Origin of the sequence: Pseudomonas sp. FIP_A4, assembly GCF_036701605.1 — a bacterium.
Lineage (GTDB): Bacteria > Pseudomonadota > Gammaproteobacteria > Pseudomonadales > Pseudomonadaceae > Stutzerimonas > Stutzerimonas phenolilytica.
Map to the genome: position 1 here is coordinate 109836 of NZ_JAYDXP010000121.1, position 223969 is coordinate 333804.

207 protein-coding genes, 4 tRNA genes and 5 pseudogenes (2 of these 216 only partly in view) are annotated in these 223969 nt (G+C 65.1%); 132 read left to right on the top strand and 84 right to left on the bottom strand.

Annotation, left to right across the window (positions count from 1 at the left end; genetic code table 11):
- On the bottom strand, positions 1 to 193 hold the 5' portion of the coding sequence (locus U8L64_RS07890) for a hypothetical protein (protein WP_043297256.1). The gene continues 152 nt to the left of window position 1, outside the view; 193 of the gene's 345 nt are visible here — the first part of the coding sequence; it begins with the start codon at positions 191 to 193; its stop codon lies beyond the left edge, outside the window.
- 183 nt (positions 194 to 376) lie between these two features.
- Here U8L64_RS07890 and ppc point away from each other — a divergent pair, with 183 nt between their 5' ends.
- The 7 genes from ppc to U8L64_RS07925 all read left to right on the top strand — a co-directional run bounded on the left by ppc (position 377) and on the right by U8L64_RS07925 (position 7660).
- Complete coding sequence (gene ppc / locus U8L64_RS07895; RefSeq protein ID WP_333395882.1) at positions 377 to 3013, top strand: phosphoenolpyruvate carboxylase; 2637 nt, start codon at positions 377 to 379, stop codon at positions 3011 to 3013.
- A gap of 246 nt (positions 3014 to 3259) precedes the next feature.
- Positions 3260 to 3907: an adenylate kinase gene (gene adk / locus U8L64_RS07900; protein ID WP_043297254.1), complete on the top strand. Its 648-nt coding sequence runs from the start codon at positions 3260 to 3262 to the stop codon at positions 3905 to 3907.
- Between the two features lie 163 nt (positions 3908 to 4070).
- Positions 4071 to 4748, top strand: a complete 678-nt coding sequence (gene tsaB / locus U8L64_RS07905) for a tRNA (adenosine(37)-N6)-threonylcarbamoyltransferase complex dimerization subunit type 1 TsaB (RefSeq protein ID WP_333395887.1) — start codon at positions 4071 to 4073, stop codon at positions 4746 to 4748.
- Positions 4749 to 4835: 87 nt separating this feature from the next.
- Entirely contained in the window at positions 4836 to 5183 is a 348-nt protein-coding gene (locus U8L64_RS07910; RefSeq protein WP_333395889.1) for a hypothetical protein, read from the top strand.
- A gap of 75 nt (positions 5184 to 5258) precedes the next feature.
- Positions 5259 to 6056, top strand: coding sequence for a DUF72 domain-containing protein (locus tag U8L64_RS07915; RefSeq protein ID WP_333396724.1), 798 nt, complete (start codon positions 5259 to 5261; stop codon positions 6054 to 6056).
- A 64-nt stretch (positions 6057 to 6120) separates the two neighbouring features.
- The gene (locus U8L64_RS07920) at positions 6121 to 6813 is read left to right on the top strand and encodes an extensin-like domain-containing protein (RefSeq protein ID WP_333395892.1); all 693 of its coding nucleotides are present in this window, start codon (positions 6121 to 6123) and stop codon (positions 6811 to 6813) included.
- Between the two features lie 73 nt (positions 6814 to 6886).
- Positions 6887 to 7660 carry a class I SAM-dependent methyltransferase gene (locus tag U8L64_RS07925; RefSeq protein WP_333395894.1) on the top strand — a complete coding sequence of 258 codons (774 nt, stop codon included), beginning with the start codon at positions 6887 to 6889 and terminating at the stop codon, positions 7658 to 7660.
- 3 nt (positions 7661 to 7663) lie between these two features.
- Here the strand turns inward: U8L64_RS07925 and U8L64_RS07930 are convergent, their stop codons facing one another.
- A complete protein-coding gene (locus tag U8L64_RS07930; RefSeq protein ID WP_333395897.1) occupies positions 7664 to 8305 on the bottom strand; it encodes a TetR/AcrR family transcriptional regulator in 642 nt (213 codons plus the stop codon).
- A gap of 95 nt (positions 8306 to 8400) precedes the next feature.
- On the opposite strand from U8L64_RS07930, the gene U8L64_RS07935 reads away from it, so the two are divergent.
- On the top strand, positions 8401 to 9501 hold the full coding sequence (locus U8L64_RS07935) for an efflux RND transporter periplasmic adaptor subunit (RefSeq protein ID WP_043297248.1): 1101 nt from the start codon (positions 8401 to 8403) through the stop codon (positions 9499 to 9501).
- Positions 9502 to 9506: 5 nt separating this feature from the next.
- On the top strand, positions 9507 to 12587 hold the full coding sequence (locus U8L64_RS07940) for an efflux RND transporter permease subunit (protein ID WP_333395900.1): 3081 nt from the start codon (positions 9507 to 9509) through the stop codon (positions 12585 to 12587).
- Position 12588: 1 nt separating this feature from the next.
- On the opposite strand, the gene U8L64_RS07945 is transcribed toward U8L64_RS07940, so the two are convergent.
- On the bottom strand, positions 12589 to 13161 hold the full coding sequence (locus U8L64_RS07945; RefSeq protein ID WP_054093298.1) for a TetR/AcrR family transcriptional regulator: 573 nt from the start codon (positions 13159 to 13161) through the stop codon (positions 12589 to 12591).
- 139 nt (positions 13162 to 13300) lie between these two features.
- On the opposite strand from U8L64_RS07945, the gene U8L64_RS07950 reads away from it, so the two are divergent.
- The 3 genes from U8L64_RS07950 (at position 13301) to U8L64_RS07960 (ending at position 16191) form a co-directional block, all read left to right on the top strand.
- Positions 13301 to 13897 carry a glutathione S-transferase family protein gene (locus U8L64_RS07950; protein WP_054093297.1) on the top strand — a complete coding sequence of 199 codons (597 nt, stop codon included), beginning with the start codon at positions 13301 to 13303 and terminating at the stop codon, positions 13895 to 13897.
- A 4-nt stretch (positions 13898 to 13901) separates the two neighbouring features.
- A complete protein-coding gene (locus U8L64_RS07955; RefSeq protein WP_442965272.1) occupies positions 13902 to 14705 on the top strand; it encodes a Zn-dependent hydrolase in 804 nt (267 codons plus the stop codon).
- Positions 14706 to 14853: 148 nt separating this feature from the next.
- Positions 14854 to 16191, top strand: a complete 1338-nt coding sequence (locus U8L64_RS07960; protein ID WP_077682952.1) for a GGDEF domain-containing protein — start codon at positions 14854 to 14856, stop codon at positions 16189 to 16191.
- Between the two features lies 1 nt (position 16192).
- Here the strand turns inward: U8L64_RS07960 and U8L64_RS07965 are convergent, their stop codons facing one another.
- The 4 genes from U8L64_RS07965 to U8L64_RS07980 all read right to left on the bottom strand — a co-directional run bounded on the left by U8L64_RS07965 (position 16193) and on the right by U8L64_RS07980 (position 19699).
- Entirely contained in the window at positions 16193 to 16534 is a 342-nt protein-coding gene (locus U8L64_RS07965; RefSeq protein ID WP_333395907.1) for an FKBP-type peptidyl-prolyl cis-trans isomerase, read from the bottom strand.
- A gap of 75 nt (positions 16535 to 16609) precedes the next feature.
- Positions 16610 to 18019: a GntR family transcriptional regulator MpaR gene (gene mapR, locus U8L64_RS07970; protein WP_333395910.1), complete on the bottom strand. Its 1410-nt coding sequence runs from the start codon at positions 18017 to 18019 to the stop codon at positions 16610 to 16612.
- A 34-nt stretch (positions 18020 to 18053) separates the two neighbouring features.
- Positions 18054 to 19472, bottom strand: coding sequence for a cytochrome c oxidase accessory protein CcoG (ccoG, locus tag U8L64_RS07975; RefSeq protein WP_273525920.1), 1419 nt, complete (start codon positions 19470 to 19472; stop codon positions 18054 to 18056).
- Complete coding sequence (locus U8L64_RS07980) at positions 19469 to 19699, bottom strand: hypothetical protein (protein ID WP_333395913.1); 231 nt, start codon at positions 19697 to 19699, stop codon at positions 19469 to 19471. The genes ccoG and U8L64_RS07980 overlap by 4 nt, the downstream gene beginning before the upstream one ends.
- Positions 19700 to 19769: 70 nt before the next feature.
- On the opposite strand from U8L64_RS07980, the gene U8L64_RS07985 reads away from it, so the two are divergent.
- From U8L64_RS07985 to mdoH, 8 genes are all read left to right on the top strand, one after another.
- Positions 19770 to 20135 (top strand): CidA/LrgA family protein, encoded by a 366-nt coding sequence (locus tag U8L64_RS07985; protein ID WP_043297240.1) that lies wholly within the window; start codon positions 19770 to 19772, stop codon positions 20133 to 20135.
- On the top strand, positions 20132 to 20842 hold the full coding sequence (locus U8L64_RS07990; protein ID WP_054093292.1) for an LrgB family protein: 711 nt from the start codon (positions 20132 to 20134) through the stop codon (positions 20840 to 20842). Before U8L64_RS07985 ends, U8L64_RS07990 begins: the two co-directional genes overlap by 4 nt.
- Positions 20843 to 20914: 72 nt before the next feature.
- Positions 20915 to 21457, top strand: a complete 543-nt coding sequence (locus U8L64_RS07995; protein WP_043297238.1) for a DUF3087 domain-containing protein — start codon at positions 20915 to 20917, stop codon at positions 21455 to 21457.
- 147 nt (positions 21458 to 21604) lie between these two features.
- Positions 21605 to 22303, top strand: coding sequence for a pirin family protein (locus tag U8L64_RS08000; protein WP_333395921.1), 699 nt, complete (start codon positions 21605 to 21607; stop codon positions 22301 to 22303).
- A 93-nt stretch (positions 22304 to 22396) separates the two neighbouring features.
- Positions 22397 to 22996: an NAD(P)H:quinone oxidoreductase gene (gene wrbA, locus U8L64_RS08005; RefSeq protein WP_333395924.1), complete on the top strand. Its 600-nt coding sequence runs from the start codon at positions 22397 to 22399 to the stop codon at positions 22994 to 22996.
- A 297-nt stretch (positions 22997 to 23293) separates the two neighbouring features.
- A complete protein-coding gene (gene bglX / locus U8L64_RS08010; RefSeq protein ID WP_333396730.1) occupies positions 23294 to 25582 on the top strand; it encodes a beta-glucosidase BglX in 2289 nt (762 codons plus the stop codon).
- Between the two features lie 262 nt (positions 25583 to 25844).
- Positions 25845 to 27362 (top strand): glucan biosynthesis protein G, encoded by a 1518-nt coding sequence (locus tag U8L64_RS08015; protein WP_077682957.1) that lies wholly within the window; start codon positions 25845 to 25847, stop codon positions 27360 to 27362.
- On the top strand, positions 27355 to 29910 hold the full coding sequence (mdoH, locus tag U8L64_RS08020; RefSeq protein ID WP_102829614.1) for a glucans biosynthesis glucosyltransferase MdoH: 2556 nt from the start codon (positions 27355 to 27357) through the stop codon (positions 29908 to 29910). The genes U8L64_RS08015 and mdoH overlap by 8 nt, the downstream gene beginning before the upstream one ends.
- Before the next feature lie 128 nt (positions 29911 to 30038).
- On the opposite strand, the gene U8L64_RS08025 is transcribed toward mdoH, so the two are convergent.
- The 9 genes from U8L64_RS08025 to U8L64_RS08065 all read right to left on the bottom strand — a co-directional run bounded on the left by U8L64_RS08025 (position 30039) and on the right by U8L64_RS08065 (position 37691).
- Entirely contained in the window at positions 30039 to 30713 is a 675-nt protein-coding gene (locus U8L64_RS08025; RefSeq protein WP_102829651.1) for a c-type cytochrome, read from the bottom strand.
- Positions 30714 to 30727: 14 nt separating this feature from the next.
- Entirely contained in the window at positions 30728 to 31549 is an 822-nt protein-coding gene (locus tag U8L64_RS08030; RefSeq protein WP_442965278.1) for a copper resistance protein B, read from the bottom strand.
- Between the two features lie 97 nt (positions 31550 to 31646).
- A complete protein-coding gene (locus U8L64_RS08035; RefSeq protein ID WP_333395930.1) occupies positions 31647 to 32018 on the bottom strand; it encodes a hypothetical protein in 372 nt (123 codons plus the stop codon).
- Between the two features lie 11 nt (positions 32019 to 32029).
- On the bottom strand, positions 32030 to 33790 hold the full coding sequence (locus U8L64_RS08040; RefSeq protein WP_333395933.1) for a copper resistance system multicopper oxidase: 1761 nt from the start codon (positions 33788 to 33790) through the stop codon (positions 32030 to 32032).
- A 145-nt stretch (positions 33791 to 33935) separates the two neighbouring features.
- The gene (locus tag U8L64_RS08045; protein ID WP_077682962.1) at positions 33936 to 34286 is read right to left on the bottom strand and encodes a DUF3147 family protein; all 351 of its coding nucleotides are present in this window, start codon (positions 34284 to 34286) and stop codon (positions 33936 to 33938) included.
- A 32-nt stretch (positions 34287 to 34318) separates the two neighbouring features.
- Positions 34319 to 34765 (bottom strand): DUF411 domain-containing protein, encoded by a 447-nt coding sequence (locus tag U8L64_RS08050; protein WP_008570358.1) that lies wholly within the window; start codon positions 34763 to 34765, stop codon positions 34319 to 34321.
- A gap of 21 nt (positions 34766 to 34786) precedes the next feature.
- Entirely contained in the window at positions 34787 to 35053 is a 267-nt protein-coding gene (locus tag U8L64_RS08055; RefSeq protein WP_043297230.1) for a CopZ family metallochaperone, read from the bottom strand.
- Positions 35054 to 35116: 63 nt separating this feature from the next.
- The gene (locus tag U8L64_RS08060; protein ID WP_442965273.1) at positions 35117 to 37501 is read right to left on the bottom strand and encodes a heavy metal translocating P-type ATPase; all 2385 of its coding nucleotides are present in this window, start codon (positions 37499 to 37501) and stop codon (positions 35117 to 35119) included.
- A complete protein-coding gene (locus tag U8L64_RS08065; RefSeq protein WP_156714957.1) occupies positions 37488 to 37691 on the bottom strand; it encodes a DUF2933 domain-containing protein in 204 nt (67 codons plus the stop codon). Before U8L64_RS08065 ends, U8L64_RS08060 begins: the two co-directional genes overlap by 14 nt.
- A gap of 143 nt (positions 37692 to 37834) precedes the next feature.
- Here U8L64_RS08065 and U8L64_RS08070 point away from each other — a divergent pair, with 143 nt between their 5' ends.
- Positions 37835 to 38518 (top strand): heavy metal response regulator transcription factor, encoded by a 684-nt coding sequence (locus U8L64_RS08070; protein WP_043297228.1) that lies wholly within the window; start codon positions 37835 to 37837, stop codon positions 38516 to 38518.
- Positions 38515 to 39879 (top strand): heavy metal sensor histidine kinase, encoded by a 1365-nt coding sequence (locus U8L64_RS08075; RefSeq protein ID WP_043297227.1) that lies wholly within the window; start codon positions 38515 to 38517, stop codon positions 39877 to 39879. Before U8L64_RS08070 ends, U8L64_RS08075 begins: the two co-directional genes overlap by 4 nt.
- An 8-nt stretch (positions 39880 to 39887) precedes the next feature.
- Here the strand turns inward: U8L64_RS08075 and U8L64_RS08080 are convergent, their stop codons facing one another.
- Together U8L64_RS08080 and U8L64_RS08085 are read right to left on the bottom strand one after the other, a co-directional pair.
- On the bottom strand, positions 39888 to 41210 hold the full coding sequence (locus U8L64_RS08080) for a sensor histidine kinase (RefSeq protein ID WP_273526254.1): 1323 nt from the start codon (positions 41208 to 41210) through the stop codon (positions 39888 to 39890).
- Positions 41207 to 41884, bottom strand: a complete 678-nt coding sequence (locus U8L64_RS08085; RefSeq protein ID WP_110776438.1) for a response regulator — start codon at positions 41882 to 41884, stop codon at positions 41207 to 41209. Before U8L64_RS08085 ends, U8L64_RS08080 begins: the two co-directional genes overlap by 4 nt.
- Positions 41885 to 42022: 138 nt before the next feature.
- On the opposite strand from U8L64_RS08085, the gene dsbD reads away from it, so the two are divergent.
- The 3 genes from dsbD to dsbG are packed head-to-tail and all read left to right on the top strand — an operon-like array spanning position 42023 to position 45338.
- Positions 42023 to 43759: a protein-disulfide reductase DsbD gene (gene dsbD / locus U8L64_RS08090; RefSeq protein ID WP_333395948.1), complete on the top strand. Its 1737-nt coding sequence runs from the start codon at positions 42023 to 42025 to the stop codon at positions 43757 to 43759.
- Complete coding sequence (locus U8L64_RS08095; protein WP_167134801.1) at positions 43759 to 44574, top strand: TlpA family protein disulfide reductase; 816 nt, start codon at positions 43759 to 43761, stop codon at positions 44572 to 44574. Before dsbD ends, U8L64_RS08095 begins: the two co-directional genes overlap by 1 nt.
- Positions 44571 to 45338, top strand: coding sequence for a thiol:disulfide interchange protein DsbG (gene dsbG, locus U8L64_RS08100; RefSeq protein WP_333395954.1), 768 nt, complete (start codon positions 44571 to 44573; stop codon positions 45336 to 45338). The genes U8L64_RS08095 and dsbG overlap by 4 nt, the downstream gene beginning before the upstream one ends.
- A gap of 118 nt (positions 45339 to 45456) precedes the next feature.
- Here dsbG and U8L64_RS08105 read toward each other — a convergent pair whose 3' ends face one another.
- Positions 45457 to 46128: a DUF4197 domain-containing protein gene (locus tag U8L64_RS08105; RefSeq protein WP_043297222.1), complete on the bottom strand. Its 672-nt coding sequence runs from the start codon at positions 46126 to 46128 to the stop codon at positions 45457 to 45459.
- Positions 46129 to 46190: 62 nt separating this feature from the next.
- Entirely contained in the window at positions 46191 to 47195 is a 1005-nt protein-coding gene (locus U8L64_RS08110; protein ID WP_273526258.1) for an AraC family transcriptional regulator, read from the bottom strand.
- Between the two features lie 142 nt (positions 47196 to 47337).
- Here U8L64_RS08110 and U8L64_RS08115 point away from each other — a divergent pair, with 142 nt between their 5' ends.
- The 3 genes from U8L64_RS08115 to U8L64_RS08125 are packed head-to-tail and all read left to right on the top strand — an operon-like array spanning position 47338 to position 51880.
- The gene (locus U8L64_RS08115; RefSeq protein WP_333395960.1) at positions 47338 to 48939 is read left to right on the top strand and encodes an FAD-dependent oxidoreductase; all 1602 of its coding nucleotides are present in this window, start codon (positions 47338 to 47340) and stop codon (positions 48937 to 48939) included.
- A 36-nt stretch (positions 48940 to 48975) separates the two neighbouring features.
- The gene (locus tag U8L64_RS08120) at positions 48976 to 50706 is read left to right on the top strand and encodes a thiamine pyrophosphate-binding protein (RefSeq protein WP_333395962.1); all 1731 of its coding nucleotides are present in this window, start codon (positions 48976 to 48978) and stop codon (positions 50704 to 50706) included.
- Between the two features lie 10 nt (positions 50707 to 50716).
- On the top strand, positions 50717 to 51880 hold the full coding sequence (locus U8L64_RS08125) for an L-lactate dehydrogenase (protein ID WP_333395965.1): 1164 nt from the start codon (positions 50717 to 50719) through the stop codon (positions 51878 to 51880).
- A gap of 1 nt (position 51881) precedes the next feature.
- Here the strand turns inward: U8L64_RS08125 and plsB are convergent, their stop codons facing one another.
- A complete protein-coding gene (plsB, locus tag U8L64_RS08130; RefSeq protein WP_156714944.1) occupies positions 51882 to 54386 on the bottom strand; it encodes a glycerol-3-phosphate 1-O-acyltransferase PlsB in 2505 nt (834 codons plus the stop codon).
- A gap of 290 nt (positions 54387 to 54676) precedes the next feature.
- Between plsB and edd the strand changes: the two genes are divergently transcribed.
- The 14 genes from edd (at position 54677) to rluB (ending at position 70050) form a co-directional block, all read left to right on the top strand.
- Entirely contained in the window at positions 54677 to 56506 is a 1830-nt protein-coding gene (gene edd / locus U8L64_RS08135) for a phosphogluconate dehydratase (RefSeq protein ID WP_043297217.1), read from the top strand.
- On the top strand, positions 56503 to 57465 hold the full coding sequence (locus U8L64_RS08140) for a glucokinase (RefSeq protein ID WP_273526264.1): 963 nt from the start codon (positions 56503 to 56505) through the stop codon (positions 57463 to 57465). Before edd ends, U8L64_RS08140 begins: the two co-directional genes overlap by 4 nt.
- A gap of 58 nt (positions 57466 to 57523) precedes the next feature.
- Positions 57524 to 58246, top strand: a complete 723-nt coding sequence (locus U8L64_RS08145) for a response regulator (RefSeq protein WP_138300140.1) — start codon at positions 57524 to 57526, stop codon at positions 58244 to 58246.
- A gap of 32 nt (positions 58247 to 58278) precedes the next feature.
- On the top strand, positions 58279 to 59712 hold the full coding sequence (locus U8L64_RS08150; protein ID WP_333396740.1) for an ATP-binding protein: 1434 nt from the start codon (positions 58279 to 58281) through the stop codon (positions 59710 to 59712).
- A gap of 161 nt (positions 59713 to 59873) precedes the next feature.
- The gene (locus tag U8L64_RS08155; RefSeq protein WP_043297213.1) at positions 59874 to 61121 is read left to right on the top strand and encodes an ABC transporter substrate-binding protein; all 1248 of its coding nucleotides are present in this window, start codon (positions 59874 to 59876) and stop codon (positions 61119 to 61121) included.
- 109 nt (positions 61122 to 61230) lie between these two features.
- Positions 61231 to 62148 carry a carbohydrate ABC transporter permease gene (locus tag U8L64_RS08160; RefSeq protein WP_043297212.1) on the top strand — a complete coding sequence of 306 codons (918 nt, stop codon included), beginning with the start codon at positions 61231 to 61233 and terminating at the stop codon, positions 62146 to 62148.
- Positions 62141 to 62983 (top strand): carbohydrate ABC transporter permease, encoded by an 843-nt coding sequence (locus U8L64_RS08165; protein ID WP_237263276.1) that lies wholly within the window; start codon positions 62141 to 62143, stop codon positions 62981 to 62983. The genes U8L64_RS08160 and U8L64_RS08165 overlap by 8 nt, the downstream gene beginning before the upstream one ends.
- Before the next feature lie 13 nt (positions 62984 to 62996).
- On the top strand, positions 62997 to 64220 hold the full coding sequence (locus tag U8L64_RS08170; RefSeq protein WP_333395979.1) for an ABC transporter ATP-binding protein: 1224 nt from the start codon (positions 62997 to 62999) through the stop codon (positions 64218 to 64220).
- A gap of 111 nt (positions 64221 to 64331) precedes the next feature.
- A complete protein-coding gene (locus tag U8L64_RS08175) occupies positions 64332 to 65537 on the top strand; it encodes a maltoporin (protein WP_370525252.1) in 1206 nt (401 codons plus the stop codon).
- 70 nt (positions 65538 to 65607) lie between these two features.
- A complete protein-coding gene (locus U8L64_RS08180) occupies positions 65608 to 65799 on the top strand; it encodes a DUF1289 domain-containing protein (protein ID WP_043297208.1) in 192 nt (63 codons plus the stop codon).
- 183 nt (positions 65800 to 65982) lie between these two features.
- Positions 65983 to 67452, top strand: a complete 1470-nt coding sequence (zwf, locus tag U8L64_RS08185) for a glucose-6-phosphate dehydrogenase (RefSeq protein ID WP_333395985.1) — start codon at positions 65983 to 65985, stop codon at positions 67450 to 67452.
- Positions 67439 to 68152 (top strand): 6-phosphogluconolactonase, encoded by a 714-nt coding sequence (pgl, locus tag U8L64_RS08190; RefSeq protein ID WP_301618349.1) that lies wholly within the window; start codon positions 67439 to 67441, stop codon positions 68150 to 68152. The genes zwf and pgl overlap by 14 nt, the downstream gene beginning before the upstream one ends.
- A gap of 17 nt (positions 68153 to 68169) precedes the next feature.
- Positions 68170 to 68814 carry a bifunctional 4-hydroxy-2-oxoglutarate aldolase/2-dehydro-3-deoxy-phosphogluconate aldolase gene (locus U8L64_RS08195; protein WP_234302536.1) on the top strand — a complete coding sequence of 215 codons (645 nt, stop codon included), beginning with the start codon at positions 68170 to 68172 and terminating at the stop codon, positions 68812 to 68814.
- Between the two features lie 99 nt (positions 68815 to 68913).
- The gene (gene rluB / locus U8L64_RS08200) at positions 68914 to 70050 is read left to right on the top strand and encodes a 23S rRNA pseudouridine(2605) synthase RluB (protein ID WP_333395994.1); all 1137 of its coding nucleotides are present in this window, start codon (positions 68914 to 68916) and stop codon (positions 70048 to 70050) included.
- A 79-nt stretch (positions 70051 to 70129) separates the two neighbouring features.
- On the opposite strand, the gene U8L64_RS08205 is transcribed toward rluB, so the two are convergent.
- Together U8L64_RS08205 and U8L64_RS08210 are read right to left on the bottom strand one after the other, a co-directional pair.
- On the bottom strand, positions 70130 to 70576 hold the full coding sequence (locus U8L64_RS08205; protein WP_043297203.1) for a DUF3597 domain-containing protein: 447 nt from the start codon (positions 70574 to 70576) through the stop codon (positions 70130 to 70132).
- A 111-nt stretch (positions 70577 to 70687) separates the two neighbouring features.
- Positions 70688 to 70969: a peptidylprolyl isomerase gene (locus U8L64_RS08210; protein ID WP_333395998.1), complete on the bottom strand. Its 282-nt coding sequence runs from the start codon at positions 70967 to 70969 to the stop codon at positions 70688 to 70690.
- 161 nt (positions 70970 to 71130) lie between these two features.
- Here U8L64_RS08210 and U8L64_RS08215 point away from each other — a divergent pair, with 161 nt between their 5' ends.
- Positions 71131 to 71358 (top strand): hypothetical protein, encoded by a 228-nt coding sequence (locus U8L64_RS08215; RefSeq protein WP_008570323.1) that lies wholly within the window; start codon positions 71131 to 71133, stop codon positions 71356 to 71358.
- Positions 71355 to 71636 (top strand): cell division protein ZapA, encoded by a 282-nt coding sequence (locus U8L64_RS08220; protein ID WP_333396002.1) that lies wholly within the window; start codon positions 71355 to 71357, stop codon positions 71634 to 71636. Before U8L64_RS08215 ends, U8L64_RS08220 begins: the two co-directional genes overlap by 4 nt.
- On the opposite strand, the gene glpD is transcribed toward U8L64_RS08220, so the two are convergent.
- From glpD to U8L64_RS08250, 6 genes are all read right to left on the bottom strand, one after another.
- Positions 71617 to 73167 (bottom strand): glycerol-3-phosphate dehydrogenase, encoded by a 1551-nt coding sequence (glpD, locus tag U8L64_RS08225; protein WP_333396005.1) that lies wholly within the window; start codon positions 73165 to 73167, stop codon positions 71617 to 71619. The two genes, U8L64_RS08220 and glpD, sit on opposite strands and share 20 nt — an antisense overlap.
- Positions 73168 to 73328: 161 nt before the next feature.
- Entirely contained in the window at positions 73329 to 74087 is a 759-nt protein-coding gene (locus U8L64_RS08230; RefSeq protein WP_333396007.1) for a DeoR family transcriptional regulator, read from the bottom strand.
- Positions 74088 to 74218: 131 nt separating this feature from the next.
- Positions 74219 to 75727, bottom strand: coding sequence for a glycerol kinase GlpK (glpK, locus tag U8L64_RS08235; RefSeq protein ID WP_008570319.1), 1509 nt, complete (start codon positions 75725 to 75727; stop codon positions 74219 to 74221).
- A gap of 12 nt (positions 75728 to 75739) precedes the next feature.
- Positions 75740 to 76621, bottom strand: a complete 882-nt coding sequence (locus tag U8L64_RS08240) for an MIP/aquaporin family protein (RefSeq protein WP_054093266.1) — start codon at positions 76619 to 76621, stop codon at positions 75740 to 75742.
- Between the two features lie 252 nt (positions 76622 to 76873).
- Positions 76874 to 77638 (bottom strand): YoaK family protein, encoded by a 765-nt coding sequence (locus tag U8L64_RS08245; RefSeq protein WP_333396013.1) that lies wholly within the window; start codon positions 77636 to 77638, stop codon positions 76874 to 76876.
- A 102-nt stretch (positions 77639 to 77740) separates the two neighbouring features.
- Positions 77741 to 78568 carry an ion transporter gene (locus U8L64_RS08250; protein WP_234302530.1) on the bottom strand — a complete coding sequence of 276 codons (828 nt, stop codon included), beginning with the start codon at positions 78566 to 78568 and terminating at the stop codon, positions 77741 to 77743.
- Between the two features lie 189 nt (positions 78569 to 78757).
- Between U8L64_RS08250 and bla the strand changes: the two genes are divergently transcribed.
- Positions 78758 to 79654 (top strand): class A beta-lactamase, encoded by an 897-nt coding sequence (bla, locus tag U8L64_RS08255; RefSeq protein WP_333396017.1) that lies wholly within the window; start codon positions 78758 to 78760, stop codon positions 79652 to 79654.
- Between the two features lie 9 nt (positions 79655 to 79663).
- Here bla and U8L64_RS08260 read toward each other — a convergent pair whose 3' ends face one another.
- Positions 79664 to 81664 (bottom strand): peptidase U32 family protein, encoded by a 2001-nt coding sequence (locus U8L64_RS08260; protein WP_333396020.1) that lies wholly within the window; start codon positions 81662 to 81664, stop codon positions 79664 to 79666.
- Between the two features lie 259 nt (positions 81665 to 81923).
- Here U8L64_RS08260 and U8L64_RS08265 point away from each other — a divergent pair, with 259 nt between their 5' ends.
- Positions 81924 to 82523: a hypothetical protein gene (locus U8L64_RS08265; protein WP_442965274.1), complete on the top strand. Its 600-nt coding sequence runs from the start codon at positions 81924 to 81926 to the stop codon at positions 82521 to 82523.
- Positions 82524 to 82564: 41 nt separating this feature from the next.
- On the opposite strand, the gene U8L64_RS08270 is transcribed toward U8L64_RS08265, so the two are convergent.
- Both U8L64_RS08270 and U8L64_RS08275 read right to left on the bottom strand, forming a co-directional pair.
- Complete coding sequence (locus U8L64_RS08270) at positions 82565 to 83116, bottom strand: hypothetical protein (RefSeq protein ID WP_333396025.1); 552 nt, start codon at positions 83114 to 83116, stop codon at positions 82565 to 82567.
- Between the two features lie 49 nt (positions 83117 to 83165).
- Positions 83166 to 83567: a hypothetical protein gene (locus U8L64_RS08275; RefSeq protein WP_333396028.1), complete on the bottom strand. Its 402-nt coding sequence runs from the start codon at positions 83565 to 83567 to the stop codon at positions 83166 to 83168.
- A gap of 139 nt (positions 83568 to 83706) precedes the next feature.
- On the opposite strand from U8L64_RS08275, the gene U8L64_RS08280 reads away from it, so the two are divergent.
- The 3 genes from U8L64_RS08280 to U8L64_RS08290 all read left to right on the top strand — a co-directional run bounded on the left by U8L64_RS08280 (position 83707) and on the right by U8L64_RS08290 (position 86024).
- A complete protein-coding gene (locus U8L64_RS08280; protein ID WP_333396031.1) occupies positions 83707 to 84543 on the top strand; it encodes a CAP domain-containing protein in 837 nt (278 codons plus the stop codon).
- A gap of 409 nt (positions 84544 to 84952) precedes the next feature.
- Positions 84953 to 85201: a hypothetical protein gene (locus U8L64_RS08285; RefSeq protein ID WP_054093261.1), complete on the top strand. Its 249-nt coding sequence runs from the start codon at positions 84953 to 84955 to the stop codon at positions 85199 to 85201.
- A 79-nt stretch (positions 85202 to 85280) separates the two neighbouring features.
- Positions 85281 to 86024: a class I SAM-dependent DNA methyltransferase gene (locus U8L64_RS08290; RefSeq protein WP_333396034.1), complete on the top strand. Its 744-nt coding sequence runs from the start codon at positions 85281 to 85283 to the stop codon at positions 86022 to 86024.
- 50 nt (positions 86025 to 86074) lie between these two features.
- Here the strand turns inward: U8L64_RS08290 and U8L64_RS08295 are convergent, their stop codons facing one another.
- From U8L64_RS08295 to U8L64_RS08305, 3 genes are all read right to left on the bottom strand, one after another.
- Positions 86075 to 86770 carry a GNAT family N-acetyltransferase gene (locus U8L64_RS08295; protein WP_167134847.1) on the bottom strand — a complete coding sequence of 232 codons (696 nt, stop codon included), beginning with the start codon at positions 86768 to 86770 and terminating at the stop codon, positions 86075 to 86077.
- A gap of 94 nt (positions 86771 to 86864) precedes the next feature.
- Complete coding sequence (locus U8L64_RS08300; protein WP_333396040.1) at positions 86865 to 87212, bottom strand: TfoX/Sxy family protein; 348 nt, start codon at positions 87210 to 87212, stop codon at positions 86865 to 86867.
- A gap of 80 nt (positions 87213 to 87292) precedes the next feature.
- A complete protein-coding gene (locus U8L64_RS08305; RefSeq protein WP_333396044.1) occupies positions 87293 to 88018 on the bottom strand; it encodes an FMN-dependent NADH-azoreductase in 726 nt (241 codons plus the stop codon).
- A 117-nt stretch (positions 88019 to 88135) separates the two neighbouring features.
- Here U8L64_RS08305 and U8L64_RS08310 point away from each other — a divergent pair, with 117 nt between their 5' ends.
- Positions 88136 to 89044 (top strand): LysR substrate-binding domain-containing protein, encoded by a 909-nt coding sequence (locus U8L64_RS08310; protein WP_333396047.1) that lies wholly within the window; start codon positions 88136 to 88138, stop codon positions 89042 to 89044.
- Positions 89045 to 89057: 13 nt separating this feature from the next.
- Here the strand turns inward: U8L64_RS08310 and U8L64_RS08315 are convergent, their stop codons facing one another.
- The 6 genes and pseudogenes from U8L64_RS08315 to U8L64_RS08335 all read right to left on the bottom strand — a co-directional run bounded on the left by U8L64_RS08315 (position 89058) and on the right by U8L64_RS08335 (position 96243).
- Positions 89058 to 89726 (bottom strand): hypothetical protein, encoded by a 669-nt coding sequence (locus U8L64_RS08315; RefSeq protein WP_041104665.1) that lies wholly within the window; start codon positions 89724 to 89726, stop codon positions 89058 to 89060.
- A 136-nt stretch (positions 89727 to 89862) separates the two neighbouring features.
- Positions 89863 to 90393 (bottom strand): REP-associated tyrosine transposase, encoded by a 531-nt coding sequence (locus tag U8L64_RS08320; RefSeq protein ID WP_041104666.1) that lies wholly within the window; start codon positions 90391 to 90393, stop codon positions 89863 to 89865.
- A gap of 184 nt (positions 90394 to 90577) precedes the next feature.
- A complete protein-coding gene (locus U8L64_RS20305) occupies positions 90578 to 91252 on the bottom strand; it encodes an FRG domain-containing protein (protein WP_442965279.1) in 675 nt (224 codons plus the stop codon).
- A gap of 9 nt (positions 91253 to 91261) precedes the next feature.
- A pseudogene (locus U8L64_RS20310) lies at positions 91262 to 91717 on the bottom strand (exonuclease domain-containing protein); the annotation flags it as partial.
- Positions 91718 to 91824: 107 nt separating this feature from the next.
- A complete protein-coding gene (locus U8L64_RS08330; RefSeq protein ID WP_084904129.1) occupies positions 91825 to 93072 on the bottom strand; it encodes a ribonucleotide-diphosphate reductase subunit beta in 1248 nt (415 codons plus the stop codon).
- 309 nt (positions 93073 to 93381) lie between these two features.
- On the bottom strand, positions 93382 to 96243 hold the full coding sequence (locus U8L64_RS08335) for a ribonucleoside-diphosphate reductase subunit alpha (protein ID WP_333396062.1): 2862 nt from the start codon (positions 96241 to 96243) through the stop codon (positions 93382 to 93384).
- Positions 96244 to 96924: 681 nt separating this feature from the next.
- Here U8L64_RS08335 and U8L64_RS08340 point away from each other — a divergent pair.
- Both U8L64_RS08340 and U8L64_RS08345 read left to right on the top strand, forming a co-directional pair.
- On the top strand, positions 96925 to 97644 hold the full coding sequence (locus U8L64_RS08340; RefSeq protein ID WP_054093253.1) for a winged helix-turn-helix domain-containing protein: 720 nt from the start codon (positions 96925 to 96927) through the stop codon (positions 97642 to 97644).
- A 28-nt stretch (positions 97645 to 97672) separates the two neighbouring features.
- A complete protein-coding gene (locus U8L64_RS08345) occupies positions 97673 to 99289 on the top strand; it encodes an ATP-binding protein (protein ID WP_234302519.1) in 1617 nt (538 codons plus the stop codon).
- Between the two features lie 9 nt (positions 99290 to 99298).
- Here U8L64_RS08345 and U8L64_RS08350 read toward each other — a convergent pair whose 3' ends face one another.
- Entirely contained in the window at positions 99299 to 100012 is a 714-nt protein-coding gene (locus U8L64_RS08350; protein ID WP_189328016.1) for a 4'-phosphopantetheinyl transferase family protein, read from the bottom strand.
- 87 nt (positions 100013 to 100099) lie between these two features.
- Between U8L64_RS08350 and pap the strand changes: the two genes are divergently transcribed.
- Positions 100100 to 101593: a polyphosphate:AMP phosphotransferase gene (gene pap, locus U8L64_RS08355; protein WP_054093250.1), complete on the top strand. Its 1494-nt coding sequence runs from the start codon at positions 100100 to 100102 to the stop codon at positions 101591 to 101593.
- A gap of 109 nt (positions 101594 to 101702) precedes the next feature.
- The gene (locus U8L64_RS08360; RefSeq protein ID WP_273526360.1) at positions 101703 to 102887 is read left to right on the top strand and encodes a thiolase family protein; all 1185 of its coding nucleotides are present in this window, start codon (positions 101703 to 101705) and stop codon (positions 102885 to 102887) included.
- Positions 102888 to 103024: 137 nt separating this feature from the next.
- Here U8L64_RS08360 and U8L64_RS08365 read toward each other — a convergent pair whose 3' ends face one another.
- On the bottom strand, positions 103025 to 104419 hold the full coding sequence (locus U8L64_RS08365; protein ID WP_333396073.1) for a class II fumarate hydratase: 1395 nt from the start codon (positions 104417 to 104419) through the stop codon (positions 103025 to 103027).
- A 146-nt stretch (positions 104420 to 104565) separates the two neighbouring features.
- Between U8L64_RS08365 and U8L64_RS08370 the strand changes: the two genes are divergently transcribed.
- From U8L64_RS08370 to U8L64_RS20320, 7 genes and pseudogenes are all read left to right on the top strand, one after another.
- Positions 104566 to 105072 (top strand): DUF2059 domain-containing protein, encoded by a 507-nt coding sequence (locus tag U8L64_RS08370; RefSeq protein WP_054093248.1) that lies wholly within the window; start codon positions 104566 to 104568, stop codon positions 105070 to 105072.
- 10 nt (positions 105073 to 105082) lie between these two features.
- Complete coding sequence (locus U8L64_RS08375; protein ID WP_043297175.1) at positions 105083 to 105379, top strand: BolA family protein; 297 nt, start codon at positions 105083 to 105085, stop codon at positions 105377 to 105379.
- Between the two features lie 144 nt (positions 105380 to 105523).
- The gene (trhO, locus tag U8L64_RS08380) at positions 105524 to 106459 is read left to right on the top strand and encodes an oxygen-dependent tRNA uridine(34) hydroxylase TrhO (RefSeq protein WP_138300118.1); all 936 of its coding nucleotides are present in this window, start codon (positions 105524 to 105526) and stop codon (positions 106457 to 106459) included.
- An 84-nt stretch (positions 106460 to 106543) separates the two neighbouring features.
- The gene (locus U8L64_RS08385; RefSeq protein WP_314019117.1) at positions 106544 to 107176 is read left to right on the top strand and encodes a DsbA family protein; all 633 of its coding nucleotides are present in this window, start codon (positions 106544 to 106546) and stop codon (positions 107174 to 107176) included.
- On the top strand, positions 107169 to 108947 hold the full coding sequence (locus U8L64_RS08390; protein WP_333396085.1) for an ABC transporter ATP-binding protein: 1779 nt from the start codon (positions 107169 to 107171) through the stop codon (positions 108945 to 108947). The genes U8L64_RS08385 and U8L64_RS08390 overlap by 8 nt, the downstream gene beginning before the upstream one ends.
- A 192-nt stretch (positions 108948 to 109139) precedes the next feature.
- Positions 109140 to 110168: pseudogene (locus tag U8L64_RS20315) on the top strand (methyl-accepting chemotaxis protein); the annotation flags it as partial.
- A gap of 144 nt (positions 110169 to 110312) precedes the next feature.
- On the top strand, positions 110313 to 111026 hold the full coding sequence (locus U8L64_RS20320) for a methyl-accepting chemotaxis protein (RefSeq protein WP_442965280.1): 714 nt from the start codon (positions 110313 to 110315) through the stop codon (positions 111024 to 111026).
- A gap of 63 nt (positions 111027 to 111089) precedes the next feature.
- Here U8L64_RS20320 and U8L64_RS08400 read toward each other — a convergent pair whose 3' ends face one another.
- A complete protein-coding gene (locus U8L64_RS08400) occupies positions 111090 to 112130 on the bottom strand; it encodes a metal-dependent hydrolase (RefSeq protein ID WP_333396090.1) in 1041 nt (346 codons plus the stop codon).
- Between the two features lie 135 nt (positions 112131 to 112265).
- Here U8L64_RS08400 and arfB point away from each other — a divergent pair, with 135 nt between their 5' ends.
- Positions 112266 to 112679, top strand: coding sequence for an alternative ribosome rescue aminoacyl-tRNA hydrolase ArfB (gene arfB, locus U8L64_RS08405; protein ID WP_043297169.1), 414 nt, complete (start codon positions 112266 to 112268; stop codon positions 112677 to 112679).
- A 7-nt stretch (positions 112680 to 112686) separates the two neighbouring features.
- Here the strand turns inward: arfB and U8L64_RS08410 are convergent, their stop codons facing one another.
- From U8L64_RS08410 to U8L64_RS08420, 3 genes are all read right to left on the bottom strand, one after another.
- Entirely contained in the window at positions 112687 to 113991 is a 1305-nt protein-coding gene (locus U8L64_RS08410) for an MFS transporter (protein ID WP_054093242.1), read from the bottom strand.
- 165 nt (positions 113992 to 114156) lie between these two features.
- Positions 114157 to 115482 carry a DUF2254 domain-containing protein gene (locus U8L64_RS08415; RefSeq protein WP_333396097.1) on the bottom strand — a complete coding sequence of 442 codons (1326 nt, stop codon included), beginning with the start codon at positions 115480 to 115482 and terminating at the stop codon, positions 114157 to 114159.
- Positions 115483 to 115515: 33 nt separating this feature from the next.
- Positions 115516 to 116448 (bottom strand): LysR family transcriptional regulator, encoded by a 933-nt coding sequence (locus U8L64_RS08420; protein WP_333396100.1) that lies wholly within the window; start codon positions 116446 to 116448, stop codon positions 115516 to 115518.
- A 124-nt stretch (positions 116449 to 116572) separates the two neighbouring features.
- Here U8L64_RS08420 and U8L64_RS08425 point away from each other — a divergent pair, with 124 nt between their 5' ends.
- The 10 genes from U8L64_RS08425 (at position 116573) to U8L64_RS08470 (ending at position 126684) form a co-directional block, all read left to right on the top strand.
- Positions 116573 to 117394, top strand: a complete 822-nt coding sequence (locus U8L64_RS08425) for an FAS1-like dehydratase domain-containing protein (protein ID WP_333396102.1) — start codon at positions 116573 to 116575, stop codon at positions 117392 to 117394.
- A gap of 70 nt (positions 117395 to 117464) precedes the next feature.
- Positions 117465 to 118628 carry an acyl-CoA dehydrogenase family protein gene (locus U8L64_RS08430; protein WP_333396105.1) on the top strand — a complete coding sequence of 388 codons (1164 nt, stop codon included), beginning with the start codon at positions 117465 to 117467 and terminating at the stop codon, positions 118626 to 118628.
- A 111-nt stretch (positions 118629 to 118739) separates the two neighbouring features.
- Positions 118740 to 119144 (top strand): VOC family protein, encoded by a 405-nt coding sequence (locus tag U8L64_RS08435; RefSeq protein ID WP_333396108.1) that lies wholly within the window; start codon positions 118740 to 118742, stop codon positions 119142 to 119144.
- Entirely contained in the window at positions 119141 to 120493 is a 1353-nt protein-coding gene (locus U8L64_RS08440; protein ID WP_333396111.1) for an MmgE/PrpD family protein, read from the top strand. The genes U8L64_RS08435 and U8L64_RS08440 overlap by 4 nt, the downstream gene beginning before the upstream one ends.
- 136 nt (positions 120494 to 120629) lie before the next feature.
- The gene (locus tag U8L64_RS08445; RefSeq protein WP_333396115.1) at positions 120630 to 121835 is read left to right on the top strand and encodes a CaiB/BaiF CoA transferase family protein; all 1206 of its coding nucleotides are present in this window, start codon (positions 120630 to 120632) and stop codon (positions 121833 to 121835) included.
- A gap of 20 nt (positions 121836 to 121855) precedes the next feature.
- Positions 121856 to 122683 (top strand): HpcH/HpaI aldolase/citrate lyase family protein, encoded by an 828-nt coding sequence (locus tag U8L64_RS08450; protein ID WP_234302506.1) that lies wholly within the window; start codon positions 121856 to 121858, stop codon positions 122681 to 122683.
- Between the two features lie 53 nt (positions 122684 to 122736).
- Positions 122737 to 123741, top strand: coding sequence for a TRAP transporter substrate-binding protein (locus U8L64_RS08455; protein WP_333396120.1), 1005 nt, complete (start codon positions 122737 to 122739; stop codon positions 123739 to 123741).
- A 119-nt stretch (positions 123742 to 123860) separates the two neighbouring features.
- A complete protein-coding gene (locus tag U8L64_RS08460) occupies positions 123861 to 124751 on the top strand; it encodes an alpha/beta fold hydrolase (RefSeq protein WP_333396121.1) in 891 nt (296 codons plus the stop codon).
- Positions 124752 to 125100: 349 nt separating this feature from the next.
- The gene (locus U8L64_RS08465; protein WP_237263321.1) at positions 125101 to 126075 is read left to right on the top strand and encodes a HEPN domain-containing protein; all 975 of its coding nucleotides are present in this window, start codon (positions 125101 to 125103) and stop codon (positions 126073 to 126075) included.
- A 75-nt stretch (positions 126076 to 126150) separates the two neighbouring features.
- Positions 126151 to 126684 carry a hypothetical protein gene (locus U8L64_RS08470; RefSeq protein ID WP_333396126.1) on the top strand — a complete coding sequence of 178 codons (534 nt, stop codon included), beginning with the start codon at positions 126151 to 126153 and terminating at the stop codon, positions 126682 to 126684.
- A gap of 356 nt (positions 126685 to 127040) precedes the next feature.
- Here the strand turns inward: U8L64_RS08470 and U8L64_RS08475 are convergent, their stop codons facing one another.
- Both U8L64_RS08475 and U8L64_RS08480 read right to left on the bottom strand, forming a co-directional pair.
- Positions 127041 to 127976: a hydroxymethylglutaryl-CoA lyase gene (locus U8L64_RS08475; protein ID WP_333396129.1), complete on the bottom strand. Its 936-nt coding sequence runs from the start codon at positions 127974 to 127976 to the stop codon at positions 127041 to 127043.
- Between the two features lie 146 nt (positions 127977 to 128122).
- Positions 128123 to 129325, bottom strand: a complete 1203-nt coding sequence (locus U8L64_RS08480; protein ID WP_333396132.1) for a CaiB/BaiF CoA transferase family protein — start codon at positions 129323 to 129325, stop codon at positions 128123 to 128125.
- Between the two features lie 176 nt (positions 129326 to 129501).
- Here U8L64_RS08480 and U8L64_RS08485 point away from each other — a divergent pair, with 176 nt between their 5' ends.
- The 3 genes from U8L64_RS08485 to acs all read left to right on the top strand — a co-directional run bounded on the left by U8L64_RS08485 (position 129502) and on the right by acs (position 134000).
- Entirely contained in the window at positions 129502 to 130401 is a 900-nt protein-coding gene (locus tag U8L64_RS08485) for a LysR family transcriptional regulator (RefSeq protein WP_200599790.1), read from the top strand.
- Positions 130402 to 130546: 145 nt separating this feature from the next.
- Positions 130547 to 131545, top strand: coding sequence for a TRAP transporter substrate-binding protein (locus tag U8L64_RS08490; protein WP_333396136.1), 999 nt, complete (start codon positions 130547 to 130549; stop codon positions 131543 to 131545).
- Between the two features lie 499 nt (positions 131546 to 132044).
- Entirely contained in the window at positions 132045 to 134000 is a 1956-nt protein-coding gene (gene acs, locus U8L64_RS08495) for an acetate--CoA ligase (protein WP_043297153.1), read from the top strand.
- Between the two features lie 10 nt (positions 134001 to 134010).
- On the opposite strand, the gene U8L64_RS08500 is transcribed toward acs, so the two are convergent.
- The 3 genes from U8L64_RS08500 to U8L64_RS08510 all read right to left on the bottom strand — a co-directional run bounded on the left by U8L64_RS08500 (position 134011) and on the right by U8L64_RS08510 (position 135868).
- Complete coding sequence (locus U8L64_RS08500) at positions 134011 to 135144, bottom strand: mechanosensitive ion channel family protein (protein WP_333396139.1); 1134 nt, start codon at positions 135142 to 135144, stop codon at positions 134011 to 134013.
- Between the two features lie 137 nt (positions 135145 to 135281).
- Complete coding sequence (locus U8L64_RS08505; protein ID WP_333396142.1) at positions 135282 to 135638, bottom strand: rhodanese-like domain-containing protein; 357 nt, start codon at positions 135636 to 135638, stop codon at positions 135282 to 135284.
- A gap of 35 nt (positions 135639 to 135673) precedes the next feature.
- Positions 135674 to 135868 (bottom strand): hypothetical protein, encoded by a 195-nt coding sequence (locus U8L64_RS08510; RefSeq protein ID WP_043297150.1) that lies wholly within the window; start codon positions 135866 to 135868, stop codon positions 135674 to 135676.
- A gap of 184 nt (positions 135869 to 136052) precedes the next feature.
- Between U8L64_RS08510 and U8L64_RS08515 the strand changes: the two genes are divergently transcribed.
- A complete protein-coding gene (locus tag U8L64_RS08515; RefSeq protein ID WP_054093226.1) occupies positions 136053 to 136493 on the top strand; it encodes a hypothetical protein in 441 nt (146 codons plus the stop codon).
- Positions 136494 to 136621: 128 nt separating this feature from the next.
- Positions 136622 to 138406, top strand: a complete 1785-nt coding sequence (locus U8L64_RS08520; RefSeq protein WP_156714879.1) for a bifunctional diguanylate cyclase/phosphodiesterase — start codon at positions 136622 to 136624, stop codon at positions 138404 to 138406.
- Positions 138407 to 138422: 16 nt separating this feature from the next.
- Here the strand turns inward: U8L64_RS08520 and U8L64_RS08525 are convergent, their stop codons facing one another.
- A complete protein-coding gene (locus tag U8L64_RS08525) occupies positions 138423 to 139289 on the bottom strand; it encodes a LysR family transcriptional regulator (RefSeq protein ID WP_043297147.1) in 867 nt (288 codons plus the stop codon).
- Positions 139290 to 139415: 126 nt separating this feature from the next.
- Between U8L64_RS08525 and U8L64_RS08530 the strand changes: the two genes are divergently transcribed.
- Both U8L64_RS08530 and U8L64_RS08535 read left to right on the top strand, forming a co-directional pair.
- Entirely contained in the window at positions 139416 to 140132 is a 717-nt protein-coding gene (locus U8L64_RS08530; protein WP_333396148.1) for an AzlC family ABC transporter permease, read from the top strand.
- Positions 140122 to 140445, top strand: a complete 324-nt coding sequence (locus tag U8L64_RS08535) for an AzlD family protein (protein ID WP_043297146.1) — start codon at positions 140122 to 140124, stop codon at positions 140443 to 140445. The genes U8L64_RS08530 and U8L64_RS08535 overlap by 11 nt, the downstream gene beginning before the upstream one ends.
- Positions 140446 to 140515: 70 nt before the next feature.
- Here U8L64_RS08535 and U8L64_RS08540 read toward each other — a convergent pair.
- Positions 140516 to 140605, bottom strand: a tRNA-Ser gene (locus U8L64_RS08540).
- 214 nt (positions 140606 to 140819) lie between these two features.
- Here U8L64_RS08540 and U8L64_RS08545 point away from each other — a divergent pair.
- The 4 genes from U8L64_RS08545 to U8L64_RS08560 all read left to right on the top strand — a co-directional run bounded on the left by U8L64_RS08545 (position 140820) and on the right by U8L64_RS08560 (position 144668).
- Entirely contained in the window at positions 140820 to 142106 is a 1287-nt protein-coding gene (locus U8L64_RS08545; RefSeq protein WP_077683016.1) for an HD-GYP domain-containing protein, read from the top strand.
- A gap of 93 nt (positions 142107 to 142199) precedes the next feature.
- Positions 142200 to 142892, top strand: a complete 693-nt coding sequence (locus tag U8L64_RS08550) for a crotonase/enoyl-CoA hydratase family protein (protein ID WP_138300093.1) — start codon at positions 142200 to 142202, stop codon at positions 142890 to 142892.
- Between the two features lie 138 nt (positions 142893 to 143030).
- Complete coding sequence (locus U8L64_RS08555) at positions 143031 to 144251, top strand: aspartate aminotransferase family protein (RefSeq protein WP_043297143.1); 1221 nt, start codon at positions 143031 to 143033, stop codon at positions 144249 to 144251.
- Between the two features lie 135 nt (positions 144252 to 144386).
- On the top strand, positions 144387 to 144668 hold the full coding sequence (locus U8L64_RS08560; protein WP_043297142.1) for a hypothetical protein: 282 nt from the start codon (positions 144387 to 144389) through the stop codon (positions 144666 to 144668).
- A 115-nt stretch (positions 144669 to 144783) separates the two neighbouring features.
- On the opposite strand, the gene U8L64_RS08565 is transcribed toward U8L64_RS08560, so the two are convergent.
- Entirely contained in the window at positions 144784 to 145158 is a 375-nt protein-coding gene (locus tag U8L64_RS08565) for a YgaP-like transmembrane domain (RefSeq protein ID WP_043297141.1), read from the bottom strand.
- Between the two features lie 93 nt (positions 145159 to 145251).
- Complete coding sequence (locus U8L64_RS08570; RefSeq protein WP_043297140.1) at positions 145252 to 145686, bottom strand: OsmC family protein; 435 nt, start codon at positions 145684 to 145686, stop codon at positions 145252 to 145254.
- 249 nt (positions 145687 to 145935) lie between these two features.
- Here U8L64_RS08570 and U8L64_RS08575 point away from each other — a divergent pair, with 249 nt between their 5' ends.
- From U8L64_RS08575 to sstT, 5 genes and pseudogenes are all read left to right on the top strand, one after another.
- The gene (locus U8L64_RS08575) at positions 145936 to 146964 is read left to right on the top strand and encodes an amidohydrolase family protein (RefSeq protein WP_231736874.1); all 1029 of its coding nucleotides are present in this window, start codon (positions 145936 to 145938) and stop codon (positions 146962 to 146964) included.
- A gap of 50 nt (positions 146965 to 147014) precedes the next feature.
- Positions 147015 to 147479: a DUF3859 domain-containing protein gene (locus U8L64_RS08580; RefSeq protein WP_043297138.1), complete on the top strand. Its 465-nt coding sequence runs from the start codon at positions 147015 to 147017 to the stop codon at positions 147477 to 147479.
- 148 nt (positions 147480 to 147627) lie between these two features.
- Positions 147628 to 148143, top strand: a pseudogene (locus tag U8L64_RS20325) (MCP four helix bundle domain-containing protein); the annotation flags it as partial.
- A gap of 36 nt (positions 148144 to 148179) precedes the next feature.
- The gene (locus tag U8L64_RS08585) at positions 148180 to 149232 is read left to right on the top strand and encodes a methyl-accepting chemotaxis protein (RefSeq protein WP_442965281.1); all 1053 of its coding nucleotides are present in this window, start codon (positions 148180 to 148182) and stop codon (positions 149230 to 149232) included.
- Between the two features lie 237 nt (positions 149233 to 149469).
- A complete protein-coding gene (gene sstT, locus U8L64_RS08590) occupies positions 149470 to 150714 on the top strand; it encodes a serine/threonine transporter SstT (protein WP_138300087.1) in 1245 nt (414 codons plus the stop codon).
- A 111-nt stretch (positions 150715 to 150825) separates the two neighbouring features.
- Here sstT and fabB read toward each other — a convergent pair whose 3' ends face one another.
- Positions 150826 to 152043, bottom strand: a complete 1218-nt coding sequence (gene fabB, locus U8L64_RS08595; protein ID WP_043297136.1) for a beta-ketoacyl-ACP synthase I — start codon at positions 152041 to 152043, stop codon at positions 150826 to 150828.
- A gap of 11 nt (positions 152044 to 152054) precedes the next feature.
- The gene (gene fabA / locus U8L64_RS08600) at positions 152055 to 152570 is read right to left on the bottom strand and encodes a 3-hydroxyacyl-[acyl-carrier-protein] dehydratase FabA (protein WP_003285418.1); all 516 of its coding nucleotides are present in this window, start codon (positions 152568 to 152570) and stop codon (positions 152055 to 152057) included.
- Positions 152571 to 152956: 386 nt separating this feature from the next.
- Here fabA and U8L64_RS08605 point away from each other — a divergent pair, with 386 nt between their 5' ends.
- From U8L64_RS08605 to U8L64_RS08640, 8 genes are all read left to right on the top strand, one after another.
- Positions 152957 to 153979, top strand: a complete 1023-nt coding sequence (locus U8L64_RS08605; protein ID WP_077683022.1) for an NAD(P)H-dependent glycerol-3-phosphate dehydrogenase — start codon at positions 152957 to 152959, stop codon at positions 153977 to 153979.
- Positions 153980 to 153997: 18 nt separating this feature from the next.
- The gene (locus U8L64_RS08610; protein ID WP_043297134.1) at positions 153998 to 154339 is read left to right on the top strand and encodes a DUF4389 domain-containing protein; all 342 of its coding nucleotides are present in this window, start codon (positions 153998 to 154000) and stop codon (positions 154337 to 154339) included.
- Entirely contained in the window at positions 154336 to 154794 is a 459-nt protein-coding gene (sixA, locus tag U8L64_RS08615; RefSeq protein ID WP_043297133.1) for a phosphohistidine phosphatase SixA, read from the top strand. Before U8L64_RS08610 ends, sixA begins: the two co-directional genes overlap by 4 nt.
- A gap of 75 nt (positions 154795 to 154869) precedes the next feature.
- Positions 154870 to 155298 carry a hotdog fold thioesterase gene (locus tag U8L64_RS08620; RefSeq protein WP_234302492.1) on the top strand — a complete coding sequence of 143 codons (429 nt, stop codon included), beginning with the start codon at positions 154870 to 154872 and terminating at the stop codon, positions 155296 to 155298.
- Between the two features lie 121 nt (positions 155299 to 155419).
- The gene (locus U8L64_RS08625) at positions 155420 to 156229 is read left to right on the top strand and encodes an alpha/beta fold hydrolase (protein WP_333396186.1); all 810 of its coding nucleotides are present in this window, start codon (positions 155420 to 155422) and stop codon (positions 156227 to 156229) included.
- The gene (locus tag U8L64_RS08630) at positions 156226 to 157080 is read left to right on the top strand and encodes an alpha/beta fold hydrolase (RefSeq protein WP_333396188.1); all 855 of its coding nucleotides are present in this window, start codon (positions 156226 to 156228) and stop codon (positions 157078 to 157080) included. Before U8L64_RS08625 ends, U8L64_RS08630 begins: the two co-directional genes overlap by 4 nt.
- Positions 157081 to 157236: 156 nt before the next feature.
- Complete coding sequence (locus tag U8L64_RS08635) at positions 157237 to 158040, top strand: DUF4892 domain-containing protein (RefSeq protein ID WP_333396190.1); 804 nt, start codon at positions 157237 to 157239, stop codon at positions 158038 to 158040.
- Between the two features lie 49 nt (positions 158041 to 158089).
- Positions 158090 to 159178, top strand: a complete 1089-nt coding sequence (locus tag U8L64_RS08640) for an AI-2E family transporter (protein ID WP_043297130.1) — start codon at positions 158090 to 158092, stop codon at positions 159176 to 159178.
- A 16-nt stretch (positions 159179 to 159194) separates the two neighbouring features.
- Here the strand turns inward: U8L64_RS08640 and U8L64_RS08645 are convergent, their stop codons facing one another.
- Positions 159195 to 160187 carry a patatin-like phospholipase family protein gene (locus tag U8L64_RS08645; RefSeq protein WP_043297129.1) on the bottom strand — a complete coding sequence of 331 codons (993 nt, stop codon included), beginning with the start codon at positions 160185 to 160187 and terminating at the stop codon, positions 159195 to 159197.
- Between the two features lie 160 nt (positions 160188 to 160347).
- On the opposite strand from U8L64_RS08645, the gene selD reads away from it, so the two are divergent.
- From selD to U8L64_RS08660, 3 genes are read left to right on the top strand one after another with little or no spacing between them, the layout of a single operon-like run.
- Entirely contained in the window at positions 160348 to 161382 is a 1035-nt protein-coding gene (gene selD / locus U8L64_RS08650) for a selenide, water dikinase SelD (RefSeq protein ID WP_333396194.1), read from the top strand.
- The gene (gene mnmH, locus U8L64_RS08655; RefSeq protein ID WP_333396196.1) at positions 161382 to 162491 is read left to right on the top strand and encodes a tRNA 2-selenouridine(34) synthase MnmH; all 1110 of its coding nucleotides are present in this window, start codon (positions 161382 to 161384) and stop codon (positions 162489 to 162491) included. Before selD ends, mnmH begins: the two co-directional genes overlap by 1 nt.
- Before the next feature lie 25 nt (positions 162492 to 162516).
- A complete protein-coding gene (locus U8L64_RS08660; protein WP_008570229.1) occupies positions 162517 to 162795 on the top strand; it encodes a hypothetical protein in 279 nt (92 codons plus the stop codon).
- Positions 162796 to 162894: 99 nt separating this feature from the next.
- On the opposite strand, the gene U8L64_RS08665 is transcribed toward U8L64_RS08660, so the two are convergent.
- Entirely contained in the window at positions 162895 to 165579 is a 2685-nt protein-coding gene (locus U8L64_RS08665) for an HAD-IC family P-type ATPase (RefSeq protein ID WP_333396198.1), read from the bottom strand.
- Positions 165580 to 165745: 166 nt separating this feature from the next.
- Between U8L64_RS08665 and U8L64_RS08670 the strand changes: the two genes are divergently transcribed.
- The 4 genes from U8L64_RS08670 (at position 165746) to U8L64_RS08685 (ending at position 170579) form a co-directional block, all read left to right on the top strand.
- A complete protein-coding gene (locus U8L64_RS08670) occupies positions 165746 to 166663 on the top strand; it encodes an AAA family ATPase (RefSeq protein WP_043297125.1) in 918 nt (305 codons plus the stop codon).
- A gap of 40 nt (positions 166664 to 166703) precedes the next feature.
- The gene (locus U8L64_RS08675; protein WP_333396201.1) at positions 166704 to 167666 is read left to right on the top strand and encodes a DUF58 domain-containing protein; all 963 of its coding nucleotides are present in this window, start codon (positions 166704 to 166706) and stop codon (positions 167664 to 167666) included.
- The gene (locus U8L64_RS08680; RefSeq protein ID WP_333396204.1) at positions 167663 to 169651 is read left to right on the top strand and encodes a transglutaminase TgpA family protein; all 1989 of its coding nucleotides are present in this window, start codon (positions 167663 to 167665) and stop codon (positions 169649 to 169651) included. The genes U8L64_RS08675 and U8L64_RS08680 overlap by 4 nt, the downstream gene beginning before the upstream one ends.
- A 130-nt stretch (positions 169652 to 169781) precedes the next feature.
- Entirely contained in the window at positions 169782 to 170579 is a 798-nt protein-coding gene (locus tag U8L64_RS08685) for an acyl-CoA thioesterase (RefSeq protein WP_138300078.1), read from the top strand.
- Between the two features lie 39 nt (positions 170580 to 170618).
- On the opposite strand, the gene U8L64_RS20330 is transcribed toward U8L64_RS08685, so the two are convergent.
- The 3 genes and pseudogenes from U8L64_RS20330 to U8L64_RS08695 form a co-directional block, all read right to left on the bottom strand.
- Positions 170619 to 171503 (bottom strand): methyl-accepting chemotaxis protein, encoded by an 885-nt coding sequence (locus U8L64_RS20330; protein ID WP_442965282.1) that lies wholly within the window; start codon positions 171501 to 171503, stop codon positions 170619 to 170621.
- Positions 171489 to 172091: pseudogene (locus U8L64_RS20335) on the bottom strand (HAMP domain-containing protein); the annotation flags it as partial. The gene U8L64_RS20330 and the pseudogene U8L64_RS20335, both read right to left, overlap by 15 nt.
- 63 nt (positions 172092 to 172154) lie before the next feature.
- On the bottom strand, positions 172155 to 172970 hold the full coding sequence (locus U8L64_RS08695; RefSeq protein ID WP_077683034.1) for a TatD family hydrolase: 816 nt from the start codon (positions 172968 to 172970) through the stop codon (positions 172155 to 172157).
- A 158-nt stretch (positions 172971 to 173128) separates the two neighbouring features.
- Here U8L64_RS08695 and U8L64_RS08700 point away from each other — a divergent pair, with 158 nt between their 5' ends.
- Positions 173129 to 174538: a transglycosylase SLT domain-containing protein gene (locus U8L64_RS08700; protein WP_043297119.1), complete on the top strand. Its 1410-nt coding sequence runs from the start codon at positions 173129 to 173131 to the stop codon at positions 174536 to 174538.
- 114 nt (positions 174539 to 174652) lie between these two features.
- Here the strand turns inward: U8L64_RS08700 and U8L64_RS08705 are convergent, their stop codons facing one another.
- From U8L64_RS08705 to U8L64_RS08725, 5 genes are all read right to left on the bottom strand, one after another.
- Positions 174653 to 175654, bottom strand: a complete 1002-nt coding sequence (locus U8L64_RS08705; protein ID WP_333396211.1) for a lipase secretion chaperone — start codon at positions 175652 to 175654, stop codon at positions 174653 to 174655.
- A gap of 48 nt (positions 175655 to 175702) precedes the next feature.
- Positions 175703 to 176629, bottom strand: coding sequence for a triacylglycerol lipase (locus U8L64_RS08710; protein WP_054093204.1), 927 nt, complete (start codon positions 176627 to 176629; stop codon positions 175703 to 175705).
- Between the two features lie 301 nt (positions 176630 to 176930).
- Positions 176931 to 177428: a transcription elongation factor GreB gene (greB, locus tag U8L64_RS08715; RefSeq protein WP_008570218.1), complete on the bottom strand. Its 498-nt coding sequence runs from the start codon at positions 177426 to 177428 to the stop codon at positions 176931 to 176933.
- A gap of 63 nt (positions 177429 to 177491) precedes the next feature.
- Complete coding sequence (locus tag U8L64_RS08720) at positions 177492 to 179996, bottom strand: ABC transporter permease (RefSeq protein WP_333396214.1); 2505 nt, start codon at positions 179994 to 179996, stop codon at positions 177492 to 177494.
- Positions 179993 to 180679, bottom strand: coding sequence for an ABC transporter ATP-binding protein (locus U8L64_RS08725; RefSeq protein WP_043297115.1), 687 nt, complete (start codon positions 180677 to 180679; stop codon positions 179993 to 179995). The genes U8L64_RS08720 and U8L64_RS08725 overlap by 4 nt, the downstream gene beginning before the upstream one ends.
- Positions 180680 to 180689: 10 nt before the next feature.
- Between U8L64_RS08725 and U8L64_RS08730 the strand changes: the two genes are divergently transcribed.
- The 3 genes from U8L64_RS08730 (at position 180690) to U8L64_RS08740 (ending at position 182705) form a co-directional block, all read left to right on the top strand.
- The gene (locus tag U8L64_RS08730; protein ID WP_043297114.1) at positions 180690 to 181307 is read left to right on the top strand and encodes an arylesterase; all 618 of its coding nucleotides are present in this window, start codon (positions 180690 to 180692) and stop codon (positions 181305 to 181307) included.
- An 84-nt stretch (positions 181308 to 181391) separates the two neighbouring features.
- On the top strand, positions 181392 to 181673 hold the full coding sequence (locus U8L64_RS08735; RefSeq protein ID WP_054093201.1) for a hypothetical protein: 282 nt from the start codon (positions 181392 to 181394) through the stop codon (positions 181671 to 181673).
- 66 nt (positions 181674 to 181739) lie between these two features.
- The gene (locus tag U8L64_RS08740; RefSeq protein WP_043297112.1) at positions 181740 to 182705 is read left to right on the top strand and encodes a L,D-transpeptidase family protein; all 966 of its coding nucleotides are present in this window, start codon (positions 181740 to 181742) and stop codon (positions 182703 to 182705) included.
- 90 nt (positions 182706 to 182795) lie between these two features.
- Here U8L64_RS08740 and U8L64_RS08745 read toward each other — a convergent pair whose 3' ends face one another.
- Entirely contained in the window at positions 182796 to 183050 is a 255-nt protein-coding gene (locus tag U8L64_RS08745; protein WP_008570211.1) for an Lpp/OprI family alanine-zipper lipoprotein, read from the bottom strand.
- Positions 183051 to 183450: 400 nt separating this feature from the next.
- On the opposite strand from U8L64_RS08745, the gene U8L64_RS08750 reads away from it, so the two are divergent.
- On the top strand, positions 183451 to 183744 hold the full coding sequence (locus U8L64_RS08750; RefSeq protein WP_043297111.1) for a GNAT family N-acetyltransferase: 294 nt from the start codon (positions 183451 to 183453) through the stop codon (positions 183742 to 183744).
- A gap of 37 nt (positions 183745 to 183781) precedes the next feature.
- Here U8L64_RS08750 and U8L64_RS08755 read toward each other — a convergent pair whose 3' ends face one another.
- Entirely contained in the window at positions 183782 to 184858 is a 1077-nt protein-coding gene (locus U8L64_RS08755; protein WP_054093200.1) for a 3-deoxy-7-phosphoheptulonate synthase, read from the bottom strand.
- A 246-nt stretch (positions 184859 to 185104) separates the two neighbouring features.
- Here U8L64_RS08755 and U8L64_RS08760 point away from each other — a divergent pair, with 246 nt between their 5' ends.
- Both U8L64_RS08760 and cysB read left to right on the top strand, forming a co-directional pair.
- Positions 185105 to 186064 carry a putative 2-dehydropantoate 2-reductase gene (locus U8L64_RS08760; RefSeq protein ID WP_333396220.1) on the top strand — a complete coding sequence of 320 codons (960 nt, stop codon included), beginning with the start codon at positions 185105 to 185107 and terminating at the stop codon, positions 186062 to 186064.
- Positions 186065 to 186317: 253 nt separating this feature from the next.
- Complete coding sequence (gene cysB / locus U8L64_RS08765; RefSeq protein WP_043297108.1) at positions 186318 to 187292, top strand: HTH-type transcriptional regulator CysB; 975 nt, start codon at positions 186318 to 186320, stop codon at positions 187290 to 187292.
- A 48-nt stretch (positions 187293 to 187340) separates the two neighbouring features.
- On the opposite strand, the gene U8L64_RS08770 is transcribed toward cysB, so the two are convergent.
- Entirely contained in the window at positions 187341 to 188378 is a 1038-nt protein-coding gene (locus tag U8L64_RS08770; protein WP_333396747.1) for a phosphoadenylyl-sulfate reductase, read from the bottom strand.
- On the opposite strand from U8L64_RS08770, the gene thrH reads away from it, so the two are divergent.
- Positions 188262 to 188879 (top strand): bifunctional phosphoserine phosphatase/homoserine phosphotransferase ThrH, encoded by a 618-nt coding sequence (thrH, locus tag U8L64_RS08775; protein ID WP_043297106.1) that lies wholly within the window; start codon positions 188262 to 188264, stop codon positions 188877 to 188879. The genes U8L64_RS08770 and thrH overlap by 117 nt on opposite strands.
- A gap of 51 nt (positions 188880 to 188930) precedes the next feature.
- On the opposite strand, the gene pabB is transcribed toward thrH, so the two are convergent.
- The 4 genes from pabB to rloA are packed head-to-tail and all read right to left on the bottom strand — an operon-like array spanning position 188931 to position 193390.
- Positions 188931 to 190274 carry an aminodeoxychorismate synthase component I gene (gene pabB / locus U8L64_RS08780; protein WP_077683040.1) on the bottom strand — a complete coding sequence of 448 codons (1344 nt, stop codon included), beginning with the start codon at positions 190272 to 190274 and terminating at the stop codon, positions 188931 to 188933.
- 59 nt (positions 190275 to 190333) lie between these two features.
- Positions 190334 to 191317 carry an alpha-L-glutamate ligase-like protein gene (locus U8L64_RS08785; protein WP_008570201.1) on the bottom strand — a complete coding sequence of 328 codons (984 nt, stop codon included), beginning with the start codon at positions 191315 to 191317 and terminating at the stop codon, positions 190334 to 190336.
- 4 nt (positions 191318 to 191321) lie between these two features.
- A complete protein-coding gene (rloB, locus tag U8L64_RS08790; RefSeq protein ID WP_043297104.1) occupies positions 191322 to 192848 on the bottom strand; it encodes an osmotic stress tolerance membrane protein RloB in 1527 nt (508 codons plus the stop codon).
- Positions 192849 to 192853: 5 nt separating this feature from the next.
- The gene (rloA, locus tag U8L64_RS08795; RefSeq protein ID WP_008570199.1) at positions 192854 to 193390 is read right to left on the bottom strand and encodes a retropepsin-like aspartic peptidase RloA; all 537 of its coding nucleotides are present in this window, start codon (positions 193388 to 193390) and stop codon (positions 192854 to 192856) included.
- Between the two features lie 284 nt (positions 193391 to 193674).
- On the opposite strand from rloA, the gene U8L64_RS08800 reads away from it, so the two are divergent.
- The 5 genes from U8L64_RS08800 to prpF all read left to right on the top strand — a co-directional run bounded on the left by U8L64_RS08800 (position 193675) and on the right by prpF (position 200472).
- Positions 193675 to 194397 carry a GntR family transcriptional regulator gene (locus U8L64_RS08800; RefSeq protein ID WP_008570198.1) on the top strand — a complete coding sequence of 241 codons (723 nt, stop codon included), beginning with the start codon at positions 193675 to 193677 and terminating at the stop codon, positions 194395 to 194397.
- Entirely contained in the window at positions 194394 to 195281 is an 888-nt protein-coding gene (gene prpB / locus U8L64_RS08805) for a methylisocitrate lyase (RefSeq protein ID WP_008570197.1), read from the top strand. The genes U8L64_RS08800 and prpB overlap by 4 nt, the downstream gene beginning before the upstream one ends.
- 83 nt (positions 195282 to 195364) lie before the next feature.
- Positions 195365 to 196492: a bifunctional 2-methylcitrate synthase/citrate synthase gene (prpC, locus tag U8L64_RS08810; protein WP_054093198.1), complete on the top strand. Its 1128-nt coding sequence runs from the start codon at positions 195365 to 195367 to the stop codon at positions 196490 to 196492.
- Between the two features lie 75 nt (positions 196493 to 196567).
- The gene (gene acnD, locus U8L64_RS08815; protein ID WP_333396232.1) at positions 196568 to 199177 is read left to right on the top strand and encodes a Fe/S-dependent 2-methylisocitrate dehydratase AcnD; all 2610 of its coding nucleotides are present in this window, start codon (positions 196568 to 196570) and stop codon (positions 199175 to 199177) included.
- A gap of 107 nt (positions 199178 to 199284) precedes the next feature.
- Positions 199285 to 200472: a 2-methylaconitate cis-trans isomerase PrpF gene (prpF, locus tag U8L64_RS08820; protein ID WP_043297099.1), complete on the top strand. Its 1188-nt coding sequence runs from the start codon at positions 199285 to 199287 to the stop codon at positions 200470 to 200472.
- Positions 200473 to 200556: 84 nt separating this feature from the next.
- On the opposite strand, the gene ppsR is transcribed toward prpF, so the two are convergent.
- The gene (gene ppsR, locus U8L64_RS08825) at positions 200557 to 201375 is read right to left on the bottom strand and encodes a posphoenolpyruvate synthetase regulatory kinase/phosphorylase PpsR (RefSeq protein WP_043297098.1); all 819 of its coding nucleotides are present in this window, start codon (positions 201373 to 201375) and stop codon (positions 200557 to 200559) included.
- 152 nt (positions 201376 to 201527) lie between these two features.
- On the opposite strand from ppsR, the gene ppsA reads away from it, so the two are divergent.
- From ppsA to U8L64_RS08860, 7 genes are all read left to right on the top strand, one after another.
- Complete coding sequence (gene ppsA, locus U8L64_RS08830) at positions 201528 to 203897, top strand: phosphoenolpyruvate synthase (protein WP_054093196.1); 2370 nt, start codon at positions 201528 to 201530, stop codon at positions 203895 to 203897.
- A gap of 194 nt (positions 203898 to 204091) precedes the next feature.
- On the top strand, positions 204092 to 204580 hold the full coding sequence (gene rraA / locus U8L64_RS08835; RefSeq protein WP_043297096.1) for a ribonuclease E activity regulator RraA: 489 nt from the start codon (positions 204092 to 204094) through the stop codon (positions 204578 to 204580).
- 75 nt (positions 204581 to 204655) lie between these two features.
- Complete coding sequence (locus tag U8L64_RS08840; RefSeq protein ID WP_043297095.1) at positions 204656 to 205651, top strand: zinc transporter ZntB; 996 nt, start codon at positions 204656 to 204658, stop codon at positions 205649 to 205651.
- A gap of 55 nt (positions 205652 to 205706) precedes the next feature.
- Positions 205707 to 205949 (top strand): CrfX protein, encoded by a 243-nt coding sequence (locus tag U8L64_RS08845; protein ID WP_081973342.1) that lies wholly within the window; start codon positions 205707 to 205709, stop codon positions 205947 to 205949.
- Positions 205950 to 205951: 2 nt separating this feature from the next.
- On the top strand, positions 205952 to 206776 hold the full coding sequence (locus tag U8L64_RS08850; protein WP_054093192.1) for a mechanosensitive ion channel family protein: 825 nt from the start codon (positions 205952 to 205954) through the stop codon (positions 206774 to 206776).
- A gap of 82 nt (positions 206777 to 206858) precedes the next feature.
- Positions 206859 to 207449, top strand: a complete 591-nt coding sequence (gene sigX / locus U8L64_RS08855; protein WP_008570187.1) for an RNA polymerase sigma factor SigX — start codon at positions 206859 to 206861, stop codon at positions 207447 to 207449.
- Between the two features lie 98 nt (positions 207450 to 207547).
- Complete coding sequence (locus U8L64_RS08860) at positions 207548 to 208537, top strand: OmpA family protein (RefSeq protein WP_333396245.1); 990 nt, start codon at positions 207548 to 207550, stop codon at positions 208535 to 208537.
- A gap of 228 nt (positions 208538 to 208765) precedes the next feature.
- Here the strand turns inward: U8L64_RS08860 and acnB are convergent, their stop codons facing one another.
- Positions 208766 to 211375, bottom strand: coding sequence for a bifunctional aconitate hydratase 2/2-methylisocitrate dehydratase (gene acnB, locus U8L64_RS08865; protein WP_138300066.1), 2610 nt, complete (start codon positions 211373 to 211375; stop codon positions 208766 to 208768).
- A gap of 402 nt (positions 211376 to 211777) precedes the next feature.
- On the opposite strand from acnB, the gene U8L64_RS08870 reads away from it, so the two are divergent.
- The gene (locus U8L64_RS08870; RefSeq protein WP_138300065.1) at positions 211778 to 212254 is read left to right on the top strand and encodes a DUF1289 domain-containing protein; all 477 of its coding nucleotides are present in this window, start codon (positions 211778 to 211780) and stop codon (positions 212252 to 212254) included.
- Positions 212255 to 212288: 34 nt separating this feature from the next.
- Here U8L64_RS08870 and U8L64_RS08875 read toward each other — a convergent pair whose 3' ends face one another.
- Complete coding sequence (locus U8L64_RS08875) at positions 212289 to 213149, bottom strand: universal stress protein (protein ID WP_077683046.1); 861 nt, start codon at positions 213147 to 213149, stop codon at positions 212289 to 212291.
- Between the two features lie 208 nt (positions 213150 to 213357).
- Between U8L64_RS08875 and U8L64_RS08880 the strand changes: the two genes are divergently transcribed.
- A complete protein-coding gene (locus tag U8L64_RS08880) occupies positions 213358 to 213963 on the top strand; it encodes a tRNA-(ms[2]io[6]A)-hydroxylase (protein WP_043297088.1) in 606 nt (201 codons plus the stop codon).
- Positions 213964 to 213967: 4 nt separating this feature from the next.
- Here U8L64_RS08880 and lpxH read toward each other — a convergent pair whose 3' ends face one another.
- Together lpxH and U8L64_RS08890 are read right to left on the bottom strand one after the other, a co-directional pair.
- Positions 213968 to 214690, bottom strand: coding sequence for a UDP-2,3-diacylglucosamine diphosphatase (gene lpxH, locus U8L64_RS08885; protein WP_043297087.1), 723 nt, complete (start codon positions 214688 to 214690; stop codon positions 213968 to 213970).
- Between the two features lie 6 nt (positions 214691 to 214696).
- On the bottom strand, positions 214697 to 215191 hold the full coding sequence (locus U8L64_RS08890) for a peptidylprolyl isomerase (protein WP_043297086.1): 495 nt from the start codon (positions 215189 to 215191) through the stop codon (positions 214697 to 214699).
- Between the two features lie 187 nt (positions 215192 to 215378).
- Here U8L64_RS08890 and U8L64_RS08895 point away from each other — a divergent pair, with 187 nt between their 5' ends.
- Positions 215379 to 217049 carry a glutamine--tRNA ligase/YqeY domain fusion protein gene (locus tag U8L64_RS08895; RefSeq protein WP_333396256.1) on the top strand — a complete coding sequence of 557 codons (1671 nt, stop codon included), beginning with the start codon at positions 215379 to 215381 and terminating at the stop codon, positions 217047 to 217049.
- On the top strand, positions 217049 to 218434 hold the full coding sequence (cysS, locus tag U8L64_RS08900) for a cysteine--tRNA ligase (RefSeq protein ID WP_333396258.1): 1386 nt from the start codon (positions 217049 to 217051) through the stop codon (positions 218432 to 218434). Before U8L64_RS08895 ends, cysS begins: the two co-directional genes overlap by 1 nt.
- Before the next feature lie 57 nt (positions 218435 to 218491).
- Here the strand turns inward: cysS and folD are convergent, their stop codons facing one another.
- Complete coding sequence (folD, locus tag U8L64_RS08905) at positions 218492 to 219346, bottom strand: bifunctional methylenetetrahydrofolate dehydrogenase/methenyltetrahydrofolate cyclohydrolase FolD (RefSeq protein WP_333396261.1); 855 nt, start codon at positions 219344 to 219346, stop codon at positions 218492 to 218494.
- Positions 219347 to 219620: 274 nt separating this feature from the next.
- On the opposite strand from folD, the gene U8L64_RS08910 reads away from it, so the two are divergent.
- From U8L64_RS08910 to U8L64_RS08920, 3 genes are all read left to right on the top strand, one after another.
- Positions 219621 to 219697, top strand: a tRNA-Arg gene (locus U8L64_RS08910).
- Positions 219698 to 219730: 33 nt separating this feature from the next.
- Positions 219731 to 219806: transfer RNA gene (locus tag U8L64_RS08915), tRNA-His, on the top strand.
- 52 nt (positions 219807 to 219858) lie between these two features.
- Positions 219859 to 219943: transfer RNA gene (locus U8L64_RS08920), tRNA-Leu, on the top strand.
- A 155-nt stretch (positions 219944 to 220098) separates the two neighbouring features.
- Here the strand turns inward: U8L64_RS08920 and U8L64_RS08925 are convergent.
- Positions 220099 to 220230: pseudogene (locus U8L64_RS08925) on the bottom strand (AraC family transcriptional regulator); the annotation flags it as partial.
- Positions 220231 to 220435: 205 nt separating this feature from the next.
- Entirely contained in the window at positions 220436 to 220996 is a 561-nt protein-coding gene (locus tag U8L64_RS08930; RefSeq protein WP_043297082.1) for a YIP1 family protein, read from the bottom strand.
- Positions 220997 to 221111: 115 nt separating this feature from the next.
- On the opposite strand from U8L64_RS08930, the gene U8L64_RS08935 reads away from it, so the two are divergent.
- Positions 221112 to 221510: a MarR family transcriptional regulator gene (locus tag U8L64_RS08935; RefSeq protein WP_333396265.1), complete on the top strand. Its 399-nt coding sequence runs from the start codon at positions 221112 to 221114 to the stop codon at positions 221508 to 221510.
- 54 nt (positions 221511 to 221564) lie between these two features.
- Positions 221565 to 222743 (top strand): cytochrome P450, encoded by a 1179-nt coding sequence (locus tag U8L64_RS08940; RefSeq protein ID WP_333396266.1) that lies wholly within the window; start codon positions 221565 to 221567, stop codon positions 222741 to 222743.
- A 93-nt stretch (positions 222744 to 222836) separates the two neighbouring features.
- On the opposite strand, the gene nuoN is transcribed toward U8L64_RS08940, so the two are convergent.
- Positions 222837 to 223969 carry the 3' portion of an NADH-quinone oxidoreductase subunit NuoN gene (nuoN, locus tag U8L64_RS08945; RefSeq protein WP_333396269.1) on the bottom strand. 337 nt of this gene lie beyond the right edge of the window, so 1133 of the gene's 1470 nt are visible here — the last part of the coding sequence; its start codon lies beyond the right edge, outside the window; its stop codon occupies positions 222837 to 222839.

Consider the following 223969-nt stretch of genomic DNA (forward strand, 5'->3'; position numbering starts at 1 on the left):
TGCTCTCCACCGCTTCCAGCGCGGCGCTGACCAGTTCGCCGAGCAGTGCCTCGGTGCTGCGCTTGGGATACATCTCCGCGAGCGCCGCCAGCCGCGCGGCGCTTTCGATATCCAGCGGGATGCTGTACTGCACCGGACTCAGTGCGCCCTTGGCGTCCTTCTCCCAGTGATTGACCAGTTCCGAGATCTTCATGGTGGTACCTCGCGCCGATGGGTCGAGCAGCCCGGCGCCGCGCGCCTTGTCAGCAGCGGGGGCGCTAGGCACTCTGGTTGCGGATATCTTGAGCGTAGCTGCTCGATCGTCGTTGCACAGACTGGCGCACCGGTCGCCGTCGACCGCCGGCGCCAGCCCGGCCCCCAATCAGGAGAACCGCTCATGGCGAAAATCGATGCGCGTCTGCGCGAGAACGTCCACCTGCTCGGCGAGCTGCTTGGCGACACCGTGCGTGAGCAGTTGGGCACCGCGTTCTTCGACAAGATCGAACGCATCCGCAAGGGTGCCAAGGCGGCCCGGCGCGGCTCGGCCGAAGGCGCGCAGCAGCTTGCCGAGACGCTGGACAGCCTCGACGAGAGCGAGCTGTTGCCGATGACCCGCGCGTTCAACCAGTTCCTCAACCTCGCCAACATCGCCGAGCAGTACCACGCGGTGCGGCGCCGGCAGGAAGGCGAGCCGGCGCCGTGCGAAAGCGGCGTGCTGCCCGAGCTGCTCGGACGCCTGCAACGCGCCGGGCACGCGCCTGAGGCGCTGGCGCGCCAGGTCAGCGAGCTGGAAATCGAGCTGGTGCTGACCGCCCACCCGACGGAAGTGTCGCGACGCACGCTGATCCAGAAGTACGACGCCATCGCCGCGCAGCTGGCCGCCCGCGATCACACCGACCTGACCACCGCCGAGCAGGCCGACATTCAGCTGCGCCTGCAGCGGCTGATCGCCGAGATCTGGTACACCGAGGAAATCCGCCGTAACCGCCCGACGCCGGTGGAGGAAGCCAAGTGGGGCTTCGCCGCCATCGAGCATTCGCTCTGGCAGGCGCTGCCCAATGTGCTGCGCCAGACCGACGCGGCGCTGCGCGCCAGCACCGGGCGGCCGCTGCCGCTGGACGCCGCGCCGATTCGCTTCGCCTCCTGGATGGGAGGCGACCGCGATGGCAATCCGAACGTCACCGCACCGGTGAGCCGGGAAGTGCTGCTGCTGGCGCGCGCGATGGCCGCCGACCTTTACCTGCGCGATGTCGAGGCGCTGATCACCGCGCTGTCGATGCAGACGGCCAGCGACGAACTGCTGAGCCAATCCGGCGACACCTCGGAACCCTATCGCGTGTTGCTCAAGCGCCTGCGCGAGCGTTTGCAGGCGACGCGCGACTGGGCGAACACAGCGCTGGAACATGGCCATGCCGCGCCGCCGGCGGTGCTGCAGAATGTCGCCGAGCTGCGCGCGCCGCTGGAGCTGTGCTACCGCTCGCTGCACGCCTGTGGCATGGGCGTGATTGCCGATGGCGCGCTGCTCGACTGCCTACGCCGGGTGGCGGCCTTCGGCCTGCATCTGGTGCGCCTGGACATTCGCCAGGATGCCGCCCGGCATGCCGCGGCGCTCGCCGAGATCACCGAGTACCTCGGCCTGGGGCGCTACGACCAGTGGGATGAAACGCGGCGCCTGGACTTCCTGCAGCAGGAGCTGGACAACCGCCGGCCGCTGCTTTCGGTGCATTTCCAGCCGTCGCCGGATACCGCCGAGGTGCTGGCCACCTGCGCGGTGATCGCAGCGGCTCCGGCGGCGTCGCTCGGTTCCTACGTCATCTCCATGGCACATGGCGCGTCCGATGTGCTGGCGGTGCAACTGCTGCTCAAGGAGTCCGGCCTGCAGCGGGCCATGCGCGTGGTACCGCTGTTCGAGACGCTGGACGATCTGGACAACGCCGCGCCAGCCGTCGACCGCCTGCTGAGCCTGCCGGGCTATCGCAGCCGGTTGCAGGGGCCGCAGGAGGTGATGATCGGCTATTCCGACTCCGCCAAGGATGCCGGCACTACCGCCGCCGCCTGGGCCCAGTACCGTGCCCAGGAAAGCCTGGTGGAGGTCTGTCGCGCCCACGGCGTCGAGTTGCTGCTGTTCCACGGCCGCGGCGGCACGGTCGGTCGCGGCGGCGGCCCGGCGCACGCGGCGATCCTCTCGCAGCCGCCGGGTTCGGTTTCCGGGCGTTTCCGTACCACCGAGCAGGGCGAGATGATCCGCTTCAAGTTCGGGCTGCCGGATATCGCCGAGCAGAATCTCAATCTCTATCTGGCCGCCGTGCTCGAAGCGACGCTGCTGCCGCCGCCGATGCCCGAGCCGGGCTGGCGCGAACTGATGGACCGGCTGGCCGCCGACGGCGTGGCGGCCTATCGCAGCGTGGTGCGCGATCACCCGCAGTTCGTCGCCTATTTCCGCCAGGCGACGCCCGAGCTGGAGCTGGGGCGCCTGCCGCTGGGCAGTCGGCCGGCCAAGCGCCGCGAGGGCGGCGTCGAGAGCCTGCGGGCGATTCCGTGGATCTTCGCCTGGACCCAGACGCGGCTCATGCTGCCGGCCTGGCTCGGCTGGGAGGCGGCACTCAATGGCGCGCTGGCGCGCGGCGAGGGCGAGCAGCTGGCGCAGATGCGCGCACGCTGGCCGTTCTTCAGCACCCGTATCGACATGCTGGAGATGGTGCTGGCCAAGACTGATGCCGACATCGCCGGACGGTACGACGAGCGCCTGGTCGAGCCGCAGCTGCTGGCTCTGGGCGGAGAGTTGCGTGACCGATTGTCGCAGGTGGTGGCTGCCGTCAAGCGGCTGACCGGCCAGTCCGAGCTGCTGGCGCACAGCCCGCAGACCCAGGAGGCATTCAGTCTGCGCAACACCTATCTGGACCCGCTGCACCTGATGCAGATCGAGCTGCTGGCGCGCTCACGACAGCAACAGAATCCGCCGGAAAGCCCTCTGGAACAGGCTCTGCTGGTCAGCGTCGCGGGCATCGCCGCGGGCCTGCGCAATACCGGCTGAGGCTGTCGAAACAAGCGTCGCGGGAGGCGTCGCACGGCCTTTTCAGGCCGTTCGGCGTACCCGGTGGTGGCGCATTCGGCACGACGGAAGGCGCGCGGGGGGATATCTTGTGCCCTCCCGGTGTGCTGTGTATCGTGTTCCACCTTTTGTCGCATGGCGGCAAACCAGAATTTTTGATTCGTCGGCGAACAAGGTGCGAGCGACCGGTCGGCGAAGTCCCCTTCCAAGAAAGTCGAGGATTCATCCATGCGCGTGATTCTGCTGGGAGCACCCGGTGCCGGCAAAGGCACTCAGGCCGGTTTCATTACCAAAAAATTCGGTATTCCGCAGATCGCCACCGGCGACATGCTGCGCGCGGCGGTCAAGGCCGGCACCGAGCTGGGCCTGAAAGCCAAGAGCGTGATGGATGCGGGCGGTCTGGTCTCCGACGACCTGATCATCAATCTGGTCAAGGAACGCATCGCTCAGCCGGATTGCGCCAACGGTTTCCTGTTCGACGGTTTTCCGCGCACCATCCCGCAGGCTGAAGCGCTGAAGGAAGCCGGCGTGCGTATCGACAACGTGGTCGAAATCGCCGTCGACGACGAGGAAATCGTCGGCCGTATCGCCGGTCGCCGCGTGCACCCGGCCTCGGGTCGGGTCTACCACACCGAGCACAATCCGCCGAAGGTCGCCGGCAAGGACGACGAGACCGGCGAAGAGCTGATCCAGCGCGAAGACGACAAGGAAGAGACCGTGCGTCATCGCCTGTCCGTCTACCATTCGCAGACCAAGCCGCTGGTGGACTTCTATCAGAGCCTGGCCGCTGCCGAAGGCACGCCGAAGTACAGCCGTATCGAGGGTGTCGGCTCGGTGGAAGAAATCACCGCCAAGGTGTTCGCTGCGCTGAGCTGAGCGCCGTATCGCCACACCGGCTGATGGAAGGCTCGTATCGCAGATACGGGCCTTTTTCATTTTCGAGGGCGTGGCTGCGAATCGGCGCGTCTGTCCGCGCCCGCAACCCGGCCCGCCGAATAGGCTAGAATCGACGCCTTTTTGATCGACCGGAACCGCCCCGATGACCACTCTGCTGGCCCTGGACACTGCCACCGAAGCCTGCTCTGTCGCCCTGCTACATGATGGCCGGGTGCTGAGTCACTACGAGGTCATTCCGCGCCTGCACGCCCAGCGCATTCTGCCGATGACCCAGACCTTGCTCGCCGAGGCCGGCATCGCATTGTCGGCGCTGGACGCCATCGCCTTCGGGCGCGGTCCAGGCGCCTTCACCGGGGTTCGCATCGCCGTCGGCGTGGTACAGGGTTTGGCGTTCGCGCTGGAGCGACCGGTGCTGGCGGTTTCCACCCTGGCGACCATTGCCCAGCGCGCCTGGCGCGAACACGGCGCCACGCAGGTGGCGGCAGCCATCGACGCGCGCATGGACGAGGTCTACTGGGGCTGCTACCGCGAGCGTGCCGGCGAGATGCAGTTGTGCGGCAGCGAGGCCGTGCTGCCGCCGGAGCAGGCCGGTTTGCCGCGCGATGCGGCCGGCCAGTGGTTTGGCGCGGGCACCGGATGGGGCTACGCCACGCGCATTCCCGTCGCGGTGGGCCATATGGATGCCCAGCTGTTGCCACATGCCGAAGACCTGCTGCGGTTGGCGACGTTCGCCTGGCAGCGCGGCGAGGCCGTTGAGGCCGACCAGGCGCAGCCGGTCTACCTGCGCGACAACGTAGCGACACCCAAAGCCGGCGTCTGATGCGGTCCGGCCCGGACGCGTGTAGCCGGGCATTGCCAAACCTCCGGCCGGTCGCTAGAGTCGGCCGGCTTTCTTTCAGGTTGAAACATGCGCGTCGACGGTCTCTCCCAGTCTGCATACCCTCTGGATCGCACTGTCCGTCCTGGCAGTGCGCCGGTGCCGTATCGCGACAGCCAGCGTGCCGTCGAGCACCCGCGCGAGATCGACCTCAGCCCGTCCAGCGAGCATTTTCAGCAGCGCACCGGCCGCGCACAGCAGAGCACCAGTGAGTCCGTTGCTCTCGAGAGCTTCCGGCCGATCCGCTACAGCGAAGCCCTCGCCGAACGTCCGCTGTCCAGTCGTGTCGCCCAGGCGCTGGCCAGCTACACCAGCACCGCGAGCTTTCGCAGCGACCCCGATGCCGCCGAGGTGCTCGGCCTCGATGTCTACGCCTGAGGCCGGCCGGCCCCGGTGAGCATTCCCTATTTCCTCGGTTGTCCGTCCTGGAGCGAAAGCGCCTGGCTGGGCTCGCTGTATCCGCCGGGAACGCCTCCGGCGCAATTTCTTCCGCAGTACTGCTCGGTGTTCAACAGCGTCGAGGGCAATACCACGCTGTATGCCTGGCCGGCGGAGCAGACGATCCAGCGATGGGCGCTGCAGATGCCGGAGGGCTTTCGCTTTTGCGCCAAGCTGCCGCGAGAGATCAGCCAGGCCGACGACCTGCGCGCGGTGCTGGAGCTGGCGCAGTCGTTCAAGGCGCTGCTGGCGCCGCTCGGGCGGCGGGTCACGCCGTTCTGGCTGCAACTGCCGGCCAGTTTCGGGCCGGGGCGGCTCGCCGAACTGGCGACGCTGATCAAGGATTTCGCCGCGCCGTTGGCGGTGGAAGTGCGCCACCCGGCGTTCTTCGATAAGGGGGCGGGCGAGCGTGCGCTGAATCGCTTGCTGCGCGATTCCGCCGTGGAACGCATCTGCCTGGATTCGCGGGCGCTGTTCAGCTGCCGCTCGCGCGAGCCGGCGCTGCTGCACGCGCAGAGTAAGAAGCCGCGGGTGCCGGTGCGGCCGACCGCGTTCAGCGCGTCGCCGCAGCTGCGCTTCATCGGCCACCCGCAGCTGGAGGCCAACGATCTCTTCATGCAGCCGTGGCTGGAACGGGTCGCCGCCTGGATCGAGGCCGGCAAGACGCCGCACGTCTATCTGCATACGCCAGACAATCACCGGGCGCCGGAGCTGGCGTTGCGTTTTCACGCGCAGCTACGCGAGCGCCTGCCCGGGCTGCCGGCCTTGCCTCCGCTGCATCGCGCGCCACAGCTATCGCTGCTGGTCGAATAGCGGCGCCACACCTTCGGTAAAAAATCGCACTCAACTTCGGGCCACGCCCGTTGCCTGATTAGGCATGACCTTCGGCCGATTCTTGCTTTTCGTACTGGTGCTGCTGGCGGCCCTGGCGTTCGCCGTTCGCCAGCAGTGGATAGAGATTCCGCCGTCCTGGAACCCCTGGACGCCGCTGGATGTGCGCGAGCCGCCGAACCTGCTGACTCCGTTCAAGCTGCGTCGCTTGCAACATGACCGCTCGCTGTGCGAACAGGCGCTGGCCAGTGCGCCACTGCGTTACGTCGCTGTGCCTGACACGACGCCGGAACCTGGCTGTCCGGTGGCAAACAGCGTGCGTGTGCAGGGCTCTGCGGTACGTTTCAACGGCCCGTTTCTGGCGACCTGCCCATTGGCCGCGGCCTATGCGCTGTTCGAGCTGCACGGCCTGCAGCCGGCGGCGCAGCGGGTATTCGGTCAACCGGTGGTGCGGGTCGAACATTTTGGCAGCTTCGCCTGCCGCAACATTGCCCGCAGTAACCGACGCAGCCAGCACGCCAGCGCCAACGCGCTGGACCTCGCCGGCTTCGGTCTGCGGGACGGCACGCGCATTACCGTGGCGCGCGATTGGGCGGGCGAGGGCGACAAGGCGCGTTTCCTGCGCGAAGTGCACGATGCGGCCTGCGCGGTGTTCAACGTCACGCTGGGGCCGCAGTACAACGCGGCGCATCAGGACCACTTCCACGTCGACATGGGTGGTTTCGGCGTGTGTCGCTGAGCCACCGGCATGGGCGCCTCGTCGGCGCTCTGGCACAATGCGCCGCCTTTTCGTGTCGCGCAGTGAGTCCACCATGCCTGATCATCCCTGTGTTCGTGTCGAACCGCTCGCGCCCTCGTTTGCGGCGGCAGCGCATGACTGGGCCCTCCGTCTTGACCTGCCTGAGCATGACGAGGCCGCCGGGTTCGCCTTGCAGTTCGGTGAGGCGGGATTGCAGCTGCAGGCGCTCGAAGCTCAGGCGCCCGGCCCGGTGCGCGTGGATTTCGTCGAGGGCGCCGCGGCGCATCGCCGGCAGTTCGGCGGCGGCAGCGGGCAGATGATCGCCAAGGCGGTCGGCGTGCAGCCGGGCGTGCGTCCGCGCGTGCTGGATGCGACCGCGGGCCTTGGGCGCGATGCCTTCGTGCTGGCGACCCTGGGTTGCACGGTGGAGCTGATCGAGCGTCAGCCGCTAATTGCCGCGCTGCTCGAGGATGGCCTCACCCGCGCCGCGCAGGACAGCGAAGTCGCGCCGATCGCCGCGCGGATGAGCCTGCGCCAGGGCAACGCTATCGAGCTGATGCGTCAGTGGACGGGCGAGCCGCCGCAAGTCATCTATCTCGATCCGATGTTCCCGCACCGCGACAAGAGCGCGCTGGTGAAGAAGGAGATGCGCCTGTTTCGGCCCTTCGTCGGCGACGATCTCGATGCGCCGGCGTTGCTGGCGGCCGCGCTGGAACTGGCCAGCCACCGGGTAGTGGTCAAGCGCCCGCGCAAGGCGCCGACCATCGAGGGCGCCAAGCCGGGCTATAGCCTGGAAGGCAAGTCCAGCCGCTACGACATCTACCCGAAGAAGAAACTGCAGGGCTGAGCGTCAGCGGCCGTACGCGCGCAGGAACGTCGCGACCACGTCGTGCACATGCGCCTCGTCCGACCCCGCGTCGGCATCGGTGGCTTCGACGTAGCCGATCAGCAGGCGGAAGTGCCGGGCACCCTTGATCAGCGAACAGAAGTGTTCGGCCGCGCGCAGCGGTTCGGCGATCGTCAGCAGACCGCGCGCGTCGGCCTCGGCGAACATCTGCTGCAGATCGCACAGCAGCTGCTGCGGACCGGCGTCGAAGAACATCCGCACCAGCGCCGGATTCTGCGTGGCCATTCCCACCATCACCCGATGCAGGCCGATCGACTCCGGGCTGTTGACTAACGCGTTGAAGGCCAGGCCGATGGCCAGCAGCGCCGCGTCGATCCGGCAGTCATCCGCAAGCTGGAACAGGCGGCGCGGCAGCCGAGTTTCGCAGGTCGCCTTCACGGCCGCACAGAAAAGCGCCTCCTTGTCCTTGAAGTGGCTGTACAGCGTGAGCTTGGAAACTCCGGCTTCGCTGGCGATGGCGTCCATGCTGCTGCCCTCGTAACCCTTGGCGAGAAACAGCACCTGCGCCGCGGTGAGAATCGCCTCGCGCTTGGCCGGGTCCTTTGGTCGGCCGGGGCCGGGAGAGGGGGAATGGCTGTCTATCATGATCGCTTTTAATAGTGGACTGGTTGGTTCGCTATTTTTACTATACCCGGCAGTTTAGTATTCCCGCCCGCCTCGTGACAGAGGGAGTCTGCATCGTGTTCCGACAAGCCATCTCCATCGGCTCCCTGCTGGGGAGCGTTCTGCTGCTGGCCGCCTGCGGCAACGGCGAGCCCGAGCCGCCACCGCCGCGCCCGGTGCTGGTGGTGCAGCCGCAGCCGGCCAGCGCGATGCGCGAAAGCTACCCCGGCGAGGTGCATGCGCGCTATGAGCCGGAGCTGGCGTTCCGCATCGATGGCAAGGTCAGCGAGCGTCTGGTCGAGGCGGGCGACCGTGTGCGCAAGGACCAGCCGCTGGCGCGGCTCGATCCGCAGGACGTGCGCCTGCAGCTGGACGGCATGCGCGCCCAGGTCACGGCCGCCGAGGCCAACCTGCGGGTCGCCAAGGCGGAGTATGACCGCTACCGGGCGCTGCTCGGTCGTCAGCTGGTCAGCCAGTCGCAATTCGACAGCGCCGACAATGCCTACCGTTCCGCCGCGGCGCGTCTGCAGCAGGCGCAGGCGCAGTTCGACGTGGCCAGCAACCAGGTCGATTACGCGGTGCTGCGCGCCTCGCGCGATGGCGTCATCGCGCGCCGCAGCATCGAGGTCGGCCAGGTGGTGGCCGCCGGTCAGACGGCATTCGTCCTCGCCGCGGACGGTGAGCGCGAGGTGGCGATCAACCTGCCCGAGCAAGCGCTGGAGCGTTACCGCATCGGCCAGGAAGTCGAGGTCGAACTCTGGTCGCAACCGGGGCGGCGCTACGCCGGTCAGATTCGCGAGCTGTCGCCGGCGGCCGATCCGAACACCCGGACCTATTCGGCGCGGGTCGCCTTCAGCGATCAGGATGTACCGGCGGACCTCGGCCAGAGCGCACTGGTGACCGTGCGCCGCGCGGCGAAGGTGCCGCTTGCCGTGCCGCTGTCGGCGATCAGCGCCGAACGCGAGCAAGCCTTCGTCTGGCGTGTGCGCAACGACTCGACGCTGCAGCGGGTGGCGGTGCGCACCGGTCCCTATGGCGAGCGGCTGGTGCCGGTGCTTGAAGGGCTGCAGGCCGATGACTGGATCGTCATGGCCGGGGTGCAGCTGCTCAGCGAAGGGCAGCCGGTACGTCCGGTCGATCGCGACAACCGCCCGGTCGAGCTGGCCCCGCAGGAGTAGCCACGATGCGCTTCAACCTTTCCGCCTGGGCGCTGCACAACCGCCAGGTCGTGGTCTACCTGATGCTGCTGGTCGCCGTCGTCGGCGTGCTGTCCTACGGCAAGCTGGGGCAGAGCGAAGACCCGCCATTCACCTTCAAGGCGATGGTGATCCAGACGCAGTGGCCGGGCGCCACCGCCGAGGAAGTGTCGCGCCAAGTTACCGAGCGCATCGAGAAAAAGCTGATGGAGACCGGTGAGTACGAGCGCATCGTGTCGTTCTCGCGCCCCGGCGAATCCAACGTCACCTTCATGGCGCGCGACTCGCTGCGCTCCAAGGACATTCCCGAACTCTGGTACCAGATTCGCAAGAAGATCGGCGATATCCGCCACACCTTGCCGCCGGGCATTCAGGGTCCGTTCTTCAACGACGAGTTCGGCACCACCTTTGGCAATATCTACGCGCTGACCGGAGAGGGCTTCGACTACGCCGTGCTCAAGGATTACGCCGACCGCATCCAGCTGCAGCTGCAGCGGGTCAAGAGCGTCGGCAAGGTCGAGCTGATCGGCCTGCAGGACGAGAAGATCTGGATCGAGCTGTCCAACGTCAAGCTGGCCACCCTCGGCGTCCCGCTGGAAGCGGTGCATCAGGCGCTGCAGGCACAGAATGCGGTGAGCGCGGCGGGCTTCGTCGAAACGCCCAGCGAGCGCGTGCAGCTGCGGGTCAGCGGCAATTTCACCACCGCCGAACAGATTCGCGATTTCCCCATCCGTTTCGAGGGCCGCACCTTCCGTCTTGGCGACGTGGCTGAGGTTCGCCGCGGTTTCAACGAGCCGCCGGCGCCGCGCATGCGGTTCATGGGCGAGCCGGCGCTGGGGCTGGCGGTGTCGATGAAGGCCGGGGGCGACATTCTCATGCTCGGCGAGGCGCTGGAGCAGGAGTTTGCCCGTCTGCAGCAGGAGCTGCCGGTCGGCATGCAGCTACGCAAGGTTTCCGACCAGCCGGCAGCGGTGAAGACCGGTGTTGGCGAATTCGTCCGGGTGCTGATCGAGGCGCTGGCGATCGTTCTGCTGGTGAGCTTCTTCTCGCTCGGCATGCGCACCGGGCTGGTGGTGGCGCTGTCGATTCCGCTGGTGCTGGCGATGACCTTCGCCACCATGCATTACCTGGACATCGGCCTGCACAAGATTTCCCTCGGCGCGCTGGTGTTGGCGCTGGGCCTGCTGGTGGACGACGCGATCATTGCCGTGGAGATGATGGCGATCAAGATGGAGCAGGGCTACGACCGGCTCAAGGCCGCGAGCTTCGCCTGGACCAGTACGGCGTTCCCGATGCTGACCGGCACGCTGATCACCGCCGCCGGCTTCCTGCCGATCGCCACCGCCAACTCCAGCACTGGCGAATACACCCGCTCGATCTTCCAGGTGGTGACCATCGCGCTGATCGCCTCCTGGATCGCCGCAGTGACCTTCGTGCCGCTGCTTGGCGACAAGCTGTTGCCGGATCTCGCGGCGCGTGCCGCGCGCAAGCACGGCGGTAGCAGCGGCGGCCACGACCCGTACTCGACGGCCTTTTACCAGCGTGTACGACGCGTGGTGGCGCTGTGCGTGCGTCGGCGTAAGACGGTGATCGTGCTGACGCTGGCGGCGTTCGTCGCGGCGGTAGCGCTGTTCCGACTGGTGCCGCAGCAGTTCTTTCCGGCGTCCGGGCGGCTGGAGCTGATGGTCGACCTCAAGCTCGCCGAGGGCGCGTCGCTGAAGGCTACCGAGGCGGAGGTCCGGCGTCTGGAGACGATGCTCAAGGACCGCCCGGGGATCGATAACTACGTGGCCTACGTTGGCACCGGCTCGCCGCGCTTCTACCTGCCGCTCGACCAGCAACTGCCGGCGACCAGCTTTGCCCAGTTCGTCGTGCTGGCGCAGAGCATCGAGGCGCGCGAGGAGCTGCGCGGCTGGCTGATCGAGCGCCTGCGCGAGGATTTCAGCGCGCTGCGCGGGCGGGTGACGCGGCTGGAGAACGGCCCGCCGGTGGGTTATCCGGTGCAGTTCCGCGTCACCGGCGAGCACATCGACGTGGTACGCGCTCACGCTCGGCAGGTTGCGGCGAAGGTCGCGGAAAATCCGTACGTCGCCAACGTGCACCTGGACTGGCAAGAGCCGAGCAAGAAGGTGTTGCTCGATGTCGACCAGGACCGCGCCCGTGCGCTGGGCGTCAGCACCGCCGAGCTGTCGGAATTCCTGCGACGCACCTTCATCGGCAGCAGCGTCAGCCAGTTCCGCGAGGACAACGAGCTGATCGAGATCCTGCTGCGCGGCACCGAGCGTGAGCGCCTCGAACTGTCGATGCTGCCCAGCCTGGCCATTCCCACCGCCAGCGGCCGCAGCGTGCCGCTGGCGCAGGTGGCAACGCTGGAGTACGGCTTCGAGGAGGGCGTGATCTGGCACCGCAACCGCCTGCCGACGGTCACGGTGCGTGCGGATGTGTATGGCGATCAGCAGCCGGCCTCGCTGGTGCGGCAGATCGAGCCGACGCTGGCGGATATCCGCGCGCAGTTGCCCAGCGGCTATCTGCTGGAAGTCGGCGGTACGGTCGAGGATTCCGAGCGTGGCCAGCGTTCGGTGAACGCCGGCCTGCCGCTGTTCGTGCTGGTGGTGGTGACGCTGCTGATGGTGCAGCTCAGGAGCTTCTCGCGCTCGGCGATGGTGTTCCTCACCGCGCCGCTGGGCATCATCGGCGTCACGCTGTTCCTGTTGCTGTTCCGTCAGCCGTTCGGTTTCGTCGCGATGCTCGGCACCATCGCGCTGTCGGGGATGATCATGCGCAACTCAGTGATCCTCGTGGATCAGATCGAGCAGGACATCGGTGCCGGCCACGACCGCTTCAACGCAATCATCGACGCCACCGTGCGGCGCTTCCGGCCGATCGTGCTGACCGCGCTGGCCTCCGTGCTTGCGATGATTCCGCTGTCGCGCAGCATCTTCTTCGGGCCGATGGCGGTGGCGATCATGGGCGGGCTGATCGTCGCCACAGCACTGACGCTGCTGTTCCTGCCGGCGCTCTACGCGGCGTGGTTCCGCGTGCGCGAGTCGGAGGCCAAGCCCGCCTGATTCAGTCGGATGCGCGGATGCCGGCGGCCGCGAGCAGTTGCTCGGCCGCCGCCCGGGCGTCCCGTGCCTGGTCGCCAGGGCCTTCGATGTGCGCCATGCTCAGCGCCCCTTCGAGCAGGTACTGCAGCTGGCGCGCAAGCTGCGCGGGCGCCGGTGCATCAAGGCGCTCCAGCAGCTCGCGCAGGTAGGTCTGCAGCTCGGCCTTGTAGGCGGCCGAGCGCCGATGAATGGGGTGATCGCGGTCGTGATACTCCGCGGCGGCGTTAACGAACAGGCAGCCGCAGAAGCGCCCGTCGCCGTGGATCATGCCGTGCAGGCCGTCGAATATTCCCAGCAGCGCCGCGCGCGGCGGCAGCTTCGCGGCGCGTTCGCGCAGGCGCGCGAGCATCGCCTCGTGGCGCGCGTCGAGCACGGCGACGATCAGCTCATCCTTGGATTTGAAGTGCTTGTACAGGGTCATCTTGGCCACGCCGGATTCGGCCAGAATCCGGTCGATGCCCGTGGCGTGATAGCCGTCGCGATAGAACAGGTCTTCGGCGGTGCTGAGCAGCTGGTCGCGCTTGTTCGATGCCATGAGTGCCTCCTTCGGAACGGCCATTATGCGCGAGCGTTCCCTGCGCGCTCCAGTTGCCGTCCGTTGGTCATCTTTGCGCTTGAAGTGTACAGACAGGTCTGTCTATTATCCAGTGCACAACAACCACGAGGGTGTGACCATGAAACTCCACGACATGACGCTGTCCGGCAATTGCCACAAGGTGCGTCTGTTTCTCAGCCTGATCGGCCAGCCTGTCGAGCTGCTCCCGGTCGATCTGCTGAAGGGCGAGCAGAAGCAGCCGGCGTTTCGCGCCATCAATCCGCGCGGGCAGGTGCCTGCGCTGGAAGATGGCGAGTTCCGCCTGGGCGATTCGCAGGCGATCCTGGTCTACCTGGCGCGGCGTTATGCCGATGAGTGCTGGTACCCGCTGGAGGCCGAAACGCAGGGTCGGATCGCCGGCTGGCTGAGCTTCGCCGCCAATGAAACGCAGCACGGCCCGGCCACGGTGCGGGTGGGCAAGCTGTTCGGCATGCCGATCGATGCGGAGCTGGCGCAGGCCCGCGCGCTGAGCGCGTTGCGCGTCCTCGAACGGCATCTGGCCGTGCACGACTGGCTCGCGGAAACGGCGCAGCCGACCATTGCCGACATCGCCGTGTATCCCAATGTCGCGCTGGGCGGCGACGGCGGTCTGGACCTCAGCCAATATCCGGCGCTGCAAGCCTGGTTCGCCCGCATCCGCGCGCTGCCTGGCTATGTCGGCATGCCTGGGTTGTAAGGCCATGTTCGCGCGAAACGGCCGGGCGCCCGCCAAGCGTTTCCGGTCGTCAACCGGGGCGGCACGGCTGCTGGGGCTGCTCGCGGTGCTCATGCTCGGTGTGGTCGGCAGCGCGGCGGCTGCCGACGGGGTGCGCTTCAGCCTGGTCAAAACGGCGCAGAGCGACAGCCGAAGCGAATATTCCTGGCGCCGCGGCGGCTGGCAGCAATCACCCCCGGTCAACCACCTGGCGATCCTCATCGAGCATGGCCAGACCCGCTTGCTGTTCGGCACCGGGCTGGGGCGCCAGATCGATGCCCAGGTGGATGCCGAGGTGCCGTGGCGCCTCAAGCATTACGGCGAGGTACATGCGGTACGCGACCAGCTCGAGCGTGACGGTCTGACGGTCGATCGCATTCTGCTCGGCTGCGTGCGCTGGGAGCACGCGTCGGGGCTGGCCGATTATCCGGAGGTGCCCGTCGCGGCCAGCGCGGACAGTCTGCGCTACCTGCGGGCCGCGACACCGCCTGCGGTGTTGCCGAGCCAGTTCCGCCATGCGGTCCGCTGGCAGACGCTGCAGTTCGAGTCCGGACCGTATCTTGACTATGCGCGGAGTCTGGACCTGTTCGGTGACGGTGCGCTGGTGCTGGTGCCGCTGGAAGGGCATGGCGCGCTTGGAATTTTCCTGACGCTGGCCGACGGACGCCGCTTCTTCTTCCGTGGCGACGGTCAATCTGCGCAGCGACCTGAGGCGGCAGCGGCCGTTGCGCCGCTGACGGAGGCCGCTGCGCAAGCCGCGCTGGGCTTTTATCCACGCTGGATTCAGTGAAGGCGAGACGCGGTAAAAAAACCTCACGAACAACCTCCATTTAGGCAATGCGTTGCCAGGCGGATTAAGCCATGATGTGCCAAACGTGAAGACTGCGTCACAGTCTGATTGGCTAATCGTGCCGAAGAGCCGAAGCAGGTCTGCCGCGATGAAAACGGAAAACTACGCGCCGCTGGCGAGTGTCATCGATCTGTTGCTCGACGCCATCTGCGTCGTCGATGCGCAGGGCAATTTCGTTTTCGTCAGTGCGGCCTGCGAGCGCATCTTCGGCTATACGCCGGAGGAGATGCTCGGCAAGCGGATGATCGAGATGGTCTATCCCGAGGATCGGGCGCGTACTTTGGCCGCGGCGGAGGAGGTGATGGTCGGTCAGCCGCTGTTGCATTTCGAGAACCGCTACGTGCGCAAGGACGGCACGGTCGTGCACATCATGTGGTCGGCCTGCTGGTCGACCGACAACAAGCTGCGCATCGGCGTGGCGCGGGACATCACCCGGCGCAAGCAGTCCGAAGCGATGCAGGCGGCGCTCTATTCGATCTCCGAAGCGGCACACGCGGCCAAGGACCTTGCCGCGCTGTATCAGCAGATCCACCTGACCGTGGCCCAGCTACTGCCGGTCGACGATTTCATCGTTGCCATTCGTGATTCCGCCAGCGGCGAATTGGGCTACCCCTACCAGGCGCTCGCGCCCGATTCGCTGGCCCCACCGCCGGAGCCGGTGGCTTCCCTGTGTTTTTCCGTGCTGCATGGCGGCCAGCCGCTGCGCTTCAATGCGCAATCGGTGCCGATGCTGGTGCTGCCGTTGAACAGCGCCGATGCGGCGTGCTGGCTGGGCGTGCCGCTCAACTCGCGCGAAGGCGTGATCGGCGCGCTGCTGCTGAAGAGCAAAGGCGTGCCGTACACCGAGAAAGACCAGGAGCTGTTGCAGTTCGTGTCCACCCAGGTGGTCACCGCCATCGAGCGCAAACAGCTGTACGCACGCCTGCAGCGCATGGCCCAGTACGATGAACTGACCGGCGTGCCGAATCGTGCCTGTTTCGCCGACCGCCTGGGCACAGCGCTGGCACGGGTGCGGCGCAACGGTGGGCGGTTCGCCTTGCTCTACATCGATCTGGATCGTTTCAAGCAGGTCAACGACAGCTTCGGCCACAGTGCCGGCGATCATCTGCTGCGGGCGGTCGCCGAGCGGCTGGTGCACTGTGTGCGCGACAGCGATACGGTCGCCCGGCTGGGCGGCGACGAGTTCGTGGTGTTGCTGGAAAGCATCGCGCATCCGGCGGACGCCGAGCGGGTCGTCGACAAGATTCGCGCGGCGTTCGAGCAGCCGGTGGATCTGGTCGGCCACCAGCTGGTTGCTGGCCTGAGCATCGGCATCGCGCATTATCCCGAGGACGGCGAGGCCGAGGCGCAACTGCTCAAGCAGGCCGACGACCGCATGTACCTGATCAAGGCGCGCCGCCGCCAGCAGCCGCTGGATTGCGCCTGACTCAATCGTCGCGGGTCAGCACTTCCAGCAGTTCGATCTCGAAGTGCAGATTCGAATTCGGCTTGATGTGCGCGCCGACCTGGCGCTCGCCATAGGCCAGATGCGCTGGCACGAACAGCTTGCGCTTGCCGCCGACCTTCATGCCCATCAGACCGATATCCCAACCCTTGATCACCCGTCCGCTGCCGATCACGCATTGAAAGGGCCTGCCGCGTTCGTAGGAGGAATCGAACACGGTGCCGTCTTCCAGCGTGCCGCGGTAGTGGGTGGTGATCAGCGCGCCCTTGACCACGGCCTTGCCGTCGCCGGGCTGGATATCCTCGATCAGCAGCTCGTCGCTCATCGTCGTCTCGTAAACGTTGGGAAAGGGGCGGCTTTTTCGCAGGAATCGCGGGCCCTGGCAAGCGTGCCCGGGCGTTCAGAACGACTTGAGCATCCGCCCCAGCAGCGCCATTGCGTCTTCGCTGCGCGCGTCCCACGGGTGTCCGTGGTTCAGCCGCGCGCAGTTGCGAAAGCGCCGGGTCGCCGAGAAGATCGGCCCCGGTGCCAGGCTGATGCCCTGGGCCAGCGCCAGTTGCAGCAGCTGCAGCGAATCCACCTGCTCGGGAAACTCGAACCAGAGAAAATAGCCGCCGCTGGGCCGCGTGACCCGCGTGCTGGCCGGGAAATGCCGGGCGGCGGAGGCGAGCATTGCCCCCTGCTGCATTTCCAGCGCATGGCGCAGCTTGCGCAGATGACGGTCGTAGCCGCCGTGCTGCAGGTAGTCGGCGATGGCCGCCTGCGCCGGCACCGAGGGTGAGATAGTGGTCATCAGCTTGAGCCGGGCGATCTGCTCGGCAAAGCGCCCGCCGGCGACCCAGCCGACGCGGTAGCCGGGCGCCAGGCTCTTGGAAAAGGAGCCGCAGTGCATCACCAGGCCGTCGCGGTCGTGGCTCTTTACCGGGCGCGGCGGCTCGCGGGTGAAGTACAGCTCGGCGTAAACGTCGTCCTCGATCAGCGGCACCTGATGGTGCTGCAGCAGATCGTAGAGCTGCTGCTTCTTCGCCTCGCCCATGCTCGCGCCCAGCGGGTTCTGCAGGCTGCTCATGAACCAGCAGGCCTTGATCGGCAGGTGCGCCAGGCGGTCGGCGAGGATGTCGAGGTCGATGCCTTCGCGCGGGTGGACGGGAATCTCCACCGCCTTGAGCTTGAGCCGTTCCAGCACCTGCAGCGTGGCGTAGAAGGCCGGCGCCTCGATCGCCACCAAATCGCCCGGCTCGGTCACCACCTGCAGGCAGAGGTTCAGCGCTTCCATGGCGCCGGTGGTGATCACCAGCTCGTCCATCGGCAGCATCACGCCGCTGACCATGTAGCGCAGGGCGATCTGCCGGCGCAGGTCGGGATTGCCGGCGGTCATCTCGGCGATCACCTCGCGCGCCGGCATGTCGCGCACGCTCTGCGCCATCGAGCGCGCCAGGCGCGGCAGCGGAAACAGCTCGGGGCTGGGAAAGGCCGAACCGAACGGCACCGTGGCCGGATCGCGCAGCGAGGCGAGCACCGAGAACACCAGTTCGCTGACGTCCACATCGGTGGTTTCCGCGGGGCGCGCGCCGATCTCCGGCTCGTGCAGCGGACGTTTGGCGTGTTCGCGGACGAAATAGCCCGAGCGCGCCCGCGCCTGGATCAGCCCGCGATCCTCCAGCAGGTAGTAGGCTTGGAACACCGTGGACGGGCTGACGCCGTAGGTGCGGCTGGCGTGGCGCACCGAGGGCACCTTCTGTCCGGGGGCGAGCACGCCGCTGCGGATCAGCTCGGCAATCTCGTCGGCGAACTTTTCGTAGCGCTTCATCGGGACCCTGATGGTGGCGGGTAGAGCGGCCAGTCTACTGGTGCAGCGCGGCGAGGGGAGCGACGAAGGTGCTCGGCGTGCGCACCCGGCTGGCCGGTTGGGCCAGGTCGCGGGCCTCGAAATGCACTTCCTGGCTGAATTCGCGCGTGTCGTCGAGCAGCGCGACGCTGACCGGCAGATCGGCGATCTCGCCCGGCGCCAGGCTGACCTCGGTCGGGCCGTGCAGCGCGAACGGACCGTCCGTCAGCGTCAGTGCGTAGCGGCGCGGTTGCTGCGTTTTGTTGATCAGCTTGAGGCGATACATGTTCTCGATCTGCCCCTGCATGTTCTCGCGGTACAGTGTGCGGTCGCGTGTGACGTCCAACTGCAGTTGCGGCCGTGCCTCCAGCGCCCAGATGAAGGCACCGATCATCGCCATCAGCGCCACGGCATAAGCGACCAGGCGTGGCCGGAAGAAGCGTGTCGCGCCACCGTTGAGTGCGCGTTCGGAGGTGTAGCGCAGCAGGCCACGGGCATAGCCCATCCGGTCCATGACGCCGTCGCAGACGTCGATGCAGGCACCGCAGCTGATGCAGTCCAGCTGCAGCCCATCGCGGATGTCGATGCCGGTGGGGCAAACCTGTACGCACAGCGTGCAGTCGATGCAGTCGCCCAGATTCTGCGCGCGTGGGTCGCTGTCCTTGCGCCGCGCGCCGCGGGCTTCGCCACGCGCGGCATCATAGGAGACCAGCAGGGTATCGGCGTCGAACATCACGCTCTGGAAGCGCGAGTACGGACACATGTGCAGGCACACCTGTTCGCGCAGCCAGCCGGCGTTGAGGTAGGTGGCGGCGGTGAAGAACAGCAGCCAGAAGGCGCTGGTGAGGCCGATGTCCAGGCGCGTGAGGTCGCCCACCAGTTCGCGCACTGGTGTGAAGTAGCCGACGAAGGTCAGCGCGGTGGCCAGGCTGATCGCCAGCCACAGCGCGTGCTTGGCGCTGCGGCGCAGCAGCTTGCCGGGCGACCAGGGCGCGGCGTCGAGCTTGATGCGCTGCAGGCGGTCGCCTTCGGTGACTTTCTCCGCCCACATGAACATCCAGGTCCAGCTGCTCTGCGGGCAGGCGTAGCCGCACCAGACGCGGCCGGCCAGTACGGTGATGAAGAACAGGCCGAACGCCGCGATGATCAGGAGCGCCGAGAGCAGGATGAAATCCTGCGGCCAGAAGGTCGCGCCGAAGATATGGAACTGCTGCTGACCGAGATCCCACAGCACCGCCTGGCGACCGTTCCAGTTCAGCCAGACGGTGCCGAAGTAGAGCAGCATGAGCAGGCCGCCGCCCAACAGGCGCAGGTTACGGAAATAGCCGCTGAAGCTGCGGGTGTGAATCGGCCCGCCGCTTTGCGCGGGCGTGAGGCGAATAGGCGTGCTCGCGTCGACGGTTTCGATGAGTTGTGCGGGGATGCGGTCGTTCATTTGGCGCTCGCCTCATGGGCAGTTCGGGCGAGCGGATGATCGGTGGCGCAGCAACTGCATAACAGACTCAGATGAAACGCATAAATACGGATCAGATGGCGTTCAGTGCCGCGGCAAAACCGTGCTGACGCGCGCAGTTGACCTGTATCAGCACCTTGCTTTGTATACAGCTGATCCGCTTTTTTTGCGTGCATCTGATCCTGTTGCGCAACGGCCACTGCGTCCATAGTCGGAGCCTTTTGCATTGAGGGGGACGCCGGCAATGAACCAGCAACCGCGGCACGGGGAGGGCGCACGATGATTCTTCAAGGGTTGACCTGGCTGGTGCTGCTGCAGCTGCTTGGCCATGTGCTGAATCTCGTACTGCTGCCGGCGTTGCCGGGGCCGATTCTCGGCATGCTGCTGCTGTTCGTCCTGCTGCTGGCGCGTCGCGGAATTCCCGAGTCGCTGGAAAAGACCGCCGCGCTGCTGCTGCAGTACCTGCCGCTGCTATTGATCGTCCCGGCCGCCGGGATCATGACCAGCGGCTCGGCACTGCTCGATGACCTGCCGGCCATCGCCGCGGGGCTGGTGCTGTCGCTGCTGATTACCGTGCCGTTCTGTGGCTGGCTGATGCAGCGGCTGATCCGCCGTCAGGAGCGACGTGCGGAGGATCAGACATGAGCGTGCTCGACTGGCGCTTGGCTTGGAATGACGTGCTGGCGCATTCACTGTTTGCCGTGGTGCTTACGCTGATTGCCTTCCAGCTGGCGCTGATGCTGTACCGGCGCAGCGGCTGGTTGGTGTTGCAGCCGGTGATGATCGGCATGCTGCTGGTGGTCGCCACGCTGACGCTGGTCGGCGTGGAGTACCCGCGCTACCGCGAGGGCGCCGCGCCGATCGCCATGCTGCTGGGGCCGGCCACCGTGGCGCTGGCGGTACCGCTGTACCGTCACCTGCGGCGCATTCGCCAGTTGTTCTGGCCGATCGTCATCACGCTGGTGGTCGGCGGGGTGCTCTGTGTGGCGCTCACCCTGGCAATCGCCTGGCTGCTGGGCGCCGAACTGCCGGTGCTGATGAGCCTGGCGCCGAAGTCCGCGACCATGCCGATCGCCATGCTGGTGGCCGAGGAGCTGGGCGGCCTGGCTTCGCTGGCGGCGGTGTTCGTCATGCTCACCGGTGTCATCGGTACCGCGCTGGGACCGCTGCTGCTGCGCTGGGCGGGCGTGGAGCACCCGGCGGCGCGCGGCTTGAGTTACGGCATCAACGCGCACGCCATCGGCACCGCCCGGGCGCTGGAGGAGGGCGACGAGTGCGGCGCCTTCGCGGCGCTGGGGATGAGTCTGCTGGGCATTCTGATTGCGCTGCTGCTGCCGTTCGCGCTGGGGTGAGGAATGCCGAGCGGGGTGGGCGCATTTGTGGCGATAATCCACGCCCCGTTCGACCCCGCAAAGGAATCCGTCATGGTGGTTTTCGAGATCCAACCGATGAGCGCCGAGCGTTATCGGCAGCAGACGCGACGCAGCACGATGGTGGTCATCGCGATCTTCGCCGTGCTGGCAATGGGGCTTGCCGCGGTGGCGGTGGCGTTGTTCGGCGAGCCGGGCGGCGACAACCTGCGCTGGAACATCGGCGGCGTGCTGGCTGGCTTGCTGCTCACCGTGGTGCTGGTGCGTGCGCTGTTCTGGCAACAACCCTGGATGGCGGCTGCCGCCTATGGCTGGCGGCTCAAGCGCAGCCTGATGAGCGTCACCAACCTGATGCATCAGGTGCAGGCCGGCGTCGCCGCACGTGATCCGCAGGCCATACAGCTGCTGCGTTTCTACCATCTGGGGCTCTCCCAGATGCACCAGCTGGACGGTAACAGCGTCGCGCTCAGCGATGCGACGCGCGAGATCGACCAGCACCGCGAACTGATGGAGTCGCTGGGCATGGACATCGATCAGCGGCAGCTGGATAGCGCCTGGCTGGAGACGGTCAAGCGCTTCCCGGCGGCAAAGAAGTAACGTCTGCGGAGCGGTATCGGACGTAAATAATCGAATTGTTCGATGTTTGGCGCGCGAAAATTGCACTCATTTCGTCATTGAATCAATACATCATGGCTCCACGTTCGCTGCGCCGGCCCCGGCCGGACAGCCTCAAAGGAGATTGCCATGATCGAACTGCGTCCCCATGACAGCCTTGGCCATGCCCATCACGGCTGGCTGAATGCCCGTCACCATTTTTCCTTCGCCGACTATCACGACCCGGCACGCATGCACTGGGGCCGGCTGCGCGTCTGGAACGACGACACGATCGCACCGCAGTCAGGTTTCCCCGCGCATCCGCACCGCGACATGGAAATCATCACCTACGTGCGCCAGGGCGCCATCACCCACGAGGACAGCCTGAGCAATCGCGGCCGCACGGTTGCCGGCGATGTGCAGGTCATGAGCGCCGGCACCGGCATCGTCCATAGCGAGTACAACCTCGAGGACGAGGAAACCCGCATCTTCCAGATCTGGATCTTCCCCGAGCGCTCCGGCCTGGCGCCGTCCTGGGGCACCCGGCCGTTTCCCCGCGGCGAGCGTGCCGGCGCGTTCGTCACGCTGGCCAGCGGCATACCGGACGATGCCGAGGTGCTGCCGATCCGTGCCAACGCACGATTGGTGGCGGCGACGCTGGCGGCCGGGCAAAGCGCGGACTATTCCATAGGGAACGGCCGCAAGGTCTATCTGGTGCCCGCCAGTGGGCGCCTCGACATCAACGGCGTGCAGGCCGCGGCCGGTGACGGCGTGGCGGTGCGCGATGAAGCGCAACTGACCGTCACGGCGTTGGAAGACAGCGAGATCGTGTTGGTTGACGTGACCTGAGCCGGATTGACGTTGCACCTGTTTCACCGGGTTGCCGGAACGATGGACAACCCGCACTTTCAGAAACCCCGAACCCTCCCAGGAGATAGCAAGATGGCGAAGATTCTCGTGCTGTATCACTCGATGTACGGCCATATCGAAACGATGGCCAATGCCGTGGCCGAGGGCGCGCGCCGCGTCGCCGGTGCCGAGGTGACCATCAAGCGCGTGCCGGAAACCATGCCGGCCGAGGTATTCAAGAATGCCGGCGGCAAGAGCGATCAGGCCGCGCCCGTGGCGAGCCCGGCCGAACTGCCCGACTACGACGCGATCATCTTCGGTACGCCGACCCGCTTCGGCAACATGTCCGGGCAGATGCGCAATTTCCTCGACCAGACCGGCGGCCTGTGGGCCAAGGGCGCGTTGCATGGCAAGGTGGCCAGCGTGTTCAGCTCGACCGGCACCGGCGGCGGCCAGGAGATGACCATCACCTCGACCTGGACCACCCTGGCGCACCACGGAATGATCATCGTGCCGATCGGTTATGGCACCAGCGAGCTGTTCGACATCTCCGAAACCAATGGCGGCACACCCTATGGCGCCACCACCATCGCCGGCGGCGACGGCTCTCGCCAGCCTTCGCAGAAGGAGCTGAACATTGCGCGCTTCCAGGGCGAGCACGTCGCCAAGCTGACGGTGAAGCTCAAGGGCTGAGGCTGCGCCGCCGTTCCCGTGCCGCGCGCCTGCGCGGCGTTGCTGCACCCGCCGTGCCGGCTGTCCGCTGGTGCGGCGTTCCCCCCTGTTGAAAGCCGGGCGGCCGCCTGGCCGTTCGGCCCTTCTCCTGTTTGGCGACGCCCCTCTGGTTTGTCCGGGGTCCGGCGCGTCATACTTCTGCGCCGAGCGCTCGGTGTGGTCGCATGCATCCTGCGGCGCCGAGGTCTCATTTAGCGGTCGTAGCGACCGTACCTTCCCGCAGCAACGAGATTCCCGATGAAACCCCAACTGCCGTTGGTGAAAAGACTCCCCGTGTTCGGTCTGCTCGCCGGATTTTTCATGCACGCCGCCATCGCCGCCGAGTCTCCTGCGCTGGACGACAAGCAGGCGTTCATCGACAGCCTGATCGAGCGCATGACCCTCGAGGAGAAGATTGGCCAGTTGCGGCTGATCAGCATCGGCGCAGACATGCCGCAGCCGAAGATTCTCGAGGAACTGCAGGCGGGCCACATCGGCGGCACCTTCAATAGCGTCACCCGCCACGACAACCGCCCCATGCAGGAAGCCGCGCGGCGCAGCCGCCTGGGAATTCCGATCTTCTTCGCTTACGACGTGGTGCATGGTCACCGCACGATCTTCCCGATCGGCCTCGGCCTGGCGTCGAGCTGGAATCTGCCGACCATCGCCCGCAGCGGTCGCGTGGCGGCCATCGAAGCCAGCGCCGACGGGCTGGACATGACCTTCGCGCCAACCGTGGACATTTCCCGCGACCCGCGCTGGGGGCGCACCTCCGAAGGCTTCGGCGAAGATCCGTATCTGGTTTCGGAAATCGCCCGCACGATGGTCAAGGCCTATCAGGGCGAATCCGTCGCGGCGCCGGACAGCATCATGGCAAGCGTCAAGCATTTCGCGCTGTACGGCGCGGTGGAGGGCGGGCGCGACTACAACGTGGTCGATATGAGCCCGATGCGCATGCACCAGGACTTCCTCCCGCCGTACCGCGCGGCCGTGGAGGCAGGCGCCGGTGGCGTGATGGTCGCGCTGAACGCCATCAACGGCGTGCCGGCGAGCGCCAACAGCTGGCTGCTGCGTGACCTGTTGCGCCGCGACTGGGGCTTTCGCGGGATGACCGTCAGCGACCACGGCGCGATCAGCGAGCTGCTGCGCCACGGCGTCGCGCAGGACGGGCGCGAGGCGGCGCGGCTTGCGCTCAAGGCGGGTATCGACATGAGCATGGCCGACTCGCTGTACCGCGACGAACTGCCCGGGCTGGTACGTGATGGCGAAGTCGAGATCGGCGAGATCGACGCTGCGGTGCGCGAGGTGCTGGGCGCCAAGTACGACATGGGCCTGTTCCACGATCCGCTGCGGCGCATCGGTGCAGCCGCCGACGATCCGCAGGACGTCAATGCCGAGAGCCGTTTGCACCGGGCGGAGGCGCGTGCGGTGGCGCGCGAATCGCTGGTGCTGCTGGAGAACCGCGCGCAGACGCTGCCGCTGAAGAAAAGCGGCACCATTGCACTGGTCGGCCCGCTGGCCGATTCGCCGCTCGACATGCTCGGCAGCTGGTCGGCCGCCGGTGTTGCCGCGCAGGCGGTGACGCTGCGTCAGGGGCTGACCGCGGCACTGTCCGGCAAGGCGACGCTGCTCCATGCCCGCGGCGCCAACATCACCGACGATCCGCACCTCGTCGAATACCTGAACTTCCTCAACTGGGACACGCCCGAAGTGGTGCAGGACCCGCGCCCGGCCGCGCAGATGATCGCCGAAGCGGTCGCTGCCGCCGAACGTGCCGATGTGGTGATTGCCGCCGTCGGTGAATCGCGCGGCATGTCCCACGAGAGTTCGAGCCGCACCAGTCTGCAGATTCCACCCAGCCAGCAGGCGCTGCTACGCGCGCTCAAGGCAACCGGCAAGCCGCTGGTGCTGGTGCTGATGAACGGCCGGCCGCTGGAGCTTGGCTGGGCCAAGGCCAACGCTGATGCGATCCTGGAAACCTGGTTCAGCGGCACCGAAGGCGGTCATGCGATCGCCGACGTGCTGTTCGGCGACTACAACCCTTCCGGCAAGCTGCCGATCTCCTTTCCGCGTTCGGTGGGACAGATTCCCACCTACTACAATCACCTGCGCGTCGGGCGTCCCTATGTCGAGGGCAAGCCGGGCAACTACACCTCGCAGTACTTCGAGGAACCCACCGGCCCGCTGTACCCGTTCGGCTACGGCCTGAGCTATACCGATTTCGAGCTGTCGCACGTGTCCCTGTCGAGTGCCGAGCTGCGCCTGCCGGGCACCTTGCAGGCGAGCGTGAAGGTGAAGAACAGCGGTTCGCGTGACGGTGCTGCGGTGGTCCAGCTGTACATCCGCGATCAGGTGGCGTCGGTGATTCGCCCGGTCAAAGAACTCAAGGCGTTTCGCAAGGTCATGCTCAAGGCCGGCGAGGAGCGTGAGGTCCGCTTCGACATCGGCGAGAAAGATCTGCGGTTCTTCAATGCCCAGCTGCGGCAGGTGGCCGAGCCTGGCGAATTCGAGGTGCAGATCGGGCTCGATTCGCAGCAGGTACGCAGCGCCGCATTCATCTTGCGCTGAGTGACTGTGACGCCCGCCTGCCGCCGGCTTGCCGATGCGGCAGCTGGCCGCAGGTAAGGTGCGCGACCATCTATCCGGCCTGTGTCCGGCGTGGGATGATGCGCCGCCTCGATTGACCCGGCGCGGGAATCATTTAACCCGACGGCAGACCAACAGACAGACCGGCGCCGATCGATGGCCGGCATCATCGTGAAAATCAGGAGGGGATGTGTCACGAAACATTGGTTTCAGGGCAGGCACGCGTAGCGGACGCCTGCTGGGCATGGCGCTGGGCCTGTCCATGAGTCTGTTTGCCGGCAACGGCTGGGCATTCGGCCTTGACGACGTGGCGAAGAAGGCCGAGGAGCTGGCGGCTGCCAACTACGCCGCGCCGCAAAGCAACCTGCCGGAAGTGTTCCGCAGCATGGCGTTCGCCGACTACCAGCAACTGCGTTTCCGTCCCGACAAGGCGCTCTGGCACGACGCGAAGACCCCGTTCGAGGTGCAGTTCTATCACCAGGGCATGCATTTCAACGTCCCGGTGAAGATCAACGAGATCACCAGCAAGGGCGTCAAGGAAGTCCGCTACGACCCGCAGATGTTCGATTTCGGCCAGGTACAGATCGAACCTGCCGCCCTGGAGAACCTCGGTTTCGCCGGCTTCAAGGTGCTTTATCCGCTGAACGAGCCAAAAAAGGCCGATGAGCTGATCACCCTGCTCGGCGCCAGCTATTTTCGCGTGATCGGCAAGGGTCAGGTCTACGGCCTCTCGGCGCGGGGATTGGCCATCGACACCGCCTTGCCGAGCGGCGAGGAGTTTCCGAGCTTCCGTGAATTCTGGATCGAGCGGCCGCAGGCCGACCGGCGCAACCTGGTGATCTACGCACTGCTGGATTCGCCGCGCGCCACCGGTGCCTATCGCATGGTGGTGACGCCAGGCAAGGACAGCACCGTCGACGTGCAGGCGCGGGTTTACCTGCGCGAGCCCGTGGAAAAGCTCGGGCTCGGCGCGCTTACCAGCATGTACCTGTTCGGCGCCAACCAGCCGAGCGTGCAGCGCAACTACCGTCCGCAGCTGCATGATTCCGAAGGCCTGGCGATTCATGCTGGCAACGGCGAGTGGATCTGGCGACCGCTGAACAACCCCAAGCGCCTGAACATCAGCAGCTACAGCGTGGAGAATCCGCGTGGTTTCGGTCTGTTGCAGCGCACCCGCGATTTCGGCCGCTACGAGGATCTGGACGACCGCTACGAGCTGCGCCCCAGCGGTTGGGTCGAGCCGACCGGCGATTGGGGCAAGGGGCACGTCGAGCTGATCGAAATCCCCACGCCGGATGAGACCAACGACAACATCGTCGCCTTCTGGGTACCCGAGCAGCGCCCGGAGCCCGGCAAGCCGCTGGACTTTGCCTATCGCCTGCATTTCACGATGGATGAACCGGCGCTGCACGACCCGGCTCTCGCCTGGGTCAGCCAGACGCGCCTGTCCACTGGCGACGTCAAGCAGTCGAACCTGATCCGTCAGCCTGACGGCAGCATCGCGCTGATCGTCGATTTCGTCGGCCCCAACCTTGCAGCGCTGCCGGCCGATGCGCCGGTGAGCACCCGGGTGAGTACCGACGACAACGCCGAACTGGTGGAAAACAGCCTGCGCTACAACCCGGTGAGCAAGGGCTGGCGCCTGACGCTGCGACTGAAAGTGCGCGATCCGGCGCGTCCGGTCGAGCTGCGCGCTGCACTGGTGGAAGGCGAGAAGACGCTTTCCGAAACCTGGAGCTACCAGATTCCGATCCATGAATAACCTGGCGTCAGCGTCCCTCGGCGGACACTATCTCGATCAACTGCCGCTGGCCGACGCCGAACGCCAGGCGCTGGCCGATGAGGTCGCGCGCGAGGGCGGCACGCTCGACGACCTGCATCGCGTCCTCGCTCAGCAGACGCCGGACACCGCGCCCGGCGTGCCGCCTTCGGCCGGTGCGCTGGGCTCGGTCGCGGCGCGGCTGAAGCTCGGCTGGGGCGATACCTTCGAGCGTGGGCGTGCGCTGATGCGCGATCACCAGGCGCGCGTCTGCATCCGCTCGACGCCGCCGATCGTGCGTACCCGCATGGTGCCCGAGCCGTGGCACACCAACGTGCTGCGCCTGAGCTGGTGGCGCCTGCTGCGCAAGAAAAACCGTGCCGTGGAGGTACCGCCGCCGGTCGAGCGCGACTCGCGCTGGCGCCAGGTGGTTGCCCTGCGCCGGACGTTGCTGCTGACGCTGATGCTGGTGCAGACCGTCATTGCCACCTGGCACATGAAGTCCGTGCTGCCCTATCAGGGCTGGGCATTGGTCGATCTGCAGGAGGTATTCCAGCAGCCGTGGCAGGAATCGGCGCGGCAGATCCTGCCCTACGTGGTGCAGACGAGCATCCTGCTGCTGTTCGCCTTGCTGTTCTGCTGGGTGTCGGTGGGCTTCTGGACGGCACTGATGGGCTTCTTCCAGCTGCTCAAGGGCCGCGACCGCTACAATATTTCCGCCAGCACGCTGGGCAACGAACCGATCCCACGCGAAGCGCGCACCGCGCTGGTGATGCCCATCGCCAACGAAGACGTGCCGCGAGTATTCGCCGGTCTGCGCGCGACCTACGAATCGCTGCTGGCCACCGGGCAGATCGAGCACTTCGACATCTTCGTGCTCAGCGACAGCAACGATCCCGATATCTGCGTAGCCGAGCAGAAGGCCTGGCTGGAGCTGTGTCGCGAGGTCGACGGCTTCGGCCATATCTTCTACCGCCGGCGCCGGCGCCGGGTGAAGCGCAAGAGCGGCAACATCGACGACTTCTGCCGTCGCTGGGGCAGCAGCTACCGCTACATGGTGGTGCTCGATGCCGACAGCGTGATGAGCGGCGATTGCCTGACCAGCCTGGTGCGGCTGATGGAGGCCAATCCGTCCGCCGGCATCATTCAGACGGCGCCCACCGCATCGGGCATGGACACCCTCTATGCGCGCATGCAGCAGTTCGCCACGCGCGTCTACGGCCCGCTGTTCACCGCCGGACTCAACTTCTGGCAGCTGGGCGAATCGCATTACTGGGGGCATAACGCGATCATCCGGGTCAAGCCGTTCATCGAGCACTGCGCGCTGGCGCCGTTGCCGGGCAAGGGCTCGTTCGCCGGTGCCATCCTCTCCCACGACTTCGTCGAGGCCGCGTTGATGCGCCGCGCCGGCTGGGGTGTGTGGATCGCCTATGACCTGCCGGGTAGCTACGAGGAACTGCCGCCCAACCTGCTCGACGAACTCAAGCGCGACCGTCGCTGGTGCCACGGCAACCTGATGAACTTCCGCCTGTTCCTGGTCAAGGGCATGCACACCGTGCACCGCTTCGTGTTCCTCACCGGCGTGATGTCCTACCTGTCGGCGCCGCTGTGGTTCATCTTCCTGGTGCTGTCCACCGGCCTGCTGGCGATTCACACCCTGATGGTGCCGGAGTACTTCCTGCAGCCGAACCAGCTCTATCCGCTGTGGCCGCAGTGGCATCCGGAAGAGGCCATCATGCTGTTCTCGGCCACGCTGACGCTGCTGTTCCTGCCCAAGCTGTTGAGCGTACTGCTCATCTGGATCAAGGGCGCGAACGAGTACGGTGGGCGGCTGCGGCTGCTGCTGTCGATGCTGCTGGAGTCGCTGTTCTCGATGCTGGCGGCGCCGGTGCGCATGCTGTTCCACACGGTGTTCGTCACCGCCGCGTTCCTCGGCTGGTCGGTGCAGTGGCAGTCGCCGCAACGTGCCGACAACGCCACCCCGTGGAGCGAGGCCCTACGGCGGCATGGTCCGCAGATGCTGCTGGGCGTGCTCTGGACAGCACTGGTGGCCTGGCTCGACCCGGCGTTCCTGTGGTGGCTGGCGCCGATCGTCGGCTCGCTGATCCTCTCGGCGCCGGTGTCGGTGATTACCAGCCGTACCGGGTTGGGGCTGGCGGCGCTGCGGCGCAAGCTGTTCCTGATTCCCGAGGAGTTCAATCCGCCGCAGGAGCTGGCGGCGACCGATCGCTACGCCCGCGAGAACCACGACAACGCTCTGCACGACGGCTTCATCGCCGCGACGGTGGACCCGCTGTACAACGCGCTGGTCTGTGGAATGGCGCGTGCGCGCCACGCCAAGGTGGTGCCGGCGGCCGAGCAGTTGCGCGAGCAGCGCATGCAGCAGATTCTCGAAGCCGGCCCCGATGGTGCTGCCGAAGCGGCGCGCTGGCGTCTGCTCAACGACCCCAACGGCATGGCGCGCCTTCATCAGCGCATCTGGCAGGATCCGCGCTATCAGGCCTGGCACGACGCCTACCAGCGCTCCAGGGCATCGTCCGCCGGCTCCTGAAACCGCAACTGGCCACGTTGCCCGGCAACGTGGCCAGTGCGTCCCCTCGAACCCGCGCGCAGCGGGTTCGCTTCGAAGAGCCGGGCTGAGCTGGCTCGTCTTCTCTGCGTTTCCCGAGTGCCCTGTGTTCAGTGCAGGTGCTGGCTGCCGTCGGCGTGCCGGTGCACGTTGCGCTGGACGGTGGTATCGGGTGCATCGGCGGGAGGGTGATGGGTGCCTTCGGTCGGTGCGTCGTGGCTGGAATGCTGGCCGCTGTGGTCGTGCATGTCGGCTTCCCCGCCGCCATGCTGGTGGCCTTCACTCTGCGCGACCAGCGCGCGGTATTGCGCCACGTCGAGCTGTGGCAGACGTTCGAGAAACGCCACCATACCCCAGATGTACGGGTCGCTCATGCTCTTGCCCCAGGCCGGCATGCCACTGGCCTTGATGCCGTGCTTGATGATCCAGAAGGCGCGCGCGGGATCGCCGCCGGTGCCGAATTGGTGAAGCTGGCGTGGCGCGGGGTAGAGGCTCGCGCTCAGTTCCGTGTCGCTCATGCCCGGCGCCAGATGGCAGCCGATGCACATGGCGCGGTAGTTGCCGGCACCCGAACGGATCAGCGCCGCATCGTTTAGATCAGGCACGTCGATGCTCCGACTGCGCACGGCGATCGAGCGCTCACGGGCGATTTCCAGCAGGCGCTCGACCACTTGCGAGTGCGGCGCATCGGCGGCGACGTTGAAGACACCGGAGTAGATGGCGCCGCCACCGACGACGGCCAGCACGGCGCCGGCCAGCGCCAAAGTCTTGATTGTTGTTTTCATGCGTGCGGCTTTGCTCAAAACCAGAATCGTATGCCGGCGACCAGGCGGGTGTCGCTGACATCCTCGTCTTCGTCACGCAGCAGGTCGGCCGTGTTGCCATAGGCGCGATTCCAGGTAACGCCGATGTAGGGCGCGAACTGGCGATTGATCTCGTAGCGCAGGCGCACTCCGAAGCCCGCATCGCTGAGCCCCGAACCGACACCACGGGCCTCGTCGTTGCGCGCGTGCAGGTTGAGTTCGGCGGTGGGTTGCAGCACCCAGCGCTGGGTCAGCAGGATGTCGTACTCGGCCTCCAGGCGCAGCGCGCTCTGGCCGCCTTCGCCGAGAAAGGCGGTGACTTCGGTTTCCAGGCCGAACAGCGGCATGCCCTGCACGCCGAAGGCCGCCCAGGTCTGTGGCGAGCCGGGCTTGAAGTCCTGGCGCACGCCGGCAACGGTTTCCCACCAGGGGCCGACGGCATGGCTCCAGAGCAGCTGCAGCTCGGCTTCTTCGGTATGACCGTCGGTGCGCTCGCCCTCGGAACGGAAGGCCAGGCGGTCGATGTCACCGCCATACCAGCCGGAGATATCCCAGGCCAGCGCGCTGCCTTCATCGGCGTCCTGCCATTCCAGTTGATCGGCCAGGAACAGGAAGTGGCTCCCTCCCTGGTGCATCGCGTGTGGCGGCAGGTCTGGGAAGGCGGCGGCGCGATCCGCATCGCTGAGCGGCGGCACTGATGCGGCCGGCGACGGGGCGGAGACGGGCGGATGCGCCATCGAGCCGTGATCCATGCCGTCATGTTGCATCGGGCTGTGTTGTGCCGCTCCGGCGTGGCTGTCATGCGCGGAATGATCCATGCCCTGCTGCGCCTGTGCCGTCGCCGCCACCATGCCGGCGGCCAGGGCGAGAACCAGCTTCGCCCCGGCAGCGCCGGCAATGCCGATCAGTTGCCGCTCAGCGGTCACGTGGTTTGTCCTTGGCGTTCCCCTTGGACGGGTTCTTGTCCCGTTGGCTGTTCTCCATGTTGCGATGCTCCAAGCCCTGACCCTGATTCACGTCACGGTGCTGCATGCTCTGGCCCATGTTGTCGTGGTCCATCATCTGGCCCTTGCCCATGTGCTCGTCGTGCATCTGCATCATGTTGCCCTGATCCATGCCTTGCTTGGCAGCGCCTCGCTGCTGCTGGGCCTGGTTGGCTTGCGAGGTGGCCGGCGTTTTCTCGGGATGGTGGCCGTCGTGCTGGTTCTGCTGTGCCTGCGCGGTGGTCAGCTGCAAGGCGGCAGCCAGGCCGCAGGCGATCAGGATGTTTTGCTTGAGCGTGTTCATAGATTTCTCCTTCACTCTTCTACGCGGACTTCGCGGAACATCCCGAGGTCCATGTGCATCAGCATATGGCAGTGGTAGGCCCAGCGCCCGAGGGCGTCGGCGGTGACACGGTAACTGCGTCTCGCGCCCGGCGGCATATCGATGGTGTGCTTGCGTACGAGGAAATTGCCGTGCTCGTCCTCCAGGTCGCTCCATAGCCCATGCAGGTGGATGGGGTGGTGCATCATGGTGTCGTTGACCAGCACGATGCGCACGCGCTCGCCGTACTGCAGACGGATCGGCTCGGCATCGGCGAAAGGGATGCCGTCGAACGACCAGGAGAAACGCTCCATGTGGCCGGTCAGGTGCAGCTCGAGGGTACGGCTCGGCTGACGGCCATCCGGATCGGCGAAGCTGCTGCGCAGGTCGGCGTAGGTCAGCACGCGGCGGCCGTTGTCGCGCAGGCCAATGCCCGGATCGTCCAGCTTGGGCACCGGCATCATGGTTTGCATGTCCACCAGCGGGTTGTTCGTCTCGCTGGCCGGGTGCGTCTGCATCGCGGTTTCGGCGTTCGCACCGTGTCCCATGTCGGCGTGTTTCATCTGGCCGTGATCCATGTCGCCATGGTCCATGTCGCTGCCCGTGGAGGCGGCGCCATGCGCGGCGTGATCGCCGTGGCCCATGTCGTCCATGCTCAGTTCGGGGCGCGGATCGGGCTCGGGCACCGGTGCCTGCAGGCCCTGGCGCACCGCCAGGGTGCCGCGAGAAAAGCCCGAGCGGTCCATCGCCTGGGCGAACAGCGTGTAGGCGTCCTGGCTGCCGTCCGGCTCGACGATCACGTCGAGCGTTTCGGCCACCGCCAGGCGCACTTCGTCGACGGTCACCGGTTCGACGTACTGGCCGTCGGCGGCGACCACGGTGAGCTTGAGGCCGGGGATGCGGAAGTCGAAATAGGTCATCGCCGAACCGTTGATGAGCCGCAGGCGAATGCGCTCGCCCGGCTGAAACAGTCCGGTCCAGTTGCCGTCCGGCGCCTGGCCGTTGAGCAGGTAGGTGTAGGTGGCGCCGCTGATGTCGGCGAGATCGGTGGGTGACATGTTCATCTTGGCCCACGCCCAGCGCTCGCTGAAGCTCTCGCGCCAGCCCTTGTCGGCCGCGTCTTCGATGAAATCGCCAAGGGTGCGGCGTCCCAGGTTGTAGTAGTCGGCCTGCTTCTTCAGCTTGGCCAGTACCCGCGCCGGGCTCTCGTCGGTCCAGTCGGAGAGGAACACCACGTAGTCGCGCTCGTAGCTGAACGGCTCCGGCTCGATGGGATCGATCACCAGCGGGCCATAGACGCCGAGCTGCTCCTGGAAGGCGGAATGGCTGTGGTACCAGTAGGTGCCGCTCTGCTTCACCTTGAAGCGGTACTCGTACATACCGTCCGGCGCGATACCGGCAAAGCTGAAACCGGGTACGCCGTCCATGTTGGCCGGCAGCAGGATGCCGTGCCAGTGGATGGAGGTGTCGTGGGGCAGGCGGTTGCGCACGCGCAGGGTCACGCTGTCGCCTTCGCGCCAGCGCAGCAGCGGGCCGGGGATGCTGCCGTTGATGGCCATGGCGGTGCGGCGGTTGCCGGTGAAATCCACCGTCATGGCGTCGATGGTCAGATCGAACTCGGTGCCGCTGAGTGTCGTCGGCTGGCCGGGGCTGGTCAGCGCCCAGACGGGCTGGCGCCATAGCCCGAGCCCGGCGAAAGCGCCACCGGCGGCGAGGCTTTTGACGAAGGTGCGCCGAGAGCTATTCGAGTGCATGCAGGTCCTGTTCGAGAGTGGCTGTTCGCGCTGCTCCAGCGGACGCGCGCGGCAAACATGTCTGGTCATCATAAGGGCGCTCAGCTGACTCGCAGCTGAGCCGAAGATTACCGTTCTGTCAGCTTGATGTGGCCCGCCCTAGGCGTTACAGCAGCTCGATGCCGAAGCGTCGCAGTACGAGTGCCAGCGCACCGAAGCAGATGACGGTCAGCACCGCGCACGCCAGCAGCGTCGGCCAGAAGCCCAGGCGTGGCAGCAGGCGGGGGAATACGAGAAACATCGGCAGCGTCGGCAGCACGTACCAGAAGGTGTACCAGGCGTGGTTGGCGATCTTCTCGCTCGGCTGCCGCTCGATGTACAGCCAGATCAGGCTGAGCAGGGTGATCAATGGCAGCGCGGCCAGGAAGCCGCCCAGCTTGTCGCTGCGCTTGGCGGCTTCCGAGACCAGCACCACCACGGCGGCGGTCAGCAGGAACTTGGTGACGATCCAGGCCATGGGGGTTCCCCGGTGACGCGCTGCCGCGAGACTCAGCGTACCGGCTGGCTGCCGAGATAATCGCCCATCACCACGTCACGGCCTTGTTCGGTCAGGCCAATCACCTGGTAGCGCTCATGCGGCTGGCCGTAGTCCATGCCCGGCGAGCCGGCCGGCATGCCCGGTACCGCGACGCCGGCGAGATCGTCGCGCTGCTGCAGCTCACGGATCGCCGCGACCGGCACATGGCCTTCGACGAACTTGCCGTCGATCACCCCGGTGTGGCACGAGCCCAGGCGCGGCGCCACGCCCGCGCGCTGCTTGACTGCCGACATGTTGGCCTCGACATGGTCGCGCACCTCGAAGCCGTTGGCTTCCAGATACTTGATCCAGTCCTTGCAGCAGCCGCAGTTGGCGTCGCGATGCACATCGATCACATCGGCGGCGTGGGCCGCGCCGGAGATCAGCAGGGCGGCGAGGGCGGTGAGATAAGGCTTCATGTACGTCTCCAGATCAGGGTTTCAGCGACAGCCGCAGCCACCGTTGCCGCCGCAGCCGGTCGGCGCGGCGGGGGTGGTTGTGGCGGTGTTGATGGCGGCAGGATAGCCGGCTTCGTCGAGCGCGGCGATCAGCGCCGGACTGTCGGCCTGGCCGGCGACACGGGCGACCCCGGCGGCCAGGTCGACCTCGACGCCAGTGACGCCGGGCACTGCCTGCAGCGCTTCGCTGACATGCTTGACGCAATGGCCGCAGGTCATGCCGGTTACCTTGAGTTCGATGCTGTTCATGTGCGTCTCCCAGGATGGTTGCGTGAACGTGGTTGGATGTTCATCCCTGACATCGTGTCAAGGTCAAGCGCTGCCACCGTCGATGGAGGCCTTGCGCAGACGCAGCGCGTTGAACACCACCGAGGCGGAGCTGACGCTCATCGCCAGCGCGGCAATCATCGGCGACAGCAGGTGCCCGGTCAGCGGGTAGAACAGGCCGGCGGCCAGCGGGATGCCCAGGCTGTTGTAGAGGAAGGCGAAGGTCAGGTTCTGGTGCATGTTGCGCACCGTCGCCACCGACAGGCTGCGGGCGCGCAGGATGCCCAGCAGATCGCCCTTGACCAGGGTGACCTGGGCGCTGTTCATCGCCACGTCGGTGCCGGTGCCCATGGCGATGCCGACGTCGGCGCGCGCCAGCGCCGGCGCGTCGTTGATGCCGTCGCCGGCCATCGCCACGCGGTGCCCGGCCTGCTGCAGGGTGGCGGCCAGGCGCTCCTTGTCCTGTGGCTTGACCTCGCCGTGCACCTCCTCGATGCCCAGCTGGCGCGCCACCGAGCGCGCGGTGGTCAGCCCGTCGCCAGTGGCCATGACCACCCGGACGCCATCGGCCTGCAGCCGCTCGACCGCCAGCTTCGAGGTCGGCTTGATCGGGTCGGCCACCGCCAGCAGCCCGGCCAGCGTGCCGTCGACCGCCAGGTACATGATGCTCACGCCTTCGGCGCGCAGCGCTTCGGAGCGCTGACGCAGTGCGCCGCTGTCGACGCCGCCCTCATCGAGCAGCGCCGTGTTGCCGAGCAGCAGGCGCCGGCCGGCGACGCGCCCGCGCACGCCGATGCCCGAGGCCGACTCGAAGTGCTCGACCGGGCTCAGTTGCACGCCGGTCGCGCGGGCGCGCTCGACGATGGCGTGGGCCAGCGGGTGCTCGCTGCCCTGATCGAGGCTGGCCGCCAGTTGCAGTACCTCGTCTTCGCCGAAGCCGGGCGCGGCGACCACGCTGTGGAAGGCCGGGCGGCCCTCGGTGAGGGTGCCGGTCTTGTCGACGATCAGCGTGTCGATCTTGCGCAGGTTCTCGATGGCGCTGGCGTCGCGGAACAGCACGCCGCTGCCGGCGGCCTTGCCGGTGGCGACCATCACCGACATCGGCGTGGCCAGCCCCAGCGCGCAGGGGCAGGCGATGATCAGTACCGCGACCGCGTTGATCAGGCCGAACACCCAGCTCGGCTGCGGGCCGAACAGGCCCCAGCCGAAGAAGGTCAGCACGGCGATGGCGATCACTACCAGCACGAACCAGCCGGCGATCAGGTCGGCCAGGCGCTGCATCGGCGCGCGGCTGCGCTGGGCCTGGGCGACCATCTGCACGATCTGCGCGAGCATGGTCGCCGAGCCGACCTTCTGCGCTTCCATCACCAGGCTGCCGTGGGTGTTGAGCGTGGCGCCGATCAACGCGTCGCCGCTGCGCTTGGTCACCGGCAGCGGCTCGCCGGTGAGCATCGACTCGTCCACCGCGCTTTCGCCCTCGAGCACGCGGCCGTCCACCGGCACCTTCTCGCCGGGGCGCACGCGCAGGCGGTCGCCGAGGTGCACGTGGGTCAGGGCGATGTCCTCCTCGCTGCCGTCGGCGTTGATCCGCCGCGCGGTCTTCGGCGCCAGGCCGAGCAGCGACTTGATCGCCGCCGAGGTCTGCGAGCGCGCGCGCAGCTCGAGCATCTGGCCGAGCAGGGTCAGCGAGATGATCACCGCCGCCGCCTCGTAGTAGACGCCGATGCGCCCATCCTCCAGGAAAGTCGCCGGGAACAGCTGTGGCGCCAGTGTCGCTGCCACGCTGTAGACATAGGCTGCGGCGGTGCCCAGGCCGATCAGCGTCCACATGTTCGGGCTGCGCTGGCGGATCGACTGCACCCCGCGCACGAAAAATGGCCAGCCAGCCCAGAGCACCACCGGCGTCGCCAGCAGCAGTTCCACCCAGTTCTGCGTGGCGCCGTGGAACAGCGCCAGCGAATGTCCGGCCATCGCCAGCAGGGTGACGATCACCGTCAGCGGCAGGCTCCACCAGAAGCGCCGGGAGAAATCGCGCAGCTCGGGGTTTTCCTGCTCCTCCAGCTCGGGGATCACCGGCTCCAGCGCCATGCCGCACTTGGGGCAGGTGCCGGGGCCGATCTGGCGGATCTCCGGGTGCATCGGGCAGGTGTACTCGGCGGCCGGGTCGGCCTCGACCGGCGCCGCCGCGGGCTCGGCGCCGGCATAGCGCTGCGGCTCGGCGACGAAGCGGTCCAGGCAGCGCTGGCTGCAGAAGTGGTAGTCGCGCCCGCCATGGCTGGCATGCAGCGGGCTGTCGCCGGCCACCGGCATGCCGCACACCGGATCCTGTTCGGTCGCGGTTTCGGCAGAGTGGGGCGGGTGCGAGTGCTGGGCGGGGTGGTGATGCGCGTGTGCGTGGGCGTGGTTACCGGACTGGTCAGCGGTCGCCATCGTGGCCTCCGTGTCTGTGGCCGAACAGGTGCATGAGCGGGCAGAGCAGCAGGATCAGGTAGGGCAGCAGCCGGGCGCCATGCGTCACGTGTTCGCGCAGCAGGTAGAACAGCCCGATCATCGCCAGCATCAGCAGGGCGATGCCGGCGGGGCTGCGCCAGAACGGCTGGGGAGTTCCGCTGCGCTGCATGGTGGCCTCCGGGCTGGATGGCTTCAAGATAGACCCGGCGGCCTTACATGGAGCTGATGAAAAGATTACGTTTCTGTCAGCTGATGGCGTGCGGGCCGCTGCGGCTGCCACACTTCGTCCACCGTCGAGCCGAGGAAAGGGACATGAAACTGCTGGTCGCCGAAGACGAGCCGAAAACCGGCACCTACCTGCAGCAGGGCCTGAGCGAGGCCGGCTTCACCGTCGACCGCGTCACCACCGGCACCGATGCCCTGCAGCATGCGCTGAGCACGCCCTACGACCTGCTGATCCTCGATGTGATGATGCCCGGCCTGGACGGCTGGGACGTGCTGCGCCTGGTGCGCGCCTCGGGCAGCGAGGTGCCGGTGCTGTTTCTGACCGCGCGCGACCGCGTCGAGGACCGCGTGAAGGGCCTGGAGCTGGGCGCCGACGACTACCTGGTCAAGCCGTTCGCCTTTTCCGAGTTGTTGGCGCGGGTGCGCACGCTGCTGCGGCGCGGCAATGCGGCGACGCTGCAAACCCAGCTCAGGGTCGCCGATCTCGAGGTCGACCTGCTCAAGCGCCGCGCCACGCGCGGCGGCCAGCGTATCGACCTGACCGCCAAGGAATTCGCCCTGCTGGAGCTCTTGCTGCGCCGGCGCGGCGAGGTGCTGCCCAAGTCGCTGATCGCTTCCCAGGTGTGGGACATGAACTTCGACAGCGACACCAACGTCATCGAGGTGGCGATCCGCCGTCTGCGGGCGAAGATCGACGACGGCTTCGAGCCGAGGCTGATCCACACCGCGCGCGGCATGGGTTACATGCTCGACGAGCCGGACGCCCCATGACGCAGCTGTCGCTGACCGCGCGGCTGAGCCTGATGTTCATGCTCGCCGTCACTGGCGTGCTGGCGGCGGCTGGCTACTTCTTCGGTCAGCTCAGCCAGCACCACTTCGACGAACTGGACCGCCACACCCTGCACGAGAAGCTCGAGGCCGCTAGCCGCCTGCTCGGCGGGTTGGAAGATGCGCAGGCGTTCGCGCAGGTGCGCCCGCAGCTGCAGGCGCTGCTCGGCGGGCACAGCGAGATGCGGGGTTTCATCTTCGACGAGACGGGTGCGCAGCTGTATCCCGAAGCGCCGCGCGCGATGGCCGAGCCGCAGCTGCTGGAGCTGGTCGGGCGGCGGGCCGGCGAGCTGCAGCTGGACGGGCGCGTCTGGCGCGGCGAGGCGGGGCATGTGCGGGTCGGCTCGCAGCGCCTGACCTTGCTCGTGTTGCTGGATGTCACCGTGCACAAGGCCTTCTTCCATACCTTCAGCGGCTGGTTGTGGGGCGCGCTGGTGCTCTGCGCGGCGCTCAGCGGCCTGCTCGGCTGGGCACTGGTGCGTCGCGGCCTGCAGCCGCTGCGCGAGGTCACCCAGGTGGCGGCCTCGGTGTCGGCCCGCTCGCTGCGCGAGCGCATCCCCGACGAGTCGACCCCGGCCGAGCTGCAGCAGCTGGTGCAGGCCTTCAACGCTATGCTGGCGCGGCTGGAAGACGCCTTCGTGCGGTTGTCGAACTTCTCCGCCGACATCGCCCACGAGCTGCGCACGCCGCTGAGCAACCTGATGACCCACACCGAGGTGGCGCTGACCCGCGCGCGCACGCTGGATCAGTACCAGGACAACCTGCATTCGAATCTGGAGGAGTTGCAGCGCATGTCGCGGATGATCGACGACATGCTGTTTCTGGCCAAGGCGGATAACGGGCTGATCGTGCCGGACGCCAAGCCCGTCGCGCTGGAGGCGTTGTGCGCGCAGCTGCTGGACTATTACCAGCTCTCGGCCGACGAGCGCGGGGTGCGCTTCGAGCTGTCCGGTGCCGGTACGATTCAGGGCGACTTGTCGATGCTGCGTCGGGCGCTGTCGAACCTGCTGTCCAATGCGCTGCGCTACACCCCCGACGGCGAGCGCATTCGCGTGGCCATCGAGCGCGGCGCTGATCAGGTGACGCTTGAGGTGAGCAATCCCGGCGCGACCATCGCGCCCGAGCATCTGGAGCGACTGTTCGACCGCTTCTACCGGGTCGACCCGGCGCGCCGCGAAGGCAGCCCGAGCAATGCCGGCCTGGGGCTGGCGATCACCCGTTCGATCGTTCAGGCCCATCAGGGCCGTATCCATTGCACCTCCGCGCAGGGTTGGACGTCCTTCCGCCTGGAATTCCCCGGCTAAGCGCATGCTCAGCGCTGCAACGGCACCGTCAGCGATACGCGCAGGCCGTCGGCCTGGCTGTCGAAGGTGAGGGTGCAGTCGCAGCGTTGCGCGATCGCCTGGACGATGGCCAGGCCCAGGCCGCTGCCGCTGCTGGCGGCGTGTCGCCAGAAGCGCCGGGTCAGGTGCTCGAGATGTTCGGCAGCGATGCCTGGGCCCTGGTCGCGTACTTCGAAGCGTACTCGCTCCGCTTCAGGCAGCAGGGTCAGCGTGACGGCACTGCCCGGCGCGGTGTGGCGCTGGGCATTCTCCAGCAGGTTGCGCAGCGCGGCGATGGCCAGCACCGGCGGCATGGCCAGCGGCGTGTCGGGCAATTCCGCCGGGACCTGCAACAGGATTGGTGCGCCATCGCCGCCACTGGCGTCCTGAATCGCCAGCCGCGCGACCTCGGCGGCGGTGCACTGCAGGCCATCGTCGAAATCCAGACTGCCTTCCACCCGGGCCAGCAACAGCAGCTGTTCCAGCGTGCGCTGCAGCCGATCGGCGCCGGCCTCGGCGTTGGCCAGCGCCTGTTCGGCGGCGGTACCTTCGGTCATGCGTGCCACCTGCAGGTGGGTCTTGATCGCCGTCAGCGGGCTGCGCAGTTCGTGGGCGGCGTCGCCGGTCAGCCGGCGTTCGCGTTCGATGGCCTGGGCGATGCGCTGGAACAGCTGATTCTGCGTCTGCACCAGCGGCAGCAGCTCCGCCGGCAGGCCTTCGACCGGCAAGGGTTCGAGGGAGTCGGCGCTGCGTCGGGTCAGGGCCTCGCGAATCCTGCGCAGGGGCGCCAGCCCACGGCCCAGGCCGAGCCAGAGCAGACCCAGGCTGCCGAGCAGGGCGACCGCCACGGGCAGCGCTGCCGCCAGCAACACCGAGCGCTTCAGCGCGGCACGTTCATCCAGGCGGTCGGCCGTGGTGATGCGCAGCTCGCCTTGCACCAGCGTGAAGCTGCGCCAGGGCACGCCGTCGATCAGTTGGTCGCGAAAGCCGTTCTGCTCGGCGTCGAGCTGCTGGTTGGGCGCACTGTGGCTGCGCGCCAGCACCTCGCCACGCAGCGAGCTGACCTGGCAGGCCAGGCCGTTGGGGATGCCCAGTTGCTCGGCGCTCAGGCGCTGCGGCGGACCGTCGCCGGGCACCGGCTGCGGCAGCTGCACCAGCAGGCCGGCGACCATGCGCGCCGAGGCCGCCAGACGCTGGTCGAGCGAGAGCATCATCTGGCTGCGCAGATCGACCAGCATCCAGGTCGCGGCCAGCGCCCAGAGCAGCACGAAGGCGGAGCCGAGCATCAGGGTCAGGCGCAGGCGCAGGCTCATGACGCGTCCTCGTCGCCTGCCGGGCCGAGGCGGTAGCCGAGGCCGCGCACGGTTTCGACGATGCCGCTGCCGAGCTTGCGCCGCAGGTGGTGGATATGCACGTTGAGGGCATTGCTCTCGACATCGTCGGCAAAACCGTAGACTGCGTCCTTGAGCTGCTCGCTGCTGAGCACCCGGCCCTGATTGTTGAGCAGTGCCTGCAGCAGTGCCTGTTCGCGGCGGGACAGGTCGACCAGGCGGCCGTCCAGGCGTGCTTCGCAGCGGCTCGGGTCGTAGCTCAGCCGACCATGCTCGATGAGGTTGACGCTGCGCCCGGACATGCGCCGCATCAGCGTGTGCAGGCGCGCGGCCAGTTCGCGCAGGTCGAAGGGCTTGAGCAGGTAATCGTCGGCACCCGCCTGCAGGCCGGTGACCCGGTCGCTGACGGCATCGCGCGCGGTAAGCACCAGCACCGGCAGCTCCAGGCCCTGCTGGCGCAGGCGGCGCAGCAGGGCGAGGCCGTCTTCGTCGGGCAGGCCGAGGTCGAGGATCAGCACATCGAAGTGCGCCGCGCGCAGCAGGGCTTCGGCAGCCGCCGCGGTCGCGGCATGGTCGACGATCAGGCCCTGGGCGTTGAGCCCGGCGACGATACCGCTGGCGATCAGCGCGTCGTCTTCGGCAAGCAGCACGTGCATGGGGAGGGTCCGCAGAAAAAGCTCGAGGGTGGACCTTAGCGATTAAGGCAGCGTTACGCAGCCCGTGCGGTTGCGTTAATGGCGCGTTAATCCCGCCCCGGCATGCTGCGCGGCAGTCATTTCTCGGCCAGGACTCTCATGCGCACATTGGTTCTTCTGCTGTTTCTGTTGGCGCCCGGATTGGCGCTGCCGGCCGGTGGGCTGTTCGGCGGCGGCTCGCAGGGTGATTTTCTGCCGGTGGACGAGGCGTTCGCGCTGACGGTCAGCCCGCAGGAGAACGGTGCGACGCTGCTGCACTGGCGGATCGCACCGGGCTATTACCTCTATCAGCAGCGTCTGCAGTTCGATGGCCTGCCACCGGAGCGCCAGCCGCTACTGCCCGAGGGAAAGCCCTACAGCGACGAGTTCTTCGGCGATTCGCAGATCTACCGCGACAGCCTCGAACTGCTGGTCCCGCCAGGCGCCGAGAACAGTGTGCGCCTCGGCTGGCAGGGCTGCGCCGATGCCGGGCTCTGCTATCCGCCGCAGACCCGCGAGGTATCGCTGAGCGGTGACGGCATCGCCTCGGCAGCCTCCGGGCAGGCCGAAGATCAGGCGCTGGCCAGCGGCCTCGAAAATCAGGCACTGGGCTGGAGCCTGCTGGTGTTCTTCGGTCTCGGTCTGTTGCTGGCCTTCACCCCCTGTTCGCTGCCGATGCTGCCGATTCTGGCGGGCATCGTGGTCGGCAGCGGTGCCACCTCGCGCCGTGGTTTTGCCCTGGCGGCGACCTACGTGGTCAGCATGGCGCTGGTCTATGCCGGGCTCGGTGTGCTGGCGGCGCTGCTCGGCGCCAACCTGCAGGCGGCGCTGCAGCAACCCTGGTTGCTGACCAGTTTCGCCGTGCTGTTCGTGCTGCTGGCGCTGCCCATGTTCGGTTTGTTCGAGCTGCAATTGCCGGTGGCGCTGCGTGATCGCCTGCAGCGTGTCGGTGATCGCCAGCGCGGGGGCAGCCTCGCCGGGGCTGGCGCGCTGGGCGTGCTCTCCGGCCTGCTGGTCGGCCCCTGCATGACCGCGCCGCTGGCCGCCGCGCTGCTGTTCATCGCGCAGAGTGGCAGTGCGCTGCAGGGCGGTCTGGTGCTGTTCGTGCTGGGCCTCGGCATTGGCACACCGCTGCTGTTGCTGGTGACGGTTGGCCAGCGCTTTCTGCCCAAGCCGGGCGCCTGGATGGATCGGGTCAAGGTGGTGTTCGGCTTCCTCTTCCTCGCGGCCGCGCTGTTCGTCGCGCGTCCGTTGCTGGCCGACTGGCTGTGGCTGGGCCTGTGGGGCGCGCTGCTGGTGGTGCTCGCCACCGCCTTGCTGCATGTGGCGCAGGCAGTGCAACGCCAGCGCGTGCTCTGTCAGGCCGGCGGCGTTCTGCTGGGGCTGTGGGGCGCGGCGATGCTGCTGGGTGCCGCCGGCGGTGCGGATGATCCGCGTCGGCCGCTGGCGATCTATGCCGGCGGCGTGGCGACGGCCGCGGCGGTCGAGTCCCACGCGCTCGGTTTCAGCGATCCGGCGGTGCTCGATCGTGAGCTGGCGGCAGCCAAGGCGCAGGGCCAGTGGGTGCTGATCGATTACTACGCCGACTGGTGCGTCTCCTGTAAGGTCATGGAGAAGGAGGTCTTCGGCAATGCCCAGGTGCAGGCGAGTCTGGACGGTGTGCGCGTGCTGCGCCCCGACGTGACCCGCAGCGGTGCCGCCAGCCGCGAGTTGCTGGACCGCTACCAGGTGCTCGGCCCGCCGACGCTGCTGTGGATCGGTCCGGATGGCGAGGAGCGCCGTGAACGTCGCATCACCGGCGAGGTCGGTGCCAGGGACTTTCTGCAGAACTGGAACCAGACCCGGGAGCAAGGTTGATGCTGACTGTGAATATCGGGCCGCTGGCCCTGGCGGTGCCCCATGTATTGCTGCTCGGCAGCCTGCTGCTGGCGACCCTGACCGGCTGGTGGGTCGGCCGGCGCAGCGAGCGCAACCCGGAGCGCCAGCTGTTTCGCCTGCTGCTGGTGGCGCTGCTGGTGGCACGGCTGGCCTTTGTCGCGCTGTACTGGGCGTACTACCAGGATGACTGGCTGAGCGTCATCGATATCCGCGACGGAGGCTTCATCGCCTGGCCGGGGCTGTTCGCCGCGCTGGCGCTCGGCATCTGGTGGAGCTGGAGCGACCGCGAACTGCGCAAGCCGCTGGGCATCGCGCTCACGGTGGGCGTCCTCAGCTGGGGCTTCAGTAATCTGGCCTGGCATTCCCTCGAGCAAGGCACGCGCCTGCCGGAAATGGCCCTGCGTGACAGCCAGGGTCGCTCGGTGGCGCTGGAGGATTACGCGGGGCAGCCGCTGGTGGTCAATCTCTGGGCGACCTGGTGTCCGCCATGCCGACGCGAGATGCCGGTGCTCGCCGAGGCGCAGGCGCGCGAAAGCGACACCCTGTTCCTTTTCGTCAATCAGGGCGAAGGCGAGGGCGAGATCGGTCGCTTCCTGGAAACCGCAGGGCTGACGCTGGACAACGTACTGCTCGACAGCGGCGGGCGTCTCGGTCAGCACGTCGGCTCCACGGCGCTGCCCACCACGCTGTTCTACAACGCCGAGGGCCGTCAGATCGGCAGCCATCTCGGCGAACTCTCGCACGCCAGCCTGGCGCGCGCGCTGGAAAAACTGAAAGAGGATGCTGCGCAGTGATTCGATTCAAGCCGTTACCCTACCTGCTGGCCGGTGTGAGCCTGCTGACGTTGTCTGTGGCTCAGGCCGAGGCACTGCCGGAGGCGATCCAAGCCGTCGAGGCGCGCGGTGCCGAGGTCGTCGGCACCTTCGATGCGCCCGGTGGCATGAAAGGCTATGCCGCACGCTACAACGGCCAGGGCATGGCGCTCTATCTGACCGCCGATGGCGAGCACGTGCTGATCGGCAGCCTGCTCGATGCCAAGGGCGAGGACCTGACCCGCGCGCACCTGGAGAAGCTGGTCTACGAACCGCTCGCCAAGGAGATGTGGACGCGCATGGAGAACAGCACCTGGATCGCCGACGGCAAGGCGGACGCGCCGCGCATCATCTACATGTTCAGCGATCCGAACTGCCCGTACTGCAACATGTTCTGGAAGCAGGCGCGGCCCTGGGTCGAGTCGGGCAAGGTGCAGCTGCGGCACATCATGGTCGGCATGTTGCGCGCCGACAGTGCCGGGAAGTCTGCCGCGCTGCTCAGCGCCAGCAAGCCCGAAGCCGCCCTCAACGAACACGAAGCGGCCGGCAAGGCGAGCAAGCTCAAACCGTTGGAGAAGATTCCCGCCGCGCTGGAGAAACAGCTCACCGACAACCTGATGCTGATGAGCGAGCTAGGCGCCCAGGCCACGCCGGCGATCTTCTACCTCGACGGCAACGGACGGCTCCAACAGCACCAGGGTGCGCCGCGGCCGGATGCGCTGGAAACGATCATGGGGCCGCGCTGAGGCAGCGCTAGGGGAGGCGTGGAACAGCGCTGCGCGCGTTTTCCACCCTACGGCGGGGTGATGAAGGTAGGGTGGATGGCCGAAGCCATCCACGCGCAAGGCGACGCGGTAGTACGAATCAAAGAACGCCGAATACCTTCTTCGCCAGGCTGGTGGCGGCGGCGGCCGGGTCCTTGCGGATGTTCGCCTCCTGCTCGGCGATCACCGTGAACAGGCCGTCCAGCGCCTGCTCGGTGACGTAGCTTTCGATGTTGGCGTAGCCGCCGGACAGGCCGGTCGGTACTTTCGCCGCCACCGCGTTGTATTGCTGCGCGAGACCGACCTGGTCGGTGGCCTGCTTGACGATGGGTAGGAACTTGGCGCGAATCTGCTCGCGGCTGGATTTGTTCAGGTACTGGGTCGCCGAGTCGTCACCGCCGGCGAGAATTGCCTTGGCGTCCTGCACGGTCATCTTGCGCACGGCATCCAGCAGCAGTTGCTGGGCTTGCGGCACGGCCTTCTCGGCGGCCAGGTTCATGCTGTTTTCCAGCTGTTCGACCTGCGCGCCCATGCCGAGCATCTTCAACATGCGCGAGGCCTTGCCGATGTTGCCCGGCAGTTCGATGCGTACATTCGGGTCGCTGCTGAAGCCGCCCGGGCGGCCGAGCTGCTGCACCGCGACCTTGGCGCCCTGGCTGAGGGCATCCTTGAGGCCGGCGCTGGCATCGCTCTGGGTCAGGTCCGAGAGCGACAGGGCGAACGCGCCGGCAGACAGCAGCAGGCCGGCGGCAAAGGTGGCGATGCGAAGCATGGGGTGGTTCCTCCGAATGGGTGGCGGCGAGCTTAACAGCTGCCGTGGCGCTTCGAGAGCGTTCAGCTGACGTCGAAGTTGCCCTTGCGCCACAGCTGCGGTGCCATCCCGCTCCAGCGCTTGAATGCGCGGGAGAACGCCGTTTCGTCAGCGTAGCCCAGGTGCAGCGCGAGATCGGTGATCGACTGGGTGGACAGCCGCAGCTGGTGGCGCGCCTCGGCATAGCGCACCTGGTCGAGCAGCCCGCGAAAACTGTGCCCGTCGCGCTGCAAGGCGATCTGCAGGCTGCGCGGATGCTGACCGAGCAGGCGCGCGACCACGTCCAGCCGCGCCTCGCCGGTGGAGAGGATCGACTGCAACACGTAGCGGATTTGCTCGGCGAGGTCGGTCGGCAAGTGCCGGTTGTGATGGTACTGCTCGATCAAATGCGACTTGAGCTGATGCCGCTGCTCCAGCGGGCGCAGGTCGAAGATGCCGCTGTCGGTGACGAAGCCGCTGCTGCGCTGCTCGAACCGCACCGGGCAGGGAAATACCCGCGCGTAGTCGGCAGGCTCGCCCACCGCCGCGTGGCCGACCAGCAGCTCGCGAGGTTGCCAGCCGGCGCCGAACAGGCCGGTCATGGTTCGTTGCATCACCCCCAGGCCCAGCTCGCGCAGCTGGCGCAGGTCCACTGCATCGTGCAGCTGCAGGCGGTATTCGACATGCAGTCGGTCGCCTTCGCTGTGCAGATGCAGGGCGATGCCCTGCGCATGCAAATGCACGTATTGCTGGGTGAGCTTGAGCACCTCGGCGAAGCTCTCGGCCTGTGCCAGCAGCAGGCCGAACGGGCCGAACACCAGGTAGTCGTGATACTCGCTCAACTGCAGGCCGAAGCTGGGCGCCGGTCCCTCGGCGGCGGCAAGGTTGAGCGCGCGGGCGAAGCTGGCGTAGGGCACGTACAGATCCGGCCGGCGCAGCACCAGAGGGTCGAGATCGCAGCGGCGCAGCAGCTCGTGTGGATTCAGGTCGTAGCGCCGGCACAGGCTGTCGAAGCCGATGAACACGGCGCTGCGGGCGATCTGGGTCATGTTCGGCATCCGTTGGGCGACGGGGGCATTGCGGGCTTGGATTCGCAATATGTCAACCAGGCATTCGTGAAAAGTCAGGCTGCCGACGCAGCGCTTGCCTAGGCTGGGGGCATCGAATCGCACTTCTGCCAGGAGGCCGGACATGCAGCCTACGCATCATCGTTGTGAAACCCTGGTGATCGGCGCGGGGCTGGCCGGCATCAGCACGGCGCTGGAACTGCTCGAACGTGGCTGCCAGGTGCTGCTGCTGGACGCCGCGCCGCGCAGTCAGTGCGGCGGTCAGGCCAACGATGCGTTCGGTGGCATGTTGCTCTGCGGCACGCCGGAACAGCGGCGCAACAAGGTGCAGGATTCGCCCGAGCTGCTGCTGGAAGACTGGCTGCGGGTAGCCGCCTTCGACGCCGACGACCACTGGGGGCGGCGCTGGGCTGAGCACTATGCCGAGCGCAACAAGGCGGACATCTACGACTGGCTGCGCCAGCGCGGCGTGAGCTTCTTCCCGGCGGTGCAGTGGGTCGAGCGCGGCAATTTCGGCGACGGCAACGCGCTGCCGCGCTATCACGTCGCCTGGGGCTGCGGCCGCGGCGTGGCGCAGACGCTGGCGCGGCGGATGTTCGAGCATACTGGCCTGAGCTGCCTGTTCGAGCATCGCGTGCTAGGCCTGGAAACGCGCAACGGGGCCGTGGTGGGCTGCCACGGCCGCAGCGACGCGGGCGAGTTTCGCATCGCCGCCGAGCATGTGGTGCTGTGCAGCGGCGGCATCAATGGCGACCTGGCCAAGGTCCGCCAGCACTGGGACCCGCTGTACGGCCCGTACCCGGAGAACATCCTCAACGGCACCGACCCGCGCGCCGACGGCGAACTGCATGCGCAAGTGCAGGCGGCCGGTGGCCAGGTGGTCAAGCTCGGACGGATGTGGAACTACGCCGCCGGCATCGCCCATCCCGAGCCGCAGTATCCGCAGCATGGCCTGAGCCTGATTCCCTCGCGCTCGGCGCTCTGGCTCGATGCCAGCGGCCAACGCATCGGCCCGCAGCCGCTGGTAGGCGGTTTCGACACCCATGACCAGTGCAAGCGCATCGGCCATCTGCCCGGCCAGTACGGCTGGCAGTTGCTCAACTGGCGCATCGCGATCAAGGAGCTGGCGATTTCCGGCACCGACAGCAACCCGCATTTTCGCGACCGCAAGCTGTTGCCGCTGCTCTGGCAGCTCGCCACCGGCAACCGCCAGCTGGTGCGCTGGATGGTTGAGCGCTGCCCGGATGTACTGGCCGCCGACACGCTGCCGCAGCTGGCTGAAAAGATGGCCGCGCTGGCCGCCGATGGCCGTCTCGACCCCGATTTGCTGGCCGCAACGCTGGCGCGCTACGACGCCGGAATCCGCCGTGGTCCGGCGTTGTACAACGACGAACAACTGCGCCGCCTGCAGCAACTGCGGCAGTGGCGCGGCGACCGCGTGCGCACCTGCGCACCGCGGCCGATCCTCGCGGCGGGCAGCGGCCCGCTGATCGCCATCCGTACCCGGCTGATCAGCCGCAAGAGCATGGGCGGGATGCTCACCGACCTGCATTCACGGGTGCTCGATGGCCACGGCGAGCCCGTGCCCGGCCTGTATGCGGCCGGCGAGGCAGCCGGCTTCGGCGGCGGTGGCATCAGCGGCATCCGTTCGCTGGAAGGCACCTTTCTCTCGAACTGCATCCTCAACGGTCGTCGCGCCGCGCAGACCATCGCCGGCGACGCCTGACATATAAGAACAAGCATAAGAACAAGGAGAACCACCATGAAGAAGACCGGCGCCGCACTCGCACGCTTCGCCCTGGAACAGCTGGGCGTCAGCCACACCTTCGGCATTCCGGGCGTGCACAACACCGAGCTGTACGACGAGCTGAACGCCTCGCCAAGCATCCAGCCGGTGCTGGTGACGCACGAATGCGGCGCGGCCTTCATGGCCGATGCCTTCAGCCGCACTGGCTCAAGCATCGGCACGCTGGTGATCGTGCCTGCCGCCGGCGTCACCCATGCGGCCAGCGGCATCGGCGAAGCGGGGCTGGACGGCATTCCCATGTTGATCCTCTCCGGCGGCATCCACAGCGAAAGCGGCCGCCACTTCCAGCTGCACGACATCGACCAGCACGCGCTGCTGGCGCCGATCACCAAGGCGAGCTTTCGCATCCTCAGCCACGCCGAGGTGATTCCCACGCTGTATCAGGCGTACCGCATCGCCACCGGCGGCGAGCCGGGCCCGGTGTTCGTCGAGCTGCCGTACAACATCGGCAACTTTCTCGGCGAGGTGGAGGAGATGCCAGCCTTCGTCGCCGAGCCTTCGTCGCCGCCGCTCGATCCGGCGCTGCTGCGTCAGGCCGCGCGGTTGCTGGTCGACGCGCGCCAGCCCGGGCTGTTTCTCGGCTGGGGCGCGATGGGCGCGCAGGCCGAACTGATCCAGCTCGCCGAACTGCTCGCCGCGCCGGTGTGCACCACGCTGCAGGGGCTCAGCGCCTTCCCGGCCACGCATCCGCTGCATGTCGGCATGGGCTTCGGCGATTACGCGGTGCCGGCCGCGGCCAACGCCTTCGCCGATTGCGACTGCCTGCTGGCGGTGGGCACGCGCTTCGCGGAAATCCCCACCGGCAGCTACAGCATGCCGGTGCCGGCGAAGCTGATTCACCTGGACATCAACCCGCAGGTGTTCGGCGCCAACTACCCCGCGCGCGTCGCCCTGGCCGGCGCGGCCGAGCAGCTGATTCCGGCGCTGCTGGCCGAGGTCCGCGCCATGCGCAGCGCGCCGCCGCGCAGCGAGCTGGCGCAACGGATCGCCGCCGACAAGGCCGCGTATGTGAAGGAGTGGCTGCAGCACGACAGCCACGGGCGGGTGAATCCGGCGGTGTTCTGCCAGGCGTTGCGCGCGCAGCTCAGCGACCAGGCGATCGTGGTCGCCGACGATGGCAACCACACCTTCCTGCTGGCCGAGCTGATGCCGATCCACGCGGCACGCGGCTTCATCTCGCCCAGCGACTTCAATGCGATGGGCTACTGCGTGCCGGGCGTGATCGGCGCCAAGCTGGCCAACCCGCAGCGCCAGGTGGTCGGCGTGGTCGGCGATGGCGCATTGCGCATGACCGGCCTGGAGCTGGTCACCGCCAGCAGCCTGGGGCTCGATCTGGTGTTGTTCGTGTTCAACGACGGCGAGCTGTCGCAGATCGCCCAGGCCCAGGAGATTCCCTACAACCGCAAGACCTGCACCGTGCTGCGGCCGCTCAACCTCGCCGCGCTGGCCGAAACCACCGGTGCGGCGTTCGTCGCCATCGAGAACAACGCGCAGTGTGCCGACGGCATCACCCGGGCGATGACGCTGGCCGGCGAGGGCAGGCCGGTGCTGGTGGACGTGCGCATCGACTACAGCAAGCGCACGCGCTTCACCGAGGGCGTGGTCAAGGCCACGCTCAAGCGCTTCACCCCGCGCGACAAGCTGCGCGTGGTGAGTCGGGCGCTGTGGCGGCGGGTGACCGGCTGAGGAGCGCACCATGAACCTTGCGTCCTACCGCCTGGCCGCCAGCTGCGCCGACTACCGGCGCCTGGCCCGGCAGCGCCTGCCGCGCTTCCTGTTCGATTACATCGACGGCGGCGCGAACGACGAGCAGACCCTGCGCGCCAACCGCGAGGATTTCCAGCGGCTGAACCTGCGCCAGCGCGTGCTGCGCAACGTGGACAACCTCGACACCCGCTGCGAGCTGCTCGGCCAGGCCGCCAGCATGCCGCTGGCGCTGGCGCCGCTGGGTATGGCCGGCCTCTATGCGCGCCGCGGCGAGGTGCAGGCGGCGCGGGCAGCGGCGGCGGCCGGCGTGCCGTTCAGCCTGTCCACGGTCGGCATCTGCTCGCTGGCCGAGGTGCACGCGGCCAGTACGCGCGCCTGCTGGTTCCAGCTTTACATGCTGCGCGATCGCGACGCCGTGCTGGGGCTGTTGCAGCAGGCACGCCGCAACGGCTGCGACACGCTGCTATTCACCGTCGACCTGCCGGTGGCGGGGATTCGTCGACGCGACATTCGCAACGGCATGCTCGACGCGAGCTGGCGCGGCCGGCTGGCCAAGGCCACGCAGCTGGCGCAGCGTCCCGGCTGGCTGCTGGATGTGGGGATTCGCGGCAGGCCGCATCACTTCGGCAACCTCAGCGACCGTGTCGCCGACCCCAGCGACCTGCGCGCCTTCAAGGCCTGGCTGGATGCGCAGTTCGACCCGCGCGTGAGCTGGGACGACATCCGCTGGCTGCGCGCGCAATGGCCGGGGCGGCTGGTGCTCAAGGGCATCATGGAAGCGGACGACGCGTTGCGCGCGCTCGATTGCGGTGCCGATGGCATCGTCGTCTCCAATCACGGCGGCCGGCAGCTGGACGGCGTGGCTTCGACCATTCATCAACTACCGGCGGTGGTCGAGGCGCTTGGCGGGCGGCTGCCGATTCTGCTCGATGGCGGCATTCGCAGCGGTGTCGATTTGCTCCGGGCGCTCGCCCTGGGCGCGCAGGGCGTGCTGATCGGCCGCCCCTGGGCCTGGGCGCTGGCGGCCGGCGGCGAGGCGGCGGTGGTGCGGCTGCTGGCCAGCCTGCAGGCCGAACTGGCCACGGCGATGGCGCTGTGCGGCGTCAATCGCCTGGAGCAGATCGACGCCAGTCTGCTGGAGCGCTGCGACTGAGCTAGTCGCGCCGATCGGTATCCGGCTGCGGCGTCACTTCGTCCTCGTGGCGCTCCAGTGCGACCTGACGAATCGACAGACGCAGCTCCGCCGGCAGCACGCGCTTGGCCACGCCTTCGGCCACCTCGCCGAGGTCGTCGTGGTAGCCGAGCTTGCCGTTGGCATCGGCGCTCAGCACATTCTGCTCCAGCAGCCCCTGGATGAAGTGGCGGAACAGGCTCTTGTCGAAGAACTCCGGCGCGTTCAGCCCGTGCAGGATCGACAGGCGCTGGGCCATGACCGTGCAGAGGTTTTCCAGCTCCTCGGCGCTCAGGCTGTGCTGGCCGCTGTTGAGCAGCAGCGAGGTGGCCATGTAGAAGCGCTGCAGCGTCTGCACGATCACCCGCGAGAGCAGCGTGAGCAGGACGAACTGCCGCGAACTCGGCGCCGGGCGCACGTAATTCTCGCCGTCCACCTTGAGCAGCCCCTGCTCGACGAACGCCGCCAGCCACTGGTCGATCACCGCCGCGAGTTCTTCCACTTCCCAGCGCATGAACAACTCGGCGCGCAGATACGGATAGAGCGCCTCGCTGTAGCTCAGGATCTGCGCGCGACTGATGCGCGAACTGCTCTGGAAGAAGCTCGCCAGCAGTGCCGGCAGGGCGAAGATGTGCATTACGTTGTTGCGGTAGTAGGTCATCAGTACCGCGTTCTGCTCGTCCAGATAGAGGATGTCGCCCAGCGCATCCTTCTGTTCGGCGATCAGCTCGAGGCTCTGCACGTAGGCGATCAGCGCTTCGCCATCGCCCTCCGGCAGCGTGGTGTGCGGCGAGTAGGGCACCGCGCGCAGCAGCCGCTGGTAGAGATCGAGAATCCGCGCCAGCGAACGGCGATCCAGCGCCTGACGGCTGGTGGAGAGCATGGCCAGCGCCACCAGATTCACCGGATTGACCGCCGCCGCCTCGTTCAGGCGCTGGGCGATACGCTCGGCCAGACGGTTGGTCGTCGCGTTGAGCCAGTCGGGGCGAAACTCCGGCGCATGGTTCTGCTGGCGCCAGCCCGGTTGTTCCTGATCGAGAAACTCGTTGAGCTTGAGCGGTTCACCAAAATTGACCCAGACCTGGCCGAAGCGCTGCCGGAGCGCACCGATGACCTTGAAGATGTCGAAGATCGATTCCTTCTTCTTCGCCGCCCCGCGCAGCTCGCCCAGGTAGGTGCGGCCCTCCAGCACGCGCTCGTAGCCGACATACACCGGCACGAAGAGAATCGGCAGGCGCGAGGAGCGCAGGTAGCTGCGCAGGGTCAGCGCCAGCATGCCGGTCTTCGGCCGCAGCATGCGCCCGGTGCGCGAGCGCCCGCCCTCGACGAAGTACTCCACCGGAAAGCCGCGGCTGAACAGGGTGTGCAGGTATTCGTTGAACACCGCGGTGTACAGCGGGTTGCCTTTGAACGAACGGCGCATGAAGAACGCGCCGCCGCGGCGCAGCAGGCCGCCGATCACCGGCATGTTGAGGTTGATGCCGGCGGCGATGTGCGGTGGCGTCAGGCCGTTGCGGAACAGCAGGTAGGACAGCAGCAGGTAGTCGATGTGGCTGCGATGGCAGGGCACATAGATCACCTCGTAGCCGCGCACGGCGTCCTGCAGCGGCTCGATATGGCTGACGCGGATGCCGTCGTAGATCTTGTTCCAGAACCAGGACAGCACCACTTCGAGAAAGCGCACGGCGGTGTAGGCGTAGTCCGAGGCGATCTCGTTGGCGTAGCGCAGTGCGCGGGCTTCGGCCTTGTCGAGGGCGATGTTCTCGCGCGCGGCTTCCTCGCGGATCGCCTCGCGCACCTGCGGGCCATGCACCAGCCCCTTGACCAGGTTGCGCCGGTGCGACAGGTCCGGGCCGATTACCGCGGTCTTCTGATTGCGAAAGTGCACGCGCAGCATGCGGTGCACCATGCGCAGGGTACGCTCGTGGCCCTTGTTCTGCGCCACCAGCTCGTTGAGCTGGATCGGCGCGGAGAACTGCACGCGCGTCTTGCGCCCCAGCACCAGGATGCTGAGCAGCTTGCGCAGGCGCCCTGTGACCGCCCAGCTGTCGGCGAACAGTAGCTTCCAGGCGCTGGTCTCGCGGTTTGGCGACTGCCCCCAGAACACGCTGACCGGGATGATCTGTGCGTTCTCCACCGCGTTGTGCTCCAGCGCGCCGACCAGCCGCACCAGGGTCGGCGGGGCGACCAGCCGGGAACGCCGGCCGAACCAGCTCGCCGCCGGGTTGAGAAAGAAGAACGCCGCCGGCTCGACATGCTCGCCCACCGCCACATCGGCTACCGGGCGCGGCAGCCCGGCCTTGGCGCACTCGACGTCGAGCACCGCCAGATCGCTCAGCGACGCCTGTTGCAGCACGTAGAACACCGGCTTGCTGCGATCGAGCTTGAGGGTGAAGGCGGACTGGTTGATGGTTTCCGAACGCACCCAGAGGTACAGCAGGCGGCGCAGCGCGGAGAAGATCAGACGGCGAACGGGGGAGCGGGTCATGCGTTGGATTCGACTGTGGAAAGGGGCCGGGCCCTCGAAGGGCGCAAGTGTGACGCATGCGGCGATGGCGGGCAAAACGTCGTCGAATCCGCGCGACCCGGAAGCGAACCGGCGGGATCGCTCCGGCGTCGGTCGTGGGCGCTTGCGTTCGGCGTCGGCCCTAAGACAACCAAGTGCGAAGAACCCGTTCTTCCGTGCCTAAGGACTCACCTTCCCATCGCCTCGGAACTTCAACCCGCCTCGGATGGTTTATGGTTGTCGGAATCCTCAATTCGCAACGGGAGTAAGACATGCATCCACGAGTTCAACAGGTCACCGAGCGCCTGGTGGAGCGCAGTCGCAAGACCCGCGAACGCTATCTGGCGATGATGGCCGCGGCGGCCAGCGAAGGTCCGCAGCGCGGCAAGCTGCAGTGCGCCAACTTCGCCCACGGCGTCGCCGGTTGTGCTTCGAGCGAAGACAAGCAGCGCCTGCGCCTGATGAACGAGGCCAACGTGGCCATCGTCTCGGCCTATAACGACATGCTCTCCGCGCATCAGCCCTACGAGCACTTTCCCGAGCTGATCAAGCAGGCACTGCGTGAGGTCGGTTCGGTCGGCCAGTTCGCCGGTGGCGTGCCGGCGATGTGCGATGGCGTGACCCAGGGCGAGGCGGGCATGGAGATGAGTCTGGCCAGCCGCGAGGTGATCGCCATGAGCACCGCGGTGGCTCTGTCGCACAATATGTTCGATGCCGCGCTGCTGCTCGGCATCTGCGACAAGATCGTCCCCGGGCTGATGATCGGCGCGCTGCGCTTCGGCCATCTGCCGACGATTTTCGTGCCCGGTGGGCCGATGCCGTCGGGCATTCCCAACAAGGAAAAGGCCGAAGTGCGCCAGCGCTACGCCGAGGGCAAGGCCAGTCGCGAGGAGCTGCTGGAGTCGGAGATGAAGTCCTACCACAGCCCCGGCACCTGCACCTTCTACGGCACCGCCAACACCAATCAGGTGGTCATGGAGATCATGGGCCTGCACCTGCCGGGCTCGTCGTTCGTCAATCCGTACACGCCGCTGCGCGATGCGCTGACCCGCGAGGCAGCGCGGCAGGTCGTCCGCCTGACGCATCAGGGCGGCAGCTACACGCCGCTGTGCCGGATCGTCGACGAGAAGGCCATCGTCAACTCGGTGGTCGCGCTCAACGCCACCGGCGGCTCGACCAATCACACCCTGCACATCCCGGCATTCGCCCGCGCCGCCGGCATCCAGCTGACCTGGCAGGACATGGCCGACCTGTCCGAGGTGGTGCCGACGCTGGCCAAGGTCTACCCCAACGGCCAGGCCGACGTGAACCATTTCCACGCCTGTGGCGGGGTGCCGTTCATGGTGCGCACGCTGCTCGACGCCGGGCTGTTGCACGAGGACGTGCATACCGTCGTCGGCAAGGGCCTGCGACGCTACATTCAGGAGCCGTTCCTCGACGGTGACAAGCTGGTCTGGCGCGACGGCCCGGAGCAGAGTCTGGACGAGAACATCCTGCGTCCGGCCATGCGGCCGTTCTCGCCCGAAGGCGGACTGCGCGTGCTGGAGGGCAACCTCGGGCGCGGCGTGACCAAGATTTCCGCCGTGGCGCCGGAGCATCGCGTGGTCGAGGCGCCGGCGCGGGTGTTCATCGATCAGAGCGAGCTGGCCGCGGCATTCAAGGCAGGCGAGCTGGAGCGTGATTTCGTCGCCGTGGTGCGCTTCCAGGGGCCGAAGGCCAACGGCATGCCGGAACTGCACAAGCTGACGCCGTTCCTCGGCGTGCTGCAGGACCGTGGCTACAAGGTGGCGCTGGTCACCGACGGGCGCATGTCCGGCGCATCCGGCAAGGTGCCGGCGGCCATCCATGTCTGCCCGGAGGCGCTGGACGGTGGGCCGCTGGCGCGAGTGCGCGATGGCGACATCATCCGCGTCGATGGCGAAACCGGCGTGCTGCGCGTGCTGGTCGAACCGCTCGAATGGGCGGCGCGCAAGCCGGCCACGCGCCCGGAAGACCTGGGCATCGGCTGCGGCCGTGAGCTGTTCGGCTTCATGCGCGCGGCGTTCAGCAGCGCGGAGCAGGGCGCCAGCGCGTTCACCACCGGGCTGGAGGCGTTGCAGTGAAGACGGCACTGGTCGGCGATATCGGCGGTACCAATGCGCGCTTCGCGCTCTGGCGCGATCAGCGCGTCGAGCAGGTCCGCGTGCTGCCCACGGCAGATTACGCCTGCCCCGAGCTGGCGATCCGCGCCTATCTGGCGGCGGTCGGTCAGCCGCTGGAAACGCTCGAGGCGGTCTGCCTGGCATGCGCCGGGCCAGTGGGCGGCGACCTGTTCCGTTTCACCAACAACCATTGGCAACTCAGCCGCGCGGCGTTCTGTGCGGACCTCGGGCTTGCGCAGCTGCTGCTGATCAACGACTTCACCGCCATGGCGCTGGGCATGACGCGCCTGCACGAGGGCGAACGCATCACGGTTTGCCCAGGCGAGCCCGAACCCGGCCGGCCGCGTCTGGTCATAGGGCCTGGCACGGGCCTGGGCGTCGCCACGCTGTTGCCATTGCAGGGCGGCGGCTGGCGGGCGCTGCCGGGCGAGGGCGGGCACATCTGCCTGCCGGTTGGCAGCGAGCGTGAGGCCGCGATCTGGGCTCATCTGCATCGCCAGCTCGGTCACGTGAATGCCGAAGCGGTGCTCAGCGGGCCGGGGCTGCTGGCGTTGTACCGCGCCAGCTGCGGACTGGATGGCCGCGCGGTGACGGTCGATTCGCCGGCGGCGGTCACCGCCGCTGCACTGGCGGGCGAGCCCTATGCGGTCGAGGTGCTGCAGCAGTTCTGCCGCTGGCTCGGGCGCGTGGCCGGCGACAACGTGCTGACCCTAGGCGCGCGGGGCGGGGTGTACATCGTCGGTGGGGTGGTGCCACGCTTCGCCGAGTTCTTCCTCGCCAGCGATTTCCAGCAGAGCCTGCGGGACAAGGGGCGCATGAGCGGCTATTTCGATCAGCTGCCGGTATGGCTGGTGACCGCGCCGTATCCGGGGCTGGAAGGTGCCGGCGTCGCCCTGCAACCGCTGTTGGAGGGCGCCTGAGGCGCGGCACCAGGGACGCAGCCGGGTGACCGGATAACAACAAGAAAAGGGATGCGATGTGAGCCAGACGGGAAAACAGCTGCTGCTGGTCGATGACGATCAGGAAATTCGCGAGCTTCTACAGGCCTACCTCAGCCGCTCCGGCTTCCAGGTGCGTACCGTGGCCGATGGCGCCGCGTTCCGCCAGGCGCTGTGTGAGCAGCCGGCGGATCTGGTGATCCTCGACGTGATGCTGCCCGACGAGGATGGCTTCAGCCTCTGTCGCTGGGTGCGCGAACACGAACGCCTGGCGTCGATGCCGATCATCATGCTCACCGCCAGCTCCGACGAAGCTGACCGGGTGATCGGCCTGGAACTCGGCGCCGACGATTATCTCGGCAAGCCATTCAGCCCGCGAGAATTGCTGGCGCGGATCAAGGCGCTGCTGCGCCGGGTGAGTTTCGCCCAGGAGCGCGGCAGCGATGTGCTGGCCTTCGATGACTGGCGGCTCGACATGGTCAGCCATCGCCTGTTCCACACCGATGGCGAGGAGGTGTTCCTCTCCGGCGCCGACTTCGCCCTGCTCAAACTGTTTCTCGACCACCCGCAGCAGATTCTCGACCGCGACACCATCGCCAACGCCACCCGCGGCCGCGAGGTGATGCCACTGGAGCGCATCGTCGACATGGCGGTCAGTCGCCTGCGCCAGCGCCTGCGCGATACCGGCAAGTCGCCGCGGCTGATCCGTACCGTGCGCGGCTGCGGCTATCTGCTGGCGGCCCAGGTGACGTCGCAATCATGAACCTGCGTACCGGGCGGCGCCGGTTGTTGCCGGTGCCGCGCTCGCTGCTGGGGCGCATGCTGGCGCTGACGCTGCTGGCGGTATTGCTCGCTCAGGGGCTGTCGAGCCTGATCTGGCTGTCGCAGCTGCGCGCCAGTCAGACCGAAGGGCTGATCACCACGGCGCGCAGCCTGGCGCAGTCGATGGCCGCCAGCGTCGGCTACTTCCGTTCGCTGCCGCTGGGGTATCGGCCGCTGGTGCTCGATCAGCTGCGCAGCATGGGCGGCACGCGTTTCTTCGTCTCGCTCAACGATCGGCCGTTGCAGATGCAGATCCTGCCCGAAACGCCGCGCAAGCGGCTGGTGCTCGGCGAAGTCGACCAGGTATTGCGCCAGCGCCTCGGCAGCGCGGTGGACCTGACGGTGGAGTTCGTCAGCCCGGAAGACCTGCGCATCTTCAACAGCGGCATCGCGCTCGACGAGCTGCCGCGCTCCTGGGCGCACTATGCGCTGAGTTTCGAGCCCCTGGCGCCTCCGGTGCTGGTGACGCAGATCCAGATCGCGCCCGGCGAGTGGCTGTACCTCGCCACGCTGATGCCGGCGCCGTACGTCAGCCTGGAAGACGAGGGGCTGCCGGCGCAGCAGCTGTGGTTCATCGTGCTCACCACCGTCTTTCTGCTGCTGTTCATTGGTCTGCTGGTGCGCTGGCAGAGCCGTCCGCTCAAACGCCTGGCCAAGGCCGCGCGGGACATGGCGGTGGGCGGGGAGATGCGCCCGCTCGCCGAGGTGGGGGCCAGCGAGGTGGTGGAGGTCAGCCGCGCCTTCAACAGCATGCGCGAGCGCATCAATCGCTACCTGAGCGAACGTGGCCAGCTGTTCAGCGCGATTTCCCATGACCTGCGCACGCCCATCACGCGCCTGCGCCTGCGCGTCGAGCTGCTCGACGACGAAGCCGTGCAGGCCAAGTTCAGTCGCGATCTCGACGAGCTGGAGCTGCTGGTCAAGGGCGCCTTGCAGTGCGTGAAGGACACCGACATCCACGAGAACATCGAGGCGGTCGACCTGAACGTGCTGCTCGAACATATCGTCGAGCCTTATCAGGCCACTGACCGTGACTGCGTGACGCTCGCCGGCCGCGCGCTACGGCCGTATCCGGGCAAGCCGCTGGCGCTCAAGCGCTGCGTCGGCAACCTGCTGGACAACGCGCTGAAGTACGGTGGGCGTGCCCATCTGCGTCTCGAGGACAGCGCCGAGCTGCTGGTGCTGCATGTCGACGATGAGGGGCCGGGTGTGCCGGAGCAGCGCCTGGAGCAGGTGTTCGAACCGCACGTGCGGCTGTCCGGCCAGCAGCAGGGCTACGGCCTGGGGCTGGGCATTGCCCGCAACATCGCCCACGCCCACGGTGGCGAGCTGAGCATGCGCAACCTGCCGGAGGGCGGCCTGCGGGTCACCCTGACGCTGCCGCGCCAGGCGTCGAGCGATGACTGAAACGCGCCGTTTTCGCGGCGCGTGACATTTCACCGCGGTTTGTAACCAGACGGTGACCATTGCCTATCCCTTCGTTACCCAGCGCCCCTTGCGGCGCGCATAGACTCGGATCAACGCAAGCGACCACGCCTTGCCCGATAAAAACAAGAAGGTGCTCAGACATGAAAGCGTTCCATCACCTCGCTCTTTCCATTTCCCTCGCCCTGCCGCTCGCCGCCCATGCCGGCGAGGTCGAGGTGCTGCACTGGTGGACATCCGGTGGCGAAAAGCGCGCCGCCGACACGCTGCAGAAACTGGTCGAGAAGAAAGGCCACAGCTGGCGTGATTTCGCCGTGGCCGGTGGCGGCGGCGAGGCGGCCATGACGGTGCTGAAGACCCGTGCCGTGTCCGGCAATCCGCCGGCCGCCGCGCAGATCAAGGGGCCGGACATTCAGGAGTGGGGTGAGCTGGGCCTGTTGGCCAACCTCGACGAAACCGCCAAGGCGGACAAGTGGGAAGAGCTGCTGCCCAAGCAAGTGACCAAGATCATGCAGTACGACGGCTCCTACGTGGCGGTGCCGGTCAACGTGCATCGGGTCAACTGGCTGTGGATCAACCCAGAGGTGTTCGAGAAGGCCGGCGCCACGCCGCCGAAAACCCTCGACGAGTTCTTCGTCGCGGCCGACAAGCTCAAGGCCGCCGGCTTCATCGCGGTCGCCCACGGCGGCCAGCCCTGGCAGGACGGCACCGTGTTCGAGGACTTCGTGCTGAGCATTCTCGGCCCGGAGGATTACCACAAGGCCTTCGTCGAACTGGATGAGGACACCCTCACCGGCGAGAAGATGGTCCAGGCGTTCGCCGCCCTGAAGAAGCTGCGCGGTTACATCGATGCCGATGCCGCGGGCCGCGAATGGAACCGCGCCACCGGCATGGTCATCGACGGCAAGGCCGGCATGCAGATCATGGGCGACTGGGCCAAGAGCGAGTTCACCGCCGCCAATCAGGTGGCCGGCAAGGACTATCAGTGCCTGCCGTTCCCCGGCACCCAGGGCAGCTTCGCCTACAACATCGACTCGCTGGCGATGTTCAAGCTCAGCGACGAGGAAAACCGCAAGGCCCAGGTCGATCTGGCGCGCACGGTGCTGGAGCCGGAGTTCCAGACCTTCTTCAATCAGAACAAGGGTTCGATCCCGGTTCGCCAGGACATGGACATGAGCGCGTTCGACGCCTGTGCGCAGCAGTCGATGAAGGACTTCAAGGCAGCCGCGCAGGACAGCGGCCTGCAGCCCAGCCTGGCCCACGGCATGGCGGCGTCGAGCTACGTGCAGGGCGCGGTGTTCGACGTCGTCACCAACTTCTTCAACGACCCCCAGGCCGACCCGCAAAAGGCGGCCAAGCAACTGGCGGCGGCGATCCAGGCCGTGCAGTAACGCTGCGGGCGGATAACGCCGCCCGATTCCCGAAACGTGCGTCCCCGGTACAGGCCTTGGTCTGCGCCGCGGACGACGACATCCCGGATTTCCATGAGGGATCACATCCATGAGCTCCATCGCGCTTCAAGCCAGGCCCGCCAAGGCCTCGCCGCTCGACGCCCTGCAGCGCTGGCTGCCGAAACTGGTGCTGGCGCCGAGCATGCTGATCGTGCTGGTCGGCTTCTACGCCTACATCGGCTGGACCTTCCTGCTGTCGTTCACCAACTCGCGCTTCATGCCCAGCTACAAGTGGGCCGGCCTGCAACAGTACGAGCGCCTGTGGGACAACGACCGCTGGTGGGTCGCCAGCCAGAACCTGCTGGTCTTCGGCGGCCTGTTCATCGCCATCAGCCTGGTGATCGGCGTCGTACTTGCCGTACTGCTGGACCAGCGCATCCGCCGCGAAGGGCTGATCCGCACCATCTACCTGTACCCGATGGCGCTGTCGATGATCGTCACCGGCACCGCCTGGCAGTGGCTGCTCAACCCCGGCCTGGGCCTGGACAAGCTGCTGCGCGACTGGGGCTGGGAGGGTTTTCGCTTCGACTGGCTGGTGGACCCGGACCGGGTCATCTACTGCCTGGTGATCGCCGCGGTGTGGCAGGCCTCGGGTTTCGTCATGGCGCTGTTCCTCGCCGGCCTGCGCAGCGTCGATCAGTCGATCATCCGCGCCGCCCAGGTGGACGGCGCCAGCCTGCCCACCATCTACCTGCGCATCGTGCTGCCAAGCCTGCGCCCGGTGTTCTTCAGCGCACTGATGATTCTTGCTCACATCGCGATCAAGAGCTTCGACCTGGTGGCGGCGATGACCGCTGGCGGGCCGGGCTACTCCAGCGATCTGCCGGCGATGTTCATGTACGCCCACACCTTCACCCGCGGCCAGATGGGCCTGGGTGCGGCGAGCGCCATGCTGATGCTCGGCGCGGTGATGGCGATCATCGTGCCGTACCTGTATTCCGAGCTGAGGACCAAGCGCCATGTCTGACTTCGCGCAACCGCGCCTGACCCTCGGGCGCCTGACCATCCACGCCACGCTGCTGCTGGCCTGCGCGGCCTACCTGGTGCCGCTGATCGTGATGCTGCTGACCAGCTTCAAGACGCCGGAAGACATCCGCACCGGCAACCTGCTGAGCTGGCCGGAAGCGTTCAGCGCCATGGGCTGGCTGACGGCCTGGGACAGCATCGGCGGCTACTTCTGGAACTCGGTGAAGATCGTCATCCCGGCGGTGCTGATTTCCACCGCGCTGGGCGCCATCAACGGCTACGTGCTGTCGATGTGGCGCTTCCGCGGCTCGCAGCTGTTCTTCGGCCTGTTGCTGTTCGGCTGCTTCCTGCCGTTCCAGGTGATCCTGCTGCCGGCGTCCTTCACCCTCGGCAAGCTCGGTCTGGCCAATACCACCACCGGTCTGGTGCTGGTGCACGTGGTCTACGGGCTGGCGTTTACCACACTGTTCTTCCGCAACTTCTACGTCAGCGTGCCGGAAGCGCTGGTGCGCGCGGCGCGGCTGGATGGCGCCGGTTTCTTCACCATCTTCGGCCGCATCCTGCTGCCGATGTCGGTACCGATCATCATGGTCTGCCTGATCTGGCAGTTCACCCAGATCTGGAACGACTTCCTCTTCGGTGTGGTGTTCGCCAGTGGCGATACCCAGCCGGTCACCGTGGCACTGAACAACCTGGTGAACACCAGCACCGGCGCCAAGCAATACAACGTCGACATGGCCGCCGCGATGATCGCCGGCCTGCCCACGCTGGTGGTCTACGTGATCGCCGGCAAGTACTTCCTGCGCGGGCTCACTGCCGGCGCCGTCAAGGGTTGAGGAGAACAACAACATGGCATCCCTGGAACTGCGCAACGTCCAGAAAACCTACGGCAACGCCAAGGTCGAAACACTGAAGAACATCGCCCTGAAGATCGATGCGGGAGAGTTCCTGATCCTCGTCGGGCCGTCGGGTTGCGGCAAATCCACCCTGATGAACTGCATCGCCGGGCTGGAGAACATCACCGGCGGCGAGATCCTGGTCGACGGCGAGGACATCAGCCAGGCCAGCCCGAAGGATCGCGACATCGCCATGGTGTTCCAGTCCTACGCGCTGTACCCGACCATGAGCGTGCGCGACAACATCGCCTTCGGCCTGAAGATGCGCAAGGTGCCCGCGGCGCAGATCGAGGAGGAGGTGGCGCGGGTCGCCAAGCTGCTGCAGATCGAGGCGCTGCTCGAGCGCAAGCCGTCGCAGCTCTCCGGCGGCCAGCAGCAGCGCGTGGCCATGGGGCGGGCGCTGGCGCGGCGGCCGAAGATCTACCTGTTCGACGAACCGCTGTCGAACCTCGACGCCAAGCTGCGCGTGGAGATGCGCACCGAAATCAAGCTGATGCATCAGCGCCTGAAGACCACCACCGTGTATGTCACCCACGATCAGATCGAGGCGATGACGCTCGGCGACAAAGTCGCGGTGATGAAGGACGGCATCGTCCAGCAGTTCGGCACGCCGCACGAGATCTACAACGACCCGGCCAACCAGTTCGTGGCAAGCTTCATCGGCTCGCCGCCGATGAACTTCGTCCCCGTGCGGCTGCGCCAGCAGAGTGGGCGTTGGGTCGCCGTGCTCAACAGCGATCAGGCGAGCTGTGAAATTCCGCTGGCGCTGCCGGCCGATGAGCAGTGGCACGCGCGTGACGTGATTCTCGGCATCCGCCCGGAGCAGATCGGCCTGGCCGACGGTACGGGCAACGGCTGCTCGCTGCGCTGCCAGATCGAGGTGGTCGAGCCCACCGGGCCGGACACCCTGGTGTTCTTCAGCCTGAACGAGGTCAAGGCGTCGTGCCGCCTGGCGCCGGACCAGGCCCCGCGCGCCGGTGAAACCCTCGACCTGCAGTTCGATCCGCACAAGGTGCTGCTGTTCGATGCGCACACCGGCGAGCGGTTGGACCACCATGCTGCCCGCCCGGCGGGCGGTGGGCGGCTCGGTGTGGTCGAGACCTTGCCGAACGGCCGCACGGCTGGCGAACGAGGCGTGCCTTACAGCGGGCGTGAGCGCAGCGGTAGCGCCCGCTAGGGCGCGCGCAGCGGCCCGACCCAGGCAGCGCTTGTCGCCGTGCTGACCTGCTGATAGCGAATAACAACAACAGCGAACGGAGTGGACATGAAAACAACAATATCCGCAGGAATGAGTCTGGCTGCCGCCGTGGCGTGCGCCGTGCTGCCGTTGAGCGGTCAGGCGCTGGAGTTTTCCGGCTACCTGCGCAGCGGTGTCGGCGATTCGGTGGAGGGCGGGACGCAATCCTGCTTCCAGCTGCCTGGCGCGCCGAGCAAGTACCGCCTCGGCAACGAGTGCGAGCAGTACGCCGAGCTCGATCTGCGTCAGGATCTCTATACCTTTGCCGACGGCTCGGTGCTCAGCCTGGAAGGCATGGCGGCGCTGTACAACCAGTACGGCCACACCCCGGAATTCACCGGCGATCACGGCTGGGCGCGGATGGTGCAGGCCTATGCCGAGTGGAGCAAGGTGCCGGCGCTGCACAACGGTTCGCTGTGGGCCGGGCGGCGCTTCTACAAACGTAACGACATCCATATCTCCGACTTCTACTACTGGAACCAGAGCGCCACCGGTGCCGGCGTGGAGGACATGGAGATCGGCGGCCTGAAATACAGCTACGCCTTTTCCCGCAAGGACAGCGTGTTCCAGAAGGACTACATCAATCGCCACGACTTCAACGTCGGCGGCTTTGACAGCAATCCTGGCGGCGAGCTGGAATTCGGCGTGAGCTACATCGACAAGCCCGACAGCGAGGACGCCCACAGCGGTTGGGCGGTGACCGCGCAGCATAAGCAGGACGGCTTTCTCGGCGGCAGCAACACCCTGGCACTGCAGTACGGCGAAGGCCCGGGGACCGGCCTGGGCTACACCGGCGATGTCACGCTCGACGACAGTGCCAAGAGCTGGCGCGTGGTCGAGTATTTCGACTGGCAGCTGACGCCCCGTTTCGGCGGGCAATTCCAGGTGGTCTACCAGAAGGACAAACGTGTCGACGGCGGCGATCAGGATTGGTGGTCGGTGGGGGTGCGTCCGACCTATGCCTTCACCGAGCAGTTCAAGCTGGTGACCGAGCTCGGTCACGATCAGATCGACGCCGCCGACGGCACGCGCAAGCTGAGCAAATTCACCGTTGCGCCGACCTGGTCGCCGGCCGGTCCGGCATTCTGGGCGCGGCCGGAGGTACGCCTGTATTACACCTATGCGCAGTGGAACGACGCCGCCCAGCGTGCGGCGAACCTGATGGCTGCCGGCTCGGCGCTCTCGGACAGCGGGGCCTTCGGTGATGCCCAGCACGGCTCCAACTTCGGCGTGCAGGTGGAGTACTGGTGGAAATGATCGGTTGAGCACGCAACACTGACGCCGGTCGGCCTTGCGCAACGCGAGGCCGCCCTGCGTTGGAGGTGCCGTGGGCGACAAGGTGGACAATCCCTGCGTGGATCTGTGCAAGCTCAAGGATGACATCTGCGTCGGCTGCGGTCGTAGCCGCGACGAGATCAAACGCTGGAAGAAGCTCAAGAACAAAGAGCGCAAGGCCGTCAGGCAACAGGCGGCCGAGCGCCTCGCCATCCTCGGCAAGGCGAAGAAGCGCAAGCCATGACGGCGCGGCCGTCCAGCACCGTGCATCGTCGGAACAGAATTTTTTCCGATTCTCGCGAGTCTTTTGCGACGATCTCGGTCTGTTGCTGAAGGGGTGCCTTGCCGCGCGGCACGTATGACCGCGAGCCGGTGCCCGGCCATTCGAGCGGCGCCGAAGCCCACACTGCACTGACCACGAGCGTTTATGCCTGCGATCAACGTTGAACCCATTACTTTTGCCCTGTTCGGCGCGCTGGGCGATCTGGCGCTGCGCAAGCTGTTTCCCGCGCTTTATCAGCTCGACCGCGCCGCCCTGTTGCACGCCGAAACGCGACTGCTGGCGCTGTCACGCGAGGGTGGCGAGCCGGATGAGCAGATGACGCGGATCGAACAGGCCCTGCGCCGCTACATTCCTCCGCACGAACTGGACGATGCCGTGCTGCAGCGTTTTCTGGCGCGCCTGCGCTGTCTGCGCATGGATTTTCGCCGTGGCGAGGATTACGCCGTGCTGGCCCAGAACGTCAGCGCCGAGCTGCCGCTGATCGCCTATTTCGCCACGCCCGCTGCGGTGTACGGCGCGATCTGTGAACACCTGGCCGGCGCCGGGCTGGCCGCGCAGGCGCGGGTGGTGCTGGAGAAACCCATCGGCCATGACCTGGCGTCGTCGCGGGTGATCAACGATGCGGTCGCGCAGTATTTCGCCGAGAGCCAGATCTACCGGATCGATCATTACCTGGGCAAGGAAACCGTCCAGAACCTGATCGCCCTGCGTTTCGCCAACAGCCTGTTCGAGACGCAGTGGAACCAGCACCACATCTCGCATGTGGAGATCACCGTGGCCGAAACCGTCGGCATCGAGGGGCGCTGGGGTTACTTCGACCAGGCTGGCCAGTTGCGCGACATGATCCAGAACCACCTGCTGCAGCTGCTCTGCCTGATCGCCATGGACCCGCCGAGCAATCTCACCGCCGACAGCATCCGCGACGAGAAGGTAAAAGTGCTCAAGGCGCTGGCGCCGATCACCCCGGACATCCTCAGCCAGCGCGTGGTGCGCGGCCAGTATTCGGCCGGAATCGCCGGCGGCAAGCCGGTGCCGGGCTATCTGGAGGAAGAGAACTCCAATGCCACCAGCAGCACGGAAACCTTCGTCGCCCTGCGCGCCGACATTTGTAACTGGCGCTGGTCCGGCGTGCCGTTCTACCTGCGCACCGGCAAGCGCATGGCGCAGAAGCTGTCGCAGATCGTCATCCATTTCAAGGAACCGCCGTTCTACATCTTCGCGCCTGAGCAGCGCTCGCTGATCAGCAACCGGCTGATCATCCGCCTGCAGCCGGACGAGGGCATTTCCCTGCAGGTGATGACCAAGGAGCAGGGGCTGGACAAGGGCATGCACCTGCGCAGCGGGCCGCTGCAGCTGAATTTTTCCGAGACCTACAAGAGCGCGCGCATTCCCGATGCCTACGAGCGGCTGTTGCTGGAGGTGATGCAGGGCAATCAAAACCTGTTCGTGCGCCGCGACGAAGTCGAATACGCCTGGCAATGGTGCGATCAGCTGGTCGACGGCTGGACCCGTATTGGCGACAGTCTCAAACTCTATCCTGCCGGCTCCTGGGGGCCGGTGGCTTCGATTGCCTTGATTACTCGTGACGGGAGGTCCTGGTATGGCGATTTCTGAACTCGACCTGCCTACCGGCGTGGTTGCCCACAGTCTGGCCGACGCCGCTGGGCAGGCGCGGCTGATGGCTGACGACGCGGCCAAGGTGCTGAACTACGCGGTGCGCACCCACGGCGTGGCCAGCCTGGTGGTATCCGGCGGGCGCAGCCCGGTGCCGTTCTTCGAGGAACTGTCGCGCCGCGAGCTGGATTGGTCCAGGGTGCAGATCAGCCTGGCGGACGAGCGCTGGGTGCCGCCAAGCGATGCGGCCAGCAACGAGGGGCTGGTGCGTCGTCATCTGTTGCAGAACGCCGCGGCCGTGGCGCAGTTCATCGGTTTGTATCATCCGGCGGCCACCCTGGAGGAAGCCGCGCAACTGGCGGACCGACGTCTGGCCGAACTCGGTCAGCCGATCGATGTGCTGGTGCTGGGCATGGGCGACGATGGCCACACCGCGTCGTTGTTCCCCGACAGTGCGCGTCTGGACCATGCACTGCGGGCCGATTGCCCGGATCGCTGCGTGGCGATGTGCGCGCCGACCGAGCCGCGCGAGCGCCTGAGCATGACCTATCCGCTGCTGGCCTCGGCGCGCATGCAGTGTCTGGCGATCCAGGGCATGGCCAAGCTGGAAACCCTGCGCCAGGCCTTGAACGCCGACGCGCTGCGAATGCCGATCCGCGCGTTCATCCATTCACCGCTGGAGATCTACTGGTGCCCCTGAAGCCCTGAGGATTGCCCATGACCATGCAACTGAAGAACGACCTGATCGAGCAGCTGTGCGTGAATGCGCGCATCCTGCCGGTGATCACCATCGGCAGCGAGGAACAGATCCTGCCGCTGGCCGATGCCCTGGCGGCGGGCGGCCTGCGCACGCTGGAAATTACCCTGCGTTCGGCGCACGGGCTGACGGCGATCCGCCGGCTGCGCGAGGAGCGTCCCGAGCTGTGCATCGGCGCCGGCACCGTGCTCGACCGCCGCATGATGGATCAGGTGGAAGCGGCCGGCGCGCAGTTCGTGGTCACCCCCGGTGCCAGCCGGGAGGTGCTGGAGGCAGGCGTGCAGTGTGCCGTGCCGGTGCTGCCGGGCATCGCCACGGCGACGGAAATCATGGAGGGCTATGCGCTGGGCTATCGCCGCTTCAAGTTGTTCCCGGCTGAAGTCTGCGGGGGTATCGCCGCGCTCAAAGCGTTCGGCGGGCCGTTCGCCGACGTGCGCTTCTGTCCGACCGGCGGCGTCACCGCGGGCAACGCCGCGCAGTACCTGGCGCTCGGTAATGTGATGTGCGTCGGCGGCACCTGGATGATCGATGCGGCCAGCCTCGCCGGTGGCGACTGGGCGCGTATCCGGCAGGCCACCGCCGATGCGCTCGCCGCTCTCGGCTGAACGGTCGGTGCATCCGTGCGCAAACCGTGCGTGCGGACGTCGATGCGCGTATGATTCGCGCCCTTTCAATCGGAACTGACACACCGGGAGGTGCCCAGAATGACCGAGCATGACGATTCCACCCCTCACGTCGCCCACGGCGAAAAACTGCAGAAGGTCCTGGCCCGCATGGGGCTGGCTTCGCGACGTGATATCGAACAATGGATCAGCGAAGGCCGGGTCAAGGTCAACGGCGCGGTGGCCAGCCTCGGCCAGCGCGTGGACCGGCTCGACGCGATCGCCGTCGATGGCCGCCTGATCAAGCGCGAGGAAGTCGCCGTGGTGCGGCGCGTGCTGATCTACAACAAGCCCGACGGCGAAATCTGCACCCGCAACGATCCGGAAGGCCGTCCGACCGTGTTCGACCGCCTGCCGCGGCCGAAGGAAGGCCGCTGGATCAACATCGGCCGGCTGGACATCAACACCACCGGCCTGCTGCTGTTCACCACCGATGGCGAGCTGGCCAACCGGCTGATGCACCCGTCCTACGAGATGGACCGCGAATACGCGGTGCGCGTGCGCGGTGAAGTCGACGACGAAATGATCGAGCGGCTGAAGACCGGCGTCATGCTGGAAGACGGCCCGGCGCGCTTCACCGACATCCAGGAAGCGCCCGGTGGCGAAGGCTTCAACCACTGGTATCACTGCGTAGTGATGGAAGGCCGCAACCGTGAGGTGCGCCGTCTGTGGGAATCCCAGGGGCTGGTGGTCAGCCGGCTGAAGCGGGTGCGCTTCGGCCCGGTGTTCATGACCTCCGACCTGCCGATGGGTCGCTGGCGCGAGATGTCGCAGGCCGAGGTGGACATCCTCAGCCAGGAGGTCGGCCTGACGCCGGTCGCGCTGCCGGAGATGAAGGCGCGCGCCAAGGAGAAGATCGACCGTCTGCAGCGCAAGGTGGCCAAGCCGCTGGCGCGTGGCGAGCGCCGCCCGCGTGTGCTGCGTCCGGCCGGCGAAGCCGACCTGCCGCGCATCGGCGACAAGCCGCGTGGCGAGCAGCCGGCACGCAAACCGCGTCCGGCCGAGCAGAGCCGTGGTACGCCGGTTGCCGAACGTCCGAGCGACGTGAATCGCAAGCGTGGCAAGCGCCCTGAAGGCGCCAGCGGCGACAAGCCGGCACCGGCCAAGCGGCGCGGCCCACCGGCGGGTGAAGGGCAGCGGCCTGGTTTCGGCCGCGGCGATCGCTCCAAGCGGCCCTGACCGCAGCGAGCGCCGGTAACGAAAAAGGCTGCCACCGTCATGCGGGGCAGCCTTTTTTATTGGCCGGCATTCGCCGGCGTCAGTGCAGCAGCTCCGGCGGCACATTGCCGCCGTGTGTGGCGAGCTTGTGCATGATGGTCTTGTGCAGCCAGATGTTCATGGTGCCGGAGTCGGTCATCTTGTCCTGCGGGCAGTGCAGTTCGTTGGCCAGCTCTTTGCGCGCTTCCAGGCTGCTATCGAGACCGAGCAACTTGAGCAGATCGACGATGGACGTGCGCCAGTTGAGCTGCTCGTGATGGCTGGCCGCCATGGCGTCGAGCTTCGCCGCGACGTCGACCTGTGACATGGCCGGGGCGTCGGTGTGGGTGGTCGCATTGGCGGTAGCGGTGGGGCGGCCGGAATCCAGCGTGACGCCTTCGGCGCTGGTGCTGGCGGCCTCCGCCGGTGGGGTGGAAACCGGTTTCTGCGCCTCGTTGGAGGCGTCGCCGAAGCCGAGTTTTTCCTTGATTCTGTCGAACAGTCCCATGGCACATACCTCTTGATTTGGTCGTGCCGTATTGGACCGCCGCTTGGCGGAAACCATCCGCGATGGTGGAAAAATACTGCGTCCCCACGCCGAAGCGTGGGGCGGGCAGGATCAGTCTTCGCGGCTGGTGACTTCCAGCAGGTGATAGCCGAACTGGGTCTTCACCGGCCCCTGCACGACGTTGAGCGGCGCGCTGAAAACCACGGTGTCGAATTCACGCACCATCTGTCCCGGGCCGAAGGAGCCGAGGTTGCCGCCGTCGCGGCTGGACGGGCAGCTCGAATTCTCGCGGGCGACCTGGGCGAAATCGGCGCCGCCTTCGATGGCAGCCTTCAGTTCGTTGCACTTGACTTCGCTGGAAACCAGGATGTGGCGGGCGGTGGCGCGGGCCATGGGTGACTCCTGTGATGCGTTTGAATGGGCTGCAGAGGCTACCGCAATCGTCTTGGCTTTGGCGACCGCCAGCCGCTGCAATGCGCTTGCGAATGCAGGCCCCCCGCCAGCAGTGCTTTTGCTATCCTCGCGCGCCTTTTTACCGGCCCCGGATACCTCTCATGCTTGAAACCGCTCTCGTCCAGCTCGAACGCGTCATCGCCGACCTGCTGCAGCAGAATCAGTCCCTGCGCGAAACCGCCGCGCTGCTCGAACAGCAGCTGCAGCAGGCCCGCGAGGAGAACGACAACCTGCAGCTGGCGGCGCTGGAGCAGGAGGAAAAGCAGGGCGCGACTTTGGCCCGGTTGCAAGCGCTGATCGAGCGCGCCGCTGCCGGCAGTGCCGCATGAGTGCCGCCGGCATCCAGGTGCTGAACATTCTCGGGCGCGAGTACTCGATTCGCGCCGGCGAAGGGCAGGCGGCGCTGTTGTCGGGCGCGGCGGCGCTGCTGCAGGAGCATCTGGCAGCAAGCCGCCGTCAGTTCCCCGATGCCAGCGCCGACAAGCTGCTGGTACTGACTGCGCTCAACCTCTGCGCGCCGTTGCTGCAGCAGGGCGAGCAACTGCGCGCGGCCGAGCAGCGCTTCAACTCCAGCCTGGAGCGCATCACTAGCCAGTTGCGCGGCTAGCGAGCGGCAGCACGGCGGCTTCGTCGAGTGTCGTGCCGCGGTCCAGATAGCGCTGCAGGCACGCCTTGTCCTGCGTGGTCAGGCTCAAGCCGAGCTTGGTGCGCCGCCAGAGAATGTCGTCCGCCTCGCATGCCCATTCGTGGTCGCGCAGATAGTCCACCTCACGGCTGTAGAGCTGCGCGGCGAGTGGCTGGCCAAGCTGCTGCAGCGTGTGGGCATCGCCGAGCATCTGCCACACACGGCTGCCGTAGGTGCTGGCCCAGCGTTGCGCCATCGCCGGTTCGATGCCGCTGATGCGCGCCTCGATGTCCCGGGCCAGCTGCTGCGGCGAATCCATCTCCTCGCCGCCGGGGAGCGCGGCGCTGGCCGTCCAGCTCGGCCCCAGTGCGGGAAAGAACGGCGCCAGCAGCGTCATCGCCGACTCGGCGAGCTTGCGGTAGGTGGTCAGCTTGCCACCGAAGACCGAGAGCAGCGGCGCCTGTTCTGGGGCTGCCGCCAGCGCCAGGGTGTAATCGCGTGTGACGGCGGCCGGGTTGTCCGATTCGTCATCGCACAGCGGCCGCACGCCGGCGAAGCTGTGCAGGATGTCGGTTGGCGCCAGCTGCTGGCGGAAGTGCGCATTGGCCACGCCCAGCAGGTAGCCGATCTCCTCCTCGCTGATGCGCACCTGCGCCGGGTCGCCCTGATACTCGCGGTCGGTGGTGCCGATCATCGTGTAGCGCCCGAGGTAGGGAATGGCGAACACGATGCGGCGGTCCTCGTTCTGCAGGATGAACGCCTGCTCGCCGTCGTACAGCCTGGGCACGATGATGTGGCTGCCCTGGATCAGGCGGATGCCGTAGGGCGAGCGCTGCTGCAGGCCCTCGCCGATGAACTGCGCCACCCACGGTCCGGCGGCATTGACCAGCGCCTTGGCGCGCAAGGAAAAGCGACTGCCGTCCTGGCGCTGTAGCTCGACATGCCAGATGCTACCGGCACGCTTGGCGCTCAGGCATTGGGTGCGGGTGTGGATATGCGCACCTTTCTCGCGCGCCGCCATGGCGTTGAGCACTACCAGGCGCGCGTCGTCCACCCAGCAATCGGAGTACTCGAAGCCACGGCGGATATGCGGTTTGAGCGGACTCTCGGCGGAAAAGCGCAAGCCCCGTGATCCCGGCAGCTTCTCACGCTTGCCGAGGTGGTCGTAGAGGAACAGCCCGGCGCGGATCATCCACGCCGGACGCAGATGCGGGCGGTGAGGCAACACGAAACGCATCGGTTTGACGATGTGCGGTGCCTTCGCCAGCAGCACCTCGCGTTCGGCCAGCGCCTCGCGAACCAGGCGGAATTCGTAGTGTTCCAGATACCGCAGCCCGCCATGGATCAGCTTGCTGCTGGCCGACGAGGTGTGGCTGGCGAGGTCGTCGCGTTCGCAAAGGAACACTGACAGTCCGCGGCCGGCGGCATCGGCCGCGATGCCGACGCCGTTGATACCGCCGCCGATCACGGCAAGGTCATAGAGCTCGGAGACGGGCTGGACGGAATAGGGCACGGGCTTCTCCTCGAAAACGAAAGATCATGTTCGGTTTTGAACATGTTATTCGAGAGAGAATCCATGTGAAAGCAAAAATGTTCGAAATCAGATAAAAGGGAACATTTCCGAAAATGGCGTTTGCTGCCTTCCGCACTGAGCGGGACGGGCGCGAAAGCTCCCTATCCGGCGATTTCCACCTGCACCTTGTGGCGTGCAAGCAGTTCGGCGAAGACTTCGGACGGCGGCGCATCGGTGAACAGGCAGTCGATCTGCTCCAGCGAGCCCAGGCGCGTCATGGCGCTGCGGCCGAACTTGCTCGAATCCGCTGCCAGGAAAACCTTGCGGGCGTTATGGATGATCGCCTGCGAGACGCGGACTTCCTGATAGTCGAAGTCGAGCAGGGTGCCGTCCTCGTCGACGCCGCTGATGCCGATCAGCGCGAAGTCCACCTTGAACTGGCTGATGAAATCCGCCGTAGCCTGACCGACGATGCCACCGTCGCTGCGCACGCAGCCGCCGGCGATCAGCACGTCGAAATCCTCCTTGGTACTGAGAATGCTCGCCACGTGCAGGTCGTTGGTGATGATCTTCAGGTCGCGGTGGTTCAGCAGCGCCTGCGCGATGGCTTCGGTGGTGGTGCCGATGTTGATGAACAGCGAGGCCTGATCGGGAATCCGGGCGGCCACGGCGGCGGCGATGCGCAGTTTCTCGTCGCGCATTTGCCGCGCGCGCTGGCTGTAGGCGGTGTTCTGCACGCTGGAGTCGTAGGCAGCGCCGCCGTGATAGCGGCGCAGCAGCCCGGCTTCGCCCAGCTGGTTGATGTCCCGGCGGATGGTCTGCGGCGTGACCGCGAAATGCCGGGCCAGCTCGTCGATGCTGACGTAGCCGCGCTCGCGCACGAGATCCAGGATGTTCTGCTGTCGGGGCGCCAGGCTCATGGGGCTTCCTTATGGGCTGTTTGCCCTGAAGCATGCCGCAGTCTGGCGTTCGATTAAAGCGTGGAGCGTTCGGATTCGCACATGCCGCGCCTGCTTGCGAACGCTCGCAGGGCAGGCGCGGCAGCGTTCGATTAGTCCTCGGCCCAGTTGCGCGTGCGATCGACCGCCTTCTGCCAGCCGCGATAGAGCGCTTCGCGCTGTTCGCTTCCGCACGCCGGTTCGAACACCCGCTCGATACTGCTCTTGCTGCGCAGTTCGTCGAGATCGCTCCAGAAACCGGTCGCCAGTCCGGCCAGGTAGGCCGCGCCGAGGGCAGTGGTTTCCTTCATCTGCGGCCGTTCCACCTGCGTGCCGAGCAGGTCGGCCTGGAACTGCATGAGGAAGTTGTTGGCCACCGCGCCGCCGTCCACGCGCAGGGCGCGCAGACGCTCGCCGGCGTCCTGCTGCATGGCGTCGAGCACGTCGCGGGTCTGGTAGGCGATGGACTCCAGCGCGGCGCGGATCAGATGATCGACCTTGACCCCGCGGGTCAGGCCGAACAGCGCGCCACGGGCGCGCGGGTCCCAGTAGGGCGCGCCGAGACCGGTGAACGCCGGCACCAGATAGATGCCGTTGCTGTCCGGCACCTTGGTGGCGAAGTACTCCGAGTCCAGTGATTCGTTGAGCACCTTCAGCTCGTCACGCAGCCACTGCACGGTCGAGCCGCCGTTGAAGATGGCGCCTTCCAGCGCGTAATTCACTTCGCCGCGCGGGCCGCAGGCGATGGTGGTCAGCAGGCCGTGCTCGGACTGCACCGCCTTGGTCCCGGTATTCATCAGCAGGAAGCAGCCGGTGCCGTAGGTGTTCTTCGCCTGCCCCGGCTCGACGCACATCTGGCCGAACAGCGCCGCCTGCTGGTCGCCGGCGATGCCCGCGATGGGAATGCCGGTGCTCTGGCCGGAACCTATATAGGCGTGGCCGTACACCTCCGACGAGGAGCGCACTTCCGGCAGCATTTCGCGTGGGATATCCAGCGCCTCGAGCATCACCGGGTCCCAGTCCAGCTTGTGAATGTCGTAGAGCATGGTGCGCGAGGCGTTGGTGTAGTCGGTGACGTGGGCCTTGCCCTGGGTCATCTTCCAGATCAGCCAGCAGTCGACGGTGCCGAACAGCAGCTCGCCACGGCGGGCGCGCTCGCGGCTGCCTTCGACGTGATCGAGAATCCACTTGATCTTGGTGCCGGAGAAATAGGGGTCGATCACCAGACCGGTGGTCTTGCGGATGTGATCGTTCATGCCGTCGCGCTTGAGTTGGTCGCAGATCGGCGTGCTCTGCCGGCTCTGCCAGACGATGGCGTTGTAGATCGGCCGGCCGGTGACCTTGTCCCAGACGATGGCCGTTTCACGCTGGTTGGTGATGCCGATCGCCGCCACCTGCTCGTTGGTGATGCCGGCCTGGGCCAGGGCTTCGACGAACACGCCGCTCTGGGTCGCCCAGATTTCCATGGGGTCGTGCTCGACCCAGCTCGGCTGCGGGTAGATCTGCGCGAACTCGCGCTGGGCGATGGTCACCACGTTGGCGTTGCGGTCCAGCACGATGGCGCGCGAGCTGGTGGTGCCCTGGTCGAGGGCGACGATGAATTGCTTGTTCTGATTGCTCATGTCGACGTTTCCTTAGCGAACTTTGCTGATATCGGGCTGCGCGGAGCCCATTTCGGCAGTGGCCTTTTCCTTGGGTTTCGGTGCATCGCAGGCGGCCGAGCCTACCCCCGGCAAGTGCCGGCAGATCAGTGCCTTGTAACCGGCGGCGCCCAGGCAGGCGCCGAGGATCGGCGCGAAGATCGGCACCAGGAAATACGGAATGTCCCGCCCGCCGGTGAAGGCCACATCGCCCCAGCCGGCGAAGAAGGTCATCAGTTTGGGTCCGAAGTCGCGTGCCGGGTTCATCGCGAAGCCGGTCAGCGGTCCCATCGCACCGCCGATCACGGCGATCAGCAGGCCGATCAGCAACGGCGCCAGCGGGCCGCTGGGCAGGCCGTTGCCGTCATCGGTGATGGCCATGATCATCGCCAGCAGGATCGCGGTGATCACCACCTCCACCAGGAACGCCTGGCCGAACGACAGCGACGCGTGCGGATAGGTGGAGAACACCGAGGCCAGCTGCAGGCTTTCGAGGCTGCCGCGAACCATGTGGTTCGCCTGCTCGAAATCGATGAACAGGCTGCTGTACAGCCCGTACACCAGCGCGGCGGCACTGAAGGCGCCGGCGACCTGCGCAAGAATGTACGCCGGTACGCGATGCCGCTCGAAGGTGCCGAACAGCCACAGCGCGATGGTGACGGCCGGGTTCAGGTGCGCACCGGATACGCCGGCGGCCAGATACACCGCCATCGACACGCCGATGCCCCAGATGATGCTGATTTCCCATAACCCGAGATTGGCGCCGCCCAGCTTGAGCGCGGCGACGCAGCCGGTGCCGAAGAAGATCAGAAGGGCGGTGCCGAGAAACTCGGCGATGCATTGTCCCTTGAGGGTCGGGACGGTTGGAGTACTCATGCGCGGGAGCCTCATGCGGATTGTTATTGTTCGAGCCGACTGCGGAATGGTTCGTAAATGTTCGGAATCGAAAAGCTATGGGCAAAAACCCGCGCTGTCAAAGTAAATAATTGAACATTCTGACGAAGGGTAAGCGAACGTTTTTAGCGCCGAATGGTCATGCGGCAGCGGCGTACGAACCGTAAAGGCGAGGGCGAAGGTGAAGGGCGCGTGAGGGCGCGCGAAGGGTAGGCATGGTGTGGCGGATCGCGCTCAGCGTTTGCGCCGCCAGAGCGTCCAGCTCAGGCGCAGGTCGTCCCACATCGGCACCAGTGCGAAGAACAGCAGCGCGCCGGCCAGCGGTACGGTGGCGAGAAAGCCGAAACACTTGAAGCCGAAGGCACCACTCACGCCCCCGATGAAGAAGCAGCAGACCAGCAGGCTGTTGATCAGCAGGCGCTCGCGATTGGCGCGCACCGGTTTCTCCCCCGGCCGTTGCAGGCGGTTGACGTAGATCAGCTTGCCCAGCTCGATGCCGATATCGGTCACCGTTCCGGTGACGTGCGTGGTGCGCACCTCGGAGTTCGAGAGCTTGGTCACCATGGCGTTCTGCAGGCCCATGATGAAGCACAGCAGCATCACCGTGAGCGGCACGAAAAGCCCGGGCACCGCCATCATCTGCGCGCCCAGCACGCCGAAGCACAGCAACAGCACGGCCTCAAGCGCCAGCGGCAGCGCGTACTGGCTGTGCATGTGCCGGCGCCGCGAGATGTTGATCATGATGGTCGAGCACATCGCCCCGAACAGGAACGACAACAGCGCGCCGAGTCCGCCGAGGGCAAGATCGGTGGCGCCCAGCGCCAGGTTGTCGGCCATCGAGGAGACGATGCCGGTCATGTGCGAGGTGTATTGCTGCACCGCGAGGAAGCCGCCGGCATTCGCCGCGCCGGCGTTGAACGCCAGCCACAGGCCCAGTTGGCGATTGCCATGGCGGGTACGCCGACGACCGGTCAGATTGCGTGCATATTCGAAAGGCATAACGCCGGCAAACTCCCGTGCGGGACGTGTGACAGGGGCGATTATAGGGCGCGGCGGGCCGCCCGCAGGTGATCACCACACAATCGTGACGACAGTTTGCCGTCACGCCCTGCGCGTCGGCTCCGGCGTGGTGGCCATCGGTGTATCGGCGCCAGCTTCGCCCGTACGCTCGGCGAGCCGTCCACGTTGCAGTTCGGCGCGCAGACTCTTCACCTCCTGGTTGAGGCTGTCCACCTGTGCCAGCAGCCGATGCATCAGCTCGCGGTCGTCGGCGTCGCGCTTTTCTTCTTCCTCGTTCTGGTCGGCGACGAACAGCGAGCCGATGTAGGCGGCGAAACTGCCGAACAGGCCTACGCCGGAAACCATCAGCAGTACCGCGACGATGCGTCCGGCAGTGGTTACCGGATAGAAATCGCCATAACCGACCGTCGTTACCGTGACGAAGGCCCACCACAGCGCCTCCTCCGGGGTGTTGATCGAGCTCTGCGGATTCGGTGCCTCCACCAGCAGCATGGTGATCGCGCCGAAGGCCACCAGCAGCAGGGTCGCCGTTGCCGCCGAGACGACGATGCCCTCGGCGCGGTTGCGAAACAGCACGCGCCAGATCAGTTGCAGTGACTTCAGCGCGCGCAGGATGCGCAGGATCTGGAACGCACGCACCAGCTTGGCCGCCTGCAGGCCGCTGGCCGGCACGCTGGCGAGCAGATCGATCCAGCCCCAGCGCATGAAGCGCCACTTGTTCTCGGCCTGCTGAAAGCGCATGCAGAAGTCGAGGAAGAAAAAGAAGCAGACGATGGTGTCCAGATAGCCCAGCAGTGTCGAGATATCGGGCGGCAGCTTGAAGAACAGGTCGGCTACCAGCGCACCCAGCACGTAGAACGACAGCACGAGGATGAAGATCTGGAAGGGCGTTACGGCGCGTTGCTTCATGGGCAGTCCGGGCAGCGAGGGGATTCGCCGGGTAGTGCGGAAGAAGGGCACGAGTTTAAAGCATGCGACGGCACAGGCGTTCGCCAATCCGCTCATCGCGCTGAGCCTGATCCGGCAGAACATTGGCGTTGGATAGCCTACGCTCAGCGTCCGCGCTTGAGCGGTGTGTTGGTCGAATGGAGGAACAAGGTGAAGGTACTGACACGACGACAGTTTTCCTTGCTGGGGGGGGCGCTGCTGCTCGGCGGCGCGCTGGATCGTGGCGACCGGGCCTGGGCCATCGAGCGTCGCGGCGAAGACCTGACGCACCGATTCGCCGCGCTGGAAAAGCAGCTGGAGGCGCGCCTGGGCGTGGCGATCATCGACAGCCAGTCCGGCCGGCAATGGCTGCACCGTGCCGATGAACGCTTCCCGTTGTGCAGCACCTTCAAGCTGCTGGCGGGCGCGGCGGTGCTGCGGCGAGTCGATGCCGGCGCGGATTCGCTGCAGACGCGCATCCGCTACACCACGGACGATCTGGTGACCTACTCGCCCGTCACCGAGCAGCATGTGAACGATGGCATGACGCTCGCCGCGCTCTGCGAGGCCGCCATCACCCTCAGCGACAACACGGCGGGCAACCTGCTGCTGCGTCACCTCGGCGGGCCGGGCGCGATCGGCGATTTCGCTCGTACGCTCGGCGACCGCTTCACCCGTCTGGATCGTTGGGAAACCGAGCTGAACGAGGCACGCCCTGGCGATCCGCGCGACACCACCACGCCGGCGGCGATGGCGGCGAATCTGCAGCGTCTGGTGCTGGGGGACAGCCTGTCGGCGCCCTCGCGTGATCAGCTCATCGCCTGGATGCTCGCCAGCCAGACCGGTGCGGCCAAGCTGCGCGCCGGCCTGCCGCAAGGCTGGCGCATCGGCGACAAGACGGGTTCGGGCGAGCGCGGCACCACCAACGAGGTTGCAGTGATCTGGCCGCCGCAGCGCAAACCGGTGATTGCCTGCGTCTACCTCACGCAGACGCAGGCCAGCGCCGAGGAGCGCAACGCCGCGCTGGCGGCGATCGGTCGGGCGCTGGCCGAGGCGCTGACGGCTTGACGTCGCGCGTCAGGCCTGCGGCTTGGCCTTGATGGTCTTGAGCAGGTCTTCGGCGCTGATCTGCCCGACGATGCTCGCCGCGCTGCCCGGCAACGGCAGGTCGAGGATGTGGCCCTTCATCTTGCCGATCACGTGCATTTCGCAGGGCTTGCAGTCGAACTTCAGCGTCAGCACCTCGTCGCCGTGCACCAGTTGCATCGGCGCGACCTTGGTGCGCACCCCGGTGACGCCCTTGGCCTGCTTCGGGCAAAGGTTGAAGGAGAAGCGCAGGCAGTGCTTGGTGATCATCACCGGCACCTCGCCGGTCTCCTCGTGGGCCTCGTAGGCCGCGTCGATCAGCTGCACGCCGTAGCGGTGATAGAAGGCGCGGGCCTTCTCGTTGTAGACGTTGTAGAGAAACGATAGGTGCGACTCGGGATAGACCGGCGGCGGCACGCTGACCGGCTTGCGCCCGCCGCGCGGGCGGATGGTTTCGCGCGCTGCGGTCAGTGCCTCGATGGCTTCGCGGCGCAGCGCCTTGAGTTGCGAGTTGGGGATGAAGAACGCCTGCGGCGCATCCACCTCGACCTCTTCGGCGTGGTAGATGGTGGTGCCCAGCTGGCTCAGCAGATCGGCGATCTGGCCGGGCACCTGCTCGGGCTTCTTCGCTTCGCCGAAGGGGCCGGGCAGGGTGGCCGTGGCATAGGCGCCTTCCTCGCTGGTGACATGCAGCTCCAGCGCATCGGCGCGCAATTTTGCCAGCCAGCGCACACCGATGCGGCGCTCGGCGGAGGTTTTCAGCAGCGCGTTCTGCCAGTTGTGGTCCAGGTTGCGGTTGAGCGGATGGTTCGGGCGCACCTGGCGCAGCGCGGCAGGCATTTCGTTGGGTTCGACGCGGTACTCGTAACGCGGCTGACCGTCCTCCTCGAACTGCTTCAGCGGCTCGACCACGCTGGCACGGAAACCCACCACCTCGCGCTTGATCAGAACGTTAAGGCCGTCGCCGTTTGAGAGCGGCTCGCGGGTCTGCACGGTCAGGTCATGCTTGCCGACCTTGAGCACTTCACCCACGGCGAGGCCGGTGAAGGTCGGCGAGTCGAAGGCACCGATGTCGATCTTGCGGTCGGTGACGAAGTAGTCGGTGCTGCCGCGGTGGAAGGTCTTGTCCGGGTCCGGTACGAAAAAGTGATCGGTGCGGCCGCTGGAGGCGCGGGCAAGGTCAGGGCGCTCGGCAAGAATGCCGTCCAGGCGCTGGCGGTAGTAAGCGGTGATGTTCTTCACGTAGCTCACATCCTTGTAGCGCCCCTCGATCTTGAACGAACGCACGCCGGCATCCACCAGCGCGCTCAGGTTGGCGCTCTGGTTGTTGTCCTTCATCGACAGCAGGTGCTTCTCGAAGGCCACCACGCGGCCCTGATCGTCCTTCAGCGTGTAGGGCAGGCGGCAGGCCTGCGAGCAGTCGCCGCGGTTGGCGCTGCGCCCGGTCTGCGCGTGGCTGATGTTGCACTGCCCGGAAAACGCCACGCACAGCGCGCCGTGGATGAAGAACTCCAGGGTCGAATCCACTTCGTCGTAGATCGCGCGGATTTCCTGCAGGTTCAGCTCACGGGCGAGAACCAGCTGCGAGAAGCCAGCCTTGTCGAGGAACTTGGCCCGTTCCAGGGTGCGAATATCGGTCTGGGTGCTGGCATGGATCTCGATGGGCGGGATATCCAGCTCCATGATGCCCATGTCCTGCACGATCAGCGCGTCGACGCCGATCTCGTACAGCTGCTGGATCAGCGCGCGCGCGGCTTCCAGCTCGTCGTCGTGCAGGATGGTGTTCAGCGTGACGAACACCCGCGCATGAAACAGATGGGCGAATTTCACCAGTTCGGCAATGTCCGCCACGCTGTTCTCGGCGTTATGCCGCGCACCGAAGCTCGGGCCGCCGATATAGACGGCATCGGCGCCATGCAGGATGGCCTCGCGGGCGATGGTGACGTCGCGCGCGGGGGCGAGCAGTTCGAGGTGGTGTTTGGGCAATGACATGGACGCAGGCAATCAATCGGGAACGGCCGGCCATTCTAGCCGCTCGGGCAGCCCCTTGGGGTGCTATTGCGACCTGCGGAATAGGCAAATCCGAGGCATCTCGGGCGTTGCCAGCCCTCATGGCTTCGCAAAAATGCGTAATGGCTAATTGGCATGCCGGATTGCTCTGGCTAGAGTTCGCCGCTCGCGCCGCCGTGTGCGAAAACCTGCCAATACAAGGATGACCACAATGAAACTGAAACTCATGGGTTGCGTACTGATGCTGGCGCTGACGGGATGCGCCAGCTTTCCCGGTAACGAGGTTGCCGAAACCTCGATTCCATCTATGGCTCGTTATGAGCAGCGCCCCAGTGTGTATGTCGATTTCAACTTCTATCGCGGCGATGCTGGCGATGGGCAAGCGGTGGAAATGCCTCAGGCTCGCGATATGTTGAAGCCGCAACTGGAATCGGTGCTGCGCGATTCGGGCCTGTTCAGCCGCTACACGCTGGACCCGTTTCAGAAACAGCCGGGTGACTACACGCTCAAGCTCGCCGTATACAACGGTGGCTCGGAGGGGGCGGCGATGGTCAGTGGGATGATCTCGGGCCTGACGCTGATGATCATTCCTGCGACTGCCAAGGATGAATACAGCATGACGTTGCAGGTGCTCGATAGCGACGACAAGCCGGTATCCATGGCCCAGAATCACGATTCGATCCGAACCTGGATGGGTCTGGTGTTCATTCCGATGATGGCCTACACGCCGGTCGACGCAGTAAGCGACAGCTTCCGCCGGCAACTCAATGCACTGCTCAAGCAGATGGTGGAGCGCGATGCGCTGAAATACGCGCAAGGCCAGTTGCTGCTGCGCGGCTGAGTGGCAAGGTGGCCGGGCATCGGCCCGGCCACACGCTTGGTTTAGGGCTGTTTCATCGCGCTGATGAACGCCGGATCCTGATAAAGCTCCGCAAGCAGCTTGCGCACCAGCGGGTTGTAGGCGTTGGCGGCCGACGGAATCGCGATGGCTCCGATGAAGCTGCTGTCCCAGCTGTCAGTCACTGTCTTGCTGGCGCTGTACAGGGGTCGCCCGTTTGCGCGCAGTTCGAAATCTGCGGTGATGCTGCCGAAGCCGGTGCCAGCCGGCGAGGACATTTCATTGTTGCGCAACCGCACATCGAGCCGGCGATGGGCCTCCGGTTCCAGCAGACCAGCCAGGCGCAGCTCTGCTTCCAACGCCTTCTGCACATGCTGGCTGAGCGATCCCTCCGGGCTGCGAATCGGGTTGAGCCGCACCATGATCGAATCCGCTCCAGGATCGGCCGTAACGCTCGGGCGGGTAATTCCGGTCATGGGTGCCTGCGTCTTGAGCAGACTGACGTTGGCGAAGCTTGGCTCGTAGCGCGGCATGGTCATGCCGCAGCCGTGCAGCGCGGCAGTCATGGCAAGCAGGCACAGCGATCGTTTGAACATTGGAATCCTTCCGTCTGTTTAAAGAGGCCGGATGCTAGCACGGTGATGGCTATGCGCCACCCAGTAGGTCATGGGCATCGAGCAGGCGCCAGGCGATCTCCGGTCGCTGCTGAAGGGCGCGGCGAATCGCGGCGGCGATGGCGGGGCGGGTCTTGCGGCACAGGCCGGGTTGGTCGGCGAAGTCGATGGCGATGCCGCGCATGCTGCGCACCTCGTTGTGCCCGGGGGCGATATCCATGCGGATACCCAGCTGCTCGAACATGCGTTGCTGCAGATGCTCAAGGTCGTCCAGGCTCTGCACCTTCTCCAGACGTTCGAGCAGGCGACGCTCCTCATGCAGGGTCAACCGCAGAATGCGCGTATCGGCGCCCGGTGTTTGCAGCAACGCGTCGCGCTGGCAGGTACAAGTGCCGGGCGGGCAGGGCTGGCGGAGTGGCGGCGGGCTGTTCATGGCTTTCGATCATAGCCAAGCCGGCGTAACCCGCACAGCCGGCGCACTGCGGGATGACAAGCGCGGCGACGTCGCGCACCATGACGTTCGCTTGCGCCGTGGGCGTACCGTTTCGTCAGTGTTTTGCCGGAGAGCTGCCATGCGTGTTCTTTCATCCGTCCTGCTGTTCGCCACGCTGCTGTTCACCGGCTGGGCGGCTGCCGAAGAAGCGCAGCTGGTCGAGGCGATCAATGCCTATCGCAGCGAGGTGCAGCGCTGCGGCAGCAAGGCCAGCGAGGAACTGCCGCCACTCACGGCTGACACACGCCTGAATCTGCCGGCCATCGGTGCGGGCGATCTGCAGCAGGAACTGGCGCGTGCGGCCTATCCGATGATGACGGTGCAAGCCATCAGCCTGTCCGGGCCGCGAGATGCGCCGGCGGCGATGCAGGCGCTGCACGAGAGCTTTTGCCAGGTGCTGCTCGATCCGCAGTTCGTCGATATCGGCGTCAGCCGCGAGGGCCGCGACTGGCGCATCGTGCTGGCGCGGCCGCTGCTCGACGGGCGTCTGGGCGACTGGCAGAACGAAGGCCAGAAACTGCTGGAGCTGATCAATACCGCGCGTGCGCAGCCGCGTCAGTGCGGCTCGCAATCCTTTGCCGCGGCGGCCCCACTTGGCTGGAACGCGACGCTCGGCGGCACGGCCGAAGCCCACAGTCGAGCGATGGCCAACCGTAATTTCTTCAGTCATCTGAGCGAGGACGGTCGCACGCCCGGCGACCGCGCCGACCTGGCCGGTTATACCGGTGGCGTAGTGGGCGAAAACATCGCCGCCGCGCTGCCGACTCCGCGCCGAGTGCTCGACGGCTGGCTGGCCAGTCCGGGCCACTGCGCGAATCTGATGAACCCGCAGTACAGCGAATTCGGCGCGGCCTATGCGGTCGATCCGCAGAGCGACGCGGCGATCTACTGGACGGCGCTGTTCGGCGCGCCGTAAGCGGCGCGTAATCCAGCACGGGTGTGGCGCGCGCTCGGAACTCTGGCGGTGCCGGAAAAGCCTCGGCGGAATGGCGCTGGTACAACCCTCGCGCCGCTCACTGGACAATTCGCCCCGAGCGGCTTAAAAGGGCGCGCGGCGGCGTTTGGCGTCAGCCGTCTTTATTCAGAGTCAGGTGAACCGTGAGAAAGAAAAAACCCGTGGACCCCGTGCGGCAAGCCGAAAAGAACCGTGCACACCGGATTGGCTGGCTGATCGCCCTGGCCGGCATCGTGGTGGGCTTCGTGCTGGTAGCGATCAAGCAGGCTTGATCGCGCGTAGCCAGCGATTCTGCGTCGTCCTTTGGCTGTACGTTCAACAGGCGGACGGTTGGCGGCCCCGGCCTAGCTCAACCCAGGGAGGAATAACCATGCCGACTTATGACTATCGCTGCGAAGCCAATGGCCAGGTTTACGAGGTTCGCCATGCGATGGCGCTGCGCCCCAAGACCTGGGGTGAATTGCGAGAGGCCTGTGCGCTGGCCGAAGATGCGTCGATTCCGGACGATGCGCCGGTGACCAAGCTGATGAGTGCCGCCGGGGTGGTGAATAGCCGGGTGTTGAAGAACCCCGAAGCACCGGCCTGCGCACGCGGTGGCTGCGCGGGAAACTGCCGCTGAGGTCGCCGCAGATCGCCGGGCGGTTTCGCCGGCCGCGGGATATGATGCGCGCCCCCTACGCTCCCGCTAACAGGTCACCATGCCCGGCGATGCCCTCTATACCGACTTGTCGGGTTACTACGATCTCATGTGCGCCGATATCGACTACGGCGCGCAAAGCCACTGTGTTCAGCGTCTGCAGCAGCTGTTCGGCAATGCCGGCAACAGGCATCTGGATCTCGCTTGCGGAACCGGGCCACACGTGCGCTATTTCATCGATGCCGGCTACCAGAGCAGCGGTCTGGACATCAACCAGCCGATGCTGGACCGGGCGGCCATTCGTTGTCCCGAAGCCCGCTTCTCGTTGCAGGACATGTGTGGCTTTTCGTTGGACCAGCCAACCGACCTGATCACCTGCTTCCTCTATTCCATCCATTACAGTGGCACGCTCGAACGGCTCAAGCGCTGTATTGCCAGCGTGCATGACGCCCTCGCGGTCGGTGGATTGTTCTGCTTCAACGCCGTGGACAAGCGTCAGATCGACAACGCTTCGTTCGTCTCCCACAGCACGCGCCATGCGGAAGGCCTGTTCAGCTTCAGCTCTGGCTGGCATTACCCGGGCGACGGCGAGCGGCAGGCGTTGAAGCTGCGCATCGAGAGAACCGTCGAAGGAAAAAGTCAGGTCTGGCATGACGAGCACGCGATGGTGGCGCTGAGCTTCGCCGAGCTGATCGAACTGCTGCAGCCGTATTTCGAGGTGCATGTGCTCGAGCATGACTACGAGAAGCTCTTGCCCTGGAACGAGGCGTCAGGCAACGCGATTTTTGCCTGCGTGAAGATCTGAACCCAGCGTGCGCCGCCGTCCATGCGCTGTTGCGGAAGCCGCGATGACGATCAGTGCAGACGCCGGGCTGCGGTGAACGTTTCGATCAGGTGGTCGGCCTGCTCGGTCAGCTGATCCAGCAGCCGATCCCGCTGCTTCTCCGCGTTGCTCATGGCTTTCTCGCCGTGCTGTTTCATCAGGTAGCTGTGAATCTGCCGTACCTCCTTCGACTGGAAGATCGGTGCCAGATCCTGCACGGCCACCACGCCGGGGGATGCCTGGCTGCGGGTGTTCAGCACCACCTGCGGGCCACGCGCCGCCAAAGGCATGAAGCCCAGCGCCTCGAAGTACGGCACCTTGCCCGCCACGCACGCTACTTCGGCGTGCGGATAGCGCGCCACCATCGCCGCGACCATGGCCCGGCCGATGCCCTGACGACGATGGCCGGCATCAACCGCCAGATAGGCCAGCGCACACGCCTCGGGGTCGTCCACGTACGGCAGGTACAGCGCGAAACCGAGCAGGATTGCCGGGTCGTCGGCATCCAGCGCCATAATCAGCTCGGGCTTGCCCGCCTGGGCGCCGTCCATGCTGTCGAGATAACGATGCACCTCGAAACCCACCACGTACTGGTACAGCTGATACAGCGGGTTGCTCGGCGTGAGCGAGACGGGGCTGATGTCGCCGAGGTAGTCCACCACCATCTGCAGCACCTGGCTTTTCAGCGCTTCCGGCGGCGGGGTGTCGAGGTGGGTGAGGGTGAACATGGCGGGGCTCCGGGCGACGCAGAAAGTGCGGCATTGTACCGGGCGGGGGCTGCGGGCGAGGACCGGGAGATGAAGAGCCAACCCGGTTGAAAGCTCATGTCGCTGCGTCTGGCTTCTTCTTCCTCGGTTTGCGTGGCGCTGGCACCGGCATGAGCCGCGCCGTTTCAATCACGAGACGGCGCAGCTCGTCGGCATCGTCCAGCAGTTCGTCGGCCGCCGGATAGTCCTTGGCGCCAGGATAGGGCGGGGCTTGCGGCAGGTCCGGGGCGAGCGTTGCAGCCGCCGGCGAAGGCTTGATGAACAGGCTGTTGTCGCAGACGAAGGCGACGACCTTTTCATCCAGGTAAAGCGCGTACTCGCCGAACATCTTCCGGTACGTCAGCCTGCTTCCCAAATCGATCTGTTCGGCCACGTACAGCATGAAATCTCTATCGGTCGCCATGCGCGCTCCGCTGCCTCGCCCGGTATCAGGTTGATGGAAGGTAGCGTGGAAAAACCAGCGTTTTCCACGCCCGGCTTGCATCACACCGGATCGGGTTCGGCCTGCCTCTGCTGCGTGTGGGGAGCGGGTGCCGCCACAGTCGCCTGCAGCCGCGCCACCAGCGCATCCACCTGACGCAGCGCTTCGGCCACCGAATTGGCCAGCAGCTCGCCACCGATTTCCTGGCCTTCGATGGCGATCTGATGGAGGCGGGTGATCCCAATGAAACCGAGCGCCGTCGCCAGGTTCGGCTCCAGATGGTTCATGTGCGCCATCGCCTCGCCCGGGTTGAAACCGATGCCGCCACGGGCGGTAAGGATGACCGCGTGCCGCTCCCGATCCGCCAGCATGGGCACGTAGGGATCGAGCGGGTTGCTCTCGTCCATGCCGACCGTGCGGTTCAGGCGCACCACCTGATCGATCCAGGCCTTGAGCGCCGCCGGCATGCCGAAGTTGTAGAGCGGCGTGCCGATGACCAGCACATCGGCGGCCAGCAGTTCGTCCACCAGCCTGTCGCTTTCGGCCAGCGCGTCGTTCATCCACGGCTCCCGGCGCTCCTCCGGCGTGAAGGCCGAGGCGATCCAGTCATGGCTGACGAAAGAGGGCGGGTTCTGGCCGATGTTCCGGTAGGTCACGTCATCCTGCGGGCGACGGGCCAGCCATTGACTGACGAAGCGCTGGCTGAGGTTGCGGCTGTGGGAGCCGTGCTCGTCCTTGCCGGCGAGGCCGGGGCGGGCGCTGGCGTCGAGGTGCAGAAGGTGCGTCATGGCGAATCTCCTCTGTGAAAGAATTCATCTGTCATTCGCGGCAGAGTCAGCCTAGGGCTAGGCTCTACAGGCGACAAACGACGATTTCTTTCGGATACAGATGAGGAAAACTCAGCCATGGCGCACCGTTGGTTGCCCTCGCTTTCCGCCTTGCGTGCCTTCGAAGCGGCCGCCCGCCACGAAAGCGCCAAGCAGGCCGCCGAGGAGCTGTCCGTCACGGCCACGGCGATCAGCCACCAGATTCGTTCGCTGGAGGAATCCCTCGGCGTGGCGCTGTTCCTGCGCAAACCGCGAAAGCTGGAGCTGACCGAGCCGGGACGGGAGCTGCAACAGACGCTGGAAGCTGCGTTCGACAGCATCAGCGCCACGGTCGAACGCCTCAGCGCGAAGCCCTGCCGCCAGGCGATCACCCTCAGCACCACACCGGCCATCGCGGTGCGCTGGCTGGTGCCCTGGGTCTGCCTGCTACGCGATTCGCATCCAGATATCGACCTGCGCTTCCATACCTCCCATGAACCGGTGGCGCTGGATGGCGTCACGGCGGATATCGCCATCCGCTACGGCGATGGCCGCTGGCCCGGGCTGGTGGCGGAGAAGCTGTTCGACAACACCTTCGTCCCGGTCTGCAGTCCGCACCTCGGCTTGCGGGATATTGCCGAGCTGCCCAAACACCCGTTGATCCACTTCCGTGCGCAAGCCGCCTTGTCCGCGCCGATTCATTGGGCGTCGTGGCAGAAGCTCGCCAATGTACCGGGGCTGGACGTCAGCGCCGGGCTGGTCTTCTCCGACGAGACCCACGCCATCTCCGCCGCCCTCGGCGCGCAGGGTGTGGCGCTAATGAGTCGGCAGCTGATCGAAGATGAACTGAGGGAAGGGCGGCTGGTGCAACCGTTCGGGCCGGAGATGGAGGGCAAGCCGTTTCATCTCGTATATCCGGAGAGCCGTCGGGATGATCCGACGGTTCGCGCGGTGAGGGAGTGGGTGATGAAGGTGCCGGGTGGGTTGTGTGAGTTGGCGGAGCAATAGCGGCAATGCCCACCTACTCGCTGCGTAGCTCCATTGCCGCCCGCTGGAGATCGCGCCTGACATATGCTCGATGCTGCGCTGGAACATGTATCCCGTCGAGGAAGACCCAGGCTATATAAAGGGCGCCTACGCAAAGGATGAGCGAAACTCCTGCGTAACCGGTTGAAAACCATGTGCTGATCTTAATGGCCTCGGTGGTCAAGGCAACCATAAGCCCGACTAGAAAGATGAAGAAGAAGTTCTGCGAAAGGCTGTATGGTTTGGGGGCGGATTCCATTAATGAATAGTATTCTGCTATTTTTGCGGCTCTCTGGGCAGTCCAGCCGGCTTCATTCAACTTGTCGCGAAATAGAACGTACTGAAATAATTCGTCCCTTTTGAATCTCGGCTGTTTGTTGATTTTTTCTGATCGATAAACAGGGCGGAATAAGTGACGGATGGCGTATTGGCGGCTCCAGTAAAGGCCAATTCCCCAAGGGATTAAAAGCATATAGGTTATGGCAGACCAGGGTAGGGGATTAAATGCCGAGTAGGCGCTCATTGCCATAAGCGACAATGTAAAAAATGCCATGATAATCATCGGTCGAGTCGCAGGATAAGACGAGCGGCTAAATAGCCTCTTCCGAACGTCTTTTCTAATCTGCTTATATAGAGAGTTGGCGTATGCGCAGTCTTTAAGCATGAGTTGTCCTTCGCTTGGATTCTTGGGTATTGACATTTTTTTGCGATGGCTGTGCCGGACAGGTTGTATGAATGATGGGACATTTCCGGCGTGCTTGCAGCCGTAGGGTGGAAAACGGCGAAGCCTTTTCCACGCGTCAGTCCGCATCACCCCCGAATCTCTCTGCCTCATCACCGCACCAATCAACTGGGTAGACCCCAGCTCCAACGGCTCGATGAAAACTCGAATAGGGCCAGTCGGCGACGCGCTCCACCAAGCCGTGCTTTAACGGATTTCGGTGCACATAGTCGACGTGATGCCGGTAATCCCGTTCATCCTGGACTAGGTGTTCCCAATAGCGCCGTTGCCAGATCCCACGTTCGCCGCGGGAGCGCTGAGTTGCCGTCAGCACCTCGGTCTTTGGCAGACGCCGGGCAAACGCAAATTTGATGACCTTCCAGCGCAGGGTGAAATCAGCGTCGCCATCCGGTAGCGTCCAGACGCAATGCATGTGGTCGGGCAGAACGACCCAGGCATCGATATGAAAAGGATGCCTTGAGCGGGTGGCACGCACCGTCTCGCGGAGCAGGTCAACATGGCGGACCAGCAGGTCGCTGCGACGGTTGAGCAGATTGACCGTGAAGAAATACGTGGCGCCCGGCACTTGGGCGCGGCGGTAGCGGGACATGGCGGCTCATCCTTGAGCGTTGTGTTGGCGGGAGGTCTGTATCGGTGGATAAGCAAAGCGTTATCCACCCTACGACATCTCAACCGCCCACACCGCCGACGCATCGATGTTGCCGGAGGTAGGGTGGAAAACTGCGAAGCATTTTCCACGCGTCACTTCCAGGCTACTCGCTGCGTTTCTTCGCTTAGTAGCCTTGCTGCTGTTTTATGTGTGCGCAAAGGCCATCCAAGTCTGGAAATATGGTTGAGTTATTGATGCCGTATTTTGATAGGCATTTTATAAAGGTCGGCTTTAATTTGCTGGGGATGATGAATTTTGTTATGGCGGGTTCGTCGATCTCTGGGTGAGAGTTCGGGTGGAGTGTAAAAGCTCCAGATTGTGCTGTTATTCGTTTTGAGCCATGTGATGGGAGAAAGACTACCGTTTTATCGAGTTTTGCGATGTTGATTTTTTCTTCGCGCTTGTACTCTCTGGCTTCGTAAAGGTAAACAGCCCCGTCTTTCTCTGGGTTTTCTTTTACGGCAAAGAAGCAGGCCACTAAAGGGCTAAAGCTCCAATCTAATAGGCGAGTGGGGAGGCCGTGATGTTGCGCGAGAGTGAGCCATTGAATTTCATTTTCTGGCTGCTTCTCTAGATGCGGGCGAGAGTGCGCTTTGAAAACCCACATCATTTTATCTTCTCTAATCAGATGTTCGTTTGAGTGGTGTCTGAATAAAGATGGGAGAAGTCTAAAGTTTCTATTTGATACGCCGCGGAAAAGATCGTTCGGATCGGTGTTGCTGACTTGCTCTAAGAAATCGTTTATATCTGTGATTATTATTTCGTTCTTTGTGGCTGATAGGTATGCATCAGCAAGAATTTCCGCATCTAGTAAGGCGCCATAGAGATTCTTTACTTCGCTGCGGTAAATTTCTTCTGCCTTTTTAAACGTGCTATATGCTGTTTGACTTAGTAGGGATTGTATTGTGCTTGGCTTTGTTTCTATTATTTGACTATTTTGTGGTTTTCTTCGTATTAATGAGAATTCATTTTCTAAAAATTTAGAGTCGTGCTCTTTGTTTAGGATGATTTCTGAGTTGCCTAGGAACTTTTCTAGATCTTCGGATATTGATATGAATTCGGGCTTGTCTTTCAGAAATTCATCTGTGATTCCGTGCTCGGCGATGAAGCTTTCTTCTATTTCCCTGTTCGGATTAATGTAGACGTGAAAGTGTTTCCCGGTCATTTTTCGGTTTTCTACTAAGACTCCGCCAATTTCTATTATGCGATGGCCTTCTGTAGGTGAAGAGCCGGTGGTCGATAGGCAGAGGAATATTTGTTTCATGGTTACCTAATAAAAAAGCCCCGCACTAGGCGGGGCTTCTTAATTCAGCTCTTCCCCTACATCCATGGCGGGCGTAGGTCGAACCGTATCGCAATATCATCTGGCCATCAATCCCAGCTCAACGCCCCACCCGTCTGATACTCAATCACCCGCGTCTCAAAGAAGTTCTTCTCCTTCTTCAGATCCATGATCTCGCTCATCCATGGGAACGGGTTGGTGGTGCCCGGATACTCTTCCTTCAGACCAATCTGCGTCAGACGACGGTTGGCGATGAACTTGAGGTAGTCCTCCATCATCGCGGCGTTCATGCCGAGTACGCCACGGGGCATGGTGTCGCGGGCGTATTCGATTTCCAGTTGGGTGCCCTGGAGGATCATCTGGGTCGCTTCGTCCTTCATTTCGGCGTCCCACAGGTGCGGGTTCTCGATCTTGATCTGGTTGATCATGTCGATGCCGAAGTTCAGGTGCATGGACTCGTCGCGCAGGATGTACTGGAACTGCTCGGCGGTGCCGGTCATCTTGTTGCGGCGGCCCATGGAGAGGATCTGGGTGAAGCCGCAGTAGAAGAAGATGCCTTCCAGTACGCAGTAGTAGGCGATGAGGTTCTTCAGGAACTGCTTGTCGGTCTCCGGGGTGCCGGTCTGGAAGGTCGGGTCGGAGATGGAGCGGGTGTACTTGAGGCCCCAGCTGGCCTTTTTCGCGACGCTCGGGATCTCGTGGTACATGTTGAAGATCTCGCCTTCATCCATGCCCAGCGATTCGATGCAGTACTGGTAGGCGTGGGTGTGGATCGCCTCTTCGAAGGCCTGGCGCAGGATGTACTGGCGGCACTCGGGGTTGGTGATCAGGCGGTAGGTGGCCAGCACGAGGTTGTTGGCGACCAGGCTGTCGGCGGTGGAGAAGAAGCCGAGGTTGCGCTTGACGATGCGGCGCTCGTCTTCGCTGAGGCCGTCCTTGCTCTTCCACAGGGCAATGTCGGCGTTCATGTTCACTTCCTGCGGCATCCAGTGGTTGGCGCAACCATCCAGATACTTCTGCCAGGCCCAGTCGTACTTGAAAGGGACGAGCTGGTTGAGGTCGGCACGGGCGTTGATCATGCGCTTCTCGTCGACGCGCACGCGGGCGGCTTCACCTTCCAGTTCGTTGAGGCCTTCGCGGATGTCCAGCTCGTCCAGCGCGCGCTTGGCGCGGGCGATGGCGTCGGAGTCGTCAGCGGCAACGGCGCGGGCTTCTTCCACGGAGCCGGCGGCTTCGTTGTCCAGCTTGGCGGCGGTCTGGCTCGCAGGCTGCGCGGCAGCAGTGGCCGGCGCGGCGGTGGTGGTTTCTTCTTCGTCGAATTCGTCCCAGCTCAGCATGTGCGGTTGCTCCTGATTGGGGACCGGGGCTTGGCCGGTCGGATGTATGGGGTGGCTTTTGGTTTGCACGCAAAAGCGCGGAATCTGGTTTGGTGTTGCGGGCCATCGAGTGGGACAACGGTGGATGTGGAAAGCGACATCCACCCTACGAATCAGCCCACAACTTCCACTCGGTGCGAGGGCGGAGCTGGGCGAGTGAGCGCAAGGCGCCTGTCGAGTCGGAACCCCTGAGCGTACAGCTGTACGTGATGGGGTCCGGCTCGGCAGGCAACGCGGCGATCGCCGTCCAGATGCGTCCGCCTCCCTTTGTTACTGGCAGGCTTCGCAGTCGGGATTATCGATGGAACACGCCTGCGGCACCGGCGCCGGCTTCGGCTCGGCACTCAGGCTTTCGTCGATCACCGAACTCACGGCATTCAGCTTGCCGGTGTTGATGGTGGACTTCTCGGTGCTGGTTGCGGCCAGGGCACGGAGGTAGTAAGTGGTCTTCAGGCCACGGTACCAGGCCATGCGGTAGGTCACGTCGAGCTTCTTGCCGCTGGCGCCGGCGATGTAGAGGTTCAGCGACTGGGCCTGGTCGATCCACTTCTGGCGGCGGCTGGCCGCCTCGACGATCCACTTGGTTTCCACTTCGAAGGCGGTGGCGTACAGGTCCTTCAGGTCCTGTGGGATGCGTTCGATCTGCTGCACCGAGCCGTCGTAGTACTTGAGGTCGTTGACCATGACCGGGTCCCACAGGCCGCGGGCCTTGAGGTCGTGGACCAGGTACGGGTTGATCACCGTGAACTCGCCGGACAGGTTCGATTTGACGTACAGGTTCTGGTACGTCGGCTCGATGGACTGCGACACGCCAACGATGTTGGAGATGGTCGCGGTCGGCGCGATGGCCATGATGTTGGAGTTGCGGATGCCTTTCTTCACGCGCTCGCGCACCGGCGCCCAGTCCAGCGATTCGGAGAGGTCGACGTCGATGTACTTCTGGCCACGGGCCTCGATGAGGATCTGCTGGGAATCCAGCGGCAGGATGCCCTTGGACCACAGCGAGCCTTCGAAGCTGGAGTAGGCGCCACGCTCGTCGGCTAGGTCACAGGAGGCCTGGATGGCGTAGTAGCTGATGGCTTCCATGGACTTGTCGGCGAAGTCGATGGCGGCATCGGAACCGTAGGCGATGTGCTGCAGGTACAGCGCGTCCTGGAAGCCCATGATGCCCAGGCCCACCGGACGGTGCTTGAAGTTGGCGTTCTGCGCCTGCGGCACGCTGTAGTAGTTGATGTCGATGACGTTATCGAGCATGCGCACGGCGGTGCGCACGGTGCGCTCCAGCTTGGCCGCGTCCAGCTTGCCGTCGACGATGTGGTTGACCAGGTTGATCGAGCCCAGGTTGCAGACGGCGATCTCGTCCTTGTTGGTGTTCAGGGTGATCTCGGTGCACAGGTTGGAGCTGTGCACCACGCCGACGTGCTGCTGCGGGCTGCGCAGGTTGCACGGGTCCTTGAAGGTCAGCCACGGGTGGCCGGTCTCGAACAGCATCGAGAGCATCTTGCGCCACAGGTCCTTGGCCGGCAGGGTCTTGAACAGCTTGATCTTGCCGTACTTGGTCAGCTCCTCGTAGTACTCGTAACGCTCCTCGAAGGCGCGGCCGGTGAGGTCGTGCAGGTCGGGTACGTCGGACGGGGAGAACAGCGTCCAGGGGCCGTCATCGAACACGCGCTTCATGAACAGGTCCGGAATCCAGTTCGCGGTGTTCATGTCGTGGGTACGGCGACGGTCGTCACCGGTGTTCTTGCGCAGCTCGAGGAATTCCTCGATGTCCAGGTGCCAGGTTTCCAGGTAGGCGCAGACCGCGCCCTTGCGCTTGCCGCCCTGGTTGACCGCCACGGCGGTGTCGTTGACCACTTTCAGGAACGGCACGACGCCCTGGCTCTTGCCGTTGGTACCCTTGATGTAGGCACCCAGTGCGCGCACCGGGGTCCAGTCGTTGCCCAGGCCGCCGGCGAATTTGGACAGCAGGGCGTTATCGCGGATGGCATCGTAGATGCCGCCTAGGTCGTCCGGCACGGTGGTGAGGTAGCACGAGGACAGCTGCGGACGCAGGGTGCCGGCGTTGAACAGGGTCGGCGTCGAGGCCATGTAGTCGAAGGATGACAACAGGTTGTAGAACTCGATGGCGCGCGCTTCTTTCTGCTCTTCCTCGATGGCCAGGCCCATGGCGACGCGCATGAAGAAGATCTGCGGCAGTTCGAAGCGGACGTTGTCCTTGTGGATGAAGTAGCGGTCGTACAGGGTCTGCAGGCCGAGGTAGGTGAACTGCTGGTCACGCTCGTGGTTCAGTGCCGCGCCCAGCTTGGCCAGGTCGTAGCTCTTCAGCTTGGAATCGAGCAGCTCGAACTCGACGCCTTTCTCGATGTAGGCCGGCAGGGCTTTGGCGTAAAGATCGGCCATCTCGTGGTGAGTGGCGGACTCGGCTACGCCGAGGAAGCCCAGGGCTTCGGCACGCAGGGTGTCCATCAGCAGGCGCGCAGTGACCTGGCTGTAGTTCGGCTCACGCTCGACCAGGGTGCGGGCGGTCATCACCAGCGCGGTGTTGACGTCCTTCTCGGCCACGCCGTCGTAGAGGTTCTTCAGGGTCTCGCGCTCGATCAGCGCGCCATCGACTTCGGCCAGGCCTTCGCAGGCCTCGGAGATGATGGTCTGCAGGCGGCCCATGTCCAGCGGCTGCTGGCTGCCATCGGCGCGGGTGACGCGAATGCTCGGGTGCGGCTGGGCGATGTCGCTGCTGCCGCTGGCGCTCTTGCGCTTGACGGCCTGGGCTTCGCGGTAGATCACGTAGTCACGGGCGACCTTCTGCTCGCCGGCACGCATCAGGGCCAGTTCGACCTGGTCCTGGATTTCCTCGATGTGGATGGTGCCGCCCGAAGGCATGCGACGGCGGAAGGTGGCGGTGACCTGCTCGGTCAGACGCGCGACGGTGTCGTGGATGCGCGAGGAAGCGGCAGCGTTACCGCCTTCCACTGCGAGAAAGGCCTTGGTGATGGCGACGGTGATTTTGTCGTCGGTGTAGGGGACGACAGTACCGTTGCGCTTGATCACGCGCAGCTGGCCCGGGGCGGTAGCCGCCAGATCCGGTGCATCGGCTGACAGCGGGTTCTCGCGAGTGGATGGGTTCTGCATGGGGGCTCCGGATTCTCTCTTGGTCGCGGTAATGGTTCTGGATGGGCTTGTGCCCGCAAGGTTGGTTCAGGTCGAGCGTTGCTGTTCGGTTAGCGCCAATGACGTCGGTCAAGGGCGCAAGAATGTCGGGAAGAATAGCTTCGTGAAAAACACTGTCAACACAATATCTAGTGCCTGTGGATTCGGTCCGTACTATCGGTGCGAGCGGTTGGGGTTGGCAGGCTGTCGCGCAGGACCCGGCATTTGAGCGTCGCATGCGGCTCTGCTCGCGCGGCTGTTGGCGAGTTGCAGGCCGACGGAAGGTGACAAGTGGCATCGCCAAGCCATTTGTGTCTCTGGTTGAGCTAAACCCCAATATATGGGGTTCAGGCTGCGAGGGGGCGACACCTTAATGCCGCTGGCGTGCCTTTGCAACCGGCGTTCGCTGAACAAGCTGTGGATAAGATGTGGGTGCTTTGTGGGTTAAAAAGTGCTGCGTCAGGCAAACCCGCGCACCATCGGAGCCAGCCCCAAGGCCGGAAAAAAGAGGACTGTCCGCGCCACTCGTCGCGTCGACGCGAAAAGCGGCCATCACTATATGTTGTGTTTGTGACAGGCAGGTTCTGCAGGCTCCTTCCCGGGCGCGGTTGGGTACAATGCGCCGGCGTTCGGATCGGTCTGGCAGTGTCGGCGGAGGCATCAATGGAGCAGGAAACGTGGCGAATCCTCATCGTCGAGGATGATCGGCGGCTGGCGGAGTTGACTCAGGAATACCTGCAGGGCGATGGCGCATTCGAGGTGTCCATCGAGGCCGACGGCGCGCGCGCGGTCGAGCGCATCGTCAGCGAGCGTCCCGATCTGGTGGTGCTCGACCTGATGCTGCCCGGCGAGGATGGCATGTCCATCTGCCGGCGCGCGCGTGAACAGTATGACGGGCCGATCCTGATGCTCACCGCGCGTGCCGATGACCTGGATCAGGTGCTGGGCCTGGAAACCGGCGCCGACGACTATGTGTGCAAGCCGGTGCGCCCGCGCCTCTTGCTGGCGCGCATCCGTGCGTTGCTGCGGCGGCGCGACACGCCGGAAGCAGCGGGCAGCGCCAAGCGCCTGCAGTTCGGCCCGCTGGTGGTCGACAGCGCGTTGCGCGAGGCCTGGCTGCGTGAAAAGCAGATCGAGCTGACCGGGGCCGAGTTCGACCTGCTCTGGCTGCTGACCTCCAACGCCGGCCGCATCCTCTCGCGCGAGGAGATCTTCGCCCAGTTGCGCGGCATCGAATACGACGGCCAGGATCGCTCCATCGACGTGCGCATCTCGCGCATCCGGCCGAAGATCGGCGACGACCCGGAGCATCCGCGCCTGATCAAGACCGTGCGCGGCAAGGGCTACCTGTTCGTCTCCGAAGCCGCCGAGGCGCTGGCCTGACGTGCCGCGCCCGCAGAGCGCTGTCTGAATGAATTCGATCTTCCTGCGCATCTATGGCGGCGTGCTGGCGGTGCTGGTGCTGGTGGCGCTGCTGGGTGCCGGCGGCCTGCAGCTGCTCAACGAGGTGCGTGCCGATGCGCACCGCGAGCGTCTGGCCGGCGGCACTTTTCGTCTGATGGCGCACAACATGAGCAGCATGACCCCGGTGGAGCGGCGCCAGGCGGCCAACCTCTGGGGGCGCCTGCTCGGCATTCCGCTGCGGGTGCGCACGCTGGACGACGTCGATCTCGATGACCGTCTGGAGACGCGTCTGCTGCGCGGTCAGGTGCTGGTCGAACAGCTGCGCCCGCGCAGCACCACGGTGTTCAGCCTGGTCAGCGCCCGCGACGGGCTGGTGCTCACCGGCGAGGTCGAGCAGGTCAGCGAGCAGCTGGCGCGGGCGACCATCTACCTGCTGATCGACGAGCTGATCCGCTATCCCGAGAACGAGCAGCCGCGGCATCTGGCCGAACTCAAGGAAGCGCGCGGTTTCGGCTATCCGCTGCAGCTGCTGACACGCGACAGCGCCAACCTCGACGACGACCAGCGTCGGCGCCTCGACGAGGGCGACACGGTGATGGCGCTGGACCAGGGCGGCGGCGCCATCCGCGTGTTCGCCGCCGTCGCCGGTACCTCGTGGATCATGCAGCTCGGCCCGCTGTATCCGCTGGATGCCTATCCGCCGCATCTGCTGCTGCTGATCGGCCTGCTCGGTCTGTCGCTGATCGGGCTGACCGTCTACCTGCTGGTACGCCAGCTCGAGCAGCGCCTCAGCGTGCTGGAGGCGGCGGCCACGCGTATCGCCAGCGGCAACCTGAGCGCGCATGTGCCCGATGCCGGCAGCGATTCGGTGGGGCGTCTGGCGGCAGCGTTCAACCTCATGGCCAAGCAGCTGCAGCGCCTGCTGGCGGTGCAGCGCGAGATGGTCAGCGCGGTGGCGCATGAACTGCGCACGCCGGTGGCGCGCCTGCGCTTCGGCCTGGAGATGAGCGCCGACGCGCAGAGCGACGAGGCGCGGCGCAAGCATCTGGCGGGTATGGATGCCGATATCGACGATCTCGACCGGCTGGTGGACGAGATGCTGGTGTACACCCGCCTGGAACAGGGACTGCCGACGCTGAAGTTCGCGCCGGTGGACCTGGAGGCGCTGGTCGATCAGGTCATCGGCGAGCTGGCGCCGCTGCGTCCGGCGATCCGTATCGAGCGCGGTCACTGCGTGCCGGCGGCGGACGGCAGCAGCCGCGCTGACGCCGAGCTGCAATACCTGCGCCGTGCGCTGAGCAACCTGATCAGCAACGCGGCCCGCCATGCCGAAACGCAGGTGCGGGTGAGCTACGCCTTCGATGCCGGGCAGGTCTGGCTGCGCGTCGAGGACGACGGCCCCGGCGTGCCGGAGGCGGACTGGGAGCGCGTGTTCACTCCCTTCCTGCGCCTGGACGACAGCCGTACGCGGGCTTCCGGCGGGCATGGACTGGGGCTTTCCATCGTGCGGCGGATCATCTACTGGCACGGCGGTCGCGCGCTGATCGGTCGCAGCGAACTGGGTGGCGCCTGCTTCAGCCTGCGCTGGCCCAGTCGCCACACGCCGCGGGCCGGCAAGGCCTGAGCGCGTCGGTCACGCGGGAATGCTCACCAGCGTCAGCAGATAGTCGTCGAACGCATTGAACTGGCCTTCCAGCTCCGTGCCGCGGCGCCATTGCGTCGACAGTTCGGTGAGCAGGCGCAGGCGCACGAAGCCGCTGGCGTCGCAGGCCACCAGTTCGGCGTCTTGGAAATAGAAGCGCCGCTTGACTAGCGGATAGAGCGCCTTGAACAGGCTTTCCTTGAGCGAGAACGTCAGCGTCACCCGCTGCGCGCGCTGCACGGCGGGCAGCGCGGCGTAGCCTTGCAACTCGTCTGCGGTGAGGATCTCGCTCGCCAGCCGGTCGGCCCGCTCGGGCTCCAGTTGCTGCTCGATATCCAGCCCCAGGCCGCGCCAGGCCTGCTGGTGCGCGACCACCACGCCGGCCCAGCCGGCACCGTGGGTGATCGAGCCGACCACACCGGCGGGCCAGCATGGCGAGCGATCGGCCGCAACCGTCGGCACCGCTGGCGCGCCGGTCAACCGCAGCAGTGCCTGACGGGCGCACAGCCGGCCGGCGAGGAATTCCGCCTGGCGCTTGCTCACGCCTCGCGGTGTCGGGATGCCCCAACGCGGAAAATCTTCCGGATCGAGCAACGCCGGATCGAAGCGCGTGCTCAGCAGATGCACGCCGGCCAACGCGCGCGGCAGCGGCCAGCGGTCATCCAGGGCGGTGCAGCAGCGGGGCAGGGGTGGGTGCGCGTTCATGCCGCGCATTGTGCCTCAAGCACGCCGCTCGCGCGCGCCGCCACCGGCCTGCTAGGGTGAACGGCATTGCCAGACAGGGAGAAAGCGATGTTTGAATCCGCCGAGATTGGCCACGCGGTCGACAAGGCCACCTACGACGCCGAAGTGCCGGTGCTGCGCGAAGCGCTGCTGCAGGCGCAGTACCGACTGCGCGAACAGGCGCGCTTTCCGATGCTGATCCTGATCAACGGCATCGAAGGCGCCGGCAAGGGCGAGACGGTCAAGCTCCTCAATGAATGGATGGACCCGCGGCTGATCACCGTCGAGAGCTTCGAGGTGCCGAGCGACGAGGAGCTGTCGCGTCCGCCAGCCTGGCGTTACTGGCGGCGTATGCCGCCCAAGGGGCATACCGGCATCTTCTTCGGCGACTGGTACAGCAAAATGCTCGAGGACCGCGTGCACGGGCGCATCGACAAGGCCGAACTGGAGCTGGCCATCGCCCGCGCGCAGCGGCTGGAGCGCATGCTCTGCGACGAGGGCACGCTGATCTTCAAGTTCTGGTTCCACCTGTCCAAGGCGCAGATGAAGGCGCGCCTGGATTCGCTCAAGGACGACCCGCTGCATAGCTGGCGCATCAGCCCGCTGGACTGGCAGCAATCGAAGACCTACGACAAGTTCGTGCGCTATGGCGAGCAGGTGTTGCGCCGCAGCAGCCGCGACTTCGCGCCTTGGTACGTGATCGAGGGCGTCGACGAGCGTTACCGCAGCCTGGCGGTCGGCCGGCTGCTGCTCGAGGGACTGCAGGCCGCGCTGGCAGCGGCGGAACAACCGGTGAATGGAATTTCGCATCCACATTCGGCGCCGCTCGCGCTGGACCTCGACCGCCTGACGCTGCTCGGCAGCCTCGACCTCAGCCAGAAGCTCGACAAGGACAGCTATCAGCTGCAGCTCGCCGAGGAGCAGGCGCGCCTGTCGCGGCTGTTGCGTGATCGGCGCATCCGCAAGCGTGGCGTGCTGGCGTTGTTCGAGGGGCACGATGCGGCCGGCAAGGGAAGCGCCATCCGCCGGGTCACCGGGGCGCTCGATCCGCGTCTGTACCGCACCGTGCAGATCGCCGCACCGAGCGAGGACGAACGCGCCCAGCCCTGGCTGTGGCGCTTCTGGCGCAACGTGCCGGAGCGCGGCAAGTTCACTATCTTCGACCGCTCCTGGTACGGCCGCGTGCTGGTCGAACGCGTCGAGGGCTTCTGCACGCCGGACGAGTGGTTGCGTGCCTACAGCGAGATCAACGACTTCGAGGAGCAGCTGGTGGACGCCGGCGTGGTGCTGGTGAAGTTCTGGCTGTCGATCGATCAGGACACCCAGCTCCAGCGTTTCAAGGAGCGCGAGGAGACGCCCTTCAAGCGCTTCAAGATCACCGAGGAGGACTGGCGCAACCGCGAGAAGTGGGACGCCTATGCCGGTGCCGTGGCCGACATGGTCGACCGTACCAGTACCGAGATTGCCCCCTGGACGCTGGTCGAGGCCAACGACAAGCGCTTCGCCCGGGTCAAGGTGCTGCGCACGCTCAACGAGGCGCTGGAGGCGGCCATCGCCCGGTAACGGCAGCGCACGATGGTCATGCATAGGCGGGCTGAATGGTCATCGTCAGCGCCGCGCGGGCACCTCTATGCTCGGCGCAACGCCAACAACAAGATCACCGAGGTGAGCCATGCGTGAAGTGGTAATCGTCGACAGCGTGCGGACCGGCCTGGCCAAGTCTTTTCGCGGCAAGTTCAACATGACCCGTCCCGACGACATGGCGGCGCATTGCGTCGATGCGCTGCTGACGCGCAACGGCCTCGATCCGCGGGTGGTCGAGGACTGCATCGTCGGCGCCGGTTCCAACGAGGGCGCGCAGGGCTACAACATCGGGCGCAACGTCGCGGTGCTGTCGGGGCTGGGCATCGACTGCCCGGGCATGACGCTCAACCGTTATTGCTCGTCGGGCCTGCAGGCCATCGCCATCGCCGCCAACCAGATCGCCTCCGGCTGCAGCGACGTGATCGTCGCCGGCGGGGTGGAATCGATCACCCTCACGGCCAAGAGCCGCAACACCGACCACCTCTACAATCCGATCATCCAGGAGCGGGTGCCCGGCATTTACCACAGCATGGGCCAGACCGCCGAGCTGGTCGCCCGCCGCTACAACGTCACCCGCGAGCAGCAGGACCGCTACGCGCTGCAGAGCCAGCAGCGCACCGCGCGGGCGCAGGCCGAGGGTCTGTTCGTCGACGAGATCGTGCCGATGCAGGTGCGCTATTTCACCGAGGACAAGGCCACCGGCGAGCGGACCGAGCACGACGGCGTGGTCGATCGCGATGACTGCAACCGCCCGGATACCAGCTACGAAAGCCTGGCCGGGCTCAAGCCGGCATTCGCCGAGGACGGCTCGGTGACCGCCGGCAACGCCTCGCAGCTCTCCGATGGGGCTTCGATGACCCTGGTGATGAGCCTGCAGAAGGCCATCGAACTGGGCCTGAAGCCGCGCGCGTTCTTCCGTGGCTTCACCGTCGCCGGGTGCGAGCCGGAGGAGATGGGCATCGGTCCGGTGTATTCGGTGCCGCGCCTGCTCAAGGCCAAGGGGCTGAAGATCGACGACATCGACCTCTGGGAGCTCAACGAAGCCTTCGCCTCGCAGTGCCTGTACTGCCGGGACAAGCTGGAAATCGACAACGAGAAGTTCAACGTCAACGGCGGTTCGATTTCCATCGGCCACCCGTTCGGCATGACCGGCTCGCGCACCGCCGGCCACCTGATCCGCGAGCTGCAGCGGCGTAACCTGCGCTACGGCGTGGTGACCATGTGCGTCGGTGGCGGCATGGGCGCTTCGGGGCTGTTCGAAGCGGTGCGCTGAGGGCGAGGGCGAGGCGTTCTGGCAAACCGGTGGATGGCTGCGGCCATCCACCCTACGCTCCGACCGGATTCCGTAGGGTGGATAACCGCGCAGCGTTATCCACCGGCGGAGTCGCCCGCCGCATCAGGCGAGCCTGCTCAACCCTGCTTGCCGGATTCGAGCATGCTTTCCGGGCGCACCCACTGGTCGAACTCCTCATCGGTCAAGTAGCGCAGCTCCAGCGCCGCCTCGCGCAGCGTCTTGTTCTCGGCGTAGGCCTTCTTGGCGATCTCCGCTGCTTTGTCGTAGCCGATGTGCGGGTTCAAGGCGGTGACCAGCATCAGCCCTCGCTCCAGGTGCTCGGCCATGCGCGTCGGGTCCGGCTCCAACCCCACCACGCAGTGCGTGTTGAAATTGCGGCAGCCATCGGCCAGCAGGCGGATCGATTGCAGCAGGTTGTGGATGATCACCGGTTTGAACACGTTGAGCTGCAGGTGACCCTGGCTGGCAGCGAAACCGATGGTCACGTCGTTGCCCATCACCTGGCAGGCGAGCATCGACAGCGCCTCGCACTGGGTCGGATTGACCTTGCCGGGCATGATCGAACTGCCGGGCTCGTTGGCCGGCAGCCGCACTTCGGCGAAGCCGCCGCGCGGACCGGAGCCGAGCAGGCGCAGGTCGTTGGCGATCTTTATCAGTGCCACGGCGAGCGTCTTCAGCGCGCCGGACAGCGCCACCAGCGGTTCGTGGCCCGACAGCGCGGCGAACTTGTTCGGCGCCGAGACGAAGGGCAATCCCGACAGCGCCGCCAGTTCCGCCGCAATGGCCTCGGCGAAGCCGTGCGGCGCGTTCAGCCCGGTGCCCACCGCCGTGCCGCCCTGGGCCAGCTCGTAGACCGCTGGCAGGGCATGGCGAATCGCTTGTTCGGCGATATCCAGCTGGGCGACGAAGGCCGACAGTTCCTGGCCGAAGGTGATCGGCGTGGCATCCATCATGTGCGTGCGCCCGGTCTTGACCAGCTTGCCATAGCGTGCCGCCTGCTCGGCGAGGCCGCCGGACAGCTCGGCGATGGCGGGCAGCAACTGGTCATGGATCGCCTTCGCGGTGGCGATGTGCATCGCCGTGGGGAAGCAGTCGTTGGAACTCTGCGCGCGGTTGACGTGATCGTTGGGGTGCACCGGGCTCTTGCCGCCGCGAGTGCCGCCGGCCAGCTCGTTGGCGCGCCCGGCGATCACCTCGTTGACGTTCATGTTGCTCTGCGTGCCGCTGCCGGTTTGCCAGACCACCAGCGGAAACTGGTCGTCATGCTGGCCGTGCAGCACCTCGTCGGCGGCCTGTTCGATCAGCCGGGCCACGTCGGGTGGCAGGTCGCCGATGCGGTCGTTGACCCGCGCCGCGGCCTTCTTGATCAGCGTCAGCGCGTGCAGCACGGCCAGCGGCATGCGCTGGTCGCCAATGGCGAAATTGACCAGCGAGCGCTGCGTCTGCGCCCCCCAGTAGGCCTGCTCGGGTACCTCGATCGGGCCCAGACTGTCGGTTTCAGTGCGTGTCATGCCGTGCTCCTGATGAGTGATCGAAGGTTAGGCTGCCGGGCGGCACTACGGGTTCCGTGCGGCGGGACCGGTTCTTGAGGCATTGGAACTCCGGGCGCAGAATGTGTCCATTGAGGGCTACCTATCGCCCATTCAGGAAAAATCCAATGTCCATGTTGCGTGTTTTCAGTGTCTGCACCGCCCTCATTCTCTCCCTTGCCAGCGTCGCGGCTAATGCCGACCAGGCCAGCCATGCGCGCAATGCCGAGCGCTTCCTGCAGCTGGCCAACGCCGACCGGCTCGCCGTGCCGGTGTATGCCCAGGTGCAGCAGATGTTCGCCCAGCGTTTCGCCGAAACCCAGGCGCCGGAGAACAAGAAGGCGCTGCTCGAGCGCTATCAGGCCAAGGCCAATACGGCGCTGGATCAAGCCATCGGCTGGAAGAAGCTCGAGCCCGAGCTGGTCAGCATATACACCTCGCAGTTCACCGAGCGGGAGCTGGCCGAGCTGATCGAGTTCTACGAATCGCCGCTGGGCAAGAAGATGCTCGACAAGCTGCCGGAACTCAACGCGCGTTCGGCCCAGCTGACGCAGAAGAAGCTCGAAGCCGCCGTGCCGGAAGTGAACAAGCTGTTGGCCGAGATGACGGCCGAACTCGATACCCAGAAGCCCTGATGGAGCCAGAATGTCCAAGCTCGAACTGATTCAGAACGCCCTGCAGGCGCTCGAACCGCAGCACCTCGAGGTGTTCGATGAGAGCCACATGCACAGCCGCGGTCGCGAAACGCACTACAAGGCGGTGATCGTCAGCCAGCAGTTCGCCGGGCTGAACTCGGTCAAGCGTCATCAGAAGGCCTACGCCGCAATGGGCGAACTGATGCCGCAGGTGCACGCGCTGGCGCTGCACACCTACACCCCCGAAGAGTGGGCGCAGCAGAGCGCCGTGCCGGCCTCGCCGGTGTGCGCCGGCGGGCACAAGTAACCTCGCCGAGGTCGTTCGGCGCCGGCGAGCGCGCCAGCAGCGACTTGTTTGCTAGAATCCGCACCCCGCGCCGGCTCACGCCGGCGCTTTTGTTTTGCTGTCCCGTCCGCCCTTTGCGAGGGCGACCACCGGAGGAAAATCGGCATGACTGCGAAGATCGTCGTCGCGGCGCTGTACAAGTTCGTCGCTCTGCCGGACTACGTCGCGCTGCGCCAGCCGCTGCTCGACACGCTCACCGCCCACGGCATTCGCGGTACGCTGCTGCTGGCCGAGGAGGGCATCAACGGCACGGTATCCGGCAGTCGCGCGGCGATCGATGCGCTGCTCGCCTGGTTCGCCCGCGACCCACGGCTGGCCGATATCGACCACAAGGAGTCGTACTGCGACGAGCAGCCGTTCTACCGCACCAAGGTCAAGCTGAAGAAGGAAATCGTCACCCTCGGCGTGCCCGGGGTCGATCCCAACCAGCGTGTCGGCACCTACGTCGAACCGAAAGACTGGAACGCGCTGGTCGATGATCCCGAAGTGCTGCTGATCGACACCCGCAACGACTACGAGGTCGCCATCGGCACCTTCGAGGGCGCGGTCGATCCCAAGACCGCCTCCTTCCGCGAGTTTCCCGAGTACATCAAGGCGCATTACGACCCGGGCCGGCACAAGAAGGTGGCGATGTTCTGCACCGGCGGCATCCGCTGCGAGAAGGCGTCGAGCTACATGCTCGGCGAGGGCTTCGAGGAGGTCTATCACCTCAAGGGCGGCATCCTCAAATACCTGGAAGAGGTGCCGGAGGCCGAGAGCCGCTGGCGTGGCGACTGCTTCGTGTTCGACAACCGCGTGACCGTGCGGCACGACCTGTCGGCCGGCGATTTCGACCTCTGCCATGCCTGCCGTCAGCCGATCTCCGTGGAAGACCGGCAGTCCCCGCACTACGCTGCCGGTATCAGCTGCCCGCACTGCTGGGACAGCCTCAGCGAGAAGACCCGTGCCAGCGCTCGCGAACGGCAGAAACAGATCGAACTGGCGCGCCAGCGCAACCAGCCGTCGCCCATCGGCCGCGATCCGCGGCAACCGGACGCATGAACACCGAGGCGCTGGCGGCCTAGTCTGCGCGCCGCGCCGAGATCCGACCGGCCCACCGACATTGACCACCGTCCCGGAGAAACCATGAGCGCTCGACTGATCTACGTGATGGACCCGATGTGTTCCTGGTGCTGGGGCTTCGCGCCGGTGCTGCAGGCGCTGGCCGAGCAGGCGCAGGCGTGCGATGTGCCGCTGACGCTGGTGGTCGGCGGCCTGCGTCGCGAGCGCGCGGCGATGGATCAGACCGGGCGGACACGCACCTTGTCGTACTGGCAGGCGGTCCACGATGCCACCGGTCAGCCGTTCAACTTCGACGCCGGCCTGCCCGAAGGACTGGTCTACGACACCGAGCCGGCCTGCCGCGCGCTGGTGGCGGCGCGCAGCCTGGCGCCGGAGCGCGTCTGGCCGCTGGCGCAACTGATCCAGCAGGCGTTCTATGCCGAGGGGCGCGATGTGACCCTGCCGGCGCAGCTGGTCGAGCTGGCCGAGGCCGCCGGTATCCCGCGTATCGAATTCGCCGAGCGCTTCGACTCGGCGGACAGCCGTGCCGTAACCGAAGGCGACTTCACCTGGGCACAGAACCTCGGCATCGCCGGCTTTCCGACCCTGCTCGCCGAGCGTCACGGCCAGCTGGCGTTGCTGACCAACGGCTATCAACCGCTGGAGCAGCTCGCGCCGCTGCTGGCGCGCTGGCTGGAGCGCAACGCCCATGCCTGACCGGCTCAGCTGGGCGGAGATTCGCCGCCTCGCCCTGCATCATCGCAAGGCGCTGATCCTCGCCAACCTGGTCGCCGTGCTGGCGACGCTGTGCAGTGTGCCGATTCCGTTACTGCTGCCGCTGCTGGTCGACGAAGTGCTGCTGGGACAGGGCGATAGCGCGCTGCGGGTCATGGACCGGCTGCTGCCGGCGGGCTGGCAGACGGCTGCTGGCTACATCGGCCTGATGCTCGCCGTGACGCTGCTGCTGCGCGCCTCGGCGTTGGTGTTCAACGTCCTGCAGGCCCGGCTGTTCGCGCGGCTGTCCAAGGACATCGTCTACCGCATCCGCGTGCGACTGATCGAACGGCTCAAGCGCATCGCCCTGGCCGAGTACGAAAGTCTTGGCGGCGGCACGGTGGCGGCGCACCTGGTCACTGATCTGGAAACCATCGACAAATTCATCGGCGAGACCCTCAGTCGCCTGCTGGTGGCGCTGCTGTCGATCGTCGGCACCGCGGCGATCCTGGTGTGGATGCACTGGCAGCTGGCGCTGCTGATCCTGCTGTTCAACCCGCTGGTGATCTACGCCACGGTGCAGCTGGGCAAGCGTGTCAAACACCTGAAGAAGCTGGAAAACGACAGCACCGCCGGCTTCACCCAGGCGCTGACCGAAACCCTCGACGCGATCCAGGAGGTGCGCGCCGGTAATCGCCAGGGCTTCTTCCTCGGCCGGCTGGGGCTGAAGGCGCGCGAGGTGCGCGATTACGCCGTAGCCTCGCAATGGAAGACCGATGCCTCCAACCGCGCCAGCGGCCTGCTGTTCCAATTCGGCATCGACGTGTTTCGCGCCGCGGCGATGCTCACCGTGCTGTTCTCCGACCTGTCCATCGGCCAGATGCTCGCGGTGTTCAGCTACCTGTGGTTCATGATCGGCCCGGTGGAGCAGCTGCTCAGCCTGCAGTACGCCTACTACGCCGCCGGAGGAGCGCTGACGCGCATCAACCAGCTGCTGGCACGCGCCGACGAACCGCAGTACGCCGGCAGCCAGGACCCGTTCGCCGGGCACGACACCGTGGCCATCGAGGTGCGCGGGCTGCAGTTTTCCTATCAGGACGAGCCGGTACTGGAGGGCTTGGACCTGACCATCGCCGCCGGCGAGAAGGTGGCCATCGTCGGCGCCAGCGGCGGCGGCAAGAGCACGCTGGTGCAGTTGTTGCTGGGGCTGTATCAGCCGCAGGCGGGGGAAATCCGCTTCGGTGGCGTGCCGCTGCCGGACATCGGCCTGAACACCGTGCGCGACAACGTCTCGGTGGTGCTGCAGCATCCGGCGCTGTTCAACGACACGGTGCGTGCCAACCTCTGCATGGGCCGCGAACGCGACGACGCCAGTTGCTGGCGCGCGCTGGAGATCGCCCAGCTGGCCGAGACCGTGCGCCAGCTGCCGCAGGGGCTGGACAGCATCGTCGGCCGCTCCGGCGTGCGCCTGTCCGGTGGGCAGCGCCAGCGCCTGGCGGTGGCGCGGATGGTGCTGGCCGAGCCCAAGGTGGTGATCCTCGACGAAGCCACCTCGGCGCTGGATGCGGCCACCGAATATGCGCTGCATCAGCAGCTGGCACGTTTCCTCGAGGGCCGCACCACGCTGATCATCGCCCACCGCCTGTCGGCGGTTAAGCAGGCCGACCGCGTGCTGGTGTTCGATGGCGGGCGCATCGCCGAGCAGGGCGAGCATCGCCAGCTGATCGCCGAGGGCGGGCTCTACGCCAGGCTCTACGGCGATCTGCAGCATTGACGGGACGCCCGCAGTCCGGCTGTCTGGCCGCCAGTCGCCTGGCGCCAAAAAAATCTAATTATTTACTCAACTATTAGTAAGCTCGGCCGACTTGCACTCCGTGCCTGACCAAACGGAAGTTCTCTGATGCGATCGCTTACCCAACTCTTCACTCATCTGTCCGTCGGTAAGAAGCTGGCTCTCGGTTTCGGCATGGTGCTGCTGCTGACCCTCGCCGTGGCGGCCACCGGCTTTGTTGCGGTAGACGCCACCGTGGCGCGTTCGCAGCAGATCAGCCAGGTGGCGCAGATCAACGCCGATATCCTCGACGCCCGTGGGCTGGAGCGCGATTACGCGCTGACCCGCCAGGAGCAGTCAGCCACCGCGCTTGGCGAGGTGCTGGGAAAACTGAATCGCGAGCTGGATGCCCTGGCGGCGCACGCCGGCACGGCCGAGCAGGCCAACCTGCAGCAGATTCGCCAGGCCGCGCAGGAATACGGCCGGCTGTTCGACCAGTATCGCCAGCTGATTATCCGTGGCGCCGAGCTGCGCGTGCGTATGGGCACGGCGGCGCAGACCAGCCGCGAAGAGTTCGAGTTCATCGAGCTGGACATGTACGACGCCGTGCGGGCGCTGCGTCTGGAGGGGGATCGTCTGAAAGGCAGCGATCCGCTGACTGTCGCCGAGGCCACCTCGGGGCTGACCAAGAACATCCTCGACCTGCGTACCCAGGAGAACGCCTACGTCGCCACCAGCGCCGAGGAGAACGCCCGCAACTGGCAATCGCTGCACACCGATGTCGTCACCATCGGCAGCAACCTGAAGATCTGGCTGAACGACGAGCAGAAAACCTCGATGGATACCGCGCTCGCCGAGCTGGAGGCCTATCGCCAAGCGTTCGACGAGTTCCGTGCGAACCGCGGCAAGCGCCTCGACGTGGAGCAGCAGATGGCTGAGCAGTCGCGCGTGGTGATCGCGGCCGCCGAGCAGACGCTGGCGGCCGCCACCGAGCAGATGCACGCGCAGCGCGCGAGCACCTACCTGCTGTTGGCGGTGATCGGTGCACTGGCGATTCTCATCGGCCTGCTCGCCGCGGCGGGCATCTCGCGGATGATCGTCGTGCCGCTGCGCCACACCGTGCAGCAGGCGCAGCGGGTGGCTTCTGGCGATCTCACCCAGTCGCAGGCCAGCCAACGCGGCGACGAGCTGGGCCAGCTGCAGAACGCCATGCACGACATGACCGACAGCCTGCGCACGCTGATCGGCCGCATCGGCGGCGGCGTCAGCCAGATCGCCGCAGCGGCCGAACAGCTGTCGGCCGTCACCGCGCAGACCAGCGCCGGTGTGGAGCGCCAGCGCGAGGAAACCGATCAGGTCGCCACCGCCATGAACGAAATGGCCGCCACCGTGCAGGAAGTGGCGCAGAACGCCGAGCAGGCCTCGTTCGCCGCGCGGCAGGCCGACCAGCAGTCACGCCAGGGCGACCAGGTGGTGCGCAGCGCCATCGACGGCATCGGCAACCTGTCTACGGAGGTCGAGCAGTCGGCGCGTGCCATCGAGGAGTTGAACAGTGAGAGCGGGCGCATCGGCAGCGTGCTCGAGGTGATCCGCGCGGTAGCCGAGCAAACCAACCTGCTGGCGCTCAACGCCGCCATTGAGGCCGCGCGTGCCGGCGAGCAGGGGCGCGGCTTTGCCGTGGTCGCCGACGAGGTGCGCGCGCTGGCGCGACGCACGCATGACTCCACCGAGGAGATCGAGGGGCTGATCGGCAATCTGCAGCGCGTCGCGCGCCAGGCTGTCGAGCAGATGGAAACCAGCCGTGGCCTGACCCAGAGCACCGTCGAGCTGGCCAACGAAGCGGGCGCGGCGCTGGGCCGGATTACCGAGTCGGTGTCGACCATCGAGCAGATGAATCAGCAGATCGCCGCCGCCGCCGAGGAGCAAAGTGCGGTCGCGGAGAACATTTCCGAGAGTGTCACCCGTGTGCGCGACATCGGCGAGCAGAGCGCCAGCGCCAGCGAACAGACCGCCGCCGCCAGCGCCGAACTGGCGCGTCTGGGGGGCGAGTTGCAGGCGCTGGTCCGGCAGTTCCGTATCTGACACCTGGCCGCTCAGCCAAACCGACCCCGGCCGCGCGCCGGGGTTTTTGTTCGTGGCGGATGCTCAGCGCTGGCCGAGGTCGGCCGCCCAGGCCTGTAGCGGTACTTCGGGATGCTGCTGCCAGATACGTCGCCAGAGCACTTCCAGCCGCGCCAGGTCGCCACGCTCGGCGGGGAGCCGCTCGGCCTCATGCAGCAGCGTCCAGCCGCTGCCGTTGCGTTCGGCCAGGGGGAAGCGGAAGGGGTGATAGCCGGTCATGCCCAGGCGCAAGTCGGTGACCAGCAAGCGTCCGTCCTCCTCGTCGTAGCGTAGAAAACCGCCGCTGAACCATTGCAGGCGCGCGTGCTGTGGCGAATCGGCCAGCACCTGCGCCAGGGGCTCGCCGCGCGGCAGGCTCACGAACTGCGGCGGCGCGTCATCGAACCAGCCGACCAGTGCCTCGTGGTACTGCGCACCGTCAATCAGGATCACCCGCCAGAGCAGGCTGTTGAACGGCGTGGGCGTGCTGAACAGCCGTTCGGCCTGGATACCCGCGCTGGCCATCGCCCTCTCGACCCGTTGCTCGGCTATCTGCTTGCCGGCGACGGTGAAGCCCAGATACAGCGAAGACAACAGCAGCGCCGCCGCCGGCCAGCGCGCGGCACGCCCGCGCAGGCCGAACAGACCGCCGACCAGCACCGCCAGCAGCAGCGGAACGCTGTACAGCGGATCGATGATGAACACGCTCGACCAGGCGATCGGCGGTGTCGGCAACGGCCACAGCAATTGCGTGCCGTAGCTGGTGAACGCATCGAGCAGCACATGGGTGAGCAGTACCAGCCACAGCGTGAGTAGCAGGCGCGTGCCGGAATAGCCGGCGTCCGGGCGCCAGCGGCGTATCAATGCCGTCAGCAGCAGGGCGACGGCGCTGACCACGAACAGCGAATGGCTGAAACCGCGGTGATAGGTCATGTTGGCCACCGCATCGCCGTAGTCGATGACTACGTCGAGATCCGGCAGGGTGCCGAGCGCGGCGCCATACAGCAGCGCCTTGCGGCCCTGCCAGCGGCCGAGCAGGGCCGCCTGCACGCTGGCGCCGAGTACCGCCTGGGTGATCGAGTCCATCAAATAATTCCGTACGCGAGGTGGATTACCTTAGCCGAAACCCCGGCGCGCTTTGCCGGCCAATTGTGTTCAAACCTGTCCGTGACGGCGCGCGCGTAGGACAATCGCCGCGACTCCCGATTGCGCGAAGGTCCCATGCTGGAAATCTCCAACGCCGTGCAGCTGCCGGATGCCGAGATCGAGTTCACCGCAATTCGCGCCCAGGGCGCCGGTGGGCAGAACGTCAACAAGGTATCCAGTGCGCTGCACCTGCGTTTCGACATCAAGGCTTCGTCGCTGCCGGCGTTCTACCAGGAACGCCTGCTGGCGCTGCGCGACAGCCGCATCACCGCCGATGGCGTGATCGTCATCAAGGCCCAGCGCTATCGCACGCAGGAGCTGAACCGTGCCGATGCGCTCGAACGGCTCGCCGAGCTGATTCGCAGCGTCGCCAAGGTCGAGAAGGCGCGCCGCCCGACGCGGCCCACGCTGGGCTCGAAGACGCGCCGGCTGGAGGGCAAGAGCAAACGCGGTGCGATCAAGGCCGGGCGCGGCAAGGTGGATTACTGAAGCGCCATCAGGTGCCGGTGCGTTGCTCCGCCGGCGGCTCTTCGGGTGGCAGATCGTCCAGAGGCTCCTCGCTGAGCGGTTCGGCAGGCACGCTTTCCGGCGCATCGGGCATCAGCTCCATCACCGTGGGGCTGGTGCGCAGCATCGGCGTGAAGTGGCCGTGCGGTTCGGTGACCAGATCGATGACCTTGCGCGGACGATAGAAGGCGTAGAACGCCAGAACGCCGAGCGACACCGTGTAGAACAGCGGCAGCGCCACCGGGCCGGCCAGGTGCATCAGGCCGCCGGCGATCACTGGGCCGAGCGCCGCGCCGAAGCCGTTGACCAGCAGCAGGCCGCTGGAGCCGGAGAGAATCTCGTCCGGGTTGAGGTGGTCGACCATCTGCGCGACGGCGATGGAATAGATCGAAAACGCCAGCCCGCCCCAGACGAACATTACTCCCAGCAACACCGGGCCGGCGTCGAGCAGCGCCAGGCCGAGCGGCAACGCTGCGGCCAGCGTGACTACCCAGAGCAGCACGCTGCGCCGCTCGAAGCGGTCGGACAGCAGTCCGATCGGCCATTGCAGCAGCGCGCCGCCGAGAATGGTCACGCTCATCATCAGGCCGATGCCGGCGTCATCGAAGCCGACCTGCCCCGCATAGACCGGAGCCAGCCCCCAGAACCCGCCCAGACAGAAGCCCGAGATGCCGGCCGCCATCAACGGCAGCGGGGCGATGCGCGCCAGTTGCAGCAGGTCGGTCGGCGGCACGTCCGGCAGTGCCGGTTGCGGTTGGCGGGTGAGGGTGATCGGCATCATCGCCGCGCCGATGAGGATGGTCGCCACGGCGAACAGGGTGAATTCCATCGGGCTGTCGAGCCCCAGCAACTGCTGCGCCGCCGCCAGCGAACCGAGGTTGACCGCCATGTACACCGCGAACACCTGGCCGCGCTTCTCGCCGCTGACCTGCGCGTTCAGCCAGCTCTCGATGACCATGTACAGCGTCACCAGCGCGACCCCGTACATCACCCGCAGCACCAGCCACACCCAGGGATTGACGATCAGCACGTGCAGCAGCACGGCGGTCGCCGCCAGCGCGGCGTAGAAGGAAAACGTGCGGATGTGGCCGATACGCCGGATCAGCGAGGGCGCGAGCCAGGTGCCGATCAGGAAGCCGCCGAAATAGCCGGACATCAGCAGGCCGACCATGCCGGTCGAATAGCCCTCGGCGATGCCGCGTAGCGTCAGCAGGGTGTTGAGCAGACCGTGCCCGAGCAGCAGCAAGGCCACGCCGCCGAGCAGCGAACTGATGGGAGCGATCAAGGACTTCATGGGCGACACCCTAGGCAACGAAATCGGCTAAGGCAAGTTTCGGTACGCCGGCCCTGGGCCTGCGAAACCTCGTAACCTGCTGATTGGAAAGTAGAAAATCGATTGGGTGGGGTGGCTCATCGCAACACACCGCTCCCTGTGTTGCTGTTGGGCAGCAGCAAACGCTCAGGATTCCCGCAGCAGCGCGCGCGACAGCGGCTCGGCATGACGTACCGCCTGGTTCAGTGACTGCACCGCCTCGGCCATCGCCTGGCGATCCAGCGCGCCGGACAGGGTGATCGATGCCTGTTCGACAACCGCTTCGGCGTGGCGCAGCAGGACACGCTCGGTGGCGCTGTTGCCGGCGGCGTACAGTAGATTCTTGCAGGCCTGCAGCAGCGTCATCAGTACCTGCAGGTCGTTGCTGCCGTAGCGGCGCAGGGGGCCGAACGCCAGCTGCAGCATGGCGTCCAGCTCCAGCTCGCGGATGAACAGGCGCGGCTGGCCCTCGATCGGGGCGACTTCGTGGTTGGGCAGGGGCATGCGCTCGGCCAAGAGCACGCCAAGCATGTCGATCGCCTTGATCGCCGTGCCCGGGTCGTTGATGCCCGGGCTCAAGGCGCGGATGGCGATCTCGACGATCTGCTTGAAGCCGAAGAAGAAGTGTCGGTGGGCGTACTCTTCGACATAGAAGTCGAAGCAGTCCAGCAGCCGGCTCACGCAGTCTTCGTCCAGCTCGCGGTCCAGGCGGATCAGCGGGTGGCCCGGCATGACGAAAAAGCCGTAATGCACCTGGATCGTCATGTGCGCGTTCTGCTCTTCCAGCAGCGCCTGCGCCGCAGAGACGTTCAGCGCCTTGAAGTAGCCCGAACGTCGCGCGCGGATCGTCGTCCAGCGGCTGTCGTCGGGCCAGGGAATCACGTCGCGGTCGTCAAGCTGGCGGCGTCTGGCGTGGAGCTGGCCGAGGGTCTGCTTGTAGACCCGGTTGAGGATGTAGTCGACCTGGATCGACAGCGAAATCGAGCGGATGAAGTAGATGAACAGGCACAGGCAGATCACGCCCAGAAAGAGCGCCAGGAAGACGCCCAGACTCGGCACATTGATGTCGTCGCCTTCCTGAATGGTGGAAATGAGCATCAGCGAACCGATGATCGTGCCGAGATAGACGCCGAGCACCAGCTGATGACTGCGGCTGCTGATCAGCCCGGGAATGACCCGCGGCGACAGTGAGGAGGCGGCCGAGTTGAGCACCACCATGACCATCGAGAAGCTGAACACCATCAGCGAGATGATTCCGCCGACCAGGGTGCCGAGTATCAGCCGGGCGTTCTCGGCGTTCTTCACCACGCCAAGTTCGAGCTGTTCCTTGTAGGGCTGCAGCCAGGTCAGCTCCAGCACGATGGTGATCAGGCACAGGCAGGCCAGGCCCAGGGCGATAAGCGTCGGGTAGAAGGCGATGCTGCCGATGACTCGGTGATACAGGCGAAACAGCCTGTTGGTCAGTGCGGACATGTCAGCTCCCTGCAGAGGTTCGGCGATGCGAGCCTAACCGCCGTTCGGCAGCAAAGGCCGGGCAACGTTCGTTTCGGCGGCTACATTGGGCGCCAGGGTAGCGATCAGGGCCCGCACCGAACCGGGCAGGGCGTCCAGCTCGCGCACCAGGATGCTGCGTTCGCGCACCGCCCAAGGCTCGTCGAGCTGCACCAGCGCCAGCTGCATGGTGCGGCTGTGCCGGCGCGCGGCGGATTCGGGAATGATGCCGATGCCGACACCGGCCTCGATCATCCGGCACACCGCCTCGAAGCTCGACACCTGGATGCGCAACGACAGCTGACCGCCGAGTTTTTCCACCTGATCGCGCAGGAAGGTCAGCAGCGTGCTGCCTTCGTGCAGGCCGATGTGCTGGTAGGCCAGGGTCTGGCGCAGGGTCAGGTTCGATTCGCCGGCCAGCGGATGGCCGACCGGCACCGCCAGCAGCAGGCGGTCGGTGCTGAAGTGCAGCACCTGCAAACCTTCGGCGCGCACCGGGCCGGCGATGATGCCCATGTCGGTGCTGCCGTCGAGCACACCACGGACGATGTCGCGGCTCAGCCGTTCCTGCAGGTCCACCGTGACGCCGGGGCGCTCGGCAAGAAAACCGGCCAGCACTTCCGGCAGGAATTCGGTCACCGCCGTGGTGTTGGCGAAGATGCGGATGTGGCCGGCCGAATCGGTGCCGTATTCGGTGAACTCGCTTTTCAGATAGTCCACCTGACGCATGATCAGCCGCGCGTGCTGCAGCAGCTTCTGCCCGGCCGGCGTCAGCTCCACCCCGCGACTGTCGCGATACAGCAGGCGACTGTCGAGCTGGCTTTCCAGCGCCTTGATCCGCGCGCTGGCCGCCGCCGGTGAGAGGTGCGCGCGGCGGGCGCCTTGAGTGAGGCTGGGCGATTCGGCGATATGGATGAACAGGCGCAGATCGGCCAGATCGAAATGCATGGACGAGCCTCGTACGGTGATTGGCGTTCAGCTTAGCCGAACGCGGGTGTCGAAAAATACAAATTCCCGGAACGCGGCCAGCGGAGCATCCTCCGGCAAAACAAGACAACAACCGGACAGCGCAATGACCGATATTTCCGCCTGGATAGGCCGCACCGAAGAAGTCCACGACCAGCTCAGCCGCAACCTGCTGATGCGCATCGCCGCCACGCTCGGCGAGAAGACGCCGGCGCACGGCGAGGCTCTGCCGCCGCTGTGGCAGTGGTGCTTCTTCCAGGAGCCGGTGTTCGAGAACGGCCTCGGCGAAGACGGCCATCCGGCGCGCGGCGGCTTCCTGCCACCGGCCGCCGACCGCAACCGCATGTGGGCCGGCGGCCGGGTCGAGTTCCTCCGTCCGCTGGAGGCCGGCGGCGAGGCAAGGCGGGTTTCCACCATCAAGCACATCGAGGAGAAGCACGGCCGCACCGGCGCGTTGCTGTTCGTCACCGTGCAGCACGACTACCTGCAGGACGGCCGCCTGGCCATCCGCGAGGAGCAGGACATCGTCTACCGCGAGCCGAGCCCGCCGAAGACCAGCAGTGGCGAACCCATGGTCGCCGGTGGCTGGCGCGAGGCGGTCACACCGACCCCGACTCTGCTGTTCCGCTATTCGGCGGTCACCTTCAACGGCCACCGCATCCACTACGACTGGCCCTACGTCACCGAGACCGAAGGCTATGCGGGGCTGGTGGTGCACGGCCCGCTGATCGCCACCCTCAATCTGCGCGCGTTCTGCCGCGCCAATCCCGAGGCCCGCCTGCGCCGCTTTGCCTACCGCGGTGTGCGGCCGCTGATCGCGCCGCAGCCGTTCGAGGTGGGCGGGCGCATCGTCGCGCCGGGCCAGGCCGAACTCTGGGCCAGCGACCACAACGGCCTGGCGCAGAAGGCCGAAGTGGAATTCGACTGAATCGTAGGGTGGATAACGGCGCAGCCTTATCCACCGTTGAGGCCGCGTGCCGCACAAGCGAGAAACCGAGATGACCCCGAACAAGACCGAAGAACTGAATTTCATCCGCGAAGGCGTGCGCGCCCTCTGCACCGAATTTCCCGCCGAATACTGGCGCAAGATCGATGAGGAAAAGGGCTTCCCGGAAGCCTTCGTCACCGCCATGACCGAGGCGGGCTGGCTGTCGGCGATGATCCCGGAAGAATACGGCGGCTCCGGCCTGGGTCTGGCCGAGGCCTCGGTGATCCTCGAGGAGGTCAACCGTTGCGGCGGCAACTCCGGGACCATCCACGGGCAGATGTACAACATGTTCACCCTGCTCAGAAACGGCAGCGAGGAGCAGAAACGCTACTACCTGCCGAAGCTGGCCAGCGGCGAGCTGCGCCTGCAGTCCATGGGCGTCACCGAGCCGACCACCGGCACCGACACCACCAAGATCAAGACCACGGCGGTGAAGAAGGGCGACAAGTACGTCATCAACGGGCAGAAGGTATGGATCTCGCGCATCCAGCATTCCGACCTGATGATCCTGCTGGCACGCACCACGCCGCTGGCCGAGGTGCAGCGCAAGTCCGAGGGCATGTCGATCTTCCTCGTCGACCTGCGCGAGGCCATCGGCAACGGCCTGACCGTGCAGCCGATCGCCAACATGGTCAACCACGAGACCAACGAGCTGTTCTTCGACAACCTGGAAATCCCCGCCAGCAGCCTGATCGGCGAGGAGGGCAAGGGCTTTCGCTACATCCTCGACGGTCTGAATGCCGAGCGCACGCTGATCGCCGCCGAGTGCATCGGCGATGGTCGCTGGTTCGTCGAGAAGTCCGCGCAGTACGCCCGCGACCGTGTGGTATTCGGCCGGCCCATCGGGCAGAACCAGGGCGTGCAGTTTCCCATCGCCGAAGCGCATATCGAGATCGAGGCCGCCGACCTGATGCGCTGGCGCGCCTGCGAGGAATACGACGCCGGTCGCAATGCCGGGGCGGCGGCCAACATGGCCAAGTACCTGGCGGCCAAGGCCAGCTGGGAGGCCGCCAACGCCTGCCTGCAGACCCACGGCGGCTTCGGCTTCGCCAACGAATACGACGTCGAGCGCAAATTCCGCGAGACGCGGCTGTACCAGGTGGCGCCGATCTCCACCAACCTGATCCTGTCGTACGTGGCCGAGCACCTGCTCGAGCTGCCGCGCTCGTTCTAACGGAGCCGAACGTAGGGTGGAAAACGGCGAAGCCTTTTCCACGCGTACCAAACAGGCGACACAGGTGGAAATGCTTCGCGATTTCCACCCTACGAAAGAGGGACGTGCGTCATGAATATCAGCCATCTCGACCACTTGGTGCTGACCGTTGCCGATATCGAGACTTCGGTGGACTTCTACACCCGCGTGCTCGGCATGCAGGCGGTGACCTTCGGCGAAGGGCGCAAGGCGCTGGCCTTCGGCAACCAGAAGATCAACCTGCACCAGGCCGGGCGCGAATTCGAGCCCAAGGCCGAGCGGCCGACGCCGGGTTCGGCGGACCTCTGCTTCATCGTTGCCACACCGCTGGCCGAGGTGATCGCACACCTTCAGGCGCAGCAGGTCGCCATCGTCGAAGGTCCGGTGCAACGCACCGGCGCGACCGGACCGATCCGCTCGGTGTACCTGCGCGACCCCGACCAGAACCTCATCGAACTGTCCAATCCGTTAGAGAATCCGCTGGAGCCCAACGCATGAGCCAGCACACCCGTGCCCTGACCGAATTCCTCGCCGGGCTCGCCTACGAGCAGATCCCCGAACCGGTGCTCGCCCGCACCGAAGACCTCTTTCTCGATTGGCTCGGCTCGGCCCTGGCCAGCGCCGGCTCGCATCCGATTCCGCTGTTCGAGCGTTACGCGCAGAAGATGGGTCCGGCCGAAGGACCGGCGCGCATTCTGGTCAACGGCCAGAGCAGCTCGGCCTATTTCGCCGCGCTGGTGAATGCCGCCAGCTCGCACCTGGTGGAGCAGGACGACCTGCACAACAGCTCCGTGCTGCACCCGGCCACGGTGGTCTTCCCGGCCGCGCTGGCGGCGGCGCAGGATTTGGGCAAGTCCGGCCGTGAGTTGCTGGTGGCCTCGGTGGCCGGCTACGAGGCGGGCATCCGTATCGGCGAATTCCTCGGCCGCTCGCATTACCGCATCTTCCACACCACCGCGACGGTCGGCACCCTGGCCGCGGCGGTGGCCGTTGGCAAGTTGATGGATTTCGACCAGGAGCAGTTTACCCATCTGCTCGGCAGCGCCGGTACGCAAGCGGCGGGGCTGTGGGAGTTTCTCCGTGACGCGGCGGACTCCAAGCAGCTGCACACCGCCAAAGCGGCGGCTGATGGCCTGCTCGCCGCCTACCTGACCGCCGATGGCCTGACCGGCGCGCAGAACATTCTCGAAGGCGAGCAGGGCATGGCGGCGGGCATGTCCCGCGATGCCGAGCCGAGCAAGCTGTCCGACCGGCTCGGCACGCGCTGGGCGCTGGCGGAAACCTCGTTCAAGTTCCACGCCTCCTGCCGGCATACCCACCCGGCGGCCGATGCGCTGCTGGCGCTGATGCAGCGCGAGGGGCTCGGGGCCGATGACATCGCCTCGGTCACCACCCGCGTGCACCAGGGCGCGATCGACGTGCTCGGCCGCGTGACGGTGCCGCAGACGGTGCATCAGGCCAAATTCTCCATGGGCACCGTGCTGGGGCTGATCGCCCTGTACGGCAAGGCCGGCCTGACCGAATTCCACAGCCATGCGCTCAGCGACCCGCGCGTCGGCGAGTTCCGCGAGAAGGTCTCGATGACGCTCGATCCCGAGGTGGACGGCGCCTACCCGGCACGCTGGCTCGGTCGCGTCGAAGTGACCACCGCCGATGGCCGCACGCTGCACGGCGCCATCGACGAGCCGAAGGGCGACCCGGGCAACACGCTGAGCCGCGCCGAGCTGGAGGACAAGTTCCGCCGCCTGCTGCAGTTCTCCGGCGCACGCAGCGATGACGAGGCGGGCGTGCTGATCGACACGGTCTGGGGGCTGCGCGAGCTGCAGCGGCTGGACGCGCTGGCCTGAACGTAGGGTGGAAACGACCGCAGGTCTTTTCCACCGGTGGGCACGCTGCCCGGCACAGATGCCGCAAGGACTTGAACAAACGCGTGGAAATGGCTGCGCCGATTTCCGCCCTACGCCGAACTTGCAGGAACCGAACATGAACGACACCACTGCCAAACCCCGCCCACTCGATGGCATCACCGTGGTCAGTCTCGAGCACGCCATCGCCGCGCCGTTCTGCACGCGCCAGCTGGCGGACCTCGGTGCGCGGGTAATCAAGGTCGAGCGACCCGGTGCCGGCGATTTCGCCCGCGGCTATGACGAGCGCGTCGACGGCCTGGCTTCGCATTTCGTCTGGACCAACCGCTCCAAGGAAAGCCTGACCCTCGACGTGAAACAGGACGCCGCTACGCAGGTGCTCGACCAGCTCCTGGCCAAGGCCGACGTGCTGGTGCAGAACCTCGCGCCCGGTGCCGCGGCGCGCATGGGCCTGTCGTTCGAGGCACTGCACGAACGCTTCCCGCGGCTGATCGTCTGCGACATCTCCGGCTACGGCGAGGGCGGCCCGTACGAGCAGAAGAAAGCCTATGACCTGCTGATCCAGAGCGAGGGCGGCTTCCTCTCCGTCACCGGTGGGCCAGGTGAGACCGAGATGGCCAAGGCCGGTTGCTCCATCGCCGATATCGCCGCCGGCATGTACGCCTACACCGGCGTGCTTTCGGCGCTGATGCTGCGCGACAAGACGGGCGAGGGCAGCCGCGTCGACGTTTCCATGCTCGAAAGCCTGGTGGAGTGGATGGGCTACCCGTTGTATTACGCCTACAAGGGCGCGACGCCGCCGCCGCGTGCCGGCGCCGCCCACGCCACCATCTACCCCTACGGCCCGTTCCCCACCGGCGACGGCGGCACGGTGATGCTCGGCCTGCAGAACGAGCGCGAGTGGCTGGCGTTCTGCCACAAGGTCCTGCTGCAGCCGGAGCTGGCGCAGGACGAGCGCTTCTCCAGCAACGCTCGGCGTTCGGAGAATCGCACCGAATTGCGTGCACTTATCGTCGAGGCGTTCAGCCACCTGAGCGCCGAAGAGGTGATCGCCCGGCTGGATGCCGCGCCCATCGCCAACGCGCACGTCAACGACATGGCCGGCGTCTGGGCGCATCCGCAGCTCAAGGCGCGTGAGCGCTGGAGCGAGGTGGACAGCCCGGCCGGTCGCCTGCCTGCGCTGCTGCCGCCGGGACGCAACAGTGCCTTCGCCCCGCGCATGGACCCCATCCCCGCACTGGGCCAGCACACCGACGCGCTGCTGAGCGAACTCGGCTACGCGCCGGGCGATATCCAGCGCCTGCACGAGCAGGGCGCGGTATGAGCGTGCCCAGGAGCCAGCCCATGAACTCATCGATCATCCGTAGCGCGCTGTTCGTCCCGGCGACCCGCCCGGAGCGCATTTCCAAGGCGCTGGCGAGCGGCGCCGACGCGGTCATCGTTGACCTTGAAGACGCCGTGGCGGAAAGCCTCAAGGCCGAGGCACGTGGCAACCTCGAAGCCTTTCTCGCCGCCACTCCGGACGCACGCGTGCTGGTGCGCATCAATGCGCCGACGCATCCCGAGCAGGCCGCCGACCTGGCGCTCTGCGCACACTATCCCGGCGTCGCTGGCGTGCTGCTGCCGAAAGTGGAAAGCGCGGTGCAGGTGGCGTTGGCGACCGGCTGCGGCAAGCCGGTGTGGCCGATCATCGAGAGCGCGCGCGGGCTGGCGCATCTGGCGGAAATCGCCCACGCCCACGGCGTCGAGCGGCTGTCGTTCGGCTCACTGGACCTGGGGCTGGACCTCGGCCTGGCCAGCGGCAGCGCAGCGGCCGAGCGGATTCTCGATCAGGCACGTTACGCGCTGCTGCTGCAGTCGCGTCTGGCCGGGCTGGCCGCACCGCTGGACAGTGTCTTCCCCGACATCAAGAACCTGCACGGCCTCGCCCAGGCAGTAGCCGATGCCCGCGACATGGGCTTCGGCGGGCTGCTGTGCATCCATCCCGGCCAAATCGCCGTGGTGCATGAAACGCTGATGCCCAGCGCCGCCGAACTCGACTGGGCACACCGCATCCTCGCCGCCGGCGCCAGTGGCGACGGGGTCTTCGTAGTAGACGGACAGATGGTCGATGCCCCCGTCATCGGCCGCGCCCGTCGCCTGCTGCAACGTGCCGGGCAAGCGGTTCCCTGACCGCGCCCATCAAGGCAAACGTACCAACCGACAAAAACAAAAGAGGTACCACCATGCTGAAAACCACACTCAAGGCGCTTGCGTGCGCTTTGTCCCTGAGCGCTGCCGGCCTCGTGCAGGCTGCCGAGACCGCGTCCGCTCCCATCACCATCAAATTCGCCCATGTGGTGGCGGACAACACACCGAAGGGGCAGGGCGCCCTGCTGTTCAAGAAACTCGCCGAGGAACGCCTGCCGGGCAAGGTGAAGGTCGAGGTCTACCCGAACTCCTCGCTGTTCGGCGACGGCAAGGAAATGGAGGCCCTGCTGCTCGGCGACGTGCACATGCTGGCGCCGTCGCTGGCCAAGTTCGAGCATTACGCCAAGGCCATCCAGATCTATGACCTGCCGTTCCTGTTCGACGACCTGGCGTCAGCCGATCGTTTCCAGAGCGGCCCGCAGGGCAAGGCACTGCTGCGCGCGATGGAGGACAAGAACATCACCGGCCTGGCCTACTGGCACAACGGCATGAAGCAGCTTTCGGCGAACAAGCCGCTGCGCGAGCCGAAGGATGCCCGCGGGCTGAAGTTCCGCGTACAGGCCTCGGCAGTGCTCGACGAGCAGTTCAAGGCGGTGCGCGCAAACCCCCGCAAGATGAGTTTCGCCGAGGTCTACCAGGGCTTGCAGACCGGCGTGGTCAACGGCACCGAGAACACCTGGTCGAACTACGAAAGCCAGAAGGTGCACGAGGTCCAGCCTTACATGACCGCCTCCGACCACGGCCTGATCGACTACATGGTGATCACCAACACCAAGTTCTGGAACGGCCTGCCGGAAGACGTGCGCGGCGAGCTGGAAACGATCATGGAAGAGGTCACCGCTGAGGTGAACCGTCAGGCCGACGACCTCAACCAGCAGGCGCGCCAGGCCATCGCCGCCTCCGGCAAGACCGAGATCATCGAGCTGACCCCCGAGCAGCGCGCCAAATGGCGCGAGGCGATGCAGCCGGTGTGGAAGAAATTCGAGGGTGATATCGGTGCCGAGCTGATCGAAGCGGCGCAGGCGGCCAACCGCTCCTGAGCCTCCAAAGGCACCAAGCGGCGGAGAACGAACGGGTCTGTCCGATGTGACCGGCCCGTTTTTTTATGCCTGAAACCAGGCTTATGCTGACCGACCAAAGCGCGCAAGGAGACGCCGGCATGAGTCGTTACGCCACGGTCAGCACACCCGTGCTGGATATCGCTTATCTCGAATGGAACCCCCGCGGCCAGCAGGTGGCCGTGCTCGTGCACGGCTGGCCGGATTGCCCCGAAGGCTGGGAGCCCGTGGCCGAGCGCCTGGCCGCAGCGGGCTACCGGGTGCTCTGCCCGACGCTGCGCGGCTTCGGCCAGACACGTTTCATCGATCCGCTGACCCCACGCAGCGGTCAGCTGGCGGCACTGGGCCGCGATCTGCTGGATTTCATCGACGCATTGCGCCTCGACCAGCCGGTGCTGGTCGGCCACGACTGGGGCGCGCGTGCCGTGGCCAATGCCTGCGGGCTGCGCCATCACGCCGCCGCACGGCTGGTAATGCTCGCGGTGGGCTACGGCACCAATGACCCGAACCAGCACATCTCGCTCAGCCAGGCGCGCAACTACTGGTACCACTGGTACATGGCCACCCCGCGCGGCGAGCAGACGGTAGTCGAGGATCGCGCGGCCTTCACCCGTCTGCTGTGGGATACCTGGTCACCGGCCGGCTGGTACGCCGAGGCGGATTTCATCCAGGCGCTGCAGGCTTTCGACAACCCGGACTGGGCCGCCGTGGTACTGCATTCCTACCGCCACCGCTGGGGCTTCGTCGACGGCGATCCTGCCTATGCGTCGGACGAGGCGCTGCTGCAGCCAGCCCCGGTGCTCGCGGTGCCGACGCTGGTGCTGCACGGCGAGGCCGATACCTGCAATGCACCGGAAACTTCGGCCGGGCGCGAGGCCATGTTCAGCGGCCGTTACCACCGTCAGCTGTTGCCAAGCGTTGGCCACTTCCCCCAGCGCGAGGCGCCGCAGGCGGTGGCCGAGGCGATTCTGCAGTTCTGTCAGAGCCATTGAGTCTGTTTCATGTGGTTCGGCTGGGAATACTCGTACTTTATTCTGGCATGCAGCGGTTTTTATTCGGCTCTGCTAGACCTGCCCGCTAGTACTTGCCAGCTTGTTCCGCTCTGGACGGCCGGTGATTTTGAAACCATCGATGTGGCGATGTTAGAGCGTGTGCGGGGGGGCAGGCGGGACAATGGTTGGTGTCGCCGATTTCATACTTACGGACGCTGGTGTATAAACACTCTTGCATCTTAAGAGGCTTGAACTGAGAATCGGAAAGACGGGCGAACGGAATGTTACACCAAAGCCCGTTCGGCGTCTTATAAACCACTCGGTGTCTAGTTATAGTTAGGCTTTACACATGGCATCTCGCAATTTGAAGCTAAGAAAGTCGATTGCTCCGATGCTTGAGTCGATTGACGCCATCCAAGCAGAGAAAGGCACGTCGTTACATCTACGACCATTTGAAGCGGCTGACCTGATCGTCCGCCACTCTATCGTTAAGGTCGAGGGTGATGCCGATAAGGACAATTTCATAGAAAAGCCTTGGTTCGCCGCAATTTACGCGGAGATCCATAAGTGGTACGTGGCCAGGTACGGTTCTTTGATGAAAGTCCAGCGTGATAACGCGACTGGACTTGTTGTGCACAGGGGGGTTCCCCACACGATTGATGTCCCAAAGACCATTTCGGCGCTTCAGGAAAGCGGACTGGTGAAGCTGACTTTTCCCTCTAAGCTGTATCCCACAGAGGATCCGATGAAATGGGTTAGACCGAAGATATCAAAAAGATCGATCGGACCTTTGGCCGGAAAGTTGCGTAATCGAATTGCATGCACCTGCAATGGTCTGCGCCAAATTGGCCTTAACACTGGTACCGCTGGTGGAAAGAACACCGGGGTTCCTCTCATGGCAACGTCTATCGTCGCGCACCTGAGCAAAGCTGCGGAGGCAGCTAGCTCGCACTACAAGGAGAGCAACTCACTTGCTCTGTGGGATCTGCACTTAGCGTGCGAGAAGTCCATAAAGTCGCTACTCGCGCAGCGTAATGTTCAATTTCCCAAAACACATGACTTGGCGAAATTGAACGACCTAGTGCCGGATCTGGACGTGCGAAAGAAGGCGCATCGGATCATTCGCCACTTGCCAAACGAGAAAAAAGTGATTCAGCACCGGTACCTGCAAGAGGCGGCAGTTCCGCCAAACAAGCTTTATGTCTTCTATTCGTTGGCGCTAAGACTTTGCGTTATTTACACCTCGGGCTTAACACAGAAGCTTCAGATCGCGGACGCTTCTTTTTTCCTAAAGGAGCCACCGTGGTTCTCGCAGATGGAGTGAGGGTATAGAAAACATTTAATCCGATTCCGCTTCGTGGCTCGGGTTAATTCAGGTTCAGTCATAAAGGTATTTTTTATGCTTGATGGGTTAGCATCCGGATACGCGTCCATCGTGGGGTTGTTATCTGCATTCTCAGCGAGTCGGAATGGCCAAGAAACTAAAGACTTTCAAGTTTTCATTGAATGGCTAATTGAGCATAATCACGAGCAGCTGGCTTTAGAAGTCCACAAAAGTCAAAGCACAGCTGTTTTTATAAAGGCGTTCTTAAATAATGAAGTTCCTGAAATCCAGCTGAAGCTGGACTCGATCCTAGCGCTTGTCCGAATAATTATTGAGTGTCAGCAAGAATCGCAAGGAAAACCCTTAGAACAAGATCTGGGTCAGCGCTACGCGCAAAGAATAATAATATTTGTTTTTGAACAGTTTAAAAATGAAAAAATTAAGATTGATAACTACGATTACGCCTTTGGGTTTACAAAGGAATCAATCGAGGGTCATCTTAAAGAATTTAATACCTACGTTCTTGAGGCCATGGTAAGGGAATGCCTAACATCTAGGACATCTGCCACAGAAATTGTGCATAAACACTGGGGAAACCTAGTCCTTTGACTACTTGCAGCCATGGCTAACAACGAGTATGGACTCTCCCCACAAGCACTGAGGAGTTGCATTTTCGAACCTGTCGTCAGCGCCGTTGCATTTGTATAACCGGCCTCTTCTGGCATCGCCTTGGCCATTCTGTAGTTCGCGCAGCGGGGGCCAAGCGTTCAAGCGATCGCGAAGATCATGATTGTTATCAGCTTTGTTCCGCTGCAGGACTCGCCTGTTCCGACAGTCTCGCTTCTCACCACAACCATTAGAACTCACCTCATTATTTACCCCGCCGTAAGGTGGGCTTTGCGTTGTCCCTGTCGCCGCTGAACCGCCGCTCACGGCGCCACCATCCCGTAGAGCTCCGCACGCGGTCAAACGCCGGCTTCCTGCATCCACTTCGGTTTCGGGTAACGACGATCGGCCTTGCCGGCCTTGAGCACGGCGCCCGGCACGTCGTGGCCGACCAGTTGCGGAAGGTCGGCGGCGCATTGCAGCAGGCGGTCGAGATCGACGCCGGTGTCTAGGCCCATGCGCTGAAACATATGCACGAGATCTTCGGTGCAGATATTGCCGCTGGCGCCGGGCGCGTAAGGGCAGCCGCCGAGTCCGCCGAGCGAGGCATCGAAGCGGTCGATGCCGGCGTTCAGCGCTGCCAGCGCGTTGGCCAGGCCCATGCCGCGGGTGTTGTGGAAATGCGCGGTGAATACGGCTTCCGGCCAGCTGTGCAGCGCTTCACGGCAGATGCGCTCGACCTGCGCCGGGTCGGCCATGCCGGTGGTGTCGCAGAGGGTGATGCCCTGCACGCCGATCTCCAGCAGGCGTTGCACCAGCTCGTAGACGCGCCGCTCGGGCACGTCCCCCTCGAAGGGGCAGCCGAAGGTGGTCGATAGCGAGGCGTTGATGAACACGCCACTGCCGCGAGTGACTTCGATGATTTCGCGGAACTGCACCAGCGACTGCTCAGGCGTCATGCGCAGGTTGGCCAGGCCGTGGGTGTCGCTGGCCGACATCACCAGGTTGATCTCGTCCACCTCGCAGGCCAGCGCGCGCTCGCAGCCCTTCACGTTGGGCACCAGCACGGTGTACTCGACGCCTTCAGCACGGCGGATGCCGCGCATCACGTCCTCGGCGTCGCGTAGGTTGGGGATGGCCTTGGGCGAGGTGAAGGAGGTGACCTCGATCTTCGCCAGCCCGGTTTGCGAGAGGCGGTCGATCAGGGCGATCTTGGCTTCGGTCGGCACGAAGTCCGCTTCGATCTGGAAGCCGTCGCGGGTAGCGACTTCCTGGATATACAGGCGTTTGCTCATGGATGAGTCCTGTCGGTTATGCCCGGTCGTAGGGTGGATGACGCTCCACCCATCCACCGTTTGGGGGGCATGGTGGATGAAAAAAGCGTCATCCACCCTACGCTGTTGGCTTGAAGCTTGTGGCTTGCAGCTTGGCGCTGCTTCTTTCAGATGATCCCGCGTTCGCGCAGGCCCTGGCGTTGTTCATCGGAGAGGCCGAGGCCGGCCAGCACATCGTCGGTGTGCTCGCCCAGTTGCGGGCCGCCTTCGCCGATGCGCCCTGGCGTGCGCGACAGCTTGGGCAGCACGCCCGGTACCTTGAGCGGGCCGGCGAAGGTCTGCACCTGCTCGATCATCTGCCGCGCCAGGTAGTGCGGGTCCTTGACGATATCGGCGGCGGTGTAGGGATAGCCGGCCGGCACGCGGGCGCCCTTGAGTGCTTCGATCACCTCGTCGCGGCTGTGCTGGATGGTCCATTCGCCAATGGCGGCATCGATCAGCTCGGCGTGCTGGGCGCGGCCGTCGTTGTGGGCGAAGCGCGGATCATCGGCAAGGTCCTGGCGGCCCATCAGGGTCATCAGGCGCTTGTAGATGCTGTCGCCATTGCCGGCGATCAGCACGTAGGCGCCGTCGTTGCACAAATAGGAATTGGACGGCGTGATGCCGGGCAGGGCACTGCCAGCCGGCTCGCGTACATAGCCGAAGGCGTCGTATTCGGGCACGAGGCTTTCCATCATGGCGAACACCGACTCGTACAGCGCCACGTCGATCTCCTGGCCCTGGCCGCTTCGGTTGCGCTCCTGCAGGGCGAGCAATACACCGATCACGCCATACAGCGACGACAGCGAATCGCCGATGCTGACGCCGACCCGCACCGGGGGCTGGCCGGGATAGCCGGACAGGTGGCGCAGACCGCCCATGGCTTCGCCGATCACACCGAAGCCAGGCAGGTCGCGATAGGGGCCGGTCTGGCCGTATCCGGAGATGCGCAGCATGATCAGCCGCGGGTTCAGCTTCGACAGCTCATCCCAGCCCAGGCCCCATTCTTCCAGCGTGCCGGGGCGGAAGTTCTCCACCAGAATGTCGGCTTCGGCCACCAGCTGGCGGACGATTTCCTGGCCTTCCGCGGCCTTGAGATCCAGCGTCACCGAGCGCTTGTTGCGCGACTGCACATGCCACCAGAGCGAGGTGCCGTCCTTGAGCTTGCGCCACTTGCGCAACGGGTCGCCGACCCTGGGCGGCTCGATCTTGATCACATCGGCGCCGAATTCGCCGAGCAGCTTGCTGGCGAAAGGGCCGGCGATCAGTTGGCCCATCTCGATCACCTTGAGGCCCTGCAGCGGCAGGTTCTTGTCTGTCTGTTCGCTCATCACGACACCTGTGCCGGTTGATTGATGGTGCCGAGCATGACCGACACATCGGCAGTGGACAATTGGTCGTTGGCCAAGCATGGCTTCGCGCTACACGAAGCCGGGAGACGTTGGGCCGTGGAATAGCGGCGGGAATAGGTGCATGCTTCGTCACCCGCGAATACGGAAGCTTGCCCATGCGCCGCATCGATTTCGTCACCCTTCGGCTGTTCGTCGCCATCGCCGAGACCCGTAGCCTGACCCGCGCCGCCGAGCGCGAGCATCTGGCGCTGGCAGCGGTGAGCAAGCGCGTCAGCGATCTGGAAGGGCAGCTCGGCGTCAGCCTGCTCTATCGCCAGCCCAAGGGCGTCGAGCTGACGCCGGCCGGCCACGCGCTGCTGCACCACGCGCGCAACCTGCTGGACAACCTGCAGCAGCTGGACGCTGACCTCAGCGAGTTCAGCCAGGGCGTGAAGGGCCATGTGCGCATCCACGCCAACACCTCGGCAGTGATCGAGTTTCTGCCCGAAGACCTGAGCGCCTTCGCTCGCCAGCACCCGGAAGTGAAGATCGACCTGGAGGAGCGCGTCAGCAGTGACACCCTGCGCGCCCTGCGCGAGGGGCTGACCGATATCGGCATCTTCGCCGGGCACATGCCGGCCGAGGACCTGCAGGTGTTTCCCTACCGCGAGGATCGGCTGGTGCTGGTCACGCCACGCGAGCATCCGCTGGCCGGCCGCGAATGCATTGCACTGCGCGAGGCGGCAGGCTTCGACTTCATTGGCCTGCAGCAGGACGCCTCACTGCATGCCCTGCTGCAGCAGTCGGCACAGCAGATGGGCATGCCGCTGCGCCTGCGCATCCAGGTGCGCAGCTTCGAGGCGATCTGCCGGATGATCCACACCGGCATGGGCATCGGCGTGCTGCCCGAGCAGGTGGTGCGCAACTACCTGCCGGCGCTGGACGTGGCGATGGTGCCGCTGACCGATGTCTGGGCGCGGCGTGAACTGAAGCTCGGCGTGCGCAACCTGGAAAGCCTGTCGGTGACTGCCCGGCAGATGCTCGAGCACCTCACGCTTCGCGAAGGCCAGGCCTGAACGAAGCCGTTCGGCGGCGCGATCGCGTCACGGCCTTCGCCAAACGCGAAGTCGCGCTTGGCCAATTAGCAATTCAGCCCGAGGGGGCAGCGGGGTAGAGTCGGGCCAGCGATATGGCTCACACAACTACAAAACGGAGCTCCCCATGGCACGACTCACCCGTGGCATCACCCGTCTGCTCGCCGCTTCGGCACTGTTCACCGTCCTCGGCGCCCAGGCCGATCCGATCCTGATCAAGTTCTCCCATATCACCGCCGACAGCACGCCGAAGGGTCAGGGCGCGCTGATGTTCAAGAAGCTCGTGGAAGAGCGCCTGCCCGGCCAGGTGGAAGTGCAGGTATTCGCCAACTCCTCGCTGTACGGCGACGGCAAGGAGATGGAAGCACTGCTGATGAACGAGGTGCAGCTGCTGGCGCCGGCCCCGTCGAAGCTCGAGCAGTACACCAAGCAGCTGCAGCTGTTCGACCTGATGTTCCTGTTCGACGACATGGCCGCGGCGCAGCGCTTCCAGCAGTCGGACAAGGGGCGCGCCATGCTCAAATCCATGGAGGACAAGGGCATCACCGGCCTGGCCTACTGGCTCAACGGCATGCGCCACTTCACCGCCAACAAGCCGCTGCGCGAGCCGGCCGACGCCCGCGGGCTGAAATTCCGCGTACAGCCTTCGGATCTGCAGGCCGCCCAGTACACCGCCCTGCGGGCGGTGCCGCGCAAGATGGCCTTCGCTGAGATCTACCAAGGCCTGCAGACCGGCGTGGTCAATGCCCAGGACAATCCCTGGTCGAACATCTACAGCCAGAAGTACCACGAGGTGCAGAAGTACATCACCGAGTCCGGCCACGGCATCGGCAACTACCTGCTGATCACCAACACCCAGTTCTGGAACGGCCTGCCGGCAGAGGTGCGCGGCGAGCTGGAAGCGATCATCGACGAGGTCACCGTGGAGGTGAACCGCCAGGCCGAGGCGCTGAACGAGAAGGCCAAGCAGGGCGTCATCGACTCGGGCAAGAGCGAGATCCTGGTGCTGACCGACGAGCAGCGTGCCCGCTGGCGCGAGGCGGTGCAGCCGGCCTGGAAGAAGTATGAGGACGAGATCGGCAAGGATCTGATCGAAGCGGCTCGCGCGGCGAACCGCGAGAGCTGAGGCAGAGGGTGACGATGGTCTGTTAGACCAACGTGCAGTGTCCGTCGCTCCAGCGGCGCCGCACAATGGCCGGCATCGAATCTGCGTGATCCGATATTAAGTGTGTGCTAACCGGTTAACTGGTTGGACGGGCGGTCCTGAATGGGGTCGCCCTTTTTTTTTGCCTCGCAAAAGTCGTCTCGTCGCCGGCAGTTCCGACAGACGCCGCGACCGCCCGCGCACGCCACGCCGCCGCGTACGGTGGGGTGATTGCGCCTGTCGGCGGCGTTCTCCCGTCGAGCGCAGGGAAATGCGCGGCCGATCCACTGTCTATCCTCTAGTCATCCGCCACCGTGAGCGGTCGGTGTGCGGCGAACATGTCGTCAGGCGTTTGGTTGTCGGCTTGCCAGGATTGCGTACGCGCAGTCCCGCCAGTCACTCGGGTTCGTAGGGTTCGCCTGTAGGACAGGGTTTGCACAACTTGATGAAGCGTTACCGGACCGACATGAGGTAATTCCCCATGAATGCTGCGTCACTCTATCCCGTACGGCCCGAGGCGGCCGCCCACACGCTGACCGACGAAGCCACCTACAAGGCGCTGTACCAGCAATCGGTCATCAATCCCGACGGCTTCTGGCGCGAGCAGGCCGCGCGGCTGGACTGGATCAAGCCGTTCACCGAGGTCAAACGCACCTCCTTCGACGATCACCATGTTGATATCAAATGGTTCGCCGACGGCACGCTCAACGTCGCGGCCAACTGCCTGGATCGCCATCTGGACGAGCGCGGCGATCAGGTGGCGATCATCTGGGAGGGCGATGACCCTTCCGAACACCGCGAGATCACCTACCGTGAGCTGCACCGCGAAGTCAGCAAGTTCGCCAACGCCCTGCGTGGCCAGGATGTGCATCGGGGCGACGTGGTGACCCTCTACATGCCGATGATTCCCGAGGCGGCCGTGGCGATGCTGGCCTGCGCGCGCATCGGCGCGATCCACTCGGTGGTGTTCGGTGGCTTTTCGCCGGAGGCGCTGGCGGGGCGCATCATCGACGGCCAGTCGAAAGTGGTGATCACCGCCGACGAAGGTTTGCGCGGCGGCAAGGCCGTGCCGCTGAAGGAGAACGTCGACGAGGCGCTGACCAACCCGCAGACCGGCTGCGTGCAGAAGATCATCGTGGTACGCCGGACCGGCGCCGATATCCGCTGGCACAAGCATCGCGACATCAGCTACGACGACCTCATGCGGGTGGCCGGCGAAGTCTGCGCGCCGAAGGAGATGGGCGCCGAGGAGCCGCTGTTCATCCTCTACACCTCCGGTTCCACCGGCAAACCCAAGGGCGTGCTGCACACCTGCGGCGGCTACCTGCTGTACGCCGCGCTGACTCACGAGCGGGTGTTCGACTATCGGCCCGGCGAAATCTACTGGTGCACCGCCGATATCGGCTGGATCACCGGGCACAGCTACCTGATCTACGGCCCGCTGGCCAACGGCGCGACCACGCTGATGTATGAGGGCGTGCCGAATCACCCGGACGTCACCCGCATCGCGCAGATCATCGACAAACACAAGGTCAACATCCTCTACACGGCGCCAACGGCGATCCGCGCGATGATGGCCGAGGGCGACGCGGCGGTGCGGGGCGCCGACGGTTCCAGCCTGCGCCTGCTCGGCAGCGTCGGTGAGCCGATCAACCCCGAGGCCTGGCACTGGTACTACGAGACGGTCGGCCAGTCGCGCTGCCCGATTGTCGATACCTGGTGGCAGACCGAGACCGGCGGCATCCTCATCAGCCCGTTGCCGGGCGCCACCGCGCTCAAACCCGGCTCGGCGACGCGGCCGTTCTTCGGCGTGGTGGCGGGGCTGGTGGACAATCTCGGCAACCTGCTGGAGGGGCCGGCGGAGGGCAATCTGGTGATCCTCGATTCCTGGCCGGGCCAGATGCGCACCATCTACAAGGATCACGACCGTTTCGTCGACACCTACTTCAAGACCTTCCGCGGCATGTACTTCACCGGCGACGGGGCGCGGCGCGACGAGGATGGCTACTACTGGATCACCGGGCGGGTGGATGACGTGCTCAACGTCTCCGGCCATCGCATGGGTACGGCGGAGATCGAGAGCGCCCTGGTCGCTCACCCGAACGTCGCCGAGGCAGCGGTGGTGGGGGTGCCGCATGCGCTCAAGGGGCAGGGCATCTACGTCTTTGTGACCTTGGTGGCAGGCGTCGAGCCGAGCGACCGGTTGCGTCAGGAGCTGCAGCAGTGGGTGCGCCGGCAGATCGGCCCGATTGCGGTGCCGGACACGATCCAGTGGGCGCCCGGGTTGCCGAAGACGCGCTCGGGCAAGATCATGCGCCGCCTGCTGCGCAAGATCGCCACGCAGGACTACGACAGCCTGGGCGATACCTCGACGCTGGCCGATCCGGCAGTGGTGCAGCAGCTGGTGGATGCGAACCGGGCGATGCACCGCGGCTGAGCCGCCCGCCTCAGCGGCCGGGCGCCAGCCGCGGCCCGGCCTGCTCGCGCGTCGGGCTTGCGTCCGCGTGCCCGGCTGAGAGCCCGGCAACGCTCAGTTCCGGGAAGCTGCCGCCGATGAATTCGATCCGGCGGGTCGGGTGGGCGAAGTCCACTTCCAGCTCCTTCAGACCGTCGAGGAGCGCGAGATTGATCTCCTGCTGCACGTCCATGTACTTGTTGTAGTCGGACGTCTGCATGATGTAGACGACCTCGAACGTCAGCTGGCTTTCGTCGAAGGAGAGGAAGTGCGCGCGGTCGAACTTGACGTTCTCCAGCCCCTCGATGATGCGCCGCACCAGCGCGCTCACCTCGCGAACCTTGGCCGACGGTGTCCTGTAGGAGATGCCGAACTTGAAGACGATGCGGCGGGTGTTCATGCGCTTGTAGTTGTGCAGGATCTGCTTGAGCAGGTCGGCATTGGCGCACACCACCTGCTCGCCGCTCAGGCTGCGGATGCGCGTGGTCTTCAGGCCGATGTGCTCGATGGTGCCGGCCACCTCGCCGAACACCACGAAGTCGCCGATCTCGAACGGCTTGTCGATGCCGATCGACAGCGAGGCGAAGATGTCGCTGAGCAGCGTTTGTACGGCCAGCGCGATGGCGATGCCGCCGACGCCGAGGCTGGCGACCATCGCCGTGATGTTCACGCCCAGGTTGGCGAGGATCGACAGCAGCATCATGGTCCACACCACCAGGCGCAGCATGATGCCGATGATGGTGGTGGTCACCGGATTGCGCGCCTTGCCGTCACGGGTCAGGCTCTCCATCCACAGGCGCACCGCGGTGTCCAGCCACAGGGCGATCTGGAACGCCAGGGCGACGAACCAGCCGTGGGACATCGCCGATTCCCAACGCTCGGGCAGCTCCACCACCTTCAGGCCGATCAGCAGCGAGAAGGCGAGAATCAGCAGACTGCTGGTGTTCTCCAGCATCTGCGCGGCGATCCCGGCAAAGCCGCTGCGCGAACCGTTGAGCATGCGCTTCAGGCGGTTGGTGACCAGTTTCAGGATGGCGCGCAGCAGTACGTAGCTGACCACGGTGATGGCAGCGACGATGGCGATGTTGACCCACAGGGTTTCGTCCAGCAGAACGTCCCACTTCATTGATTCGAATCCTCCACGGCGACGGCGCGCGCCGGGTGGCGCGCGGGCAAAGGGCTACGGTTTTCAGTAGCCCCTGTCGCCGAGAAGTTCCCCTAGGCGTGGGAGGCGGGTGCGGCGGACGGGCGCTGCGTGGCGAATCAGTCGAGCGGCAGCAGCGGCAGCAAATCTTCGTAGCCGCCGCCATTGATGACGTTGCGATAGCCCAGCGCCTGCAGCTCGTCCTGCGCTACCGACGAGCGCCGCCCGGTGCGGCAGTAGAGCACCACGGTGGCGTCCTTGTCGGGCGCGACCTCGGCGATGCTGCCGGCCAGCGCGGATTCTTCGATGTTGATGGCGCCCGGAATCGAGCCTTCGGCGAATTCTTCGCTGCTGCGCACGTCGATCAACAGCGTGTCCGGCATCTGCAGCGCCTGGACTGCGGCCGGGCGGTCGATTTCGCCGGCCACGGCCGGAAGGCTCAGCGAAAGGGTGAGAAGGAGGGATAACAGGCGCATGGCGGAGTCCTCGTGCTGACTTCCCGCCGCGTACCTCAGCCGAACAGCCGGGTGAGGTTGGGCAGGATCAATATCACCGCAGTGGCGACGAGGATCAGTGTGGCCTGCCGGAACTTTTTCTGCTTGAACATCGTGTGGCCTTCTTCTTGTTCTGAATGCGCCGCGTCGCGCTCGACATGCGCCAGCCGGCGCGAAGCGCAGGTGGCTGGCAGGTCTTTAGCGGCAATCATCGTGGCGTCATTTTCTCTATGCGATGCGCGCTCAGCATGGTGCGAACGTCACGGTTCGCAACATCGACTCCGGTTGGCGGGTTCGCAGCAAGTTCCGTACCGCGTGCAGCTGGCGAACGGTGCAGCGCGCGCCGTTTGCCTGTTGTCCAACGGCAACAGCACAGCCACCCGTGGAGGCATCACCATGAAGATTCATCCGCTTTCGCTGTTCCTGCTGAGCGTCGTGGCAATACCGCCGGCGCAGGCACAAAACGCCCCGCCCCTTGAGGAACAACGTCAGCGCAGCGGCATGGAAATGCGCGAAGAGCGCCAGCGCAGTGGGGTGGAGATGCAGCGCCAGCGCCAGCAGCTCGACCAGGACATCGACTCCTCCGGCGCGCCGGCCGGCGATGCCACCGCGCCGGATCGTCCCGCCAGCGATGTGCGCCGCGCGCCGCGCGTACCGCGACTCGACGACCCGGCCAGCGGCGATCCACGCGACGAACGGCCGCTCGCGCCAGACCGGCCCGCCACCACGCCGACCCCGATTCCGCCCTCCAACGGTGCCACGGGTGGAATGGGAACAGGTGGCGGTAACGGCGCGACCCAAGGCGGGCCGACCGGCGGTGGTGCGGCGCGACCGTAACCTGCCATGGCTGGCTGGCGTGAACTCTGTGATTGCAATTTGCCAGCTTGTCATCAGATTGCAACGTCGAGGGCTTGGAATACGCTGCGCCGTCATGCGCGGCGTCTTCCAAGCCATCGAGAACCTCCATGACCGTCACCGAGCAGTTGGGCACACTCGACCGCATTCTTGCCCACGGCGACATCACCACGCTGTTTCAGCCCATCGTGTCGCTGTCCGAACGCCGCGTGCTGGGCTACGAGGCGCTGAGCCGCGGGCCGTCCAACAGTGCCCTGCACTCGCCGATCAACCTGCTGGCGGCGGCCCGTCACGCCGGGCGTCTGGATGCGCTGGAGGTGAGTTTTCGGCAGAGCGCCTGCCGGCGTTTCCGTGAGGGCGCGCTGCCGGGCAAGTTGTTCCTCAATGCCTCCCCGGATTCGCTGCTCGACGATGAGCATCGTGCCGGACGCACGCTGGCACTGCTGCAGACCTACGGAATTCCCGCCAGCCAGGTGGTGATCGAGCTCACCGAGCAGACGCCCACCGAGGATTTCGACGTCCTGCATGCCGCCCTGCACCACTATCGGGCGATGGGCTTTCTGATCGCGCTGGACGATCTCGGCGCGGGTTATTCGAGCCTGCGTTTGTGGTCTGAGCTGCGCCCCGACTACGTGAAGATCGATCGTTACTTCATCGATGGCATCCATCAGGACCGGCTCAAGCGCGAGTTCGTCGAGTCGATCCTGCGCATCGCGCGTGCTTCGAAGGCGGAGGTGATCGCCGAAGGCATCGAGCTGCCCGAAGAACTCGCCGTGCTGACGGAGATGGGCGTCGATCTGGTGCAGGGCTATCTGCTGGGACGTCCGCAGGAGCGGCCGTTGCTCGATGCCGAGGAGGTGTTGCCCTCGGCGATTGCCGCGGCCGCCGAGTCGCAGGAGAACGCTTCGCCGCTGGCACCGCTGTTGATCGAGCAGCAGGCGATCGGCGCCGAACGGCAGATCGCCGAGCTGCTGGAGATCTTCCGCCTGCAGCCGAGCCTCGGCTCTCTCGCCGTGCTGGACGATGCACAGCGCCCGGTCGGCATCGTGCATCGGCATCTGATTTCCGATGCGCTGCTCAAGCCGTTCGCCACCGAGCTGCTGGCGCGCAAGCCGGTCAGCCGCCTGATGAGCACCGATTACCTGTCGGTGGAAATCAGCCAGTCGCTGCAGCAGGTCAGCCGCCTGTTGACCAGCCGCGCTCGCCAGCGCGTCGACGAGGATTTCATCATTACCCTCGACGGCCGCTACCAGGGGCTCGGGCGCGTGATGGACCTGCTCAAGCTGATCACCGAAATGAAGATCCAGCAGGCGCGGCATGCCAACCCACTGACGCTGCTGCCGGGCAACGTGCCGATCCAGCAGAGCCTGTCGCGGCTGTTGCAGCAGCACTGCGAGGCAGCGATCTGCTACGTGGATGTCGACAACTTCAAGCCCTTCAACGACCTCTACGGGTATGCCAAGGGCGACGAGGTGCTGTTGTGCCTGGCGCAGTGCCTCAACGATGCGATCGACCCGGCCAGCGAGTTCATCGGGCATATCGGCGGTGACGATTTCATGCTGGTGCTGCGCTGCGACGACTGGCATGCGCGGCTTGAACGCCTGTTCGCTCATTTCGAGCAGCGGGTACGCCAGTTCTACCGTGCCGATCACCTGGCCGAAGGCTGCTTCGTCGCGGAGGATCGGGCCGGTCAACCGGAGCGCTACCCGCTGCTGTCGCTCTCGATCGGCGTGGTGCTGCTGGACGGTGAGCAACCGCACGGGCTGGACGCCGGCAGTCTTGCCGCGCTTGCCTCGGACGCCAAGCGCGCGGCGAAGAAGCAGGCCGGCTATAGCCTGCATCGCCTTACCCCGCAGGCCGTGCGGGCCGCTGGCGCGGCGGCGATGGTTTCGTAGGTGGCGGGCGAGGCGCTCAGACCGGTGAGAGCCGCAGCGTCTTGATCAGCAGATCATGCAGGCTGTCCACGGCCTTGGCGCCGTGCGAGGCCCGGCTGCGGTAAACCGCGACTTCCATCGGCTCCAGCGGCCCCAGACCCTCGTCGCGGCCAAGTATCCGCAGGTGTGCCGGCGCGCTGCACTGGGTCAGTACCGCGACGGCCAGTCCGCTCTCGACGGCGGCGATCTGCCCGGCCAGGCTGGAGCTGTTGTACACGACCTTGTAGCGGCGGCCCTGCAACGCCAGGGAGTGGATGGCGCTGCGCCTGGCCAGGCTGGCGTCTTCGTAGACGGCGATGGGCAGCGGATCGCGTCGCCAGAGCTGGAACGAGTCGGCGCCGACCCACACCATCGGTTCATGAAACAGCAGCGTGCCGTGCCGCGGGTGATCCCGCGAAACCAGCGCCAGATCGAGGTCGCCGCGCTCGACGCGCGGAATCAGTGCGGTCGACTGCTCGCAGATCAGCTCGATTTCCACCGCGCCGTGATGCGGCGCAAAACGCCTGAGCACGGGCGTCAGGTAGCGCGCGGCATAGTCATCCGGCACGCCGAGGCGGATGCGCCCGGTCAGCTCCTCACCATGAAAGGCCGCCTGCGCCTGGCCATGCACGTCGAGCATGCGGCGCGCGTAGCCCAGCAGCAGTTGCCCCTGCGGCGTGAGCTGGTGCTGGCGCGGCCCGCGCAGCAGCAGTTGGCAGCCCAGGGCTGCTTCCAGTTTCTTGAGCTGCATGCTGATTGCCGACTGGGAACGGTGCACCTGCGGCGCGGCGGCCGATAGCGAGCCGGCATCCACCACGGCCACGAAGCATTTCAGCCAGTCGATCTGCAGGTCCTGATGATTCATCGGTACGCCTATCTATTTGAAAAGAGAATGGCTTGTAGCTGAAGTATGCGGTTCTCTTGCCAAATCTCCGAATGCATAGTGATCGGCACCTCTGAGCGCCAGCGCAGAGCAACCGGAGATTGCGTGATGTTCGAAGCCGATACCAATCTGCATGAGTTCGACCGGCGAATGGTCTGGACCGGTTTCCGCCAGCTCGTGCCGCTGGCGTTTTTCGTCACCTTGTTCGGGGCTGCCTTCGGACTCGCTGCGGTACAGGCGGGGCTGAAGGATTCGACCATCATCGCCATGAGCACGCTGGTGTTCGCCGGCGCTTCGCAGTTCGCCACGCTGGAACTGTGGGGCCCGCAGGTGCCGCTGTTCACGCTGGTGATCACGGTGTTCGCGATCAATGCTCGCCATCTGCTGATGGGCGCGACGCTTTATCCGTGGCTGCGCCAGCTGCCACCGGGCAAGCGCTACGCGGTGATGCTGGTGGCGTCCGATGCCAACTGGGCGATGTCGCTGCAGGCATTCAACCGGGGCAAGCCCGGTATCGGCTTGCTGCTGGGCGGCGGCATCGCGCTGTGGTCATTCTGGGTCGTGGGTACCTGGTTGGGCGTGCAGTTCGGTGGCGCCATCCAGGAGCCCAGACAGCTGGGGCTGGACATGGTGATGGGCTGCTTCCTGCTGGCGATGGTGGTGGGTGGCGAGAAGAATCTGCGCACGCTGGCGATCTGGAGCGTCGCCGCTTGCGCATCGTTGCTGGCCTATCGGTACCTGCCGGAGAACACGCACGTCGTCGTGGGCGCGCTGGCGGGTGGCGGTGCCGGGCTGTTCTGGGCGGAGAAAACCAATGAGCGTTGAAACCACCGGCCTTGGCGCGCTGATTCTGGTGCTGGTCATGGCCGGCGTAACCCTGGCGACCCGCTGGGGCGGCGTGTACGTGATGTCGTTCGTGCCGCTGGGTGCGCGGGTTCGGCGCTTCATCAGTGCCATGTCCGGCTCGGTACTGGTGGCGCTGCTGGCGCCGCTGGCGCTGGAAGGGGATCTCGGCGCACGGCTGGCCTTGCTGGCGACCGCCGCGGTCATGCTGATGGTGAAAAAACCGCTGCCGGCGATCGCCGTTGGCATTCTGGTCGCGGCGCTGGTCAGGCAGTTGGGAAATGGCGCGGTTTAGCGCCTACAGCGGAGGATAAAAAGCAAAAAGCCCCGAAAAACTTATTTTTCAGGGCTTTAGCTTTATGGTCTGGCGGTGAGGGAGGGATTCGAACCCTCGATACGATTTCTCGTATACACACTTTCCAGGCGTGCTCCTTCAACCGCTCGGACACCTCACCGGATCTCGACGGCATGCTGTCCGTCGAGGCGCGCTAATTTAGCCGAACAGTATTCAGATGGCAAAAACTTTTTTCAGTTTTTTCATGCGTTTAAGCAGCAGCTTCGGTGTCGGGAAAGTTGCGATGGAGCGGTACCGGCCGTCTGGTTTACTGTCGCCCTCGCTGCGTTTCAGCTATGTCAGGGGTGGGATGCAGGGGAGCCAGGAGCGGTCAGGTGAAGTTTTTCGAGAACAAGCGCAGGCATCGCGATTTCGTCCATGTGCCCACCCGGCGGCGGCTTCCGGTCGGCCAGCTGGAGTTGGGCATGTATGTCTGCGAACTTGACCGCCCGTGGCGCGAGACGGATTTCCTGTTCCAAGGCTTTGCCCTGCGTGAGGCTGAACAGCTTCGCCTGTTGCGTGAGCGCTGCGAGCATGTCTATGTCGACGATACCCGCTACGTGCCGCTGGATGACAGTGGTCCAGGCGGGCTATCCGCTGCGCCCGGCCGAGTGCAGCGCAGCGCAGCGAGCACGCCGCTTTCGCAGGAGGTCGAGCGCGCTCACGAGGCCTTCCATGCGGGTGCGCAACTGATCGATCAGGTACTGGCCAGCGTGCAGCTGGGGCGACCGATCGACACCAAGGCGTGCCATGTGGTGGTCCGGCGCAACCTGGAAAGCATGCTGCGCAACGAGAGTGCGATGCTCTGGCTGACCCGCTTGAAGACGCAGGATTTGTACACCAGCCTGCATTGCCTGTCGGTCTCGATCCTGGCAATGGGATTCGGCAAGCACCTCGGGCTGCCGGATGCCAGGATCGAGCTGCTCGGCATGGCCGGGCTGCTACACGATGTCGGCAAGATGAAGATCGATCCGCAGGTGCTGAACAAGCCGGGAAAGCTCACCGCCGAGGAGTTCGAGCACATCAAGCAGCACCCGTCGTTCGGCTATCAGGCTCTGTGCGTGCAATCGGACATTCCGGGGGCGGCGTTGCAGGCGGCCTACGGTCACCACGAGCGGCTGGATGGCGGTGGCTACCCGCAGGGGCTCGATCGCAATCAGATCCCTTTCATCACGCGCGTGGTGACCATCGTCGACACCTTCGATGCGATTACCAGCCACCGGGTCTATGATCACGCCCGGCCGATCCAGGCTGCCTACGATGTCCTGCGCGGCGGCAGCGACCGACATTTCGATGACCGTCTGGTGGATGAATTCATTCGCTGGCTGGGTGTTTTTCCCGTCGGTTCGCTGGTGGAGCTGCACACCGGCGAGGTCGCGCTGGTGCTGGAGCGGCATCTGCAACTGCAGCTGCGGCCGAAGGTCGTGGTGCTGCGTGATGCGCAGAAGAATCCCTGCGCGCCCCGCTACCTGGACCTGGCGCGTATCACCGTGGATGCCGAGGGTACGCCTTACCGGATCGGCAATGGCCTGGCTGACGGCGCGTACGGCGTGTTCATCGCCGATGCGCAGGTACAGGCCATCCTGCATCCCGAATCGCTGGCTGAACTCGAGCTCGGATAGCGGCACGTCGGTGACCGTTCGGTCAGCCTTGGCGCTTTACCGGGGCGGTGGCGGTGGGTAACGTCTGCGCACTTCAAGAACAAGGAATTCGCCATGAGTGAGCTGATTTCGTACCAGATCGAAGACGGCATCGCGACGCTGACCCTCGCTAACGGCAAGGTCAACGCGCTGTCGCCCGCCATGTTCGATGAGCTGAATGCTGCACTGGACCGCGCCGAGCAGGATCGCGCCGTGGTGATTCTGACCGGGCAGCCGGGCATCCTGTCCGGCGGCTACGACCTCAAGGTGATGACTTCCGGGCCGCAGAACGCGATGGCCCTGGTCGCGACCGGATCGCGCTTCACCCGCCGGATGTTGGCTCACCCGTTCCCGATCATCGTTGCCTGTCCGGGGCACGCCATCGCCAAAGGGGCGTTTCTGCTGCTGGCGGCCGATTACCGTATCGGCGCCGAGGGGGCCTTCAATATCGGGCTCAACGAAGTGCAGATCGGTATGACGATGCACCATGCCGGTATCGAACTGGCGCGCGACCGGCTGGACAAGGCGGCATTCCAGCGCTCGGTGATCAACGGTGAGCTGTTCGACCCGCTGGGCGCCTTGCAGGCCGGCTTCCTCGACCGTGTGGTGCCGGTGGGCGAAGTCATGGCGGTGGCCAAGGCGGCAGCGTTGCAACTGAAGAAGATCAACATGGTTGCGCACCGCAATACCAAGCTGAAGGTCCGCAAGGCACTGCTCGAAACGCTCGATCAGGCAATCGAGTTGGATCAGCAGCATTTCGCCTTGTAAGCGACTGCGTTGCGGCGCGAGAAATTTTCTCGCGACCGCGCAATCACGGTGATCCTGCGTTTACACTGCGCCTGTAACGCCCCGCCGCTGGCGGGGCGTTTTCATTTCCTATCCGTGTCGCCTCGCAGGAGAGCCCCGATGTCCGCCCCGCATACCCCGGTAGAACGCGCCGATTTCGACCAGGTCATTGTTCCCACCTTCGCCCCCGCGGCCTTCGTGCCGGTCCGCGGTCTGGGTTCGCGAGTGTGGGATCAGAACGGTCGAGAACTGGTGGACTTCGCCGGCGGCATCGCGGTCAACGCGCTGGGCCATGCGCATCCGGCCCTGGTGGCGGCGCTGACCGAGCAAGCCGGCAAGCTCTGGCATGTCTCTAACATCTATACCAACGAACCGGCGCTGCGCCTGGCGAAGAAGCTGGTTGCCGCGACCTTCGCCGACCGCGCGTTTTTCTGCAATTCCGGCGCCGAGGCCAACGAGGCCGCGTTCAAGCTGGCACGCCGCTACGCTCATGATGTTTACGGTCCGCAGAAGTTCGAGATCATCTCGGCAGTCAACAGTTTCCACGGGCGTACGCTGTTCACCGTCACCGTGGGCGGCCAGGCGAAATACTCCGATGGCTTCGGACCGAAGATCGAGGGCATCACCCACGTGCCCTACAACGATCTCGCCGCGCTGAAGGCAGCGATTTCCGACAAGACCTGCGCCGTGGTGCTGGAGCCGATTCAGGGCGAGAGCGGCATTCTGCCGGCCGAGCAGGCCTATCTGGAGGGTGCGCGCCAGCTGTGCGACCAGCACAACGCGCTGCTGATCTTCGACGAAGTGCAGACCGGCATGGGCCGCACCGGCAAACTGTTCGACTACATGCACTACGGCGTCACGCCGGACGTGCTGACCAATGCCAAGAGCCTGGGCGGCGGCTTCCCGATCGGCGTCATGCTGACCACCAACGAGGCGGCGGCGCACTTGAGCGTCGGCACCCACGGCACCACCTACGGCGGCAATCCGCTGGCCTGCGCGGTGGCGGAGACGGTGGTGGACATCGTCAACACGCCGGAAGTGCTCGACGGGGTCAAGGCGCGGCACGAGCGCTTCAAGGCCCGGCTGCTGCAGCTCGGCGAGCGCTACGGTGTGTTCAGCCAGGTGCGCGGCCGCGGTCTGCTGATCGGCTGCGTATTGAGCGAGGCGTGGAAGGGCAAGGCGGGAGCCTTCTGTGCGGCGGCGGAAAAGCAGGCCCTGATGGTGCTGCAGGCCGGCCCGGACGTGGTGCGCCTGGCGCCTAGCCTGGTGATCGAGGATGCCGACATCGACGAAGGGCTGGAGCGGTTCGAGCGGGCGATCGCCGCGCTGGTCCAGGCCTGAACGATTTCTGGATGCAGGCAGAGTGAAAGGGACTGGCGCTTTTCATGGCCGGTCCGCTGGATCGGGGCCTGCCGTCATCAGCTGAACGCCGGCAGCGATGCCGGCGATTTTTTTAACGAACGAGAGTATTTGCAAATGAGCGATAGCCTGCGACTGGTTCTGGAAGATGTCGACGGAACCCAGCTGGAAACATCCTGCACCCGCTTTGCGGTGATCTGGCAAGGCCGTGAGGTGTGGATTCAACAGGTCGGCAACAACCAGCTGATGATCGGGGTGGACGTGGAGGAGGGCGATACCGAGTACGCCAACCTGCTGCTGCGTCCGCTAGCGACCAATCTGGTCAGTCTGGAGCTGGAGATGGAGCCGATCGAGGAGGGTGACGAAGGCCACGTCCACGGTCCCGACTGCAATCACTGAGCTGCATGCCTGCGTGCGCCGCGCAAGAACAGCCGCCTCGCGAGGAAGTAGCTGACGCGGCAGCACACCCGGTGCGTCGACAGCGCCGGGCGGTGCGCGTGCGTCGTCCTGCTGTCTAGCCGAGGCCCGTCGAACCGCCTGCCGGCGTTTCCAGTCCCGTATTGCCAGTTACCGTCGCGGTCGCAGTCGCCGCTCGGGCATTGCTGCGCAGGCGCTGGCGATCGGATTCGCTCGGCTCCAGCGGCAGGTGGCGGGATGTTCCTTCGGCCATACCGGCCTGTTCATCGATCTCGTTGAAGATGCGCTTGGCTTCGCAGTGCCCCGTTATGCCGCGTGTCAGCGCCATGCCGCCCATGGCCAGCTGCAACAGGCCACCCAGCCCGCCGCGGCGCAGGCCCTTGCCGACTAGGTAAAGGCCGCCGGCGAGTGAGGCGGCGCGCTCCCAGCCATGCACGTTGTGGCTGGATCGGTTCGAGGAGGTTGAGTTCATGGTGAGAAGCTCCGAAGACGTTCCCAATGACTGACTCGTACCGATGCACTCCGTTCGCGGCACTGGACCGACGGACTCACAAATGATGTTCGCCTAGAGCAACTGGCTGACCAGTCGGGTACCGTGCGCCAGGTTGTCGGCCACTGGGCAGCGTCGTTCGATCAGCTCGAGCAGCGCCTGCTTTTCTGCACGACTCAGGTCGGCGTCGATGTCGACCTTCACGCGTAGCTCCTGGAAGCCTGGGCGCACATCGGGGTCACGGCCGAGCAGCCCGGCCGGATCGTAATCGGCCTCGAGTTCGAAACGCATGCCGCGCAGGTCGATCTTCTGCTGATGGGCGACGAAGCGGCCGATGGTGCCGAAGCAACCGGCAACGGCAGCGAGGATGGCTTCCAACGGCGTCGGCCCGAGGTCTTGTCCGGCGGCATGCTTGGGTTGGTCCATCACCAGACGATGATGTCCGCATTCCACTTCGATGCTCATGCCAGCCTGCATCTGTCCGCGTGCACTGATGGTTTTCATGGCCATGCTTGGATTCCTTTGGAGCGAGGTTGCGAATGCTGACGGCGCCATTGCCGCGCAGCGATTCGCTGATCCTAGCGGGCGTCAACGGGGGTTCGTTTGATGCTGATCAAATACCCATGGGGGTATCTGGCCAAGCTGCAATCTTGCACACGATCGCCTTCATGGTGCCGTGCGAACCATGCGCCAAGCCGAACGGTCGGCAGGCGTCATGGTCTACCAGGCTGCTGGTTGCCTGGAGGACCTGAGTTGTCGATCGTACGTTTCTGCTTCATCACCTGCTGCCTGTTCGGCCTGGCCTGTACCGCCCAGGCGCGTGACTATCGCTACAGCGATGCCCACTTGCACTACGTCGACTTTTTCCAGGAGAGCGATGGCATGCCCAAGCTGCTCGCGGCGATGGACGCGGGAGGCATCGATCACGTGATGATCAGCGGCATTCCAGTGGCGAAGAAGTGGCACGAGAACGAACCGAAGCGTCCGCGCTATTACGCCGGTGACGACGCGCCGGTGTACTGGTACAGCGCGACCGACGTGCTGGTCGCTGCGGCGCTGGAGGAGCTGGACGCCGAGCAGCGCAAGCGTTTTCATCCATTCCTCTCGGGGTTCAACCCCAACGACAAGAATGCCGATGCGCATATCCGCCGCATGCTCGAGCTGCATCCGGGGGTCTGGCAGGGCATCGGCGAAATATTCACCCGTCACGATGACGTCACCGCGCTGACCGAGGGCGACACGCCGCGCGCCAACAACGAGGCGCTCGCGCGGGTCTATCACCTGGCCGCCGAGTTCGATCTGCCGGTGCTGCTGCATTCCAACATCACCTCCAAGCGCGAGCGCAATCCGCTCTATTTGCAGGAGCTGGAAGAGCCGCTGCGCAACCATCCGCATACGCGCTTCATCTGGGCACATGCCGGTACCAGCATGGAGCTGCATCGGCATCAGGAGAAACTGGAGTTCCTCTTGCCGACGGTGAAGCGGCTGCTCGACGACTACCCCAATCTCTACATCGATCTGTCCTGGACGATGCTCGAACCCTATCTGCTCGATGGCGACGGCAAGCCTGACGCAGAATGGGTGGCGCTGGTCGAACGGCATCCGACGCGCTTCGTACTGGGCTCGGATGTGGTCGGACACTTCGACAACCTGGGTACGGGGATGGCGGCGTTCGCGCCGTTTCTCGATGCGTTGAAGGAGAAGACCGCGCGCCGGGTGGCGCGGGACAATTTCCTCGCGCTGCTGCCCCCCACCGGCGCGGGCGACGAGGGCGTGTCACGTCGCTGAAATGATCGCGTCATATTCTCCAGCCTCTCCATACGAATCAGAGGCTGGCTATGCGACTGAAATCTGTGATCTGCCTGAGTGCCGCTTTGCTGTTTGGCGGTAGTGCCATAGCTGAGGTGCGCCTGAACGGCGATGTCGAATACGGTGTGTTCGAAAGCCCGCAGAGCGAACTGGAGGCAGGGCAGCGCATCCTGCGCACCGGCAAGCAGCCGATCGAGCGCACCACCGTTGTGCCGGCAAAGCTGGGCACCAAGTTCGGCTTGCGCTACAGCCTGGCCGGCAAACGCGAAGGCGATACGCCGCTGACGCTGCTCTATTTCACGCCGGGCCTGGTTACCCCGGACGGCGAACGCCACGACAAGCTGGAAGTGGTGCAGGCGCTGGTTCCGGGGGCGGCAGATGACGTGATGGCGTTCGAATTCACCGAACACCACGAGCTGGTGCGCGGCGAATGGCATTTCATGGTGTTCCAGGGTGATCGCAAGCTCGTGGAGCAGCGTTTCGACGTGCGTTGACCACTCGACCTTTGGTCGCAAAATGTTGGTTTCTTGACGTCAATTATTCAAGGTTCGTAACAGTCGCTCCGATAATGTGACCGAGTTGGCAGTCTGCCTGCCAGAAACATTCGTCATGGAGCGAGGACGTCCCATGTTTATCCGCAATATGAATATCTCCAGGCGCTCGGCCCTGGGGTTCGGCCTGATCGGGCTTATCGTGCTGCTGCTGGGCGTCTTCGCCCTGCGGCAGATGACCATGATTCGCGATGAGGCGGCGAAGGTCAGCAATCAGTGGCTGCCGAGCATCACCGCACTGGGTGAGCTCAATCAGCATACGCTGCGCCTCCGCATCCACACGCTGCGTCTGTTGATCGACCGCTCGCGCCTCGAGGCGAACCGGGCGGTCGTCAGCAAATTCCGCAGCGAGCTGCAGTCGCTGGAAGATGCCTATGCGAAAACCATTTTCATGTCTGAGGAAAAGACGCTCTTCGACGGCTACGTGAAAGCGCGCCAGCGTTTCGATGGCGTACTCGATGAGGTGCAGCGGCTGGAGAGCAGCGGGCAGCTGGATGCTGCGGTAGAGGTGGTCGGCTCCCGGCTCAACGAGACGGCTTCGGCGATGAGTGAGGCGGTGCGCGAGTTGGTGAGGTTCAATGACACCCAGGCCCAGCTTTCCGCCAGAAGTGCGCAAGACTATTTCACCCAGGCGCGTGCCTGGATGGTCGCGATGCTGGTGGTTGCGGGGCTGCTGACCTGGTTGCTGGCCTGGCTCTTCACCCGCAGCATCGTGCAACCGCTCGGGGAGGCGGTGAAGGTTGCGGAAGTCGTTGCCGGTGGCGATCTGTCCCAGCCAATCGAGATCGCCGGCAGCGACGAGCCGGCGCGGCTGCTGATATCGCTGAAGGCGATGCAGGGCAGCCTGCGCGAGACGATCCAGCGGATTTCCGATTCGTCCAATCAGCTTGCCTCGGCGGCTGAGGAGCTGAATGTGGTGACCGAGGACTCCACTCGTGGCCTGCACCAGCAGAACACCGAGATCGAGCAGGCTGCCACCGCTGTCAACGAGATGACCACCGCGGTCGACGAGGTGGCGCGCAATGCCGTGGCTACGTCCGAAGCCTCGCGCGAATCCGACGAGACGGCGCAGCAGGGGCGCCAGCAGGTAATCCGAACCGTCGACTCCATCGGCCTGCTGGCGAACGACGTCACCCATACCGCCACGGTGGTCGAGCAACTGGCCGGGCGTGTGCGCGAGATCAGCAAGGTATTGGATGTGATCCGTGCGATTGCCGAGCAGACCAATCTGCTGGCGCTCAACGCCGCCATCGAGGCGGCGCGGGCAGGTGATGCAGGACGCGGATTCGCCGTGGTTGCCGACGAGGTGCGCGCGCTAGCGCATCGCACGCAGCAGTCGACCCAGGAAATCGAGCAGATGATCGGCGATGTTTCCCAGGGTACAGACCAGGCCGTACAGGCGATGCAGGCGAGCAATCAGCGCGCCCGCACTACGCTGGAAGTGGCACAGGCCGCCGGCGCCGCGCTGGACGCCATCGCCCAGGCGATCGGTCAGATCAGCGAGCGCAACCTGGTGATCGCCAGCGCCTCGGAAGAGCAGGCGCAGGTGGCACGCGAGGTGGATCGCAATCTGGTCAATATTCGAGACCTGTCCCTGCAGACGTCCGCGGGCGCCAATCAGACCAGTGCCGCCAGTCAGGAACTGGCACGCCTGGCGGTCGATCTGAATGGGCTGGTGACGCGCTTCCGTGTCTGAAGATACCGTGTTGTGAGCGGCGTTCGTGCCGTGCCGGCCGGGTGTTCCCACGAACACCCGGCCGGAGACTGCTACGCTTCACCGGGTCGGTACGCGAGGGCAAGGCTGGGCTTGCACGCGCGAGCGGCGTAGTATCCGGCGCTTTCCGGGCGGCAAACGGCTCTCGGCCCGCAAGTCGCAGCGAGCGGGGTGGGCCGGTGCAGGCTGTCCGGCCCCGTCAATTTCGAGAGCAGTATCATGTCTGACCTGCCAACCCGTTTCTTCCGATTCATCAACCGTACCAGTCTGGTCGCTCAGATCGTCGTCGGTCTCGTGCTGGGCTGCCTGCTGGCCGTATTGTGGCCATCGGCGGCGCAGTCGGTGGGGCTGCTGGGCGACCTGTTCGTGGCCGCGCTGAAGGCGGTCGCGCCGGTGCTGGTGTTTGTCCTGGTCACCGCGTCGCTTGCGAGTCACCAGCATGGCCAGCCGACGCATATTCGTCCGATCATCATGCTCTACGCGATCGGTACGCTGGCGGCGGCCTTGGTCGGAGTGACCGCGAGCTTCCTGTTTCCCACCGAGCTGGTGCTGGTGCGCCAGGCCGCCGACGTGGTGCCGCCAGCCGGAGTGAGCGCCGTGCTGCGCACGCTGCTGTTCAATGTCGTGGACAATCCGGTGAATGCGCTGATCGAAGGCAACTACATCGGCATCCTGGCTTGGGCTATCGGTCTTGGCTTCGCCTTTCGCCATGCGGGTGAGAGTACCCGCCAACTGGTCAACGATCTGTCGAGTGCGGTCTCGCTGATCGTCAAGGTGGTGATCCGGACGGCTCCGCTGGGGGTGTTCGGGTTGGTTGCCAACACGCTGGCTGCTTCCGGTTTCGAGACGCTGCTGAGTTATATGCAGCTGTTGCTGGTGTTGGTTGGTGGCATGCTGTTCACCGCGCTGGTGGTCAATCCGCTGATCGTGTTCTGGCAGATTCGCCGCAACCCGTATCCGCTGGTGCTCACCTGCCTGCGCGAGAGTGGTATCACGGCCTTCTTCACGCGCAGCTCGGCGGCGAACATCCCGGTGAACCTGCAGCTCTGCCAGCGCCTTGGCCTGCACAAGGACACCTACTCGGTTTCGATTCCGCTGGGCGCGACGATCAACATGGGCGGCGCGGCGATCACCATCAGCGTGCTGACACTGGCTGCGGTGCATACGCTAGGTATCCCGGTCGACCTGCCAACGGCGGTGCTGCTGAGTCTGCTAGCCGCGGTCTGTGCCTGCGGTGCGTCGGGTGTGGCAGGAGGGTCGCTGCTGCTGATTCCGCTGGCGTGCGGTCTGTTCGGCATTTCCAACGACCTGGCGATGCAGGTAGTTGCAGTCGGATTCATCATCGGCGTGGTGCAGGATTCCGCCGAGACCGCGTTGAATTCCTCAACCGATGTGCTGTTCACCGCGGCCTCCTGCATCGCCCATGGCGACAGCATCGAAGTGGATGAGCAGCCGCTGAGCTGATCGGCCGGCGCGGCGTCGGTGGAGCGTTCCGTCGACGCAAGGCGTATAGCCGTGCAAACGAAAACGCCCCGAAGATCGGGGCGTTTTCATGTGTTGCAGACGTTGGTCGAATCAGCCTTTCCAGCGCTTGAGCACCAGCGTGGCGTTGGTACCGCCGAAGCCGAAGCTGTTGCTCATCACGGTGTCGATCTGTGCGTTCTCGCGCGTTTCACGCAGGATCGGCATGTCGGCGACTTCCGGGTCCAGCTCGTCGATGTTGGCCGAGCCGGCGATGAAGTTGCCTTCCATCATCAGCATCGAGTAGATCGCTTCGTGAACGCCGGCGGCGCCCAGCGAGTGGCCGGACAGGCTCTTGGTCGAGCTGATGACGGGGACCTTGTCACCGAACATGTTGCGTACGGCGCGGATCTCGGCCACATCGCCCACCGGGGTGGAGGTGCCGTGGGTGTTGAGATAGTCGATCGGGCCGTCGACGGTGGACATCGCCTGCTGCATGCAGCGCAGGGCGCCTTCGCCGCTCGGAGCCACCATGTCGTAACCGTCGGAGGTCGCGCCGTAGCCGACGATCTCGGCATAGATGCGCGCGCCGCGCTTGAGCGCGTGCTCCAGCTCCTCGACCACCACCATGCCGCCGCCGCCGGCGATAACGAAGCCGTCACGCTTGGCGTCGTAGGCGCGGGAAGCCTTTTCCGGGGTCTCGTTGTACTGGCTGGACAGCGCACCCATGGCGTCGAACAGGCAGCTCTGACTCCAATGCTCTTCTTCACCGCCGCCGGCGAAAACCACATCCTGCTTGCCCATCTGGATCTGCTCCATCGCGTGGCCGATGCAGTGCGCGCTGGTGGCGCAGGCCGAAGCGATGGAGTAGTTGATGCCCTTGATGCGGAACGGCGTGGCCAGGCAGGCCGACACGGTGCTGCTCATCGTGCGCGGCACGCGGTATGGGCCGATGCGCTTCACACCCTTGTCGCGCAGGATATCGATGGCTTCCATCTGGTTGATGGTCGAAGCACCACCCGAACCGGCGACCAAGCCGATGCGCGGGTTGGAAATGTCATCGAGGCTGAAGCCGGCGTCCTTCACCGCCTGCTCCATGGCCAGGTAGGCATAGGCGGCAGCGTCGCCCATGAAGCGCAGGACCTTGCGGTCGATCAGCTCTTCGAGGTTCAGATTGACGGAGCCGGAAACTTGGCTGCGCAGCCCCATATCTGCATAGGACTGATTGAAGCGGATGCCGGGGCGACCGGCGCGCAGGTTGCCGGAGACGGTCTCTTTGTCATTGCCCAGGCAGGAAACGATACCCAGGCCAGTGATCACGACGCGACGCATGCGGATGTCCTTCAGAAGCTGTCTGTAGAAGTGAACAGGCCGACGCGCAAACCTTCGGCACTGTAGATCTCGCGGCCATCGACGCTGACAGTGCCGTCGGCGATGCCGAGGATCAGCGAGCGGTTGATGGTGCGCTTGATATGGATGTTATAGGTGACCTTCTTGGCGGTCGGCAGGACCTGGCCGAAGAATTTCACTTCGCCCGAGCCGAGGGCGCGGCCGCGGCCGGGGTTGCCCTGCCAGCCGAGGTAGAAGCCAACCAGCTGCCACATGGCATCCAGGCCCAGGCAACCGGGCATGACCGGATCACCTTCGAAATGGCAGGCAAAGAACCAGAGATCAGGGTTGATATCCAGTTCGGCGACCAGCTCGCCCTTGCCATACTTGCCGCCGACTTCGCTGATGTGAACGATACGGTCGACCATCAGCATGTTCGGTGCGGGCAGTTGCGCATTACCGGGACCGAAGAGCTCGCCGCGGCTGCAACGAAGCAGGTCTTCCCGAGTAAAGGCGTGTTGTTTGGTCATGCGTATTCCTCAATGGTCCCTTCTATGCAGGGCTTTGTGCTGCTTACCGACCGGCTCCGTGCGCACGGGGCCTGGCTATAAAGACTAGTCATAGACTGTCGCGTTGTGGCTAAAGTCACAGCGTGGACAGTCGGTCATCGCTTCTCCAGCCCGCCGCTGCAGCAAAGTGAGGACGGAGATGGCGGGCTACTTTAACACTCCTTGCCGCATCACGAAGATTTTGCAGCGGCTCCGTGTCATAGACCAATGTTCAACGCAGGAATGCCGTGGCTTCGCCAACGCGCCGCGAAGTGCGCTGCTTGGCCCGGTTGGGCGGTGGCTGCGTGCGATGTGCAACGTATAATGTCCAGCTATTGCCATCGCGAATGGCTCATTACGGTAACCACATGACAGCTAAGCAACCCATCGCCGTGCTCGGCGGCGGCAGTTTCGGTACGGCGATCGCCAATCTGCTGGCGGAGAACGGGCACGACGTCCGACTCTGGATGCGTGACGCCGAGCAGGCTGAAAGCATTCGCAGTCAGCGCCAGAACCCGCGCTATCTCAAGGGCGTGACCATCCTGCCGCAGGTGCAGCCGACCACCGATCTGGCGCAGACCCTGGATGCGTGCGAATTGATCTTCGTCGCGCTGCCGTCCAGCGCGTTGCGCCAGGCGCTGCAGCCGTTTTCCGCGCAGCTGGCGGGAAAACAGCTGGTCAGCACCACCAAAGGTATCGAGGCGCACGGCTTCAAGCTGATGAGTCAGATCCTCGAAGAAATCGCACCCCAGGCACGCATCGGGGTGCTGTCCGGGCCGAATCTCGCGCGCGAGGTCGCCGAACATGCGCTCACCGCCACCGTGGTGGCCAGCGACGATGAGGCACTATGTCGCAACGTGCAGGCAGTCCTGCATGGCCGGACCTTTCGCGTCTATGCCAGCGCCGACCGCTTCGGCGTCGAGCTGGGTGGTGCGCTGAAGAATGTCTACGCGATCATGGCGGGCATGGCGGCGGCGCTGGGCATGGGCGAGAACACCCGCAGCATGCTGATCACCCGCGCTCTCGCCGAGATGACGCGCTTCGCGGTCAAGCTCGGGGCTAATCCGATGACTTTCCTCGGCCTGGCCGGGGTCGGCGACCTGATCGTGACCTGTACCTCGCCCAAGAGCCGCAACTTCCAGGTCGGCCATGCGCTGGGAGAAGGTCTGAGTCTCGAGGAAGCGGTGTCGCGCCTGGGCGAAGTCGCCGAGGGCGTTAACACCATCAAGGTGCTCAAGACCAAGGCCGAGGAGATGCAGGTCTACATGCCGCTGGTCGCGGGGCTGCATGCGGTGCTTTTCGAGGGGCGTACGCTCGATCAGGTGATCGGCGCGCTGATGCGTGGCGAGCCGAAGACCGATATCGACTTCATTTCCACCGACGGCTTCTGAACAGGACAAGAGAAAACCATGAACCAATCCAATCACGGCGCCGAGCGTGAGTCGCTGATTCTGCGGATCGTCTGGATGCTGCTGTTCTTTCTGGTCTGGCAGCTGGCCGAGCTGGTGCTGCTGGTTGTCGTGTTGCTGCAGCTGTTCCTGCGTGTACTCAAAGGCCAGCCGGACCCGAGCCTGCAGGGATTTGGCGACAGCCTGAGCCAGTACATCGCGCAGATCGGCCGTTTCGGCACCTTCAACACCGAACACAAGCCCTGGCCGCTATCGGACTGGCCGGCACCGCGTGCCGCCGACTTGCCGAGTGCGCCGACGGCACCGCCGACCCCCTCCTCGCCACAAGAGCCAACGCCATGAAACTCTGGCTATTACGTCACGGCGAGGCCGAGCCGCGGGCGCGCACGGACGCCGAACGCAATCTGACCGAACAGGGGCGGCTCGACGTGCGTGCGATTGCCGCGCATCTGCGCAACCGGCCGCTGCAGACGATTCTGGTAAGCCCTTATCAGCGCGCCCAGCAGACGGCGGAGATCGTTCGTCAGGAGCTGGGCTTCAGCGGTTCGTTCGAGACCGTGCCCTGGGCGACGCCCGATTCCGATCTGCGCGAAGCCATGCTGTATCTGGACCGGCGCCCTGAACAGCATTTGCTGCTGGTGACGCACCAGCCATTCGTCGGTACGCTCGGTGGCTGGCTGGTGCATGGCCAGCGCGACGAGTCGTTGCCGATGGCGACCTCCAGCCTCGCCGAACTGGAAGGCGAAGCGCTGGCTGCCGGGCTGATGCGCCTGGTCTCGCTGCGCCACGCTCGCTGAGCGCCAGCCAAAGTCGGCCCGCTGCCGGCAAACGTGCCGTTCGATAACAACAATATGGAAATGGAGTGCGTGACTTTGAGTATCTGGAAACGTCAGCCCGATCTGGACAGCCTGCACAGCAACCGCAAGAACACCATCAGCGAACTGCTGGATATTCGCTTCGAGTCCTTCGACGACCAGTCCATCACCGCGAGCATGCCGGTCGATGCGCGTACCCATCAGCCGTACGGCCTGCTGCACGGCGGGGCGTCGGTGGTGTTGGCCGAGACCCTCGGGTCGATGGCCAGCTATCACTGCATCGACACCAGCCGTTTCTACTGCGTCGGGCTCGAAGTCAACGCCAACCACCTGCGCGCGCTGCGCAGCGGGCGCGTGACCGGAGTGTGCCGCCCGGTGCATCTGGGGCGCTCGACGCATGTCTGGGACATTCGTCTGCATGGCGAAGATGGCAAGCCCAGCTGCATCTCGCGGCTGACGGTGGCGATAGTGCCGCTGTCCGAATAACACCGGCGACCCGCCACGGTCCGTTGTTTGGCATGAATGCCGCTCACGCTGGCGCGTCGGGGCGATTGTCCGGCAGGGGTGGCCGCCTACAATGGCCTGACCTTTCTCGCCGGCCGTGTCCATGTCGCAACGCATCTTCTTCGCCCATGCCAACGGCTTCCCGTCGGCGACCTACCGCAAGTTGTTCGCCGCGCTGGCGCCTGAATACCGTGTGGAGCACATGGACCGGCATGGCCACGATCCGCGCTTTCCGGTGGACGACAACTGGCACAACCTGCTGCAGGAGCTGTTCGAGCAGCTGGAGCGGCTGGGCGAGCCGGTCTGGGGCGTTGGCCATTCTTTCGGTGGCATGCTGCATTACCGTGCGGCGCTGCTGCGCCCCGAGCTGTATCACGGAGTGGTGATGCTCGATTCGCCGCTGCCGACGTGGTTCGACCAGACGCTGATCTGGGCCGCCAAGCGGCTCGGTTTCATCGATCGGCTGACGCCGGCCGGGCGCACCCTGGGCCGGCGCGAGCAGTTCGACAGCGCCGAGGAAGCACATGCCTATTTCGCCGGCAAGACGCTGTTTCGCAGCTTCGATCCCGACTGCCTGGCTGCCTATATCGAGCATGGCCTCGAGCCGGCGGGGCAGGGGATGCGCCTGCGTTTCGATCCGCGGACAGAGATCGACATCTACCGCAGCGTGCCGCATGTGACGCCTGGCTGGCCGCCGGCATTGAAGATTCCGCTGGCGATGGTGCGCGGCCGCGACAGCCGCGTGGTGCTGCCACATCACGCCTATCTGCTGCGCCTAATGGCGCGCGGCGAGGCGCATCGCCTGCCCGGCGGACATATGTTCCCACTGGAGCGTCCGACGGAAACCGCCGATCTGCTGCGTCGTCTGCTGGCTCGCTGGAAACCGGCTGTCGCGAACCGGGGTGCCGCATGAGTGTGGCATTCGAGGAGGTCCGGCTGAGCTTGCCGCATATCGAAGTGGCTGCGCACCTGTACGGGCCGCAGGACGGCCGCCCGGTGATCGCGCTGCATGGCTGGCTGGACAACGCGGCGAGTTTCAGCCGGCTGGCGCCGCGCTTGCCGGGTCTGCGCATCGTCGCGCTGGATCTACCGGGGCATGGCCATTCGGCGCATCGTCCGCTGGGCGCGGGCTACAACATCTGGGACTACGCGCTCGATGTGTTGCAGGTGGCCGAACAGTTCGGCTGGCAGCGTTTTTCCCTGCTGGGTCACTCAATGGGCGCGATCGTCGCGGTGCTGCTGGCCGGTGCGCTGCCGCAGCGGGTCGAGCGGCTGGCGCTGATCGACGGGGTGATTCCCTACACCGGTGAGGCGGACGAGGCACCGCAGCGGCTGGGTGCCGCGCTCGATGCACTGCTGGTGGTCGACGACAGGCGCAAGCCGGTCTATGCGACCTTCGAGCGGGCCGTCGCGGCGCGCATGAAAGGTGTCGGTGCGGTCAGTCGCGAAGCCGCCGAGCGTCTGGCCGAGCGCGGCCTGATGCCCGTGCCGGGCGGCTACACCTGGCGTACCGATGCACGGCTGATGCTGCCGTCGCCGTTGCGGCTGACGCGCGCGCACGCGCTGGCATTTGTCTCGCAGGTCACCTGCCCAACCACCCTTGTGCTGGCCGAGCAGGGGCTGATGACCGAACCGAAACTGCGTGAACTGACCGCGCAACTGCCGTTCGACAAGCATTACCTGTCCGGCGGCCATCACCTGCATCTGGACGACGAGGCCGGCGCCGCTGCGGTCGCCGCGTGCTTCGAACCCTTCTTTCGCTAGCGCGCCGTCACGCAAGATGCTGTGGCAATCGCCTGCTTGACTTGCTTTTGGCAACTGGCGAGGCTGACCGCCAGTCGGCATCTGGCCGCCTCCATCGGCGGCGGCCAGATGCCGGATGAAACTCGTGCAAGCAAGGGTGATGCGTTGAAAAGAGCGATGCGATGGACAGGCCTGCTGGGATTGTTGCTGACGGGCGCGCCGTTGCTGGCGGCGGACGTCGCCGGTAGCGCCGATCTCGCGGTTCTGGCGCGCTATCCGCAGGCAGAGATCGTCGATTACCGGCAGGCGTCGGTAAGCGAGCGGATCTATCCGCAGGACTCGCTCCGCCGTATCAGCGGCAAGTTGCGCATGGCCAGCCAGGTCAGCGCAGCCGGCCAGTTGACCGTCGTTACCTATCAGCTTCCCGATACCCACAGTGGCATCGAAGCCTTCACCCAGTCCCGGCACGCCGTGCTCGATGGCGGCGCAGAGCTGTTGTTCTGGTGCGAGGGCCGTGAATGCGGTTCGAGCAGCCTGTGGGCCAATGCGGTGTTCGGCAAGGCCAGGCTCTACGGGCCGGAAGGTCAGCAGGCCTACCTGCTGGCGCGCCTGCCGCAGGCCGGTGACAGCCTGCTCGCGCTCTATGGCGTCACACGCGGCAACGGCCGCTCCTATCTTCATGTCGAGCAGCTGGAGCCGAGCGCGCCGCTCGGGGAGCTGTTGCCGAATGCGGCAACCCTGCTGCGCCAGCTGCGCGACAGTGGCGAGCTGCGCCTGCCGCGCCTGCCGGATGAACCGTCGACCGAGTGGAGCGCGCTGCTTGCCGACCTCATGCGGCTGGATAGTACCCTTCGCATCAGCTTGGCCGGGCGTACCGGCGCCGCCTGGCGCGAAGCCCTGATCGCCGAGCGGATCGGCGCCCGACGGCTCGAGCTCGACGACTCGGCCGAAGCCGGGCTGTTCATCAGGCTATTGCGCTGAGACGCTTCGTCGGGCTGCAATAGCCGTCCTTTCCAGAGAGTAACCGCGCATGCCCAACAACGACCGCCTGCTGGTGCAGATCCTGCTTCTGGTCCTGCTCGGTGCCTGCCTCTGGGTGCTGGCGCCGTTCGCTTCGGCGCTGTTCTGGGCCGCCGTGTTGGCGTTTGCCAGCTGGCCGCTGATGCGCCTGCTGACCCGTCAGCTGAACGGCAACGCAAGCCTGGCGGCGGGGTTGCTGACCTTTTGCTGGATGGTGCTGGTGGCCGTGCCGCTGGTCTGGCTCGGCTTCAACATCGCCGACCAGATTCGCGAAGCCAACGCCCTGCTGCACGACTTGCAGGTCGACGGTCTGCCAGCGCCGCCGACATGGCTCGGCGAACTGCCACTGATCGGCGACAGCCTGGTCACGCTGTGGAGCACCGTCCATGAACAGGGCACGGCGCTGCTGGCCAGCGCTCGCCCGTACATCGGCCAGGTCGGCAACTGGCTGCTGGTGCGCAGCGCGCGCATCGGTGGCGGTATGCTCGAGCTGGCGCTGAGCCTGGTGCTGGTGTTCTTCTTCTATCGCGACGGGCCGCGCCTGGCGGCATTCGTCCACAGCCTGCTGGACCGCCTGATCGGTGGCGAGCGTGCCGACCACTATCTGGAACTGGTGGCCGGCACGGTGCAGCGCGTGGTCAACGGTGTCATCGGTACCGCAGCGGCGCAGGCGGTGCTGGCCTACGTGGGCTTCAGCATCGCCGGGGTGCCGGCTGCGCTGGTGCTCGGCCTGCTCACCTTCGCGTTCAGTTTCGTGATGGTGCCGCCACTGGTCTGGGGGCCGGCGGTCGCCTGGCTGGTATGGCAGGGCGACTACGGCATGGCAGTGTTTCTCGGTGTCTGGGGCATGTTCATCATCAGCGGGGTGGACAACATCCTCAAACCCTATCTGATCAGCCGCGGCGGCAACCTGCCGCTGGTGGTGGTGCTGCTCGGCGTGTTCGGCGGGGTACTGGCGTTCGGTTTCATGGGGCTGTTCCTCGGGCCGACACTGCTGGCCGTGGCCTTCAGCCTGCTGGGCGACTGGCTGATCAAGGAAGTCCCGCACACCGCCGAGAAGGACAGCACCGGCGAGCCGATCGACAAGCCGCAGTGCTAGCGGCCGGCGGGCGGCGCTACAGCTCCAGCTCGTAGCGCGCCAAGGCGTCATGGGCCACGATGCGCCCCAGCTCGATCAGCTCCGGCGCCTTGTCAAACTCGTAAAAACGACAGGCGCGCTTGGGAATGTTCACCAGCACGTTCGGCGGATAGCCGGCGATCTTGTACTGCGCCAGGGACGACTGCATGACGTCGAAGCTCTGGTTGATCAGTTCCAGCAACGAAGCGGGGCCGCCGACATCCACGACGGTCGAGCCTGCGGCCGACTTCGGTGCCGTCTCGCTGGACGGCGCCGCCGGCGGCTGGTCGCCGCGCAGCAGCTCGCTGGCGCGGATATCGGCGATGTGTTGCGGCGAAAGACCGCCACCGTCCTTGCGCCAGAACGGGATGTGCGAGCTGATCGAAGTCAGCATCGAATCGAAGCGCCCCGGGCGTTCGATTTCCGGCAGCGAATATTGCTTGTGGTTGTTGGCGTTGAGGTTGACCGCGACGATCAGATCGCAGTGGCTCGACACCACCGGCACGATCGGCAGCGGGTTGAGCAGGCCGCCGTCGACCAGCACGCGGTTGTCCTGCACCACCGGCGTGAACAGGCTGGGAATCGCCGCGGACGCGCGCATCGCCAGCTCCAGACTGCCTTCCTGGAACCAGATCTCCTGCTGGTTGGTGAGATCGGTGGCCACCGCCGTGAAGGGGATCGGCAGATCCTCGATGTTCACCTCGCCGAGCATTTCGCGTACCCGGCCGAAGACCTTCTCGCCGCGAATCGCACCCAGGCTGAAGCTCGGATCGACCAGGCGCAGCAGGTCGAGATAATCCAGCCCCTCGATCCAGGCGCGGTACTCGCGGAGCTTGCCGGCAGCATAGATGCCACCGACCACGGCGCCCATCGAGCAGCCGGCGATGCAGCCGATGGTGTAGCCACGTGCCAGGATCTCATCGATGACGCCGATGTGCGCATACCCACGCGCGCCTCCCGAGCCTAATACCAGCGCTACTTTCTTGCTCATGCGGCTTCCCCCCATTCTGTGTCGTTAGCTTCTCGCCGCGCACGGGTACGCCGCAAGGGGCGCTATACCAAAGCAGGTCGTCCGCCGCCCCGTTTGCCGCTGCTCGTCGAAGGCTTTGCTACAATCGCGGCCCGTTTTGCATGCAGCACGAGAGAGTCCGATGAGCGAACCGATCCGCCTCACCCAGTACAGCCATGGCGCCGGTTGCGGCTGCAAGATCTCGCCCAGGGTGCTGGACGTGATTCTTGCCGGCAGCGGCGCGCAGAACCTCGATCCGCGGCTGTGGGTCGGCAATGCCTCGCGCGACGATGCGGCGGTCTACGGCATCGACGAAGAGCGTGGCGTCGTATCGACCACCGACTTCTTCATGCCGATCGTCGACGACCCCTTCGATTTCGGTCGTATCGCCGCGACCAACGCGATCAGCGACATCTACGCGATGGGCGGCGACCCGCTGATGGCCATCGCCATCCTCGGCTGGCCGGTCAATGTGCTGCCGCCGGAAGTGGCGCGCGAGGTCATCGCTGGCGGCCGTGCGGTGTGCGACGCTGCCGGCATTCCGCTGGCCGGTGGACATTCGATCGATGCGCCCGAGCCGATCTTCGGTCTGGCCGTCACCGGCCTGGTCAGTAAGCGCCACATGAAGCGCAACGACACGGCCACTGCCGGCTGCAAGCTCTACCTGACCAAGCCGCTGGGCATCGGCATCCTCACTACCGCCGAGAAGAAGGCCAAGCTGCGTGCCGAAGACGTGGGCCTGGCGCGCGACTGGATGTGCACGCTCAACACCGCCGGCAGCCGCTTCGGCAAGCTCGAAGGCGTGCAGGCGATGACCGATGTCACCGGCTTCGGCCTGCTCGGCCACTTGGTGGAAATGGCCGACGGCAGCGGCGTGACGGCCCAGATCGAGTACGCGCGCGTGCCGCGTCTGCCGGGCGTGGAGTACTACCTCGAACAGGGCTGCGTGCCCGGTGGCACCCAGCGCAATTTCGACAGTTACGGTGAGCGCATCGCCGCGCTCGATGAGGTGCACAAGCAGCTGCTGTGCGATCCGCAGACCAGCGGCGGGCTGCTGGTGGCCGTGGCGCCGGAAGGCGAGGCAGAGTTCCTGGCGGTTGCCGGCGAGCTGGGCCTGGCGCTGGAGCCGATCGGCCGGCTGGTCGACGCGCGCCGCCATGCAGTCGAGGTGCGCTGATGCGTGGCGATACCGCTGACTACCGGGCGCTGTTTCTTAACGACGTTCCGATGATGGATGCCCGCGCGCCGGTGGAATTTTCCAAAGGCGCGTTTCCCGGCGTGGTCAATCTGCCGCTGATGAACGACAGCGAGCGGCAGAAGGTCGGCACCTGCTACAAGCAGCATGGGCAGAAGGCCGCGCTCGATCTGGGCCACCAGCTCGTCTCGGGCAAGGTCAAGGCCGAGCGGATGCAGGCTTGGGCCGATTTCGCCCGCGCGCACCCCGATGGCTACCTGTACTGCTTCCGCGGCGGGCTGCGCTCGCAGATCGTCCAGCAGTGGCTGCGCGACGAGGCGGGCATCGACTATCCGCGGGTGGTCGGTGGCTACAAGGCGATGCGCCATTTCCTGCTCGAAACCCTTGAGCAAGCGATCCAGCAGTGCGACTTCGTGCTGGTCGGCGGCATGACCGGCACTGGCAAGACCGAAGTGCTGGCGCGGCTGGACAACAGCCTGGACCTGGAGGCGCTGGCCAATCATCGCGGCTCCAGCTTCGGCAAGCGTGCGACGCCGCAGCCCGGGCAGATCGATTTCGAAAACATGCTGGCGATCCGCCTGCTGAAGCTGCGCGCGGCGGGCGTTGAACGTTTCGCGCTGGAAGACGAGGCGCGGCTGGTGGGGCGCTGCTCGATTCCGCTGCCGCTGTTTCAAGGCATGCAGCAGTTTCCGCTGGTGTGGCTGGAAGACAGCCTCGAGGGCCGTATCGAACGGATTCTCAAGGACTACGTGATCGACCTCTGCGCCGAGTTCATCGCCGAGCAGGGCGCCTCCGGTTTCGCCGCGTTCGCCGAGCGTTTGCAGCAAAGCCTGGTCAATATCCAGAAGCGCCTGGGCGGCGAGCGCTATCAGCGTCTGGCGTTGCTGATGGACCAGGCGCTGGCCGAGCAGGCGCGTAGTGGCGCGGTGGATCTGCACCGTGGCTGGATCGAAGGATTGCTTGGCGAGTACTACGATCCGATGTATGCCTACCAGCGCGAGAGCAAGGCCGAGCGTATCGAGTTCGCCGGCGAGCAGCAGGCGGTTGTCGAATACCTGCAGCAACGCGCCCGCACGGCTGTGTCGCATTGATTCGAAAGCAACGGAGGGATGAACGATGAAAGTCTGGCTATCCGTACCCCTGCTAGCGCTGCTGCTGGTCGGCTGCGCCGGCAAGACCGCCTACCGTGACAGCTGCGCCGCCGAGCTGGACGCCGCGTGGAAGGAGCAGAGCTTGGCAGAAGCCGAAGGGTTCGCCGGCACCGTGAGCTATTCCAAAGCCATGGCCCTGCTTACTGGCGCTAAGACCCAGCAGCAGTTCGAGGCCTTTCATGGCTGCGTGGAAAAGGCGCAGAAGGCGCGCTTCTACCTGAGAGAATCGCGCGCCGGGCGCTGAACGGCAGCCGGCACAGCGTCCCTACGCAGGACGGGGCCGGGCTGTCGCAGGCAAAGCCGACGCCCACACTGAACGCCGCGAACCCGGCGCCGGGGCCGCTCACAGGCGCCTGCCAAGGCGCCGGCGCAACCACTTGTCCAGCTCCACCACCGCCAGCAGCGTGCCGCCGGCCAGTGCGCAGATGGCCCACGCCTGGGGGCTGAGCGCGGCGGTCTGGAACAACCGCTGCAGCGGCGGCCAATGGGTGAACGCCACCTGCAACACCAATAGCAGCGCGACCATGTTCCAGACCATCGGATTGCCGCGCAGGCCGAAGTGCGCCGGTGCATTGATCTGGCGGCTGGCGAACAGGTAGGCGATCTCACAGAACACCAGCGTGTTGACCCCCAGCGTGCGACTGACCTCCAGGCTCCAGCCCTGCCGCTGGGCAAAGAGGAACACCGCGATGCAGGCCGCCGTCATCAGCAGCGAGACCAGCACCACGCGCCAGAGCAGCTGCGCGCCCAGCAGCGGCGCGCTCGGATCGCGCGGCGGGCGGCGCATCAGATCGGCCTCGCCGGGCTCGAAGGCGAGCGCCAGCGCCAGCGTCACCGCGGTGATCATGTTCAGCCAGAGAATCTGCAGCGGCGTGATCGGTAGCGTCAGCCCCAGCGCGATGGCGACCAGCAGTACCAGCGCCTCGCCGACGTTGGTGGGCAGGATGAACAGGATGGATTTCTTCAGGTTGTCGTAGACCGTGCGGCCTTCCTCCACCGCATGGGCGATGGTGGCGAAGTTGTCGTCGGCCAGCACCATCTGTGCCGCCTCCTTGGCCGCCTCGGTGCCCTTGATGCCCATCGCCACGCCGATATCGGCGCGCTTGAGCGCGGGCGCGTCGTTGACGCCGTCGCCGGTCATCGCCACCCGTGCGCCGCCGGCCTGCAGGCGCTGCACCAGGCGCAGCTTGTGCGCCGGGCTGGTGCGGGCGAATACCGCGGTCTGCGCCAGGCACGCGTCCAGCTCCGCGTCGCTGAGCCGATCCAGCTCCGCGCCGGTGAGCGGCGGTTGCTCGCCGAGCCCGAGACGCTGGGCGATGGCGGCGGCGGTCGCGGCATGGTCGCCGGTGATCATCTTCACGGCGATACCGGCGCGCTGGCATTCGGCGATGGCAGCGATGGCCTCCTCGCGCGGCGGATCGAGCATGCCGACCAGCCCGAGCAACACGAAGTCGCCTTCGAGATCCTCGTAGGCCAGCTCGTGCTGCGGCGCGCCCAGCGCGCGCATCGCCAGGCCGAGCATGCGCAGGCCCTGACGGGCGCCATCGTCGAGTACGGCGTGCCAGTGGGCCGGGTCCAGCGGCTCGGTGCTGCCGGCGGCGAACTGGCGGTTGCACACTTCGAGCAGGCGCTCCGGCGCGCCGACCAGATAGATCAGTCCGTGGCCGGCATGGTCGTGATGCAGGCTGGCCATGCAGCGGCGCTCCGAGCTGAACGGAATTCCGTCGACCCGCGGCATATGCGTGTGCTCGTGAGTGGTCTGCAAGCCGAGCTTGCCGGCCAGGGTGAGCAGTGCCGCCTCGGTCGGGTCCCCGGTGATGCACCAGCCGTCGCCTTCGCGCAGCAGGCTGGCGCTGTTGCACAGCAGCCCGGCGCGGGCCAGCTCCAGCAGGTCGCTGGCCTGTTCCGGCTCGCAGGGCTGGCCGTCGCCGGTGCAGACCGCGCCCGCCGGCGTGTAGCCGACGCCCTGGATGAAATAATTGTGTTCGGCGGTGAAGACCTGCTGCACGGTCATTTCATTGCGCGTCAGGGTGCCGGTCTTGTCCGAGCAGATCACCGTCACCGCGCCGAGGCTCTCGACCGCCGGCAGCCGGCGGATGATCGCCCGCCGCCGCGCCATGCGCTGCACGCCCAGCGCCAGGGCGATGGTCAGCACGGCGGGCAGGCCCTCGGGGATCGCCGCGACCGCCAGACCAACTGCCGCCAGCAGCATCTCGCTGGAGGAGTAATCGTGCAGCGTGACGCCAAACACGTAGGTGCCGAGCGCCAGCGCCAGGATGATCACGGTGAGGACCTTGGCGAAGCGCGCGATGTCGCCCAGCAGCGGCGTCTGCAGGCTGACCACTTCGCCGAGCATGTGGCTGATCCGGCCCAGCTCGGTCTGCCCGGCGGTTGCCACCACCACGCCGTAGCCGTTGCCGGCGCTGACCAGCGTGCCGGAGTAGGCCATGCTGCTGCGATCGCTGAGGCTGGCGTCATGACTGACGGGCGCCACCTGCTTGCTGCTGGGTAGCGATTCGCCGGTCAGGGCGGCTTCTTCGATGCGCAGGTCGCGACATTCGAGCAGGCGCAGGTCGGCCGGGACCCGATCGCCGGGTTCCAGCAGTACGAGGTCGCCCGGTACCAGCTCTTCGGCCGGTACGCTGAGGGTGCGTCCGGCGCGGCGCACGCGGCTGTCGAGCGTCAGCAGCTTCTGGATGGCGCGCATCGCCTGTTCCGCTTTGCCTTCCTGAACGAAGCCGACCAGCGCGTTGATCACCACCACGGCGACGATCACCACGCTGTCGAGCCATTCGCCGAGCGCCAGGGTGACCAGCGCCGAGAGCAGCAGCACGTAGATCAGCAGATTGTGGAACTGCAGCAACAGGCGCTTGAACGCACCGTTGCCGCGGCGCTGCGGCAACCGGTTGGGCCCGAACTGCTGCAGGCGCTGCTGCGCCTGTTCGGCGCTCAGGCCGCTGTGGGTGCTGTCCAGTCGCTGCAGAATCTGCTCGGCGGGTTGCGCGTGCCAGCTGTCGGGTTCGGCCATCGAAGCCTCCTATCGACGAGGGAGAGGTCAAGCCTAGGCGGGGCGGCGAACCGCTGCATGGTTCTGGATCAAGCGTCGGATCACAAACTCGTTACCCGGCATGTCCAACGCTTTGCCTGACCGTTGTCGATCAGTAGCATCGGCCGGACCTACAGAGGAGAGTCGCATGCGCACCCGATTGGACGCCTGTCTGCGCGCGGTCAATGAAGTACTGCTCGGCAAGGAAGCTCAGGTGCGACTGGCGCTGGCCTGCCTGCTGGCACGGGGTCACTTGCTGGTCGAGGACATGCCGGGCATGGGCAAGACCACGCTCAGCCATGCGCTGGCCAAGGTGCTCGGCCTGGAGTTCCAGCGCATCCAGTTCACCTCCGATCTGCTGCCGGGCGACATCCTCGGCACGTCGGTGTTCGACAAGGACAGCAGCCAGTTCGTCTTTCATCCCGGGCCGATCTTCGCCGAGCTGATCCTCGCCGACGAGATCAACCGCGCCACGCCCAAGAGCCAGAGTGCCCTGCTCGAAGCCATGGAAGAGGGCCAGGTCACCATCGAGGGGGCCACCCGTGCGCTGCCGGAACCGTTCTTCGTCATCGCCACGCAGAACCCGGTGAGTTCCGGCGGCACCTTCGCGCTGCCGGAATCCCAGCTCGATCGTTTCCTCATGCGCGTCTCGCTGGGATATCCGGCCCGCGCCGCGGAGAAGGCGCTGCTGCTGGGCGAGTCGCGCCGCGACCTGCTGGCCCGGTTAGCGCCGGTGCTCGAACGCACCGAGCTGTTGGCGCTGCAGGATGCCGTGGCCGGCGTGCGCGTCAGCGATGCGCTGGTCGACTACGTGCTGCGTCTGGTGGAAGCCACCCGTACCCAGCCGCAGTTCGCCTGGGGCCTGTCGCCGCGCGGCAGCCTGGCGCTGCTGGCGGCGGCGCGCGCTTGGGCGTTTCTCGACGGCCGCGATTACGCGATTCCCGAGGATGTGCAGGCGGTGCTGCCGACGGTGGTCGGCCATCGCCTGCGCGAACGTGCTGATGCTTCCGGCCACGGCGGCGGCGCGCTGGTGCAGTGGCTGCTGCGCGAAGTGCCGGCGCTCTGATGGCGCTGACGATGACACTACGGCCGGACGGGCGCGCCGCGTGAGGCTGCTGCCACGTCTGCGCGAGCGCTGGCTGCTGCGGCGGATTCCGCCGGCGCCGAGCATGCGGCTCGATCAGCGACGCATCTTCATCATGCCTACTCGCGTCGGGCTGGCTTTCCTCGCGGCGCTGGGACTGATGCTGCTGACTGCGATCAACTACCAGAACAGCCTCGCCTACGGTCTGACCTTCCTGCTCGGCGCGTTGTATCTGGTGACCATCCTGCACACCTGGCGCAATCTCGCTGGGCTGGTGCTGCACAGCGGCGGCGCCACTGCCGCTTTCGTCGGCGAGCAAGCGCGGTTGCGTGTGCGCCTGGAAAGCCAGGGGCGCGCCTACCAGGCCGTGACCGTCGGCTGGCCGGCCAGCGGTCTGCAGCGGGTGGATGTGCCGGCCGGCGGAGTGGTGGAGGTCGAGCTGAACCTGCCGGCTGAGCGCCGTGGCTGGCTGCGCCCCGGCCGGGTGCGGGTGGAGAGCCGCTTTCCGCTGGGCCTGCTGGTGGCCTGGAGCTGGATCGATCTGGAGTTGGCGGCATTGATCTACCCGCAGCCGCTGGCAGGCGAGTTGGCGCAGCAGGGCGAGGCGGCGCAGGACGAGGAGGGCGGCGCGCGGACGCAAGGGGCAGGCGTCGACGATTATCAGGGGCTGAAGGCATGGCAGCCCGGTGATTCGCGCCGTCGCCTGCACTGGAAAGCCTATTCGCGCGGCCAGGGCCTGCTGGTGAAGGAGTTCGCCAGCCTGCTCGGCAACGAACCGCTGCTGGACTTCGCTGCGCTGACGGGCGACAGCGAGGAGCGCCTGTCGCGGCTGTGTCACTGGGTCGTGGAACTGAGCGCCGCGCACCAGCCGTTCGCCTTGCGCCTGCCGGCCGTGACACTCGGCCCGGATAGCGGTCAGGCCCACCGTGACGCCTGCCTGCGTGCGCTGGCGCTGCACGGTACCGGTGCGGAGCAGGGTGCATGAGCACGAAACCCGGTATCCCGCGCAATGCGCTGATCTGGCTGCTGGTGGCTCAGGTGCTGGTGATCCTGCCGCATCTGACGCACCTGCCGCTGTGGATCACCGGCCTCTGGCTGGGCTGCGCCGTGTGGCGAATTCAGATCTTCCGCATGCGCCTGCGTTATCCCAACAGCTGGGCCAAGGCGGCGCTGATGATCGGCGCCGGCTTCGGCGTGTACTTCTCGCGCGGCAGTCTGGTCGGGCTGGAGGCCGGCGTGGTGCTGCTGATCGCGGCGTTCATCCTCAAGCTGGTGGAGATGCGCACCGCGCGCGATGCACTGGTGCTGATCTTCCTTGGCTTCTTCGCGGTGGTGACCAGCTACCTGTTCGAGGATGGGTTACTGGCCGGGCTGTACAGCCTGTTGCCAGTGACTGCCCTGCTGGCGGCGCTGATCGGTCTGCAGCAGGGCACGCGGATGACGCAGCCGTGGCCGACGCTGCGGCTGGCCGGCAGCCTGCTGCTGCAGGCGGTACCGCTGATGATCCTGCTGTTCCTGTTCTTCCCGCGGCTGGCGCCGCTGTGGACGCTGCCACAGCCGGGGCCGCGTAGCCTCACCGGGCTGGCGGACCACATGGCGCCGGGCGACATTGCCCGGCTCGGTCAGTCCGCGGCGCTGGCGTTTCGCGTCAGCTTCGAGGGCGAGATACCGCCGCGCGACCAATTGTACTGGCGCGCCGTGACCTTCGAGCTGTTCGATGGACGGCGCTGGTCGCAGTCCTTCGCCGCGCAGGTGCCGCAGGAGCCACACTGGCAGCCGACCGGCGAGCCGCTGCGCTACAGCGTCGTCATGCAGCCCAGCGGCCAGCCCTGGCTGTTCGCCCTCGACGTGCCGCGCGTGGCGGCCGACGATACACGGCTGATGGCCGACTTCCACCTGCAGCGCCGCCAGCCGGTGAACCAGCCGCTGCTTTATCACGTGACCTCCTGGCCCGACGCACGGCGTGAGGCCGAGCGTGCGCCGTCGAGCCTCGGCCGCGCGCTGCAGCTGCCGGCGCAGGGCAATCCGCGCAGCCACGCCTGGGCCGGCGAACTGCGTCGCACGCTGCAGGAGCCCGAGGCGGTGGTGCAGGCGCTGCTGCGCCACTTCAACCGCGAGCCCTACCACTACACGCTGAAGCCGCCGGAAGTCGGCCCGGACATCGTCGACGATTTCCTTTTCAGCACCCGCAGCGGCTTCTGCGCGCACTACGCGGGGGCGATGACCTTCGTGCTGCGCGCCGCCGGCATCCCCGCGCGGGTGGTGGCCGGCTACCAGGGCGGCGAGGTCAATCCGGCCGGCAACTACCTCTCGGTGCGTCAGCTGGATGCGCACGCCTGGGTGGAATACTGGACTGCCGAACGCGGCTGGGTCAGCGTCGATCCGACCTTCCAGGTGGCGCCGGAGCGGGTCGAGCAGGGGCTGGAGCAGGCGCTGGCCGGCCAGGAAGGCTTTCTCGAGGATTCGCCGATGTCGCTGCTGCGTTACCGCGATATCGGCTGGCTGAACCAGCTGCGCCTGCGCTGGGACGAACTCAACTACGGTTGGCAGCGCTGGGTGCTCGATTACCAGAGCGAGCGCCAGCTACAACTGTTGCAGCGCTGGTTCGGCAAGGTCGACGCCACGGCGCTCGGCATCGGCCTGGTGACGGCGCTCGCCGCGGTGCTCGGCCTGCTCGCGCTGTGGCTGTTCAAGCCTTGGCGGCACGAGCGAGATGTGCAGCAGCGGCTGTTCCTCGCCTTCGAGCGGACGCTGGCGCGCCACGGCCTGCGGCGCGAGCCGGGTGAGGGTGCGCGGACCTTCGCCGTGCGCGCGGCGCGCCAGTTGCCGCTCCAGGCCGAGGCGATTCATGCCTTCCTGCGCTCCTATGAGCAGCAGCGCTACGCCGCCGCAGATGCCGCGCCCACCGAGCTGCGCCAGGCGCTGCGCGCGCTGCGCCGCCAGTTGCCCTGGCGGCGTGCCCGGCACTGAGCCGACCGTTGATGATTGCCGACTGCGATGGCGTGGCATTTCCAGGGGCGTCTACGGCGCTTGCGTCCTCGCGCGCCGGCAAGCACCGGCCTTACCATCGGCCTCCACAAAACAATGAAAAGAGGTGCACATGACCCTTTCCGAACTGTTGCGCGGCGTGCGCGAGCATCCGCAGCAGCTGACCATCCCCGCCACCTGGGGGCAGGGCCGGGCCGGTTTCGGCGGACTGGTGGCGGCGCTGGTGTACGAGGCGATGCGCGCCAAGGTGCCGCCGGAGCGCGCGCTGCGTTCGCTGGCGATCACCTTCGTCGCGCCGCTGGCGCTGGACCAGCCGGCCAGCTTCGAGGCGGAGGTGCTGCGCGAGGGCAAGGCGGTGAGCCAGATGCTGGGGCGGGCGGTACAGGACGGCCAGGTGGTGACCATTGTCCAGGGCAGCTTCGGCGCCGCGCGCGAGTCCGCGGTGGCGGTCGCTGCCGAGGCGGCGCCGGCCATGCCGCCGGTCGAAGCCTGCCAGACGCTGCCCTTCGTGCCGGGTGTCACGCCGGAATTCACCCGCTATCTGGAGATGCGTTGGGGCATCGGTGGGCTGCCGTTTTCCGGCAACACGTCCCGCGAAATGGGTGGCTGGGTGCGCCAACGCGGCGAGGTCGCGCGCGAGCCGATGAACGAAGCGCACCTGCTGGCGCTGATCGACGCGTGGCCGCCGGCGGTGCTCTCGCACCTCAAGGGCTTCGCGCCGGGCAGTTCGCTGACCTGGACTGTCGAGTTCGTACAGCCGTTGCCCGCACTGGATACGCATGACTGGTGCCAGTACCGCGCGGTGATCGAGCATGCGCGCGACGGCTACGGGCATTGCGCGGCGGCGCTGTGGTCGCCGACGGGTGAGCTGGTGGCGCTGAGCCGGCAGACGGTGACGGTGTTCGGCTAACCGGGGCGGGGCGCCGCCCCGCGTTTTCCCGGCAGGCCGTCAGAGCTTGAGCTGGCCGATGGCCCGGCTCAGCTCGCCCGACAGCGCGGCCAGTTGCGAGCTGGTGCTGGCGGAGTCGACCGTCTGCTGCACGGTCTGCTCGGTGACGTCGCGGATGCCGGTCACCGAACGGTTGAGCTCCTCGGCTACCTCGCTCTGCTGCGCGGCGGCGACGGCGATCTGCGTGTTGCTGTCGCGCATCTGCGCCACTGCGGCGGTGATCGACTCCAGCGCCTGCGCCGCCTCGCGCGCTTCGCGCACGCAATCATCGGCCTTGAACGAGCTTTCCTGCATGAACTCGACTGCATCGCGCGTCATGGCCTGCAGATTGCCGATCATGCCGGTGATCTCGTCGGTGGAGTCCTGCACGCGCCTGGCGAGGTTGCGCACCTCATCGGCGACCACCGCGAAGCCACGGCCCGCCTCGCCGGCGCGCGCGGCCTCGATGGCGGCGTTGAGCGCGAGCAGGTTGGTCTGCTCGGCGATGCTGTGGATGACGCTGACCACGCCGTTGATCTTCTGGCTGTCGGCGGCCAGCTGACCGATGGTTTCGGCGGTCTGCTGCACGCCGACCGACAGGTTGGCGATCGACTGTTCCACCCGCGCGACCACGCGCTGGCCGTCGCTGGCCAGCTGGTCGGCGTGCTGCGAGCGGTCGCGGGTGTCGCTGGCGTGCTCGGCGATATGGAACACCGTGGCACTCATTTCGTTGATCGCGGTGGCGGCCTGGTCAGTCTCGCTCTGCTGGCCGAGCATGCCCTGGCGCACATCGCTCATGCTGGCAGCGAGGCGCCCGGCGCCGTCATCCAGGCGCGCGGCCGCCTGCGCGACGGTACTGACGATGCGCTGGTAGCCGCTCTGCATCGCATTCAAGGCGCTGGCCATCTGGCCGACCTCGTCACCGCTTTCGAGCGGCACGCGCGCGCTGAGATCGCCGGAGCGCTCGACGTGCAGCATGACGTCCTTGAGCGTGTTGAGGTGGCTGAGCAGAAAGCTGATAAGCAGCTGCGAGGCGCCGAGCAGACCGAGCATGAGTACCGCCACGGCACCGGCATAGCTGAAGAAGTGCTCACCCAGAACCTGGAACACACTGGGGGTTCGCGCCAGCACGGCGAGCGTCTGGCCGTCGGCGCGGATGACGCTCTGCGCGCCGATCAGCGGGTCGCGGGCGAACAGGCGATCATGCGCCAGCGCCGTCCAGCCAGCGTTTTGCGCAAGCGTCTGACCCTGGATCTGCATGCGCTCGCCGGCGACGAAGCGGACCACCTCCGGTCTGGCGGGCAGCTCGGCGGTGGCGGGCCAGGCGGTCAGCAGTTCGGCGGTGGTCTGCGCGTTACGCCGGGCATCGGCGCTGCGCGACTGCTGTTCCACATGCACGGCGTAGAGCACCAGCAACAGGCTGATGACGAAGGCGACCATGTTGAGCGCCCAGAACTTGTATTTCAGTGACAGATCGCGGACCCAGACGAACATGACGGCTCTCTTCCGTTTTGTTGTCGGCTTAACGGCCGTTACGGCGTGAGCTTGAGCACATTTTCACGGCGTTGCGTCCGGCAGCGGCAGGTCGAAGAAACGCCGGGCGCAGAGCGTGGTGTGGGCAGCCAGTTCGGCTTCGCTTTCACCGCGATGGCGCGCCACCTCGCGCAGCACCTCAAGCAGATAGGCCGGTTCGTTGTGGCCGGATTTCGGCTTGGGTCGCAGCGTGCGCGGTAGCAGGTAGGGCGCGTCGCTTTCCAGCATCAGCCGGCCGCGCGGTATTTCGCGCACCAGCGGATGCAGATGGGTGCCGCGGCGCTCGTCGCAGATCCAGCCGGTGATGCCGATGTGCAGATCGAGGTCGAGATAAGCGTACAGCGCGCGCTTCTCGCCAGTGAAGCAATGCACCACCGCGGCGCCGAGGCGGTCGCGCAGCGGCCGCAGGATTTCGACCAGGCGCTGGTCAGCGTCGCGCTCGTGGAGAAACACCGGCAATTGCAGCGCCACCGCCAGCTCCAGCTGTTCTTCCAGCACGCGTTCCTGCTGTGGGCGCGGCGAGAAGTCCCGGTTGAAGTCCAGCCCGCATTCGCCCACCGCGCGCACCTGCGGCTCGCGCAGCAGATCGCGCAGCTGCGCCGCGCTGTCGGCGCTCCACTGGCTGGCGTCGTGCGGGTGAACGCCGGCAGTGCAGAACAGCCGCTGGCGACCGTCGTCGAGCGTGCGGCACAGGCCCAGCGCGGCTTCGCTTTCGGCGAGGCTGGTGCCGGTCAGCACGCATTGCGCGACGCCGGCTGCGTGGGCGCGCTCGAGCACTTCACTGGCCTGCCTGGCCAGGCTGGGATGGGTCAGGTTGACGCCGATATCGACGAGCTCCATCGAGACTCCTACTAAGGTTAATCACTTGAAAATCAACACAATATGCGTGAATAGCAAACCGTTGATCATGCCTGAATTGGCAGATCGGGCCCGGCTGTGAGAGGCTTCGCTACTTTTTTCGCCGCCGTCGCCCGGTTCGAGCCTGGTATGTACGAGTCATGTTTCGCCTGCTGCTGATCCTCTGTCTGCTGGCGCTCGCGCCCTGGCCGGCGGCTGCGCGGGTGATGGGGCCGGAGGCGTGGAAGGCGCCGGCGACGGTGCGCGATCTGGCGGAAATACGCCGCAGCGGCGTGCTGCGGGTGCTGGTCAACCAGAGCCGCAACAGCTCCGGCGAGGTGAAGGGCGAAGCCATCGGTGTGGAGTATGCACGGCTGCGCGCTTTCGAGCGTTACCTGAACCGAAAGTCCGAGCGCGCCATCCGCCTGAAGATCATCCCCAAGGCCAAGGATCAGCTGCTGGCTGCACTGCAGCGCGGCGAGGGCGATCTGGTGGCGCCCGGTGAGTTGCTCGATCTGAAGGGCATGCGCGGCGTGAGCCGCACCCGGCCGGTGGTCAGCGATGTTGCGCTGGTGCTGGTCGGCCGCCAGGGTGGGCCGCGCTACGCCAGCCTGGAACGACTGTCTGGGCGCAGCCTGGCGCTGCCGGCGGGCAGCGCCGCCGGTGCCGCTGTCGCCCGGCTCAACGAACAGCTGATGAAGCGCAAGCGTGCACCGGTGGTGGTCGAGTGGGTCGATCCGACGCTGGCGGTCGAGGACGTGCTGGAAATGGTGCAGGCCGGCATCTATCCGGTCACGGCGGTCGAGCAGACCATTGCCGAACGCTGGGCGCGGGTGATGCCCAAGCTGCGCATCGAGCGCCAGGTGGCGCTGGCCGACGAGGCCGACATGCACTGGTTCGTCCGCAAGGAGGCCAGCATGCTGCGCGCCAGTGCCGACGGTTTTCTCAAGGACTACCGCGCGCCGCAGAACCAGGACGCGGCCTTCGAGCGGGTCTACCGGCGCCTGTACAAGGTGCATTACCCGCTCGATCGTACCGGCCGGCAGCGCCTGGAGAAGGTGCGCCCCGTGCTGCAGCGCTACGCCGAGCAGATCGATCTGGATTGGCTCAACCTCGCCGCGCTGGCTTTCAAGGAATCCACCCTCAACCCGGCGGCGCGCGGTGCCGGCGGCGCCACCGGGCTGATGCAGGTGACGCCGGCGACCGCGCGCAGCGTGGGCGTGGGCAATATCCAGCAGCTGGACAACAACGTGCAGGCCAGTGCCAAGTACCTGGCCAGCATCCGTCGCAAGTTCTTCGCCAGCCCACGGCTCAACGAGCGCGAGCGCATGGCCTTCGTGCTGGCGGCCTATAACCTGGGGCCGCAGCGGGTGCAGAGCATGCGCGCCGAAGCGCGCCGGCGCGGGCTGAATCCGGACCAGTGGTTCTTCCAGGTCGAGCGTATCGCCCTGGAAACCGTGGGCATGGGCGTGGTGGGCTACGTCAACAGCGTCAACAAGTACTATCTCGCCTTCCATCGCGAGCGTTATCTGCTGGAAGCCGAACCCGCACGTCGTAGCGCCTCGCGCTAGCCAGGGCGGCGTTAAGAACAGGCTCCAAAATGCTCATTCACAGCGCGTAAACTGCGCTTTTTTCGCCTGTTTTCGCCTTGCCCTGGCTGCCTCGCCTACGTTTTCAACGGCCTGCTAGCTTTCTTGACGGGCCAGCAGGCGCAGGCGTTCGCTGCTGTCGAAGCGCTGCTCGGCGAGCCGCTCGATAGCGGCCTGCTTGTCGGCCTCACCGAGGCCCTGGCTATGCTCGATGCGACTCTTTTCCTGTTCGAAGTCGGCTAGCCGTTGCTGCCAGACCTGTCGCTGACGGTCCAGCGCTTCCAGGCGCTCGGTCGCCGCATTGCCGACCAGCTGCTGGCGCAATTGGCGCAGCTGCACGGCATCGCCGCCACGCGCCTGCAGCGCGGCTGTCTGCTGGCGCAGCTGGGTCTGCATTTGCGGCACCAGGGCGTCCTGCAGTTCGGCTGGCAGCGCCGCGTGCAAGCGGTCGAGCGCGGCACCCTTGGCATTCGCGTCGAGCCCCGGCTCCAGCTGGATGGTCAGGCGTTCGAGCGTGAAACGGTCATAGGCCTCTTCACTGGCGAAGAACGCCTGGTGCGCCGTCTGGCTGAAGATGCGCGCGCGCAACGCCTGTACCGCGGCAAGACGCTGGCGCAGCGCTGGCAGATTTTGCGGGCGGGCCGCCGAATCCAGCCCCAGCAGCTCGCGCTTGTAGTCCAGGTACTGGTTCAGGAGATTCTGCGCCTGGGCCTGCGCCGGTTCTGGCAGCTGCGCGTCGATGTGCTGGCGCAGGCGCTGCACGCTGTGGGTCAGCGGCTCGGCGCCGACGGCGCTGAGGAAGTAGTCGAACAGCCGACGGACGTCGCCGTCGACGATCAGATTGCCGGCGGCGTCCTGCTGGAGGCGGCCGTCGATCCGCGTGCCGTTGAACGAACGCGGCAGCTCGCTGAGCCTCATCGGCTTTGGCGCAGCCGAGTCGCTGACGACGGTGATCGGCGCGGTCGCCGGTGGTCGGGCCGCATGCGCCGGTGCCGTTGCGGGGCTGGAGGGGGGCGGTGGTTCGTTCGCCGGCGGCGCCAGCAGCACGACCAGGCTGAATAACAGCGAGGCGAGGAAAAGGCCGAGAAGTGTCTTCATGGTTCTGCCTTGCAAGAGGCGGCGGGACGCGGCCGTCCCGCCGCTGGCTCAGAGGCCGGCGTTCTTCAGCCGGTTGGCGTGCTGGCGATACACGGTGACCGGATCGGTCTCGAACAGGCTGGTGAGGCCGAGGACCTGGTTCACCTCGTCAAGGTGGTTCATCCGGTAGTCGTCGCGGATGACCATGCCCAGATGCGAGCTGCAGCGTCCCACCAGTCCGTCGTTCGGCTCATCGAACGCAAGGGCGCCGGCACCCATCATCGCGTCGCTGATATCCAGCGGATTGGTCAGCGGGCTGGTGCCACTCCACGAGTAGTAGCGCACGCCGTTGACCACGTAGGCGCCCTCGCCGCAGGCGGTGGTCGGGATGCCCTGGGGGAACTTGGCATTGAAGCGCGCCGCGCCCTCGCTGTTGAGCGATTCGAGCGAGCCGAGCGAGTTCTGCGGCGCAGAGCTGCTGCTACCGGAGAGGAAGTTGATCAGCGCGCCCATCGCGTTCACCAGCCCGGCGACGATGGCCTCGCCGGCGGAGCCTTCGGGAATGTTGCGGATCAGATCGGCCACGTCCGAGCCCTTGTGCGGCGCACCGACGCTGGTGACCGAGGCCACCAGATCCGGTCGCACGGCGGCCACGTAGCGCACGGTCGGCCCGCCGTGGCTATGGCCGATCAGATTGACCTTGGGTTTGCCACTGAGCGCGACGATCTCCTCGACCTGCGCCAGCAATTCCTCGCCGCGCAGCTCGGAGGTGTTGAGCTGGCTCACTTCGGTGACGTACACCTGCGCGCCGTCGCGGCGCAGCGCTGCGGGAATGCCGTACCAGTAGTCGACCCCCAGCAGGCTGTCGAAACCGAGCATGCCGTGACCGAGCACGATGGGGTAGCGGGTCTGGGTATAGCCGGTGGAGGCATGGGCCTGGCTCGCCAAGGCCAGTGCGCTGATACAGAGGGCAAGCAGTGTCTTGTTGTTGTTCATGACGCACTCTCGAAAAAGGGGTGGGCAAGCGGGCAATCCATTGCCGTTCACCGCGCCGGGCGCGTACTGCGCCGTTTCGATGGCAGCAATCGTGCCAGGCGCCAGTTAATTGTCATGAAAGTACAGCCTAGAGCGGCTGCGGCCCAGCAGTGCTGGCCAAAGGCCGCTGCAGTCGAGAGGTGCGCGCTGTTACCGGGAGGAACGGCTGTTTCCGCTGTGGGTTGTTACTCGGCAGGATAGAAGAACTTGGTTGCGTGATCGCGGCAATTTGCGACTGTTTGGTCGATGCTAAACCGGTCGGTCACGGATACTCGATTGCCACCACGTACCATAATTTGGGTCCTGTCGGCGTTTGCACCTGTACTTCGGCATCCAGCGCCTTGCCGACCAATGCGCGGGCCAGTGGCGAGTCGATGCTGATCAGGCCTTGCTTGAGGTCCAGTTCGTCAGGGCCGACGATGCGGTAGCGGGCTTCGTTGCCGTCCTCATCCTCCAGCGTCACCCAGGCACCGAAATACACCTTGTCCGGATCGCTCGGCCGCTCGCTGACGACCTTGAGTTTTTCCAGGCGCTTGGTGAGGAAACGCACCCGGCTGTCGATCTCGCGCAGCATCTTCTTGCCGTAGGTGTACTCGGCGTTCTCGGAGCGATCGCCCTGGGCGGCCGCCTCGCTCACCGATTGCGTCACCTGCGGGCGTTTGACATGCCACAGTTCGTGCAGCTCGGCGCGCAGGCGCGCTTCGCCTTCCGGGGTGATCAGCGGGGTTCCGGCGGGGCGCGGCGGGCGATAGCGGCTCATGGTCGATCCGTGTGGCGAAAGGGCCGCAAAGTGTAGGCCGAACCGGGCGGCGAGGGCGAGTCGTCAGCCCTCGCGCAGCACGCCGAGCGGGCTGGCGTCGAGCGCGCGGCGGGTGCCGAGAACCCCGGCGCCACCGACCAGCAGCGCGCCAAGAAGCGGTAGCAGCACAAGCCAGGGATGCGGCTGCCAGGGCAGCTCGAAGGCGAAGCGATAGAGCAGTGCGCTGACCAGCTCGCAACCCAGCGCGGCAAGCACGCCGCTGGCCGCGCCGAGCATGCCAAATTCTGCCCGACGCACTCTAAGCAGCAGGCTGCGCTCGGCACCCAGCGCGCGCAGCAGTGCGCCCTGGCGGATGCGCTCGTCCAGTGTGGCCTGCAGGCCGGCAAACAGCACGGCGAGCCCGGCGGCGAGGACGAACAACAGAACGTACTCCACCGCGAGCGACACCTGGGTGAGAATGCTGCGCAACTGCGCGAGCAGCGCTTCGACCTGCAGTAGCGTGGTGGCGGGGAAGGTCCGCGCCAGCTCGACCAGCTCGCGCTCCTTGCCGGGTGGCAGATAGAAGCTGGTCATGTAGGTGACGGGCATGTCCTGCAGGGTGCCGGGCTCGAAGATCATGTAGAAGTTGGGCTGGAAGCTGTCCCAGTTGACCTCGCGCAGGCTGGTTACCCGGGCATCGCGGCTGAGACCGCCGACGCTGAAGGTCAGGCGATCACCCAGTTGCACGCCGAGGCTCTCGGCCAGTTCGGCTTCGACCGAAACGCCAGGGAGTTGCGGCGCGGCCGGTGGCCCCCACCAGCTTCCGGCGGTCAGGCGGTTGTCGGCCGGCAGTTCGGCCGCCCAGGTCAGGCTCAGGTCACGGCGCACGGCGCGGTCGCCCTGCGAATCCTTGCTCACCAGCTGGCGCACCGGTGCGTCGTTGATCGCCACCAGCCGCCCGGGAACGACCGGATACAGCGGCGCCGCCACGGTCGACAGGCTGGCGATGCGTGCGGCGAAGACATCCTTCTCCGCGGGCAGCACGTTGAGTGCGAAATGATTGGGAGCGTCCTGCGGTAGCTGGTCCTGCCAGGTGTCGAGCAGCTCACCGCGCAACAGGGCGATCAGCGCCATCGCCAGCAGGATCAGGCCGAATGCCAGAGACTGCCCGGCCGCCGCCAACGGGTGTCGCAACAACTGGCCCAGGCCCAGCCGCCAGGAAAGCGCCGCGCCTGCCAGCAACCGGCGCAAGCCGCGCAGGCCGAGCAGCAGCAGGCCGCCCAGCAGCAGCGTGGCCAGCAGCCCGCCGCCAAGCAGGGCGAGGGTGATCTTCAGGTCCAGGCTCAGTCGCCACATGATCAGGCCGAGCGCGAGAATCGCCGTGCCGTACACCAGCCAGCTGCTCGGTGGCACCGGCAGCATGTCGCGCCGCAGTACCCGTAGCGGCGGGACGCGGCCGAGCGCCGCCAGCGGCGGCAGGGCGAAGCCGGCGAGGGCGACCAGGCCGGTGGCGATGCCGGCCAGCGCCGGCCACAGTGTGGCGTCCGGAATTTCCTGCGCCAGTACATCGCGCAGCAGATAGAACAGCCCGTATTGCGCCCCCCAGCCGAGCAGGGCGCCAACGATGCTGGCGAGCGCGCCGAGCAGCCCGAGTTGCAGGGTGTACAGCAGCAGCGTTTCCCGTCGTGAAAGCCCCAGGCAACGCAAGAGTGCGCTGGCATCGAAGCGGCGCGCGGCGAAGCGCGCGGCCGACAGCGCCACGGCAACGCCGGCCAGCAGGATCGCGGCAAGGCTCGCCAGATTCAGATAGCGCTCGGCGCGCCCGAGCGCGCCACCGATCTGCCGGTTGCTGTCGCCAGCCGTCTCGATGCGCTGATGGGCCAGCAGTCCCGGTTCGAGCTGTTGCCGGTAGGTGGCGAGCGTTTCGGCCGGCCCACGCCACAGCTCGCGGTAACGCACCCGGCTGCCCGGCTGCACCACGCCGGTGGCGGCCAGGTCATCCATGTGCATCAGCACGCGCGGGGTCAGGCTGTAGAAGTCGCCGACGCGATCCGGCTCGTAGGTCAGCACGCGGGTCAAGCGCAGCGACTTGTCGCCGACCTCGATCGGATCACCGATCTCTAGCTCCAGGGCTGTGAGCAGGCGGGCCTCGGCCCAGGCTTCGCCCGGTCGCGGTCCTGGTCCCGGTTGTTCCTGTTCGTAGGGTGCGGCGGCGCTGCGCAGCTCACCGCGCAGCGGATAGGCGCTGTCGGCAGCCTTGACGCTGGTGAGCTGCAGTTTGTCGTCGGTGGCGATCACGCTGGAGAACTCGACCACCCGCGCATGCGTCAGCCCCAATTGTCGGCCGGCTGCAATCTGGTGAGGCTGGGCTTCGGCGCTGCCTTGCAGCACCAGGTCTGCGCCGAGAAATTCGCTGGCACGCAGTTGCATGGCGTCGTTCAGGCGAGCACCGAAATAGCCGATTGCGGTGCTCGCCGCGACGGCGATTAGCAGGGCGAAGAACAGCACGCGCAGCTCGCCGGCGCGGGCATCGCGCAGCAGCTGACGGAACGCCAGCGCCGCGAGGCGGCGAGTCGGCACATGGCTCATGCGGCGGACCCGTTGTCGACCCGACGCCCGCCTTCTAGACGCAGCAGATGGCGACAGCGGCGGGCCAGGCGTTCGTCGTGCGTAACCAATACCAGGGTGGTGCCGCGCTCGCGATTGAGCTCGAACAGCAGGTCGCTGATGTGCGCGCCGGTATGGCTGTCGAGGTTGCCGGTCGGCTCGTCGGCGAACAGCACGTCCGGCTCCGCGGCGAAGGCGCGCGCCAGCGCCACGCGCTGCTGCTCGCCACCGGACAGCTGGCGTGGATAGTGATGCAGACGCGTACCGAGGCCGACACGCTCCAGCAACTGCCGGGCGCGCTGGGCGGCGTCGCGGCGACCTTCGAGTTCCAGCGGCAGCATGACGTTCTCCAGCGCGTCGAGGCTGTCGAGCAGCTGGAAGGACTGAAAGACGAAACCGACATGCTCGGCCCGAACCCGTGCGCGCTGATCCTCGTCCAGCGTGCCGAGCGAGTGGCCGGCCAGCTGTACTTCGCCAGCACTGGGCAGGTCGAGCCCGGCGAGCAGGCCGAGCAGGGTGGATTTGCCCGAGCCGGAAGTACCGACGATGGCCAGGCTGTCGCCCTTCGCCAGCTCCAGGGAGAGGTCGCTGAGGATATGCAGCTCGCCTTCCGCGCTGGGAACCACTTTGTTAAGGTGCCGGGCGATGAGAATGCTGACGCTCATGGAGAATCCGATGCGAAGTTGGCTGAAAGGCGGGGTCCTGCTGCTGGTGATGTGGGGGCAGGGCGCGCTGGCGGGAACCGTCTTGGTGGTCGGCGATAGTATCAGCGCCGCTTTCGGCCTGGAAACCAGCCAGGGCTGGGTGCATCTGCTGCAGCAGCGCCTCGCCGAGCAGGCTCGACCGCGCTCCGTGGTGAACGCCTCGATCAGCGGCGACACCAGTGCTGGTGGGCTCGCCAGGCTGCCAACGCTGCTCGCGGAGCATCGGCCGGAGGTGGTGATTCTCGAGCTGGGCGGCAACGATGGCTTGCGCGGCCAGTCGCCGGCGCAATTGAAACAGAATCTTGCGGCGATGATTGAGCAGTCGCAGCAGACCGACGCCAAGGTGCTGCTGTTGGGCATGCGTCTGCCGCCGAATTACGGGCGTCGCTACACCGAAGCCTTCGCTCGGGTGTACCACGAGCTGGCGGATGAGCGCGATGTGGCGCTGGTTCCGTTCGTGCTCGAAGGGGTCGCCGGAGAGCCCGGCATGATGCAGGGCGACGGCGTGCACCCGACCGCGTCGGCGCAAGCGCAACTTCTCGAGAACGTCTGGCCGGCGCTTGCGCCATTGCTCGCCCCGCAGCGCTGAACGCCGTCTGCCTGAGGCCCTGCGAGCCTCTTGCGCTGGCGCGAGCGCGCAGCTACTGTCGCGCCCCTCGAACGGGAGCACTCGATGCCGCGCTCAGCCAAGACCCTGTATGCCTATCGACTCATCGTGCCGGACGAGCAGTTCGATCTGTTCGCCTGCCGCGAGAATCGTCTGCATCTGGCGCTGCGCCAGCTGGAGCTGAGCGGTAATGCGGATCGCACACTGTGCGGGGGCCTGCTGCCAGCGCAGCCGCGCTGGCAGGACCTGCAGCGCGAGACGCTGAAGGACCGGCGTCTGTGTCCGGCCTGCCTGCAGTTGCTGGATGCGCGCAGCAGGGGCCTTCTGTCCGCGGTAAGTGCCTGGTAGGCGCCGGCGACGTCGGCTTCGAGTACAATCGCCGTCAATTCGATCAATCAGCCAAGGGTTTCCGTAATGCTTTCGCGTGCGTCTGCTGTCGCCTCCTGTTTGTCTCTTGCGGCTTTGCTGGCGGCTGGCCAGAGCGTCGCGCTGGAGCTGCCTTTGCCGCCTGAGGGCGAAGATGTAGTCGGCCAGATCCGCGTGATCAAGGCGAAATACGAAGACACCTTCGCCGCGATCGCCGAAACCAACGATCTGGGCTATTCCGAACTGGTGGCCGCCAATCCAGGCGTGGATCCGTGGCTGCCGGGCGAGGGGACCGACATCATCCTGCCGACGCGCTTCATCCTGCCGCCAGGGCCGCGCGAGGGTATCGTGATCAACATCGCCGAGTACCGCATGTACTACTACCCGGCCGGCGGCAGCGTCGTCCACACCTATCCGCTGGGCATCGGGCGCGAAGGCTGGGGTTCGCCTGTAGGCAGTACGCGTATTTCCGCCATGACCGCCAACCCGGCATGGTATCCGCCCAAGTCCATTCGCGAAGAGCACGCTGCGGATGGCGATCCGTTGCCCACGGTGGTGCCGCCGGGACCGGATAACCCGCTGGGCCCGTACAAGATGAGTCTGGCCATCCCGGGCTACCTGATTCATGGCTCGAATAAGAAGTTCGGCATCGGCATGCGCGTCAGCCACGGCTGTTTCCGCATGCTGAACAACAACGTTCTCGAGCTGTCGCGCATGGTCAAGGTGGGAACGCCGGTGCGCATTATCGACGAGCCGTACAAGTTCGGCGTGAGCGACGGTAAGGTCTACCTGGAGGCCCATGCGCCGCTGGAAGACGAAGAGAAGAAACTGACGCTGATGGACAAGCACGCCGTAGTCGTCAATACACTGCTCAAGCGCGACGAGCAGATGCGCACTCTGCATCTTGATTGGGAGATGATCCGGGATATCGTTGCTGGCGAAGACGGTTTGCCGATCGAGATTGCCGATCAGCAATCGGTATCCATAGCCAGTCATGAAGAGCAAGTTTTTTGAGCATTAAGCCCCGTGGCGTTGTCCGCGGGGCGTATTGCGACAAATAAAAAAGCCGACCTTGTAGGTCGGCTTTTTTTGTTGCCTTGAAGCTTACTTGCGGCTGGCGCGATCCAGCATACGCAGAGCGCGCTCGTTCGCTTCGTCAGCGGTCTGCTGAGCCTTCTGAGCAGCAGCCAGGGCTTCGTCAGCCTTGCTGTAGGCTTCGTCGGCGCGAGCCTGAGCGCGGGCAGCGGCGTCTTCGGTAGCAGTCAGACGGGCTTCGCTTTCTTTGGTCATGCTGTTGCTGCAACCGGTAGCCAGAACTGCGGCCAGAGCCAGAGCAGAGAATTTCAGAACGTTGTTCATCGTGTTCCCCTTAAGGTGGAAATCCATAAGCAACTTCCGTTATGGAAAGTTTGCGCGCACATACTACCTGTAACTTCGTTTAAGTAAACCGAGTCGACGAGCTGCACGAGCGTTTTTTTTCGGAAAACTCCGGCAGCCCCTCGGCCCCTCGACTGCAAGTTGGATAAAAAACATCCAGTATCAGGTCTGTTTACTTGAGGCAGTGTAGTGAACGCCATCGGCTTGTGCTGAATCTTGGCAAATGTCGTGCGCTTTCTCTTGCGGCCGGAATTGACGCCAGCACTGGTCGAAATCGACAGAAGCGGGTAGAAAAGAACGCTGGTTCTCAGGCAGCCCGAGTGCCCATGCATGCAACCGGGCGAACAATAACAAGATTGGCTGATCCTGCTGAGGAGTCGAAATGAGCGACACACTTACCGTGCACCATGATCGGAGCGGACACCGATTCGAGGTTAGCGTCGAGGGCCATTGCGCTTATCTGGCTTACATGGACCTTGGCAAACAGACGCTGGACATCTATCGAACCTTCGTTCCGGATGCGCTGCGTGGTCGCGGTATCGCGGCGGTGCTGGCACAGCATGCGCTGGAGTTCGCCGAGCAGGAGGGTTACAGCGTCATTCCATCCTGCTCCTATGTGGAGCGTTACATCGAGCGCCAGAACGCGCCAGGCGGACAGCAAGACGAGCAGGAATGAAAAACGCCGGCAAGGGCCGGCGCTCTGTTGAACCCTGTCAGCCGCGTCGGCGGCTGGGCAGGATGTCGCGCAGCTTGGCATGCATGCCGAGTATGGCCTTCTCGGTGGTATCCCAGTCGATGCAGGCATCGGTGACCGAGACGCCGTAGGCCAGTTCCGACAGATCCTTGGGGATCGGCTGATTACCCCATCCCAGGTGGCTTTCCACCATCAGACCGACGATCGAAGCGTTGCCTTCCAGAATCTGGTTGGCGACGTTGTCCATCACCAGCGGCTGCAGCGCCGGATCCTTGTTGGAGTTGGCATGGCTGCAGTCGATCATGATGTTCGGGCGGATGCCGGCTTTGGTCAGCTCCTGCTCGCAAACCGTCACGCTGACCGAATCGTAGTTGGGCTTGCCGTTGCCGCCACGTAGCACGACGTGCCCGTAGTTGTTGCCCTTGGTGGTAACGATGGATACGCCACCGGCCTGGTTGATGCCGAGGAAACGATGCGGGCTGGAAACCGACTGCAGGGCGTTGATCGCGACGGTCAGGCTGCCGTCGGTGCCGTTCTTGAAACCGACCGCCGATGACAGGCCGGACGCCATTTCACGGTGGGTCTGCGACTCGGTGGTGCGTGCGCCGATGGCCGACCAGCTGATCAGGTCCTGCAGGTACTGCGGAGAGATGGGGTCCAGCGCCTCGGTGGCCGTCGGCAGGCCCATTTCCGCGAGATCGAGCAGCAGCTTGCGGCCGATATGCAAGCCATCCTGGATCTTGAACGAGTCATCCATGTAAGGATCGTTGATCAGACCTTTCCAGCCCACCGTGGTGCGCGGCTTCTCGAAATACACCCGCATGATCAGGAACAGGCTGTCGGACACCTTCTCGGCAAGCACCTTGAGACGTTCGGCGTATTCGTGCGCGGCCTTCAGGTCATGAATCGAGCAGGGGCCGACCACGAGAAACAGGCGATGGTCCTTGCCGTCGAGGATATCCCGCACGACCTGGCGCCCATGGGCGACGGTGCGCAAGGCGGAGTCGGTCAGGGGAAGTTCCTGCTTGAGCTGTTCCGGGGTGATCAGGGTGACGTTAGAGGCGACGTTAAGGTCGTTGATGGGTAAATCGGCCATGTGTTACTCGTCAGGTCTCGGGTGCCGTCCGCCAGCCATCCCGGTGCGGCGGAGCAGGCATGGGGCGCAGCGGGGGAGACGGAACCTTAGCGCTAAACATGCAGGCTCGACAACGACATTCAGTGCCGCCGCCGATGCGCCAGGAGTTGGCCGGTTGGCGCCGCTGGCGGCAGCAGGGCGGCGCTGTGCCGCTCCGTCGCCGGCTGTTATCGTGCCGCATCGCCTTCTTTATATCGGAGTTCCTGGATGTCTGAATCTCGCCTACGCATTGCGATCATTGGTACCGGCGCTATCGGTGGCTATTACGGCATGCAGCTGGCGCTGGCCGGGCACGATGTGCATTTTCTGCTGCGCAGCGAGTACGAGGCGGTGCGTGAGCACGGCTTGCGGATCAACAGCGCGGTGCTCGGCAGCCAGCATCTCACCAATGTGCAGGCTTATCGCAGCGCCGATCAGATGCCCGCTTGCGACTGGCTGTTCGTCGCGACCAAGAGCACCGGCACGGCGGCTCTGCTGCCCGCCATCACGCAGATCGCGGCGCCCGGGGCGAAGGTCGTGCTATTGCAGAACGGTCTGGCGGTTGAGGACGAGATCCGGCCGCTGCTGCCGGCCGGGGTGCATCTGCTCGGCGGGCTGTGCGCCATCTATGCCCATCGCAGTGCGCCCGGTGTGGTCGAGCATCAGGCGCTGGGTAACATCAACCTCGCTTATCACTCAGGGCCGGCTGAAAGCGACGAGGCCCGCCAGGCTGTGGTCGCCGTCGGTGTGGCGATGCTCAAGGCGGCCGGTGTGGGTTCGGTCGCCATGTCCAGCTTGGAGCAGGCGCGCTGGATCAAGCTGGTCTGGAACGTACCGTTTAATGGTCTCTCGGTGCTGCTCAATGCCGGCACGGCGGCACTGCTAGCGGATGCCGACAGCCGTGCGCTGATCCGCTCGATCATGGATGAGGTGGTAGCTGCGGCGGCGGCCAGTGGCTTCACCCTGCCGTCCGGCCTGGCGGACAAGTTGATCGAAGGCACCACGCAGCTGCCGGACTACCTACCGAGCATGTATCACGATCATGCGCATCGGAGACCGTTGGAACTGACGGCGCTCTACGCTGCGCCGTTGGCCGCAGCCGAGCTGGCCGGTTGTGCCATGCCGCGCACGCAGGCGCTGTACCGGGCATTGTCGTTCCTTGCGCGCTATGCGACGGATCGTCGCTGACGGCCTTCCGCCGCGCAGGCTTCGCGTGCAAAAACATTCAGGGGCAGGCGCTGGCCCCCGGCTGACGCGGCTCCGCGGCGCCTTCGGGCTGCTAAGCTCAACGTGAAGCCGTGTTTTCTGTAAGGGCTTGCGCGACGAAGGTCGCGCAGTAGAAAGTCGCGGATAGATATATCATCCAATAAAAAATGCTAATTCGGTTATAAGAATGGCGGATCAGCATCCAGCGTGGCGTCTTTGTCTTTGAGGGTTATCTATGAAGCTCCAGCAACTGCGTTACATCTGGGAAGTGGCGCACCATGACCTCAATGTTTCGGCGACTGCACAAAGCCTGTTCACTTCACAACCTGGTATCAGCAAACAGATTCGCCTGCTCGAAGACGAGTTGGGCGTCGAGGTTTTCGCCCGCAGCGGCAAGCATCTGACCCGTGTCACGCCCGCTGGCGAGCGCATCATCACCACGGCTGGCGAGATTCTGCGCAAATGCGAAAGCATCAAGCAGATCGCGCAGGAGTTCTCCAATGAAAAGCGGGGCACGCTGAGCATCGCCACCACGCACACCCAGGCGCGCTATGCCCTGCCGCGGGTCATCAGCACGTTCATCAAGCAGTACCCGGATGTGTCGCTGCACATGCATCAGGGATCGCCCACGCAAATCGCCGAGATGGCGGCGGACGGGACCGTCGATTTCGCCATCGCGACCGAAGGTCTGGAGCTGTTCGGCGACCTGATCATGATGCCGTGCTACCGCTGGAATCGCTGCGTGATCGTTCCTCAGGGGCATCCCCTGGCCAAAATGGAGAAACTCACCCTCGAAGCGCTGGCCGAGCACCCGATCGTCACCTACGTATTCGGCTTCACCGGCCGCTCCAAGCTCGACGAGGCCTTCAGCCATCATGGCCTGTCGCCCAAGGTGGTGTTCACCGCGGCGGACGCCGACGTGATCAAGACCTACGTCCGACTGGGGCTGGGGGTAGGGATCGTCGCGCGGATGGCGGTCGATGCCAGGCTCGACGCCGACCTGGTGGTGCTCGACGCCAGCGAGCTGTTCGAATCCAGCGTGACCAAGATCGGCTTTCGCCGCGGCACGTTCCTGCGTGGATTCATGTGCGACTTCATCGAGCAGTTCGCCCCGCATCTCGATCGGACGATGCTCGACAAGGCCATTCAGTGCCGCAACAAGGTCGAGCTGGATGAGCTGTTCGAGGGCGTGGAACTGCCCGTCTACTAGTTGGTAAGAGTGCGCTGAGGCAGGCGGCACACGCGCCGCCTTGCCGCGTTATTGCTTGGCGATGAGATTGCCGGCGTGCAGCCCGCATTCCTTGTGGGTGGCTTCTTCCCACCACCAGCGGCCTTCCCGTTCGTGCTGATTCGGCAGCACCGGCCGAGTGCACGGCTCGCAGCCGATGCTGATGAATCCGCGCTCATGCAGGCTGTTATAGGGGATTTCCAGCATGCGGATATAGCCCCAGACTTCCTCACTGGTCATCTGCGCCAACGGGTTGAACTTGTACAGCGTGCGCTCCGTGGTCGAGAAGGCGCTGTCGATTTCCAGCACGGCGACCTGGCTGCGTGTGCCGGGGCTCTGGTCGCGCCGCTGGCCGGTCGCCCAGGCTCGCACTCCGACGAGCTTGCGCCGCAGCGGCTCGATCTTGCGGATGCCACAGCACTCGCTGTGACCGTCACGATAGAAGCTGAACAGTCCCTTTTCTTTCACCAGCGGCTCGAGCAGTGCTGGGTCCGGTGTCATGATCTCGATGGCGATCCCGTAGTGATCGCGGACCTGCTCGATGAAGCGATAGGTTTCGCTATGCAGGCGCCCGGTATCCAGACTGAATACTTTGACGTTCTTGTTGAGTTTCCAAGCCATGTCAACCAGCACCACGTCCTCGGCGCCGCTGAAGGAAATCCACAGCTCGTCGCCGAACAAGTCGAAGGCGAGCTTGAGAATGTCCTGGGGCGATTTGGTGGCATAGGCGGCGGCCAGTTCGGCGACGTCGATAGATGGGCTCATCGGGCGGCTTTCCTTTGATCGGCGCTGGGCGCTCTGTGGCGGCGGATGGTAGCAAAGAGCAGTTATGTCACTAAATAACCTTTGTTCGCATATATAGTGCGTTTCGGCTATAAGCGCCGCGTTGCGCCGCCTCTGCGTTGCCGATAGAGTGCCGCCTTTCTTTTCTACATGAATGAGGAGTGGCCCGTGGAAATAGCCTGTCTCGACCTGGAGGGCGTACTGGTTCCGGAGATCTGGATTGCCTTTGCCGAGGCCACCGGAATCGAGTCGCTGCGGGCGACCACGCGGGACATTCCCGACTATGACGTGCTGATGAAGCAGCGTCTGCGCATTCTCGACGAGCACGGCCTCAAGCTCTCGGACATTCAGCAGGTAATCGCCACACTCAAGCCGCTCGAAGGTGCAGTGGAGTTCGTCGACTGGCTGCGCGAGCGTTTCCAGGTGGTGATCCTGTCGGACACCTTCTACGAGTTCTCGCAGCCGCTGATGCGTCAACTGGGCTTCCCGACGCTGCTGTGCCACCGCCTGATCACCGATGACACCGACCGCGTGGTGGATTATCAGCTGCGCCAGAAGGACCCCAAGCGTCAGTCGGTCATCGCGCTGAAGAGCCTGTATTACCGGGTGATCGCAGCCGGCGATTCCTACAACGACACCACCATGCTCAGCGAAGCGCATGCGGGCATCCTGTTCCACGCGCCGGACAACGTGATCGCCGAGTTCCCGCAATTCCCGGCGGTACATAGCTACGCCGATCTGAAACAAGAGTTCCTCAAGGCTTCGAATCGCAAACTGGCGCTCTGACAGCCGTTCCGACTCGGCGACCGGCTCCGGCCGGTCGCTTCCAGCCTAGTGCTACAGCCCCTCCAGGGTTTCCAGCAGCACCTTCACCTTGTCAATCGACTCCTGATATTCCGCCTCCCATTGCGAATCGGCGACGATGCCGCCGCCACCCCAGCAGCATGCCTGGCCGTTGCGCAGCGACAGGGTGCGGATGGTGATCGAGCTGTCCATCCTTCCGCGTACATCCACATACAGCAGCGAGCCGCAGTAGATCGAGCGGCGGGTTGGCTCCAGCTCGTCGATGATTTGCATCGCGCGGATCTTCGGGGCGCCGGTGATCGAGCCACCCGGAAAGCTGCCGGCCAACAGGTCGAAGGCATCCTTGCCGGCGGCCAGCGTGCCGCGCACGGCGCTGACCAAATGATGCACGTTGGGGTAGCTTTCCAGCGCGAACAGTTCGGGCACATGCACGCTGCCGATCTCGCAGCTGCGACCCAGGTCGTTGCGCAGCAGGTCGACGATCATCAGGTTCTCGGCACGGTCCTTTTCGCTGGCGAGCAGCTCCTCGGCCAGCGCCAGGTCCGCGGCCGGATCCGCCTGACGGCGACGTGTGCCCTTGATCGGACGGGTTTCCACCGTGCCGTCGCTGAGCTGCAGAAACCGCTCCGGGGACAGGCTGGCGATGGCGCCATCTTCCAGTGCGACAAACCCGGCGAACGGGGTGGGGCAGGCCGCGCGCAATGCGCGATAGGCAAGCCAGGGGTCGCCCTGGTAGGCGGCGCGAAAGCGTTGCGTGAAGTTCACCTGATAACAGTCGCCGGCGCGGATGTAGTTCTGGATGCGCTCGAAGGCACAGCGATAGCGGTCTCTGTCGAGATCGCCACCAAATCGCGACCGCAGGCTGAATGGCTGGGCACTCGGTGCAGCGGCAGGCTGCTGGAACAGGCTCAGCAAGCGCGCGTGCTCAGCCTGCGCGAGGGCGGGGTGGAACAGCAGGTGCGCCGTGCGCCGCTGGTGGTCATTGATCAAGGCCCAGGCATAGAGCCCGAAGCGCGCGACCGGCAGAGCGAGATCGTCCACCGCCGTTTGCGGCAGTTCTTCCAGGCGGGTACCGAAGTCGTAAGCAAGCAGGCCGATCAGGCCGCCAAGGAACGGCAGCTCGTAAGCGTCGGGAGCGTCCGCCGGGCCGAGGCTGGCCAGCGCCAGACGCAGGCGCTGGAAGAACGCCACACCGCATTCATCGGCCGCCGGGGTGAGAATCTGCTCCGGCCAGGCGCTGATGATGTCGTAGCGGCCACGCGACGCCTGTGGCCGGCCGGAATCCAGCAGTACCGCGCCGGGGGCATCGTGAATGCGTTCAAACCAGTGACCGGGATCGGCGTGATAGGGCAGCGGGTGGAGCGTGCAGATGGGCATGGCGGTCGTCTTGGCGAGTCGGGCCCGGCCACGAAGGCCGGGCGACTCGATGTGCGGCGTCAGCTGTGGGCCGGAACGTGGCCGAACAGCTCCTGGGAGAATTTGACGCGCTCTTCCGGGGTTTCCTGAATGCCCTTCTCCTTGAGTTCGGCCAGTCGGGTTTCCACGGCGTGCGCCCGGTGGGTCAGGCCGCAGTCATTGGCGATCTGGATGTTCAGGCCGGGACGTGCGTTGAGTTCCAGAATCAACGGGCCCTTGTCGACATCCAGCACCATGTCGACGCCGATATAGCCCAGCCCGCACAGCTCGTAACAGCCGGCGGCCAGCTTCATGAAACCGTCCCAGTTGGGCAGCTGCACGCCGTCCACAGCATTGCCGGTGTCCGGGTGCTTGGTGATCTTGTTGTTCAGCCAGGTGCCACGCAGCGTGATGCCGGTTGCCAGGTCGACCCCTACACCGATAGCGCCCTGGTGCAGGTTCGCCTTGCCGCCGGACTGGCGAGTCGGCAGGCGCAGCATGGCCATGATCGGATAACCCATCAGCACGATGATGCGTATGTCCGGCACCCCTTCGTAGCTGATGCTCTTGAAGATCGGGTCGGGTGTGACCCGGTACTCGATCAGTGCGCGGTCGCGGTGGCCGCCGAGGGAGTAAAGGCCGGTGAGGATGTTGGAAATCTGATGCTCGATCTCGTCGTGGCTAAGCATCTTCCCCGACACGGTTTTGTAGCGACCCTCGAAACGGTCGGCGATCACCAGGATGCCGTCACCGCCGGCACCTTGCGCGGGCTTGACGACGAAATCGTGGTGGTCGCGGACGATGTCCTTGAGCTTCTCGATGTCCTTCTCGGTCTCGATCACCCCGTACATTTCCGGCACGTGGATGCCCGCCTCGATGGCGCGCTGCTTGGTGATGATCTTGTCGTCGACGATCGGGTACAGGTGCCGCTTGTTGTACTTGAGCACGTAGTCCGCATTGCGCCGGTTGATGCCCATGATGCCTTTGGCTTCAAGGGCCTTCCACGTCTTGATCAGGCCGAACATGGTCTTAGTCCTTGAGGAAGGCTTTGAAACGGAACAGTTCGGTCAGGCGGTAGCCGCGGTAGCGCCCCATCGCCAGCATGAAGCCCACCATGATCAGCAGCACCGCCGGGAAGGTGAAGATGAAGTAGGTCAGCTGCGGAATGCTCATGAGCAGGTGCGCCAGGGTCGCGGCCACCAGGGTGCCGATGGCGACCTTGAAGGCGTGGGTACCGCCGCGTTCTTCCCAGGTGATCGACAGGCGTTCGATGGTCATGGTCAGAATCACCATCGGGAACAGCGCCACCGACAGCCCGCGCTCCAGACCGAGCTTGTGGCTGAACAGGCTGATGACCGCGATCAGCACCACGACAAAGGTCAGCACCACCGACAGGCGCGGCAGCATCTGCAACTTGAGGTGTTCCAGATAGGAGCGCAGCGACAGCCCGAGTGCGGTGATTACGGTGAACAGCGCAATGCCGAAGCCCAACTGCGTCTCGCGGAAGGCCAGGGCGATAAGCACTGGCGTGAAGGTGCCGAGTGTCTGCAGACCACCGAGGTTGCGCAGGATCAGGATCACCAGCACTCCGATCGGAATCATGATCATGATCTGATAGGTCTGCTGGGTCTGCAGCGGCAGGCCGTAGAGCGAGTATTCGAGGAAGTCGGCGTCGGTGTTCTCGTCGGTCAGCTTGGCCAGGCGAATCGCGTTCATCTCGCTGTTGTTCAGCGTGAACGAGACCTGCGGGTTGCGTCCGCCTTCGAGGTTGATCAGCGGCTGATCGCCGGTCCACCAGACCAGGCGGTCTTTCGGCAGACCCTGTTCGCCGGTTTCCGGGTTGAAGTACAGCCATTTGTCACCGTTGAAGCTGCGCAGCCAGAGTTCCGGCGTCTGCTGCTGTTCGGCCAGCAGGCGCACGGTGTGGACGCGCTCCATCGGTACGTGCGCGATGGACAGTAGCAGTTCGATCACGTGCGCCTTGTTGGCAGGCGAGGCGTCGCCGCCGAGCAGCAGTTTGACGTTGTCGTCCTCGACGTTGTTGGCGCGCTTGATCGCTTCGCTGATGAACGTCTCGACGTCGGCCGAGTGCTGGCGGATGGGCGACAGCAACGCTTCGGCGGCGATCTTCTCGGCGCCTTCGACCGGAATGCTGTCACGGAAGATCGGTCCGGTGACCTTCGGCTGCTCGCCGCTATAGCGCTTGGTCAGAACCAGTCGGTAATAGAGCGTCTGCTTGCCGCTGGCGCGGCGTGCCGACCAGGTGACACGGCGGTTGCCGTCGGCGCGGTTGATGCTGACGCCGTAGTTGTTGGAGATGAAGCTCTCGTTAAGGCTGACGAACTCCTGGTTCAGCGGCGGCACGAACATCTGGAGTTTCACCGGCTCGCGTGGGCTGGCAAGGAATTCGACCTTGGCGTCGATATTCCACAGGTCGTCGGTTTCATCCTCGGTCACCGGGATGCCGAGAACGAAGATCTGGTACGCCGTAATGGATATGCCCAGGGCGACGAGCACAAAGATCAGGACTTTCAGATGCAGGGTCAGTGCGCGCATGGGTATTACTCGTCAGCGTCGGTTTTGTTGGTGCAGCCGGGCTTGCCGGCGACGTAGGTACGGCTTGGGTCGACCAGGGCACCGAAGCGGGTAAGCGCGTCGGAGCCAATCAAAAGCGGGTATTGGAAAGCGCTGCGGTCGGTCAGGTTCACTTCTATGCTGCGTTTGGTCTTGCCCATGCACAGATCGAGTTCGATGACCGGGCGGGCCGTGTAAGTCTTGTCTTCCTGTGGATCGAAATCGCCGGCGCGGCGCTTGATCTTACTGATGCGTGCCAGCGGTCGCTCGATCGGGTGCGCATGTGCGCTGTCGACGGCCAGATAGAAGCGCACCCAGGTTTCGCCGTTGCGCTTGAAACGGGAAATGTCGCGCGCACTCAGCGAGGCGGTCTGCGCACCGGTATCCAGTTTGGCCGACAACTCGAGGTTGAACTCCGGGATCGCGATGTGCTCGTTCAGACCATAGATGGTTTTCTCGGCGCCGTGGCCAATACCGGGAACGAGCAGCAGGCAGAGTGATAGGGCGTAGGCGTTGACTCTCATATATCCCGAGTACGTTTAAAAGGAGGACAGGGAGGACGAGGACTGGCTGAGCGCAGCGCCTCGCAGCGAGGCGAGGTGCCGCGGCGCGCCGCGAAGGGCTCGCATTCTAGCATGGCGATTTGGGGGTCGCGACAAGTGGTCATAACCTGTCAGCCACGCGTGTTCGCAAGAGCGGGGCGGCATTCGACTTTAGTTCGATTGTTGACAATCCGTGGGTGCGAGGATTGACCGCTGCGTGTTGCTGGCGTAATTTTCCCTGAGCCTTAACTTCAAGTGTCGACAATATGCTGGATTCGTTAGATGCACCCGCCGGTGCTCAGGTCGATAGTGGAACGCTCTCCGAGCATGTTTTCCGTCATATCCAGGCGGCAATCGTGAAAGGGGAGATCGCACCGGGCAGCAAGATCTCCGAGCCGGAGCTGGCGCGTACCTATGGCATCAGCCGTGGCCCGCTGCGTGAAGCGATGCATCGGCTGGAAGGGCAGAAGCTGCTGGTTCGCGTGCCGCATGTGGGCGCCCGGGTGGTTTCGCTCAGCCATGCCGAGCTGATCGAACTCTACGAGATCCGCGAATCGCTCGAAGGCATGGCCTGCCGCCTGGCCGCCGAACGCATGAGCGAGGCCGAGATCGACGAGCTGCGCCGGGTGCTGGGCACGCATGAGCGCGACGAGGCGTTCCAGGCCGGTGTCGGCTACTACCAGCAGGAAGGCGATTTCGATTTCCACTACCGGATCATCCAGGGCAGTGGCAATCGCACCCTGGCCAAGCTGCTGTGCGACGAGCTTTATCAGCTGGTGCGCATGTACCGCATCCAGTTCTCCACTACGCCGAACCGACCGCATCAGGCGTTCGCTGAACATCACCGTATCCTCGATGCCATCGCCGACCGCGATGGCGAACTGGCGGAGCTGCTGATGCGCCGCCATATCGCCGCTTCCAAGCGCAATGTCGAGCGCCATTTCAAGGGTGCTCTTGAACAAACACCACACAAAAGGGGCAATGCATGACTCTTACTACTGCCGGTCAGCGTTTCCGTGACGCCGTGGCCAGTGAACATCCGCTGCAGGTCGTCGGTGCTATCAACGCCAACCATGCGCTACTGGCCAAGCGCGCCGGCTTCAAGGCCATCTATCTGTCCGGCGGTGGTGTCGCGGCCGGCTCGCTGGGGCTGCCGGACCTCGGCATCACCGGTCTGGACGATGTGCTCACCGACGTGCGCCGCATCACCGATGTCTGCGATCTGCCGCTGCTGGTGGACGTGGACACCGGCTTCGGCAGCTCGGCGTTCAACGTGGCGCGTACCGTCAAGTCGATGATCAAGTTCGGCGCGGCAGCGATTCACATCGAGGACCAGGTCGGCGCCAAGCGCTGCGGTCACCGTCCGAACAAGGAAATCGTCACCCAGCAGGAAATGGTCGATCGCATCAAGGCGGCCGTGGACGCGCGCACCGACGACAGCTTCGTGATCATGGCGCGCACCGACGCGCTGGCCGTCGAAGGCCTGAACGCCGCGCTGGACCGTGCCGCCGCCTGCATCGAGGCCGGTGCCGACATGATATTCCCGGAAGCCATCACCGAACTGGCCATGTACAAGACCTTCGCCGACCGCGTGAAGGCGCCGATCCTGGCCAACATCACCGAATTCGGTGCCACCCCGCTGTACACCACCGAAGAGCTGGCCAGCGTCGACGTGTCGCTGGTGCTGTACCCGCTGTCGGCGTTCCGCGCGATGAACAAGGCGGCGGAGAACGTCTATACCGCGCTGCGTCGCGACGGCACGCAGAAGAACGTGATCGACACCATGCAGACCCGCATGGAGCTTTACGATCGCATCAACTACCACGCGTTCGAGCAGCACCTCGACGCGCTGTTCGCCCAGAAAAAGAGTTGAGTCCGCGGCTCCGCCTGCTTCGACGGAGCCTTCCACTGACGTGATTTAGCGGTATCCAGAACAAATCCAAGAAGGAGATAGCAATGGCTGAAGCAAAAGTACTGAGTGGAGCAGGGTTGCGCGGTCAGATCGCCGGCCAGACATCCCTGTCCACCGTCGGCAAGGAAGGCGCCGGTCTGACCTATCGCGGCTACGATGTCCGCGATCTGGCCGACCAGGTGCAATTCGAGGAAGTGGCTTACCTGCTTCTGTACGGCGAGCTGCCGAACAAGGCGCAGCTGCAGGCTTATGTGACCAAGCTCAAGGGCCAGCGCGACCTGCCGCAGGCGCTCAAGGAAGTGCTCGAGCGTATTCCGGCCAATGCGCACCCGATGGACGTGATGCGCACTGGCTGCTCCATGCTCGGCAACCTGGAGCCGGAGGAGAGTTTCGAGCAGCAGCGCGACAAGGCTGACCGCCTGCTCGCGGCATTCCCGGCGATCATGGTCTATTGGTACCGCTTCAGTCATGAGGGCGTACGCATCGATTGCACCACCGACGAGGACACCCTGGGCGGTCATTTCCTCGCGCTGCTGCACGGCAAGAAGCCGAGCGAGCTGCACGTGAAGGTGATGAACGTCTCGCTGATCCTCTACGCCGAGCACGAGTTCAACGCCTCGACCTTCACTGCTCGGGTGTGCGCATCCACGTTGTCCGACATCTTCTCGTGCGTCACCGGCGCCATCGGTTCGCTGCGTGGTCCGCTGCATGGCGGTGCCAACGAGGCGGCGATGGACATGATCGAGCGCTGGAAGTCGCCGGAAGAAGCTCGTGCCGGCATCCTCGGCATGCTGGAGCGCAAGGACAAGATCATGGGCTTCGGCCACGCGATCTACAGCGTTTCCGATCCGCGCAACGAAGTCATCAAGGTCTGGGCCAAGCAGCTCGCCGAGGAAGTGGGCGACACCGTGCTGTACCCGGTTTCCGTCGCCGTCGACGAAACCATGTGGGAGCAGAAGAAGCTGTTCCCCAACGCCGACTTCTATCACGCGTCGGCGTACCACTTCATGGGCATCCCGACCAAGCTGTTCACCCCGATCTTTGTCTGTTCGCGAGTGACCGGCTGGACGGCCCATGTGTTCGAGCAGCGCGCCAACAACCGCATCATCCGCCCGAGCGCCGAATACGTCGGCGTCGAGCAGCGCAAGGTGGTGCCGCTCGCTCAGCGTTGAGAGCGCGGAGGGGCGCCTTGTCGGCGTCCCTCCTTTATTAGTTGTTTCCGAACTTACCGATCGAGTCCCTACGGCATGAACACCGACTATCGCAAACACCTGCCAGGCACCCAGCTGGATTACTTCGACGTCCGCGCGGCGATCGAAGACATCAAGCCGGGCGCCTACGACACGCTGCCCTACACCTCGCGCGTACTGGCCGAACAGCTGGTGCGTCGCTGCGATCCGGCCATGCTGACCGACTCGCTCAAGCAGATCATCGAGCGTAAGCGTGACCTGGACTTCCCCTGGTACCCGGCCCGCGTGGTCTGCCATGACATCCTCGGCCAGACCGCACTGGTCGATCTGGCCGGTCTGCGCGATGCGATCGCCGAGCAGGGTGGCGATCCGGCCAAGGTCAACCCGGTGGTGCCGACCCAGCTGATCGTCGACCACTCGCTGGCAGTCGAGGCACCTGGGTTCGATCCCGATGCGTTCGACAAGAACCGCGCCATCGAGGATCGCCGCAACGAAGACCGTTTCCACTTCATCGAGTGGACCAAGACCGCATTCAAGAACGTCGACGTGATCCCGGCCGGCAACGGCATCATGCACCAGATCAACCTGGAGAAGATGTCACCGGTCATTCAGGCGCGCGACGGCGTGGCCTTCCCGGATACCTGCGTCGGTACCGACTCGCACACCCCGCACGTCGACGCCCTCGGCGTGATCGCCATCGGCGTCGGTGGCCTGGAAGCCGAGACCGTAATGCTCGGCCATCCGTCGATGATGCGCCTGCCCGACATCGTCGGCGTCAAGCTGACCGGCAAGCGTCAGCCCGGCATCACCGCCACCGACATCGTCCTGGCGCTGACCGAGTTCCTGCGCAAGGAGCGCGTGGTGGGTGCCTACGTCGAGTTTTTCGGCGAGGGCGCCGACAGCCTGTCGATCGGCGACCGTGCGACCATCTCCAACATGTGCCCGGAATACGGCGCCACCGCGGCGATGTTCTACATCGACGGTCAGACCCTCGATTACCTCAAGCTGACCGGCCGCGAGCCGGAGCAGGTCGCGCTGGTCGAGCAGTACGCCAAGGAAACCGGCCTGTGGGCCTCCGCGCTGACCGGCGCCGAATACGAGCGCGTACTTGAGTTCGACCTGTCCGGCGTGGTGCGCAACATGGCGGGCCCGAGCAACCCGCACCGCCGTCTGCCGACGTCCGCTCTACACGAGCGCGGCATCGCCGACGAGGCCAAGCTGGCCGCCGCCCGCGCCGAGGAAGCCGAAGGCCTGCTGCCGGACGGCGCGGTAATCATCGCCGCCATTACCAGCTGCACCAACACCTCCAACCCGCGCAACGTGGTCGCCGCCGGTCTGCTGGCGAAGAAGGCCAACGCGTTGGGGCTGGTCCGCAAGCCGTGGGTCAAGACCTCCTTCGCCCCGGGCTCCAAGGTCGCCAAGCTGTATCTGGAAGACGCCGGCCTGCTGCCGGAGCTGGAGAAGCTCGGCTTCGGCATCGTCGGCTACGCCTGCACCACCTGCAACGGCATGTCCGGCGCGCTGGATCCGAAGATCCAGCAGGAAATCATCGACCGCGACCTGTACGCCACTGCCGTATTGAGCGGCAACCGCAACTTCGACGGCCGTATCCATCCGTACGCCAAGCAGGCCTTCCTGGCCTCGCCGCCGCTGGTGGTCGCCTACGCCCTCGCCGGTACCGTGCGCTTCGACATCGAGCAGGACGCGCTGGGCACCGACAAGAACGGCAACCCGATCACCCTGAAGGACCTGTGGCCGTCCGACGAGGAAATCGACGCCATCGTCGCCGCCTCGGTGAAGCCGGAGCAGTTCAAGCAGGTGTACATCCCGATGTTCGACCTGGGCAGCATCGAGGAGGCGAAGAGTCCGCTGTATGACTGGCGTCCGATGTCCACCTACATCCGCCGGCCGCCATACTGGGAAGGCGCGCTGGCCGGCGAGCGCACGCTGAAGGGCATGCGTCCGCTGGCGATCCTGCCGGACAACATCACCACCGACCACCTGTCGCCTTCCAACGCCATTCTGGCCAGCTCTGCGGCCGGCGAGTACCTGGCCAAGATGGGCCTGCCGGAGGAGGACTTCAACTCCTACGCCACCCACCGTGGCGATCACCTGACCGCCCAGCGCGCCACCTTCGCCAACCCGCAGCTGGTGAACGAGATGTGCGTGGTCGACGGCGAGGTGCAGAAGGGGTCGCTGGCGCGCGTCGAGCCGGAAGGCCAAGTCATGCGCATGTGGGAAGCCATCGAAACCTACATGAACCGCAAGCAGAACCTGATCATCGTCGCCGGCGCCGACTACGGCCAGGGCTCTTCGCGCGACTGGGCGGCCAAGGGCGTGCGCCTGGCCGGCGTGGAAGTGATCGTGGCCGAAGGCTTCGAACGCATCCACCGTACCAACCTGGTCGGCATGGGCGTGCTTCCGGTCGAGTTCAAGCCGGGTACCACCCGTCTGACCCTGGGCCTGGACGGTACCGAGACCTACGACATCGAGGGCGAACTGTCGCCGCGCTGCGACCTGACGCTGGTCATCCGTCGCAAGAGCGGCGAAGTGACCAAGGTGCCGGTGACCTGCCGCCTCGACACCGCCGCCGAAGTCAGCGTGTACCAGGCCGGCGGCGTGCTGCAGCGCTTCGCCCAGGATTTCCTGAAAGGCTCGGCCGCCTGATTTCGTAGGGTGGATGGCGTTTCCCCATCCACCGTTCCGGTCCCTCGATGGTTCGGCGAGGCGCGATCCACCCTACGATCCATTCACTCTCCAGCCAGGATGCTCTCATGGCTCATCAACCTCAGATCAAGATTCCCGCTACCTACATGCGTGGCGGCACCAGCAAGGGTGTGTTCTTTCGCCTGCAGGACCTGCCCGAGCGCTGTCAGGTGCCTGGCGAGGCCCGCGACAGGCTGTTCATGCGGGTGATCGGCAGTCCCGACCCCTATGCCGCGCATATCGATGGCATGGGCGGAGCGACTTCCAGCACCAGCAAGTGCGTGATTCTCTCGAAGAGCAGCCAGCCCGATCACGACGTCGATTACCTCTATGGCCAGGTTTCCATCGACAAGCCGTTCCTCGACTGGAGCGGCAACTGCGGCAACCTCTCTACCGGCGCGGGCGCTTTCGCGATCCATGCCGGGCTGGTCGATCCGGCACGTATTCCGCAAGACGGCACCTGCGTAGTGCGCATCTGGCAGGCCAATATTCAGAAAACCATCATCGCCCATGTACCGATCAGCAACGGGCAGGTGCAGGAAACCGGTGACTTCGAGCTGGACGGCGTGACGTTCCCGGCAGCGGAGATCGTGCTGGAGTTTCTCGACCCGTCCGACGACGGCGAGGAGGGCGGCTCGATGTTTCCCACCGGCAACCTGATCGACGACTTGCAAGTCCCCGGCATCGGCACGCTGAAGGCCACCATGATCAGCGCCGGCATCCCCACCGTGTTCGTCAATGCCGAGGACATCGGCTACCAGGGCACCGAGCTGAGGGAGGACATCAATGGCGACGCCGAAGCGCTGGCGCGGTTCGAGGCCATTCGTGTCGCTGGCGCGCTGCGCATGGGGTTGATCAAGACGGCGGAAGAAGCGTTGACCCGTCAGCACACCCCGAAAATCGCCTTCGTGAGCAAACCCAAGGGCTACAAGGCGTCCAGCGGCAAGACCATCGACGCGGGTGAGGTCGACTTGCTGGTGCGGGCGCTGTCGATGGGTAAGCTGCACCACGCCATGATGGGCACCTGCGCGGTCGCCATCGGCACTGCCGCGGCCGTGCCAGGCACGCTGGTGAACCTCGCCGCCGGTGGCGGTGAACGCCAGGCAGTACGCTTCGGCCATCCGTCCGGCACGTTACGAGTCGGCGCTGAAGCCAAGCAGGTCGACGGTCAGTGGACAGTGACCAAAGCCATCATGAGTCGCAGCGCGCGCATCTTGATGGAAGGCTGGGTCCGCGTACCGGGCGACGCGTTCTGAGTCGCGGGTGCGCAGAGGTTTTCTGCACGGTAAATGCAAAAAGTCCGCACCAAGCGGACTTTTTGTTGTCTAGCGAAGCGGCACTTATTTGAGCCGACGCTCCACGCCTTTTTCCACGAGGATCTTGGCGGAGATCTCCTCGACGGAGAAATGCGTCGAGTTGATGTAGTTGATGTTCTCGCGGCGGAACAGGTTTTCTACCTCGCGGACTTCAAATTCGCACTGAGCGAAGCTGGCATAACGGCTGTTGGGCTTGCGTTCGTTACGGATGGCGGCCAGGCGGTCGGGGTCGATGGTCAGGCCGAACAGCTTGTCCTTGTACGGCTTGAGCGAGGAGGGCAGTTGCAGTCGCTCCATGTCGTCCTCGGTCAGCGGGTAGTTGGCGGCGCGGATGCCATACTGCATGGCCATGTACAGACAGGTTGGCGTTTTGCCACAGCGTGAAACGCCGACGAGAATCAGGTCGGCCTTGTCGTAATGACGAGTGCGTGCGCCATCATCGTTGTCGAGTGCAAAGTTGACCGCGTCGATCCGCTCCATGTAGTTGGTGTTGTGGCTGATGGAATGGGATTTGCCGACGGAGTAGGAGGAGCGTGACATGAGTTCGTGTTCCAGTGGAGCCAGGAACGAGGAAAAGATGTCGATCATGAAACCGTTGGATTCGGCGAGGATGTCGCGGATTTCCTGGTTGACCAGTGTGTCGAAGATGATCGGGCGGGCGCCGTCCCTGTCCGCGGCATTGTTGATTTGCTGTACCATTGCCCGGGCTTTTTCCGCGCTGTCGATGTACGGGCGGGTGAGCTTGGTGAAAGAGATGTTCTCGAATTGCGCCAGGAGGCTTTGGCCCAGGGTTTCCGCCGTGATCCCGGTGCCATCGGAAATGAAGAAAGCGGTTCGTTTCATGTACCTTCGGCCTTAAGTCGAGAACGGTTCCCAGCTATAGTGGGCCCTTCGCCGAGCCCGGTTGGCGGGCATTGTTACTTATTTTGCAGGGTCAGGCCACAGCCATGCGGCAGGGCTCCGGTTGAGTTCCAACACCTAACGGAGAGTTCACCTTGGTAGAGTACGTAGTTTCCCTCGATAAGCTCGGCAACCACGATGTTGAGCGTGTAGGGGGCAAGAACGCCTCCCTGGGCGAGATGATCAGCAACCTCGCCGGCGCCGGTGTTTCCGTACCGGGCGGTTTCGCCACCACGGCTCAGGCCTATCGCGATTTTCTCGAGCTGAGCGGTCTGAACGATCAGATCCATGCGCTGCTCGATGCACTCGATGTCGACGATGTCAATGCGCTGGCCAAGGCCGGCGCACAGATTCGCCAGTGGGTGATGGACGCCGAGTTCCCAGCGCAGCTGGATGCGGACATTCGCAGGGCATTCGCCGAGATGTCCGGCGGTAACGACAACATGGCCGTCGCCGTGCGTTCATCGGCGACGGCCGAAGACCTGCCGGATGCATCCTTTGCAGGCCAGCAGGAAACCTTCCTGAACATTCGCGGTGTGGACAACGTGATCCGCGCGGCCAAGGAAGTCTTCGCTTCGTTGTTCAATGACCGCGCCATTGCCTACCGCGTGCACCAGGGCTTTGACCACAAGCTGGTTGCCCTGTCTGCCGGCGTACAGCGCATGGTTCGCTCGGAAACTGGCACCGCCGGCGTCATGTTCACCCTCGATACCGAATCGGGCTTTCGCGACGTGGTGTTCATCACCGGCGCCTATGGTCTGGGCGAGACTGTCGTGCAGGGCGCGGTCAACCCTGACGAGTTCTATGTGCACAAGCAGACGCTAGAGGCCGGGCGCCCGGCGATCCTGCGTCGCAATCTGGGCAGCAAGGCGATCAAGATGGTCTACGGCGACGAAGCCAGGGCCGGCAAGTCGGTCAAGACCGTCGAAGTCGACGCTGCTGATCGCGCGCGCTTCTGTCTGACCGACGAAGAGGTGACCAACCTCGCCAAGCAGGCTCTGATCATCGAAAAGCACTATGGTCGCCCGATGGACATCGAGTGGGCCAAGGACGGTGACGACGGCAAGCTGTACATCGTCCAGGCCCGTCCGGAAACCGTGAAGAGCCGCAGCAGCGCCAACGTCATGGAACGTTACCTGCTGAAGGAAAAGGGCACCGTGCTGGTCGAAGGCCGCGCCATCGGCCAGCGCATCGGCGCCGGCCCGGTCAAGGTCATCCACGACGTCAGCGAGATGGACAAGGTCCAGCCGGGCGACGTGCTGGTTTCCGACATGACCGACCCCGATTGGGAGCCGGTGATGAAGCGCGCCAGCGCCATCGTCACCAACCGTGGTGGGCGTACCTGCCATGCGGCGATCATTGCCCGCGAACTGGGCATCCCGGCGGTTGTCGGCTGCGGCAACGCCACCGAGCTGTTGCAGGACGGCCAGCGCGTGACCGTGTCCTGCGCCGAAGGTGACACCGGCCTGATCTTCGATGGCGAGCTGGGCTTCGATATCCGCCAGAACTCCATTGATGCGATGCCGGAACTGCCGTTCAAGATCATGATGAACGTCGGCAACCCGGACCGCGCCTTCGATTTCGCCCACCTGCCCAACGAGGGCGTCGGCTTGGCGCGCCTCGAATTCATTATCAACCGGATGATCGGCGTGCATCCCAAGGCACTGCTGAATTTCGACGGGCTGCCGGCTGACGTAAAGAGCAGCGTCGAGAAGCGCATCGCCGGCTACGACGATCCGGTCAACTTCTACGTCGAGAAGCTCGTCGAAGGCGTCAGCACGCTGGCCGCAGCGTTCTGGCCGAAAAAGGTCATCGTGCGTCTGTCGGACTTTAAGTCCAACGAGTACGCCAACCTGATCGGCGGCAAGCTCTACGAGCCGGAAGAAGAGAACCCGATGCTCGGCTTCCGCGGCGCGTCGCGCTACATCAGCGATTCGTTCCGCGACTGCTTCGAGCTGGAGTGCCGCGCCATGCGCAAGGTTCGCGACGTTATGGGGCTGACCAACGTCGAGCTGATGGTGCCCTTCGTGCGTACGCTTGGCGAGGCCTCGCAGGTGATCGATCTGCTGGCCCAGTACGGCCTCAAGCGTGGCGAAAATGGTCTGCGTGTGATCATGATGTGTGAGCTGCCGTCCAACGCGCTGCTGGCCGACGAGTTCCTCGAGTACTTCGATGGCTTCTCGATTGGTTCCAACGATATGACCCAGCTGACGCTCGGCCTGGACCGTGATTCGGGCATCATCGCGCACCTGTTCGACGAGCGTAATCCGGCGGTCAAGAAGCTGCTGGCCAATGCCATCCAGGCGTGCAACAAGGCTGGCAAGTACATCGGCATTTGTGGTCAGGGGCCTTCGGATCATCCGGACCTGGCGCGCTGGCTGATGGAACAGGGCATCGAGAGCGTATCGCTGAACCCGGATTCGGTACTCGACACCTGGTTCTTCCTGGCTGACGCGCAGGCCTGAATTGCGGTTTGAAGCATGACGACAGGGCGGAATTTCCGCCCTGTCGCGTATTTGGCTTCCGTGGCTTCGGCTCGGCATTTCGTTGATCGCGCCCTGCGGCTAACATGTCGCGGCGCGCATCGATACCAGCCGATTGGCGGAGTGGGTGAAACGGCTAGGCGATGCCCACGAATTTCCAAGCAAAGGAGCTTTCCATGCAATACGTCACTCCCGATCTGTGCGACGCGTACCCGGAGCTGGTACAGGTGGTCGAGCCGATTTTCAGCAATTTTGGCGGCCGCGATTCGTTCGGTGGTCAGATCGTCACCGTCAAATGCTTTGAGGACAACTCTCTGGTCAAGGATCAGGTCGATACGGATGGCCATGGCAAGGTGCTGGTTGTCGATGGAGGCGGCTCGCTGCGCCGCGCGCTGCTCGGTGACATGCTGGCTGAGAAAGCGTCGCGCAATGGCTGGGAAGGGATCGTTGTCTATGGTTGCGTGCGCGATGTTGATGTGATCGCTCAGACCGATCTCGGCGTTCAGGCGCTGGCCAGTCATCCGATGAAAACAGACAAGCGCGGCATAGGCGATCTCAACGTGCCGGTGACCTTTTGCGGCGTCACGTTCCGCCCTGGCGAGTATGTCTATGCGGACAATAACGGCATCATCGTCTCGCCTGAGGCGCTGAAAATGCCGGAGTGATCCATCGCACTCGCACTGAAGCACCGTGATACCAAGCCCGGCGATGCCGGGCTTTTCATATATGAGGGGGCGTTGATGCAGTTGAGCGACACGCAGCAGTGGGGGCTGGTTCATGCTTTCGTGCTGGATGGGCATGGTGGCGCGCGCGCCATCGCCTACGCGGATCTGCGCGATCTGCAGCTGAGCGACGTGCAAAGCCTCTGGCTGCATTGGGATCGCAGCCATCCCGCCGCCCAGGCCTGGTTACGCGGTCAGAGCGGTCTCAACGACTTCGCGTGCGATGTGCTGCTGGAAGAAAATACCCGGCCACGGGTGCTGTCGTTGCCGAACGAGGAGCTTCTGCTTTTCCTACGAGGCGTGAACCTCAATCCCGACTCTGCCCCGGAAGACATGATTTCGCTGCGCGTGTTTGCCGATGCGCGACGTGTCATCTCGCTGCGCTTGCGACCCTTGCGTTCGACCGAGGCAGTCATTCGTCTGCTCATGGAGGGCAAAGGGCCGAAGACGGCGTCCGAGATACTGGTGTATCTGGCGGATTCGATGACCGATCGGGTGGATGATCTCGTAGTGCAGTTGACCGAGTGCGTCGATCAGGAAGAGGAGCGTCTGGAGCTCGACGAGCACTATGGTCCGGAGCACGACAGCATGCTTTCATTGCGCCGCCGGGCGGCAGGTCTGAGACGATTCCTGCTGCCCCAGCGCGAGATATATGCCCAGCTCACTCGCAATCGCCTGAGCTGGTTCGTAGAGGACGACGCTGACTACTGGAACGAATTGAGCAACCGACTGATCCGCTACCTCGAAGAGCTGGACCTGGTGCGTGAGCGAATCGATATGGTGCTTGAGTCCGAGCGGCGCCGGCTCAGCGAGCGAATGAACCGGACCATGTACATTTTCGGTATCATCACCGGCTTTTTCCTGCCGATGACGTTTCTGACTGGTCTTTTGGGCGTCAACGTGGGCGGGATTCCGGGGGCACAAAGCCCGTATGGTTTCGCTATTGCCTGTCTGCTGATCGGCCTCATCGCATTGTTTCAGTGGTGGATCTTTCGCCGCTTGCGCTGGATCTGAATGTGACTCGAAGTCAGCCACAGGCCGTCTAGCGGACATGTTCAGCGAGGTACACATGCGCGATCCCTTTGAAGAATCATTGCGTGATCTGCTCAACAAGCCATCGGCACCAGATGAGGCTGAGCGCCTTGACCGAGTGCTCAAGACCGCGAACCGCCAAGTTGGCGTTGGGGACCTCTTCGGTCTCATGGGGCATTGGCTGCAGGGCTTGCTGATAGCGGTCAACAGCGGAGCGGGCCACGTTGCACCTGTTTCCCGTCGTCATTCATCCAACCGTTCGTTCGATAAGGCCGACTGATCATGGAATTCGATCCCTGGACTCAGAGTTTGCTGTCCGCGATGAGCTCGCTCTGGGCTTCCGTAGCGGCATTCATTCCGCGCCTGTTTGGCGCGCTCGTAGTCGTACTGCTCGGCTTCGTGGTGGCCAAGCTGCTGGATACCTTGTTGTCGAAGGTGCTCGCGAAGCTGGGGCTGGATCGGCTGATGGCCGGCACCGGTCTGACGAAGTTGCTGGGGCGTGCCGGAATTCGGGTTCCAGTCTCGGTGCTGATCGGCAAGGTGGTCTATTGGTTCGTCCTGCTGATTTTCCTCGTCTCGGCAGCCGAGTCCCTTGGGCTGGAGCGGGTGTCAGCCACGCTGGACGTCTTGGCGCTCTATGTTCCCAAGGTCTTTGGTGCGGCCCTGATACTCATCGCCGGTGTGCTTTTGGCTCAGCTATTCAGCGGCGTGGTCCGAGGTGCGGCAGAGAGCGTTGGTATCGATTACGCCAACGGGCTGGCTCGCATTGCGCAGGGACTGGTCATCATCATCGCTATTTCCGTGTCGATCGGGCAGCTGGAAATCAAAACGGAACTGTTGAACTACGTCATCGCCATCGTGCTGATCTCGGTAGGGCTGGCAGTGGCCTTGGCGTTCGGGCTCGGTAGTCGTGAGCTCGTCAGCCAGATCCTTGCCGGGATCTACGTGCGCGAGCTTTACGAGGTCGGACAGCATGTCTCCCTTGAGGATGTCGAAGGACAGATCGAGGAGATTGGCACCGTCAAAACGCTACTGTTGTGCAGCGATGGCGAGCTCGTTTCCGTAGCCAACCGGGTTTTGCTGGAGCGGCGGGTAGGCAGCCGCTGACGGCGCTTTTCTGGTAGAATGCGGCGCCTTTTTTTGGTTTCCCTGACAGGCGGCCGCGACCTGATTGCTGGCTCGAAGCGTCTTGACTAAAACCCAATCGACCATCCCGCGCTACGATCCTCGCCAACTCAGCGACGAAGAGTTGGTGCAGTATGCCCGTGTCGAGTTGTTTCATATAACTCGGGCATATGAGGAGTTGATGCGTCGTTATCAGCGCACCCTGTTCAATGTCTGTGCTCGTTACTTAGGCAATGATCGGGATGCCGACGATGTTTGTCAGGAGGTCATGCTCAAGGTTTTGTATGGCTTGAAGAACTTTGAAGGAAAATCGAAGTTCAAGACCTGGCTATATAGCATTACCTATAATGAGTGCATTACCCAATATCGCAAAGAGCGTCGCAAGCGTCGCCTGCTCGATGCGCTTAGCCTCGACCCGCTCGAAGAAGCCTCCGAAGAGAAAGCTCCTCGCGTCGAGGAGAAGGGCGGTCTTGATCGTTGGCTAGTACATGTCAATCCTATCGATCGGGAAATACTGGTGCTGCGATTTGTCGCAGAACTGGAATTTCAGGAAATCGCCGACATAATGCACATGGGATTAAGTGCAACGAAGATGCGCTACAAGCGTGCATTGGATAAACTTAGAGAAAATTTTTCCGAACCAATCGAAACTTAACGGGAAATGGTTGTCTCATGCGTAGCGAACAGCTTGGGCACAAGACAGCCGGTCTCCTTAGATTGTTCTGACTCTAACCACCAGATGGGGATTTACGGATGAAACTTAAGAATACCTTGGGCGTTGTCATTGGCTCGATGGTAGCCGCTACTTCGTTCGGCGCGTTGGCCCAGGGCCAGGGGGCTGTCGAGGTCGAAGCATTCGGTAAGCACTATTTCTCCGATAGCTCGCGCGGCTTCGAAGACGAGGGCGAACTGTACGGCGCGGGCGCCAGCTATTTCCTGACCGATGACGTCTCGCTGGGCCTGTCCTATGGCGAATACCACGACGTAACCTCCGACAATCCGGTCAATGCTGACGGTCACAAAAACATCAAGGGTAGCCTGACCTCCCTGGATGCGGCGTACCACTTCGGCGCGCCGGGTGTTGGTCTACGCCCGTACGTATCCGCTGGTGTGGCTCACCAGAGCATCGGCCAGGCCGCTCGCAGCGGTCGTGATCACAGCACCTACGCCAACATCGGTGCTGGCCTGAAGTACTACTTCACCGAAAACCTGTTCGCCAAGGCGAGCGTGGACGGCATGCACAACATCGATCGCGGCGACTCCGAGTGGATGGCTGGCGTGGGTGTTGGTCTGAACTTCGGCGGTGGTGCACGTCAGGTTGCGGCTGTCGAGCCGACCCCGGAACCGGCACCGGCTCCGATCGTCGACGCCGAGCCGGAACCGGCCCCGGAAGTGGTGCGTGTCGAACTGGATGTGAAGTTCGACTTCGATAAGTCGCGCGTCCGTGAAGAAAGCTATGGCGATATCAAGAACCTGGCTGACTTCATGCAACAGTACCCGCAGACCAGCACCACTGTTGAGGGGCACACCGACTCCGTAGGTACCGACCAGTACAACCAGCGCCTCTCCGAGCGTCGCGCTGAAGCGGTTCGTGACGTTCTGGTCAACCAGTACGGCGTTGAAGGCGGTCGTGTGAATTCGGTGGGTTATGGTGAGTCTCGTCCGGTTGCAGACAACGCCACCGATGCGGGCCGTCAGATCAACCGTCGTGTTGAAGCCGAAGTGGAAGCTCAGGTTAAGTAAGCTGAGTTTCCTGGCAAAGCCGGCTCTGGGGTAGTCCCTCTCTTTGTCGGCTTTAGCTCCAAAAAAAAACCGATGCCGGACTTCTGGCATCGGTTTTTTTGTGCTTGATCCTATAGCGGCAGGCTCGGTGGGCCTTCCTGGCGATTGGTGCCAAGTTTTTCGTCCGCAACGGGAGTTTCGCTGAGCAAAAAAAACCCCGCCGAAGCGGGGTTTTTCTATTTCACGGTATCAGACTTCGACGACTTGGATCTTCGCTTTTTCCGCAGCCTCACGGAACTCGGCGATCTGGTCGAAGCTCAGGTAACGGTAGACGTCGGCAGCCATGCTGTCGATGTCCTTCGCATAGGCCATGTATTCCTCGACGGTCGGCAGCTTGCCGAGAATCGAAGCGACCGCTGCCAGTTCGGCGGAAGCCAGGAATACGTCGGTGGCATCGCCCAGACGGTTCGGGAAGTTACGGGTCGAGGTGGAAACCACGGTCGAACCGGTCTGCACGCGGGCCTGGTTACCCATGCACAGCGAGCAGCCCGGCATTTCCATGCGCGCACCAGCCTTGCCGTAGATGCCGTAGTAGCCTTCTTCGGTGAGCTGGTGGGCGTCCATCTTGGTCGGCGGAGCCAGCCACAGACGGGTCGGAATGCCACCCTTGACCTTGTCCAGCAGCTTGCCGGCGGCGCGGAAGTGACCGATGTTGGTCATGCAGGAACCGATGAACACTTCATCAATCTTGCGGCCTTGAACGGTGGACAGCAGGCGTGCGTCGTCCGGGTCGTTCGGGGCACACAGGACCGGCTCCTTGATCTCGGCCAGATCGATCTCGATCACGGCGGCGTACTCGGCGTCCTTGTCGGCTTCCAGCAGTTGCGGCTTGGCCAGCCAGGCTTCCATCGCCTGGGCGCGACGCTCCAGGGTGCGGGCATCGCCGTAGCCTTCGCCGATCATCCAGCGCAGCAGGGTGATGTTGGACTTCAGGTACTCGGCGATCGAGTCTTCCGGCAGCTTGATGGTGCAACCGGCAGCCGAACGTTCGGCGGAGGCGTCGGACAGTTCGAAGGCTTGTTCGACGGTCAGACCGGTCAGACCTTCGATTTCCAGAATGCGGCCGGAGAAGATGTTCTTCTTGCCCTTCTTCTCGACAGTCAGCAGGCCCTGCTGAATGGCGTAGTAGGGGATGGCATGCACCAGGTCACGCAGGGTGATACCGGGCTGCATCTTGCCCTTGAAGCGCACCAGTACGGATTCCGGCATGTCCAGCGGCATGACGCCGGTGGCGGCGGCGAAGGCCACCAGGCCGGAACCGGCCGGGAAGGAGATGCCGATCGGGAAGCGGGTGTGAGAATCGCCACCGGTGCCGACGGTGTCGGGCAGCAGCATGCGGTTCAGCCAGCTGTGGATGATGCCGTCGCCCGGACGCAGGGACACACCGCCACGGTTCATGATGAAGTCCGGCAGGGTGTGGTGGGTATTGACGTCGATGGGCTTCGGATAGGCGGCGGTGTGGCAGAAGGACTGCATCACCAGGTCGGCGGAGAAGCCCAGGCAAGCCAGGTCCTTCAGCTCGTCGCGGGTCATCGGGCCGGTGGTGTCCTGGGAACCAACGGTGGTCATCTTCGGTTCGCAGTAGGTGCCCGGGCGCACGCCCTGGCCTTCCGGCAGACCGCAGGCGCGGCCGACCATCTTCTGGGCGAGGGTGAAGCCCTTGCCGCTGTCAGCCGGCGCTTCCGGCTTCTTGAACAGGGTGGACGGAGCCAGACCCAGCTCGGCGCGGGCCTTCTCGGTCAGGCCGCGGCCAATGATCAGCGGGATACGGCCGCCGGCGCGGACTTCGTCCAGCAGCACGTCGGTCTTCAGCTGGAAGGTGGTGACCAGCTCGTTGCTGTCGTGACGACGCACTTCACCCTTGTACGGGTACACGTCGATGACGTCGCCCATGGCCAGGTTGGTGCAGTCGAATTCGATCGGCAGGGCGCCGGCGTCTTCCATGGTGTTGTAGAAGATCGGGGCGATCTTGGTGCCGAAGCAGAAACCACCGGCGCGCTTGTTAGGCACGTTCGGGATGTCGTCACCGAAGAACCACAGCACGGAGTTGGTGGCGGACTTGCGGGACGAACCGGTGCCGACCACGTCGCCGACGTAGGCAACCGGGAAACCCTTGGCCTTCAATGCTTCCATCTGCTTGATGGGGCCGACCGAGCCAGGAACGTCCGGGTTGATGCCGTCGCGGGCCATCTTCAGCATGGCCAGGGCGTGCAGCGGGATGTCCGGGCGCGACCAGGCATCCGGAGCCGGGGACAGGTCGTCGGTGTTGGTTTCGCCGGTGACCTTGAACACGGACAGGGTGATCTTTTCAGCCAGGGCCGGGCGGTTCTGGAACCACTCGCCTTCGGCCCAGGACTTCAGCACGGCTTGAGCGGCGGCATTGCCCTTCTTGGCGCGCTCGGCGACGTCGTGGAAGGCATCGAACATCAGCAGGGTGTGCTTCAGCTGTTCGGCGGTGACGTTCGCCAGCTCGGGGTTGTCCAGCAGCTCGACCAGGGTGGCGATGTTGTAGCCGCCCTGCATGGTGCCCAGCAGCTCGACTGCGCGCTGCTTGCCGATCAGCGGGGAAGTGGCTTCACCCTTGGCGATGGCGGACAGGAAGCCGGCCTTGACGTAGGCGGCTTCGTCGACGCCCGCAGGAACGCGGTTGGTGATCAGGTCAAGCAGGAATTCTTCTTCGCCAGCCGGCGGGTTCTTCAGCAGCTCGATCAGGCCTGCGGTCTGTTCGGCGTTCAGCGGCTGGGGCACGACGCCCTGGGCGGCACGCTCTTCTACGTGTTTGCGATAGGCTTCAAGCACAGTTTTACCCTCATCATTGGTCCCTTGGGAGTTTCGGGACGCGCGTCCGGAAGCTGTTTTCAAAGTTTTACGCCGGCTGAGGTGGCCGGGTCGGCAGTAATGAGGGTCTGCCCACCCGGCGTGTGACCGGACCAACTGTGCTCGTGACGCTTTGAAAACAGCTTCGTGTGGAGTAGGCGCCGAAAACGGCGGGCCGATTCTACTGGAACGGGCCTGTAAAGTTAAGTCGAGTGCCGCGCGCCGCTTGGCTTCCGGCGTCCGGACATATGCTGCCCGCGATGCTCCCGAGCGCGCGGCGCGTGGGCTGGCGAGTGGGTTTGCAGTCTTGACGTTGATCATCCTGGATGACCACGGTTGGACAAAAGTCTAAGATGCGCGGCCGATCTGCCGCTGGGTGGCGCCATGTCCAATCAACGTATCCAGACTCCTTGCGTGGGCCTTTGCTCTACGGTTTATGGCGATCTCGTTTGTCGTGGGTGCAAACGCTTTCACCAAGAGGTGGTGAATTGGAATGCCTATCGGGACGAAGAGAAATGGGCGGTCTGGCGGAGACTGGAAACCCTGCTGGCACAAGTGATGGCGGCGAAGGTGGATGTGTTCGATGCGGATCTGCTGCGCCGGCAACTGGAGTCCCGCCAGATTCGTTTCGTGGCCGAGCAATCTCCTTACTGTTGGGCGTATCAGCTTATTGCGCGCGGTTCGCGTGTCATTCAGCAGCTCGAGGCCTATGGCGTGGTGGTGTTGCCAGAGTTTCGTCAGTGGTCGTTGCCGCAGTTGCGCGATGCCATCGACCGTGAGTTCTTCCTGCTTTCCGAGGCGCATTACGAGCGTTACATGGCCCCGCGCTTTCTCGCCCCGGTCACCGATCGGTTTGCCTAGCTCCGGCCGCTACGGGCGGCGGCCGGCGCGAAGGTCAATGGCGGACCAGCTCTTCCAGATGATCAATGATTTCATCGGGCTTGAGCACGAGGACGTCGCTTTCCAGCGTGTCGAGCACCACTTCGGCGGTGTTGCCCATAAGTGCACCGGAAAAGCCGGTTCGCGCCACGGTGCCGATGACGGTCACTGCGGCCTGCAACTGATGACAGATACGCGGAATCAGCGCGTCGGCAGGACCTTCTTCAATGTGCAGTTGCGCGTCGGGGATGTCGTAGTCGGTCTGGAAGCGCTTGCAGGCCTCGCGGTAACGCGCCTCGATGGTCTCCTTCAATTGGAATGCCGGATCGGCGGCCGACAGCATGGCTGACGGGTGTGCACTGATGACGTGCAGTTGTCCGTCGGCGAGGCCGGCTATCTCGTAACCATGGCTGACGATGGTCGCATGCAGGGTGCGATGTTCGAGATCGGCATTGCCGACGTCGACGGCGGCCAGGATGTTGCGGCCCTTCCAGGGCGTGTCGGTTTTCACCATGAGCACGGGGCAAGGGCAATACCGCAGCAGCTTCCAGTCTTCGGGGGTAAGCAGTGCGCGTTTGAGCGGGCTGTCCGGAACGTGTTGCTTGATCACCAGACCGCAGCCTTCGGCTTGCTGCACGGTAATGATGGTCTGGTGAAGATTCTCGTGCCAGGCCTGCTGGACGCTGACCTGATGGCCTTCGCTTGTCAGTCGCTCGCGCACCGATTCGAGATAAGCGCCGTGATCGTGCTTGTTGTCGCAGACCAGCAGATGCAGACGTGACTGACTGACGCTGGAGATCAGGTGGGCGCGCTTGAGTGCCAGCGAATCTGGCTGGTTGGGGTCAATTACCACGAGAATGCAGCGAATGGCCAACATGTTCGGCTCCGTTTCCTGGATGCGGTTGCTCAACTATAGACAAGCCGGCGGCGTTGGCGCTGATGTAAATCAAGCGGAGCTGGCCGGGCCGCGGGGCATTCGTATAATGCACGCCGCCAAACGGCTCGGGCGCATACGACTGCCGGTTTCGGGCGGAAATTGGTCATGACACCGAAACACCATCAGACATCAGACGAGGAGGGCGGCTGTGCTGCCTGAAATACACGAATTCCTGGGCTGTCGAACTCCTGGCACATGGGTCGCTGCTGCCCTGGATCAGCAGGATGTGATGCTGCTCGATCACAAGAACTGCGAATTCAAGGCCGCCTCCACCGCGCTGAGCCTGATTGCTCGTTACGGCCAGCATCTGGATCTGATCAACTACATGTCCCGTCTGGCGCGTGAAGAGCTGGTGCATCACGAGCAGGTGCTGAGGCTTCTCAAGCGTCGCAAGATCGCTCTGCGTCCCGTCTCGGCCAGTCGCTACGCGTCCGGACTTCGCGCAGTCGTGCGTACTCACGAGCCGCACAAGCTGACGGATACGTTGGTGGTCGGGGCTTTTATCGAGGCGCGTTCGTGCGAGCGCTTCGAGGCGATGGTGCCGCACCTGGATGAGGAGCTGGGTCGCTTCTATTTTGGCCTGCTGAAGTCGGAGGCGCGGCACTTCCAGAACTACCTGCGCTTCGCCTACCAGTACGGGGAGGCCGCCGATGTCGATCGCACGATCGAGCGGGTGCGCCTGGTCGAGCGGGAATTGATCGAGAGTCCGGACAGCGAATTCCGCTTTCACAGCGGAGTGCCGCTCGCGGCCTGAGGCGTCAGTCCAGAGCGAATGGGGCTTGGTTGAAGCCCTGCTCGTCGATCTGTAGTGCCCAGCCTTGCTGATCCCAATCCCCCAGCACGATGCGTTGAGCTGGCTGGCCATCGAGTTCCAGCGCGTGGATGGCGGGGCGATGTGTATGGCCATGAATCAGGCGGCGCGCCCGGTGTTCACGCATGGCTCGCACGACTTCCTCGGGTGTCACGTCGATGATGTCGCTGGCCTTCATGCGGGTTTGCGTGCGGCTTTCGTTGCGTAGCTTGCGCGCCAGCTTCCGGCGCGTGGCCAGTGGCAGGTTGCGCAGGATGAACAGGCTGAGTGGGTTGCGCAGCAGGCGCCGCAAGCGCATATAACCCTCATCTCGGGTACACAGGCTGTCGCCGTGCATCAGCAGGGTGCGCTCGCCTTGCAGGCTCACCACCGTGGGGTCTGCCAGCAGTTCGCAGCCGGCCGCCCGGCAAAAATGTTTGCCGAGCATGAAATCGCGATTGCCGTGCATCAGATAGATGCGGGTGCCGCGCTCGCTCAGCGAACGCAAGGCCTGCGTGATCGATTGCTGAAACGGCGTCATGGCATCGTCGCCGATCCACACCTCGAAGAAATCGCCGAGGATGTACAGCGCTTCGGCCTGCGGCGCGCGCGTCTGGAGAAAATGCAGAAACGCCCGGGTGATATCCGGGCGCTCCTCTTCGAGATGCAGATCGGAGATCAGCAGGATCACTCGACGTTACTCGACGATCTCGGCCTTTTCGATCACCACGTCATCCACCGGGACGTCCTGATGGCCGGACTTCATGGTGGTGGCCACGCCCTTGATCTTCTCGACCACGTCCATGCCGTCGGTCACTTCGCCGAATACGGCGTAGCCCCAGCCCTGAACGGTCGGTGCGCTGTGATCGAGGAAATCGTTGTCCTTGACGTTGATGAAAAACTGCGCGGAAGCCGAATGCGGCTCCATCGTGCGGGCCATCGCCAGGGTACCGGTCTTGTTCGACAGGCCGTTGTTGGCCTCGTTCTTGATCGGTGCACGGGTGGCTTTCTGCTTCATGCCCGGCTCGAAACCGCCGCCCTGGATCATGAAATTGCCGATCACGCGATGGAAGATGGTGCCGTCGTAATGGCCGCTCTTCACGTATTCCTTGAAATTGGCCGTGGTTTCCGGCGCTTTATCTTCGAACAGCTTGACGGTGATGACGCCGTAATTGGTATGCAGTTTGATCATGTGCAGAGTTCCGTTTCGATGGCGGGCAAAGAGGATGCGGCGGGCCACATCGAGGATGGTTCGCCGCCCCGCATGGCAGACGTACGCGAGGCGCTTTGCTCTGTCAGGGGGTTGACGGGTTCGCTATCATAAGCGCTTTGTTTTGGTCGGCCTACCCTGAGCCGCATCGCTGATCGCTAAGGACACCATGAGCAAGCCAATCGTCGAAAAAGCCGCCAATTTCCTGCGCCCGATCGTTCAGTCTGATCTGGAAGCCGGCAAGCACGCCAAGATCATCACGCGCTTCCCGCCGGAGCCCAACGGTTACCTGCATATCGGTCACGCCAAGTCGATCTGCCTGAACTTCGGCCTGGCCGAGGAGTTCGGCGGCGAGTGCAACCTGCGCTTTGACGACACCAATCCGGCCAAGGAAGACCAGGAGTACATCGATGCGATCAAGGCCGACGTCGAGTGGCTGGGCTTCAAGTGGGCCGGTGAGGAGCACTATGCCTCCGACTATTTCGATCAGTTGTACGAGTGGGCGATTCATCTGATCCAGGCCGGCAAGGCCTTCGTTTGCGACCTCAATGCCGAGGAGATGCGCGCCTACCGCGGCAGCCTGACCGAACCGGGCAAGAACAGCCCGTTCCGCGAGCGCAGCGTCGAGGAGAACCTCGACCTGTTCGCCCGCATGAGGGGCGGCGAGTTCCCCGACGGCGCCCGCTCGCTGCGCGCCAAGATCGACATGGCGTCGCCGAACATCAACCTGCGCGACCCGATCCTCTACCGCATCCGTCACGCCCATCATCACCAGACCGGCGACAAGTGGTGCATTTACCCGAGCTACGACTTCACCCACGGGCAGTCGGACGCCATCGAAGGCATCACGCATTCGATCTGCACTCTGGAATTCGAGGATCACCGCCCGCTCTACGAATGGTTCCTCGCCAACCTGCCGGTGCCGGCCCAGCCGCGCCAGTACGAGTTCGCCCGCCTCAACCTGAACTACACCATCACCAGCAAGCGCAAGCTCAAGCAGCTGGTCGATGAAGGCCACGTGAATGGCTGGGACGACCCGCGCATGTCGACCCTGTCCGGCTACCGTCGCCGCGGCTACACCCCGGCGTCGATCCGCGCCTTCTGCGACATGATCGGCGTCAACCGCGCCGGCGGCCTGGTCGACATCGGCATGCTGGAGTTCGCCATCCGCGAGGACCTGGACGCCAACGCCGCGCGCGCCATGTGCGTGCTCAAGCCGCTCAAGGTGGTGATCACCAACTATCCGGAAGGCCAGGTCGAGAACCTTGAGCTGGCGCGCCATCCCAAGCAGGACATGGGCGTGCGCGTGCTGCCGTTCTCCCGCGAGATCTACATCGACGCCAGCGACTTCGAGGAAGTCCCGCCGGCCGGCTACAAGCGTCTGATCCCCGGCGGCGAAGTGCGCCTGCGCGGTAGCTACGTGATCCGCGCCGACGAGGCGATCAAGGATGCCGAAGGCAACATCGTCGAGCTGCGCTGCTCCTACGACGAGAACACCCTGGGCAAGAACCCGGAAGGCCGCAAGGTCAAGGGCGTGATCCACTGGGTGCCGGCCGCCGAGAGCGTCGAGTGCGAAGTGCGCCTGTACGACCGCCTGTTCAAGGCCGCCAACCCGGAGAAGACCGACGAGGAGGGCGGCAGCTTCCTCGACAATATCAACCCGGATTCTCTGGTGGTGCTCAAGGGCTGCCGCGCCGAGCCGTCGCTGGCCAATGCCGCGCCGGAAGAACGCTTCCAGTTCGAACGCGAGGGCTACTTCTGCGCCGACCTGAAGGATTCGAAGCCGGGCGCCCCGGTGTTCAACCGTACCGTGACCCTGCGCGACTCCTGGGGGCAGTGATGACGCTTTCCATCTACAGCACCCTGTCCAAGAGCAAGGATGAGTTCAAGCCGCTGGAAGGCAACAAGGTCCGCATGTACGTGTGCGGCATGACCGTCTACGACTTCTGCCACATCGGCCACGCGCGGGTGATGGTGGCGTTCGACGTGGTCGCCCGCTGGCTGCGCCATCGCGGCTATGAGCTGACCTACGTGCGCAACATCACCGACATCGACGACAAGATCATCAAGCGCGCCAACGAGAACGGCGAGTCGTTACAGGATCTGGTCGGCCGCATGATCGCCGCGATGCACGAGGACGAGGCGCGCCTCAACGTGCTGCGCCCGGATATCGAGCCGCGTGCCACCGACCATATCGCCGGCATGCACGCGATGATCCAGACCCTGATCGACAAGGGCTTCGCCTACGCCCCGGGCAACGGCGACGTCTACTATCGGGTCGGCAAGTTCGAGGGCTACGGCAAGCTGTCGCGGCGCAAGATCGAGGACCTGAAGATCGGTGCGCGCATCGAGGTCGACGAGGCCAAGGAAGATCCGCTCGACTTCGTCCTGTGGAAGGGCGCCAAGCCGGGCGAGCCGAGCTGGGAATCGCCGTGGGGCGCCGGGCGTCCGGGCTGGCACATCGAGTGCTCGGTGATGTCCACCTGCTGCCTGGGCGAGACCTTCGACATCCACGGCGGCGGTCCGGACCTGGTGTTCCCCCACCACGAGAACGAGATCGCGCAGAGCGAGGCGGCCACCGGCAAGCTGTACGCCAACGCCTGGATGCACGCCGGCGCGGTGCGCGTCGACGGCGAGAAGATGTCCAAGAGCCTCGGCAACTTCTTCACCATCCGCGAGGTGCTGGAGAAGTACCACCCCGAGGTGGTGCGCTACCTGCTGGTGTCCAGCCACTACCGCAGCCCGATCAACTACTCCGAGGACAGCCTGCGCGAGGCCAAGGGCGCCCTGGAGCGCTTCTACAATGGCCTCAAGGGCCTGCCGGACGCTCAGCCTGCCGGCGGCGACGAGTTCGTCGCGCGCTTCGGCGCGGCGATGGACGATGACTTCAACTCGCCGGAAGCCTGCGCGGTGCTGTTCGAGATGATCCGCGAGGTCAACCGCCTGCGCGAGAGCGATCTGAACGCCGCTGCCGGGCTGGCCGCGCGTCTCAAGGAGCTGGCCGGGGTGCTTGGCGTGCTGCAGCTCGAGCCGGATGCGTTCCTGCAGGCCGGTGCTGCGGGCAAGGTCGATGCCTCTGAGGTGGAGGCGCTGATCGCCGCCCGCCTGCAGGCGCGTGCCGAGAAGAACTGGGCCGAGTCCGACCGCATCCGCGATCAGCTCACCGCCATGGGCGTGCTGCTGGAGGACGGGAAGGGCGGCACGACCTGGCGTTTGGCCGAGTAATTTCGAAGCCATAAAAAACGGCGCCATAGGGCGCCGTTTTTGTTGGTCGATTGTGGCCTAGCGATGCAGATGTTCGGCGGCGTGCAGGGTGTTTTCCAGCAGGCAAGCGCGCGTCATCGGGCCGACTCCGCCCGGCACCGGAGTAATCCAGGCGGCACGTTCGCTGGCGGGCTCGAATTCCACGTCACCGAGAAGGCGGCCATCAGCCTGGCGGTTGATGCCGACATCGATGACGATCGCACCTGGCTTGATCCATTCGCCCTTAACCAGGCCGGTAATGCCGGTGGCGACGACCACCAAATCCGCGCGTCTGACGTGCTCGGCAAGGTTGTGGGTGAAGCGGTGGGTCACGGTGGTGGTACAGCCGGCTAGCAGCAACTCCAGCGCCATCGGGCGGCCGACGATGTTTGACGCGCCTACGACCACGGCATCCAGGCCGTGCAGGTCGATGCCGGTGCTTTCCAGCAGCGTCATGATGCCTTTCGGTGTGCACGGACGAAGCAGCGGCATGCGTTGCGCGAGACGACCGACATTATAGGGATGGAAGCCATCCACATCCTTGTCCGGACGGATCCGCTCGAGCAGTTGCGAGGCATCCAGATGCTTGGGCAGCGGCAGCTGGACGAGTATGCCGTCGATGGACGCGTCGTCGTTGAGCTGATCGATAAGCGCCAGCAGGTCGTCCTGGCGAGTATCGGCCGGAAGGTCATGGGCGATGGAGTTGAAGCCCACTTCCTCGCAATCCTTGCGTTTGTGCGCCACATACACCTGGGAAGCGGGATCGTTGCCCACAAGAATCACTGCCAGACCTGGCGCGCGAAGTCCCTGCGCACGACGTTCGGCAACACGACCGGAGATCTGTTGGCGAATGTTGGCTGCAATCGTTTTACCGTCGATCAGTTGTGCGGTCATGACGCTTGGTTAACCACCGGAAAGAACTTGGAAAGGGCGCGCATTCTCTCACGCCGAGACGATGCGGCAAAGGCGGAGCGTCTGCAGCCACGTGTAACCCCTTTATCTAGCTGAAATTTTTTTCAGCTTTGCTGTTGACGACTATCGGGAGCCTCTATAACATTCGCCCCGCTTGTCGAGCACAGCCTGCTGCTGGGTAAGATGGCTTGCGAAGAAACCACTTCTTCTACAGCCGGAGCTTCAAGTCTGCGCTCCGAATAGAATGCAGACAAAAGCGCCCGTAGCTCAGCTGGATAGAGCATCCGCCTTCTAAGCGGATGGTCGCAGGTTCGAGTCCTGCCGGGTGCGCCATGTCGGGCTTCTGGCACAAGCAAATGCAATATGGTGGGCGTAGCTCAGTTGGTAGAGCACAGGATTGTGGCTCCTGGTGTCGAGGGTTCGATCCCCTTCGTCCACCCCATATTCCAGAAAACGCCAGGCACTGCCTGGCGTTTTTGTTTAAAGCCCGTTTGGCGGACGTGGTGAAATTGGTAGACACACCAGATTTAGGTTCTGGCGCCGCAAGGTGTGAGAGTTCGAGTCTCTCCGTCCGCACCACTTATTATAGTTTCGAGAACTCTCAGCGATCTCCGAAACGCCCTCAAAGCCCCGTCATCGGGGCTTTTTTGTACCCGAAGGATACTGCTTCCTGCGGGCCCGGTACTTCGCCACAGCATGGCGAGCGGAACTGCGCACGTTGCGCCGGCAGATCGGCGCTGGGCGTTTTCGATCAAGGTAACGGTCTGCTCCGGGCTGAGCTTGGCGCGGCCCTCGGCGACATCGGCATAGAACAGTCCAGTGCCGCGCAGCAGCCGATGGCCGTCGATCCCTCGTGACACTTGGAGCCCGGATTACCGCGCCATGTGGATCAACGCGCAGCATCCCGGGCTGAGCTTCCCGGCCAGCGATGACCAATCCGGTCCGTGCTCCTCGACGGTGCTGATCACGCGTGACGATAGCGGTGTGATCGGCACCTGATGCTGCCGTGGCGCAAGCCATGCCATGCGACCAGCACCTCGTGACGACTGCGCTGCTCCGAGCTCGCCGCGGTCAGGCGGCCGTCCAGAAGAGTGGCAGCACCATTATCCATACGATAACGGCCGCGCCGAACGCCGTCTGGGTGATGGCAGCCGCCTCCAGGCGGTCGTCCACGCGGCATAGCGAACAGGTGCCCTGGTAGAGCAGGACGCAGCACGAGGCCAGCGCGCTGAGCGGTAGCACGGTGTTCAGAAACGGGTTGTTCACCAGCAGACCGAGAGATGACAGCCATAGCGGCACGCACGCGATAGTGGCAACCAGATAGGCTTCGGCATAAGTCACGTCGTGACTGCCGGCGCCGGCGACGTGTTTGATCAGCCAACCCATCACGAATACTGAAAATACTTCGCCACCGAAAAACAGGCTGGCCGTTCCCGTTGACGGCTGGATCTGAAGCACGGGCAGGTAGGCGCTCAAGGGGGCGTCCACCAAGGCGATCATCGTCGGTGGCAACAGCGACAATGGCACGATGAATGCCCAGAGCCGGATTCGGGGCGGCAGCTGATTACTCGTCCACTCGGAAGGGGCGAGTGCACTGCACAACAGCATGCGCATGAGGACAAGGAGATTCATGACGTTCCTTTCTGGGCTGGACAGAATCGACAGGGGCGGTTCCGCTGAAATATATATCGTGGCGTGATATATATCGTGCACAATACTGCGCGAAGGTCAACGAGGAAATCATCCCTTGGAAAAGTCCGATTACCAGCGGCTGGCGCATTTCCGTCATCGCTTGCGCCGATTCCTGCGCAACAGCGAGTTGCTGTGCCTGGAGAACGGTGCGACGGCGCTGCAATATCAGCTGCTGCTCCAGATTCGAGGCGCTTCGGCGCGCGATTGGGCGACGGTTGGCGAGCTCGCCGAACAGCTGCAATCGAAGCATCACAGCGTCGTGGCACTGATCGACCGCTGCGAAAACATGGGCTTGGTCGAGCGAAAGGCCGGGCGTGAAGACAGGCGTCAGGTTGAGATTCACCTGTTGCCTGCCGGCGAGGAGCTGCTGGCGCGCATCGCCGAACTGCACCAGGAAGAGGTTCAGCTGCTGCGCGCGGAGTTCAGCCTGCCGGGTTGGGACAGGGCCGAATAATTCATCACCACCGAGGCGGTCCCGATTATCGAGAGGTCCGCAAGAGGAGTTGCTATGGGGAATAAATCAGTCGATTGGGATCCGAGGTCCGAGGCGGTGCTCAAGGACCAGATGGCCACCTACGACGACATGCGCCGTCGCTGCCCGGTGGCAACCAGTCGTTACGGCTACACTTCGCTGTTCCGACACGCGGATGTCATGCACGTATTGACGGACCACGAGACCTACAGCAACGCCGTCTCGCGTTTCCCCTCCGTGCCCAACGGCATGGATCCGCCGGAGCATACGGCGTACCGGCGGCTCATCGAGCCCTACTTCGAGTCGCAGCAGATGGAAGACTTCGCGCCGGTATGCCGGGAGGTCGCGGTGCGGCTGGTGCAGGCCCTGCCGGAGCAGGCGGATGTCGAGCTGATGGCGGACTTTGCGCAGATTTTCGCCTTGCAGATCCAGTGCGCCTGGCTGGGCTGGCCGGTGGAGCTGCACGAGCCGCTGCGCCTGTGGACGCTGAAGAACCAGGCGGCCACGTTGGCCAGGGACGAAGCGGCGATGAGCGCGGTTGCCCTGGAATTCGACGGCTACATCAAGGATCTGCTCACGGCGCGCCGCAACGCCGGTAGCGCGGCGCCAGACGACGTGACCACCCGTCTGCTACGCGACCAGGCTTTGGGCAGACCGCTGACCGACGATGAAATCGTCAGCATCCTGCGTAACTGGACGGTCGGCGAGCTGGGCACCATTGCCGCCTCGATCGGGATCGTTGTGCATTACCTCGCCGACCATGCCGCGTTGCAACAGCAGTTGCGCGAGCAGCCGCCGCTGCTGCCGGCCGCCATCGACGAAATACTGCGCATTCACGCTCCGCTCGTCATGAACCGGCGGGTCACCACCAGAGAGGTCACGCTGGGTGAGCGCACGTTGGCGGCCGGTACGCGTCTGGCGCTCATCTGGGCATCGGCCAATCGCGACGAAGCGGTGTTCGGCGATCCTGAAGAGTTTCGTCTCGACCGCGAGCCGCAGCTGAATCTGCTGTATGGCGCCGGCATCCATGTCTGTCCCGGAGCCCCGCTTGCCAGGCTGGAGCTGCGCGTCGTGATGGAGGAGCTGCTGGGGCGCACCCGCCGAATCGCGCTGCTGGCGGATCAGCAACCGGTGAAGGCGTTCTTTCCCGCCAGCGGGTTTTCTTCGCTACCCCTGCATATCGAGAAGGCCGAGAACGCTACTCCGCACGACTGAGCGACGATGCGCACCTCGCGCAGTGCATGATGTTGGAGTCCGAAAACAGAAACGCCCCGAGTAATCGGGGCGTTTCGTTATCTGGTGCTGTGCTCAGAGCGTAGCGAAGATCGCATGCTGAGCCAGTTCCAGCAGTGGCTGCGGGTAGACACCGAGGAGGAAGGCGAGGGCGGCGACGGCCAGCAGCATGATGCCACCGGCTTGCTGACCCCAGTTGAGCGGTGCGTCGTGACGGCGTATGCCGGGCTCGACCAGATACAGCGTCACCATCACGCGCAGGTAGTAGTACAGGCCGATCGCGCTGCCGATGATCAAGCTGCCCAGCAACCACCACTGCTGCGATTGCACGCCAGCGGCGATCACGTAGAACTTGCCGATGAAGCCCGCCGTCATCGGAATGCCGGCCAGCGACAGCATCATCACGGTCAGCACCGCAGTCAGGTACGGCCGGCGCCAGAACAGGCCGCGGTACTCGTACAGAGCATCGGCATCGCGACCCTGGAACGGGCTGGACATCAGCGTGATCACACCGAACGCGCCGAGACTGGTCAGTATGTAGGTCGCCAGGTAAACGCCGACTGCCTCGACAGCAAGGCCGTCGCTGGCGATCAGCGCCACCAGCAGATAGCCGAAGTGGGCGATGGACGAGTAACCGAGCAGGCGCTTGAGGTTGCTCTGATTCAGCGCCAGCAGGTTGCCGATCAGGATCGAGGCGATGGCGATCAGCGTCAGGCCATCGTTCAGCCAGCCGCCACTGGTTGCTGGCGACAGCTGGTAGAGGCGCAGCAGCACAGCGAACACGGCGAGTTTGCTGGCAGTGGCGAGGAATGCGGAAACCGGTGCCGGAGCGCCCTCGTAGACATCCGGCGTCCACAGATGGAAGGGCACCAGCGAAAGCTTGAAGCCCAGCCCGACCAGCATCATGCCAATGCCGGCCTGCACCAGAACGCTCGACTGCTGCGCCGCCAGGCTGGCGCCGATGCCGGCGAAGCTCAGGCTACCGGACTCGGCGTACAGCAGCGCCATGCCGAACAGCAGGAACGCGCTGCCGGCGGCCGACAGCACCATGTACTTGATGCCGGCTTCCAGCGAACGCTTGTTGAAGAAGGCGTAGGCGACCAACCCGTAGACCGGCACCGAAAGCAGCTCCAGGCCGATGAACAGGCCGGCCAGATGCTGGCTGGACACGAGCACCTGACCGCCGAGGGCCGACAGCACCATCAGCA

What these genes read in the sequence shown, in the direction of transcription:
- U8L64_RS08365 (WP_333396073.1), bottom strand. Translation starts at nt 104,419, where the DNA reads ATGACACGCACTGAAACCGACAGTCTGGGCCCGATCGAGGTACCCGAG.
- U8L64_RS08285 (WP_054093261.1), top strand. Translation starts at nt 84,953, where the DNA reads ATGCCGACTTATGACTATCGCTGCGAAGCCAATGGCCAGGTTTACGAG.
- U8L64_RS08490 (WP_333396136.1), top strand. Translation starts at nt 130,547, where the DNA reads ATGGCACGACTCACCCGTGGCATCACCCGTCTGCTCGCCGCTTCGGCA.
- U8L64_RS08440 (WP_333396111.1), top strand. Translation starts at nt 119,141, where the DNA reads ATGAGCCAGCACACCCGTGCCCTGACCGAATTCCTCGCCGGGCTCGCC.
- U8L64_RS08580 (WP_043297138.1), top strand. Translation starts at nt 147,015, where the DNA reads ATGCGACTGAAATCTGTGATCTGCCTGAGTGCCGCTTTGCTGTTTGGC.
- sstT (WP_138300087.1), top strand. Translation starts at nt 149,470, where the DNA reads ATGTCTGACCTGCCAACCCGTTTCTTCCGATTCATCAACCGTACCAGT.
- U8L64_RS08565 (WP_043297141.1), bottom strand. Translation starts at nt 145,158, where the DNA reads ATGAACTCAACCTCCTCGAACCGATCCAGCCACAACGTGCATGGCTGG.
- U8L64_RS08000 (WP_333395921.1), top strand. Translation starts at nt 21,605, where the DNA reads ATGATCGAACTGCGTCCCCATGACAGCCTTGGCCATGCCCATCACGGC.
- U8L64_RS08420 (WP_333396100.1), bottom strand. Translation starts at nt 116,448, where the DNA reads ATGCATTTCGATCTGGCCGATCTGCGCCTGTTCATCCATATCGCCGAA.
- U8L64_RS08630 (WP_333396188.1), top strand. Translation starts at nt 156,226, where the DNA reads ATGAGTGTGGCATTCGAGGAGGTCCGGCTGAGCTTGCCGCATATCGAA.
- U8L64_RS07985 (WP_043297240.1), top strand. Translation starts at nt 19,770, where the DNA reads ATGATTCTTCAAGGGTTGACCTGGCTGGTGCTGCTGCAGCTGCTTGGC.
- U8L64_RS08840 (WP_043297095.1), top strand. Translation starts at nt 204,656, where the DNA reads ATGCAGTTGAGCGACACGCAGCAGTGGGGGCTGGTTCATGCTTTCGTG.
- U8L64_RS08270 (WP_333396025.1), bottom strand. Translation starts at nt 83,116, where the DNA reads ATGTTCAAACGATCGCTGTGCCTGCTTGCCATGACTGCCGCGCTGCAC.
- U8L64_RS08710 (WP_054093204.1), bottom strand. Translation starts at nt 176,629, where the DNA reads ATGAACAACAACAAGACACTGCTTGCCCTCTGTATCAGCGCACTGGCC.
- ppc (WP_333395882.1), top strand. Translation starts at nt 377, where the DNA reads ATGGCGAAAATCGATGCGCGTCTGCGCGAGAACGTCCACCTGCTCGGC.
- U8L64_RS08640 (WP_043297130.1), top strand. Translation starts at nt 158,090, where the DNA reads ATGCCCAACAACGACCGCCTGCTGGTGCAGATCCTGCTTCTGGTCCTG.
- U8L64_RS07910 (WP_333395889.1), top strand. Translation starts at nt 4,836, where the DNA reads ATGCGCGTCGACGGTCTCTCCCAGTCTGCATACCCTCTGGATCGCACT.
- U8L64_RS08725 (WP_043297115.1), bottom strand. Translation starts at nt 180,679, where the DNA reads ATGAGCGTCAGCATTCTCATCGCCCGGCACCTTAACAAAGTGGTTCCC.
- U8L64_RS08260 (WP_333396020.1), bottom strand. Translation starts at nt 81,664, where the DNA reads ATGTCATTGCCCAAACACCACCTCGAACTGCTCGCCCCCGCGCGCGAC.
- pap (WP_054093250.1), top strand. Translation starts at nt 100,100, where the DNA reads ATGTTTGAATCCGCCGAGATTGGCCACGCGGTCGACAAGGCCACCTAC.
- U8L64_RS08550 (WP_138300093.1), top strand. Translation starts at nt 142,200, where the DNA reads ATGAGTGAGCTGATTTCGTACCAGATCGAAGACGGCATCGCGACGCTG.
- wrbA (WP_333395924.1), top strand. Translation starts at nt 22,397, where the DNA reads ATGGCGAAGATTCTCGTGCTGTATCACTCGATGTACGGCCATATCGAA.
- U8L64_RS08610 (WP_043297134.1), top strand. Translation starts at nt 153,998, where the DNA reads ATGAACCAATCCAATCACGGCGCCGAGCGTGAGTCGCTGATTCTGCGG.
- U8L64_RS08740 (WP_043297112.1), top strand. Translation starts at nt 181,740, where the DNA reads ATGCTTTCGCGTGCGTCTGCTGTCGCCTCCTGTTTGTCTCTTGCGGCT.
- U8L64_RS08875 (WP_077683046.1), bottom strand. Translation starts at nt 213,149, where the DNA reads ATGTTGGCCATTCGCTGCATTCTCGTGGTAATTGACCCCAACCAGCCA.
- U8L64_RS08175 (WP_370525252.1), top strand. Translation starts at nt 64,332, where the DNA reads ATGAGTCTGGCTGCCGCCGTGGCGTGCGCCGTGCTGCCGTTGAGCGGT.
- prpC (WP_054093198.1), top strand. Translation starts at nt 195,365, where the DNA reads ATGGCTGAAGCAAAAGTACTGAGTGGAGCAGGGTTGCGCGGTCAGATC.
- U8L64_RS08215 (WP_008570323.1), top strand. Translation starts at nt 71,131, where the DNA reads ATGCTTGAAACCGCTCTCGTCCAGCTCGAACGCGTCATCGCCGACCTG.
- U8L64_RS08320 (WP_041104666.1), bottom strand. Translation starts at nt 90,393, where the DNA reads ATGTCCCGCTACCGCCGCGCCCAAGTGCCGGGCGCCACGTATTTCTTC.
- U8L64_RS08230 (WP_333396007.1), bottom strand. Translation starts at nt 74,087, where the DNA reads ATGAGCCTGGCGCCCCGACAGCAGAACATCCTGGATCTCGTGCGCGAG.
- U8L64_RS08350 (WP_189328016.1), bottom strand. Translation starts at nt 100,012, where the DNA reads ATGAACGCGCACCCACCCCTGCCCCGCTGCTGCACCGCCCTGGATGAC.
- U8L64_RS08730 (WP_043297114.1), top strand. Translation starts at nt 180,690, where the DNA reads ATGCGAAGTTGGCTGAAAGGCGGGGTCCTGCTGCTGGTGATGTGGGGG.
- U8L64_RS08410 (WP_054093242.1), bottom strand. Translation starts at nt 113,991, where the DNA reads ATGAAGTCCTTGATCGCTCCCATCAGTTCGCTGCTCGGCGGCGTGGCC.
- U8L64_RS08755 (WP_054093200.1), bottom strand. Translation starts at nt 184,858, where the DNA reads ATGGCCGATTTACCCATCAACGACCTTAACGTCGCCTCTAACGTCACC.
- rloB (WP_043297104.1), bottom strand. Translation starts at nt 192,848, where the DNA reads ATGCGCGCACTGACCCTGCATCTGAAAGTCCTGATCTTTGTGCTCGTC.
- acnD (WP_333396232.1), top strand. Translation starts at nt 196,568, where the DNA reads ATGAACACCGACTATCGCAAACACCTGCCAGGCACCCAGCTGGATTAC.
- U8L64_RS08585 (WP_442965281.1), top strand. Translation starts at nt 148,180, where the DNA reads ATGGTCGCGATGCTGGTGGTTGCGGGGCTGCTGACCTGGTTGCTGGCC.
- U8L64_RS07955 (WP_442965272.1), top strand. Translation starts at nt 13,902, where the DNA reads ATGTTCGCGCGAAACGGCCGGGCGCCCGCCAAGCGTTTCCGGTCGTCA.
- U8L64_RS08750 (WP_043297111.1), top strand. Translation starts at nt 183,451, where the DNA reads ATGAGCGACACACTTACCGTGCACCATGATCGGAGCGGACACCGATTC.
- U8L64_RS08280 (WP_333396031.1), top strand. Translation starts at nt 83,707, where the DNA reads ATGCGTGTTCTTTCATCCGTCCTGCTGTTCGCCACGCTGCTGTTCACC.
- U8L64_RS08250 (WP_234302530.1), bottom strand. Translation starts at nt 78,568, where the DNA reads ATGAAGCAACGCGCCGTAACGCCCTTCCAGATCTTCATCCTCGTGCTG.
- U8L64_RS07960 (WP_077682952.1), top strand. Translation starts at nt 14,854, where the DNA reads ATGAAAACGGAAAACTACGCGCCGCTGGCGAGTGTCATCGATCTGTTG.
- U8L64_RS08455 (WP_333396120.1), top strand. Translation starts at nt 122,737, where the DNA reads ATGCTGAAAACCACACTCAAGGCGCTTGCGTGCGCTTTGTCCCTGAGC.
- U8L64_RS08165 (WP_237263276.1), top strand. Translation starts at nt 62,141, where the DNA reads ATGTCTGACTTCGCGCAACCGCGCCTGACCCTCGGGCGCCTGACCATC.
- U8L64_RS08500 (WP_333396139.1), bottom strand. Translation starts at nt 135,144, where the DNA reads ATGAAGTGGGACGTTCTGCTGGACGAAACCCTGTGGGTCAACATCGCC.
- U8L64_RS08570 (WP_043297140.1), bottom strand. Translation starts at nt 145,686, where the DNA reads ATGGCCATGAAAACCATCAGTGCACGCGGACAGATGCAGGCTGGCATG.
- U8L64_RS08445 (WP_333396115.1), top strand. Translation starts at nt 120,630, where the DNA reads ATGAACGACACCACTGCCAAACCCCGCCCACTCGATGGCATCACCGTG.
- U8L64_RS08115 (WP_333395960.1), top strand. Translation starts at nt 47,338, where the DNA reads ATGCAGCCTACGCATCATCGTTGTGAAACCCTGGTGATCGGCGCGGGG.
- tsaB (WP_333395887.1), top strand. Translation starts at nt 4,071, where the DNA reads ATGACCACTCTGCTGGCCCTGGACACTGCCACCGAAGCCTGCTCTGTC.
- U8L64_RS08240 (WP_054093266.1), bottom strand. Translation starts at nt 76,621, where the DNA reads ATGAGTACTCCAACCGTCCCGACCCTCAAGGGACAATGCATCGCCGAG.
- plsB (WP_156714944.1), bottom strand. Translation starts at nt 54,386, where the DNA reads ATGACCCGCTCCCCCGTTCGCCGTCTGATCTTCTCCGCGCTGCGCCGC.
- U8L64_RS07980 (WP_333395913.1), bottom strand. Translation starts at nt 19,699, where the DNA reads ATGGACGCAGTGGCCGTTGCGCAACAGGATCAGATGCACGCAAAAAAA.
- U8L64_RS08625 (WP_333396186.1), top strand. Translation starts at nt 155,420, where the DNA reads ATGTCGCAACGCATCTTCTTCGCCCATGCCAACGGCTTCCCGTCGGCG.
- U8L64_RS08785 (WP_008570201.1), bottom strand. Translation starts at nt 191,317, where the DNA reads ATGTTCGGCCTGATCAAGACGTGGAAGGCCCTTGAAGCCAAAGGCATC.
- U8L64_RS08050 (WP_008570358.1), bottom strand. Translation starts at nt 34,765, where the DNA reads ATGAAGCCTTATCTCACCGCCCTCGCCGCCCTGCTGATCTCCGGCGCG.
- U8L64_RS08465 (WP_237263321.1), top strand. Translation starts at nt 125,101, where the DNA reads ATGGCATCTCGCAATTTGAAGCTAAGAAAGTCGATTGCTCCGATGCTT.
- U8L64_RS08665 (WP_333396198.1), bottom strand. Translation starts at nt 165,579, where the DNA reads ATGGCCGAACCCGACAGCTGGCACGCGCAACCCGCCGAGCAGATTCTG.
- U8L64_RS20320 (WP_442965280.1), top strand. Translation starts at nt 110,313, where the DNA reads ATGAACGAAATGGCCGCCACCGTGCAGGAAGTGGCGCAGAACGCCGAG.
- U8L64_RS08605 (WP_077683022.1), top strand. Translation starts at nt 152,957, where the DNA reads ATGACAGCTAAGCAACCCATCGCCGTGCTCGGCGGCGGCAGTTTCGGT.
- sixA (WP_043297133.1), top strand. Translation starts at nt 154,336, where the DNA reads ATGAAACTCTGGCTATTACGTCACGGCGAGGCCGAGCCGCGGGCGCGC.
- U8L64_RS08360 (WP_273526360.1), top strand. Translation starts at nt 101,703, where the DNA reads ATGCGTGAAGTGGTAATCGTCGACAGCGTGCGGACCGGCCTGGCCAAG.
- U8L64_RS08085 (WP_110776438.1), bottom strand. Translation starts at nt 41,884, where the DNA reads ATGCACGTGCTGCTTGCCGAAGACGACGCGCTGATCGCCAGCGGTATC.
- prpF (WP_043297099.1), top strand. Translation starts at nt 199,285, where the DNA reads ATGGCTCATCAACCTCAGATCAAGATTCCCGCTACCTACATGCGTGGC.
- U8L64_RS08660 (WP_008570229.1), top strand. Translation starts at nt 162,517, where the DNA reads ATGAAAGTCTGGCTATCCGTACCCCTGCTAGCGCTGCTGCTGGTCGGC.
- U8L64_RS08450 (WP_234302506.1), top strand. Translation starts at nt 121,856, where the DNA reads ATGAACTCATCGATCATCCGTAGCGCGCTGTTCGTCCCGGCGACCCGC.
- U8L64_RS08940 (WP_333396266.1), top strand. Translation starts at nt 221,565, where the DNA reads ATGGGGAATAAATCAGTCGATTGGGATCCGAGGTCCGAGGCGGTGCTC.
- U8L64_RS08475 (WP_333396129.1), bottom strand. Translation starts at nt 127,976, where the DNA reads ATGAGCAAACGCCTGTATATCCAGGAAGTCGCTACCCGCGACGGCTTC.
- U8L64_RS08415 (WP_333396097.1), bottom strand. Translation starts at nt 115,482, where the DNA reads ATGTCCGCACTGACCAACAGGCTGTTTCGCCTGTATCACCGAGTCATC.
- U8L64_RS08195 (WP_234302536.1), top strand. Translation starts at nt 68,170, where the DNA reads ATGACCATGCAACTGAAGAACGACCTGATCGAGCAGCTGTGCGTGAAT.
- U8L64_RS08060 (WP_442965273.1), bottom strand. Translation starts at nt 37,501, where the DNA reads ATGGCGACCGCTGACCAGTCCGGTAACCACGCCCACGCACACGCGCAT.
- U8L64_RS08860 (WP_333396245.1), top strand. Translation starts at nt 207,548, where the DNA reads ATGAAACTTAAGAATACCTTGGGCGTTGTCATTGGCTCGATGGTAGCC.
- U8L64_RS08040 (WP_333395933.1), bottom strand. Translation starts at nt 33,790, where the DNA reads ATGCACTCGAATAGCTCTCGGCGCACCTTCGTCAAAAGCCTCGCCGCC.
- U8L64_RS08745 (WP_008570211.1), bottom strand. Translation starts at nt 183,050, where the DNA reads ATGAACAACGTTCTGAAATTCTCTGCTCTGGCTCTGGCCGCAGTTCTG.
- U8L64_RS08070 (WP_043297228.1), top strand. Translation starts at nt 37,835, where the DNA reads ATGAAACTGCTGGTCGCCGAAGACGAGCCGAAAACCGGCACCTACCTG.
- U8L64_RS08645 (WP_043297129.1), bottom strand. Translation starts at nt 160,187, where the DNA reads ATGAGCAAGAAAGTAGCGCTGGTATTAGGCTCGGGAGGCGCGCGTGGG.
- folD (WP_333396261.1), bottom strand. Translation starts at nt 219,346, where the DNA reads ATGACCGCACAACTGATCGACGGTAAAACGATTGCAGCCAACATTCGC.
- U8L64_RS08735 (WP_054093201.1), top strand. Translation starts at nt 181,392, where the DNA reads ATGCCGCGCTCAGCCAAGACCCTGTATGCCTATCGACTCATCGTGCCG.
- fabA (WP_003285418.1), bottom strand. Translation starts at nt 152,570, where the DNA reads ATGACCAAACAACACGCCTTTACTCGGGAAGACCTGCTTCGTTGCAGC.
- U8L64_RS08515 (WP_054093226.1), top strand. Translation starts at nt 136,053, where the DNA reads ATGAAGATTCATCCGCTTTCGCTGTTCCTGCTGAGCGTCGTGGCAATA.
- pgl (WP_301618349.1), top strand. Translation starts at nt 67,439, where the DNA reads ATGGCGATTTCTGAACTCGACCTGCCTACCGGCGTGGTTGCCCACAGT.
- rloA (WP_008570199.1), bottom strand. Translation starts at nt 193,390, where the DNA reads ATGAGAGTCAACGCCTACGCCCTATCACTCTGCCTGCTGCTCGTTCCC.
- rraA (WP_043297096.1), top strand. Translation starts at nt 204,092, where the DNA reads ATGCAATACGTCACTCCCGATCTGTGCGACGCGTACCCGGAGCTGGTA.
- U8L64_RS08425 (WP_333396102.1), top strand. Translation starts at nt 116,573, where the DNA reads ATGACCGATATTTCCGCCTGGATAGGCCGCACCGAAGAAGTCCACGAC.
- U8L64_RS08245 (WP_333396013.1), bottom strand. Translation starts at nt 77,638, where the DNA reads ATGCCTTTCGAATATGCACGCAATCTGACCGGTCGTCGGCGTACCCGC.
- greB (WP_008570218.1), bottom strand. Translation starts at nt 177,428, where the DNA reads ATGAGCCGCTATCGCCCGCCGCGCCCCGCCGGAACCCCGCTGATCACC.
- U8L64_RS08435 (WP_333396108.1), top strand. Translation starts at nt 118,740, where the DNA reads ATGAATATCAGCCATCTCGACCACTTGGTGCTGACCGTTGCCGATATC.
- U8L64_RS07965 (WP_333395907.1), bottom strand. Translation starts at nt 16,534, where the DNA reads ATGAGCGACGAGCTGCTGATCGAGGATATCCAGCCCGGCGACGGCAAG.
- U8L64_RS07945 (WP_054093298.1), bottom strand. Translation starts at nt 13,161, where the DNA reads ATGGCATCGAACAAGCGCGACCAGCTGCTCAGCACCGCCGAAGACCTG.
- dsbD (WP_333395948.1), top strand. Translation starts at nt 42,023, where the DNA reads ATGCGCACATTGGTTCTTCTGCTGTTTCTGTTGGCGCCCGGATTGGCG.
- U8L64_RS08670 (WP_043297125.1), top strand. Translation starts at nt 165,746, where the DNA reads ATGCGCACCCGATTGGACGCCTGTCTGCGCGCGGTCAATGAAGTACTG.
- adk (WP_043297254.1), top strand. Translation starts at nt 3,260, where the DNA reads ATGCGCGTGATTCTGCTGGGAGCACCCGGTGCCGGCAAAGGCACTCAG.
- arfB (WP_043297169.1), top strand. Translation starts at nt 112,266, where the DNA reads ATGCTGGAAATCTCCAACGCCGTGCAGCTGCCGGATGCCGAGATCGAG.
- U8L64_RS08555 (WP_043297143.1), top strand. Translation starts at nt 143,031, where the DNA reads ATGTCCGCCCCGCATACCCCGGTAGAACGCGCCGATTTCGACCAGGTC.
- U8L64_RS08480 (WP_333396132.1), bottom strand. Translation starts at nt 129,325, where the DNA reads ATGAGCGAACAGACAGACAAGAACCTGCCGCTGCAGGGCCTCAAGGTG.
- U8L64_RS08345 (WP_234302519.1), top strand. Translation starts at nt 97,673, where the DNA reads ATGAATTCGATCTTCCTGCGCATCTATGGCGGCGTGCTGGCGGTGCTG.
- U8L64_RS08155 (WP_043297213.1), top strand. Translation starts at nt 59,874, where the DNA reads ATGAAAGCGTTCCATCACCTCGCTCTTTCCATTTCCCTCGCCCTGCCG.
- U8L64_RS08045 (WP_077682962.1), bottom strand. Translation starts at nt 34,286, where the DNA reads ATGGCCTGGATCGTCACCAAGTTCCTGCTGACCGCCGCCGTGGTGGTG.
- U8L64_RS08525 (WP_043297147.1), bottom strand. Translation starts at nt 139,289, where the DNA reads ATGAATCATCAGGACCTGCAGATCGACTGGCTGAAATGCTTCGTGGCC.
- pabB (WP_077683040.1), bottom strand. Translation starts at nt 190,274, where the DNA reads ATGCCCATCTGCACGCTCCACCCGCTGCCCTATCACGCCGATCCCGGT.
- U8L64_RS08695 (WP_077683034.1), bottom strand. Translation starts at nt 172,970, where the DNA reads ATGGAGCTCGTCGATATCGGCGTCAACCTGACCCATCCCAGCCTGGCC.
- U8L64_RS08485 (WP_200599790.1), top strand. Translation starts at nt 129,502, where the DNA reads ATGCGCCGCATCGATTTCGTCACCCTTCGGCTGTTCGTCGCCATCGCC.
- glpK (WP_008570319.1), bottom strand. Translation starts at nt 75,727, where the DNA reads ATGAGCAATCAGAACAAGCAATTCATCGTCGCCCTCGACCAGGGCACC.
- U8L64_RS08760 (WP_333396220.1), top strand. Translation starts at nt 185,105, where the DNA reads ATGTCTGAATCTCGCCTACGCATTGCGATCATTGGTACCGGCGCTATC.
- U8L64_RS08510 (WP_043297150.1), bottom strand. Translation starts at nt 135,868, where the DNA reads ATGATTGCCGCTAAAGACCTGCCAGCCACCTGCGCTTCGCGCCGGCTG.
- U8L64_RS07940 (WP_333395900.1), top strand. Translation starts at nt 9,507, where the DNA reads ATGCGCTTCAACCTTTCCGCCTGGGCGCTGCACAACCGCCAGGTCGTG.
- U8L64_RS08680 (WP_333396204.1), top strand. Translation starts at nt 167,663, where the DNA reads ATGAGCACGAAACCCGGTATCCCGCGCAATGCGCTGATCTGGCTGCTG.
- U8L64_RS20330 (WP_442965282.1), bottom strand. Translation starts at nt 171,503, where the DNA reads ATGGCCAGCGCCTTGAATGCGATGCAGAGCGGCTACCAGCGCATCGTC.
- U8L64_RS08430 (WP_333396105.1), top strand. Translation starts at nt 117,465, where the DNA reads ATGACCCCGAACAAGACCGAAGAACTGAATTTCATCCGCGAAGGCGTG.
- trhO (WP_138300118.1), top strand. Translation starts at nt 105,524, where the DNA reads ATGACTGCGAAGATCGTCGTCGCGGCGCTGTACAAGTTCGTCGCTCTG.
- U8L64_RS08390 (WP_333396085.1), top strand. Translation starts at nt 107,169, where the DNA reads ATGCCTGACCGGCTCAGCTGGGCGGAGATTCGCCGCCTCGCCCTGCAT.
- mnmH (WP_333396196.1), top strand. Translation starts at nt 161,382, where the DNA reads ATGCGTGGCGATACCGCTGACTACCGGGCGCTGTTTCTTAACGACGTT.
- U8L64_RS08845 (WP_081973342.1), top strand. Translation starts at nt 205,707, where the DNA reads ATGCGCGATCCCTTTGAAGAATCATTGCGTGATCTGCTCAACAAGCCA.
- U8L64_RS08505 (WP_333396142.1), bottom strand. Translation starts at nt 135,638, where the DNA reads ATGCGCCTGTTATCCCTCCTTCTCACCCTTTCGCTGAGCCTTCCGGCC.
- U8L64_RS08700 (WP_043297119.1), top strand. Translation starts at nt 173,129, where the DNA reads ATGTTTCGCCTGCTGCTGATCCTCTGTCTGCTGGCGCTCGCGCCCTGG.
- U8L64_RS08400 (WP_333396090.1), bottom strand. Translation starts at nt 112,130, where the DNA reads ATGGACTCGATCACCCAGGCGGTACTCGGCGCCAGCGTGCAGGCGGCC.
- fabB (WP_043297136.1), bottom strand. Translation starts at nt 152,043, where the DNA reads ATGCGTCGCGTCGTGATCACTGGCCTGGGTATCGTTTCCTGCCTGGGC.
- acs (WP_043297153.1), top strand. Translation starts at nt 132,045, where the DNA reads ATGAATGCTGCGTCACTCTATCCCGTACGGCCCGAGGCGGCCGCCCAC.
- prpB (WP_008570197.1), top strand. Translation starts at nt 194,394, where the DNA reads ATGACTCTTACTACTGCCGGTCAGCGTTTCCGTGACGCCGTGGCCAGT.
- U8L64_RS08170 (WP_333395979.1), top strand. Translation starts at nt 62,997, where the DNA reads ATGGCATCCCTGGAACTGCGCAACGTCCAGAAAACCTACGGCAACGCC.
- U8L64_RS08850 (WP_054093192.1), top strand. Translation starts at nt 205,952, where the DNA reads ATGGAATTCGATCCCTGGACTCAGAGTTTGCTGTCCGCGATGAGCTCG.
- U8L64_RS08305 (WP_333396044.1), bottom strand. Translation starts at nt 88,018, where the DNA reads ATGACGCACCTTCTGCACCTCGACGCCAGCGCCCGCCCCGGCCTCGCC.
- U8L64_RS08210 (WP_333395998.1), bottom strand. Translation starts at nt 70,969, where the DNA reads ATGGCCCGCGCCACCGCCCGCCACATCCTGGTTTCCAGCGAAGTCAAG.
- U8L64_RS08095 (WP_167134801.1), top strand. Translation starts at nt 43,759, where the DNA reads ATGCTGACTGTGAATATCGGGCCGCTGGCCCTGGCGGTGCCCCATGTA.
- U8L64_RS08105 (WP_043297222.1), bottom strand. Translation starts at nt 46,128, where the DNA reads ATGCTTCGCATCGCCACCTTTGCCGCCGGCCTGCTGCTGTCTGCCGGC.
- U8L64_RS08340 (WP_054093253.1), top strand. Translation starts at nt 96,925, where the DNA reads ATGGAGCAGGAAACGTGGCGAATCCTCATCGTCGAGGATGATCGGCGG.
- ppsR (WP_043297098.1), bottom strand. Translation starts at nt 201,375, where the DNA reads ATGAAACGAACCGCTTTCTTCATTTCCGATGGCACCGGGATCACGGCG.
- selD (WP_333396194.1), top strand. Translation starts at nt 160,348, where the DNA reads ATGAGCGAACCGATCCGCCTCACCCAGTACAGCCATGGCGCCGGTTGC.
- U8L64_RS08030 (WP_442965278.1), bottom strand. Translation starts at nt 31,549, where the DNA reads ATGGATCATTCCGCGCATGACAGCCACGCCGGAGCGGCACAACACAGC.
- U8L64_RS08685 (WP_138300078.1), top strand. Translation starts at nt 169,782, where the DNA reads ATGACCCTTTCCGAACTGTTGCGCGGCGTGCGCGAGCATCCGCAGCAG.
- U8L64_RS07990 (WP_054093292.1), top strand. Translation starts at nt 20,132, where the DNA reads ATGAGCGTGCTCGACTGGCGCTTGGCTTGGAATGACGTGCTGGCGCAT.
- U8L64_RS08275 (WP_333396028.1), bottom strand. Translation starts at nt 83,567, where the DNA reads ATGAACAGCCCGCCGCCACTCCGCCAGCCCTGCCCGCCCGGCACTTGT.
- U8L64_RS08310 (WP_333396047.1), top strand. Translation starts at nt 88,136, where the DNA reads ATGGCGCACCGTTGGTTGCCCTCGCTTTCCGCCTTGCGTGCCTTCGAA.
- U8L64_RS08930 (WP_043297082.1), bottom strand. Translation starts at nt 220,996, where the DNA reads ATGAATCTCCTTGTCCTCATGCGCATGCTGTTGTGCAGTGCACTCGCC.
- U8L64_RS08055 (WP_043297230.1), bottom strand. Translation starts at nt 35,053, where the DNA reads ATGAACAGCATCGAACTCAAGGTAACCGGCATGACCTGCGGCCATTGC.
- U8L64_RS08315 (WP_041104665.1), bottom strand. Translation starts at nt 89,726, where the DNA reads ATGCTTAAAGACTGCGCATACGCCAACTCTCTATATAAGCAGATTAGA.
- U8L64_RS08110 (WP_273526258.1), bottom strand. Translation starts at nt 47,195, where the DNA reads ATGACCCAGATCGCCCGCAGCGCCGTGTTCATCGGCTTCGACAGCCTG.
- edd (WP_043297217.1), top strand. Translation starts at nt 54,677, where the DNA reads ATGCATCCACGAGTTCAACAGGTCACCGAGCGCCTGGTGGAGCGCAGT.
- U8L64_RS08375 (WP_043297175.1), top strand. Translation starts at nt 105,083, where the DNA reads ATGTCCAAGCTCGAACTGATTCAGAACGCCCTGCAGGCGCTCGAACCG.
- U8L64_RS08370 (WP_054093248.1), top strand. Translation starts at nt 104,566, where the DNA reads ATGTCCATGTTGCGTGTTTTCAGTGTCTGCACCGCCCTCATTCTCTCC.
- U8L64_RS07925 (WP_333395894.1), top strand. Translation starts at nt 6,887, where the DNA reads ATGCCTGATCATCCCTGTGTTCGTGTCGAACCGCTCGCGCCCTCGTTT.
- U8L64_RS08265 (WP_442965274.1), top strand. Translation starts at nt 81,924, where the DNA reads ATGCTGGCGCTGACGGGATGCGCCAGCTTTCCCGGTAACGAGGTTGCC.
- U8L64_RS08035 (WP_333395930.1), bottom strand. Translation starts at nt 32,018, where the DNA reads ATGAACACGCTCAAGCAAAACATCCTGATCGCCTGCGGCCTGGCTGCC.
- U8L64_RS08385 (WP_314019117.1), top strand. Translation starts at nt 106,544, where the DNA reads ATGAGCGCTCGACTGATCTACGTGATGGACCCGATGTGTTCCTGGTGC.
- U8L64_RS08080 (WP_273526254.1), bottom strand. Translation starts at nt 41,210, where the DNA reads ATGAGCCTGCGCCTGCGCCTGACCCTGATGCTCGGCTCCGCCTTCGTG.
- U8L64_RS08025 (WP_102829651.1), bottom strand. Translation starts at nt 30,713, where the DNA reads ATGAAAACAACAATCAAGACTTTGGCGCTGGCCGGCGCCGTGCTGGCC.
- U8L64_RS08470 (WP_333396126.1), top strand. Translation starts at nt 126,151, where the DNA reads ATGCTTGATGGGTTAGCATCCGGATACGCGTCCATCGTGGGGTTGTTA.
- cysS (WP_333396258.1), top strand. Translation starts at nt 217,049, where the DNA reads ATGACGCTTTCCATCTACAGCACCCTGTCCAAGAGCAAGGATGAGTTC.
- U8L64_RS08635 (WP_333396190.1), top strand. Translation starts at nt 157,237, where the DNA reads ATGCGATGGACAGGCCTGCTGGGATTGTTGCTGACGGGCGCGCCGTTG.
- zwf (WP_333395985.1), top strand. Translation starts at nt 65,983, where the DNA reads ATGCCTGCGATCAACGTTGAACCCATTACTTTTGCCCTGTTCGGCGCG.
- U8L64_RS07950 (WP_054093297.1), top strand. Translation starts at nt 13,301, where the DNA reads ATGAAACTCCACGACATGACGCTGTCCGGCAATTGCCACAAGGTGCGT.
- U8L64_RS08125 (WP_333395965.1), top strand. Translation starts at nt 50,717, where the DNA reads ATGAACCTTGCGTCCTACCGCCTGGCCGCCAGCTGCGCCGACTACCGG.
- cysB (WP_043297108.1), top strand. Translation starts at nt 186,318, where the DNA reads ATGAAGCTCCAGCAACTGCGTTACATCTGGGAAGTGGCGCACCATGAC.
- U8L64_RS08205 (WP_043297203.1), bottom strand. Translation starts at nt 70,576, where the DNA reads ATGGGACTGTTCGACAGAATCAAGGAAAAACTCGGCTTCGGCGACGCC.
- U8L64_RS08530 (WP_333396148.1), top strand. Translation starts at nt 139,416, where the DNA reads ATGTTCGAAGCCGATACCAATCTGCATGAGTTCGACCGGCGAATGGTC.
- U8L64_RS08705 (WP_333396211.1), bottom strand. Translation starts at nt 175,654, where the DNA reads ATGAAGACACTTCTCGGCCTTTTCCTCGCCTCGCTGTTATTCAGCCTG.
- U8L64_RS08895 (WP_333396256.1), top strand. Translation starts at nt 215,379, where the DNA reads ATGAGCAAGCCAATCGTCGAAAAAGCCGCCAATTTCCTGCGCCCGATC.
- U8L64_RS08870 (WP_138300065.1), top strand. Translation starts at nt 211,778, where the DNA reads ATGTCCAATCAACGTATCCAGACTCCTTGCGTGGGCCTTTGCTCTACG.
- U8L64_RS08300 (WP_333396040.1), bottom strand. Translation starts at nt 87,212, where the DNA reads ATGGCGACCGATAGAGATTTCATGCTGTACGTGGCCGAACAGATCGAT.
- ccoG (WP_273525920.1), bottom strand. Translation starts at nt 19,472, where the DNA reads ATGAACGACCGCATCCCCGCACAACTCATCGAAACCGTCGACGCGAGC.
- U8L64_RS08065 (WP_156714957.1), bottom strand. Translation starts at nt 37,691, where the DNA reads ATGCAGCGCAGCGGAACTCCCCAGCCGTTCTGGCGCAGCCCCGCCGGC.
- U8L64_RS08290 (WP_333396034.1), top strand. Translation starts at nt 85,281, where the DNA reads ATGCCCGGCGATGCCCTCTATACCGACTTGTCGGGTTACTACGATCTC.
- U8L64_RS07920 (WP_333395892.1), top strand. Translation starts at nt 6,121, where the DNA reads ATGACCTTCGGCCGATTCTTGCTTTTCGTACTGGTGCTGCTGGCGGCC.
- U8L64_RS07995 (WP_043297238.1), top strand. Translation starts at nt 20,915, where the DNA reads ATGGTGGTTTTCGAGATCCAACCGATGAGCGCCGAGCGTTATCGGCAG.
- U8L64_RS08330 (WP_084904129.1), bottom strand. Translation starts at nt 93,072, where the DNA reads ATGCTGAGCTGGGACGAATTCGACGAAGAAGAAACCACCACCGCCGCG.
- U8L64_RS08075 (WP_043297227.1), top strand. Translation starts at nt 38,515, where the DNA reads ATGACGCAGCTGTCGCTGACCGCGCGGCTGAGCCTGATGTTCATGCTC.
- U8L64_RS08800 (WP_008570198.1), top strand. Translation starts at nt 193,675, where the DNA reads ATGCTGGATTCGTTAGATGCACCCGCCGGTGCTCAGGTCGATAGTGGA.
- U8L64_RS08220 (WP_333396002.1), top strand. Translation starts at nt 71,355, where the DNA reads ATGAGTGCCGCCGGCATCCAGGTGCTGAACATTCTCGGGCGCGAGTAC.
- U8L64_RS08160 (WP_043297212.1), top strand. Translation starts at nt 61,231, where the DNA reads ATGAGCTCCATCGCGCTTCAAGCCAGGCCCGCCAAGGCCTCGCCGCTC.
- mapR (WP_333395910.1), bottom strand. Translation starts at nt 18,019, where the DNA reads ATGAAGCGCTACGAAAAGTTCGCCGACGAGATTGCCGAGCTGATCCGC.
- U8L64_RS08015 (WP_077682957.1), top strand. Translation starts at nt 25,845, where the DNA reads ATGGCGCTGGGCCTGTCCATGAGTCTGTTTGCCGGCAACGGCTGGGCA.
- U8L64_RS08460 (WP_333396121.1), top strand. Translation starts at nt 123,861, where the DNA reads ATGAGTCGTTACGCCACGGTCAGCACACCCGTGCTGGATATCGCTTAT.
- U8L64_RS08335 (WP_333396062.1), bottom strand. Translation starts at nt 96,243, where the DNA reads ATGCAGAACCCATCCACTCGCGAGAACCCGCTGTCAGCCGATGCACCG.
- rluB (WP_333395994.1), top strand. Translation starts at nt 68,914, where the DNA reads ATGACCGAGCATGACGATTCCACCCCTCACGTCGCCCACGGCGAAAAA.
- U8L64_RS08720 (WP_333396214.1), bottom strand. Translation starts at nt 179,996, where the DNA reads ATGAGCCATGTGCCGACTCGCCGCCTCGCGGCGCTGGCGTTCCGTCAG.
- U8L64_RS08520 (WP_156714879.1), top strand. Translation starts at nt 136,622, where the DNA reads ATGACCGTCACCGAGCAGTTGGGCACACTCGACCGCATTCTTGCCCAC.
- U8L64_RS08535 (WP_043297146.1), top strand. Translation starts at nt 140,122, where the DNA reads ATGAGCGTTGAAACCACCGGCCTTGGCGCGCTGATTCTGGTGCTGGTC.
- U8L64_RS08560 (WP_043297142.1), top strand. Translation starts at nt 144,387, where the DNA reads ATGAGCGATAGCCTGCGACTGGTTCTGGAAGATGTCGACGGAACCCAG.
- U8L64_RS07930 (WP_333395897.1), bottom strand. Translation starts at nt 8,305, where the DNA reads ATGATAGACAGCCATTCCCCCTCTCCCGGCCCCGGCCGACCAAAGGAC.
- mdoH (WP_102829614.1), top strand. Translation starts at nt 27,355, where the DNA reads ATGAATAACCTGGCGTCAGCGTCCCTCGGCGGACACTATCTCGATCAA.
- U8L64_RS08890 (WP_043297086.1), bottom strand. Translation starts at nt 215,191, where the DNA reads ATGATCAAACTGCATACCAATTACGGCGTCATCACCGTCAAGCTGTTC.
- U8L64_RS08120 (WP_333395962.1), top strand. Translation starts at nt 48,976, where the DNA reads ATGAAGAAGACCGGCGCCGCACTCGCACGCTTCGCCCTGGAACAGCTG.
- U8L64_RS08295 (WP_167134847.1), bottom strand. Translation starts at nt 86,770, where the DNA reads ATGTTCACCCTCACCCACCTCGACACCCCGCCGCCGGAAGCGCTGAAA.